This is a genomic window from Stenotrophomonas sp. a6 (genome assembly GCF_030913325.1).
Taxonomy (GTDB): domain Bacteria; phylum Pseudomonadota; class Gammaproteobacteria; order Xanthomonadales; family Xanthomonadaceae; genus Stenotrophomonas; species Stenotrophomonas maltophilia.
In genome coordinates this window covers 3,574,730-3,800,647 of sequence record NZ_CP133161.1, presented here as the reverse complement: position 1 = coordinate 3,800,647, position 225,918 = coordinate 3,574,730, and the positions used below count along the sequence as shown (strand labels likewise).

At 67.2% G+C, this 225,918-nt stretch carries 201 protein-coding genes, 1 tRNA gene, 1 other RNA gene, 1 pseudogene and 1 riboswitch (2 of these 205 only partly in view); of the genes and pseudogenes, 103 read left to right on the top strand and 101 right to left on the bottom strand.

Annotated elements, in window-relative coordinates; translation table 11 throughout:
- A protein-coding gene (locus Q9Q79_RS17425) for a lipid A deacylase LpxR family protein (RefSeq protein WP_005411068.1) crosses the window boundary here: on the bottom strand, positions 1-262 show its beginning. The gene continues 797 nt to the left of window position 1, outside the view; 262 of the gene's 1,059 nt are visible here — the first part of the coding sequence; its start codon is at positions 260-262; the stop codon falls past the left edge of the window.
- Between the two features lie 351 nt (positions 263-613).
- Between Q9Q79_RS17425 and Q9Q79_RS17420 the strand changes: the two genes are divergently transcribed.
- The 7 genes from Q9Q79_RS17420 to gnd all read left to right on the top strand — a co-directional run bounded on the left by Q9Q79_RS17420 (position 614) and on the right by gnd (position 8,083).
- A complete protein-coding gene (locus Q9Q79_RS17420) occupies positions 614-892 on the top strand; it encodes a YbeD family protein (protein ID WP_005411067.1) in 279 nt (92 codons plus the stop codon).
- On the top strand, positions 880-1,590 hold the full coding sequence (lipB, locus tag Q9Q79_RS17415) for a lipoyl(octanoyl) transferase LipB (RefSeq protein ID WP_099498212.1): 711 nt from the start codon (positions 880-882) through the stop codon (positions 1,588-1,590). Before Q9Q79_RS17420 ends, lipB begins: the two co-directional genes overlap by 13 nt.
- 17 nt (positions 1,591-1,607) lie before the next feature.
- Entirely contained in the window at positions 1,608-2,618 is a 1,011-nt protein-coding gene (gene lipA, locus Q9Q79_RS17410) for a lipoyl synthase (RefSeq protein WP_099498211.1), read from the top strand.
- Positions 2,619-2,897: 279 nt separating this feature from the next.
- A complete protein-coding gene (locus Q9Q79_RS17405) occupies positions 2,898-5,075 on the top strand; it encodes a carboxy terminal-processing peptidase (RefSeq protein ID WP_005411064.1) in 2,178 nt (725 codons plus the stop codon).
- Between the two features lie 248 nt (positions 5,076-5,323).
- A complete protein-coding gene (locus tag Q9Q79_RS17400) occupies positions 5,324-5,914 on the top strand; it encodes a DUF2242 domain-containing protein (RefSeq protein WP_005411063.1) in 591 nt (196 codons plus the stop codon).
- Positions 5,915-5,931: 17 nt separating this feature from the next.
- Positions 5,932-7,173, top strand: coding sequence for a hypothetical protein (locus Q9Q79_RS17395; protein WP_201861711.1), 1,242 nt, complete (start codon positions 5,932-5,934; stop codon positions 7,171-7,173).
- Positions 7,174-7,177: 4 nt separating this feature from the next.
- Positions 7,178-8,083, top strand: a complete 906-nt coding sequence (gene gnd, locus Q9Q79_RS17390; RefSeq protein WP_005411061.1) for a phosphogluconate dehydrogenase (NAD(+)-dependent, decarboxylating) — start codon at positions 7,178-7,180, stop codon at positions 8,081-8,083.
- A gap of 289 nt (positions 8,084-8,372) precedes the next feature.
- Here the strand turns inward: gnd and Q9Q79_RS17385 are convergent, their stop codons facing one another.
- Positions 8,373-9,416 (bottom strand): oxidoreductase, encoded by a 1,044-nt coding sequence (locus Q9Q79_RS17385; protein ID WP_024957042.1) that lies wholly within the window; start codon positions 9,414-9,416, stop codon positions 8,373-8,375.
- A gap of 170 nt (positions 9,417-9,586) precedes the next feature.
- Here Q9Q79_RS17385 and Q9Q79_RS17380 point away from each other — a divergent pair, with 170 nt between their 5' ends.
- The 4 genes from Q9Q79_RS17380 (at position 9,587) to Q9Q79_RS17365 (ending at position 13,975) form a co-directional block, all read left to right on the top strand.
- Positions 9,587-9,970, top strand: coding sequence for a BON domain-containing protein (locus tag Q9Q79_RS17380; RefSeq protein ID WP_201862353.1), 384 nt, complete (start codon positions 9,587-9,589; stop codon positions 9,968-9,970).
- Between the two features lie 234 nt (positions 9,971-10,204).
- Positions 10,205-12,022 (top strand): ATP-binding protein, encoded by a 1,818-nt coding sequence (locus Q9Q79_RS17375; protein WP_049397139.1) that lies wholly within the window; start codon positions 10,205-10,207, stop codon positions 12,020-12,022.
- Positions 12,019-12,459, top strand: a complete 441-nt coding sequence (locus Q9Q79_RS17370; protein ID WP_005411057.1) for a response regulator — start codon at positions 12,019-12,021, stop codon at positions 12,457-12,459. The genes Q9Q79_RS17375 and Q9Q79_RS17370 overlap by 4 nt, the downstream gene beginning before the upstream one ends.
- A gap of 4 nt (positions 12,460-12,463) precedes the next feature.
- On the top strand, positions 12,464-13,975 hold the full coding sequence (locus Q9Q79_RS17365) for an ATP-binding protein (RefSeq protein ID WP_060381118.1): 1,512 nt from the start codon (positions 12,464-12,466) through the stop codon (positions 13,973-13,975).
- Positions 13,976-14,050: 75 nt separating this feature from the next.
- On the opposite strand, the gene Q9Q79_RS17360 is transcribed toward Q9Q79_RS17365, so the two are convergent.
- The 6 genes from Q9Q79_RS17360 to Q9Q79_RS17335 all read right to left on the bottom strand — a co-directional run bounded on the left by Q9Q79_RS17360 (position 14,051) and on the right by Q9Q79_RS17335 (position 16,434).
- Entirely contained in the window at positions 14,051-14,188 is a 138-nt protein-coding gene (locus Q9Q79_RS17360) for a hypothetical protein (RefSeq protein ID WP_158230239.1), read from the bottom strand.
- Positions 14,189-14,414: 226 nt separating this feature from the next.
- Complete coding sequence (locus Q9Q79_RS17355) at positions 14,415-14,552, bottom strand: hypothetical protein (protein ID WP_158230237.1); 138 nt, start codon at positions 14,550-14,552, stop codon at positions 14,415-14,417.
- A gap of 227 nt (positions 14,553-14,779) precedes the next feature.
- A complete protein-coding gene (locus tag Q9Q79_RS17350; protein ID WP_158230239.1) occupies positions 14,780-14,917 on the bottom strand; it encodes a hypothetical protein in 138 nt (45 codons plus the stop codon).
- Positions 14,918-15,143: 226 nt separating this feature from the next.
- Entirely contained in the window at positions 15,144-15,281 is a 138-nt protein-coding gene (locus Q9Q79_RS17345; RefSeq protein ID WP_158230237.1) for a hypothetical protein, read from the bottom strand.
- Between the two features lie 44 nt (positions 15,282-15,325).
- Positions 15,326-15,463, bottom strand: coding sequence for a hypothetical protein (locus Q9Q79_RS17340; RefSeq protein ID WP_158230237.1), 138 nt, complete (start codon positions 15,461-15,463; stop codon positions 15,326-15,328).
- 227 nt (positions 15,464-15,690) lie between these two features.
- On the bottom strand, positions 15,691-16,434 hold the full coding sequence (locus Q9Q79_RS17335; protein WP_201862354.1) for a 20S proteasome subunit A/B: 744 nt from the start codon (positions 16,432-16,434) through the stop codon (positions 15,691-15,693).
- Positions 16,435-16,525: 91 nt separating this feature from the next.
- Between Q9Q79_RS17335 and folK the strand changes: the two genes are divergently transcribed.
- Entirely contained in the window at positions 16,526-17,011 is a 486-nt protein-coding gene (folK, locus tag Q9Q79_RS17330; protein WP_012481279.1) for a 2-amino-4-hydroxy-6-hydroxymethyldihydropteridine diphosphokinase, read from the top strand.
- A gap of 31 nt (positions 17,012-17,042) precedes the next feature.
- Here the strand turns inward: folK and Q9Q79_RS17325 are convergent, their stop codons facing one another.
- Entirely contained in the window at positions 17,043-17,780 is a 738-nt protein-coding gene (locus Q9Q79_RS17325) for a pteridine reductase (RefSeq protein WP_014648427.1), read from the bottom strand.
- A 59-nt stretch (positions 17,781-17,839) separates the two neighbouring features.
- Between Q9Q79_RS17325 and Q9Q79_RS17320 the strand changes: the two genes are divergently transcribed.
- Positions 17,840-19,024: an SAM-dependent methyltransferase gene (locus Q9Q79_RS17320; protein WP_005411051.1), complete on the top strand. Its 1,185-nt coding sequence runs from the start codon at positions 17,840-17,842 to the stop codon at positions 19,022-19,024.
- Positions 19,021-19,413, top strand: a complete 393-nt coding sequence (locus Q9Q79_RS17315) for a membrane protein (RefSeq protein ID WP_033835244.1) — start codon at positions 19,021-19,023, stop codon at positions 19,411-19,413. Before Q9Q79_RS17320 ends, Q9Q79_RS17315 begins: the two co-directional genes overlap by 4 nt.
- 105 nt (positions 19,414-19,518) lie before the next feature.
- On the opposite strand, the gene Q9Q79_RS17310 is transcribed toward Q9Q79_RS17315, so the two are convergent.
- The 3 genes from Q9Q79_RS17310 to Q9Q79_RS17300 form a co-directional block, all read right to left on the bottom strand.
- Complete coding sequence (locus Q9Q79_RS17310) at positions 19,519-21,876, bottom strand: family 20 glycosylhydrolase (RefSeq protein ID WP_201862356.1); 2,358 nt, start codon at positions 21,874-21,876, stop codon at positions 19,519-19,521.
- Between the two features lie 111 nt (positions 21,877-21,987).
- Positions 21,988-24,696, bottom strand: a complete 2,709-nt coding sequence (locus Q9Q79_RS17305; RefSeq protein ID WP_005411048.1) for a TonB-dependent receptor — start codon at positions 24,694-24,696, stop codon at positions 21,988-21,990.
- A gap of 143 nt (positions 24,697-24,839) precedes the next feature.
- On the bottom strand, positions 24,840-25,859 hold the full coding sequence (locus Q9Q79_RS17300) for a glucokinase family protein (RefSeq protein ID WP_024957032.1): 1,020 nt from the start codon (positions 25,857-25,859) through the stop codon (positions 24,840-24,842).
- A 378-nt stretch (positions 25,860-26,237) separates the two neighbouring features.
- Between Q9Q79_RS17300 and Q9Q79_RS17295 the strand changes: the two genes are divergently transcribed.
- From Q9Q79_RS17295 to Q9Q79_RS17270, 6 genes are all read left to right on the top strand, one after another.
- A complete protein-coding gene (locus Q9Q79_RS17295) occupies positions 26,238-27,527 on the top strand; it encodes a sugar MFS transporter (RefSeq protein ID WP_012481273.1) in 1,290 nt (429 codons plus the stop codon).
- A gap of 39 nt (positions 27,528-27,566) precedes the next feature.
- A complete protein-coding gene (locus Q9Q79_RS17290) occupies positions 27,567-28,634 on the top strand; it encodes a LacI family DNA-binding transcriptional regulator (protein WP_006391719.1) in 1,068 nt (355 codons plus the stop codon).
- A gap of 7 nt (positions 28,635-28,641) precedes the next feature.
- Positions 28,642-29,670, top strand: coding sequence for an SIS domain-containing protein (locus Q9Q79_RS17285; protein WP_005411044.1), 1,029 nt, complete (start codon positions 28,642-28,644; stop codon positions 29,668-29,670).
- Entirely contained in the window at positions 29,670-30,818 is a 1,149-nt protein-coding gene (gene nagA, locus Q9Q79_RS17280) for an N-acetylglucosamine-6-phosphate deacetylase (RefSeq protein WP_049396466.1), read from the top strand. Before Q9Q79_RS17285 ends, nagA begins: the two co-directional genes overlap by 1 nt.
- Complete coding sequence (locus tag Q9Q79_RS17275) at positions 30,818-31,885, top strand: heparan-alpha-glucosaminide N-acetyltransferase domain-containing protein (RefSeq protein WP_049396468.1); 1,068 nt, start codon at positions 30,818-30,820, stop codon at positions 31,883-31,885. Before nagA ends, Q9Q79_RS17275 begins: the two co-directional genes overlap by 1 nt.
- 297 nt (positions 31,886-32,182) lie before the next feature.
- Entirely contained in the window at positions 32,183-35,212 is a 3,030-nt protein-coding gene (locus Q9Q79_RS17270; protein ID WP_201862358.1) for an autotransporter outer membrane beta-barrel domain-containing protein, read from the top strand.
- Between the two features lie 156 nt (positions 35,213-35,368).
- On the opposite strand, the gene Q9Q79_RS17265 is transcribed toward Q9Q79_RS17270, so the two are convergent.
- Complete coding sequence (locus Q9Q79_RS17265; protein WP_043034009.1) at positions 35,369-35,803, bottom strand: hypothetical protein; 435 nt, start codon at positions 35,801-35,803, stop codon at positions 35,369-35,371.
- 411 nt (positions 35,804-36,214) lie between these two features.
- On the opposite strand from Q9Q79_RS17265, the gene Q9Q79_RS17260 reads away from it, so the two are divergent.
- Genes Q9Q79_RS17260 through Q9Q79_RS17250 form a run of 3 tightly spaced genes read left to right on the top strand, consistent with a single transcriptional unit; the run spans position 36,215 to position 38,074 of the window.
- Entirely contained in the window at positions 36,215-37,258 is a 1,044-nt protein-coding gene (locus tag Q9Q79_RS17260; protein WP_049396472.1) for a S41 family peptidase, read from the top strand.
- The gene (locus tag Q9Q79_RS17255) at positions 37,255-37,590 is read left to right on the top strand and encodes a hypothetical protein (protein ID WP_201862359.1); all 336 of its coding nucleotides are present in this window, start codon (positions 37,255-37,257) and stop codon (positions 37,588-37,590) included. The genes Q9Q79_RS17260 and Q9Q79_RS17255 overlap by 4 nt, the downstream gene beginning before the upstream one ends.
- Before the next feature lie 49 nt (positions 37,591-37,639).
- Positions 37,640-38,074 carry an SseB family protein gene (locus Q9Q79_RS17250; protein WP_005411035.1) on the top strand — a complete coding sequence of 145 codons (435 nt, stop codon included), beginning with the start codon at positions 37,640-37,642 and terminating at the stop codon, positions 38,072-38,074.
- Positions 38,075-38,153: 79 nt separating this feature from the next.
- Here Q9Q79_RS17250 and Q9Q79_RS17245 read toward each other — a convergent pair whose 3' ends face one another.
- Both Q9Q79_RS17245 and Q9Q79_RS17240 read right to left on the bottom strand, forming a co-directional pair.
- A complete protein-coding gene (locus Q9Q79_RS17245; protein ID WP_065183187.1) occupies positions 38,154-39,374 on the bottom strand; it encodes a multifunctional CCA addition/repair protein in 1,221 nt (406 codons plus the stop codon).
- Positions 39,375-39,580: 206 nt separating this feature from the next.
- Positions 39,581-41,566, bottom strand: coding sequence for a transglycosylase SLT domain-containing protein (locus Q9Q79_RS17240; RefSeq protein WP_201862363.1), 1,986 nt, complete (start codon positions 41,564-41,566; stop codon positions 39,581-39,583).
- A gap of 136 nt (positions 41,567-41,702) precedes the next feature.
- On the opposite strand from Q9Q79_RS17240, the gene Q9Q79_RS17235 reads away from it, so the two are divergent.
- Together Q9Q79_RS17235 and Q9Q79_RS17230 are read left to right on the top strand one after the other, a co-directional pair.
- The gene (locus tag Q9Q79_RS17235) at positions 41,703-42,173 is read left to right on the top strand and encodes a biopolymer transporter ExbD (RefSeq protein ID WP_236672507.1); all 471 of its coding nucleotides are present in this window, start codon (positions 41,703-41,705) and stop codon (positions 42,171-42,173) included.
- A gap of 269 nt (positions 42,174-42,442) precedes the next feature.
- Positions 42,443-45,304, top strand: coding sequence for a TonB-dependent receptor (locus Q9Q79_RS17230; RefSeq protein ID WP_049396480.1), 2,862 nt, complete (start codon positions 42,443-42,445; stop codon positions 45,302-45,304).
- 44 nt (positions 45,305-45,348) lie between these two features.
- Here the strand turns inward: Q9Q79_RS17230 and Q9Q79_RS17225 are convergent, their stop codons facing one another.
- From Q9Q79_RS17225 to Q9Q79_RS17210, 4 genes are all read right to left on the bottom strand, one after another.
- Positions 45,349-45,783: a hypothetical protein gene (locus Q9Q79_RS17225; RefSeq protein WP_223846440.1), complete on the bottom strand. Its 435-nt coding sequence runs from the start codon at positions 45,781-45,783 to the stop codon at positions 45,349-45,351.
- Between the two features lie 200 nt (positions 45,784-45,983).
- Entirely contained in the window at positions 45,984-48,143 is a 2,160-nt protein-coding gene (gene fhuE, locus Q9Q79_RS17220) for a ferric-rhodotorulic acid/ferric-coprogen receptor FhuE (protein WP_201862366.1), read from the bottom strand.
- Between the two features lie 171 nt (positions 48,144-48,314).
- Positions 48,315-48,866, bottom strand: coding sequence for a M23 family metallopeptidase (locus Q9Q79_RS17215; protein WP_201862367.1), 552 nt, complete (start codon positions 48,864-48,866; stop codon positions 48,315-48,317).
- A gap of 9 nt (positions 48,867-48,875) precedes the next feature.
- On the bottom strand, positions 48,876-49,358 hold the full coding sequence (locus Q9Q79_RS17210) for an Lrp/AsnC family transcriptional regulator (RefSeq protein WP_012481255.1): 483 nt from the start codon (positions 49,356-49,358) through the stop codon (positions 48,876-48,878).
- A 72-nt stretch (positions 49,359-49,430) separates the two neighbouring features.
- On the opposite strand from Q9Q79_RS17210, the gene Q9Q79_RS17205 reads away from it, so the two are divergent.
- Positions 49,431-50,300 carry an EamA family transporter gene (locus Q9Q79_RS17205; protein ID WP_012481254.1) on the top strand — a complete coding sequence of 290 codons (870 nt, stop codon included), beginning with the start codon at positions 49,431-49,433 and terminating at the stop codon, positions 50,298-50,300.
- A 109-nt stretch (positions 50,301-50,409) separates the two neighbouring features.
- Here the strand turns inward: Q9Q79_RS17205 and Q9Q79_RS17200 are convergent, their stop codons facing one another.
- The 4 genes from Q9Q79_RS17200 to Q9Q79_RS17185 form a co-directional block, all read right to left on the bottom strand.
- Positions 50,410-51,147 carry an endonuclease/exonuclease/phosphatase family protein gene (locus Q9Q79_RS17200; RefSeq protein WP_005411026.1) on the bottom strand — a complete coding sequence of 246 codons (738 nt, stop codon included), beginning with the start codon at positions 51,145-51,147 and terminating at the stop codon, positions 50,410-50,412.
- 53 nt (positions 51,148-51,200) lie between these two features.
- A complete protein-coding gene (locus tag Q9Q79_RS17195) occupies positions 51,201-52,037 on the bottom strand; it encodes a thiol:disulfide interchange protein DsbA/DsbL (protein WP_049396488.1) in 837 nt (278 codons plus the stop codon).
- A gap of 106 nt (positions 52,038-52,143) precedes the next feature.
- Positions 52,144-52,794 carry a thiol:disulfide interchange protein DsbA/DsbL gene (locus Q9Q79_RS17190; protein ID WP_005411024.1) on the bottom strand — a complete coding sequence of 217 codons (651 nt, stop codon included), beginning with the start codon at positions 52,792-52,794 and terminating at the stop codon, positions 52,144-52,146.
- 106 nt (positions 52,795-52,900) lie between these two features.
- A complete protein-coding gene (locus Q9Q79_RS17185) occupies positions 52,901-53,701 on the bottom strand; it encodes a c-type cytochrome (RefSeq protein WP_005411023.1) in 801 nt (266 codons plus the stop codon).
- A gap of 156 nt (positions 53,702-53,857) precedes the next feature.
- Here Q9Q79_RS17185 and yihA point away from each other — a divergent pair, with 156 nt between their 5' ends.
- Positions 53,858-54,460 carry a ribosome biogenesis GTP-binding protein YihA/YsxC gene (yihA, locus tag Q9Q79_RS17180; RefSeq protein ID WP_005411022.1) on the top strand — a complete coding sequence of 201 codons (603 nt, stop codon included), beginning with the start codon at positions 53,858-53,860 and terminating at the stop codon, positions 54,458-54,460.
- Positions 54,461-54,532: 72 nt separating this feature from the next.
- On the opposite strand, the gene Q9Q79_RS17175 is transcribed toward yihA, so the two are convergent.
- From Q9Q79_RS17175 to Q9Q79_RS17165, 3 genes are all read right to left on the bottom strand, one after another.
- Positions 54,533-55,504: an MBL fold metallo-hydrolase gene (locus Q9Q79_RS17175; RefSeq protein WP_049402420.1), complete on the bottom strand. Its 972-nt coding sequence runs from the start codon at positions 55,502-55,504 to the stop codon at positions 54,533-54,535.
- A gap of 642 nt (positions 55,505-56,146) precedes the next feature.
- Entirely contained in the window at positions 56,147-56,971 is an 825-nt protein-coding gene (locus Q9Q79_RS17170; protein WP_201862503.1) for a helix-turn-helix transcriptional regulator, read from the bottom strand.
- Positions 56,968-57,672: a VIT family protein gene (locus Q9Q79_RS17165; RefSeq protein WP_062605649.1), complete on the bottom strand. Its 705-nt coding sequence runs from the start codon at positions 57,670-57,672 to the stop codon at positions 56,968-56,970. The genes Q9Q79_RS17170 and Q9Q79_RS17165 overlap by 4 nt, the downstream gene beginning before the upstream one ends.
- Positions 57,673-57,824: 152 nt before the next feature.
- Here Q9Q79_RS17165 and Q9Q79_RS17160 point away from each other — a divergent pair, with 152 nt between their 5' ends.
- Positions 57,825-59,189, top strand: a complete 1,365-nt coding sequence (locus Q9Q79_RS17160) for a glutamate--cysteine ligase (RefSeq protein ID WP_005414465.1) — start codon at positions 57,825-57,827, stop codon at positions 59,187-59,189.
- Between the two features lie 120 nt (positions 59,190-59,309).
- Here Q9Q79_RS17160 and Q9Q79_RS17155 read toward each other — a convergent pair whose 3' ends face one another.
- Entirely contained in the window at positions 59,310-60,368 is a 1,059-nt protein-coding gene (locus Q9Q79_RS17155; protein WP_024956059.1) for an NAD(P)-dependent alcohol dehydrogenase, read from the bottom strand.
- Between the two features lie 107 nt (positions 60,369-60,475).
- Here Q9Q79_RS17155 and Q9Q79_RS17150 point away from each other — a divergent pair, with 107 nt between their 5' ends.
- Positions 60,476-61,360, top strand: coding sequence for a LysR family transcriptional regulator (locus tag Q9Q79_RS17150; RefSeq protein ID WP_005411016.1), 885 nt, complete (start codon positions 60,476-60,478; stop codon positions 61,358-61,360).
- 152 nt (positions 61,361-61,512) lie between these two features.
- On the opposite strand, the gene Q9Q79_RS17145 is transcribed toward Q9Q79_RS17150, so the two are convergent.
- Entirely contained in the window at positions 61,513-62,175 is a 663-nt protein-coding gene (locus Q9Q79_RS17145; RefSeq protein WP_111117771.1) for a TetR/AcrR family transcriptional regulator, read from the bottom strand.
- 76 nt (positions 62,176-62,251) lie between these two features.
- Between Q9Q79_RS17145 and Q9Q79_RS17140 the strand changes: the two genes are divergently transcribed.
- Positions 62,252-62,947, top strand: a complete 696-nt coding sequence (locus Q9Q79_RS17140; protein ID WP_201862505.1) for a hydrolase — start codon at positions 62,252-62,254, stop codon at positions 62,945-62,947.
- A 12-nt stretch (positions 62,948-62,959) separates the two neighbouring features.
- Here the strand turns inward: Q9Q79_RS17140 and Q9Q79_RS17135 are convergent, their stop codons facing one another.
- On the bottom strand, positions 62,960-63,376 hold the full coding sequence (locus Q9Q79_RS17135) for a VOC family protein (RefSeq protein WP_043034099.1): 417 nt from the start codon (positions 63,374-63,376) through the stop codon (positions 62,960-62,962).
- Positions 63,377-63,490: 114 nt separating this feature from the next.
- Here Q9Q79_RS17135 and Q9Q79_RS17130 point away from each other — a divergent pair, with 114 nt between their 5' ends.
- On the top strand, positions 63,491-64,168 hold the full coding sequence (locus Q9Q79_RS17130; RefSeq protein WP_043034024.1) for an SMI1/KNR4 family protein: 678 nt from the start codon (positions 63,491-63,493) through the stop codon (positions 64,166-64,168).
- Positions 64,169-64,269: 101 nt separating this feature from the next.
- On the opposite strand, the gene Q9Q79_RS17125 is transcribed toward Q9Q79_RS17130, so the two are convergent.
- On the bottom strand, positions 64,270-65,373 hold the full coding sequence (locus Q9Q79_RS17125) for an alkene reductase (protein ID WP_049433583.1): 1,104 nt from the start codon (positions 65,371-65,373) through the stop codon (positions 64,270-64,272).
- Between the two features lie 129 nt (positions 65,374-65,502).
- On the opposite strand from Q9Q79_RS17125, the gene Q9Q79_RS17120 reads away from it, so the two are divergent.
- The 6 genes from Q9Q79_RS17120 (at position 65,503) to Q9Q79_RS17095 (ending at position 70,819) form a co-directional block, all read left to right on the top strand.
- Positions 65,503-66,408, top strand: a complete 906-nt coding sequence (locus Q9Q79_RS17120) for a LysR family transcriptional regulator (RefSeq protein WP_005414458.1) — start codon at positions 65,503-65,505, stop codon at positions 66,406-66,408.
- A gap of 70 nt (positions 66,409-66,478) precedes the next feature.
- Entirely contained in the window at positions 66,479-66,754 is a 276-nt protein-coding gene (gene frmR, locus Q9Q79_RS17115; RefSeq protein WP_005411009.1) for a formaldehyde-responsive transcriptional repressor FrmR, read from the top strand.
- 59 nt (positions 66,755-66,813) lie between these two features.
- On the top strand, positions 66,814-67,923 hold the full coding sequence (locus Q9Q79_RS17110; RefSeq protein ID WP_005411008.1) for an S-(hydroxymethyl)glutathione dehydrogenase/class III alcohol dehydrogenase: 1,110 nt from the start codon (positions 66,814-66,816) through the stop codon (positions 67,921-67,923).
- 8 nt (positions 67,924-67,931) lie between these two features.
- Entirely contained in the window at positions 67,932-68,291 is a 360-nt protein-coding gene (locus tag Q9Q79_RS17105) for a YqcC family protein (protein WP_111197342.1), read from the top strand.
- A gap of 63 nt (positions 68,292-68,354) precedes the next feature.
- Entirely contained in the window at positions 68,355-69,185 is an 831-nt protein-coding gene (fghA, locus tag Q9Q79_RS17100; RefSeq protein WP_049459665.1) for an S-formylglutathione hydrolase, read from the top strand.
- A gap of 188 nt (positions 69,186-69,373) precedes the next feature.
- The gene (locus Q9Q79_RS17095; RefSeq protein ID WP_099474242.1) at positions 69,374-70,819 is read left to right on the top strand and encodes a GGDEF domain-containing protein; all 1,446 of its coding nucleotides are present in this window, start codon (positions 69,374-69,376) and stop codon (positions 70,817-70,819) included.
- Between the two features lie 39 nt (positions 70,820-70,858).
- Here the strand turns inward: Q9Q79_RS17095 and Q9Q79_RS17090 are convergent, their stop codons facing one another.
- Positions 70,859-71,329 carry a hypothetical protein gene (locus tag Q9Q79_RS17090; RefSeq protein ID WP_005411004.1) on the bottom strand — a complete coding sequence of 157 codons (471 nt, stop codon included), beginning with the start codon at positions 71,327-71,329 and terminating at the stop codon, positions 70,859-70,861.
- Between the two features lie 5 nt (positions 71,330-71,334).
- Positions 71,335-71,781, bottom strand: coding sequence for a universal stress protein (locus tag Q9Q79_RS17085; RefSeq protein ID WP_005411003.1), 447 nt, complete (start codon positions 71,779-71,781; stop codon positions 71,335-71,337).
- 141 nt (positions 71,782-71,922) lie between these two features.
- Here Q9Q79_RS17085 and Q9Q79_RS17080 point away from each other — a divergent pair, with 141 nt between their 5' ends.
- From Q9Q79_RS17080 to Q9Q79_RS17065, 4 genes are all read left to right on the top strand, one after another.
- Positions 71,923-72,840 (top strand): LysR family transcriptional regulator, encoded by a 918-nt coding sequence (locus tag Q9Q79_RS17080; RefSeq protein WP_043034033.1) that lies wholly within the window; start codon positions 71,923-71,925, stop codon positions 72,838-72,840.
- 153 nt (positions 72,841-72,993) lie between these two features.
- Positions 72,994-74,523, top strand: a complete 1,530-nt coding sequence (locus Q9Q79_RS17075; protein WP_033835214.1) for an MFS transporter — start codon at positions 72,994-72,996, stop codon at positions 74,521-74,523.
- A 21-nt stretch (positions 74,524-74,544) separates the two neighbouring features.
- Complete coding sequence (locus Q9Q79_RS17070) at positions 74,545-75,627, top strand: HlyD family secretion protein (protein WP_201862507.1); 1,083 nt, start codon at positions 74,545-74,547, stop codon at positions 75,625-75,627.
- Positions 75,624-77,036, top strand: coding sequence for an efflux transporter outer membrane subunit (locus tag Q9Q79_RS17065; RefSeq protein ID WP_201862509.1), 1,413 nt, complete (start codon positions 75,624-75,626; stop codon positions 77,034-77,036). The genes Q9Q79_RS17070 and Q9Q79_RS17065 overlap by 4 nt, the downstream gene beginning before the upstream one ends.
- A 112-nt stretch (positions 77,037-77,148) precedes the next feature.
- Here the strand turns inward: Q9Q79_RS17065 and Q9Q79_RS17060 are convergent, their stop codons facing one another.
- The 5 genes from Q9Q79_RS17060 to Q9Q79_RS17040 form a co-directional block, all read right to left on the bottom strand.
- Positions 77,149-77,487: a hypothetical protein gene (locus Q9Q79_RS17060; protein WP_201862511.1), complete on the bottom strand. Its 339-nt coding sequence runs from the start codon at positions 77,485-77,487 to the stop codon at positions 77,149-77,151.
- Positions 77,488-77,564: 77 nt separating this feature from the next.
- The gene (locus Q9Q79_RS17055) at positions 77,565-78,506 is read right to left on the bottom strand and encodes a DegV family protein (protein WP_005410997.1); all 942 of its coding nucleotides are present in this window, start codon (positions 78,504-78,506) and stop codon (positions 77,565-77,567) included.
- 94 nt (positions 78,507-78,600) lie between these two features.
- Complete coding sequence (locus Q9Q79_RS17050) at positions 78,601-79,233, bottom strand: 2-hydroxychromene-2-carboxylate isomerase (protein ID WP_005414448.1); 633 nt, start codon at positions 79,231-79,233, stop codon at positions 78,601-78,603.
- Between the two features lie 20 nt (positions 79,234-79,253).
- Positions 79,254-80,537: an amidohydrolase family protein gene (locus Q9Q79_RS17045; protein ID WP_076739022.1), complete on the bottom strand. Its 1,284-nt coding sequence runs from the start codon at positions 80,535-80,537 to the stop codon at positions 79,254-79,256.
- Positions 80,537-81,946 carry an amidohydrolase gene (locus tag Q9Q79_RS17040; protein WP_201862513.1) on the bottom strand — a complete coding sequence of 470 codons (1,410 nt, stop codon included), beginning with the start codon at positions 81,944-81,946 and terminating at the stop codon, positions 80,537-80,539. The genes Q9Q79_RS17045 and Q9Q79_RS17040 overlap by 1 nt, the downstream gene beginning before the upstream one ends.
- Before the next feature lie 152 nt (positions 81,947-82,098).
- Here Q9Q79_RS17040 and Q9Q79_RS17035 point away from each other — a divergent pair, with 152 nt between their 5' ends.
- Positions 82,099-82,875, top strand: a complete 777-nt coding sequence (locus Q9Q79_RS17035; protein ID WP_005414446.1) for an AMP nucleosidase — start codon at positions 82,099-82,101, stop codon at positions 82,873-82,875.
- 43 nt (positions 82,876-82,918) lie between these two features.
- Complete coding sequence (locus tag Q9Q79_RS17030; RefSeq protein ID WP_201862515.1) at positions 82,919-83,458, top strand: DUF924 family protein; 540 nt, start codon at positions 82,919-82,921, stop codon at positions 83,456-83,458.
- Positions 83,459-83,535: 77 nt separating this feature from the next.
- Here the strand turns inward: Q9Q79_RS17030 and grxD are convergent, their stop codons facing one another.
- On the bottom strand, positions 83,536-84,462 hold the full coding sequence (gene grxD / locus Q9Q79_RS17025; RefSeq protein WP_033835209.1) for a Grx4 family monothiol glutaredoxin: 927 nt from the start codon (positions 84,460-84,462) through the stop codon (positions 83,536-83,538).
- A 59-nt stretch (positions 84,463-84,521) separates the two neighbouring features.
- Between grxD and Q9Q79_RS17020 the strand changes: the two genes are divergently transcribed.
- Complete coding sequence (locus Q9Q79_RS17020) at positions 84,522-85,301, top strand: polysaccharide deacetylase family protein (protein ID WP_033835208.1); 780 nt, start codon at positions 84,522-84,524, stop codon at positions 85,299-85,301.
- 119 nt (positions 85,302-85,420) lie between these two features.
- Here Q9Q79_RS17020 and Q9Q79_RS17015 read toward each other — a convergent pair whose 3' ends face one another.
- Genes Q9Q79_RS17015 through Q9Q79_RS17005 form a run of 3 tightly spaced genes read right to left on the bottom strand, consistent with a single transcriptional unit; the run spans position 85,421 to position 88,039 of the window.
- On the bottom strand, positions 85,421-86,140 hold the full coding sequence (locus Q9Q79_RS17015; RefSeq protein ID WP_043034037.1) for a class I SAM-dependent methyltransferase: 720 nt from the start codon (positions 86,138-86,140) through the stop codon (positions 85,421-85,423).
- Positions 86,141-86,144: 4 nt separating this feature from the next.
- The gene (locus Q9Q79_RS17010; RefSeq protein WP_065183173.1) at positions 86,145-86,762 is read right to left on the bottom strand and encodes an SGNH/GDSL hydrolase family protein; all 618 of its coding nucleotides are present in this window, start codon (positions 86,760-86,762) and stop codon (positions 86,145-86,147) included.
- 2 nt (positions 86,763-86,764) lie between these two features.
- The gene (locus tag Q9Q79_RS17005) at positions 86,765-88,039 is read right to left on the bottom strand and encodes a pyridoxal phosphate-dependent aminotransferase (protein WP_005414441.1); all 1,275 of its coding nucleotides are present in this window, start codon (positions 88,037-88,039) and stop codon (positions 86,765-86,767) included.
- Positions 88,040-88,153: 114 nt separating this feature from the next.
- On the opposite strand from Q9Q79_RS17005, the gene rsgA reads away from it, so the two are divergent.
- Complete coding sequence (gene rsgA, locus Q9Q79_RS17000; RefSeq protein ID WP_032965961.1) at positions 88,154-89,263, top strand: ribosome small subunit-dependent GTPase A; 1,110 nt, start codon at positions 88,154-88,156, stop codon at positions 89,261-89,263.
- A 209-nt stretch (positions 89,264-89,472) separates the two neighbouring features.
- Positions 89,473-90,726, top strand: a complete 1,254-nt coding sequence (locus Q9Q79_RS16995) for a flavohemoglobin expression-modulating QEGLA motif protein (RefSeq protein ID WP_005414439.1) — start codon at positions 89,473-89,475, stop codon at positions 90,724-90,726.
- Positions 90,727-91,164: 438 nt separating this feature from the next.
- Here Q9Q79_RS16995 and Q9Q79_RS16990 read toward each other — a convergent pair whose 3' ends face one another.
- The 6 genes from Q9Q79_RS16990 to Q9Q79_RS16965 all read right to left on the bottom strand — a co-directional run bounded on the left by Q9Q79_RS16990 (position 91,165) and on the right by Q9Q79_RS16965 (position 98,249).
- Positions 91,165-93,462, bottom strand: coding sequence for a TonB-dependent receptor (locus tag Q9Q79_RS16990; RefSeq protein ID WP_201862517.1), 2,298 nt, complete (start codon positions 93,460-93,462; stop codon positions 91,165-91,167).
- 160 nt (positions 93,463-93,622) lie between these two features.
- Positions 93,623-94,165 (bottom strand): hypothetical protein, encoded by a 543-nt coding sequence (locus Q9Q79_RS16985; RefSeq protein ID WP_201862519.1) that lies wholly within the window; start codon positions 94,163-94,165, stop codon positions 93,623-93,625.
- Entirely contained in the window at positions 94,140-94,760 is a 621-nt protein-coding gene (locus Q9Q79_RS16980) for a hypothetical protein (protein WP_227860177.1), read from the bottom strand. The genes Q9Q79_RS16985 and Q9Q79_RS16980 overlap by 26 nt, the downstream gene beginning before the upstream one ends.
- 181 nt (positions 94,761-94,941) lie before the next feature.
- The gene (gene phbB / locus Q9Q79_RS16975; RefSeq protein WP_005419193.1) at positions 94,942-95,682 is read right to left on the bottom strand and encodes an acetoacetyl-CoA reductase; all 741 of its coding nucleotides are present in this window, start codon (positions 95,680-95,682) and stop codon (positions 94,942-94,944) included.
- 24 nt (positions 95,683-95,706) lie between these two features.
- Positions 95,707-97,035: a CitMHS family transporter gene (locus Q9Q79_RS16970; protein ID WP_012481220.1), complete on the bottom strand. Its 1,329-nt coding sequence runs from the start codon at positions 97,033-97,035 to the stop codon at positions 95,707-95,709.
- A 74-nt stretch (positions 97,036-97,109) separates the two neighbouring features.
- Positions 97,110-98,249 carry a porin gene (locus Q9Q79_RS16965; protein ID WP_005410980.1) on the bottom strand — a complete coding sequence of 380 codons (1,140 nt, stop codon included), beginning with the start codon at positions 98,247-98,249 and terminating at the stop codon, positions 97,110-97,112.
- A 242-nt stretch (positions 98,250-98,491) separates the two neighbouring features.
- Here Q9Q79_RS16965 and Q9Q79_RS16960 point away from each other — a divergent pair, with 242 nt between their 5' ends.
- Genes Q9Q79_RS16960 through Q9Q79_RS16945 form a run of 4 tightly spaced genes read left to right on the top strand, consistent with a single transcriptional unit; the run spans position 98,492 to position 102,296 of the window.
- Positions 98,492-99,181: a response regulator gene (locus Q9Q79_RS16960; RefSeq protein WP_087802437.1), complete on the top strand. Its 690-nt coding sequence runs from the start codon at positions 98,492-98,494 to the stop codon at positions 99,179-99,181.
- Positions 99,174-100,565 (top strand): sensor histidine kinase, encoded by a 1,392-nt coding sequence (locus tag Q9Q79_RS16955; RefSeq protein ID WP_005414430.1) that lies wholly within the window; start codon positions 99,174-99,176, stop codon positions 100,563-100,565. The genes Q9Q79_RS16960 and Q9Q79_RS16955 overlap by 8 nt, the downstream gene beginning before the upstream one ends.
- A complete protein-coding gene (locus Q9Q79_RS16950) occupies positions 100,562-101,617 on the top strand; it encodes an ABC transporter substrate-binding protein (protein WP_012481216.1) in 1,056 nt (351 codons plus the stop codon). Before Q9Q79_RS16955 ends, Q9Q79_RS16950 begins: the two co-directional genes overlap by 4 nt.
- Before the next feature lie 28 nt (positions 101,618-101,645).
- The gene (locus tag Q9Q79_RS16945; RefSeq protein ID WP_012481215.1) at positions 101,646-102,296 is read left to right on the top strand and encodes a response regulator transcription factor; all 651 of its coding nucleotides are present in this window, start codon (positions 101,646-101,648) and stop codon (positions 102,294-102,296) included.
- Positions 102,297-102,933: 637 nt separating this feature from the next.
- Here Q9Q79_RS16945 and Q9Q79_RS16940 read toward each other — a convergent pair.
- Together Q9Q79_RS16940 and Q9Q79_RS16935 are read right to left on the bottom strand one after the other, a co-directional pair.
- On the bottom strand, positions 102,934-105,576 hold the full coding sequence (locus Q9Q79_RS16940) for a PAS-domain containing protein (RefSeq protein ID WP_087802431.1): 2,643 nt from the start codon (positions 105,574-105,576) through the stop codon (positions 102,934-102,936).
- 66 nt (positions 105,577-105,642) lie between these two features.
- Positions 105,643-106,812 (bottom strand): porin, encoded by a 1,170-nt coding sequence (locus Q9Q79_RS16935; protein WP_005414426.1) that lies wholly within the window; start codon positions 106,810-106,812, stop codon positions 105,643-105,645.
- Positions 106,813-107,144: 332 nt separating this feature from the next.
- On the opposite strand from Q9Q79_RS16935, the gene Q9Q79_RS16930 reads away from it, so the two are divergent.
- The 3 genes from Q9Q79_RS16930 (at position 107,145) to Q9Q79_RS16920 (ending at position 112,187) form a co-directional block, all read left to right on the top strand.
- Positions 107,145-108,488, top strand: coding sequence for a dicarboxylate/amino acid:cation symporter (locus tag Q9Q79_RS16930; protein WP_005410972.1), 1,344 nt, complete (start codon positions 107,145-107,147; stop codon positions 108,486-108,488).
- 231 nt (positions 108,489-108,719) lie between these two features.
- On the top strand, positions 108,720-111,011 hold the full coding sequence (locus Q9Q79_RS16925; RefSeq protein ID WP_005410971.1) for an NADP-dependent malic enzyme: 2,292 nt from the start codon (positions 108,720-108,722) through the stop codon (positions 111,009-111,011).
- Positions 111,012-111,242: 231 nt separating this feature from the next.
- Positions 111,243-112,187: an IS481-like element ISStma1 family transposase gene (locus Q9Q79_RS16920; protein WP_012478995.1), complete on the top strand. Its 945-nt coding sequence runs from the start codon at positions 111,243-111,245 to the stop codon at positions 112,185-112,187.
- A 416-nt stretch (positions 112,188-112,603) separates the two neighbouring features.
- On the opposite strand, the gene Q9Q79_RS16915 is transcribed toward Q9Q79_RS16920, so the two are convergent.
- Together Q9Q79_RS16915 and Q9Q79_RS16910 are read right to left on the bottom strand one after the other, a co-directional pair.
- Complete coding sequence (locus Q9Q79_RS16915; protein WP_005410969.1) at positions 112,604-113,347, bottom strand: basic secretory protein-like protein; 744 nt, start codon at positions 113,345-113,347, stop codon at positions 112,604-112,606.
- Positions 113,344-116,685, bottom strand: coding sequence for a GH92 family glycosyl hydrolase (locus Q9Q79_RS16910; protein ID WP_201862405.1), 3,342 nt, complete (start codon positions 116,683-116,685; stop codon positions 113,344-113,346). The genes Q9Q79_RS16915 and Q9Q79_RS16910 overlap by 4 nt, the downstream gene beginning before the upstream one ends.
- Positions 116,686-117,106: 421 nt before the next feature.
- Here Q9Q79_RS16910 and Q9Q79_RS16905 point away from each other — a divergent pair, with 421 nt between their 5' ends.
- The 4 genes and pseudogenes from Q9Q79_RS16905 (at position 117,107) to Q9Q79_RS16890 (ending at position 120,262) form a co-directional block, all read left to right on the top strand.
- Positions 117,107-117,304, top strand: coding sequence for a zinc-finger domain-containing protein (locus Q9Q79_RS16905; protein ID WP_005410967.1), 198 nt, complete (start codon positions 117,107-117,109; stop codon positions 117,302-117,304).
- A 15-nt stretch (positions 117,305-117,319) separates the two neighbouring features.
- Entirely contained in the window at positions 117,320-118,435 is a 1,116-nt protein-coding gene (locus tag Q9Q79_RS16900) for a glycosyltransferase (protein ID WP_049460229.1), read from the top strand.
- Positions 118,416-119,747: an O-antigen ligase gene (locus tag Q9Q79_RS16895; protein WP_201862403.1), complete on the top strand. Its 1,332-nt coding sequence runs from the start codon at positions 118,416-118,418 to the stop codon at positions 119,745-119,747. Before Q9Q79_RS16900 ends, Q9Q79_RS16895 begins: the two co-directional genes overlap by 20 nt.
- Before the next feature lie 198 nt (positions 119,748-119,945).
- Positions 119,946-120,262 (top strand): annotated as a pseudogene (locus Q9Q79_RS16890) (transposase).
- Positions 120,263-120,304: 42 nt separating this feature from the next.
- On the opposite strand, the gene Q9Q79_RS16885 reads toward Q9Q79_RS16890, so the two are convergent.
- The gene (locus Q9Q79_RS16885) at positions 120,305-121,222 is read right to left on the bottom strand and encodes an LpxL/LpxP family Kdo(2)-lipid IV(A) lauroyl/palmitoleoyl acyltransferase (RefSeq protein ID WP_005410964.1); all 918 of its coding nucleotides are present in this window, start codon (positions 121,220-121,222) and stop codon (positions 120,305-120,307) included.
- A gap of 60 nt (positions 121,223-121,282) precedes the next feature.
- On the opposite strand from Q9Q79_RS16885, the gene waaA reads away from it, so the two are divergent.
- Complete coding sequence (waaA, locus tag Q9Q79_RS16880) at positions 121,283-122,581, top strand: lipid IV(A) 3-deoxy-D-manno-octulosonic acid transferase (protein ID WP_138969849.1); 1,299 nt, start codon at positions 121,283-121,285, stop codon at positions 122,579-122,581.
- 216 nt (positions 122,582-122,797) lie between these two features.
- Entirely contained in the window at positions 122,798-124,015 is a 1,218-nt protein-coding gene (locus Q9Q79_RS16875; RefSeq protein WP_099561388.1) for an amino acid transporter, read from the top strand.
- 87 nt (positions 124,016-124,102) lie between these two features.
- Here the strand turns inward: Q9Q79_RS16875 and Q9Q79_RS16870 are convergent, their stop codons facing one another.
- The 3 genes from Q9Q79_RS16870 to Q9Q79_RS16860 form a co-directional block, all read right to left on the bottom strand.
- Entirely contained in the window at positions 124,103-125,461 is a 1,359-nt protein-coding gene (locus tag Q9Q79_RS16870; protein ID WP_005410961.1) for a TolC family outer membrane protein, read from the bottom strand.
- Positions 125,462-125,477: 16 nt separating this feature from the next.
- The gene (locus Q9Q79_RS16865) at positions 125,478-126,125 is read right to left on the bottom strand and encodes a protein-L-isoaspartate O-methyltransferase (RefSeq protein ID WP_005410960.1); all 648 of its coding nucleotides are present in this window, start codon (positions 126,123-126,125) and stop codon (positions 125,478-125,480) included.
- A 136-nt stretch (positions 126,126-126,261) separates the two neighbouring features.
- Positions 126,262-126,942 carry a TetR/AcrR family transcriptional regulator gene (locus tag Q9Q79_RS16860; protein WP_005410959.1) on the bottom strand — a complete coding sequence of 227 codons (681 nt, stop codon included), beginning with the start codon at positions 126,940-126,942 and terminating at the stop codon, positions 126,262-126,264.
- A gap of 117 nt (positions 126,943-127,059) precedes the next feature.
- Between Q9Q79_RS16860 and Q9Q79_RS16855 the strand changes: the two genes are divergently transcribed.
- Positions 127,060-128,190 (top strand): efflux RND transporter periplasmic adaptor subunit, encoded by a 1,131-nt coding sequence (locus Q9Q79_RS16855; protein ID WP_005410958.1) that lies wholly within the window; start codon positions 127,060-127,062, stop codon positions 128,188-128,190.
- Between the two features lie 4 nt (positions 128,191-128,194).
- Positions 128,195-131,356, top strand: coding sequence for an efflux RND transporter permease subunit (locus tag Q9Q79_RS16850; RefSeq protein ID WP_005410957.1), 3,162 nt, complete (start codon positions 128,195-128,197; stop codon positions 131,354-131,356).
- Between the two features lie 94 nt (positions 131,357-131,450).
- On the opposite strand, the gene Q9Q79_RS16845 is transcribed toward Q9Q79_RS16850, so the two are convergent.
- Positions 131,451-132,356 carry a LysR family transcriptional regulator gene (locus Q9Q79_RS16845; RefSeq protein WP_065183159.1) on the bottom strand — a complete coding sequence of 302 codons (906 nt, stop codon included), beginning with the start codon at positions 132,354-132,356 and terminating at the stop codon, positions 131,451-131,453.
- Between the two features lie 117 nt (positions 132,357-132,473).
- On the opposite strand from Q9Q79_RS16845, the gene Q9Q79_RS16840 reads away from it, so the two are divergent.
- Entirely contained in the window at positions 132,474-133,247 is a 774-nt protein-coding gene (locus Q9Q79_RS16840) for an SDR family oxidoreductase (protein WP_005414410.1), read from the top strand.
- A gap of 101 nt (positions 133,248-133,348) precedes the next feature.
- Here the strand turns inward: Q9Q79_RS16840 and leuB are convergent, their stop codons facing one another.
- The 9 genes from leuB to ilvC all read right to left on the bottom strand — a co-directional run bounded on the left by leuB (position 133,349) and on the right by ilvC (position 143,003).
- Entirely contained in the window at positions 133,349-134,410 is a 1,062-nt protein-coding gene (gene leuB, locus Q9Q79_RS16835; protein WP_005410954.1) for a 3-isopropylmalate dehydrogenase, read from the bottom strand.
- On the bottom strand, positions 134,400-134,978 hold the full coding sequence (gene leuD, locus Q9Q79_RS16830; RefSeq protein ID WP_005410953.1) for a 3-isopropylmalate dehydratase small subunit: 579 nt from the start codon (positions 134,976-134,978) through the stop codon (positions 134,400-134,402). The genes leuB and leuD overlap by 11 nt, the downstream gene beginning before the upstream one ends.
- On the bottom strand, positions 134,978-136,396 hold the full coding sequence (gene leuC / locus Q9Q79_RS16825) for a 3-isopropylmalate dehydratase large subunit (RefSeq protein ID WP_076739908.1): 1,419 nt from the start codon (positions 136,394-136,396) through the stop codon (positions 134,978-134,980). Before leuC ends, leuD begins: the two co-directional genes overlap by 1 nt.
- Before the next feature lie 60 nt (positions 136,397-136,456).
- Positions 136,457-137,236 carry a class I SAM-dependent methyltransferase gene (locus Q9Q79_RS16820; RefSeq protein WP_076739909.1) on the bottom strand — a complete coding sequence of 260 codons (780 nt, stop codon included), beginning with the start codon at positions 137,234-137,236 and terminating at the stop codon, positions 136,457-136,459.
- Positions 137,237-137,246: 10 nt separating this feature from the next.
- A complete protein-coding gene (locus Q9Q79_RS16815; RefSeq protein WP_099474258.1) occupies positions 137,247-138,833 on the bottom strand; it encodes a 2-isopropylmalate synthase in 1,587 nt (528 codons plus the stop codon).
- Complete coding sequence (locus Q9Q79_RS16810; RefSeq protein WP_033835631.1) at positions 138,830-139,921, bottom strand: threonine dehydratase; 1,092 nt, start codon at positions 139,919-139,921, stop codon at positions 138,830-138,832. The genes Q9Q79_RS16815 and Q9Q79_RS16810 overlap by 4 nt, the downstream gene beginning before the upstream one ends.
- Positions 139,922-140,017: 96 nt before the next feature.
- Complete coding sequence (locus Q9Q79_RS16805) at positions 140,018-140,269, bottom strand: ACT domain-containing protein (protein WP_005410947.1); 252 nt, start codon at positions 140,267-140,269, stop codon at positions 140,018-140,020.
- Positions 140,253-141,989 (bottom strand): acetolactate synthase 2 catalytic subunit, encoded by a 1,737-nt coding sequence (ilvG, locus tag Q9Q79_RS16800; RefSeq protein ID WP_005410946.1) that lies wholly within the window; start codon positions 141,987-141,989, stop codon positions 140,253-140,255. The genes Q9Q79_RS16805 and ilvG overlap by 17 nt, the downstream gene beginning before the upstream one ends.
- Before the next feature lie 39 nt (positions 141,990-142,028).
- Positions 142,029-143,003, bottom strand: coding sequence for a ketol-acid reductoisomerase (gene ilvC / locus Q9Q79_RS16795; RefSeq protein WP_005410945.1), 975 nt, complete (start codon positions 143,001-143,003; stop codon positions 142,029-142,031).
- Between the two features lie 657 nt (positions 143,004-143,660).
- Here ilvC and ggt point away from each other — a divergent pair.
- Positions 143,661-145,379: a gamma-glutamyltransferase gene (gene ggt / locus Q9Q79_RS16790; RefSeq protein WP_099498103.1), complete on the top strand. Its 1,719-nt coding sequence runs from the start codon at positions 143,661-143,663 to the stop codon at positions 145,377-145,379.
- A 551-nt stretch (positions 145,380-145,930) separates the two neighbouring features.
- On the opposite strand, the gene Q9Q79_RS16785 is transcribed toward ggt, so the two are convergent.
- The gene (locus tag Q9Q79_RS16785) at positions 145,931-147,508 is read right to left on the bottom strand and encodes a BCCT family transporter (RefSeq protein ID WP_201862585.1); all 1,578 of its coding nucleotides are present in this window, start codon (positions 147,506-147,508) and stop codon (positions 145,931-145,933) included.
- Positions 147,509-147,728: 220 nt separating this feature from the next.
- Positions 147,729-147,829: riboswitch (TPP riboswitch) on the top strand.
- An 82-nt stretch (positions 147,830-147,911) separates the two neighbouring features.
- Between Q9Q79_RS16785 and thiC the strand changes: the two genes are divergently transcribed.
- The 6 genes from thiC (at position 147,912) to Q9Q79_RS16755 (ending at position 157,580) form a co-directional block, all read left to right on the top strand.
- Positions 147,912-149,756 carry a phosphomethylpyrimidine synthase ThiC gene (gene thiC, locus Q9Q79_RS16780; protein WP_005410942.1) on the top strand — a complete coding sequence of 615 codons (1,845 nt, stop codon included), beginning with the start codon at positions 147,912-147,914 and terminating at the stop codon, positions 149,754-149,756.
- A gap of 139 nt (positions 149,757-149,895) precedes the next feature.
- A complete protein-coding gene (locus tag Q9Q79_RS16775) occupies positions 149,896-150,567 on the top strand; it encodes an ion channel (protein ID WP_012481194.1) in 672 nt (223 codons plus the stop codon).
- A gap of 269 nt (positions 150,568-150,836) precedes the next feature.
- Entirely contained in the window at positions 150,837-153,167 is a 2,331-nt protein-coding gene (locus Q9Q79_RS16770; RefSeq protein ID WP_043034060.1) for a winged helix-turn-helix domain-containing protein, read from the top strand.
- Between the two features lie 114 nt (positions 153,168-153,281).
- Positions 153,282-154,181 (top strand): helix-turn-helix transcriptional regulator, encoded by a 900-nt coding sequence (locus Q9Q79_RS16765; protein WP_005414398.1) that lies wholly within the window; start codon positions 153,282-153,284, stop codon positions 154,179-154,181.
- A 49-nt stretch (positions 154,182-154,230) separates the two neighbouring features.
- Positions 154,231-157,194 (top strand): TonB-dependent receptor, encoded by a 2,964-nt coding sequence (locus Q9Q79_RS16760; RefSeq protein ID WP_005410938.1) that lies wholly within the window; start codon positions 154,231-154,233, stop codon positions 157,192-157,194.
- 191 nt (positions 157,195-157,385) lie between these two features.
- Positions 157,386-157,580: a hypothetical protein gene (locus tag Q9Q79_RS16755; RefSeq protein ID WP_223846439.1), complete on the top strand. Its 195-nt coding sequence runs from the start codon at positions 157,386-157,388 to the stop codon at positions 157,578-157,580.
- Positions 157,581-157,637: 57 nt separating this feature from the next.
- On the opposite strand, the gene Q9Q79_RS16750 is transcribed toward Q9Q79_RS16755, so the two are convergent.
- Together Q9Q79_RS16750 and ppa are read right to left on the bottom strand one after the other, a co-directional pair.
- Positions 157,638-158,759, bottom strand: coding sequence for an HDOD domain-containing protein (locus Q9Q79_RS16750; protein WP_005410936.1), 1,122 nt, complete (start codon positions 158,757-158,759; stop codon positions 157,638-157,640).
- A gap of 152 nt (positions 158,760-158,911) precedes the next feature.
- On the bottom strand, positions 158,912-159,448 hold the full coding sequence (gene ppa, locus Q9Q79_RS16745; RefSeq protein ID WP_005410935.1) for an inorganic diphosphatase: 537 nt from the start codon (positions 159,446-159,448) through the stop codon (positions 158,912-158,914).
- A gap of 184 nt (positions 159,449-159,632) precedes the next feature.
- On the opposite strand from ppa, the gene Q9Q79_RS16740 reads away from it, so the two are divergent.
- The 4 genes from Q9Q79_RS16740 to Q9Q79_RS16725 all read left to right on the top strand — a co-directional run bounded on the left by Q9Q79_RS16740 (position 159,633) and on the right by Q9Q79_RS16725 (position 164,839).
- Complete coding sequence (locus tag Q9Q79_RS16740; RefSeq protein WP_049396202.1) at positions 159,633-160,106, top strand: hypothetical protein; 474 nt, start codon at positions 159,633-159,635, stop codon at positions 160,104-160,106.
- A gap of 72 nt (positions 160,107-160,178) precedes the next feature.
- Positions 160,179-160,679, top strand: a complete 501-nt coding sequence (locus Q9Q79_RS16735) for an RNA polymerase sigma factor (protein ID WP_201862586.1) — start codon at positions 160,179-160,181, stop codon at positions 160,677-160,679.
- 104 nt (positions 160,680-160,783) lie between these two features.
- Positions 160,784-161,719, top strand: coding sequence for a FecR domain-containing protein (locus tag Q9Q79_RS16730; RefSeq protein ID WP_049396200.1), 936 nt, complete (start codon positions 160,784-160,786; stop codon positions 161,717-161,719).
- 201 nt (positions 161,720-161,920) lie between these two features.
- A complete protein-coding gene (locus tag Q9Q79_RS16725) occupies positions 161,921-164,839 on the top strand; it encodes a TonB-dependent receptor (protein WP_049459216.1) in 2,919 nt (972 codons plus the stop codon).
- 150 nt (positions 164,840-164,989) lie between these two features.
- On the opposite strand, the gene Q9Q79_RS16720 is transcribed toward Q9Q79_RS16725, so the two are convergent.
- Positions 164,990-165,247, bottom strand: coding sequence for a DUF2789 domain-containing protein (locus Q9Q79_RS16720; protein WP_005410930.1), 258 nt, complete (start codon positions 165,245-165,247; stop codon positions 164,990-164,992).
- A 107-nt stretch (positions 165,248-165,354) separates the two neighbouring features.
- On the opposite strand from Q9Q79_RS16720, the gene Q9Q79_RS16715 reads away from it, so the two are divergent.
- Genes Q9Q79_RS16715 through Q9Q79_RS16695 form a run of 5 tightly spaced genes read left to right on the top strand, consistent with a single transcriptional unit; the run spans position 165,355 to position 168,307 of the window.
- The gene (locus Q9Q79_RS16715) at positions 165,355-165,942 is read left to right on the top strand and encodes a biliverdin-producing heme oxygenase (RefSeq protein ID WP_005410929.1); all 588 of its coding nucleotides are present in this window, start codon (positions 165,355-165,357) and stop codon (positions 165,940-165,942) included.
- 31 nt (positions 165,943-165,973) lie between these two features.
- A complete protein-coding gene (locus Q9Q79_RS16710) occupies positions 165,974-166,441 on the top strand; it encodes a YbaN family protein (RefSeq protein WP_005410928.1) in 468 nt (155 codons plus the stop codon).
- On the top strand, positions 166,428-167,156 hold the full coding sequence (gene exbB, locus Q9Q79_RS16705) for a tonB-system energizer ExbB (protein WP_049459217.1): 729 nt from the start codon (positions 166,428-166,430) through the stop codon (positions 167,154-167,156). Before Q9Q79_RS16710 ends, exbB begins: the two co-directional genes overlap by 14 nt.
- A gap of 9 nt (positions 167,157-167,165) precedes the next feature.
- The gene (exbD, locus tag Q9Q79_RS16700) at positions 167,166-167,591 is read left to right on the top strand and encodes a TonB system transport protein ExbD (RefSeq protein ID WP_099561284.1); all 426 of its coding nucleotides are present in this window, start codon (positions 167,166-167,168) and stop codon (positions 167,589-167,591) included.
- The gene (locus tag Q9Q79_RS16695) at positions 167,588-168,307 is read left to right on the top strand and encodes an energy transducer TonB (protein WP_099561285.1); all 720 of its coding nucleotides are present in this window, start codon (positions 167,588-167,590) and stop codon (positions 168,305-168,307) included. The genes exbD and Q9Q79_RS16695 overlap by 4 nt, the downstream gene beginning before the upstream one ends.
- Positions 168,308-168,384: 77 nt before the next feature.
- Here the strand turns inward: Q9Q79_RS16695 and Q9Q79_RS16690 are convergent, their stop codons facing one another.
- Positions 168,385-170,412: a sodium-translocating pyrophosphatase gene (locus tag Q9Q79_RS16690; RefSeq protein WP_005410924.1), complete on the bottom strand. Its 2,028-nt coding sequence runs from the start codon at positions 170,410-170,412 to the stop codon at positions 168,385-168,387.
- Positions 170,413-170,766: 354 nt separating this feature from the next.
- On the opposite strand from Q9Q79_RS16690, the gene Q9Q79_RS16685 reads away from it, so the two are divergent.
- The gene (locus Q9Q79_RS16685; RefSeq protein ID WP_005410923.1) at positions 170,767-171,270 is read left to right on the top strand and encodes a hypothetical protein; all 504 of its coding nucleotides are present in this window, start codon (positions 170,767-170,769) and stop codon (positions 171,268-171,270) included.
- A 72-nt stretch (positions 171,271-171,342) separates the two neighbouring features.
- Here the strand turns inward: Q9Q79_RS16685 and Q9Q79_RS16680 are convergent, their stop codons facing one another.
- Positions 171,343-171,732 carry a DUF488 family protein gene (locus Q9Q79_RS16680; RefSeq protein WP_065184001.1) on the bottom strand — a complete coding sequence of 130 codons (390 nt, stop codon included), beginning with the start codon at positions 171,730-171,732 and terminating at the stop codon, positions 171,343-171,345.
- A 118-nt stretch (positions 171,733-171,850) separates the two neighbouring features.
- On the bottom strand, positions 171,851-173,107 hold the full coding sequence (locus Q9Q79_RS16675) for a 6-phosphofructokinase (RefSeq protein WP_099527278.1): 1,257 nt from the start codon (positions 173,105-173,107) through the stop codon (positions 171,851-171,853).
- A 136-nt stretch (positions 173,108-173,243) separates the two neighbouring features.
- On the opposite strand from Q9Q79_RS16675, the gene Q9Q79_RS16670 reads away from it, so the two are divergent.
- The 3 genes from Q9Q79_RS16670 to Q9Q79_RS16660 all read left to right on the top strand — a co-directional run bounded on the left by Q9Q79_RS16670 (position 173,244) and on the right by Q9Q79_RS16660 (position 176,077).
- Complete coding sequence (locus tag Q9Q79_RS16670) at positions 173,244-173,807, top strand: adenylate kinase (RefSeq protein WP_005410920.1); 564 nt, start codon at positions 173,244-173,246, stop codon at positions 173,805-173,807.
- Between the two features lie 330 nt (positions 173,808-174,137).
- Positions 174,138-175,502 carry a UDP-N-acetylmuramate:L-alanyl-gamma-D-glutamyl-meso-diaminopimelate ligase gene (gene mpl / locus Q9Q79_RS16665; protein WP_043034072.1) on the top strand — a complete coding sequence of 455 codons (1,365 nt, stop codon included), beginning with the start codon at positions 174,138-174,140 and terminating at the stop codon, positions 175,500-175,502.
- Positions 175,499-176,077, top strand: coding sequence for an LON peptidase substrate-binding domain-containing protein (locus Q9Q79_RS16660; protein ID WP_012481182.1), 579 nt, complete (start codon positions 175,499-175,501; stop codon positions 176,075-176,077). Before mpl ends, Q9Q79_RS16660 begins: the two co-directional genes overlap by 4 nt.
- Positions 176,078-176,227: 150 nt before the next feature.
- Here Q9Q79_RS16660 and Q9Q79_RS16655 read toward each other — a convergent pair whose 3' ends face one another.
- Complete coding sequence (locus Q9Q79_RS16655) at positions 176,228-178,225, bottom strand: bifunctional DedA family/phosphatase PAP2 family protein (RefSeq protein ID WP_012481181.1); 1,998 nt, start codon at positions 178,223-178,225, stop codon at positions 176,228-176,230.
- A gap of 85 nt (positions 178,226-178,310) precedes the next feature.
- Here Q9Q79_RS16655 and Q9Q79_RS16650 point away from each other — a divergent pair, with 85 nt between their 5' ends.
- Positions 178,311-178,973, top strand: coding sequence for a serine/threonine-protein kinase (locus tag Q9Q79_RS16650; protein ID WP_201862301.1), 663 nt, complete (start codon positions 178,311-178,313; stop codon positions 178,971-178,973).
- Positions 178,970-179,476 carry a DUF2867 domain-containing protein gene (locus Q9Q79_RS16645; protein ID WP_024957119.1) on the top strand — a complete coding sequence of 169 codons (507 nt, stop codon included), beginning with the start codon at positions 178,970-178,972 and terminating at the stop codon, positions 179,474-179,476. The genes Q9Q79_RS16650 and Q9Q79_RS16645 overlap by 4 nt, the downstream gene beginning before the upstream one ends.
- A gap of 51 nt (positions 179,477-179,527) precedes the next feature.
- Here the strand turns inward: Q9Q79_RS16645 and Q9Q79_RS16640 are convergent, their stop codons facing one another.
- Positions 179,528-180,211: a hypothetical protein gene (locus tag Q9Q79_RS16640; RefSeq protein WP_201862299.1), complete on the bottom strand. Its 684-nt coding sequence runs from the start codon at positions 180,209-180,211 to the stop codon at positions 179,528-179,530.
- Positions 180,212-180,319: 108 nt separating this feature from the next.
- Between Q9Q79_RS16640 and Q9Q79_RS16635 the strand changes: the two genes are divergently transcribed.
- Positions 180,320-181,138, top strand: coding sequence for an NAD(P)-dependent oxidoreductase (locus tag Q9Q79_RS16635; RefSeq protein WP_005410913.1), 819 nt, complete (start codon positions 180,320-180,322; stop codon positions 181,136-181,138).
- 93 nt (positions 181,139-181,231) lie between these two features.
- Positions 181,232-182,224: a YiiG family protein gene (locus Q9Q79_RS16630; RefSeq protein ID WP_201862297.1), complete on the top strand. Its 993-nt coding sequence runs from the start codon at positions 181,232-181,234 to the stop codon at positions 182,222-182,224.
- A 55-nt stretch (positions 182,225-182,279) separates the two neighbouring features.
- Here the strand turns inward: Q9Q79_RS16630 and Q9Q79_RS16625 are convergent, their stop codons facing one another.
- Positions 182,280-183,152 carry an ion transporter gene (locus Q9Q79_RS16625; protein ID WP_005410911.1) on the bottom strand — a complete coding sequence of 291 codons (873 nt, stop codon included), beginning with the start codon at positions 183,150-183,152 and terminating at the stop codon, positions 182,280-182,282.
- 63 nt (positions 183,153-183,215) lie between these two features.
- On the opposite strand from Q9Q79_RS16625, the gene Q9Q79_RS16620 reads away from it, so the two are divergent.
- Positions 183,216-184,442 (top strand): acetylornithine transaminase, encoded by a 1,227-nt coding sequence (locus tag Q9Q79_RS16620; RefSeq protein ID WP_005414378.1) that lies wholly within the window; start codon positions 183,216-183,218, stop codon positions 184,440-184,442.
- A gap of 53 nt (positions 184,443-184,495) precedes the next feature.
- Here Q9Q79_RS16620 and Q9Q79_RS16615 read toward each other — a convergent pair whose 3' ends face one another.
- Positions 184,496-185,098: an HAD-IA family hydrolase gene (locus tag Q9Q79_RS16615; protein ID WP_065183997.1), complete on the bottom strand. Its 603-nt coding sequence runs from the start codon at positions 185,096-185,098 to the stop codon at positions 184,496-184,498.
- A gap of 122 nt (positions 185,099-185,220) precedes the next feature.
- On the opposite strand from Q9Q79_RS16615, the gene azu reads away from it, so the two are divergent.
- On the top strand, positions 185,221-185,670 hold the full coding sequence (gene azu / locus Q9Q79_RS16610; RefSeq protein ID WP_005410908.1) for an azurin: 450 nt from the start codon (positions 185,221-185,223) through the stop codon (positions 185,668-185,670).
- 72 nt (positions 185,671-185,742) lie between these two features.
- On the opposite strand, the gene hemL is transcribed toward azu, so the two are convergent.
- Entirely contained in the window at positions 185,743-187,032 is a 1,290-nt protein-coding gene (gene hemL / locus Q9Q79_RS16605) for a glutamate-1-semialdehyde 2,1-aminomutase (protein ID WP_049450502.1), read from the bottom strand.
- Positions 187,033-187,048: 16 nt separating this feature from the next.
- Positions 187,049-187,675: a thiamine phosphate synthase gene (thiE, locus tag Q9Q79_RS16600; RefSeq protein WP_099472593.1), complete on the bottom strand. Its 627-nt coding sequence runs from the start codon at positions 187,673-187,675 to the stop codon at positions 187,049-187,051.
- Between the two features lie 34 nt (positions 187,676-187,709).
- On the opposite strand from thiE, the gene Q9Q79_RS16595 reads away from it, so the two are divergent.
- A complete protein-coding gene (locus tag Q9Q79_RS16595; protein WP_005410905.1) occupies positions 187,710-187,934 on the top strand; it encodes a rubredoxin in 225 nt (74 codons plus the stop codon).
- 78 nt (positions 187,935-188,012) lie between these two features.
- Here Q9Q79_RS16595 and Q9Q79_RS16590 read toward each other — a convergent pair whose 3' ends face one another.
- From Q9Q79_RS16590 to Q9Q79_RS16555, 8 genes are all read right to left on the bottom strand, one after another.
- Positions 188,013-188,858: a SirB1 family protein gene (locus Q9Q79_RS16590; RefSeq protein WP_005410904.1), complete on the bottom strand. Its 846-nt coding sequence runs from the start codon at positions 188,856-188,858 to the stop codon at positions 188,013-188,015.
- Between the two features lie 144 nt (positions 188,859-189,002).
- Positions 189,003-189,446 (bottom strand): DUF192 domain-containing protein, encoded by a 444-nt coding sequence (locus tag Q9Q79_RS16585; protein ID WP_005410903.1) that lies wholly within the window; start codon positions 189,444-189,446, stop codon positions 189,003-189,005.
- A 21-nt stretch (positions 189,447-189,467) separates the two neighbouring features.
- Positions 189,468-190,115, bottom strand: a complete 648-nt coding sequence (gene rpiA / locus Q9Q79_RS16580) for a ribose-5-phosphate isomerase RpiA (RefSeq protein WP_005410902.1) — start codon at positions 190,113-190,115, stop codon at positions 189,468-189,470.
- Positions 190,116-190,137: 22 nt separating this feature from the next.
- Complete coding sequence (locus Q9Q79_RS16575; protein ID WP_005410901.1) at positions 190,138-190,617, bottom strand: EVE domain-containing protein; 480 nt, start codon at positions 190,615-190,617, stop codon at positions 190,138-190,140.
- Complete coding sequence (locus tag Q9Q79_RS16570) at positions 190,614-191,207, bottom strand: 5-formyltetrahydrofolate cyclo-ligase (RefSeq protein ID WP_201863968.1); 594 nt, start codon at positions 191,205-191,207, stop codon at positions 190,614-190,616. Before Q9Q79_RS16570 ends, Q9Q79_RS16575 begins: the two co-directional genes overlap by 4 nt.
- 84 nt (positions 191,208-191,291) lie before the next feature.
- Positions 191,292-191,477, bottom strand: a non-coding RNA gene (gene ssrS, locus Q9Q79_RS16565) — 6S RNA.
- A 97-nt stretch (positions 191,478-191,574) separates the two neighbouring features.
- The gene (locus tag Q9Q79_RS16560) at positions 191,575-191,871 is read right to left on the bottom strand and encodes a cell division protein ZapA (protein WP_006467013.1); all 297 of its coding nucleotides are present in this window, start codon (positions 191,869-191,871) and stop codon (positions 191,575-191,577) included.
- Positions 191,868-192,089, bottom strand: coding sequence for a TIGR02449 family protein (locus Q9Q79_RS16555; RefSeq protein WP_043034082.1), 222 nt, complete (start codon positions 192,087-192,089; stop codon positions 191,868-191,870). The genes Q9Q79_RS16560 and Q9Q79_RS16555 overlap by 4 nt, the downstream gene beginning before the upstream one ends.
- Before the next feature lie 153 nt (positions 192,090-192,242).
- Between Q9Q79_RS16555 and Q9Q79_RS16550 the strand changes: the two genes are divergently transcribed.
- Both Q9Q79_RS16550 and Q9Q79_RS16545 read left to right on the top strand, forming a co-directional pair.
- Positions 192,243-192,791 carry a YecA family protein gene (locus Q9Q79_RS16550; RefSeq protein ID WP_005410897.1) on the top strand — a complete coding sequence of 183 codons (549 nt, stop codon included), beginning with the start codon at positions 192,243-192,245 and terminating at the stop codon, positions 192,789-192,791.
- A 5-nt stretch (positions 192,792-192,796) separates the two neighbouring features.
- A complete protein-coding gene (locus Q9Q79_RS16545; protein WP_087944448.1) occupies positions 192,797-194,119 on the top strand; it encodes an aminopeptidase P N-terminal domain-containing protein in 1,323 nt (440 codons plus the stop codon).
- A gap of 543 nt (positions 194,120-194,662) precedes the next feature.
- Here Q9Q79_RS16545 and pepQ read toward each other — a convergent pair.
- The 7 genes from pepQ to rph form a co-directional block, all read right to left on the bottom strand.
- On the bottom strand, positions 194,663-195,994 hold the full coding sequence (pepQ, locus tag Q9Q79_RS16540) for a Xaa-Pro dipeptidase (RefSeq protein ID WP_201862496.1): 1,332 nt from the start codon (positions 195,992-195,994) through the stop codon (positions 194,663-194,665).
- Positions 195,995-196,069: 75 nt separating this feature from the next.
- Positions 196,070-196,444, bottom strand: coding sequence for a PilZ domain-containing protein (locus Q9Q79_RS16535; RefSeq protein WP_005410894.1), 375 nt, complete (start codon positions 196,442-196,444; stop codon positions 196,070-196,072).
- On the bottom strand, positions 196,441-198,720 hold the full coding sequence (locus Q9Q79_RS16530) for a DUF1631 family protein (protein WP_099562522.1): 2,280 nt from the start codon (positions 198,718-198,720) through the stop codon (positions 196,441-196,443). Before Q9Q79_RS16530 ends, Q9Q79_RS16535 begins: the two co-directional genes overlap by 4 nt.
- A 202-nt stretch (positions 198,721-198,922) precedes the next feature.
- Positions 198,923-200,149, bottom strand: a complete 1,227-nt coding sequence (gene hemW / locus Q9Q79_RS16525) for a radical SAM family heme chaperone HemW (protein ID WP_099562523.1) — start codon at positions 200,147-200,149, stop codon at positions 198,923-198,925.
- Positions 200,150-200,205: 56 nt separating this feature from the next.
- Positions 200,206-200,802 (bottom strand): RdgB/HAM1 family non-canonical purine NTP pyrophosphatase, encoded by a 597-nt coding sequence (gene rdgB, locus Q9Q79_RS16520; protein ID WP_012481163.1) that lies wholly within the window; start codon positions 200,800-200,802, stop codon positions 200,206-200,208.
- Complete coding sequence (locus tag Q9Q79_RS16515) at positions 200,799-201,188, bottom strand: VOC family protein (protein ID WP_005414366.1); 390 nt, start codon at positions 201,186-201,188, stop codon at positions 200,799-200,801. Before Q9Q79_RS16515 ends, rdgB begins: the two co-directional genes overlap by 4 nt.
- Entirely contained in the window at positions 201,185-201,910 is a 726-nt protein-coding gene (rph, locus tag Q9Q79_RS16510) for a ribonuclease PH (protein ID WP_005410889.1), read from the bottom strand. Before rph ends, Q9Q79_RS16515 begins: the two co-directional genes overlap by 4 nt.
- A gap of 124 nt (positions 201,911-202,034) precedes the next feature.
- Here rph and Q9Q79_RS16505 point away from each other — a divergent pair, with 124 nt between their 5' ends.
- Positions 202,035-202,895, top strand: coding sequence for a YicC/YloC family endoribonuclease (locus Q9Q79_RS16505; RefSeq protein WP_024956758.1), 861 nt, complete (start codon positions 202,035-202,037; stop codon positions 202,893-202,895).
- A gap of 57 nt (positions 202,896-202,952) precedes the next feature.
- On the opposite strand, the gene selD is transcribed toward Q9Q79_RS16505, so the two are convergent.
- The 8 genes from selD to fdnG all read right to left on the bottom strand — a co-directional run bounded on the left by selD (position 202,953) and on the right by fdnG (position 213,546).
- Positions 202,953-204,032 carry a selenide, water dikinase SelD gene (selD, locus tag Q9Q79_RS16500; RefSeq protein ID WP_201862499.1) on the bottom strand — a complete coding sequence of 360 codons (1,080 nt, stop codon included), beginning with the start codon at positions 204,030-204,032 and terminating at the stop codon, positions 202,953-202,955.
- 26 nt (positions 204,033-204,058) lie between these two features.
- Positions 204,059-204,154 (bottom strand) — tRNA-Sec (locus Q9Q79_RS16495).
- Positions 204,155-204,178: 24 nt separating this feature from the next.
- Positions 204,179-206,110: a selenocysteine-specific translation elongation factor gene (gene selB / locus Q9Q79_RS16490; RefSeq protein WP_201862501.1), complete on the bottom strand. Its 1,932-nt coding sequence runs from the start codon at positions 206,108-206,110 to the stop codon at positions 204,179-204,181.
- A complete protein-coding gene (gene selA, locus Q9Q79_RS16485) occupies positions 206,107-207,531 on the bottom strand; it encodes an L-seryl-tRNA(Sec) selenium transferase (protein ID WP_099484847.1) in 1,425 nt (474 codons plus the stop codon). The genes selB and selA overlap by 4 nt, the downstream gene beginning before the upstream one ends.
- Before the next feature lie 4 nt (positions 207,532-207,535).
- Positions 207,536-208,519: a formate dehydrogenase accessory protein FdhE gene (fdhE, locus tag Q9Q79_RS16480; RefSeq protein WP_087802384.1), complete on the bottom strand. Its 984-nt coding sequence runs from the start codon at positions 208,517-208,519 to the stop codon at positions 207,536-207,538.
- 386 nt (positions 208,520-208,905) lie between these two features.
- Positions 208,906-209,553 carry a formate dehydrogenase subunit gamma gene (locus Q9Q79_RS16475; protein ID WP_049460870.1) on the bottom strand — a complete coding sequence of 216 codons (648 nt, stop codon included), beginning with the start codon at positions 209,551-209,553 and terminating at the stop codon, positions 208,906-208,908.
- A complete protein-coding gene (gene fdxH / locus Q9Q79_RS16470) occupies positions 209,550-210,467 on the bottom strand; it encodes a formate dehydrogenase subunit beta (RefSeq protein WP_005410881.1) in 918 nt (305 codons plus the stop codon). The genes Q9Q79_RS16475 and fdxH overlap by 4 nt, the downstream gene beginning before the upstream one ends.
- A gap of 10 nt (positions 210,468-210,477) precedes the next feature.
- On the bottom strand, positions 210,478-213,546 hold the full coding sequence (gene fdnG / locus Q9Q79_RS16465) for a formate dehydrogenase-N subunit alpha (RefSeq protein ID WP_146200850.1): 3,069 nt from the start codon (positions 213,544-213,546) through the stop codon (positions 210,478-210,480).
- A gap of 289 nt (positions 213,547-213,835) precedes the next feature.
- Here fdnG and gmk point away from each other — a divergent pair, with 289 nt between their 5' ends.
- The 11 genes from gmk to Q9Q79_RS16410 all read left to right on the top strand — a co-directional run.
- On the top strand, positions 213,836-214,501 hold the full coding sequence (gene gmk, locus Q9Q79_RS16460; protein WP_005410878.1) for a guanylate kinase: 666 nt from the start codon (positions 213,836-213,838) through the stop codon (positions 214,499-214,501).
- A 110-nt stretch (positions 214,502-214,611) separates the two neighbouring features.
- Entirely contained in the window at positions 214,612-214,911 is a 300-nt protein-coding gene (gene rpoZ, locus Q9Q79_RS16455; protein WP_005410877.1) for a DNA-directed RNA polymerase subunit omega, read from the top strand.
- A 105-nt stretch (positions 214,912-215,016) separates the two neighbouring features.
- A complete protein-coding gene (locus Q9Q79_RS16450) occupies positions 215,017-217,179 on the top strand; it encodes a bifunctional (p)ppGpp synthetase/guanosine-3',5'-bis(diphosphate) 3'-pyrophosphohydrolase (RefSeq protein ID WP_005410876.1) in 2,163 nt (720 codons plus the stop codon).
- A gap of 183 nt (positions 217,180-217,362) precedes the next feature.
- Positions 217,363-217,749, top strand: coding sequence for a RidA family protein (locus tag Q9Q79_RS16445; protein ID WP_005410875.1), 387 nt, complete (start codon positions 217,363-217,365; stop codon positions 217,747-217,749).
- A gap of 7 nt (positions 217,750-217,756) precedes the next feature.
- Entirely contained in the window at positions 217,757-219,868 is a 2,112-nt protein-coding gene (gene recG, locus Q9Q79_RS16440) for an ATP-dependent DNA helicase RecG (protein ID WP_005410874.1), read from the top strand.
- Positions 219,869-220,296: 428 nt separating this feature from the next.
- The gene (locus Q9Q79_RS16435; RefSeq protein ID WP_005410872.1) at positions 220,297-221,235 is read left to right on the top strand and encodes a nucleoside hydrolase; all 939 of its coding nucleotides are present in this window, start codon (positions 220,297-220,299) and stop codon (positions 221,233-221,235) included.
- 88 nt (positions 221,236-221,323) lie between these two features.
- Positions 221,324-221,566 (top strand): type B 50S ribosomal protein L31, encoded by a 243-nt coding sequence (locus Q9Q79_RS16430; RefSeq protein ID WP_005410871.1) that lies wholly within the window; start codon positions 221,324-221,326, stop codon positions 221,564-221,566.
- A 296-nt stretch (positions 221,567-221,862) separates the two neighbouring features.
- Positions 221,863-223,140, top strand: coding sequence for a citrate synthase (locus Q9Q79_RS16425; RefSeq protein ID WP_005410870.1), 1,278 nt, complete (start codon positions 221,863-221,865; stop codon positions 223,138-223,140).
- A gap of 239 nt (positions 223,141-223,379) precedes the next feature.
- A complete protein-coding gene (locus tag Q9Q79_RS16420) occupies positions 223,380-223,742 on the top strand; it encodes a NirD/YgiW/YdeI family stress tolerance protein (RefSeq protein WP_005418949.1) in 363 nt (120 codons plus the stop codon).
- Positions 223,743-224,023: 281 nt separating this feature from the next.
- Positions 224,024-224,533, top strand: a complete 510-nt coding sequence (locus Q9Q79_RS16415; RefSeq protein WP_021203706.1) for a CS1 type fimbrial major subunit — start codon at positions 224,024-224,026, stop codon at positions 224,531-224,533.
- A gap of 50 nt (positions 224,534-224,583) precedes the next feature.
- Positions 224,584-225,918: the beginning of a TcfC E-set like domain-containing protein gene (locus tag Q9Q79_RS16410; protein WP_201861698.1), read on the top strand. The gene runs 1,392 nt beyond the window's last position; 1,335 of the gene's 2,727 nt are visible here — the first part of the coding sequence; the start codon lies at positions 224,584-224,586; its stop codon lies beyond the right edge, outside the window.

Below are 225,918 nucleotides of genomic sequence, written 5' to 3'. Positions count from 1 at the left end.
GGTTCACCCAGCGCGCCATGCGCGGCAGGCAGGGGTCGTCGGTGTAGTCGACCAGATTGGGCGAGACCAGGGTCAACAGTGCACCGTTGGTGTAGCCCTGGTCCTGGTGGCGGCCACCAAACAGGTCGTTGTCGACGCGGAAGTTGATCTGCGGCGGGTGGTCGCGCATCGCGTCCGGGCCACATTGTTCGGCCGCCTGGGCGGCAAGGGGGAGGGCAGAGGCCAGCAGGCCGGCCAGCCCGAGGGCTGCGACACTACGCATGGATGGAATGCTCATGGGGAAGGGGACGGTTTTCAGTCGTTATATGCAACGCTACGGTACTCGCGCCCGCGCGGCGGAACGAGCACGTTCGAATCACTTGTCTGTTCCGAAAACAACATTGTCCAGCGGACACAATTTGTTACCCGCGCAAGCGCCGCGGGTCTGGTGTGAAGGTGACCACTGGCCGCCATACGATGCCTGGGCCAGTGCGTGACAGCAGATTGCAGTCAGCTGCCGTTGGGCTTTCGGCCCGCGCCTCTGGGTGGCCTGCAACGCAGCAGGCCGCCGATGCCGTCTTTGACGTTGATGAATACTCTTGGGTTTGTTGCCCTGCGGCCCGATAATGGGTCCATGGAAATCAAGTCCGACAACCCCGACCACGGCTTCCAGTTCCCCGGCCAGTTCGAGCTCAGCGCCATGGGCCCGGCCAACCGCGGCCTGGAACATGAGCTCCCCCGCCTGCTGCTGGCTGCCGGCATCGATGTCGTCAATGAACGCATCAGCTGGAAGCATTCCTCCAACGGCAAGTACGTGTCCGTCCGCATCGTGTTCAAGGCTGAGAGCCGCGAACAGTACGACCTGGCGCACCAGGCGCTGCGCGACCACCCGGAAGTGAAGTGGACGCTGTAGCCGACAGCTGCCCGGCTGAAGCCGCCCCAGAGGACCGCGCGCCGCGTCCGGCGCTGGTGCGTGACCTTGGCCGCCAGGGGTACGAGCCGGTGTGGCGCGCCATGCAGCGCTTCACCGACCAGCGCAGCGACACCGATGCCGACGAATTGTGGGTGGTCGAACACGACCCGGTGTTCACCCTGGGCCAGGCCGGCAAGGATGAGCATGTGCTGGCGCCGGGCGATATCCCGGTGCTGCATGTGGACCGTGGCGGCCAGGTGACCTATCACGGCCCCGGCCAGATCGTGGTCTACCCACTGCTGCGCCTGCCGCGCCTGGGCATCGGTGTGCGCGATTACGTGTGCCGCATCGAGCAGGCCATCATCGATACGCTGGGGGAGTGGAACATCGGTGCCGAACGCCGCGAGGGCGCCCCGGGCGTCTATGTCGGCGGCGCCAAGATCGCTGCGCTCGGCATCCGCGTGCGTCGCGGCTGCACCTTCCACGGCCTGGCCTTCAATGTGGCCATGGACCTGGAACCCTTCCACCGCATCAATCCCTGTGGCTATCAGGGGTTGCAGGTGACCTCGGTGGTAGACTTGGGCGGTCCCTCCGGGATGGAGGCCGTCAAGCCGGTGCTGCTGGACCACCTGGCCCGCCAGTTCGGCCTGCTGCTGCAGCACACCCCCGAACTGCCCGATCTTTCTGCGGCCGCCTGACCGCCCCCGGAACTGCCATGACTGAAACCACCGCCCGTTCCATTCCCCTGCAGATCGTGCAGGGCGACTCCCCGTCCGCCGCGCCGTTGCAGGCCGGGGTCAAGCAGCTGGGCGGTGACAAGATCAACCGCTCGCCGGTGCAGTTCGCCGACGCGCCGGTGCTGCGCAAGCCGTCCTGGATCCGCGTGCGCATTCCTTCGGGCAATGCCGTGCAGAACCTGAAGGCCAAGCTGCGCGAAAACCGCCTGGTGACCGTGTGCGAGGAAGCCAGCTGCCCGAACATCCACGAGTGCTTCGGCCACGGCACCGCCACCTTCATGATCCTGGGCGAGGTCTGCACCCGCCGCTGCTCGTTCTGCGATGTGGCCCACGGCCGCCCGAAGCCGCCGGATGCCAACGAACCGGCCAGCCTCGGCCAGACCGTGGCCGACATGGGCCTGAAGTACGTGGTGGTGACCAGCGTCGACCGCGATGACCTGCGCGACGGTGGTGCCCAGCACTTCGTCGACTGCATCACCGCCATTCGCGAGAAGTCGCCGGGCACCCGCATCGAAGTGCTGACCCCGGACTTCCGTGGCAAGGGCCGCATGGAGCGCGCGCTGGAGATCCTGGCGCAGAACCCGCCGGATGTGTTCAACCACAACATCGAGACCGTGCCGGACCTGTACCGCAACGTGCGCCCGGGTGCGGACTACCAGTGGTCGCTGAACCTGCTGAAGAACTTCAAGGCGCAGCATCCGGACGTGCCGACCAAGAGCGGCATCATGCTGGGCCTGGGCGAGGACTTCGAACAGATCAAGGCCACCCTGCGCGACCTGCGCGCGCACGACGTGGACATGATCACCATCGGCCAGTACCTGCAGCCGACCGCACACCACCACCCGGTGCTGAAGTACTGGACCCCGGAAGACTACAAGGTGCTGGAGGACTACGGCTACGAGCTGGGCTTCAGCCATGTTGCCTCCGGCCCGATGGTGCGCTCGTCGTACCACGCCGACGTGCAGGCCAAGGGCGCCGGCGTCTCCTGAGGTGGGTGCGGACCTCCTCACTGGTGGGTGCGGACCGTTGGTCCGCACGCTTCCGCCGGGCATGGCCCGGCGCTACCGGTAGCTGCTGACCTCTTCCCGGGTGGGTGCGGACCGTTGGTCCGCACGCCTTCGCCTGCATTCACAATTTGCTACACCGGCCCGGCTAGGCTGGTTTTCCACCGAGCGCGGCCGGGTGACAAACCCGGCAACTTTCGGCACTGTCGTGGTGTCTTAACACCCCGCAGTCTCCCCCTTGGCAAGGCGCCTTCGAGCACGTCAATGAAATTCAAAGCCCCCGCATTCCTGATGGCCCTGGCGCTGGTCGCGCCACTGGCGTTGGCGGCCAAGGCCGACTCGCCCGCATTGCCCGCGGCGGCCACCGCCGACCAGGTGACCACCTCCAAGCTGGTGTACGGCCTGCTGTCCGACAGCCGCTACGCCTACCGCCCGCGCGCGCTGGACGAGGCCACCTCCAAGGACGTGTTCAAGCGCTATCTGGAAACGCTTGACGGTGGCAAGCAGTACTTCACCCAGGCCGACGTGGCGCGCTTCGCACCGTTCGAGGCCAACATCGCCTCGGCCATCCGGGGCGGCGAGCTGGAGCCGGCGTTCCAGGTGTTCGCTGTCTACAAGCAGCGCGTCGGCGAGCGCGTGGCGTACGCGCGCAAGCTGCTCAAGCAGGAGCCGGACTTCACCACCGACGAGCGCTTCGAGTACGACCGCAAGAAGGTGCCGTGGGCGGCCAGCAGTGCCGAGCTCGATGAGCTGTGGCGCAAGTCGGTGAAGAACGATTGGCTGCGCCTGAAGCTGGCCGGCAAGAAGCCGGATGACATCCGCAAGACGCTGGACAAGCGCTACGCGACGCTGGAGAAGTCGGTCAATGAACTGAAGGGCGAAGACGTCTTCCAGTTCTTCATGAATTCGTACACCAGTGCCGTTGACCCGCACACGGATTACTTCACCCCGCGCACCGCCGAGAACTTCAACCAGGCGATGTCGCTGTCGCTGGAAGGCATCGGTGCGCAGCTGCAGCGCCAGGACGATGTGGTGGTCATCCGCGAGATCATTGCCGGTGGCCCGGCCGCAGTGGATGGCACGCTGAAGCCGGGTGACCGCATCGTCGGCGTTGGCCAGGGCAAGTCCGGCCTGGTCGAGGACGTGATCGGCTGGCGCATCGACGATGTCGTGGCCAAGATCCGCGGGGCCAAGGACACCCAGGTCAAGCTGGAATTCATCCCGGCTGCCGAAGGCGCCGATGGCAAGCACCACACCCTGGTGCTGACCCGCCAGAAGGTGCGCCTGGCCGAACAGGCCGCCAAGGGCGAGACCATGACCATCCCGGCTGCCAACGGCGAGCCGGCACGCAGGATCGGTGTGATCAAGCTGCCGACCTTCTACCAGGACTTCGAAGGCCGTCGCCGCAATGCCGCCGACTACGCCTCGGCCACCCGCGACGTGGCCAAGCTGCTGGCCGGCTTCAAGAACGACAAGCTCGACGGCGTGGTGCTGGACCTGCGCAACAACGGCGGTGGTTCGCTGGATGAAGCGATCGAACTGACCGGCCTGTTCATCGAACAGGGGCCGGTGGTGCAGGTGCGCGAATCCGGTGGCCGCGTCACCGTCAACAGCGACCGCAACCAGGGCGTGGCGTGGGACGGCCCGCTGGCGGTGCTGATCAACCGTGGTTCGGCCTCGGCCTCGGAGATCTTCGCCGGTGCCATCCAGGACTACGGTCGTGGCCTGGTAATCGGTGAAACCAGCTTCGGCAAGGGCACCGTACAGAACATCGTCGACCTTGACCGCTGGCCGAGCGGCGAGACCCAGCGCTTCGGCCAGGTCAAGCTGACCATTGCCCAGTTCTTCCGCATCAGCGGCAGCAGCACCCAGCACAAGGGTGTGGTGCCGGACCTGGCCTTCCCGGCCAGCGTCGATGCCACCGAGTTCGGCGAGAGCACCTACGACAACGCACTGCCGTGGACCCGCATCGCCGCCGTGCCGCACACCCAGTACGGCAACTTCGCGCCGTTGCTGCCGAAGCTGGAAACCCGTCACGACGCGCGCATCGCCACCGACAAGGAGTTCCAGTGGTGGAACGAGGACGTGCAGCAGTTCCGCACCGAAGCGGCGAAGAAGTACATCTCGCTCAACGAGGCGACCCGTCGCGCTGAGCGCGAGCGCCAGGATACCCAGCGCAAGGAGCGCCAGGTGCAGCGCAAGGAGCTGGGCCTGGCCCTGGACCCGCTGGCCGATGACAGCAGCGATGACGGCCTGACCGGCAACGAGCGCGACATCGTCAAGGATGCCGCGCGCGAGAAGGCTGCCGAAAAGCGCCCGGACCCGCTGCTGCGCGAGTCAGCCTCGATCCTGGCCGACGCGGTGAACCTGCTGGCCAACGACCGCCCGCTGTCGGCGCAGGTGCTGCCGCAGTCCACCGGTGCCGGCCGCTGGGCGGACTGAGCCGGCGACGGCATGTGATACCCGAGGGGCCGGCATTGCCGGCCCTTTTTTTCGTTTGGGGGACCTCGTTCACGATAGCGCCGTGCCATGCGTGGCGGGGCGAAGTGCCACAAACGACTTAATCCCCTCCGTCCCCCCTTTTCCGTGCATGAACCGGCAGCAACGGCGGGGGCTGGCGGGCGTACTTTCGACCTGCCGCACACGGCCGCAGGACTACCCTTGGCGGTACCGTCCTCGCAGGAGTACCCATGCGGGCCTCCCGTCTTTCCAGTGTTGCCGTGGCGCTCGCCAGCGCCCTGATCCTGTCGGCCTGTGGTGGCCGCGCTGCTGACAGCACGTTGCTTCGCGAATCCTTTGATTCCGGCGACACTTTCTCGCGCACCGTCGATGGCCGTCCCGGTGACGCCTGCGAGGCCGCACGGCGCACCCTGCTCAGCCAGGGCTATGCCATCGCCCGTTCCGACGCGGCTCAGGTGGAAGGCAACAAGAACTTCCAGCCGCGCGAGGACGATCACGAGCAGCTGGTGCTGCGTATTTCCTGCGCACCGCGCGGGAGCCAGACACTGGTATTCGTCAGTGCCGTGCAGGATCGCTATGCGTTGAAGAAGAGTCCGACCTCGGCCAGTGTTGGCGTCGGTGCGCTCGGATCTGTATCGCTGCCGTTCGGCAGCAATGACGACTCGCTGGTGAAAGTGGCCAGCAGCACGGTTACCGATGCTGAGTTCTATCGTCGCTTCTTCCAGCGCCTGCAGCAGTACCTTCCGGCGGAGGCAGGCAAGCCCGTTCCGCCTGTGGCCACAACCCCGGAGCCCGCACCGGCGAGCACGGACCAGGATTGAACGTGCGCGGCAGATGGATGGGCGTGGCCCTGCTGCTGCCCGCGCTGGGCGCGGCAGCCACGCCGCTGGACTGTACACAAGGCCTGCTGCAGCGCCTGGGGTGGCACTTCGAAACACGCGCGATCGGTGCACCGCAGGTGCATGGTGGCCCTGTGTGCACGCGCGCGTCGCTGCCGGAGGCTCAGGCGGCAGGCGATCTGCGCGTGCAATGGCCGGCGGACATGCCCGCTGCAGCGCGCAAGGCGTTGCTGCAGCAGGTGCTGGACGATCCGGCTACGGTTTGCGCCTACGCCTTCCAGCTGGGTGCAGCCACGCAACGTGCCGCTGCTGCACTGCAGGGCAATGCAGGATTCCGCTTCTCTGGCCTGCAGCTCGGTTGGATCGGCTTCGGCCTGCACGGAGCACACGCGCAAGGCTGGCAGCGCACGCGAAGCTTCGGCCGTGGTTTCGTGCCCATCAAGGGCAACAGCCAGGCGCTGCAGGCGTTCTACAGCGGCAATGTACGCGCCGAATGTGGAGTCGGTCGCCAGGTCGCACAACTGGCCACACAGCGCGAGCTGTATGGCGATGCGGCCTTCGACGCTGGATTCTCCGCAGAAGAACTGTCGATCGGTACGTTCCTCGCGCTGCACGATACCGACAGCATCCTGCTTGGCGCACACGCCGGTGACTACTTCGCCGATGGCAAGGCGGTGCGCACCTCGGCGATGGGCCGCCAGGCCTTCGTCGGTGTGCCTGGTTTCATCGAACATGTGTACGACAAGGGCATGCTGGACGACCTGAGCAACCAGGCCGAAAACTTCGTGGTGGTGTCGGTGGGCGAGGAGGCCGCGCAGGCGTTGGCCGCGCACGGCGGCCTTGCCTGGTACGACCAGCGCAATGCCGAGCTGTGGGCGCTGGCGCAGGACATCCCGCGTATCGGCCGGCGCTACTTCGAACGCCTGTTGTTCGAGCGCGACCCGGACCTTCGTGCACGGCTGGAACCGCGCTACCACGCCACGCTGGCACGCATGGACCGCCTGCTGGACGATCCGTTCTACCAGCAGTTCGTGATCTATGTGCATCCGCGCGGTATACGTCCCATCGGCTACCACATCGCCCGCCTGCTTGACCGCAACCCGCGAACCCCCTTTTCGATCGACCTGGCGGTGCACAATCTGCATACCACGCTCTACCGGCGTTGGCGCGAGGCGCAGCAGCGCCACTGCGCGGCTACCGGCAGGCCAGGCAGCCTGACCCTAGACCCCAACCGAAGGTGAAACAATGGATATTGCAATGATCGGCCTCGGCCGCATGGGCGCCAACATGGCCCAGCGCCTGCATCGCGGCGGCCACCGCGTCGTCGGCTACGACCCGGGCGAAGGTGCCCGCCAGCGCGCCGCCGAGGCCGGCCTGGAGGTGGTCGATTCGCTGGCCGCCGCGGTGGCCGCGCTGCCGGTGCCACGCGTGGTGTGGCTGATGGTGCCGGCCGGCGAAACCGTCGACCAGACCCTGGGTCAGCTGACTCCGCACCTGGCCGAGGGTGACATCGTCATCGACGGCGGCAACTCCAACTACCAGGACTCGATCCGTCGCGCCAAGGCGCTGGCCGAAGACGACCTGGGCTACGTCGACTGCGGCACCAGCGGTGGCGTGTGGGGCCTGCAGGAAGGCTACAGCCTGATGGTCGGTGGTGAAGCGGCGGTGGTGGAGCAGATCGCACCGCTGCTGCGCACGCTGGCACCGGCCGAAGACCGTGGCTGGGGTCGTGTCGGCCCGTCCGGCGCTGGCCACTTCACCAAGATGGTCCACAACGGCATCGAGTACGGAATGATGCAGGCCTACGCGGAGGGCTTCGCGCTGATGGAGCGCAAGCAGGAAATGGAACTGGACCTGGCCCAGGTGGCCGAAGTCTGGCGCCACGGCAGCGTGGTGCGCTCGTGGCTGCTGGACCTGAGCACCGAAGCCCTCAAGCGCAATCCGTCGCTGGATGGCATCGCGCCGTACGTGGAGGACTCCGGTGAAGGCCGCTGGACCGTGGCCGAAGCGATCGCGCTCGATGTGCCGGCACCGGTGATCACCCTGTCGCTGCTGGAACGCCTGCGCTCGCGCGAATCCAATTCGTTCACCGACCGCCTGCTGTCGGCGATGCGCAACGAATTCGGCGGCCACGCGATCAAGAAATCGTAAGCACGAAGCCGGGGTCGGATCCCTTTCCGCAGGAAAGGGCTCTGACCCCATGCAGGCAGTCGAGCATGGCTCAACTCTGCAAAAGCCGTCTCCGATGGCTTCCACGTCGACGTATCGACCAGGGTCGACACCTACCGTCGGGCGCGGGACTCTGTCGAAGGCAGGGTGGGTCCGGCTCCCGCAACCGGACCCATCCTGCCATCTCACGGATTGCCGGTTTTTGCCGTTGCTGTTGAGGTTGCCGGCCAGCGGCCGGCACTACCACGGGTGCAGGGCGCAGCCCTGCCGATCACCCCAACGCGATCCGCCGCCCTTCGCGCGCACTGTCCATGCCTGCCTGCAGCAGCCGCATCAGCTGCAGCGCCTGCACCGGATCGACCGTGGCTTCGCCGTCGCCATGCATGGCCGCGGCGAACTGCGCATACAACCGACGGTAGTCACCGGGCAGATTGTCGACGGTGCCGCGCTGCACGTTGTCCTCGGCATCACAGCGCACCAACTCGCCATGCCGCGGGTCGATGCCCCAGCCGGGCGCACCGGGCGCCACACCGCGGCGCAGCTGCGCTTCCTGTACATCCAGGCCGTGCTTGATCCAACTGGCCTTGCTGCCATGCACGCTGAAATGCGGCGTGGGAGCTGCCACCAGGGAGCCGGAATGCACGATCGCGCGATGCCGCGGGTAGTGCAGCACGGCGTGGAAGTAATCGATGGCGCTGCCGCCATCGCGCTGCACGGCCAGATCAGCATCGATCGCTTCGGGCCAGCCGAACAGCACCAGCATCTGGTCCAGCAGGTGCGGGCCCAGGTCGTACCACAGGCCACTGCCGGGACCGTCCTGCTCGCGCCAGCGGTCACGCACCTGCGGGCGATAGCGATCGAAGTGCACATGGCACTCGGCGATGTCGCCCAGTGTCCCGTCCGCAAGCAGCGCCTGCAGCGTGAGGAAGTCGGCATCGAAGCGCCGGTTCTGGAACACGGTGGCGATGCGTCCGGCATCGCGTGCCGCAGCCAGAACGGCTTCGGCTTCAGCGACATCCAGCGCGAACGGCTTGTCGACCAGCACGTGCTTGCCGGCGGCCAGCGCTGCGATCGCCAGCGGCGCGTGCTGTTCATTGGGCGTGGCGATCACTACGGCATCCACGGCCGGGTCGTCGAACACCTCCTGCGGCGTGGCACGCACGTGCACGTCGCTGAACGCGCGCAGCAACGTGTCTCGCTGCGAACTGACGATGCTGTGCAGCACCAGGCCGGGTGTGTGCTGGATCAGCGGTGCGTGGAAGACACGGCCGGCGAGGCCGTAGCCGATCAGGGCCAGTTGCAGGTCGGGGCGCATGACAGAGCTCCGGCAGTGGGAAGGGCAGGGTAAACGACGCGGGCTCACGGGCCAAAGCTGAACGGTTGTCGTTGCAGGTAGCCCGATTCACAGCGGCATGACCGCAACGCCACGCCTGCTCTACGCCGGTTTGTCCAGACTGGCAGCACATTCCGAAGGAGTACGACACGATGAGCAATACGACCCGCAAGCTGATTGCCTCCGCCCTGACGCTGGGCCTGGCGCTGTCCTCCTCGGCCGCATTCGCCAAGGATCCGGCCGCGAAGAGCCCGCCGACCAGCGCGCACCCGGCGACCCATGCTGATCGCCACGATTCCAACGAGCCGGTGACCGATACCTGGATCACCACCAAGGTGAAGGCCGACCTGCTCGCCAGCAGCAACGTTCCGGGTACCGAAATCAAGGTGGAAACCGTGAACGGCGTGGTCAGCCTGAGCGGTGCCGTAGCGAGCCAGGCCGAGAAGGACAAGGCGGTCACCACCGCCAAGGGCATCAAGGGCGTGACCCGCGTTGATGCAGCCGCATTGAAGGTCAGCGCTGCCGCCAAGCGCTGAACCCGTTGGGCGCCCCCTCGCGGGGCGCCCGTTGAGCTGTAGGGCCGCGGCCATGTTCGGCTGGAACTCCAAGGCAGCCGAGCATGGCCCGGCTCTACAGGTCTGAGGACTGCGAACCTGTTCAGCCAACCAGGGGGGAAACCCCTGCGTTGTGACCGCCTGCGCTATATTGCCGGTTCCGCCGCAGCCGGACAGGGTCCGGCCGACGCCCTGCGGCCGTGCTGAAGAGGAACTATGGCGCTGGTTTTCAGTGACGACATCTGGGACCGCTGGCGGTTGCCGGCCCTGGCGCTGGCGGCCGCAGCGATCATCGTGGTGCCGTGGTTGACCCTGCGCAAACTGCAGCAGGACAACGAGCAGGCAATGGCCTGGGTCAACCATACCCAGGCGGTGGGCGTGGCCCTGCAGCAGCTGCAGGCTGATGTGCGCGACGTCGAATCGGCCGCATTGACGCTGTCCAAGGGCGTGGACGCACCCGGGCTGCGCGAGCGCATGGCCGCAGCCAACGACATTCCCGGTCGCTTGGCCGAACTGGGGCGGATGACCCGCGACAACCCCGACCAGCTGATCCGCATCGGCCGTATCGAATCGATGCTGGAAGGGCGGATGGCGCTTGCCCGCGAGCTGGCCAGATCTGAACCCAACAGCGATCAACGCGAGCTGGTGAAGGACCTGAGCACGCGCTATCCGATCCGTGGCCTGGTGGAAGAACTCCAGGCCAGCGAACAGCAACTGTTGACACTGCGGGCCGAGCAGGCGGCGCGCCAGCGCAAGCAGACCGAGCTGGTGTCTTGGAGTTCGCTGGTGATCCAGCTGGGACTGCTCGGCCTGGTGCTTTGGCTCCTGCAGCGGCAGATCGGGCGGCGCCTGCACGCCGAACGCCAATCGCTGCGCTCGGCGGCACGCGCGGCATCGGTGTTGCAGACCGTGCGCGAACCCATCGTGCTGCTCGACCGCGACCTGCGCGTGCAGTTGCATAACACCGCCTTCGCCGAGCTGTACGGGCTGCAGGACGAACGCGCCGATGGCCTGCTGCTGGAAAGCGTCGGCGACGGTGCCTGGAAGGACGCCGTCGTGCGCCAACGCCTGTCCGACGTGCTGCTGCGCGGCCGCGAGCTGTGGGATTTCGAGCACGAACAGCGCACCGCCGACGGCATGGCGCGCTACATGCTGCTGAACGCACGGCGCATGCCGCTGCCCGATACCGATGATGAAGTGGTGCTGCTGACGGTCAGCGATGTCACCATGCAACGCGCAGTCCAGCTGCGCGTTGAAGAGCTCAACCGCCAGCTGGAAGGCAAGGTCGCGCAGGTGTCCGAGGTCAACAGGGAACTGGAAGCCTTCAGCTACTCGGTCTCGCACGACCTGCGCGCACCGCTGCGCCACGTCGCCGGATTCTCCGACAAGCTGTCGCGCCACCTCGGCGACGCCGCCGATGACAAGAGCCGTCATTACCTGGACGTGATCTCCAGTTCGGCCCGGCGCATGGCGGCGCTGATCGATGACCTGCTGGTCTACTCGCGCCTGGGCCGCGCGGCGATGCGCCAGCAGGCGGTGGACATGCAGTCGCTGGTGGCCGATACCCGCGCCATGCTCGATTCCAACCTGCAGGCCGAGGCGGAGAACAGTGGCCATGTGCACCAGGTGGAGTGGAGCATCGCGCCGCTGCCGATCGTGGTCGGCGATGAGAACATGATCCGCCAGGTCTGGCTGAACCTGCTCGGCAACGCGGTGAAGTACTCGGGCAACCGCGAACCGGCGAAGATCCGCGTGGACTACCAGCCGCAGCCTGACGGCGGTCATCAGTTCACGGTCAGCGACAATGGTGCAGGCTTTGACATGGCTTATGCCGGCAAACTGTTCGGCGTGTTCCAGCGCCTGCACAAGGCCAGCGACTACCCGGGTACCGGCATCGGCCTGGCCAGCGTGCGCCGCGTGCTCACCCGTCATGGCGGCCGTATCTGGGCCGAGGCTGAACCGGACGTCGGCGCCACCTTCCACTTCTACCTGCCTCCCGCGATCGATGCGGACAAACAAGGGCCTTCTGCATGACCACTTTGCGCACCATTCTTCTCGCCGAAGACAGCCCGGCCGACGCCGAAATGGCGATCGACGCCCTGGAAGAGGCGCGTCTGGCCAACCCCATCGTGCACGTCGAGGATGGCGTGGAAGTGATGGACTACCTGTTGCGCCGTGGTGCCTTCGCCAACCGCGAGGAAGGCCTGCCGGCGGTGCTGCTGCTGGACATCAAGATGCCGCGCATGGATGGCCTGGAAGTGCTGCGGCAGATCCGCGAACACGAAGAGCTCAAGCGCCTGCCGGTGGTGATCCTGTCGTCCTCGCGCGAGGAAAGCGATCTGGCCCGGAGCTGGGACATGGGCGTGAATGCTTATGTGGTCAAGCCAGTGGACGTGGACCAGTTCTTCGGCGCCGTACAGACGCTGGGCAAGTTCTGGGCGTTGATCAACCAGGCACCGGAACTCGAGTGAGCCCATGCCCTTGACCGGTCCCGCCCTGGGGGCGCTGCGCATCCTGCTGGTGGAGGACTCACCGGAAGATGCCGAGCTGATGTCCGAACAGATGCTCGAAGCGGGCCTGGAGGCCCGCTTCGAGCGTGTCGAGAGCGAGGCCGAACTGCGCCAGGCACTGGCCGCGTTCCAGCCGGACATCGTGCTGTCCGACCTGAGCATGCCGGGGTTTTCCGGTGATGATGCGCTGCGCATCGTGCGCGAGACCTCGCCGGAAATACCCTTCATCTTCGTCTCCGGCACCATGGGTGAGGAGAATGCGGTGGCGGCGCTGCAGAAGGGCGCCAATGACTACATCATCAAGCACCAGCCGGCGCGCCTGCCGTCGGCGGTGGCACGTGCGATCCGCGATGCACGCAGCGCGATCGAGCGCGCACGGGTGGAAACCGAGCTGATGCGCGCACAGCGCCTGGAAAGCCTGTCGCTGCTCGCAGCCGGGCTCAGCCACGACCTGCGCAACATCCTGCAGCCGTTGCTGATCATGCCGGATCTGCTGAAGGCGCGTACCGACGATCCGCAGCTGCACCACCTGGCCGATGTCATCGCCGAGTGCGGCCGCCGTGGCCATGAGATGGCCGAATCGATGCTGTCGTTCGTGCGCGGTTCGCGCAAGCCGAGCGAGCGCATCGAGATCGATGGCCTGTTCGATGCGGTGGCACTGCTGTTGCGCAGCAACGTGCCTGATGCGGTGCGCCTGGAGTTGCAGGTGCAGGACGAAGGCCTGGTGGTCGACGCCAACTACACCGAACTGCAGCAGGTGATGCTGAATCTGGCGCTCAACGCGATACAGGCGATGCCCAACGGTGGCCGCCTGAGCCTGACTGCCAGCCATGCCGGCCACCGCGATGGCGTGGACTGGATGCACATACGGGTCGCCGACGAAGGCATCGGCATGGATGCGGACACGCTGTCGCACCTGTTCAATCCGTTCTTCACCACCAAGGCCGACGGCACTGGCCTGGGGCTGATTTCCTGCAAGCGCATCGTTGAAGGTGCCGGCGGCAGCATTCACGTCAGCAGCCAGCCGGGGCAGGGCACCTGCTTCGAACTGCGCCTGCCGATGCACGAGGCCATCGATGGCAGCGAGCCGATCGAACAGCTGGTGGCCTTGGGCAGCGGCCAATCGATCCTGGTGGTCGATGGCGAAGCCACGCGTCTATCGCTGCTGGGCAATGCGCTGTCCAGCCAGGGCTACCAGCTGCAGTTGGCCTCCGATGGGCCGGCAGCGCTGCGCTGGATGCAGCAGGAGGCGATGCCCGCGCTGGTGATTGCCGATGCCGGCTCCAAGCTGCTGCCGGCCAGCCAGCTGCTGGGCGAGATGGCGACGTTGGGCTATCGCGGCCCGGCACTGGTACTGGAAGACCCGGCAGTGCCGGTCGCGGCCGATGCCTTCCCGGACGGCGTAGAGGTGCATGTGCTGCACAAGCCGCTGCAGATGCAGCAGGTCTTCCGCGCCGTGGCCGAAGCGCTGGGCTGATGCCCCGGTAGTGCCGGCCGCTGGCCGGCATCCCTGTGTGGCGGGATCAATGCGGTTGCCGGCCAGCGGCCGGCACTACCGTTCGGCAGTTTCCCAGGGGAAGCGTGGCAGGGCGTCCACCGCCTGTTCCAGCCGCTGCAGATGCAGCAGGTCTTCCGCGCCGTGGCCGAAGCGCTGGGCTGATGCCAGGTAGTGCCGGCCGCTGGCCGGCATCCCTGTGTGGCGGGATCAATGCGGTTGCCGGCCAGCGGCCGGCACTACAGCTCGGCAGTTTCCCAGGGGAAGCGTGGCAGGGCGTCCACCGCCTGTTCCAGCCGCTGCAGATGCAGCTAGTCTTCCGCGCAGCGGCCGAAGCGCTGGGCTGATGCCAGGTAGTGCCGGCCGCTGGCCGGCATCCCAGTGTGGTGGAATCAACGCGGTTGCCGGCCCGCGGCCGGCACTACCGTTCGGCAGTTTCCCAGGGGAAGCGTGGCAGGGCGCCCACCGCCTGTTCCAGCCGCTGCAGATGCAGCAGGTCTTCCGCGCCGTAGCCGAAGCACAGGGCTGATGCCAGGTAGTGCCGGCCGCTGGCCGGCATCCCTGTGTGGTGGGATCAATGCGGTTGCCGGCCAGCGGCCGGCACTACCGTTCGGCAGTTTCCCAAGGGAAGCGTGGCAGTGCGTCCACCGCCTGTTCCAGCCGCTGCATATGCAGCAGGTCTTCCGCGCCGTGGCCGAAGCGCTGGGCTGATGCCCCGGTAGTGCCGGCCGCTGGCCGGCATCCCTGTGGGGCGGGATCAATGCGGTTGCCGGCCAGCGGCCGGCACTACCGTTCGGCAGTTTCCCAGGGGAAGCGTGGCAGGGCGTCCACCGCCTGTTCCAGCCGCTGCAGATGCAGCAGGTCTTCCGCGCCGTGGCCGAAGCGCTGGGCTGATGCCAGGTAGTGCCGGCCGCTGGCCGGCATCCCTGTGTGGCGGGATCAATGCGGTTGCCGGCCAGCGGCCGGCACTACCGTTCGGCAGTTTCCCAGGGGAAGCGTGGCAGGGCGTCCACCGCCTGTTCCAGCCGCTGCAGATGCAGCTAGTCTTCCGCGCAGCGGCCGAAGCGCTGGGCTGATGCCAGGTAGTGCCGGCCGCTGGCCGGCATCCCAGTGTGGTGGAATCAACGCGGTTGCCGGCCAGCGGCCGGCACTACCGTTCGGCAGTTTCCCAGGGGAAGCGTGGCAGGGCGCCCACCGCCTGTTCCAGCCGCTGCAGATGCAGCAGGTCTTCCGCGCCGTAGCCGAAGCACAGGGCTGATGCCAGGTAGTGCCGGCCGCTGGCCGGCATCCCAGTGTGGTGGAATCAACGCGGTTGCCGGCCAGCGGCCGGCACTACCGTTCGGCAGTTTCCCAGGGGAAGCGTGGCAGGGCGCCCACCGCCTGTTCCAGCCGCTGCAGATGCAGCAGGTCTTCCGCGCCGTAGCCGAAGCACAGGGCTGATGCCAGGTAGTGCCGGCCGCTGGCCGGCATCCCAGTGTGGTGGAATCAACGCGGTTGCCGGCCAGCGGCCGGCACTACCGTTCGGCAGTTTCCCAAGGGAAGCGTGGCAGTGCGTCCACCGCCTGTTCCAGCCGCTGCATATGCAGCAGGTCTTCCGCGCCGTGGCCGAAGCGCTGGGCTGATGCCCCGGTAGTGCCGGCCGCTGGCCGGCATCCCAGTGTGGTGGAATCAATGCGGTTGCCGGCCAGCGGCCGGCACTACCGTTCGGCAGTTTCCCAGGGGAAGCGTGGCAGGGCGTCCACCGCCTGTTCCAGGCGCCGTGACCAGTTCTGGTGGATGTCCGCATACAACGTTGAATCCGCGCCGAGCCGCAGCTGCTGCCCGATGCGCAGTTCACCATCACGCAGCAGCGCCAGGTCGATCGGCAGGCCTACCGACAGATTGGAGCGAATGGTCGAATCCAGCGACACGATTGCCGTGCGCGCCGCGTCCTCCAGGCGTGTGGCCGGGCTGAGGATGCGGTCCAGGATGGGCTTGCCGTACTTGGACTCACCGATCTGAAGATAGGGCGTCTCCGGCGAAGCGGCGATGGCGTTGCCGAGCGGATAGATCATGTACAGCCCGGGCCGCTCGCCAGCGATCTGGCCACCGAAAATCAGCGTCGCCTGGGTGTTGACCCCGTCATGGCCGTGCTCGCTGTGGCTGCTGTGCACCTGGCTGTCCACCAGCAGCTGGCCGACGTACTCGGCAGCTTCGAACAGATGGGTCATGTCGCGCAGGTTGGGCGTGCGCCGTTCACTGGCGTCGCGCCCCAGGCGTGACACCAGCATCTGGGTGGTGGCCAGGTTGCCAGCCGCCATCAGCACGTAGGCTGCCTGGCCGGGGTACTCGAACACGTGCAGCTTGCGGTGCACGCGCACATCGTCCAGCGAGGCATTGGTCCGGGTGTCGGCAGCGAAGACCAGGCCTTCGTCCACCTCGATTCCAACGCAATAGGTCATGTCGGTGCCCTATCATGTGCGTCCCGGATTGTAGGCAGGCCGCCGTGACGACGGCATGTCCACGCCCCCCAAGTGCCGTCACCTGAACCGCATGACCACCGTGCTCCTGAGCCTGGGCAGCAACGTCCAGCCCCGCCGCTACCTCCACGCCGCGGTGACGGCCCTGCGCGAGCGCTTTGGCGCACTGCAGGTGTCACCCGCCTACCGTACTGCCGCGGTCGGCTTCGATGGCCCGGCCTTCCTCAACAATGCGGTGGCGATCGAGACCGATCTGCCGCTGCAGGAACTGGACGACTGGCTGCATGCGCTGGAAGACGCGCACGGCCGCGATCGCAGCGGGCCGCGCTTCTCCGACCGGACCTTGGACATCGACGTGGTGTTCTACGGCGACCTGGTGGTGGAAGGCCCCGGCCACCTGCGCATTCCGCGCCCGGAACTGAAGCATGCCTTCGTGCTGAAGCCGCTGGCGGACATCGCGCCGGGCTTCATCGACCCGGTCAGCGGGCAGGACCTGGCCACGCTGTGGCGGGCGCACGCGCAGTTTGGCGAAGCGTTCGAGGTGGTGGACCTGGAATGACGGCGGTTGCCGGCCAGCGGCCGGCACTACCTCAACTGACCGTGCGCCCACCATCCACGCGCAGGGTGTGGCCGGTGACGAAGCTGGCTTCGGCCACCAGCCAGTAGACCGCTTCGGCGATCTCCTCGACCGTGCCGATCCGTGCCAGCGGCGTGCGCGCCAGCAACGCCTCGCGGGCGAAATCATCCTTGCCTTGTTCCGGCCACAGGATCGCCCCCGGCGCGACCGCATTGACCCGCACCTTCGGTGCCAGCTCCAGCGCCAGCGCGCGGGTGGCCATCTCCAGCGCGGCCTTGGCCATGGTGTAGGCGATGTGGTCGCGCATCGGGTCGGTGCCGTGCAGGTCGGTCAAATTGACGATGCAGCCCTGCTGGCGGCGCAGGTAGGGCGCCGCCGCCTGTGACAGCAGCAGTGGCGCGCGCGCGTTGACCGCGTACAGCGCGTCCATTGCCTCGGCAGTGACCTGGCCGAGCGGGGTGGGGAAGAAGTTGGAGGCGTTGTTGACCAGCGCGTCCAGTCGGCCGAAGTGGGTGACCGCCTGTTCCACCAGGTCGGCCAGGGCGTCGGCGTCACGCAGGTCGGCCTGCAGGGCCAGCACGCTGCCCGGGCGCACGTTGTCGAAATCGAACGCGGCCTGCTGCAGCTCGGCGCTGGAGGTATTGGCGTGCAGCACCACCGACCAGCCACAGGCGTGGAACTGGCGGGCGATGGCCGCACCGATCCGGCGCGCGCTGCCGGTGATCAGGACCACGGGGTGGGTATCGCTCATCGAGGGTCCTCCAAGGCTCGGCTATCCTGTGCACCATTGTCACCGCATTCGAAGACGCCATGCAGCCCACCTTCCCCCTGCCCGAAGCCGATGCCCTGGCCCATAGCGACCAGCTGGCGGCCGCCCTGCGCGCCGAGATCCTTGCGCAGGGCGGGGCGATGCCGTTCTCGCGCTTCATGGAGCTCTGCCTGTATACCCCCGGCTGGGGCTATTACAGCGCCGGCGCCAGCAAGTTCGGTGGCAGTGGCGACTTCACCACCGCGCCCGAGCTCGGCAGCCTGTTCGCCGGCAGCGTGGCCAATGCGCTGGCGCCGGTATTTGCACAGCTGGGTGCGCAGGCGCGCATGCTGGAACTGGGCGGCGGTACCGGCGCCTTTGCCGAGGCGGTGCTGCTGCGCCTGGCCGAGCTGGATGCGCTGCCGTCGCGCTACGCCATCCTGGAACCCAGTGCCGACCTGCGCGAGCGCCAGCAGCAGCGCCTGCAGCAGAACCTGCCGGCCGAGCTGGCCGCGCGCGTGGACTGGGTCGACCGCCCGTTCGAGGAGGACTGGGAAGGGGTGGTGTTCGCCAACGAGGTGATCGACGCGCTGCCGACCCCGCGCTTCCTGATCCGGGATGGCGAGGTCTACGAGGAAACCGTCGAGCTGGACGCCGAGGGCAACTTCATCCGTGGCGCGCAGCCGGCCGACATCCTGCTCAACGGTGCGGTGCGCCATATCGAGCGCTACCTGGAAAAGCCTTTCGCCGAGGGCTACCGTTCCGAAGTGCTGCCGCAGCTGCCGTACTGGCTGCAGGCGGTGGCCGGTGGCATGCAGCGTGGTGCGATGCTGTTCGTCGACTACGGCTACAGCCGCGGCGAGTTCTACCAGCACGACCGCGACGATGGCACCGTGCGTGCGTTCTACCGCCACCATGTGCACAACGACGTGCACCGCTGGCCGGGGTTGCAGGACATCACCGCGTCGGTGGATTTCACCGCGATGGCCGAGGCCGGCATGCACGGCGGATTCGAGCTGGCCGGCTACTGCAGCCAGGCCAGCTTCCTGCTCGGCAACGGCCTGGACCAGGTGCTGCTGCTGGCCGAGGAACGCACCGATGAGGTCGGCCGCATCCAGCTGCGCGACCAGGTGAAGAAGCTGACCCTGCCGACCGAAATGGGCGAGCGCTTCCAGGCCATCGGCTTGCAGCGTGGCGTCGACTTCGAACCGGCCTTCGAGCTGGGTGACCTGAGCTGGCGCCTGTGAGCGAGGTGTTGCCGGCGATCAAGCCGCTGCGGCGGCCGCGGTTGTGGGCCGGGCTGTGGGCGACGGCAGTACTGCTGGTGATCGTGGTCTGCCTGATTCCACCGCCGCCGATTCCGTTGCCGGAAAACAGCGACAAGGGCGAGCACTTCCTCGCCTACTTCATCCTGGCCGGCAGCGCGGTGCAGCTGTTCCGTCGGGGCCGCCCGCTGCTGTGGGTGGGCGTGGGCCTGGTGTTGATGGGCATCGGCATCGAATTTGCCCAGGGTGCGCTGACCAGCAACCGCATGGCCGACCCGATGGATGCCATCGCCAACACGGTCGGTGTGCTCGCCGGCATGGCCACCGCACTGACCCCGCTGCGCGACCTGCTGCTGCGCTGGCGCGGGTAAAGGCGTGCCAACCCAGGTTGGCACCTACCCGTAGATCCACGCCATGCGTGGATGCTCTTCCCGAGGTGCCGACCAAGGCCGGCACCCACCTGGACAGGCCTGCCGTCATTTCCCCAGGGTCACCTCATCCAGCACCCACATCGCCGGGCGCGTGTCGCCGGTGAAGTTGATGCACAGGTCACCGCTGCCCTGCGTCCCCTTCGGCAGCGCCGCACGCAGGGTCACGAAGCCATCGGCATCCGGCTTGGCCGGCAACGGCACTTCCGCGAGCACCTTGCCGCTGCAGTCGCCACGGCGTACCTGCATCTCGCCATGCGCGCGCTTCGCTTTCTCGAAGCGACGCTTGGGCTCGTCGTGGGCAAGCTGGAAGTAGTACGGAATACGCCCCGTGCGGACCTCCAGGCTGCCGATGCCGTCCAGCTGCGCCTGCGGCCAGCGCCAGCACGGCTGGAAGATGTCCACGTTGAACACCGCGCGGTTGCCTTCGCGTGGGCCATCGTCTTCCAGGCGCAGCACCAGGCCCTTCTTGCCCACGCAGCTGAGCAGCTCATCGCTGCGGCGGCTGAGCAGCGACTGTGCGGTGAAGGTGGCAATGGTCGGTTTCGCCGCCAGCATCTGGCCCTGGTAGAACGCGGCAGCCTGCACGGTGGTTGGCAGTTTTCCGGTCAGCGGCTGCTGGTACAGCGGTGACTGCGCGCTCACCGGCTGGCCATCGGTGCTGTAGCGCACTTCATAGCCCAGCGGATTGGCCAGCGACACCGTCACCGTGTTGTCCGCGCGATTGTCGGTGTAGTCCACGCCCACTTCGAACGGGGTCTGCGCATAGGCCAGGCCCCAGGCACGGTAGCGCTGCAGCTGGGACGGCAGGCGCGCGAGGAAATCGCGGAAATCGCGATGTTCCGGCGTGCTCCAGCCGGTCTCGGCCACGGCGGCCAGGCGTGGGAACAGGTTGTGCTGCAGGCGTGCGTAGCTGCGCGTGTGCTCGGTGAACATGTTGGCCTGCAGGCCGAGGATGTGCCCGCGCTTGTCAGCGGCCAGCTCGGCCGGCACCGGCTCGAAGTTGTACAGCTTGCCGAGGTTGACTTGGGTCGGGCGGCCGGGCGGTTCGTTCGGCGAGGCCGTCTGCAGGTAATCCAGATAGAGGTAGCCGACCGGCGACATGATCACGTCATGGCCGGCGCTGGCCGCAGCCAGGCCGCCTTCGGTGCCCTGCCAGGACATCACCGTGGCCTGCGGCGGCAGCCCACCTTCGAGGATCTCATCCCAGCCGATCAGGCGCCGGTCGTGCTCCTCCAGGAAGGTCTCCAGGCGCTTGATGATGTGGCTCTGCATGGCCATTTCATCCTTGATGCCCAGCGCACGCATGTGCTGCTGCACCTGCTTCGACGCTTCCCACTGGTCCTTCACCGCCTCGTCGCCACCGACGTGCACGTACTTGGCCGGGAACAGGTCGATCACTTCTTCCAGCACGTTCTCGAGGAAGGTGACGGTGCTGTCCTCAGTGTTGAACAGGTTGGGGAACACGCCCCATTCGCTGATCGGCTTCAACGGCGTATCGATGGTGCCCAGCTCCGGATACGCAGCAATCGCGGCAGTCGCGTGGCCCGGCACATCGATTTCCGGAATCACCTGGATATGCAGCTTCGCCGCATAGGCGATCACCTCGCGAATCTGGTCCTGCGTGTAGAAGCCGCAATACGGATGCTCCTTGCCAGTGACCGGATCGATGCCACCGTCGCCGGCCGGCAGGCGGCAGCTGCCCACGTCGGTCAGCTTCGGATAGCGCTTGATCTCCATGCGCCAACCCTGGTCATCGGTCAGGTGCCAGTGGAAGGTGTTGAGCTTGTGCGCGGCCATCGCATCGAGCACGCGCTTGATCTCGTCCAGGCTCTGGAAGTGACGTGCGGAATCGAGCATGAAACCGCGCCAGCTGAAGCGCGGCGCGTCCTGGATCTGCACCGCCGGCAGCACGCCATTGCTGCCGCCGGTGGCGAGCTGGGCGAGGGTGGTCGCGCCGTAGAACAGGCCGGTTTCGTTGCCGGCCTGGATCAGCACGCCCTGCGCGGTGCTCTCCAGCGTGTAGCTTTCGCCGCTGTCGCGGAAGGTGGGCACGATCTGGAAGCGGATGCTGCCCGACGTGCCTGCCGCCTTGCCCCTGGCTGGTGCAAGGCGCGGACCACCGCTGCGGGCCAGCAGATCGGCGAACTGGCTGGCGACGCGCTGCGCGGCTTCGCCTTCGGCCTGCAGCACGGTGTCGGCGCGGACGGTGATGCCGCTGCCCTGGCCGCGCTGCACGGTGGCCGGGGCAGGAATCAGCATCAGGTTGCCGGCGCGCAGCAGGGGGCCGGGTGCTTCAGTGGCGGGCGTGGGGTCGGCGGCAAGTGCCGGCAGTGCCGGCAACAGGGCGAGCAGGCTGCCCAGCAGCGCTGCGCTGCGCATCCGGGCGCGGGAAGGCTTGACCATCGGTACGACTCCTTGGATCGGTGCGATGAACGCTATACATGAAAAACGCCGGGCCCGGAATGACCCAGGCCCGGCGTGCGTGCACGACTCGGCGATGTTGCCGCCGCTGGATCAGTACTTGAAGCGGAAGTTGAGGTAGTACTGGCGACCGTTGCTGTAGAACGAGGTCGGGATGGCCGCGGTCTGGTAGTACTTGTAGGTCGGGTTGTTGAGGTTGAGCGCATCGAAGCTGATGCTCAGCCAGTCGGTGGCCTTGTAGCTCAGCGACGCCGACAGGGTGCCGAAGTCATCCTGGTAGTACGGGTTGGCGCCGGACAGGCCGATCAGGAACGACGAACGGCGGGTATAGCTGACGCGTGCACCGAAGGTATCGTTCTCGAAGTAGGCACCGACGTTGTAGGTGTTCTTCGAAGTACCCAGCAGGTTGTCGCTGCCATCGGCCCAGGTGTGGTCGGTGCTGCCATCGGCGTAGGTGTAGTTGGCATTGACACCGAAGTACTCGCCGATCGGCTGCTCATAGGCCACTTCGATACCGCGCACCTTGCCGTCGGCATTGCGCGGGCGGGAGATGTTGTATTCCTCGAGACGGTTGGTCAGCTCGCTGAACAGCATTTCCTTCTCGGTGCTGAAGGCGACGTAGTCCTTCAGGCGCATCGAGTAGGCACCGATCGACAACATGCCGCGCGGCATGAAATACCACTCCAGGTTGGCGTCGAAGTTGGTCGACACCACCGGCTTCAACTTCGGATTGCCGCCACCGCCGGTCCGGTTCAGGTCCGAACCGTACGACGAGGCACCCAGTGCCGAGAAGTCCGGCAGGGTCTGGGTCTGCGATGCGGCCACGCGCAGCACCAGGTCGTCACGCAGGTCGTACTTGAAGTTGGCGCTCGGCAGCACACGGTTGTGCTTGTTCTCGAAAGCTTCGCGGGTCCACGCGCCGAACAGGCTGCTCACGTCCGGCACGGTCGAGCCGGTGGCGGCGGCGTAGGTATCGATATCCTGCTTGATGTTGACGTAGCGCAGGCCGACGTTGCCGCTCCAGCGGTCGCCGCTGAAGTTGCCCTGTACGTAGGCAGCAAAGTTCTTCTCGGACACCTTCCACTCGGCGCCGTAGTTGTGGCGGCCGGTCGGGCCGTCATTGCCGGACAGCCAGGTGGAGTTGTTGGTCACTGCTTCCTTCAGTGCGCCCGGGGTGAAGTACCACAGGTCACGCGGGAAGCTGCCACCGATGCCGTTGGCGAAGCCACCGGGGAAGTTGGCGGTGGCGCCGTTCTTCAGCGCATTCCAGATCGCGCCCGGGGTTGCGCCTTCCGGCGACTTGGCCTCGCGCTTGTGGTCGCCGAAGCGGGCGCCGAAATCAATCGAGTTCAGTACGCCAGCGTCGGCGAAGTACTGGTTGAAATCGAGCGTGGCCCACTTTTCCTTGTCGATCGCGGTGACCTGCTGGTTGCCCCAGGTGCCGAAGTCGGTCACGCCGCTCGGGCCGATGTTGCCCCCGACGTTCCAGTCGATCGGCGAGCCGTTGCCGTGGGTTGCCCAGGTGGCGCCACCACCACGGGCCAGGTTGACTTCGGCGATGTACTGGCGCGGCGTTTCGCCGGTGCCCTTGGTGCTGCCAGCCTGGAATTTCATGCCCAGGTTGTCGCTGATCTGCCAGTCGGCATCGAAGGTGATGTAGTTGGTCTTGGCCTTCGACTCGCGGTAGATCATGTCGTACACCGCGTAGTCGCGGTCGGCCTGGCCGGCGAAGGTGGCGTTGGACAGTACGCCATCCTTGATGACGTAACCCGGATTCGGGGCCTGGCCCGGAATCAGGATCTTGTTGCCATTGGCATCTTCAACGGTGCGGTCGTTGAGGATGCGGCCACCCCACAGCATGAAGTTGCGGTTGTAGTTGTTCGCCTTCAGTTCCGAGCTGAAGCCTTCCAGGCCCAGGGTCAGGTTGTCCATCGGCTTGAACTGCAGCGACACCAGGCCGCCCTTGCGCTCGCGGGTCTGTTCGAACAGGGTCGAGCCGAGCAGGCCCGGCGCGTATACGCCGGCCAGGTCCGGGTTGGACTTGGCCACGGTGCCATTCGGATCGATCTGGAAGAAACCGCCCGGGATTTCCTGCGCTTCGCGGCGCAGCTCGCGCTTCTGGCTGAAGGCCTGCACCATCACGCCGAAGTTGCCTTCGTCGTTCTTGTAGTTGAACAGTGCCGACAGCTGCGGGTCGTTGGACTTGGCCTGGTCCGAACGCACCATGCCGATGGAGCCTTCCGCAGTGAGCTGCTTGGAGAATTCCAGCGGCTTGCGGGTGAGGATGTTGACGGTACCGGTGGTGCCGCCGTCCTGCAGCTTGGCCTGCGAGGACTTGTTCACTTCCACCGAGCGCACCAGTTCCGATGGCAGCAACGAGTAGCTGACGCTGCGGCCGACGTTGTTGCCCTGGCTGAGCACGAACCAGTCGGCGGTGCCGACGGTGTGGCCGTTGATCAGGGTCTGGGTCAGGCTCGGGCTGGTACCACGCAGGCTGACGCGGTCGGCTTCGTCGAAGCCGCCTTCGTCGGCGCTGGACGAGCTGATGTTCACGCCCGGCAGGCGCTGCAGGGTGTCGGCGACGTTGTGCGCGGGCAGCTTGCCCACGTCTTCGGCGGTGACCACTTCCACGCGCGCATTGGCTTCGCGCTTGGTGTCCAGCGATTTTTCCATCGACCCACGGATGCCGGTGACCTGCACGGTATCCAGGTCGGTGGCGGTCTGGGCGGCCTGCTGCGCATGTGCACTGAAGGCGATGCAGCTGACGATGGCGGCCGAAAGCAGGGTCTTGCGGGTGTTCATGATGTCTCTCCTCATCACTCGATTGGATGCCGGCGGCGGTGTTCGATTACGGTTGCGATGACATGCGCGGGGCGGCGGCGAAGTCCCGTGCGTTGGCGTGCCACGTACTGCGTGCTGCGATTGCGTTGAAGCCTGTTGCGGTGTCAGGCGGCCGACTGCTGCTGCAGGTACCAGCTGGCAGCGCCGACCACGCCCAGCTGGCCGTGCTCGACGACCTTCACCGGGATGCGTGCCAGCGCTTCGCCCATCGGCCCCTTCTGCAGGTAGCGTTCGACGAAGGTGCTGGCGTGCAGGTATTCGCGGATCTGCGGCAGGATGCCGCCGGCCAGGTAGACGCCACCATGGGCGCCGTAGAACAGCGCCATGTCGCCGATGGTGCTGCCGAGCAGGCCGCAGAACACATCCAGCGCCTGGCGCGCATGTGCATCGCTGTCGGCCATGGCGGCGGCGGTGACCGCATCGGGGCTGGCCAGCGTCGGTGCCTGCCCCTGCAGCGCGCACACCGCGCGGTACAGGTTCATCAGGCCCGGGCCGGAGATCGCATGCTCGATCGACACGTGCGCGCGGTCGCGCTGCATGTGGCGGACGATGGCCATCTCCAGTTCGGTGCTGGCGGCCAGGGTCGGTTGGCCGGCTTCGGTCGGGAGCACCACCGGGCCGTGCGCGGTGGGGATCCACAGCGCGGCGCCGAGGCCGGTACCGGGGCCGACCACCAGGGTCGGGCCGCGGGCGGCGGTTTCCGGTCCGCACAGGTGCAGCACGCCACTGGCGTCAACCTGCGCAGCGGCATAGGCCACGGCTTCGAAGTCGTTGACGATGAAGACCCGCTGCAGGCCGACGTCGGCTTCCACCTGGCGCGCCGACAGCGGCCACGGCAGGTTGGCGGTGATCACCGTGCCGTCCTCGCGGGCGTAGCCGGCACTGGCGACCACGCAGTGCGTGGGCCGCGGGCCTTCGCCGAGGAAGTCGGACAGGATCGCGCTGAGGCCTGCATGGTCGGCGTTGCGGTACTTGCGGTACTCCAGCACCTGCACCGGATGGGCGGCATCACCGCTGGCCTGGACCCGGGCCACGCGCACATGGGTGCCACCGACGTCGGCGGCCAGGAACGAGGGCGCGATTCGGGACAGGACATGGGCCGGGGCGGGGTGGCTGGCGGTCACGCGGGCTCCTGCTGCAGGTGGGGCCGTCCCCAAGGTTCGAGGGCGGCGATTGGGGCGGAGTCTGTAACCGCGCTGACAACGATGTCAACGAGTTCGTGACACTTTCGTTGCTGCGTCGCAACGAATGCGGCGTGCAGTAAACGTTTACATGGCGTGAGCATGGGTTTCACGCTGGAACCGTTGCTGCACGGGGCTCAAGGGCTGCGGCGCATTCAGCACGATCCGCTGCCATCGGGTTGCGCAGTGCAGCACGAGGTTCACGCGGCCTCGCGGGGAAGTTGACAAACCGCGGTTGTCCATCGAAAGAATGTGACAACGTTGTTCCCAGCCACTCTCCGACGCCGCGTTCTGCGGCCGTCGCCGCAGGAGCCCTTCCCGATGTCCGCCGTCTCCGCTGCAAGCGTGCGCCCGAACGTGGCCACCTCCATCGCCATCGTCGGCGTGCTGTTCTTCCTGATCGGCTTCTTCACCTGGCTCAACGGCCCGCTGATCACCTTCGTCAAGCTCGCCTTCGAACTCAGCGAGGTCGGCGCCTTCCTGGTGCTGATGGTGTTCTACCTGTCCTACTTCTTCCTGGCCCTGCCGTCATCGTGGATCCTGCGCCGCACCGGCATGAAGAAGGGCCTGAGCCTGAGCCTGCTGGTGATGGCCGGGGGCGCCGCGCTGTTCGGCGAATTCGCCACCCAGCGCTGGTATCCGGGCGCGCTCGGCGGCCTGTTCGTGATCGGCAGCGGCCTGGCCCTGCTGCAGACCGCGATCAACCCCTACATCTCCATCCTTGGGCCCATCGAGACCGCGGCACGCCGCATCGCGCTGATGGGCATCTGCAACAAGATTGCCGGCATGCTGGCGCCGGTGCTGATCGGCACCGTAGTGCTGCACGGCATCGGCGACCTGTCGGCCAGCGTGGCCGCCGCCGACGAAGCCACCAAGGCACAGCTGCTCAACGAATTCGCCGCCAAGATCCATGCGCCGTACCTGGCCATGGCCGGCCTGCTGGTGCTGCTGGCGGTGGCGGTGCTGTTCTCGCCACTGCCGGAAATCAAGTCGTCCGAAGCCAATGCCACGCCGGTTGCGGCCGGTGCCGCCGAGCGTCGCAGCATCTTCCAGTTCCCGCACTTGTGGCTGGGGGTGCTGTGCCTGTTCGTCTACGTGGGCGTGGAGGTGATGGCCGGCGATGCCATCGGTACCTACGGCCACGGCTTCGACCTGCCGCTGGACCAGACCAAGATGTTCACCTCGCTTACCCTGGGCGCAATGCTGGTCGGTTACGTGGTCGGCCTGCTGCTGATCCCCAAGGTTGTCTCGCAGTCGCGCTACCTGACCATTTCGGCGGTGCTGGGCGTGGTGTTCTGCCTTGGCGCCTGGGCCACCCACGGCTATGTGTCGGTGGCCTTCGTGGCCCTGCTGGGCTTTGCCAACGCCATGATGTGGCCGGCCATCTTCCCGCTGGCGATCCGTGGCCTGGGCCGCTTCACCGAAACCGGCTCGGCCCTGCTGGTGATGGGCATCGCCGGTGGCGCGATCATTCCGCAGCTGTTCGCCGTGCTCAAGCAGCACATCGACTTCCAGCTGGTGTTCGTGCTGCTGATGGTGCCGTGCTACCTGTACATCCTGTTCTATTCGGTGATCGGGCATCGCGCCGGCCTGCCGCAGGACAAGGCCTGATCGGCGATGATGGACGGCAGCCAACCCCAGGGAAAACCCATGCGCAGAGCGACCATCAAGGACGTTGCGGAGAAAGCCAAGGTCTCGCTGAAGACGGTCTCGCGCGTGATCAACAACGAGCCCTCGGTGATGCAGGCCACCCGCGCGCGGGTGCTGCGTGCCATCGCCGAGCTCGACTACGAACCCGATCCGTCCGCGCGCAACCTGCGCAGCGGCACCACCTTCGTGATCGGGCTGGTCTACGACAACCCGAACCCATACCACATCATCGGCGTGCAGAACGGCGTGCTCGCCGCCTGCCGCGAGACCGGGTTCGGGCTGCAGATCCATCCCTGCGATTCCAGCTCGCCGCTGCTGGCCGATGAACTGGCCGACTGGGTGCAGCGTTCACGCCTGGCCGGGCTGGTGCTGACCGCACCGATGTCCGAGCGCCGCGACCTGATCCAGGCGCTGACCGCGCGCGGCATCAAGCTGGTGCGCATCATCGCTGCCACCGAAGACCCGGCCGATGGCGCCTGCGTATTCGTCGACGATCGCGAAGCGGCCTATGAGATCACCGAGCACCTGATCCAGCTGGGTCACCAGCGCATCGGCTTCCTCTGGGGCGGCATCTCGCACCGCTCCTCTGGCGAACGCTATGCCGGTTACGAAGCCGCGCTGAAGGACTACGGCATGACCGTGGACAAGCATCTGGTGGTGCAGGGCGACTACACCTTCGATGACGGTTTCCGCGGTGCGCGCCGCCTGCTGGCGCTGCGCGAGCCACCTACCGCCATCTTCGGTTCCAACGACGAAATCGCCGCCGGGGTACTGGCCGCCGCCAAGTCGGCCGGCATGAACGTGCCCTACGACCTGTCCATTGCCGGGTTCGAGGACAGCCCGTTCTCGCGCCAGTCGTGGCCGCCGCTGACCACCGCCAAGCAGGCCACCGAGGACATCGCCCGCCACGCCGCGCGCCTGCTGATCGCGCAACTGCGCAGCGATGCATACGACGATGCGCCGGCGCCGCTGCACAACCAGGGCTTCGTGCCGCAGCTGGTGGTGCGTGGTTCGACCGCGCCGATGCGCCCCGCCGGCGCACGCCCCCTTCCTTCCGATCCTGCCTGAGCCTGCCATGTCGCTGTCAGACCCCACGTCCACCCTGATGTTCGCCGAGGCCGCTGAAGCGGCCGACGTGGTCGCGCGCCAGTTCTCGCGCAACCACGCCACCATGGAAACCCTGGCCGCCAGCCTGCGTGCTGCACCGCCGCCGTTCGTGGTCACCTGTGCACGCGGCAGCTCCGACCACGCCGCCACCTATGGCAAGTATCTGCTGGAAACCCAGCTGGGCCTGGTGGTCGCGTCGGCCTCGCCATCGGTGGGGTCGGTCTACGCCGCACCATTGCAGCTGCGCGGCGCACTGTTCATCGTCATCTCGCAGTCGGGCAAGAGCCCGGACCTGCTGCGCAACGCCGAGGCCGCCAAGGCGGCCGGTGCGCGCGTGATCGCGCTGGTCAACGTCGAGGATTCACCGCTGGCGCAGCTGGCCGACACGGTCATTCCGCTGCACGCGGGTGCCGAAAAGAGCGTGGCGGCGACCAAGAGTTACCTGGCGTCGCTGGCCGCGCTGCTGCAGCTGGCCGCGTACTGGAAGCAGGACAGCAGCCTGCGCGCGGCGCTGGACCTGCTGCCCGACGCGCTGCGTGAGGCGTGGCAGTGCGACTGGAGCGCGGTGACCGAAGGCCTGGTCGAGGCCACCAACCTGTTCGTGCTCGGCCGTGGCCTGGGCCTGGGGGCGGCGCAGGAAGCGGCGCTGAAGTTCAAGGAAACCTGCAGCCTGCATGCCGAAGCCTACAGCTCGGCTGAAGTGAAGCACGGCCCGATGGCGCTGGTCGACCGCGGCTTCCCGGTGCTGGCCTTTGCCCAGCCGGATGAAACTGGCGCCGGCACCCGTGCCGTCGTCGAGGAATTCACCGCGCGCGGCGCACAGGTATGGATGGCCGGTGCTGGCGGCAACCTGCCGGTGGCTGCCGCGCCGCACCCGCTGTGCGCACCGCTGCTGACCGTGCAGAGCTTCTACCGCGCTATCAATGCGCTGGCGCTGCGTCGTGGCTTCAACCCGGACCTGCCGCCGCACCTGAACAAGGTGACGGAGACCGTGTAATGGCGACCGTCCTGCGCAATGCCCGCATCCTGGCGGGCGACGACTTCCGCGATGATCTGGCGCTGGTGATCGAGAACGGTCGCATCAGCGCGCTGTTGCCCGACGCCGCACCGCAGCTCGGCCATGCCGCCGAGCAGGTGGACCTGGGCGGCGGCTGGCTGCTGCCCGGCTTCATCGATGTGCAGGTCAACGGTGGCGGTGGTGCGCTGTTCAACAACACGCCGGACGTGGCGGCACTGCGCACCATCGCGCAGGCGCACCGCCGTTTCGGCACCACGGCGATGCTGCCGACCCTGATCAGTGATGACGTGGCAGTGATGCGCGAAGCGATCGCTGCGATGCGCGAGGCGATCACGCAGGGTGTACCAGGCGTGATCGGCATCCACCTGGAAGGCCCGTACATCGCACCGGCGCGCAAGGGCACGCACGATGCCAGCAAGTTCCGCGTGCCGGACGAGGGAGAAATCGCGCTGGCGGCATCGCTGGACAACGGTGTGACCGTGCTGACGCTGGCGCCGGAGCGCGTGCCGCTGGAGACCATCCGTGCGCTGGTCGAGCGTGGCGTGATCGTTGCTGCCGGGCACACCGCAGGTACCTACGAAGCGATCCGTGCCGGCCTGGATGCCGGTGTGCGTGGCTTCACCCACCTGTACAACGCGATGTCGCCGCTGCAGGGCCGTGAGCCCGGTGCGGTGGGCGCCGCATTGGAGGACCGCGACAGCTGGATCGGCATCATCGTTGATGGCGTTCACGTGCACCCGGCCAGCCTGCGCGTGGCGCTGGCGGCCAAGCCGCGAGGCCGCCTGCTGCTGGTGACCGATGCGATGCCGCCGGTCGGTGCCGACGATCCCAGCTACGTGCTGTACGGCGAAACCATTACCGCCGTCGACGGCGTGGTGCGCAATGCTGCCGGTTCGCTGGCCGGCTCGGCGCTGGACATGGCCACCGCGGTGCGCAACACCGTGCAGCTGCTTGGCCAGCCGCTGGCCGAAGCGGCGCGCATGGCATCGACGTACCCAGCGCAGTTCCTCAATGTCGATGATCGCCTGGGCCACATCGCCGAGGGCTACCAGGCCGACCTGGTGCTGCTGGACGACGCCCTGCAGGTGCGGGGTACCTGGATTGCCGGACAGTACGAGGCCGCCTGATGAACAGTTCGCCGCCACGCCGGCTGGGCTCGATCGATGCCCTGCGCGGCATCACCGTGGCGGCGATGCTGCTGGTCAACAATCCGGGCGACTGGAGTGCGGTGTTCGCGCCGCTGCGTCACTCGGAATGGCATGGCTGCACGCCGACCGATCTGGTGTTCCCGTTCTTCCTGTTCCTGGTCGGCGTGTCGATGGCCTTCAGCGTGGCACCGCGCGCGCAGGATGCGGCGGCGCGACCCGCGTTGGCGCGCGGCGTGCTGGAGCGCGCGCTGCGCATCCTGGTGGCCGGTGCGCTGCTGCACCTGCTGATCTGGTGGGCACTGGATACGCATCACTTCCGCATCTGGGGCGTGCTGCAACGCATCGCGGTGTGTGCGGCGTTGGTGGGCGTACTGGCGGTCTACGTGCGACCACGCGTGCAGGTGGGCGCTTTGATCGCGCTGCTGGTGGGGTACACCGTGTTGCTGCTGGGCATCGGCGACCTGGCGCCGTGGACCAACCCGGCCAGCCGCCTGGATACCGCGCTGTTCGCACCGTGGATCTACCAGTGGCATGCCGATACCGGCCTGGGCCATGACCCGGAAGGATTGCTGAGCACGCTGGGGGCGCTGGCCAGTACCGTGCTCGGCCTGCTTGCCGGTGGCCTGCTGCGCAACGGGCGTTCGGCGGCATTGGCAGGGCTGGGCGTGGCGACCGCTGTGCTGGGCCTGCTGCTGGCCGTGGTGCTGCCGTTGAACAAGCAGCTGTGGACGCCCAGCTACGTGCTGTGGACCGGCGGCCTGGCCGCGCTGGCGCTGTGGCTGGGCCACGTGCTGATCGACCAGAAGGGATGGCCGGCACTCGGCCGGCGCTTCGGGGTCAATGCGATCACCGCGTACCTGGGGGCATCGGTGATGTCGGTGGTGCTGATGGCCACCGGGATCTGGGGGTGGATCTGGCAGCAGCTGGCCACCGCGATGCCGCAGGCGCTGGAGCTGGCGTCGATGCTGCAGGCGCTGGTGTTCGTCGCACTGTGGTGGGGCGTGGCGTGGTGGCTGGATAAGCGGAAGATCTACCTGAAGATCTGACCCCCTCCGTCAACGGCATCCACGCATGGCGTAGATTTACCAGTGCCGTGAGCGAATCGATTGGCGATGCAGGATCAGTAGATCCACGCCATGCGTGGATGCTTTGCGCATGATTCCGGATGCCGGAAAAATGAACGATTTCAGCCACATCACATCGGCGTGAGGGCTGGGCGATTTCACATCTGAACTGTGATTTCCCGCACGCAAGGTCACCTATCGAAATGGTTCACCACACGGCAGACTGCAAGCGCCGTGCCGCACATACGCAGTTCCTGATTTCCCGCCCAGGAGTGCCCCATGTACCGTGCCGTTCCGCGTGCGTTCCGTCCGCGCCGCCTTGCTGTTTCCGTGTTGCAGGCCCTCGCCGTTCCCTCCCTGCTTCTGACGACCGCCAGCGTTGCGTGGGCCGGCTGCAACAGCCCGGCACCGACCGCCGGCCAGACGGTCACCTGTGATACCAACGCGCCGAATCCGCAGACCACTCCCGTTACCGCAAATGGTGCGGCCGGCATCACCGTCAATGTCGCCGCCGGTGCACAGCTGCAGCAGAGTGGTGGTGGATCGGCCATCGCGCTGGTCGGCGCCGGTGGTCACCTGCTGTCAAACCAGGGCGCGATCAGTTCGGTCGGCGGTGTAACCGTGCAGCTTGGGGGTGGCAGCCGCGTCGACAACACCGGCAGCATCAGCACCGGCAACAACACCGCCCTGCAGTTCGTCGGTGCGGGCGACAGCGTGCTGGTCAATCGAGGAACGATCAGCGGGCGCACCGGCGTACAGTTCGATGCGGGCAATGATCGCCTCGAGATGCAGAGCGGCAGCATCAGCGGCGGCGTCCTGCAGGGCGATGGCAATGATGTGCTGCTGCTCAGCGATGGCACGATCGACAGCGTCGACCAGGGCGGCGGCGATGACCAGATGACCGTCACCGGCGGCGCCGTCACCGGCGTGGTGGCGCAGGGCAGTGGCCGCGATGATTTCATCATGAGTGGCGGCACCATCGGCGCGCTGCAGCAGGGCGACAACATCGATACCTTCCGCATGAGCGGTGGCCGCATCATCGGCGCGTTCGAGGATGGCGACCAGGCCTGGATGACCGCTGGCCGCATCGGCCGCGTCAACATGAAGCTGGACAAGAACCTGTGGGACCAGTCTGGCGGTACGGTGGACGGCAACGTGGTGACCGGCTTCGACACCGATACCATCATCATCTCGGGCACGGCCTACATCGGCGGCAACATCAGTATCAGTGGCGGCAACGACAGCGTGACCATCACCGACGGCACCGTGCGCGGGCAGGTGCTGCTCAGTACCGGCAGCGACACCTTCAACTGGAGTGGCGGTGGCATCGTCTACGGCGCGATCGACATGGGGCCGGACAACGACGTGGCCAACCTCAGCAGCCTCAACCAGGGCAACCTCGGTGCGGTGCCGCTGTTCGACGGCGGCAGTGGCATCGACCAGCTCAACTTCAACAACGTCAAGACCACGGGCGTGGGCCGCTTCCAGAACTGGGAGGCGATCAGCCTGGCCAACAGCACCGAGCTGACCTTTGATGGCGATCTGGTGCTGGGTGACAGCAGTACCGGCACCGGAACGCTCACGGTGGATGACACGAGCACCGTCTATGCAGGCAGTGGCGGCCATGCCATCCGTCCGTTCAACAGTGGTGCACTGGTGGAGATGGTCAATGCCGGGCGCATCGACCTGACCGGTACTGGCGCCGGCGACGTGTTCACCGTGCGTGGCAACTACCGCGGTGACGGTGGTGGTCTGTACCTGCGCACCGTTCTGGGGGCGGATAATTCAACCAGCGACCGCCTGGTGATCGATGGTGGTGCCGTCACCGGCACGACCGGCATCGGCGTGCTCAATGCCGGCGGCAGCGGCGCTGCCACGTTGGCCGATGGCATCCTGGTGGTGCAGGCCTTGAATGGTGGCCGCACCGCGCCGGGCGCGTTTTCGCTGTTCGCGCCGGTCGCGGCCGGCGCCTACGAGTACTTCCTGTTCAAGGGTGGTGTCAGTGCCGGTACCGGCGAGAACTGGTACCTGCGCTCGACCCTGGTGGCCGGCCCGGCACCAGCGCCAAACGGAAGCGGTATCAATGGCGTGCCGCCGCCGCCGACGCCGCCCGTCGCACCACCGCCACCGATCACCCCGGCACCGCCGCCGCCGCCCGAAGGCGCCACCGATCCAGACCTGACAGCCGGCGAGACCGCACCACCGCCGCCGCCACCGGAACCGGCGCCTGTGGCGCCGCCCAGTGATCCAGCGGTGCCGGACGTGCCGGTGGCCGGCGGTGCGCTGCCCGGAACCGGTACGCCGCCGACGCCGGGTGCACGCCCCGCCGAGGGCGCGGTGGTGCCGCTGTACCGCGTGGAGACCGCCGCCTACGCCGTGGTGCCGCCGCTGCTGCGCGAGACCTCGCTGGCCAGCCTCGGCACGTTCCACGAGCGGCAGGGCGAGCAGCGCCTGCTGTACAACCAGGGTGCGTTCCGCACCGCATGGGGCCGTCTGGTGGGGCAGAGCAGCGAGATTCATTGGAAGGGCGATGCGCAGCCCGGCTTCGATGGCGATGTGTTGGGCCTGCAGGCCGGCCTCGACGTGTGGGCTGCTGCTTCTGACAACCACCGCAACCAGATCGGCGTGTTCGTCGGCCGCACCCGCGCGCAGGGCAAGACCACCGGCCTGGCACTGGGCTGGGAGAACGTGCAGGTAGGCCAGAACCGCCTGGACGACAAGCACGTGGGCCTGTACTGGACCTTCACCGGCAGCAGTGGCGGCTACATCGACGCCGTGGCGATGCAGAGCCGCTACGACGGCCGCGTACGTTCCTCGCGCGGGCTCGGCTTCGGGATCAAGGGTGATGGCACCAGCGTGTCGGTGGAGGCGGGCAAACCGCTGCTGCACTTCGGTCAGTCCGCATGGTGGCTGGAACCGCAGGTGCAGGTGATCTGGCAACGCACCTCGCTGGACGACCGCCGCGATGCGGTGTCGAGCGTACGCTTCGACAACGACAACGCCTGGACCGGCCGCGTCGGCTTGCGCCTTGCCGGCGACTATCAGCTGGCCGACAACGGCTGGCAGCCGTACTTCAAGCTCAACTACTGGTATGGCCGTTCCGGCGAGGATCGCATCGGCTTCGACAACGACACGATCGTCAATTTGCAGCGCTCGCGTGCACTCGAAGCCGGTGTCGGCGTGGTCGGGCGCTTCAACCGCACCATCAGCGCGTACGCGGTGGCCGACTACACCCGTGAACTGGGTGGCGACCGCAACGAGAAGCGCCGCATCATCGAAGGCAACATCGGCCTGCGGGCGGACTGGTAGCGCGCGGTGCAGATGTCATGACCCGCTCTGGTGGGTGTCGACCTTGGTCGACACGATGCTTCTCGCTGCCATGACCTGCTCTGGTAGGTGCCGACCTTGGGCGGCACGAATCCCACCGATGCCATGACCTCCGCGCAGCCCAGCAACGGCTCGGCTCTACAGCAGTGGTGCGCACGCATCCGGTTCCACCAGCGCGCCGGCATGATCGGCCAACACCACCATTGCGTGCAGCAGGCCTTCCTCCACCTGCGGCGGACACTGCGCCTGCGCATCGTCCGTCTCGCGCGCAGACTGTGCAGCCAGCAGTACCCCGCCGCACGCAGACAACGCCGCCAGGCAACGCGTCGCCTCGGCCAGTTCCCGACCGCGCCCCTCGCTGAGTTGCCGCTCGCGCCACGCCTGGCCGTCGGCTGCGTGGCTGTGAGCGATGCCGCGCAACCGCGCGAAGAATGCGGAGGGCGGCGCCTGTTCGTTGGCTTCGGCGAGTGCATCTTCCAACGCTTCGGCGGCGGTAGTGGGCAGCTGCAGGCCGGGCAGTGCAGCGCCGAGCAATGCCTGCAGGCGTGGATAGGTGGGGTGGGGCGTGTTCATGGCGGCAACCTCACGAGGCAAGGCCACCTGCGGCGTGCAAGGTGGCGGGCGGTGCGGGTTGGCGTGCCGGTCAAAATCGAAACGAAAAAAAGCCGACGGATCACGAGGATCCCCACGCACCGCCCGCCATGGGCAAGCCGGTGCATTGTCGCGATTGCCGCTGAGGCGGCAACTCGATCGTTTCGATGTTTGATTCAGGACGCCAATCCCGGCCAGCGCAGGAGGCGCCGACGGAGGCAACCTTCTCGCGTTCTACGTGGCAATGACATGGGCAAAGTTGCAATTTACTGATCGCGTGCACGCTGTCTTGCTGCAACCCGCGGCGGGGCCAGATACGACAGTTCGCGCATGGCGAAAGCCATCACCTGCGGGCTATGCTGTGCGCCTGCCTCAACGACAAGGAAACGTCACATGCAGGTTCGCAAGGGAGTGCGTCGCATCGGCGCGCTGATGCTCGTGTTGCTGGCGACCGGCGCCATGGCCGATACGCCAGGCGCGGTCGAGGTGCCCTCGCCGGAGGCCCAGGCCGAGATCCTCAATCTGCTTGAACGCCAGGCGCTGTATCGCGATCGGGTGGACTGGGCCGCCACCCGCGTACGCCTGCAATCGGCGCAGGGCGACCCGGCGCAACGGCTGGCCGTTCTGCGCGAAGCCATTGCGGTCAGCACGGGCAATCATGGCGGATGGACGACGACCCAGCGCCAGAGCGAATCCCTTGCGCGCGCGCAGCAGGCCGGCGCCGCCGCCGTGGACCGGGCCAAGGCGGCCGATGCGGTGGATATGCGCATCGGCTGGGTGGTCATCGAGGGCTATGCCTCCACGCCGGGCGCGACGCCGCAGGAAAAGTTCCGCCAGGACATCCAGCGTGCCGCGCGGTGGCAGCAGGTCATCCGCAGCAAGGACGACGGCGCGCGCTGTGGCTGGATCGTCGACCTGCGTGACAACAGCGGTGGCAACATGTGGCCGATGCTGCTGGGCATGGCACCGCTGCTGCGCACCTCGGTAGTGAACAACGAAGATGTGGGGTCGTTCGAAACTGCACAGGGGCCGGAGCGCTGGACGTTGACCGCGACCGCCGTGCAGCGTGCAGGCAAGTCGGTGCTGGACTTCGGCCAGTCCGGCTATGTGCTGCGGCAGCCCGGCGCGCCGGTGGCGGTGCTGTTCGGGCCGCGCACCGGCAGTTCGGGCGAGGCCTCGGTGCTGGCGTGGCGTGGTCGTCCGCAGACGCGGAGTTTCGGTCAGCCCACTGCGGGTGTCTCCACTGGCAATGTCGTGCAGACGCTTGCCGATGGCAGTCGCCTGCTGCTGACCACCACCGTGATGCGCGACCGCAATGATCGTGGTGATGGCTTGAAGATCGAGCCCGACCAGCATATCGAGGGTGATGCCGCCACTTTGGCCGCCGCCGAAGCCTGGCTGCTGGCCCAACCCGCCTGCCAGGCCGCTGATCCATGATCCTGATCGGCCAGCAGGAGCGGGTGGTGGTGGTCGGCCCAACCGAAGCCCACCACTGCCTGCGCTGCCAGGCGGAAACCGAGTTCGCGCCCCGGCTGCGCTACAGGATGGCGCGCATCGACCTGCTGTTCGGTTTCACCTACCAGCGTCGCTACGAGCTGGCCTGCACCCGGTGCGAGCACGGCTGGGTGCTGGATACCGAGACCATGGACCAGCAGCTGGGCGGGGTGCCGATCCCGTGGCGGCACCGCTTCGGCCTGCCGTTGATGCTGGTGGGCGTGGCCGGGCTGGCCGCGCTGGGCTGGCTGTCGCGGCATGGATTCCTCGGTTGAGGAGCGGGCCTGTTAAAGTCTGCCCTGCAACCACGTACCGGAACCGACCATGGACCACGACACCCCGTTCGAACCCCTCAACGACCTCGAGGTGCGCCTGCTGCAGGCCCAGGACGGCACGCTGACCGCATCGCAGTTCCTCGACGGCCTGCTGACCTCGACGGCGTTCGTGCTGCTGGACAAGGCCATCGGCGAAGACGGTGCCTGGGACGAGAGCATCTCGCCGCTGGTGCTGACCAGCGAGAGCGGCGAGCCGATGTTCGCGGTGTTCACTGCGCCTGAGCGCGCTGGCCTGTGGCATGAGCAGCTGCCGCAGTTCGCCCACGCCATGCCGATCGCGGTGCACGCGCTGCTGGCCGGGATCGGCGACGGCGTCGGCCTGGTGCTGAACCCCGGCCTGGACGTGGGCATGGAGATGATTCCCGATGCCGTGGCCCAGCTGAAGCAGCGGGCGGCGGCGATCACCCGCGGGATGGCGCATTGAAGCCAGCGATATAGGGTTGCCGGCCAGCGGCCGGCACTACCCATGGGAGTCGGTGCGCGGCCGCCACGGCCGTTGAGAATCAGCGGGCGGCGGCAATCGCCTTCACCCGCGCCTTGGCCAACGCTTCACCGATGGCCGGGCCCTTCAGATGGGTGGTATCCAGGTCCCGCGCCTGTACTGACAGTGCCGCCTGGTGCAGGCGCTTGAGCGTTTCGCCCTGCGGGTAGTCGGCGTCCTCGAAGCCGAGCCGTCCGCGTTTGTCGGCCTCGCAGCACAGTGCGATGCGGGCCACGCGCTCCGGCCGGCGCAGCGCATCACAGCGGCCCAGTAGTTCCAACACGGTGGCATCGCGGAGTTCGTCGATGCGGTGCACGTTCAAGTGCTCCCGGCAGACCGCTTCGGCCAGCTGCTGGTGCTCGGCGGGAATCTTCAACCGCGCGCACAGTGCCTTCAGGGGTTTGATGCCGCGCTGTTCGTGCATGATGTGGCGCGGCCACTCCTCCGGCGGGGTCAGGCCCTTGCCGAGATCGTGGGTAAGCGCGGCAAAGCCGACCAGGTCATCGCCGGGGGCCAGCTTCGCCGCCATGTCGCTGACCATTTCCTGGTGGATGCCGGTATCGACTTCCGGGTGGAATTCGGCACGCTGCGGCACGCCATACAGTGCTTCCAGCTCGGGCAGGATCGGGCCCAGTGCATGTGCATCGTGCAGCGTGCGCAGGAAGGCGGAGGGCTGCTCACTGACCAGCGCCTTGCGCAGTTCCTGCCACACTCGCTCCGGCACCAGTGCATCCAGTTCGCCACTGGCGGCGATCTCGCGCATCAGCGCCATGGTCTCTTCGGCGACGGTAAAGCCCAGCGGCGCGAAGCGCGCCATGAAGCGCGCCGCGCGCAGCACGCGCAACGGATCTTCCACGAACGCAGGGCCGACATGGCGCAGCACGCGCTGCTCGATATCACGCACGCCGCCGTAAGGATCGACCAGCGCCCCGCTGTCTTCGTCGCAGGCAATCGCATTGATGGTGAAGTCGCGGCGCTGCAGGTCTTCTTCCAGCGTCACTCCCGGGTCGGCATCGACCACAAAGCCGCGATAGCCGCGGCCGGATTTGCGTTCGGTGCGCGCCAGTGCGTACTCCTCACCGGTCTTTGGATGCAGGAATACCGGGAAATCGCGGCCGACCGCGGTGTAGCCCTGCGCTTCCATCTGCGCGGGCGTTGCGCCAACCACCACCCAGTCGTGGTCGCCGGCGTGGCGCTGCAGCAGGCGGTCACGTACGGCGCCGCCGACAAGATAGATCTTCATGGCTGGAATCATCGCATGCCCGGCGCAGATGCACCGGTAGTGCCGGCCGCTGGCCGGCAACCGCAGTCACCCCGAAGCTGCCGGCCAGCGGCCGGCACTACCGATACAGCGGCCAGCCTGATCCAGGCCAGCAGGCTCATCGTTTCACTCCCCAGGGCGTGGATACCGGGGAATGCCGACCAGCGGCCGGCACTACCGCAGTGCGATCAATCCCCGCCCTGCTCGGCGTTGGCGGCGCAGCTGAAGTTCTTGCGCTTGTCCACCAGGCGGCCCATCAGGCGGTCGCTCAGCGGCAGCGCATCGCCGTTGAGGCGCCAGTCATAGATCACGCTGAAGGCCAGCACGCGCGCCACGTACTCGCGGGTTTCCTTGTAGCTGATGGTTTCGATCCACAGGTCCGGGTCAAAGCCCGGGCGCTGGCTCTGCCAGCGCGCGGTCGGGGTCGGGCCGGCGTTGTAGGCGGCGATGGTCACGTACGGCAGGCCGTCGTACTTGTTCATCAGCTGGCGCAGATAGGCGGTGCCGATGGCGATGTTGGTGTCCGGGTCGTACAGGCTGTCGGCGCCGCCGTAGCCGGTCAGGCCGATCGACTTGGCCACACCGGCACCGGTGGCCGGCAGCACCTGCATCAGGCCCATGGCGTTTGCAGGCGAGCGCGCACGCGGGGTGAACGTGCTCTCGGCGCGGATTTCCGCCGCCACCCAGGCCGGATCGATCGCGTTGCGTGCCGATTCGCGGCGGATGGTGGCGTCGTGGTGCAGCGGGAAGCGCAGGTCGTACAGGCGCTGTTCCTGCGGCTGCTTGCCGAGCGCGAACACGGCGCGGTCGAACCAGCCGTTGTCCTGCGCGACGCGTACCGCGAGGCGGCGCTGGGTGTCATCGAAGCGCGACAGCGCGCTGTTCCATTCGGCCACGGCCCAGCCGGTGCGGTCGATCTGGTACAGCGCCATCGCGCGCTGGATGGCCGGGTCACGCGCGATCACCGCCTGTGCCTGCGCGCTGTCATTCGGCCTCCAGGGGCACAGGGTGTAGCCCTGCTGCAGCTTGTCGGCAGCCAGGAAGCCGTGGAAGGTCGGTGCGCGCGCGGCCTCGCGGAACAGCGGCTGCGCCTGCTGGGCCTGGCCGGTCTTCTCCAGCATGCGGCCTTCGAAGTAGCGCCAGCGCGGGTCGCTGCGCTGCTTGCTGGCCATCTTGCGGATCGCGGTCAGTGCCGCCGGCCAGTCACCGCGCGACATCGCTTCGCGCACGCGCCATTCGTGCAGGCGTTCGTCATACGCCGATTCCGGCACCGCGTTGAGGCGGCGTGCCGAATCGGGCAGATAGGAAGCCACCGTCCACAGCGCGATCTGGTACAGCACCTGGCCCTGCTGCTCGGCACTCAGGCCGAGCGCCTGGGCGTACTGCGGCAACTGCTGTTCGGTGGCGGCCGGGTCGGCCTTGGCCAGCTTGGCCAGGCCGTCGGTGGCGATGCGCCGGCTGCGCTCGTTGCGCGGCCAGTTCAATGCGCTGGCATTGGGCTTGTCGACAAAGGCGGCGTAATTGTTGGCCAGCGCCAGGTCGGTGGCAGGCAGGCCACGTGCGGCGCTGCGCATCACGGCCGGCTGCTGGGCGTCGGCGGCGGCATCGATGCGTTCCCAGCGCAGGGCGTCGCTCAGGCCGCCTTGTGCCTGCAGCACGGCGAATACCGCGTCGCAGCCATCCGGCAGCGACTTGCCGTTCTTGCGCCACAGGTCCTGCGCTTCACTGATCCACTGCGGATCGACCTTGCCGGTCACCTGGCGCGCGGTCAGCTGCGCGCAGCGCAGGCCTGCGTTGTCGGTGGGCGCCCAGTTGGCGAGCAGGGTGGGCCAGTCCTGGCGGCGTGCGACCGAGGGCAACCACACGCTGCGGAACGTGTTGGCCACCGCCTGGCCGTCATAGCGCTTGAGGAAGGCCTGCGCCTGCGCGGTATCGACGGTGTCGATGTTGCGGCGCAGGTTGGCGTACTCCAGCCAGCCGTAAGCCGGATGGCGGCTGAGTGCGGCGGCCTGGCCGGGATCGAACTGGCCGCGTTCGGCGGCAGCGATCGCGGCCTTCAGCTGCGCGTTCTGGGCGTCGAGGGACTGGGCATTGGCGCAGCCGATCAGCAGCGTGGTGGCCAAGGGCAGCAGGGACAGGGCGGTCGAGGAGCGTCGGGTCATGGCACTCAGCATAGCGGGGGCTGGCTGAATTCAGTTTCGCATCGTGTGCACGCCGCCGATGGGATGGGCAGACGATCGATCCTGCGGGGACGGTGTGCATGCGGGGGGCGGCAGAAGCGACACACCTGTCGCGGATCTCAATTGTGCGATGATTCAGGCACAGCGCGGCCTGCTCGACGTGGGCCGCTGTTCCGCGAAGGAGCGTGGTATGCGCTATGCGTCCGTGCACGCCCGTGCGCTGATGTCCGGGATCAATCTGGCGCCGCTGGTAGATGTGCTGCTGGTATTGCTGGCGCTGGTGGTCACCACCTTGCCGATGGCACAGACGACGGCGGTGCGCACGTTCCAACAGGGCACTGTATGCCCGCCGGGGCCCGGGCACACGCCGCCGGCATCGATCGCGCTGCATCTCGACGCGGCCGGTGGCGTCTACTGGAATGACCGGCCCTTGGACGACCCGTCACTGCAGCACGCCCTCGCCCAGCTCCAGCAGTTGCCGCCGGCGCTCCAGCCCTCGCTGCACCTGACCACCGCCGACAGCACCGACTACGGCGACATGGCACGGGTGCTGTTCGCCATCGAGGGGCGTGGCCTTCGCGTCACAGCGCAGGGCTACTAGCATCGGCACTCGCAAGAGCGCTTGATGAGGGCTGGGAAAACTCCGCGTGTGCTGTCGTGTCCGGCATCAAGCCGTCCGCCTCGAACAGTACCGTCCGGTATTAACGGCACGCATCTGACGCAATCGGCTGCCAACTGCGTCAATTCCGCGTGAAATAGTGTCGATCATCACGCCGTGGTTTTTACCGTTTGTTTACAAAGGAGACGCTGCCGCCACGCAGGGGGGAGCGCGGCAGTCCATGTCCCGACATTCCTTTGGAGAGAGAGCGAATGATTCACCTGCATCACCGCCCGTTGGCGGTTGCCGTTGCGCTGTGCGTGACGGCCCTGGCACCGTTGGGTGCCGCTGCGCAATCCACCACCAACCTCGATGCGGTGGAAGTGACCGGTACCCGCATCAAGCGCGCTGAAGTCGAAGGCCAGGTGCCGATCCAGACATTGACGCGCGGTGACATCGAACGCACCGGCCTGACCTCGATCGGCGAAGTGCTGCAGCAGCTCACCGGTTCCGGTTCGGCGCTCAACGCCAAGTTCAACTCGTCCGGCAACTTCGGTTTCCCGCCCGATGGCAGTGGCGTGGGTGCCGGCTCGGCGCAGGTCGATCTGCGCCACCTGGGGGCCAAGCGCGTGCTGGTGCTGGTCGATGGCATCCGCTGGGTCAATGAGTCGTCCGCCTCCGGCGTCGGCTCGGCTACCGATCTCAATACCATTCCGCTGGCCATCGTCGAGCGCATCGAGGTGCTGGAAGATGGCGCGTCGTCGCTGTACGGCTCCGATGCCATTGCCGGCGTGGTCAACATCATCACCCGCCGTGACTTCGATGGTGGGCAGGTGACGCTGAACTACGGCGAGTACAGCAAGGGCGACGGCACGCAGAAGGGCGTGGACCTGGCCTGGGGCAAGAGTGGCGACCGCTTCAGCCTGTTCCTGGGCGCCAGCTGGACCAAGCAGGATCCGGTATTCGCCAAGGACCGCGAGCAGTCGCGCTTCCCGATTCCCGGCACCGGCCTGGCGTTCGGCAGCGGTGGCATTCCGCAGGGCCGTTTCATGTTCACCGACCCGAACACCGGTGCGGTGCAGAACATCGTGCCCAATACCGGCGTGAGCAATCCGCGCTACGACGGCAGCGCCGGCTGCAGCCGCACGGATGACTACCACTGCTTCACCACCGCCGACCGCTTCAACTTCGCCGAATACAACATGGTGCTGACGCCGTCGGAGCGCAAAGGCCTGTTCGGTCAGTTCCGCTTCGACATCACCGACAACGTGCAGTGGTACGTCAAGGCACTGGGCAACCGTCGTGAGTCGACCAACCAGGCCGGCCCGGAGCCGCTGTTCTTCGGCCCCGATGGCGCGACCGGCAATCCGCTGGCCGACAACATCGTGGTCTCGCGCCTGAATCCGTACAACCCGTTCGGCTTCGATCTGGTTTCCGGTGACAACATGAGCCTGATCGGTCGTCGCCCGGTGGAAGGCGGTGCGCGCGTGTTCAAGCAGAAAGTGGACACCACTTACTTCGCCACCGGCCTGGTCGGTGACTTCCATGCCGCCGACCGCAGCTGGTACTGGGATGTCAACGGCATGTACAGCAAGAACAAGGCCGAACAGACCAACTACGGCAGCTATGACATCTACAAGGTGAACATGGCGCTGGGCGATCCGTCCGTCTGTGCGGCCACGCCGGGCTGCGTGCCGTTGAACATCTTCGGCGGCGTCGGTTCGATCACCCCGGACATGCTGAAGTGGATCCAGCCGGTGGTGCGCGACCGCAGCCAGAACGAACTGAGCCTGTTCACCGCCAACCTGTCCAGCGAGCTGTTCTCGCTGCCGGCCGGTCCGGTATCCTTCGCCACCGGCTTCGAGTACCGCAAGTACAAGGGCTCCTACCAGCCCGATCCGCTGACAGTGATCGGCCACTACAACGGCGTGCCGTCGCAGCCGACCTCCGGTTCCTACGACGTCAACGAGGCCTACCTGGAGTTGAGCGTGCCGATCTTCGCCGATTCCTCGTTCGGCAAGAAGCTGGACCTGAGCCTGGCCGGCCGCTATTCGGACTACTCCACCTTTGGTGGTGAATTCACGCCCAAGTACGGCCTGCGCTGGCAGGTGACCGATGACTTCGTGCTGCGCACCACCTACGCCGAGGGCTTCCGCGCACCGTCGATCGGTGAACTGTACGGCTCGGCGGCGCGTGCCGACCTGCAGCTGTTCGACCCGTGCTCGGTGGGTCTGGGCGGCACTCCGCCGCGTGGCAGCGCCGCCAACTGTGCCGCGCTGGGCGTGCCGGCCGGCTTCCAGCAGGCCAACTCGCAGATCTCGGTGACCACCGGCGGCAACCGTGAGCTGGAGCCGGAACGCTCGCGCAGCTTCAGCGCCGGCTTCGTGTGGAGCCCATGGTTCGGCAACAATGCGTCGTGGTCGGAGCGCTTCGACGTGGAAGTGACCTTCTACCGCCACGCCATCGATGGTGCGATCCAGGCGATCAACGCGCAGACCCAGCTGGACCTGTGCGTGGATACGCTGGACCCGATCTACTGCGATGGCATCACCCGTGCCAGCACCGGTGCGGTCAGCAGCTTCAACAACCGCCTGACCAACCTGGGTTCGATCAAGACCGACGGCTGGGACGTGGATCTGTTCTGGACCCTGCCGCAGACCTCCATCGGCCAGTTCAAGCTGGCGTGGAAGAACACCTTCGTCGGCCGTTACGAGGCCACCGGCGCGGCCGGGCAGAAGCAGCCGCAGAAGCCGGGCGTGGAAGTGGCCGACAGCTCGATTCCGGAGTGGACCAGCAATGCCAGCATCGGCTGGACGATGGACCGCTGGAGCGCCAACTGGACGGTGCGGCACATTTCCGAGCTGACCGAGAACTGTGGCGATGCCGCGGCCTTCCCGGTGTGCAGCAACCAGGCAGCGGGCACCAACACGCTGTCGGCCACCACCTTCCACGACATGCAGGTGGGCTACAAGATCGACTGGATGAAGGGGCTGCAGCTGACGGCCGGCCTGAACAACGTGTTCGACAAGGATCCGCCGATCTGCCTGTCGTGCTCGTTGAACGGCTACGACGCTTCGACCTACGACATCCCGCGTGGCCGCTACTGGTACCTGCGCGCGGATCTGCGGTTCTGATGAGGGACCGGTGCCGGGCATTTCCCGGCACCGGTCATCAGGCATCAATCCGGAATGTCCTGTTCCGGGGCGTCCTGCTCAAGGGCCGCGCGGCGGAAGGCTGTGCGCGCCCAACCCAGCCCGACCACGATCATCATCGGCCCAGCCGCGAAGGCGGGCAGTGACGGGATGCGGAACTGCGATTGGTGCTCGATCAGCAGGTTGTAAAGGATCCAGGCAACCAACAGCAGGCCTATGACCGCACACAACAGCCCGAACAGCACCTGCGGAACGCCCATTGCCAGGCCGAGCGCTCGCTCGGTACGGGTGGGGCTGGGGATGGCACGCAGTTCACGGCCCAGATCGAACCAGGACAGGATGGCGGCGGGCAGGCCGATCAGCAGAAGCAGGATGAAGTAGCCGTTGCCGGTGCCGATCATCAGCGGTGGCGACGAGAACAGGGCCATGAGCGAGAGACCGAGTTTCGTGCGGGTGCGCATGGCCGGTCGTCCTTGAAGGGGAGGCGCAAGGTGTCCGGATGGCACGGGTCGAAGCTGCAGGCCACCGTGTCCGCGACGCTACACCTGCCGGGGCGCCGCCGCAACGAGGGCGCTGAGCGTCCCCGTTGTAGAGTCGAGCCGTGCTCGACTGCCCTCTGTGGCCGAGTCGGGCATGGCTCGACGCTACAAAGCCGGTTGGATCAGAACGACCAGGTGAACGTCAGCGAGCCGTTGCGGCCATCGCCATACGCACCGTAGCCATTGATCTGCGACAGGTACTTCTTGTCCAGCAGGTTGTTGAGGTTGGCCTGCACGCTGAACTCCGGCGAGATGCGGTAGCGCACGAAGGCGCTGACCAGTGCATAGCCACTCTGCTCGATGCGGCCGTAGGCAGGTACCGGGTAGTAGATGCGGTTCTGCCAGTTGGCGCCGCCACCGACGGTCAGTTCCTGCAGCGACTGCGGGGTGTAGCTGGTGAAAAGCTTCAGGGCGGTCTGCGGCAGGTTGGTGTTGATGTCGGCGTCGTTGATGTCCTTGGCCACGTAGCGCGAGGCGCCGAAGGTGGCATTCCAGCCCGGTGCCAGTTCACCGTTCACCTCGAACTCGAAGCCACGGCTGACGGTGCCGCGTGCGGCGCGATAGGCGAACTCGTTCGGGCTGCCCTGCACCGGCTCGCCGGTGGCTTGGCCGACGTTGTCCTGCTCGATGCGGAACACCGCCAGCGAGGCATTCAGGCGGTTGTCGAACCAAGCCCCCTTGACGCCGACCTCGTAGCTCTTGCCGTCGACCGGGTCGAGATAACGGTCGTTGCGGTCGCGGGCGGTCTGCGGCTGGAAGATCTCGGTGTAGCTGGCGTACGCGGAGTAGGTGTCGTTGATGTCATACACCAGGCCGGCGTACGGGGTGGTCACCTTGTGTTCGCGGTCGTCGTTCTCGCCTTCGCTCTTCCAGTCGGTGTAGCGGGCGCCGATGATCAGCTTCAACGGATCGGCCAGTGACAGGCGTGCGGCGGCGTAACCGGCCTTCTGGGTGATGGTGCCCTGGCTGGCCAGTGCCAGCGGGTTCCAGTTCGGCTCGCTGATGTTGCCGGTCCAGTGCAGGTAGCTGGTGAACGGGTCCCAGGTCTTGCCGGCGCCACCGACCTGGTAGTCGCCGTAGTTGGCATAGTCGCGCTTGTTGTAGCTCAGTCCGGCCATGAACTGGTGCTCGCGGCCGAACAGCTGGAACGGACCGTCAACGTAGCCATCAACACCGGTGACCTTGCGCTCAGTGTTGTAGAAACCCGCGGAAGGCGAGATGCCCGTGCCGTTGGTTCTGTCGAAGTTCGATGCGCCCGTGGTCCAGTCGTTGTATGCCGGGTAGAACAGCTTGTCGTCGGCCTTGGTCTCATCGTGCGTGGCACCGACCTTGAACTTCCAGCCATTGCTGAAGGCGTGCTGCAGGGTGGCGAACGCGCGCTTGCTGGTGGTGTCCCAGTAGGTCCAGTTCGGGCTGGCGTTGAACGATTCGTCATAGCCGGTGCGCGAGCCATCGGAGTACAGCATCGGGAAGCCGCCCCAGGTCGCGCCGTTGGCGCGCTTCTGCTGGTAGTCGTAGCCCACGCTCAGCTGGGTGTCCGGGGTCAGGTCGGCGTCGATGACCGCATAGCCCAGCGTCTTGCGCTGGTTGTAGCGATCCATCTGGCCGTCGGTGTCCAGGTAGCTGCCGATCACGCGGCCGCGCACGGTGCCGCTGGCGTTCAGTGCACTGCCCACGTCCACGGTGGTGCGGGTGCGGCCCCAGCTGCCGACGTTCACCGAGGCGCTGCCGGTCAGTTCGGCGCTGTCGGCATGCTTGCGGATCAGGTTCACCGACGCGGACGGATTGCCGGCACCACTGAGCAGGCCGGTGGCACCACGCACCACTTCCACGCGGTCGTACAGCGCCAGGTCCAGGCCGGAATCACCGTAGCTCCAGTTCTGCACCATCTGCGTCGGCAGGCCATCGAACTGGTAGGCATCGATGTAGAAACCGCGCGCGTAGAACTCGGTGCGTTCGCTGTCGGACTGGGTGCTGGTCACGCCGGTGGTGTTGGCCAGCACGTCGATGATGTCGTCGAGGTTCTGATCTTCGATGCGCTGGTGGCTGATGATGCTGATCGACTGCGGGATCTCGCGCGGGGCCAGGTCGAAGCGGGTACCGGCCGAGGTGCGGCGCACCGAATAGCCTTCGGCGCGTTCACCCTTCACCACCACCTTGTCGAGGTTGGTCGGATCGGCGGCGGTTTCGGCGAAGGCGGCCGGGGCCACGGCGCAGAGAACGGCGAGCACGGCAACGGACAGCCGTTGTGGCTGCGGCGTACGGAAGACGGAACGGGTCATGGGGGTCCTGGACGAGCACGCGCGCTCGGCCGGCATCCAGAGGCGAGGCGCTACGGGTGGGAAACGGACGGGCAGGCCGTCCTGGCACCACCGGAAACGAAAGAAATGGTAATACGAACTATTCCTATTTACAAATGATGAACAGATCGGTCTGCGGGTGTGCAGTGGCAGTCAGCGCAGCAATGGCAGCGGGTTTCGCGCGCCGTCGGTGCCGTAGACGCCCCAGTGCAGGTGCGGCGGCGTGCCCTTGGCGTTGCCGCTGTCGCCGACACGGCCGAGCAGATCGCCGGGCTGCACCACCTGGCCGCGTACCAGGCCTTCGGCCCAGTCGTCTAGGTGGGCGTAGTAGTAGCGTTCGCGCCCGGGCCCGATCACCCAGACCTGGCGCCCGCCGAGCCCGCGTTCGCTGACATCCGCGACGACACCGGCCGTGGCGCTGCGCACTGGGGTGCCGCGTTTGGCGAAGATGTCGATGCCGGCGTGGGAGCGGTCACGGCCACGTGGCGCGCCGAAGGTATCGGTGATCTGGCGTGGCCGCACGCCGTCCACCGGCACCGGTAGTTGCGTGGCCGGCGGCATCCGCGAGAGCGCCCACAGCATCTTCGGTGCGGCCGCCCATGGGCTGTTCCACAGCGTCATCGCCGCGACGAGCGCAATGGCCAGCCACAGGCCACGCAGCAACCAGCGGCGAAGGCGGTGGGCGTGGGAGGACGGTGTATTCATGGCTCGACGCTACAGAACCGGTGCCAGCGGGACCTCGAAACTCCGCTTCAACGTGCCCAGCGCCACCGAGGTGCGGAAGCGCTCGATGTTGTCATCGCCGCCGAACAACCGCTCGGTGATGGCCTCGTACTCTTCCATCGACGCCGCCGAAAGCAGCAGCAGGAAATCGCCATCGCCGGTGATGGAGTAGCACTGCTGCACCGCAGGGTCGTCCTGCACGCGGCGCCTGAACGGCGCCACGCGGTCGCGCTGCTCGCTGACCACGCGCACCTCGACGATGATGGTCAGCGGCCGACCGATCTTGGCTGCGGCGACCACCGCCACGTTGGCCGCGATCACGCCACTGTCCTGCAGGCGCTTGATGCGCCGTTGCACGGCCGGGGTGGACAGGTGCACGGACTCGGCGATTTCGCGCTGCGGCAGGGTGTTGTCCCGCTGCAGGAGGTCGAGGATGGCGCGGTCGAAACTGTCGAGCACGGGAGCGATGGCCATGGCGAGCAGAAGTTGCACGAACAGGCTGTCAATTGAGCCAAGTGCTCGACGCCGACGCAATAGACTTTGCGCATGCAGACCTCACGACTTGCGCCGATGTTGCCGGCGCTGGCGGTGCTCGGCTCGGTCACCTCGCTGGCCATCGGCACTTCCTACGCAAAACACCTGTTCCCGCTGATCGGTGCGCAGGGCACCAGCGCGCTGCGCGTGGGCTTTTCAGCGCTGTTGCTGCTGCTGTTCTGGCGGCCATGGCGCTGGAAGACCAGCCGCGTGGATGCGATCACCATCCTGCGCTACGGGCTCACTCTGGGGCTGATGAACCTGCTGTTCTACATGGCCCTGCGCACGATTCCCTTCGGCATCGCGGTGGCCATCGAGTTCACCGGGCCACTGACGGTGGCGATGCTGTCATCACGACGCCCGATCGACTTCCTCTGGGTGGGCTGCGCGGCGGTGGGGCTGCTGTTGCTGCTGCCGATCGGCGGTGGCCCCGCGCTGGACCCGGCCGGCGTGCTGTACGCGATGGGCGCTGCGGCCTGCTGGGGCCTGTACATCGTGTTCGGCAAGCGTGCCGGTCATCTGCATGCCGGGCACTCGGTCTCGCTGGGGCTGCTGGCGGCGTCTCTGGTGGTCGTACCGGTGGGCGTGGTGCATGCCGGTGCCGCGCTGCTCGACCCGAAGATCCTGGCGGCGGGCCTGCTGGTGGCACTGGTGTCCAGCGCGATCCCGATGTCGCTGGAAATGATGGCGCTCAAGCGCCTGCCGAAGGAGACCTTTGGCATCCTGATCAGCATGGAGCCGGCGGTGGCCGCGCTGTGGGCGATGCTGTTGCTGCACGAGCATCTGCACGGGCTGCAGTGGCTGGCGATCGGCTGCACGGTGTTGGCCTCGGTGGGCAGCACGATGACCGCGCGGCGGTTGAAGGCACCCGTCACCGCCTGAAAAAGGGGACGGAGGGGATTAAGTCGTTTGTGCCCCGATTTAGGGGGCGCCGGGCGGCGCCCGGCGCAGAGCGTGCGGACCAACGGTCCGCACCTACCGTAACGGCGAGTCAGCGCAGGGCGTCGGCCGGGACGTCGATCTGCATCGCCAGGGCGAGGTGATCGGAGAACGCGGCCGGTACGGCTTCCACGGTGCGGGTCTGCAGGCCGCTGCTGACCAGGATGTGGTCGATGGCGCGGTCCGGGCGCCAGCTGGGGAAGGTCGGCACGATGCAGCCCGGGGGCTGCAGCCGGGTCTTCTGGTACAGCACCTGCATTTCCGGGCGCTCGGCCAGGCAGTTGAAGTCGCCCATCAGCACCGCGTTGGGGTGGTCGGACAACAGCTCGGCGATGAAGCCCAGCTGCGACATCCGCGATCCCGCGCCCAGCGACAGATGGGCCACAGCCACCGCCAGGCCATCGGCGCCATCGCCGAACTTGGCCAGCAGCACGCCGCGCCCGCCGATGCGGCCGGGCAGGGCGTGATCCTGCACTTCAACCGGTTCCAGCTTGCTCAACAGGCCGTTGGCGCTGGAGGCGACCCCACCCATGCGCCGGTTCGGCTGGTGGCTCCAGTAATTGAAGCCGGCGCGCTGGGCCAAATAGTGGGTCTGGTTGGTGAAGCCCGAGCGCAGGCTGCCCGGGTCGGCCTCCTGCAGGCCGACGATGTCATGGTCGCGCGCCAAGGTGGCGATCGCGTCAAGGCTGCTGCGCTTGCGACCCGCCGGCAGCGCATGTGACCAGCTGCGGGTCACATAGTCGCTGTAGCGGCGGGTACTTGAGCCGGCCTGGATGTTGGCCGTCAGCAAGCGCAGGGTCCGTGTACGGGGGGAATTCACGGCCGGGAAACGCTTCTCTTGGATCAGTGAGCCTGGGCCGCACCGCGTTCGCGGGCGATCAGGTGGTCGGCGATGCGCAGCATGTCCGGGAAGCTCTTGCCCTTCACCAGGTACTTGCCGTTGACGATGATCGATGGGGTGCCGCTGATCTGGCTGCGCTGCGCGAACTGCTTGGCCGAGTTGGTCTTGGCATTCACCGCGAAGCTGCCCATGGTGGCGGCGAACTGCTTCGGATCCACGCCGTAGGCACCGTAGAACTTGGCGATGTCTTCGACCGAATCACGGCCGCGCTCGCCCTTCAGGGTCTTCTGCGAGTGGATGGCGGCGTACAGCGCTTCGTGGGTCTTCTCCTGCACGCCCAGGGTCTGCGCGGCGTAGAAGGCACGGGCGTAGTCATCCCAGGTGCCGCCGAACATGGCCGGCACGTAGACGAAGTTCACGTCGCTCGGCAGGCCGGCCTTCCACGGGCCGACCAGCGGCTGGAATGCGGCGCAGGCCGGGCAGACGTAGCCGAAGATCTCGGTCACTTCGATCTTGCCGGTGGCCGGCTGGAACGGCTGGCCGTTCGGGATCACCTGGTAGTCGGCACCTTCCACCGGGGCCGGGCCGGTCAGTGCGGCGGTGGTCGGGGCCGGTGCGGTGGCCGGAGCAGTTTCGGCCGGGGCCTTCTCGCCTTCAGGGGCAGCCGGCGCGGCGCCTTCGCTGCCCGCCGCCGGCGCAGCAGCCGGTTCGGTGGTGGCTGCCGGTGCTGCAGCCGGTTCGGCCGGGGCCGCAGTGGTGTTGGTGCTGCCGTCATCAGCCTTGCAGGCAGCCAGGATCGGCAGCAGCGCTGCGAGGGCGAGGGCGTAACGGATCTTCATGGAAACGTCTCCAGCATCTGGAATGGTGGGGCCGGCGCCAGGCGCCGGCCAGAGGGAAATGATGACATGCGGCGGCGACAGCGCCGTGTCGGTGGTGTGTGTTGGTTCAGCGGCCGCGGGCAGCGCGGGCCTGGGCGATCAGCGCCGAGGCGATGCGCAGCTGGTCGTCGAAGCTGTTGCCACGCACCAGGTACTGGCCGTTGATGATCAGCGCCGGGGTCCCCGGGATCCTGGTGCGCTGGGCGAACGCGCGCGCGGCATCGACCTTCTTCTGTACGGCGTCGCCGCGCAGGGCCTGGAGGTAACGGTCCGGGGTCACGCCATACGCCTTGTAGAAGGTGGCTAGCTCATCGGCCGAGACGTTCTGCATCGGCAGCGATCCCTGCTCGTGCAGGGCCTTGAACACGGCAGCGTGGCTGCGCTTGGCCACGCCGACCTCGTCGGCGGCGTAGTAGGCCAGTGCCCAGGCATCCCAGGCGCCACCGAAGGCAGCCGGGACCGGGGTGAAGCGCACGTCGGCCGGCAGCTTGGCCGCCCAGGCTTCCAGCTGCGGTTCGAAGTGGGCGCAATGCGGGCAGGTGTAGCCGAAGACCTCGACCACCTCGATCTTGCCGGCCAGCGGCTGGAACGGGCCCGGCTGGGCGATGCGCTCGTAGTCTTTGCCCTCGACCAGCGGGGCATTGGCGGGGGTAGCGGCGCAGGCTGCCAGCGGCAGCAGCACCAGCACGGACAACAGCAGGCGGGAAATCAACCTCATCGACACGCATCTCCGTTGAAAAAAGCAACGCCGGCGCGGTCGCCGGCGTGAAGGAAACATACCGCAGGCGCGGGCCGTGGTGGCGGCCCGGGCCGACCAGTGGTGGTCAGGGGGCGGCAGCCGGTTGCGCCGACGGGGGGGCAGTGGCCACATCGTCGGCCTTGTTGTGCAGGCCCTGCAGGTAGCTCGACAGCGCCTGCACCTCCTGCTCGCTCAGCTTCTGCGCGACTGTCGCCATGATCTGGAAGTGGGCCTTGTCGGTCTCGTTGGTCTGGCCGGCCTGGTATTCCTGCAGGCGGCGCGCGACATAGCTGGCGTGCTGACCACCGATGTGCGGATAGGCCGGACCCGGATTACCGGCACCGCTGGGGCCGTGGCACGCCATGCAGGCCGGCAGGCCGCGCTTGGCGTCGCCGCCACGGTACAGCTGCTGGCCGATCTCGTAGAACTTCATGCCCTTGTACGGGCCGTCGGTGACTGCCGTGTCATCGGCGATGCCGGCGGTGGCCTTCTGCGTGGCGAAGAACGCGCCGATGTCGCGCATGTCCTGCGGGGTGAGATTCTGCACGAACGGCACCATCGCCACCGCCGCACCGGAGCTGCGCTGCCCATTGGCGATCAGGGCCATCTGCTGGGCGACGTAGCGTTCGCTCTGGCCGGCGATGGACGGGTACATCTCCACCGTGGAATTGCCGTCGGCGCCATGGCAGGCCGCGCAGGCCGAGGCCTTGGTCTGGCCGGCCTTGGCATCGCCCCAGTGGGTCTTGCTGAAATCCACCTCCAGCGAGGCGGTGTTGATCGGCCCGTTGTCGGGCAGCGGGGTCAACGTGGTCTGCGCGAACGCAGCAGCGGCAACGACTACAGCAGTGGCAAGGGCGGATACGGCAAGAACGCGAGCGTGGCGCATGCTGAAGCTCCGTATGGACCGGGCCGGGCGGTGGCCGCCGGCATCGCCCGGATTATCAACGCCGTTTCCGCGCACGGTCAACGCAGCAGTGCAGCAAAATGCCCGCAGGGGCCGCCGGCACGGGCGCGCGGCGCCGCAACATGCGATCCTAGGCACATGTCATTGCTCATCGAACGCGCCCGTTACCACCTTTCGGCCCACAACGTGCGGCAGCTGCCGCCCGACGAAGGGGCCGAAGTGGCCTTCGCCGGCCGCTCCAACGCCGGCAAGTCCAGTGCGCTCAACGCGCTGACCCGCCAGAACGCCCTGGCCCGTGTCTCCAAGACCCCTGGCCGTACCCAGCAGCTGGTGTTCTTCCAGGTCACCCCGGAAGCGCATCTGGTCGACCTGCCAGGTTATGGCTATGCAAAGGTGCCGCTGGACCTGCAGGCGCACTGGCAGGCCTTCATCGACAAGTATTTCCGCACCCGCGAAGCCCTGAAGGGGCTGGTGGTGGTGATGGACATCCGCCATCCGCTGAAGGACTACGACCGGCAGATGCTGTCCTACGCCGTGCAGCGCGGCCTGCCGGCGCACGCCCTGCTGACCAAGGCCGACAAGCTCAGCCGCAGCCAGCAGATGCAGTCCCTGCAGAAGGTGCGCAAGGAACTGCAATCGGCCTACGGCGACAGCGTCAGCGTGCAGGTGTTCTCCGGCGAAGACCGTACCGGCGTGGACGAGGCCCGTGGCGTGATCGGCGGCTGGCTGGGGCTGGAGTAAGGCATTTCCGGTCGCCCGGCTGGCAGCCGGGCGCTACCCGATCGGTGGGTGCCGACCTTGGTCGGCACACCCTTACAACGGCGAATACTCCGCCGGCACCCACGCATAGGCCTTGCCCTCGCCACGCACATGGCCCAGGCCGGGGAAGGGCAGGTGCGCACCGGCTACCCACCAGCCGTTGGCGGTGGCCTGCTGCAGCAGCCCGCGACGGCTGGCGATGGCCGCTGTGCGGTCCGAATCGGCCTCGAATGCCGCCTCCGGGTGCGCGAACTGCACCGCATGGAAGTGCAGCACATCACCCCATACCAGCAGTGACTGGCCCTGGCTGTCGAACCGGTAAGAGACATGGCCGGGCGTATGGCCATGGGTGTCCATCGCCACCGCGCCGCCGGGCAGGGCGTCGCCGGGGCTGAAGGTGCGCAGGTGGCCGCTGGCCTGGTATGGCGCGACCGCATTGCGTGCCAGCGGAAAGGCGAAGCGCACGCCCTTCGGCGCGGTGGCCTCGCTGGCTGGGTTAAGCCAGTAATCGGCATCCGCCTTGGACAGCCACACCGTGGCATTGGGATAGGCCGGCTTGCCCTGCGCGTCGAGTACGCCGCACAGGTGGTCCGGATGGGCGTGGGTCAGCAGCACCTCATCCACCTCGGCCGGGTCCACGCCGGAGGCGCGCAGATTGCCCAGCACCTGGCCCAGGCCGGGGCCGAAGCACTGCGCGGTGCCGGTGTCGACCAGGGTCAGGTGGTTGCCCTGGCGGATCAGGAACGCATTGATCGCGGTCTGCAGGCCCTTCTTGTCTTCCGGCACATAACGGCCTTCCAGCAGGCGGCTGACCAGCGTCGGCGGCACGTCCACCACTTCCTGCCGGCCGAGCGCGACCACGCCGTCGAACAGGGCGGTGACCTGCAGCGCACCGATGCGCTGGTGATAGACACCAGGCACCTGCTGGGTGGGGGCGGGCGAAGTGGCCTCGGCCAGCGCGACCAGCGGCAGGGACGACAGGGCCAGCAGCAGGGCGCCGCGCAGCGGCAGGGGACGCAGGGTCATGGCGGTTCTCGGTGGATGACGGGCGGTTCCGTTGTGCCCAGAGTGCCGTGGCCGGCGTGTGCGCGGCGCTCAAACCACTGCGCGGAATGCTCAGGGAAGGGGTGTTGTCTGCAGGGCTGCGCCCTGCACCCGCTACGAGCCAGGGCAACGGCCGAAGCAACAGCAACAGCGACAGCGGGCTATCCGTGGGATGGCGGGGTGGGTCCGGTTGCGGGAGACGCCGTAAACCCGTCCATGGGGGCTTGGCCGCGGCATCCATGCCGCGGACACTCCCGCAACCGGACCCACCCCGCCTTCGACAGTTTTCCGCGATCTGTCAGCTCGTGGGGTCAGATCCGTTTTCCGCAGGAAAACGGATCTGACCCCAGAGTTTCATTCGATATCTGACAGATGTGTCGACCAAGGTCGACACCTACCAACAGTCGCGAAGATCTGTCAGAGGTGGGGCGGTGTGGGTGGGCAGGACCGTTGGCGCCATGGATGGCGCCATCGAGCCCCCATGGATGGGTTTACGGCGTGTCCTGCCCACCCACACCGCCCCGCCATCCCACGGAATGCCGCTCTGGCTCTGGCTCTGGCTTTGGCCGTTGCCGTTGCCGTTGCATTGAGCAGGTGCAGGGCTGCAAGCCCTGCCGAACCCCCTCAAATGTCTGTGGGAGCCAGTCCGTACTGCTCGGCGAAGCGCTTGCTGAAACTCGCCGCAGACCGGTAGCCCGCGCGCGCTGCCACGGTCTTCAACGGCAGGTCCGTGGTGTAGAGCAGCTGCATGCCATGCGCCAGCCGTGCCTCGGTGAGCAGCTGGCGCAGGCTGGTGTCCTCGGCGGCAAGACGGCGGCGCAGTGTCGCGCCGCTCAACGCGAACTGTTCTTCCACATCGCGCGATTGCCAGTCGCGTGCTGGTTCGGCGGCGATGCGGTCGCGGATCTGTTCGCCCAGGCTCGGTGCCTGCGGCAGCAGCAGGTTGCCGTGGCCCTGCCGGCACAAGGTCAGTACCAGCGAGGCCAGGGCCAGCCGCGCTTCGCTGTAACGACCGCCCTGCAGCGATTGCCGCCACTGGCGCAGCACCGCGCCATGATCGATCAACGGCAGTCGCGCCATCACCTGGCCTGGCGCGGGAAGCTCCTCGCTCCACAGCGTGCGAGCGGCCGCCAGCACTTCGGCACACAGCGGCACGATGGCGCTGAGGTAGCGGCCACTGCGTGGGTCGGGGGTGTTGACTACATCGATGCGGCAGCGCTGGGTCAGCAGCAGGATGTCGCCGGGGATGAACTCCAGCGACTGGTGCGCGGTACGCACCTGCTTGCGGCCTTCCAGCAGGATCGCGAACTGCGGTTGCGGAATCTCCACCGAGCTGGCGCCATGTTCGCGCCGCGCGGTGATGCACGCATAACCTTCGGCGCGTGCGCAGCCGGCCAGACTGGCCATCTCGGCCAGCAGTGCGGTAACTGGCGGCAGCATGCCGGTCATGTCACCGGGGCGCCGAACAGGCGACCGACGCCTGCAGCGGCGGCCATTGCCAGTGCACCCCAGAACATCACCCGGATCGCGCCGCGTACCGGCGGGGCGCCGCCGGCCTGGGCTGCCACCGCGCCGGTCAGGCACAGGCCGAGCAGGGTACTGGCCGTGGTCATCAGTGCGACCTTGTCGACCGGCGCCAGCAGGGCGGTCAGCACTGGCAGCGCCGCACCGCAGGTGAACGCACCGGCCGAGGCCAGCGCTGCCTGCAGCGGGCGGGCGCGCAGGGTATCGGTGATGCCCAGTTCGTCGCGGGCGTGGGCACCCAGCGCATCGTGGGCGGTGAGCTGTTCGGCCACCTGCCGCGCCAGCGCAGGCTCCAGGCCGCGGTGGCGGTAGATCGCGGCCAGCTCCTCCAGTTCGCTGTGCGGATCGTCGCGCAGCTCGCGCTTTTCCATTGCCAGGTCGGCCGCTTCGGTGTCGGCCTGGGTCTGCACCGAGACATATTCGCCCGCCGCCATCGACATCGCGCCGGCCACGGTACCTGCCACGCCGGTGGCCAGGATGGTCGCAGCCGAGGCGCCGCTGGCGGCCACGCCGACCACCAGGCCAGCCACCGAGACGATGCCATCGTTGGCGCCCAGCACGGCGGCTCGCAGCCAGCCGACGCGCTCGGAGCGATGCAGTTCGGGGTGTCGTGAATGGCGGCTCATGGCTCTGAGTGTACGAGGGTCAAGAGGGCGTCGGTAGGATGCTGAAACCCGTCACCGTCGCATGACGCAACGGGGTGCCACGCTATAGTGCGCCCTTGCGATGGAAGGCCGCGAGCCCCACATCCCCCGCCACCGTCCAGCGAGCCTTTCCCTTGTCGAGCCCCAGCCACGTCGCCGATACCCCCATTACCGACCGCTCGCAGCTGGTGGAGGTGATCGCCTCCGGCGAGAAGCCCCGCGCGCAGTGGCGCATCGGCACCGAGCACGAGAAGTTCGGGTTCCGCCTGGATGACCTGCGCCCGCCGACCTTCGAAGGCGAGCGCGGCATCGAAGCGCTGCTCAACGGCCTGGTCCGCTTCGGCTGGGAGCCGGTGCAGGAGAATGGCAACACGATCGCCCTGCTGCGCGATGGCGCCTCGGTGACGCTGGAACCGGCCGGTCAGCTGGAACTGTCCGGTGCGGCGCTGGAGACCATCCACCAGACCTGCGTGGAGACCGGCACCCACCTCAACGAAGTGGCACAGGTGGCCGGCGAACTGCAGCTGGGTTTCCTCGGCATGGGCTTCCAGCCGAAGTGGAAGCGCGACGAGATGCCCTGGATGCCCAAGGGCCGCTACAAGATCATGCGTTCGTACATGCCCAAGGTCGGTTCGCTCGGCCTGGACATGATGACCCGCACCTGCACGGTACAGGTGAACCTGGACTACGCCACCGAAGCGGACATGGTGAAGAAGTTCCGCGTATCGCTGGCGCTGCAGCCGATCGCCACCGCGCTGTTCGCCGATTCGCCGTTCACCGAAGGCAAGCCCAACGGCTACCTGAGCTACCGCTCGCACATCTGGACCGACACCGACGCTGACCGCACCGGCATGCTCGACTTCGTGTTCGAGGATGGCTTCGGTTACGAGCGCTATGTCGATTACCTGCTCGACGTGCCGATGTATTTCTCCTACCGCGATGGCATCTACCACGACGCCAGCGGGCAGAGCTTCCGCGATTTCATGCAGGCCAGGCTGCCGGTGCTGCCGGGCGCGCTGCCGACGCTGCGCGACTGGTCGGACCACATGACCACCGCGTTCCCGGAAGTGCGCCTGAAGAAGTACCTGGAAATGCGCGGCGCCGATGGTGGTCCGTGGAGCCGCCTGTGTGCGCTGCCGGCATTCTGGGTCGGCCTGCTGTACGACGACGCTGCGCTGGACGCTGCGTGGGACCTGGTGCGTGACTTCACCCTGGCCGAGCGCCATGCACTGCGCGACGGCGTGCCGAAGCATGCGATGAGCCTGCCGTTCCGCAATGGCACGGTGCGCGACCTGGCCCGCGAAGCCGTGAAGATTTCCGTCGAAGGCCTCAAGCGCCGCGCGGCGCGCAATGCCGACGGCCAGGACGAGAGCAAGTTCCTGGACGTGCTGCAGGAGATCGTCGAATCCGGGCTGACCCCGGCCGAGCGCAAGCTGGCGCTGTTCCATGGCCGCTGGCACGGCGACGTCGATCCGGTGTTCCGCGAGTTCGCGTACTGAGTGGATTGCGGTAGTGCCGGCCGCTGGCCGGCAGCCAGGCGGGGGCGCCGGCCAGCGGCCGGCACTACCAGAAAAAACCCCGGCATTGCCGGGGTTTTTCTTTTTCGCATCTGCCCTGGATCAGGCCGCGTTCTTCATCGTCGCCATGTCGATCACGAAGCGGTAGCGCACATCGTTCTTCGCCATGCGTTCCCAGGCCTCGTTGACGTTCTTGATGTCGATCATCTCCACATCGCTGACGATGCCGTGCTCGGCACAGAAGTCCATCATTTCCTGGGTTTCAGCCATGCCGCCGATCGCCGAGCCGGTCAGGTGCTTGCGGCCGAAGATCACGCTGCCACCGGTCAACGGCGGGTCCAGTTCGGTCAGCACGCCGACCAGGCACATGGTGGCTTCACGCTTGAGCAGGCCCATGTACGGGTTGGTGTCATGGCCAACAGGGATGGTGTTGAGCAGGAAGTCGAAGCTGCCCGCGTGCGCCTTCATCTGCGCGGCATCGCGCGAGACCAGCACCTCATCGGCGCCCAGGCGCTTGGCGTCGGCACCCTTTTCCGGCGTGGTGGTGATCATCACCACGTGCGCGCCGAGCGCCTTGGCGAACTTCACGCCCATGTGGCCGAGGCCACCGAGGCCGATCACGCCGACCTTCTGGCCCGGGCCGACCTTCCAGTGGCGCAGCGGCGACCAGGTGGTGATGCCGGCGCACAGCAGCGGGGCGGCGGCCTTCAGGTCGAGGGTGTCGGACACCTTCACCACGAAGCGCTGTTCGACCACCACGTGGTCGGAATAGCCGCCGTAGGTCGGCGCGCCGCTTTCGCGTTCACGGCCGTTGTAGGTCCAGGTCGCGCCCTCTGCGCAGTACTGCTCCAGGTCGTGCTCGCAGGCATCGCAGTGGCGGCAGGAGTCGACCATGCAGCCGACGCCGGCGTGGTCGCCGACCTTGAAGCGGGTGACGTTGCTGCCGACCTCGGTCACGCGGCCGATGATCTCGTGGCCCGGCACCATCGGGTAGATCGAGCCACCCCAGTCGTCGCGGGCCTGGTGCAGGTCGGAGTGGCAGATGCCGCTGTAGAGGATCTCGATGCGCACATCGTCCGGGCCGACCGCGCGGCGCTCGAACTCGAAGGGCACCAGCGGGTCGGTATGGGAGTGGGCGGCGTAACCACGGGCGAGGGACATGGGGAATCCTTGGCAGGGTTTGTCGAAAGGCGTTTTACAATACGCCCCGTACCCAGCCGCAAGAAGCACGGATATCGGCATGATTCATCAAGTGAAACTGCACAATCATGGCCACTGACAATCTCACCCACCTGGCCGCGTTCGCGGCGGTCGCCCGTCACCGCAGCTTCCGCCGTGCCGGCGCCGAGCTGGCGCTGTCGACCTCGGCGGTGAGCTATGCGATCCGCGCGCTGGAGGAACGCTTGGGCGTTGGCCTGTTCCATCGCACCACCCGCAGCGTGGCCCTGACCGAGGCCGGGCAACGCCTGCTGGAACGCCTGCAGCCCGCGCTGGGCCAGGTGAATGACGCGCTGGAGGAGATGAACCAGTTCCGCGCCGCGCCGGCGGGCCTGCTGCGTATCAATGCTACCCGCGCCGCAGTGCCGACCCAGTTGGGGCCACGGCTGGCGCGCTTCCTGCACGCCCATCCCGACGTGCGGGTGGAGCTGACCGAGAACGATGGCCTGGTCGATATCGTTGCCGAAGGCTACGACGCCGGCGTGCGCCTGCACGAGTTCGTACCCGAGGACATGGTGGCGGTGCCGATGGGCCCACCGCTGCGTGGCTTGATTGTCGGCTCGCCGGACTACCTGCGGCGGCGGCCGGCGCCACAGCATCCGCGCGACCTGGCCACACACGAATGCATCCGCTTCCGCTTCGCCAGCGGGCATCTGTACAAGTGGCAGTTCGAGCGCGGTGGGCAGGCGCTGGAGATCGATGTACCGGGGCGGCTGACGCTGTGCGAGCAGGGCACCGTGGTCAGAGCGGTACTCGATGGCATCGGCCTGGCCTATGTGCTGGAAGACACCGCCCGCCCGTACATCGAATCCGGCCAGATGGTGGCAGTGCTGGAAGACTGGAGCGAACCGTTCGCCGGCTTCGCGCTGTACTACCCGAAGCAGCGGCAGATGCCCGGTGCGTTGCGCGCGTTCGTGGATATGCTGCGCGAGTGAGTTGCGATGGATGATGTGGTGCCGACCAACGGTCGGCACTCACCGGGGAAGGCCATTGCCGACCAACGGTCGGCACCCACCGGGGCAGGCCATTGCCGACCAACGAATCGGGACCGGCCGGTAGATCCACGCCACGCGTGGATGGAGCAACCTTACGGCGCCTGCAACACCGGCGCCAACAACGCCACGCAGTCGCGCAGGTGCACGTCCACCGGCGCATCCTCGGCCACCACACCGATCACGCGTTCGCGCAGCGGCTCGGCCACGGCCATCGCCAGCAGCAATCGCGCCATGCGAACAGGATCTCCCTCGCGCAGCAGCCCACGCTGTTGCTGGCGCGCCAGCCAGTCGGCCAGCAGCGCACGGCCGCGTTCGATGCCGTTGTCCAGATAGGCCTGCAGCAGCGCGTCCTTGCCGGGAAAGTCGGTGGCCAGCAGGCGGAATACCTGCACCGCCTGCGCCGACAGCGCCTGCGCGCACACCGCGTGCAGGATGTCCTGCAGCAACGGCACGACCTCTTGGGCATTGCGCGCATCGCGCTGCAGTTGTGGCGCGAAGCCGTCGGTCCACTCACGCACCGCCAACCCAACCAGTTCCTCGCGATTGCTGGCGTGGCGGTAGACGGTCTTCTTCGCCACCCCGGCGTGCGCCGCCACCGCTTCGATGGTGGTGGCCTCGTAGCCCTGCGCCAGCAGCAGTTCCAGCGTGGCCTGCAGCACGGCGTGGCGGACTTCGGCTTCCGGCCGCGCAGGGCGGCCGCGGCGGCGGGTTGGTGGAGGTGGCTCGGGCAGGGTGGTGCTGTTCATTGCGCCCATCTTACCGCATCCGGTCAATTGCGAAACGAATAGCGTTTCCGTATTGTCGGGACTCCCAACACCGCAGGAGACCCCGATGGATACCGCTGTGAATGCCCGCGCCTGGCTGGACCACCACGATCTGCTCGACCCGGCACCGATGCGCCTGGAAACCGGCATCCAGCGCCGCGAAGACGGCACCCTGCTGGTGGCGGTGCGTACCGATCTGCACGGCTGCAAGGGCCGTATGCTGGACTGGTGGTTCACCTTCTTCGAGACCACCCAGCACATCCGCTGGTGGCATCCGGTCGATCATGTCGAGCATCGCGGCTGGGACGAGGCCTGGCAGCGCGGACGCAGCTACCACGGTGCCAGCATCCATGCGGTGGAATCGCTGGCCGACATTCCGCCGGTGGCGGCGCGCTTGAAGTTCCATGACCCGCGCACGTTGCTGGTGCCCGAGCGCCTGCAGGCGGCACAGGATGCAGGCGATGTATCGGCGGTGATCGCCGCGCGCATCGGCTTCGGCGACCAGGTCCGCCTGGATGCAAACGCTGACCCCTGCGACGGGCAGATGCTGCACGTCGCACGCGATACGCCGTTTGGCTGTGTGCTGCGCAGCCGCTTCGTGCTCGGCCTGGACAGCACCGATCCGCACCGCGATGCCGGCGATGCGGTCGGCCTGGGCCTGCTCAAGCACTGCTACACGGAGTTCAGTTTCCTCTCGCGCCTGCTGCCGTCGCTGTACTACGGTGAGCGCGCCAACGGCGAAGCGGTGCCGTTGCCGTGGTGAGCGGTGCAGCGGTCATTCGACCAGTGCGTCGTAGCCTTCGCCGCTGAACTGGATCAGGCAGAAGCCGTGGCCGAACGGATCGGCCAGCACGGCGATGTGCCCCCAGCGACGCTCGCGTATGGATTGCTCGAGCGTCGCTCCGGCTGCGACTGCACGTACCAGCGCGGCTTCGATGTCATCCACCACCCAATCCAGGTGCAGCGGCGTCCAATGGCGCTCGTAGTCGCGCACGTCGCCGTCTTCGGTGGCGGCGCTGCCGGCGTCGTTGTGCAGCAGGTAGAGCGGCGTTGGCCCACCGAGCAGCTCCACGGCGCCCGGGCCGAGACGGCGGCCGATGCGCAGGCCGAAGGCCCGGATGTAGAAGTCTTCGGCGGCGGCCAGGTCGGGCACGTCGAGGTTGACGATGAAGCTGTGGGCAGTGGGGTTCATGGCAGCGATGGGCGGCATCCGGTGGTCGCAGTCTAGTCCTGCCGCGTGCTGCGGCCGGTTCATCTCCTGCGCGGATTCGGGCAAGCTGGGCGGTCTCCATCGACAAGGACATCCATGAGCGCGCTATCCGGCATCGAGCAGGCCACCGGCCAGTCCTTCCCGCCCCTGTTCAAGCAGCTGCATGCAGCGGATCGGTTGAGTTGGGGTGCCCCACATCCGGAATGGTCCGAGGTGGTATTCCCGACGCTGCAGGCGGATCCGCCGGTGCTGCTGTATGCCCAGGACTATGAGCCGTTGGAACACGATGAACTGCTCGAGGCGTGGCAGGAGCTGACCGCGGAGGATCATTACAATCCCCTGCGCACTGACCTGCAGTTGCTGCCCTTTGCGCGGACCGGCGGCGGCGACAGCTACTGCTTCTGGAGCAACGCGCCCGGCTTTGCCGAGCCCCCCGTCGTGCTGGCGTGGCATGACGATGATCGTGCCGATGTGCTGGCCGCCAGCTATCAGGATTTCCTGTTCCGCAAGATGGTCGAAGCCGTTGCTGACTACCAGGGGCCGTACACGCTGCTGTCGCACGGCGAGCTGGCCAGCAACCTGCGGCGCTGGCTGCAGAGCCACCAGCCGTTCCTGCGCGATGACCAGTACGCAGCCCTGCAGCGGCTGTTCGCCCGCGTTGACGATATCGCTGAAGGAAACATCAGCGACGAGGATGCACAGGCCATCGTCGCTGAGGTGATCGGCTTCGAGCGGTTGGACGAGTCGTTCGCCTACGTGCGCGAGGACGCCTGAAGGCCGGGGTCGGATCCGCGCGCAGCGTGGCTCTGACGCCTTGTGCGCCGAACAGGGGTCAGAGCCCTTTCCGTTGGAAAGGGCTCCGACCCCGTGGGGGATCAGCCCGCGGCCGGGTAGTCGAGGTAGCCTGCTTCGCCGCCACCGTAATAGGTGCTGCGGTCGGGCGTGGCCAACGCGATGTTGCGCTGCAGGCGTTCGACCAGATCCGGGTTGGCGATGAACGGCTGGCCGAACGCGGCCAGGTCGATGGTGCCCGCTTCGACCAGCTGCAGGGCGCGTTCGCGGGTCATGCCACCTGCCAGGATGACGGTGCCACCGTAGGCCTGCCTGAACTGCCGCAGAAACGCCTCGCCCAGCACCGACCGGCCCGCCTGCAGGTTGTCGTTGAGGTGCACGTAGGCCAGCCCACGCTTGCCCAGTTCCTCGGCCAGGTACAGATAGGTGGCTTCGTTGTCGGGGTAGAACGGCATGTCGAAGGTGAGGTTGTTCGGTGCCAGGCGCACGCCGATGCGATGCGCACCGATACGCTGCGCCATCGCATCGACGGTTTCCAGGATCAAGCGCGCACGATTGGGCAGCGAGCCGCCGTAGCGATCATCACGCTGGTTGATGAGCGGGTTGAGGAACTGCTCGAACAGGTAACCGTTGGCGGCATGCAGTTCGATGCCGTCGAAGCCGGCCGCAATGGCGTTGTCTGCCCCGCGCACGAAGTCGTCGACGATACCGGGGATCTCCGCAGTCTCCAGTGCACGTGCCGGAGTGGGATCGGCGTGGCCGCGGCTGCCATCGTCCAGGTACACGAACGAGGTGTTCTTCGGTGCGCTGGCCACCGGGCGGGTACCGGCGCTGACCGGTTGCCCACCGCCGGGCTGCAGCGAGGAATGCGACATGCGGCCGACGTGCCAGAGCTGGGCGAAGATCGTGCCCTGTGCGGCATGCACCGCCTCGGTGACACGCTTCCACCCGGCCACCTGCTCGGCCGACCAGATGCCCGGCACGTCGATGTAGCCCTGGCCCTGCGGCGAGACAGGCGTGCCTTCGCTGATGATCAGGCCGGCGCTGGCGCGCTGCCGGTAGTACTGCGCGGTGAGTTCGTTGGCGACCGCTCCGGGGTTGCGGGCACGGGTCATCGGCGCCATCGCGATGCGGTTGCGCAGGGAAGTGCCTGCAAGGTCGAAGGGGCGGAACAGGGCGGCGGTCATGTCGGTCATCTCGATGCGGGGGAAGGCGCCAGCGGCGCGATGCACACAGGATGGAGTTGACATGCGGGCGCATAAAGCGCTTCGATCTCCCTGGGTGCGGGACTATTTGTCCCCAATGGAGCGCGAACGATGCTGCCGCTGGAATCGTTGAATGGCCTGGTCACGTTCGTCACCACGGCCCGCTCAGGCAGCTTCACCGAGGCCGCCGACGCGCTGGGCATCTCGCGCTCGGCGGTGGGCAAGGCCATCGCCCGGCTGGAAGCGCGGCTGGGGGTGCGCCTGTTCCACCGCACCACGCGGCGCATCGCGCTGACCACCGATGGCGAGGCGTACTACGCATCGTGCGCGGCGGCGCTGGAAGAAATCTCCGCCGCCGAGGCCTGCCTGGGTTCGGCCGGCCTGCCCAGCGGGCGGCTGCGCATCGACATGCCATCCTCGTTCGGGCGCCTGGTGGTGCTGCCGGTGCTGTTGCGGCTGTGCCGGCAGTACCCGGACCTGCAGTTGACGATGACCTTCACCGATCATTTCGTCGATCCCGTCGAGGAAGGCATCGACCTGCTGATCCGCTTCGGCGGGCTGCACCAGGCCGAGCATCTGGTGGCGCGGCGGCTGGGGCGTCAGCGACTGGTCACCTGCGCATCGCCGGAGTACCTGCAGGCGCACGGCGTGCCACGCACGGTGGAGGAACTGGCGCAGCACCGCAGCATTGTTGGCTTCCGCCACGGGCAACCGGTGTGGTGGCGGATCGGTAGCGAGGAGGACGAAGGGACATTCATCCCGAATGCGCCGTATCAACTCAATGACGGCGACGCGGTGATCGAGGCGGCCATCGCCGGGCTTGGTATCTGCCAGATGCCGGTTTCACTGGTACGCCGTCACCTGGATTCCGGCGCGCTGCGGTCGGTGCTGGATGCGCACATGCAACGGCACATCGATATCCACGCGCTGTGGCCACCGACGCGCCACCTGCGGCCCAAGGTGCGCTACGTGGTGGATGAACTGACCCGGTTGGCGGGTGAGGGATTGTTCGATTGAGCCGGCCAGGATTGAGTTCGTGACTTCGGCTTGTATACTATCCCCCAGTATAGTTCCGAGGTGGCCCGCCATGCCGCACTCCCCCGAAGAGAAGAAAAAGGTCCTGGCCCGCGTGCGCCGCATCCGCGGCCAGTGCGATGCGCTGGACCGCGCGCTGGAAGCCGGCGCCGACTGCGGGCCGGTGCTGCAGCAGATCGCCGCCATCCGTGGCGCGGTCAACGGCCTGATGTCCGAGGTGATGGAGGCTCATCTGCGCGAGGAGTTCGGGCAACCCGCAGCCTCCGATGAACAACGCGCCGAACGCGTGCGCGATATGAGCGCGTTGATCCGCTCGTACCTGAAGTAAACGACGGCGCAACATGGCGCCGCCCATCCTGTCATTGCCTGTCTCTGGAGAATCCACCCATGAAATCCCGTGCCGCCGTCGCCTTTGGTCCCGGCCAGCCGCTGCAGATCGTCGAGATCGACGTCGCCCCGCCGAAGGCAGGCGAGGTGCTGGTGAAGATCACCCATACCGGTGTCTGCCACACCGATGCGTTCACCCTGTCCGGCGATGACCCGGAAGGCCTGTTCCCGGTGGTGCTGGGCCATGAAGGTGCCGGCATCGTGGTGGAGGTCGGCGAGGGCGTGACCAGCGTCAAGCCCGGCGACCACGTGATTCCGCTGTACACCGCCGAGTGCGGCGAGTGCCTGTTCTGCAAGAGCGGCAAGACCAACCTGTGCGTGGCCGTGCGCGCCACCCAGGGCAAGGGTGTGATGCCCGATGGCACCAGCCGCTTCAGCTACAACGGCGAGCCGCTGTACCACTACATGGGCTGCTCGACCTTCAGCGAGTACACCGTCGTTGCCGAGGTCTCGCTGGCGAAGATCAACCCGGACGCCAACCCGGAGCACGTCTGCCTGCTCGGCTGTGGCGTCACCACCGGCATTGGCGCGGTGCACAACACCGCCAAGGTGCAGGAAGGCGACAGCGTGGCCGTGTTCGGCCTCGGTGGCATCGGCCTGGCGGTGATCCAGGGTGCACGCCAGGCCAAGGCCGGCCGCATCATCGCGGTGGACACCAACCCGTCCAAGTTCGAGCTGGCGCGCGAATTCGGTGCCACCGACTGCATCAATCCGAAGGATTTCGACAAGCCGATCCAGCAGGTCATCGTTGAAATGACCACCTGGGGCGTGGACCACAGCTTCGAGTGCATCGGCAACGTCAACGTGATGCGCGCGGCGCTGGAATGCGCGCACCGTGGCTGGGGCCAGAGCGTGGTGATCGGCGTGGCCGGTTCGGGCCAGGAGATCTCCACCCGTCCGTTCCAGTTGGTGACCGGACGCAAGTGGATGGGCACCGCCTTCGGCGGCGTGAAGGGCCGCAGCCAGCTGCCGGGCATGGTCGAGGATGCGATGAAGGGCGATATCGAACTGGCTCCGTTCGTCACCCACACCATGGACCTGGACAAGATCAACGACGCCTTCGACCTGATGCATGAAGGCAAGTCGATCCGTTCGGTGGTCCACTACTGAGCCGCGTCATGGGCTGGTTCGATGCCCTGCGCCGGCCGCGTGCGGAAGACCCGCGCGCGGCCCTGGTGGTGCCGATCGAGCAGGCGTTGCGTGCGCTGGGCTGGGTCGACGGCGAGGTGGGACCACCGCGTGCGGTGACTTCGGCCTTCGGCAGCGACGATGGCATGCCGTTCGAGCAGTGGCTTGCGCAGGTATTCCTGCCGCGCCTGCACGAAGCCCGCGCCGACGGCCAGTGGCCACCACGCAGCGACGTGGCGGTGGCGGCGTATCGCAACCTGGACGGCCAGCCTGGCGTCGAATCGTTGCTGCGCCTGCTGGCGCAGCTGGATGAACTGATCAACCAAGGCATCCACGCCGGGCGTGGATAAGCCGACCAAGGTCGGCATCTACCAGAAGCACGCGTGCGCTGACGCGCCGCGCAGGAGAGCACCATGGAACGCATTGAACACCGCGCCTGTTTCGGCGGCTGGCAGGACGTCTACCGCCATCATTCGACCACGCTGGGCTGCGACATGCAGTTCGCCGTGTACCTGCCACCGCAGGCGGAAACACAGAAGCTGCCGGTGCTGTACTGGCTGAGCGGCCTGACCTGCACCGAGCAGAATTTCATCACCAAGGCCGGCGCGCAGCGTTATGCGGCCGAGCACGGTGTGATCATCGTCGCGCCCGACACCAGCCCGCGCGGTGATGACGTAGCCGATGCCGAGGGCTACGACCTGGGCAAGGGGGCAGGGTTCTACCTCAATGCCACCCGCGCACCGTGGGCGAAGCACTACCGCATGCATGACTACGTGGCGCAGGAGCTGCCGGCGCTGATCGAGGCGAACTTCGCGGTGACCAACGCGCGCGCGATCAGTGGCCATTCGATGGGCGGCCATGGCGCGCTGGTGATCGCGCTGCGTAACCCCGGGCGCTATCGCAGCGTGTCGGCGTTTTCGCCGATCGTCGCGCCCAGCCACGTGCCGTGGGGGCAGAAGGCCTTCCATGCCTATCTGGGCGACAACCCGGCCGACTGGGCGCAATGGGATGCCTGCGAGCTGATCGCTATGGCTGACGAGCGCCTGCCGCTGCTGGTCGACCAGGGCGAGGCGGACGAGTTCCTGCAGACCCAGTTGCAGCCGCAGCGCCTGCAGCAGGCCTGCGACGCCGCCGGCCATCCGCTGACCCTGCGCCTGCAGCCCGGCTACGACCACAGCTACTACTTCATCGCCAGCTTCATCGGCGAGCACATCGCCCACCACGCCCGCGCCCTGCAGGGCTGAGGGCTTTCCGGTAGCGCCGGCCGCTGGCCGGCAACCTGCAGCCCTGTGATTCATTGGGTTTGCCGGCCAGCGGCCGGCACTACCATCGCGGTGCACTCGGAGTGTCGTTTTGCCGCAGTGGATCACGCCGCTGTGGCGTGCCGGCGCGCTATCGTGCGCGTAGACGGCCTTGCGGATCGGGGGGATGCATGCCGGTAGTGCTGGCGCTGCTGTATGTGCTGTGCCATGGCCTGGTGCTGGCCCTGTGGCCTGGCCCCGCCGGGGTAGGCTCCTTCGTTTTCCTGACCGGCGCACCGCTGCTGGCCGCCGCCGCGTGCCTGGTGCGGGCGCAACGTGACCGCGCCGCTCTGGGCTGGCGTTCTACCGCGATGGCACTGCTGCTGTGGGCCGGCGGCATGACGTTCAACATGGTGGATGCGCTGGGTGCCGGCCGGGCTGACTTCACCCCACGCGTCAGCCTGTTGTTGTACGTGCTGTATGGCGTGCCCCTGGTGTTCATCCTGGCGCGGGCACGCCGCGAGCGCCTGAGCATCAGCCTGATCGACGCGGCGATGGCGGCGCTGCTGGGTGTGCTGTTCTTCGTGCACACCGCATCGTTCGCCGCCCGTGTCGAGGTCGACGCCCATGCGATGTCCAACATGCAGCGCATGTTCGACATCCAGAACCTGTGTATCGCCGCGTTCGCCGTGGTGCGATGGCTGGCCGGCGACGTGCCCGAACGGCGCAGGTTCTTCCGCGCACTGGCGCTGTACGCGATGGCCTATCTGCTGGTGGCCTACTACATCAACCATTACACGTCCGACGATGCATTCGGTGCGTTCAACGATCTGCTGATTGACATACCTTTCCTGCTGATCGCCTGCCTGGCGCTGGACACGGCGCCGGACGCAGGCACAACGCCGCACCCGCGGCTGGCGAGGACGGTGCAGGCCGCCGGTCCGATCATCCTGCCATTGCTGCTGCTGGTGGTCGGCACGCTGGTGGTCGATCATGCGCGGCCGTTGGCCGTTGCCGGCTTCGTCGTAGCCACCCTTGGCTTCGGCCTGCGCAGCGTCCTGCTGCAGACCGATCTTCTGGAACGCCAGGCAGCACTGGATCAACTGGCGCGGCAGGATGGCCTGACCGGCGTGGCCAACCGCCGCGAGTTCGACGCACGGCTGACGTCCGAGTGGAATCGCGCACGGCGCAGCGGCACCGAGCTGGGCCTGCTGCTGGTGGATATCGACCACTTCAAGGCCTTCAACGACCAGCACGGCCATCCGGCCGGTGATCGTTGCCTGCAGGCGGTGGCCGGGGTGCTGAAGGCCATAGCCGGTCGCGGTGGTGACAGCGTTGCGCGTTATGGCGGTGAAGAGTTCGCCGTCATCGTGCCCGGAAGCCCGTTGTCGGGCGTGCTGGCGCTGGCCGAGCGGCTGCGCGAAGCGGTCGAAGCGCTGCCCTTGCCGGAAGGCCCGGTCAGCATCAGCGTCGGCGTGGGTTACCTGCATCCGCCGGCTCTGGCCAGTGCCGATCAGTTGCTGGCAGACGCCGATGCCGGCCTGTATGCCGCCAAGCGGGCTGGCCGCAACCAGGTGATCCTGCATGCGCATGTGCTGGACGACGAGGGCAGCACGCACGGAACGATGGACTGCTGAGCAGCTCTCTGCATGCGATCACACGGGGGGCGCGACGGCTTATCGCTGCCGCAACCAGCCGGTCGGATCGAGCAGCCTCAGCCCGACCGGTGACAATGAGCGTTGCCGCAACGGCAGGTTTGCCGCCTGCACGGCCATCGCACAGCGTGCCAGTTGCCGGCGCAACGGTGCCAGCGTGTCGTCTTCGCGGGGCCGCGCATGCCGCCATTGTGCGATGCGCAGCAGGCAGACCAGCAGGTCCAGTTCGCTGGCGGCAATGAAGGGAGAGCCGGCCGGCAGCAGATCGATCGGAGCGGCGGGGGTGGCCAGCAGCGGCAGCAGGCCGATGAAGGCGTCGCATCCCTCCTGGCCAAGCCCGAGTCCGCTCAGCTGGGCAAGGCCATCGGCCTGCAGATCGGGGTCGCGCAGCTGCCGTATCGCGCCCAGCAGCGCCTGTTCGCCGCGGCCGAACTGTCGACCGAAGGCGCGGTAGTTGACCCGGGTGGGAAACAACGGGGAACGGGAGGCCATGGTGGCTAGGGCTGTGGGTCGCGGGTTTCCACCAGTACCGGACAGGGCGCGTGGTCGATGGTCCATTGCCCGATCGAGGGTTCGAACAGGCGTTCCAGCCGGGACAGGTGGCGGTGGCCGATGACGATCAGGTCGCACTTCAGGCGCCGGGCCTGCTCGCTGATCACTTCGCCAGGGTCACCGGAGGGAATCTGCGCGATGGCGTCAATGCCGCGTTCGCGCAGCTCGGCCAGGGCTTCGGCCAGCACCGCTTCGGCCCGCGAGCGCTGGCGGGCGGCTTCCGGGTACTCGATGCGGTCGGCTTCGCTGGCATCGGCCGCCAGCGCGAATTCGGGGTCGAGCACGCACAGCAGGTGCAGGCGGCTGTGGGGGCCGGCGATGGCGGCGGCCAGGTCGAGCACGCGTGCGTGCTGGGGGCCACCATCCAGGGCGACCAGCAGGGTATTGAACATGGATGTCTCCTTGGCAGGCCGGGGATGGTCGCCGATGTCACCGCGCGCACCCATGCCGTGCGCGGCAGTCAATGAATGCGTCGAACGCAATCCACCGTGGTTGCAAGTGCCGTAAAGTCATCTGATTTACTGGAGACTGTCATGCCCCTGCCGGACCTGAACCTGTTGCTGGCACTGGACGTGCTGATTGACGAATGCAGCGTGGCCGCCGCCGCGCGCCGGATGAACCTGAGCGCGCCGGCGATGAGCCGTACCCTGGGCCGGATCCGCAACGCGCTGGGCGACCCGGTGCTGGTGCGTGCCGGCCGCGGTCTGGCGCCCACGCCCCGCGCCCTGCAGCTGCGCGAGCAGGTCCGCGATGTGATCGAGCAGGCCCACCGCGTCTTCAACGCCGGTCGTGAAGTGGACATGCGCGTGCTCGAGCGGACCTTCAGCGTGCGTGCCAATGATGTGTTCGTCGGGGGGTTCGGCGGACGCCTGCGCGAGCTGTTCCGCCAGCAGGCGCCGCGCGCAGTGCTGCGCTTCGTGCCCGAAGGCGATACCGATGACGATGCGATGGCGCAGGGCCGGATCGACCTGTACATCAGCACGGCCGGCAAGCATGCGCCCGATACCAAGGTGCAGAACCTGTTCAGTACCTCGTTCATGGGCGCCGCGCGCGAAGATCATCCCTTGTTCGATGAGGAGATCAGCGCCGAGCGTTTTGCCGCCTGCGACCACATCGCGGTGTCGCGCCGCGGCTTGCCGCGTGGTCCGATCGACGATGATCTGGCCGCGCTGGGCCTGCAGCGGCGGGTGGCGCTGATCAGCCCGACCTTCCACGGCGCGATCTTCGCGGCGGCCGAATCGGACCTGATCCTGCCGCAGATGCCGAGCGTGATGCTGGAGCGGATCGTCAGCATGCGCCTGCCGCTGCGCCTGTTCCCGCTGCCGATCCCGGTGCGGACCGCCGCCATCGTGCAGGCCTGGCATCCACGCCTGGACAACGACGCCGCCCACCAGTGGCTGCGGCGGTCGATCAAGACCATGTGCGAAAGCGCAGGGGAGGCCCCGCGCTGACATCTGCATGCGTGCGCCTGGCGCACGCCTGGGATGCGGGTTGCGCCATTTTTCGCAGGGTACCGGCTCCCTAGACTGCGCTCCCCGGAGTTTCACTGAGCGCATTCCAATGACCCCCAACATGCCGTGCACCGCACGGATAGGTGCCCGGCGATGAGTACGCCGGCCGCCGCTGTCCCGGCCGCCGCAGCGCCCCGTCCTGCCGCCGCCCCCGGGCTCGATCGCCGCATTCTGGTCGGCCTGTGTGGCGTGCTGCTGGCGGTGCTGGTGTCGGGCTTCAACGAGAACATCACCAAGGTCGCCCTGGCCGACATCCGTGGCGCGATGGGTTTCAGCGTCGACGACGGCAGCTGGGTCGTCGCCCTCTACAGCGCGATGTCGGTCAGCGCGATGGCCTTCGCACCGTGGTGTGCCGCCACCTTCTCGCTGCGCCGCTTCGCATTGGCGATGATCGGTGGCTTCATGGTGCTGGGCGTGCTGTGCCCGCTTGCCCCGAACCTGCAGGTGTTCCTGCTGCTGCGCGCGCTGCAGGGTCTGTGCGGTGGCGCGCTGCCGCCGCTGCTGATGAGCGTGGCGCTGCGCTTCCTGCCCCCGGGCATCAAGCTGTATGGCCTGGCCGGCTACGCGCTGACGGCGACGTTCGGCCCAAGCATGGGCACGCCGCTGGCCGCGTTCTGGGTCGAGCAGGTGGGCTGGCACTGGGCGTTCTGGCAGATCGTGCCGTACTGCCTGGCCGCCATGGCGATGGTCGGCTGGGGCCTGCCTCAGGACCCGCTGCGGCTGGAACGCTTCGCCCAGTTCGATGGCGTCGGCCTGCTGCTGGGCCTGCCGGCGCTGGTGCTGCTGGTGCTGGGCCTGGTGCAGGGCCCGCGCCTGAACTGGTTCGACTCGCCGATGATCACGCTGATGATCGGTGGCGGTGCCGGCCTGATGGTGCTGTTCATGATCAATGAATGGTTCCATCCGCTGCCGTTCTTCAAGCTGCAGCTGCTGGCCAACCGCAATCTCAGCTACTCGCTGGTGACGCTGGGCGGCGTGCTGTTCGTGCTGCTGGCAGTGATCTCGATCCCGTCCGGGTTCCTGGCCAGCGTGCAGGGCTACCGGCCGCTGCAGACCGCACCGATGCTGCTGTGGGTGGCGCTGCCGCAGGTGATCGCGCTGCCGCTGGTGGCGGCGCTGCTGAACATCCGCGCGGTGGACTGCCGCTGGGTGCAGGCCACGGGCCTGGCGATGCTGGCGCTGGCCTGCTGGCTGGGCTCGCACCTGGACGTGGCCTGGATCCGCGACAACTTCCTGTGGGTGCAGCTGCTGCAGGTGTTCGCGCAACCGATGGCGGTGCTGCCGCTGCTGATGCTGGCCACCGGCGGCCTGGCGCCGCAGGACGGCCCGTTCGCCTCGGCCTGGTTCAACACGGTCAAGGGCTTCGCTGCCGTGCTCGCTGGCGGCGTGCTGGATGCCGTCGCCCAGGGCCGCCGTCATTTCCATTCCACCGTGCTGGTCGATCGCCTTGGCGAGCAACCGTGGCTGGCCGATGGCCCGCAGCTGGGCGCGCGCCTGCATGCACAGGTACAGGCGCTGACTTCGGCCGACCTGTACTGGGTGGTCGCACTGGTGGCGCTGGCCTTCATTCCCCTCATTGCCTGGATGCCCACCCGCATCCATCCGCCACGTGCCGTGGCCTGAACCTTTCGCAGGAACCCCCTCATGACGATCAATCGAACCACCCTCAACACTGGCCTGGGCCTGGGCGTGCTGGCCCTGGCCGTCGGCGCGTGGCTGCTGCTGCGCGATGGCGGCCACCAGACCACCAACAATGCGTACGTGGTGGCCGACTACACCCTGGTAGCGCCGAAGATTCCCGGCTTCGTCAGTGCCGTGGAAGTCGAGGACAACCAGTCGGTGAAGGCCGGTGATGTGCTGGCCCGCATCGACGACCGCGACTACCAGGTCGCCCTGCAGGCGGCCCGTGCCGACCTCGCCAATGCCCGTGCACAGCTGGCCAATGCGCAGGCCGCACTGGCCCAGCAGGACTCGTTGATCGCGCAGGCCAGGGCCAGTGTCGATGTCAGCCGTTCCGAACTGACCCTGGCCAGTGCCGACCAGCAGCGTTACCGCGAACTGGCCCGTGACGGCGCCGGTACCGTGCAGAACGCGCAGCAGGCGCAGTCGAAGCAGGCCGTGGCCAGTGCGCATCTGCAGCAGGGCCAGGCCGCGCTGTCGACCGCACGCCAGCGCACCGACATCCTCAGCGCGGGCGTGCAGGCTGCACAGGCGGCGGTGCAACGCGCGGAAGCGGCGCAGGCACGCGCCGAACTGGATCTGTCGCACACCGTGCTGCGCGCACCGATCGATGGCATGGTCGGTCGCCGCGCGGTGCGCGTAGGTGCCTACCTGACGCCAGGTACGCCGGTGGCTGCGGTGGTGCCGCTGAAGCGCGCCTTCGTGGTCGCCAACTTCCAGGAAACGCAGATGACCCGCATGCAGGCCGGCCAGCAGGTCGAACTGAAGGTGGACGTATTCCCGGGCAAGCCGCTGCGCGGGCACATCGACAGCATCGCGCCGGCCACCGGCGTCACCTTCGCCGCCGTCGCACCGGAGAACGCCACCGGCAACTTCACCAAGGTGGTGCAGCGCATTCCGGTGAAGATCGTGCTGGAACCGGGCCAGCCGCTGCTGGACCAGCTGCGTGCCGGCATGTCGGTGGAAGCCCGCGTTGACCTGGGCAGCCGCGCACGCGCGCAGAGCGTGCAGCACAGTCCGGGCCATGCGGCCGGGGAGGGCGCATGAGCGCAGTCATCGTGTTCCGCACCTTCGTTGCGGCCAGCCTGTGCACAGCCCTGGCTGCCTGCACGATGGGGCCGGACTTCGTACGCCCGCAGGCGGAACTGCCCAGCCACTGGCAGGGTGAGGCCGTCGCCGGTAATGCCATCGACCAGGACGCGGCCTGGTGGGCCGGTTTCGACGATCCGCTGCTGGGGCAGCTGGCCAACCAGGTGCTGGCGGCCAACCTGGACCTGCAGCTGGCCGCCAACCGCGTGCAGCAGAGCCGTGCCGCACGCGGCATCACCGCCGCCGATCGCCTGCCCAGCGTCAGCGCGAGCGCCAGTGGCGTGCGTGCACGCAACAGCGAGGTGGGCCTGAATGATCCGTCCGGCAACGGCGGCCGTGATGACTACGAGCTGTTCCAGGCCGGCATCGGCCTGAGCTGGGAGCTGGACCTGTGGGGCCGCGTGCGCCGTCAGGTGGAAGCCGCCGATGCGCGTGTGCAGATGGCCGAGGAGGACGCACATGCAGTGCGCATCGCGCTGCTGGCGGAAACCGCGCGTGATTATCTGCAGCTGCGTGCAACGCGGCAGTTGCTGGCGATCACCGAGGACAACCTCAGCATCGCTCTCGACATCAAGCGCCTGACCGAGGCACGCCAGCAGCAGGGCGTTGCCAGTACGCTGCAGGTGTCCAGCGCGTCCGCGCAGGTGGCATCGCTGCAGGCACGCATCGCGCCGCTGCGGCACCGTGAGTCGCAGCTGCGCAATGCACTGGCGTTTCTGCTGGCGCAGCCTCCGCAGGCATTGGATACGCAGCTTCAGAATGCACGCCGTGACTGGCCCGCACTGCCGGCCGTGGCGGTGGGACTGCCCAGCGAACTGGCCGAGCGTCGCCCGGACATCCGTCGTGCCGAAGCGGCGTTGCATGCCGCAACGGCCGGCATCGGCGTGGCCAAGGCCAGTTTCCTGCCGCGCATCACCTTGAATGGCGACGCTGGCTTCCAGGCCAAGCAGCTGGATGATCTGGATGGCTGGAACGCACACCGCTTCAGCATCGGGCCGTCGATCAGCCTGCCGATCTTCCAGGGCGGCCGGCTGAAGGCCAATCTCGCGCTGAGCAGGCTGCAGCAGCAACAGTCGGCCCTGCAGTTCCGCCGTACCGTGCTGCAGGCATGGCACGAAGTGGATGACGCCATGGATGGCTACAGTGCCGAGCAGCAGCGCACGGTGCAGCTGCACGTGGCAGTGGATGAGAGCGAGACGGCACTGGGGGCGGCGCGCCGGCAGTATCAGGCCGGCGTGGTCGACATGCTGGACGTGCTGACCACCCAGCGCATCGCACTGGACAACCAGGCCGCGCTGGCCAACAGCCAGGCCACCGCCGCGATCGCGCGTGTAGAGCTGTACCGCGCGCTGGGCGGAGGCTGGTAGTGCCGGCCGCTGGCCGGCACCTTCATGGATGTTGCGGATGCCGGCCAGCGGCCGGCACTACCTCGCGTCGCGGTAGTTGCCAACCAAGGTTGGCAACTACCAGAGCAGGGCCTCAACGCACGTCGCGCAGTTCCCAGTGGCTGCCGGCCAGCAGGCGCAGGCGCTGCTTGAACACGTCGCTGTCGATGCGGGTGGTGGCCACCAGGTTGATGCGCAGATCCTTCTGCTCGCCGGTCACGGTGGCCTCCGGATCGGTTGCGCCCCACTGCACTTCCACTGCATCGGGATCGGGCTGCTTGGCCTTCCAGCGCTCGAACAGCGTGCCGCTGCGCAGGGCATCCTGCAGCTCTTCGGCGAAACCGGCGGCGCCCTGCGAGTGGAAGGACAGGTCAGGGTCATTGCCACGGGCCTTGGACGGGTCGGGCAGGCTGATGTGGTACTGCGCAGGCATGGAGTTCTCCTTGAAGTGCGGCAAGACTGGCACAACCGCAGTGGAATCGATGTGCAGATTCCGGCCGTGGCCAGCGCTCATTCGAACCGATGCGGCCCATCGGCGAAGCCTACGGTGACCGCGCCCTTGCCGACGTTGACCATGCCGGTCAGGCTCATCACCGATTCGTACACGGTCACGCCATGGGTGGCGCAGACCTCTTTCAACTGTGCGTAGCCGGGCAGGGCACGCAGCTCGTCCAGTTCTCCGCCGTAGCTGACGCACACCGTCGGCGTCATCAGTCCGGCACGTACGCGCTGGCCGACCACCGCGAACAGCTTCTGCACGGCATTGTCGAAGCCCTTGATCTTGGCTACCGGCCCGGTTTCGCCGCGGTAGCCGTGCAGCACCGGCTTGATGTCCAGCGCGCTGCCCAGCGCCGCACTGAGCAGGCCGACACTGCGGTCGCCCTTGTGCCGTGCGCGCGCACGCATGTAGTACAGGTCACGGGTGACCATGTAGCCGTGCACGTTGCCGGCCAGTTCCTCCAGCCGCTCGCGGATCTGCTGCACGCTGGCGTTGCTCTCGCGCAGGCGCACGGCTTCCACCGCCGTAACCGCCTGCGCGGCGAACAGGTTCTGGGTATCGAGCACGCGCAGCGCGAACGGTGAGTTGTAGCCTGCCGCCTGGCGCACCGGCTTGTAGTCGTTGAGGATGGCGAAGCTGGCCTGCAGCGCGTTGTCATGGATCGGGCTGCGGGTCTTGGTGATGGTCATGCAGAACACGTGGTCGTAATCGATCACCAGCTGCTGCAGGAACAGGTCGCGGATCTGGTTGACACTGAAGGGAATGGTTTCCGCCTCGGCGCCGTGTTCGGCCACGTGCGCGTGCAGGAAGCTCAGGGTGGCCTGCTCATCGCGGTGATCGGCCAGCACGGCTTCGCCGATGCGGACGGTGATCGGCAGCAGCACGATGTTGTGCTCGGCAATGAAGTCCTGCGGCAGGTCGCAGGCCGAGTCGACGACGATTCCGATGCGCATCCGCGGCTCCCCCTCCAGGGCGGTTGTAGGTTTGGAAACGTGAAATCTATCTCAAAACCAGAGCCCTCGCCCGAGGGAAAGGCGCCACCCCTGTTCAGCGATCGCGCTGTACCGCCACCGGCAGGCTGTCCAGGCGTTGCCATTCGGGCTGCTGCAGCAGGGCAGGATCGGCCAGCACGGCCGCCATCAGCGGATGGGCGTCGTTGCCCCAGAACAGTTCCTGGTCGATGGCCAGGGTCGGGACCCCGAACACCCCGGCGCCGATTGCGGCCTCGGTGTTGCGCCGCAACTGTTCCTTGACCGCCGGGGCGGCGATGGCGCTGGCGACATCCTCGATGCCCAGCTGCGCACCCGGTTCGCGCAGGGCTTCGGCGCTGTCACCGGCATGGCCGTCGCGCCAGATCCAGTCGAACAGCACGTCCACCGCCTGTGCGCTGGCTCCGGCGGCCAGGCACAGGCGCAGCGCCGACAACGGATTGAACGGATGGCCGGGCGGGAAGCGCATCGGCGTGCCCTCGGCCTGCGCGGTCCATTGCAGCTGGCGGTACATGAAACGGCGCTTGGCCGGGATCTCGGCCGGCCCGAGATTGCCCAGGTGATGCAGCACCGCGCCGAAGGCGATCGGCACGGTCTGGATCTGCGCGAACTGCGGCAACTGTTTCAGCTTCTGCCAGTGCAGGTAGGAGTAGGGCGAGACGAAGTCGAAGTACCAGCGCAGGGTGGCCATGGTGGTGTCCTTCAATGCGGTCAGGGCTGCGCATTGCGCTGCAGGTAGCGATCACGCAGGTCGGTCTGGCGCGAGCGCATCGGCATCGCACGCCCGCCCAGCCAGACCTGTTCGGCATAGTGCGCCACGTCCAGCGGGTCGCCTTCCCACAGCACCAGGTCGGCGCGCTTGCCGGGCTCGATGCTGCCGATCTGGTCGGCCACGCCGAACGCCTGTGCGGGTACCCGGGTCAGCCCGGCCAGACCGTCAGCCCAGGGCAGGCCGTTGGCCACTGCATTGCCAGCCAGCTGGCGCATCTTGCGCGCATTGTGGGTGGCGTCGCCGCGCTGCACGAACGACACCGGCACGCCTGCACGCTGCAGGCGCGCGGCGTTTTCCAGGGTGGCACCGATCTGGTCGAAGCTGGCTGGCAGGTTGGCCAGCACGTCGACGAATACCGGCACGTGCGCAGCGGCCAGCTCCGGCGCGACCTGCCAGGCTTCGCTGGCACCGGCAATGGCGATCTTCACCTTCTCGCGTGTGGCCCAGCGCAGCAGCTGGCGGATGTCCGAGGCACGATCCACCTCCACCACGATGCGGCCCTGGCCGGCCAGGTAGCGACTGAGTGTGCGGCGCCCGGCCGGGGTCAACAGCGCGTGCGGCGAATCCACAGCAACCTGGCCGCGTGCTTCGTCGACCATCTGTTGCAGCAGCATCCATTGCGCGGCGCGCGAATGGCCGGTCAGTTCGGAGGCGGCCGCGCCGATGCGCAGGAACAGGGCACGCGGGCCGATCGGGTCGGCGCTGCCGTCCAGCCGCATTACGCCGCCCTGGCCGGCCACGAAACCACCACCAGTGGCTGCCCCCAATGCAGTGAAGCCGATGCCTTCCAGGCGCGTGACCGGAATCAGCACCGAGGCCGGGTTGTAGGCGAGGGTGACGTCGAATTCCGGGCGCAGCGGCTGCTCACCGAGCTTCAACGAACTGTCCACCGTGCTCGATTCACCCGAGACCTCTTCGATGCCGGTTTCGGTGATGCCACCGAACAGGGCCGGGGTCAGCGGTCTGCCACTGGCTTCGACCACGGTCGCCCCGGCCGGCGCGGACAAGCCGGGGCCGACCGCGCGGATGATGCCACCCTGGACCAGCACATCGGCGTTGTGCAGGCTGCCGCGTGCGCTGGCCGTGTGCACCGTTGCGTTGCGCACCAGCAGGTCCTGTGCCTGTGCGGATGCGGAGATGCAGGCCAGCACCATGACAGTAGCGCCGAACCATGCTCGGCTGCCCTTCGCGGCAGACTGCGTCAACTGCTTGAGCACCATCATCAACGCACCTCCTGGCCGAGCTGGAAATCAGAACGCGGCGTCGCTGCCGGTGCACTGCGGTCGTACAACCTGCGGCCATCAATGAAGACCTGCTCGGCCAGCGCATACGAACTGAAGGGGTTGCCGTTCCAGACCACCACGTCGGCCATCTTGCCGGCCTCCAGGGTGCCGGTCTGGCCTTCAATGCCCAGCGCCTTGGCGGCGTTGGCGGTCATCCAGGTGATGGCGTGTTCGGGCGTGATCTCCGGCATGCGCGCGCGGCGCGCGGACGCCATCACCTTGGCTGCTTCCTGGTTCAGGCGCTGGATGCCCTCGGGTGAATCGGAGTGGACGATGGCGCAGCTGTTCTTCGGCCGGTCGACCAGCGCGATGTTCTCCGGAATGCCGTCGAAGGCTTCCATCTTGAAGCCCCACCAGTCGGCCCACAGCGCACCGCAGACGCCGTCGGCGGCCAGCCTGTCGGCCAGCTTGTAGGCCTCCACGCCGTGGTGGAAGGCGGCTACCTTGAAGCCGAATTCCTTGGCCAGATCGAACATGGTGGCCATCTCGTCGGCGCGGTAGCAGTGGATGTGCACGCGGATGTCGCCTTCGATCGCGCCGGCCAGCGTGTCCAGCTTGAGATCGCGCTTGCCGCCGGCATCACCGGCGCTGTCGCCCTTGTCGCTGCCGAACCAGCTCTTGCGCTTTGCCGGCTTGGGCTTGTTCTTGGCGATGTAGTCGGCGGCATCGATGAAGGCGGCACGATAGCCGGCCACGTTGCCCATGCGCGTGGCCGGGGTCACGCCCTTGCCCTCGCCATAGACCCGCTTGGGGTTCTCGCCGCAGGCCATCTTCAGGCCCCACGGTGCGCCGGGGAACTTCATCGCCTGGTAGGTGATGGCCGGGACGTTCTTCAGGGTCACGCCGCGACCGCCGACCAGGTTGGCCGAGCCGGGCAGCACCTGCATGCTGGTCACGCCGCCGGCCAGCGCGGTGGCGAAGCCCGGGTCCTGCGGCCACACCGAGTGTTCGGCCCAGACGTTGGCGGTGACCGGTGCGGTCATCTCGTTGCCGTCGCTGTGCGCACCGACACCCGGGCTGGGATACACGCCCAGGTGCGAATGCACGTCGATCAGGCCCGGAGTGACCCACTTGCCCTGTGCATCAATGCGGGTGACGCCCGCATCGGCCTGCAGCTGGCGGCCGACGGCAACGATGCGGCCGTCGCGCAGCAGCACATCGGCGTTGTCCAGGCGCTGGCCGGTACCGGTCAGCACGGTGGCATTCTGGATCAGTACCGGCGCATCGGGATGGGCCTGGTAGGTGCTGGGGTAGGGATCGGCGACAAAGCGCGAGGCGCCCACCGCCGGAGCCGTACTCAATGAAAGCAGCGCCAGGGCCACCCCGGCGCGCAACAACGTCGATGCCATGCAGTTCCCCTTGCAACCTGGTCCAACCGCCGACGCTAGCCCGGTGGTGGCGGGCTTGCCAAGTGACCTTCTTCACAGGACGGTCGACGGCGGCTCGACTGCACCGGCCGGGTGGCCGAAAATACCCGGTCCCCCGCCGTACCGGACCGCCCATGAAAAGCAAGCAGGAAATCGTCGACAACTGGCTGCCCCGGTATACCGGGGTGCCTCTGGACCAGTTCGGCCAGCACATCCTGCTGACCAACTTCGGCGGCTACCTGCATACCTTTTCCGAGCTGACCGGTGCGCCGGTCATCGGCCTGGACCGGCCGATGGCAAGCGCCACGATCGACGGCATCACCATGATCAACTTCGGCATGGGCAGCCCCAATGCCGCGATCATCATGGACCTGCTGTCGGCGGTGATGCCCAAGGCGGTGCTGTTCCTGGGCAAGTGCGGCGGCCTCAAGCGCAAGAACCAGCTGGGCGACCTGGTGCTGCCGATCGCTGCGATCCGTGGCGAGGGTACCTCGGGTGACTACCTGCCGCCGGAAGTGCCGGCGTTGCCGGCGTTCGCGCTGCAGCGTGCGGTCTCGACCATGATCCGCGACCTCGGCCACGACTACTGGACAGGCACCGTCTACACCACCAACCGCCGGGTCTGGGAACACGACGAGGCCTTCAAGGAGCGGCTGCGGGCGATGCGCTGCATGGCCATCGACATGGAAACCGCCACCGTGTTCGCCGCCGGCTTCGCCAACCACATCCCCAGCGGTGCGCTGCTGCTGGTGTCGGACCAGCCGATGATCCCCGATGGGGTCAAGACCGAAGCCTCCGATGCCAAGGTCAGCTCCCAGTTCGTGGAAAACCATATCCAGATCGGTATCGAGGCGCTTAAGCTTATCCGGCGCAACGGCAAGTCGGTCCGCCACCTGCGCTTCGACGAATGATGATGATGGCCTGGCGCGGCGCGCCGGCCCTGGGGAGTAGGTGATGGACGTTGCCGCGCAAGTGGTGGAATTCTGGAAGGAGGCGGGCCCTGCGAAGTGGTTCGCCCGCGACGACGCGTTCGACGCGCAGTTCCGCCAGTTGTTTCTGGATGAGCATTTCGCCACCGCTTCGCGCGCGCGCGAACATTGGCTGGGCAGTGCCGAAGGGGCGCTGGCCCTGATGCTGCTGCTCGACCAGTTCCCGCGCAACTGCTTCCGGGGTACTGCCCATTCCTACGCCACCGATGGCCTGGCCCGGCATTACGCCATGCGCGCCATCGAGGAAGGCCTGGACCTGCAGCTGGTGCCGAAGCTGCGCGCCTTCATCTACCTGCCGTTCGAGCACTCCGAGGATCCGCTGGACCAGGACCGCTCGGTGGCGATGTTCGACGTGCTGGGTGACAAGGAATACCTGCAGTACGCCGAACTGCACCGCGACATCATCCGCCGCTTCGGTCGTTTCCCGCATCGCAATGCCGTGCTCGGTCGCTTCCCCACGGCGGAAGAACTGGATTACCTGGCCGAAGGCGGGTTCGCCGGCTAAGAAAAAGGGGACGGAGGGGATTAAGTCGTTTGTGCCATAAACGACTTAATCCCCTCCGTCCCCTTTCTCAGTGCCGATCAGTACTTCGGCACGCCGTTGTCCACCTCTTCCGACCAGGCGTTGATGCCGCCGGTGACGTTGAACACCTTGGTGAAGCCCAGTGCACGGAACTGCTCGGCAGCCTGTGCGCTGCGGCCGCCGTGGTGGCACATGAAGGCCAGTGCGGTGTCCTTGGGCAGGGCCTCCAGCTCCGCACGGCCGTTGCCGTCGAAACTCTTGAACGGCACGCCCACGGCAGCGATCTCGCGCTCCTCGGCCGGGCGCACGTCCACCAGGGTGATGTTGCCGGCACGCACCAGGTCATCGGCATCACGCACGCTGATTTCCTGCACCGGCTTGGGTGCGTTCGGATTGTCGATGGCCAGGCCCTTGCCGCGGATGTCGTCCACCCAGTCGATGGTGATGCCGTTAGCGCGACGCGCGCTGGCCAGGTCGAACTGCACGCGCAGGCCGTTGGACTCGGCAGCGATCGCGCCTTCGTCGTGCGGAGCCAGCTGGAAGTTCGGCTGGAAGCCGGCGTCGATGCTCAGCTGCAGGGCAGCGCCCGGAGCGTCGGCCAGCGCGCCCTTGAGCATTTCCACGGCGGCCGGGGTGACGGTGATGCTCGGCGGGGTGCGGTCCGGTGCGGCCAGGCCCAGCACGCTGCTCAGCTCGCCGCTGGCGGCCATCTGCAGCACAATGTCGCTGCCACCGACCAGTTCGCCGTCGATGTACAGCTGCGGGATGGTCGGCCAGTCGCCGTAGGCCTTGATGCCTTCACGGATTTCCTGGTCGGCCAGCACGTTGACGTGGGCGAACTCGACGCCGAGATCCTGCAGGGCGCCCACGGCCTTGGCCGAGAAACCGCACTGCGGCATCGACGGCTGGCCCTTCATGAACAGCACGACGCGGTTGGCGTTGAGGATGGATTCGATGCGCGAACGCAGGGCGGGATCGAGGGACATGGACGTCGGGTTTCCGGGAATTCGAATCATCAATTCTACCCCTCATGGCATCATGGGGGATGAGCAACGCAGGAACATTGCATCGCATCCCGACCCGGCCCTGGCGCTGGCTGCCCTGGCTGGTGGCGTCGCAGTTGGCCGTGATCCTGGTATGGGTACTGGCAGGCTGGCACTGGGGCCTGCCGCTGATGGTGGCCAGCCACGCGCTGTTCATGGTGCCGATATTCCTGCCCAACAGCCGCTTCTACGCACCGGTGCTGAGCCGGTTGCCAGAGGCCGGCAACAGCGTCTGGCTGACGATCGATGACGGCCCCGGCCCGGAAACCCGCGCCGTGCTCGACCTGCTGGACCGCCACCAGGCGCGCGCCACCTTCTTCCTGGTGGGGGAACGTGCGCTGGCACAGCCGGAACTGGTGCAGGAGATCCTGCGCCGCGGCCACGACCTGGGCAACCACAGCCACAGCCACCCACAGGCGCGCTTCTGGCGTCTGGGCCCGGCGGCGATGCGGGCCGAGATCGAGGGCTGCCAGCATGCACTGCAGGCCCTGAGCGGGCATCCAGTGCGCTGGTACCGCTCGGTAGTGGGCATGACCAATCCGTTCGTGGCACCGGTGTTGAAGGCGCTGGGCCTGGTGCGCGTGGGCTGGAGTGCCCGGGGCTACGACGGCGTCGGCTGCACGCCGGAGGGCGTGCTGTCGCGGCTGTTGCCTGACCTGCAACCCGGCGCCATCGTGCTGCTGCATGAGGGCGCCGCCCACGGTCACAATCGCGTGATCATCGAACGCGTTCTGCAGGCGCTGGACGAGCGGGGGCTGAAGGCGCGGCTGCCGGTCCTGTAAACCAGGCTTCTGGCCGCTTGGGGCAGCCGGGCGTGGGCTCGCCCCTACAGGAATGGTCGCGAGGCCATCCACGCATGGCGTGGATCTACCGCAACAGCACAGCCGAGCGTGGGCTCGGCCTACAACGCGGGGCGTTTGGCCACCAGCAGCCAGCTGTTGAAGGGGGTACGCCCGTGCAGCGGCCGGGGTGCGGTCACCTGCAATCCAGCTTCGGCAAGCGTTGTCTGCAATACCTGCGGATCGGGGTAGTGGCGCGGTCGCGTGCCCATCCAGCCGATCAGCCAGGCCAGCCGGTCCGCCACCCGCGTGGTGCGGTCGCGGCCATCGCCGGTGGCCAGCGGCGTGCGCAGCAGCAGGCGGCCGCCGTGGGCCACCTGTGCGCTGGCCGCGCGCAGCAGTGCCTGCTGTGGGCCCGCGTCCAGGTACTGCAGCACGTCCAGCAGCAGGACGTGCCCGGCCTGCGCCGGCAGCGGCGCCTGCACATCCACGCAATCGAAGCGCACGTCATGCAGGTCGGCGGCAGCACGCTGCGCGCGGGTGATCTTGCCGGCATCCACGTCCACGCCAAGGTAGCGCTGGGTACCGCCGCGCTGGCGCAGTACATGGGCGAACAGGCCCAGCCCGCAGCCCAGGTCCAGCACCGGCTGTCCATCGTCAGGCAGATGCTGCAGCACGCCGTCGTACAGCGGATCGCTGCCGAGCTTGCCGCGGGTGTAGTAGTAGTCGCGGCGGCTGCCCCAGGCCTGCGCCGGGCGGAAGGCCTCGGCAATCAAGCGGGCCTGCGGGGCCGTCAGGGGAGTGCAGGGCAGGGGCGGGCCGTTCCGTGGCGTGCCGTCCATCGCCTCAGTCCGTGCCGCCAAGCAGGTGCGCGGCCACCGGCAGCGCGCGTGCGCTCCACAGCGCGTACATCCGCGCCGAAGGGTGCAGGCCATCCTCGGCGATCATCGTCGGGTCTTCGCCCTGTGCGCGGCTGATATCGGTGATGTCGACGAAGGCCACGCCCTGCTGGGTGCTGATCACTTCGGCTGCCGCGTTGAACTCGTCGGTCTCGATCTCGATCGCGGCCAGGTCGCGGCCACTGCCTGCGCCGAACGGGGTCGCGCCCCAATCGGGGAAGGACAGCACCAGCACGCGTCCGGCATCACCGCCAGCAAAGCCGATCGCCCGCTGCAGAAGCGCCAGGAACTGGCTGCGGTATTCGTCCAGCGGACGCCCGCGGTACTGGTTGTTGACGCCGATCAGCAGGCTGACGAAATCGAAGGGCCCCTGCGGCGCAGCCGCATCGATGCCCGCATCGAGTTCGTCGGTGGTCCAGCCGGTGGTGGCGATGGTCTGCGGATCGGACAGCTCAATGCCCTGCGCACGCAGCGTGGCGGCCAGCTGGTGTGGCCAGCGGCCTTCGACTGCAACCGCTTCACCGATGGTGTACGAATCACCCAGCGCCAGGTAGGACAGCGCCACGCTCAGGCCACCGAACGGCGCGGCTTCAGCGGCACGACCTTGGTCGCGTCCTCGGCACGTCGCGCCAGCACGCGGTCGATGCGCGCGAACACATCGCGCATCACCGAGGCTTCCGGCATCAGGGTCACGCGGAAATGATGGCGATAGGGCACGTTGAAGCTCGAGCCCGGCACCACCAGCACGCCTTCGTTGTTCATCAGGTCCAGCGCGAAGTTGTGGTCGTCGAAGCCCTTCGCAGCGGCGCCGACCACGGCCGGGAACGCGTACAGCGCGCCGGCCGGTGCGACCAGCGACAGGTGCTCGCTGGCTTCGCAGGCCTCGATGACCGCGCGGCGGGTTTCATACAGGCGGCCGCCCGGCGTGCACAGTTCGGAAATGGTGTCCGGACCGTTCACCGCGGCCTCGATGGCGTACTGGCCCGGCACGTTGGCGCACAGGCGCAGCGCGCCCAACAGATCCAGTGCCGCGCGGAAGTCACCCAGGCGGGCATCGTCGCCGCTGAGGTGGGCCCAGCCCACGCGCCAGCCGCAGGCGCGGTGCACCTTGCTCAGGCCGCTGAAGGTCAGGCACGGATGATCACCGGCCAGCGGCGCGACCGGCTGGAACACCGCGTCGTCGTACAGGATCTGGTCGTAGATCTCGTCGACCAGCAGCAACAGGTTGTGGCGGCGTGCGATCTCCACCACGCGCTCCAACAGTTCGCGCGGGTAGCTGGCGCCGCTGGGGTTGTTCGGATTGATCAGCACGATGGCGCGGGTGCGCGAGGACACCAGCGTCTCGATCTCGCTCGGGTCCGGCTGGAAGCCGTTCTCCGGTGCGCAGCGGTAGTACACCGGACGGCCATCGTTGAGGATGGTCGAGGCCGACCACAGCGGGTAGTCGGGCGAGGGCACCAGCACTTCATCGCCCGGGTTGAGCAGCGCACGCAGCGACAGGTCGATCAGCTCGCTGACGCCATTGCCGAGGAAGACACGGTCAGGGTGCGCATCGGGCGCGCCACGACGGGCGTAGTAGCTGGCGATGGCTTCGCGCGCCACCGGCAGGCCCTGCTGGTGCGTGTACGGGTCGGTGCGGCCCATGTCGTCAGCGATCGCACGCTGCAGGTGCTCCGGCGCGCGGAAGCCGAAAGCGCCCGGATTGCCGATGTTGAGCTTGATCAGCTTGCGGCCCTGCGCCTCCAGCTCCCGGGCTCGCCGCGCCAGTTCTCCGCGGATTTCGTAGCGCACTTCGGAAAGGCGCTCGCGGATGGCCAGGGGCTTGGGCGAGTTGGTGGACATGGGAGCTGGGCCGTCAAAAGGCATGGGGCTTCCATCCTACCGGAATTGCTGCAATGCATGGCAAGGGCGCCGGGCCCGTCATTGCTGGGCTGGCAGGGCGCCGGCACAGGTAGAATGGCGGCGATGACCCAGACCCCCGATTTCATCGCCCTGCAGACCATTGGCTGGCCCTGGCCGGGCCCGGCGCAGCAGGCCGACTGGCAGGCCGCAATGGCCGCACATCCGCAGGCCCGCCCGGCACGGGTGATCGAACAGCACCGCACCCACTACGTGGTGGCCGATGGCCCGGATGCGTCGATCAAGGCCGAGTCGCTGCCGGAATGGCAGCGCCCGCGCTTCCCCAGCCATGAACGGCCGGCGGTGGGTGACTGGGTGCTGCTCGATGGCATCCGCATCGTCGCCCTGCTGCCACGCCGCACCGCGATCAAGCGAGGCGCCGCCGGCGAGCACTACCACCAGCAGGTGATCGCGGCCAACATCGACACGGTGTTCATCGTCTGCGGCCTGGATGCCGACTTCAATCCGCGCCGCATCGAGCGCTACCTGCTGCTGGTCGGCGGTGGCGGTGCCGAACCGGTGGTAGTGCTGACCAAGGCTGACCAGACCGAGTACAGCGAAGACGCGCTGGCGGTGCTGGAAGAGCTGGAGATGCAGGGTATCGCGCTGCATGCGATCAATGGCCTGGATGCCGACAGCGTGGCGGTGCTGCAACCGTGGCTGGGCCCGGGCCGCACGGTGGTGCTGGTGGGCTCGTCCGGTGCCGGCAAATCGACGCTGACCAACACCCTGCTGGGCGAGCAGCGGATGAAGACCAACGCGGTGCGCGCCAACGATTCGCGCGGACGCCACACCACCACGCACCGCGCACTGATGCCGCTGCCGACCGGCGCCTGCCTGATCGACACCCCCGGCATGCGCGAGCTGAAGCCGACCGGTGAAGAGACGCTGTCCGAAGGCGGCTTCGCCGATATCGAAGCGCTGGCCGCACAGTGCCGTTTCAACGACTGCAAGCACCAGCAGGAACCGGGCTGTGCCGTACGCGCAGCGATCGACGCAGGTGAGATCGAAGAGAGCCGGCTGCTCAACTACTTCAAGCTGAAGGAAGAAGTGGCCGCCGCCGCCGCCAAGCTGGCGGTCCGCCAGGCCGAGACCGCGCAGGAGCGTGGCGGCAAGAAGGGCAAGGGCCAGCAGTTCCGCCCGGCCGGCAAGCCGCGTAGGCGTTGATCGGTACCGCGGGGTCGGATCCCATTGCACCGCAATGGGCGCTGACCCCTGCAATGAACCCGCCTCTGTCTGCTTCGGGCGGATGCCAACTGCCCGCTCCTGGTAGGTGCCAACCCTGGTTGGCACGGGTGTGTCCGAAGCCCGCCGTCGGCGGATGCCAACCAACGTTGGCACCTACCAAAGCAAGGGCAGGGCGCTATAGTCCGCGCATGGAACCGACTGCGACGCTGGACCGTGACGTGGCCCACCATGCAGCGCTCGATGCGCGCCTGGTCGAGGCCGTGGGAGGCATCCGCCTGCTGGGCCTGACCAGTTGGCCGGCAACGGTGCAGGCACCGTTCCTGGACAGCGTGGCACGTGGTCAGCCGGTGCTGCCGAAGGTGGATTACCCACGGCTGGACTTCAGCGAAGAACGTCGCGCGCTGGCCGCGATCGCCGCCGACTGCGACGACAGCCACCCACTGGGCCACTACGTGCGGCAATCGGCGCAGAGCTGGGACCTGGCCGCGCAGCTGCTGGAAGGGCTGGGCACCGCCGCCGTCGATACCTGTTCGGTGCAGCTGTTCGGCGCGCCGGAGCAGCCGCTGCCGGGCAATGGCCCGAGCACGCGCGAAGCGGCGCGCCACTTCATCCAGATTGCCGCCGAACTGGACCACGAACTGCTGGCGCCGGAAGAGCAGGTGCCAGTGTCGGCCATCGCCCTGCAGCTGCAGCTGCAGAACGACCTGGATGCCTTCTTCGAATCGCGCATCATCCAGGTACAGCTCGACCCGGAACTGGTGTCCAAAGCAGCTGCCGGCCCGACCCGCATCCGACTGCGCACCAGCGCCCGCTTCAGTGCCTATGACCGCGCGCAGCTGTTCCACCACGAAGCGCTGGTGCATTCGCTGACCGCATTGAATGGCCGCGAACAGCCGGTGCTGCCCAGCCTGGCATTGTCCTCGCCACGGGTGACCGCCACCCAGGAAGGTCTGGCCACCTTCGCCGAGCAGATCACTGGCAGCATCGACATCGAGCGCCTGAAGCGCATCAGCCTGCGTACCGAAGCGATTGCGATGGCACGCGAAGGCGCCGATTTCATCGAAGTGTTCCGCTATTTCTGCGACGCCGGGCAGAATGCGGAGGAGAGCTTCGCCTCGGCACAGCGCGTGTTCCGCGGCGTGCCGCCGAATGGCGGCCTGGCCTTCACCAAGGACACGGTGTACCTGCGCGGCCTGGTGTCGGTGCACACCTTCTTCCGCCACATGCTGGCCGAGGACCGCCTGCAGGTCTGCCGCTGGTTGTTCGCCGGCAAGATGAGCCTGACCGATGCGATCGCGTTCGCGCCGTTGTTCGAGGCGGGGGTGCTGAAGCCGCCGCGCTGGCTGCCGCACTGGGTGAGCCGGGCGAACGGCCTGGCCGGGATGCTGGCGTTCTCGCTGTTTGCCAACCGGATACGGATGGACCAGCTGGCGCCGGAATGAAATGCGTTGGCGGGATGATGCGCTGGCGCCTCGATTGATGTCGCTGGGCGGCGGTGGGGCACCCTGGCCAGGACACGCCGTAAACCCATCCATGGGGGCTCGATCGGCGCATCCATGCGCCTCACGGTCCTGGCCAGGGTGCCCCACCGCCGCCAGACAGTTTCCCGCGCGGGCGGCAGCACATCATCGCGCCGAAGGGATTGCGCTTGAAAAGCAAAGAGCCGGGCAATGCCCGGCTCTTTGCTTCTGCTCTTCTTTGCCTTCCGCACCGTGGCGCGGGAAGCCGTCGAGCAGGGTCGGATGGGCCGGCGCAGGACCGTTGGCGCCATGGATGGCGCCATCGAGCCCCCATGGATGGGTTTACGGCGTGTCCTGCGCCGGCCCATCCGGCTCTGCCCCGCGATGATAATCAAGACGCTGCGGAGCAACGCTTTCGACTTAGAACTCCGCCGCCACCGTCATGAACAACTGACGCGGTGCGCTCGCATGGATCGCATAGCGCGTGCCCTTCGGATCGGTCGGCGCGAACGAGCTCAGTTGGCCGGCATAGCGCTTGTTGGTCAGGTTGGTCGCGTTCAACGACACCCGCACGTTGCGCAGGCCCAGGCCCGGGCCGAAATCGTAGCCCGCACCGGCGTCGAAGGTGGTCACGCCCGGCACCGACTGGTCGTTGGTGTAGGTGTAGTAGCGCTTGCCGGTGTACTTGGCACGCAGGCTGGCGAAGAAGCCATCGCGGTTCCAGCTGATCTCACTGGAGGCCATGCGCTGCGGCGTATCCACCGTGATCTTGCCGGCCACCGGAACGATGGCGCCGCCCGAGGTGTAGTCATCCTCGTAGGTGGTCTTGTTCCAGGACAGCGCGTTGTACCACTGCAGGCCGTCGATCGGCTTGAGGATGAAGGTCAGTTCCGCGCCGTAGCTCTTCACCGAACCGACGTTGATGAAGCGCGTCACGCACTCCGGACGCGTGCCGACTTCGATGCTCGAGCACGGGTTCAACGACAGCAGGCGGTTGTCGAACTTGACGTTGTATGCGGCGATCGAGGCCTGGTACTTCTCGCCGAAGGTACGGAAGCCGGCTTCCAGGCTCTTGGACTTCTCCGGCTCCAGGCCAGCGCTGGCCGCGAACGATTCCGGCGACACCTGCAGCGGGCCGCCGCTGCCACCGCCGACGAAGGCGGCGATGTTTTCGGCGTACGAGGCGAACAGCTCGTTGTTGGCATTGAGCTTGAAGCCCAGGCCCACCTGCGGCAGCACCGATTCCTTGGCGGTCAGCGTGCCCGAGGCGATGCTGGTTTCCACGCCCGGCTGGGCGGTGGCACGCATGCGGGTGTTCGGGCTCTTGATGCCCACGTCCACGGTCAGGCGCTGGTCCAGGAAGCGCATGCGGTCCTGCACGTAGAACTGGCGCGTGCGGATGTCGAAGTCCTGGTTGAACAGCAGGCGATCAGGGTTCTTCAGGTACAGGTCGTCCAGGAACGGGCCACTGATGTAGTAGAAGTTGCGCGACACGTTGTGGTCGTTCTGCTCGTACCACAGGCCGGCTTCCAGTTCGTGGATGCCCACCGTCCACGACAGCGCGGCGGTCAGGCCGTCGCGGTTGATCGTGTAGTTGGTGCTGCGGATCGAGATCGGCAGCATCCTGTCGGTGCCCGGGTAGGACGGCTGGCCCGGTGCCCACCAGTGGCCCTGGCCACGGTTGTCGTGGTGATAGGCCAGCAGCTTCAGGCGGCCCTGCTCGCCCAGGCGCAGGTCGGCATCGACCGAATAGAGATTGTCGTCACGCAGTGCGCGGCTCTGGTAGTAGGCATCGTCGATGCTGCGGACATTGCCGCTGTACTTGCACTTCGAAGCATTGAAGGTGCCCGGCGCGCAGTACGCAGCGGCCACGGCGCGATCCCAGTCCGGCGCGTAGATGTTCCAATCCCAGCCCAGGCCACGCGCCAGCATGTCCTTGGACAGGTAGGCGTAGTTGGCCTGGCTGGCGCGCGAGGTGGCCACGAACGCACCGAAGCGGTGGTCGCCGACATTCCACACTGCCTTGGCGTTGAACTGGCGGGTGGTCTGGTTCTGGTAGGGCGCGGCCCACATGTCCTGGTCCTGGTGCACGCCGGACACATAGGCCGAGAAGCCGTTGATGTCACCGGTATCCACGCGCAGGTAGCCACGGCGCTGGCTGTTGTCGCCGACGGTGACGCTGGCGCGGCCACCGAACTCGGTGGACGGGTCCATCGAGAAGTACTGGATGGTGCCGCCCAGGTTGCTGGTCGAGGCCACGCCCAGCGAACCGATGCCCTGCGACAGCTCGGCACCGGCCAGGTTCTCGGCGATGATGGCGCGGGCGATGCTCAGGCCGTTGTAGTTGCCGTAGCTGTTGTCGCCCAGCGGGATGCCGTCCAGCGTGTAGCCGAGGCGGCTCTTGTCGAAGCCGCGCAGGCTGATGGTCTGCGATTCTTCGTTGGCGCCGAAGGCATCGTTGGACTGCACCGACACGCCCGGCAGGCGGTCGAGGATCTTCTGGCCGCTGGTGCCCGGCGGCAGCACCTGCTTGTCGACGGTGGTGATGCGCTGCACCTGGCGGGTCTCGCCCTGGCCGATCACGGAGACGGTATCCAGCGTCTGCGCGCTCAGCGCGGCATCGGTGCTGGCGCCGGTATCGGCGGCGGTGGCGGCATGGGCGCTGGTGGCGGCGGAGAGGGCGATCGCCACGGCGATCGTCAGGTGTCGGGTCTGCATGGTGGTCCGTTGCATTGGGGGTGGTCACCGGCACGCGTGCGCGGTGCATGGCCACTATGCGAACGGAACATGAAACCTTCTTTACGAAAAACCAACGAACGATGCAGGGCAGTGGTGCGTGCTCTGCAACATGTTCGTCATGGTGGTAGGCCGGTGGGAATCAGAAGCGCTCCCCAGGCCAGCTCAATTTGAGCTGGTCCATGCAGTCACGGTCATGCTCGGAGAATGAGAACCCGATCTGGATGCCGTTCACTACTGTGCCGAACACCGTCGACTCGTCCAGGCTATGCCCTGACGGCACGGAAAGGACATTGAAGTCGGGGTAGCGACGACCCATCTGCTTTCGCGAGATGCAGGCGCCGCTCAGCCGCAGCGTAATGCCTTTGATGATTCGCCCCGACGCGTCGGTGTAGATCTGGCCAGAGGGCCCCTTGATCCTCCCAGCGACCGCGAATGGCGCCAGATCGATGGTGGCGCTGTCGCCCCGGCCCCTTCTTGCTTCCGAACGCGAGCCGGGTGGAGCCAGGGGTGATAGCTGCGCGACAAGGTCAGAGCGTGACAGCTGCAAGGACCAGCGCTCCACGAGCCGCCAGGTTGCATCCGCCTCTTCCGCAGTGGCAGCGGACGTGGCTGCTGTTGCAGAACCGGCAACCAACAGGCTCAGGATCAGAAGAAGTTCAGGGACGGGCTGCGATCGCTTCATCGTAGATTCTTCCGTAGAAGTCGTTGTAGTTCTCGCCGGTGGTTGAAGTTACGTTGTTGTCGCAGAACAGCTTACCTACCTGCCGGTCCAGGTCTTCACCGCCGGCATCGGCCTGTGCGATGAGGCCAGGACCGTTGGACGCAGCTACGCCGATGTCGTAGTACCCCAGGCTGGTCACCAGAAGCTCACTGCGCGCGGTGAGGTTGTTGAGTACCGCTTTCCCCTCCATGGTGCAGAAGTGCTGGATGAACGCACCTCGGGTGCTCAGGGCGATACCTTCGAAATACAGTGCGTGTCCCACTTCATGGGCAATGGCTGCGATCCGGAAGTAATAGCCTGCAATGTCGGAGGAATCGCAGTCGAAGGACTGGATGTAGATCCGGATGGGATCGCGATTGGTATAGGACGCGGGAGCCCAGGCGAAGGTCCACTCCGGATGGCCGGTGATCTGCGCGTCGAGCGTGGGCGCGCGTGGGATCAGCCAGTCGGGGCAGCCCAGGCCCGTGATCACCCGCATAGGCGGGGGCTCCGCGCGGGTCGGTGTCGCCAGCAGCGTAGTGGCGACCACGAGAAGCGCAATCAGCAATGCACGCATGCCAACCTCCTTGATCCGCGATTCCAGCCGTTCATCCATCGGGCTCGGCGAGCGCTGGCAGGTATAGCAGCGTTCTGCCGATGTATCGGGAAGTGCGTCTCAGAAATGCAGAAACAAAAGGGGCCGGATCACCTTCACAACTGAAGGTGATCCGGCCCCCGCGCACTCCGTGGGGGAGGGCTTAGCCCATGTACAGGCCACCGTTGACCGGATAGTCGGCACCGGTCACATACGAGGCTTCATCCGACGCCAGCCACGCGCACAGGCCGGCCACTTCCTCGGGGCGGCCCAGGCGGCGAACCGGCACCGAGGCGGCCAGCCGGTCCAGCACATCCGGCGGGAAGCTGCTGATCGCCTGGCTGGCGATGTAGCCCGGCGACAGCGTGTTGACGGTGACCCCGCGCGACGCAACTTCGGCAGCCAGCGCACGGCTGAAGCCATGCATCGCGGCCTTGGCGGTGGCGTAGTTCACCTGGCCGATCTGTCCCTTGTGGGCACTGACCGAACCGATGTTGATGATGCGGCCCCAGCCCCGCGTGGCCATGCCGTCCACCACCTGCTTGGTCAGGTTGAACAGCGCGTTGAGGTTGGACGCGATCACCGCGTTCCAGTCCTCCACCGTCATCTGCCGGAACAGCAGGTCGCGGCTGCCGCCGGAATTGTTGACCAGTACATCCACCTCGCCGACTTCGGCGCGGACCTTGGCGAACGCCGCGCTGGTCGAGGCCCAGTCCGTCGCGTTGCCTTCGGAGGCGATGAAGTCGAATCCCTGTTCGCGCTGCTCGCGCAGCCAGTTGGCCTTGCGCGGCGAGTTCGGCGCGCAGCCGGCAACCACGGTGTGGCCGCTGCGGGCCAGGCTCTGGCAGATGGCAGTGCCGACACTGCCCATTCCACTGGTGACGTAAGCGATTCGAAGCGTCATTGCAGAAGGCTCCTTGGCAAAGGGTCAGGCGGCGAGGGGATACAGGCCGAACAGCAGGCTGCCGACCATCAGCAGCATCGAGATGGCGATGGCCCACTTCAGGGTGAACTTCTGGTGGTCGGCGAATTCGACCTTGGCCAGGCCCACCAGCAGGTAGGTGGACGGCACCAGCGGGCTGAGCAGGTGCACCGGCTGGCCGGCCAGCGAGGCGCGCGCCATTTCCACCGGGGTGATGCCGTAGTTGCCAGCGGCCTCGGACAGGATCGGCAGCACGCCGAAGTAGAACGCGTCGTTGGACATGAAGAAGGTGAACGGCATCGACGCCACCGCCGTGATCACCGCCAGGTACGGGCCCCACGATTCCGGAATCACCGCCAGGAAGCTGTGCGACATCGCTTCGACCATGCCGGTGTTGTTGAGGATGCCGGTGAAGATGCCTGCGGCGAAGATCAGCGACACCACCGACAGCACGTTGCCGGCATGGTTGACCACGCGGCGGCGCTGCTCGGCCAGGTTCGGATAGTTGATCACCAGGGCGATGGCGAAGCCGACCATGAACAGCACTGGCATCGGCAGCACGCCGATGATCAGCGCGGTCATCAGTGCCACGGTCAGCGCCAGGTTCACCCACAGCAGCTTCGGGCGCTTGATGTCTTCGGCGTCTTCCACGGTCGGCAGCGGGTTGCTGTCATCGGACACGCTGTTGTCCATCCAGCTGCCGCCCTTGGGCAGGGTCACCACGCCGAGGCGACGGCGTTCCTTCAGGCCCAGGTACCAGGCCAGCAGCAGCACGCCGGCACAGGCGATCACCATCGACGGGATCAGCGGCACGAACACGTCGGCCGGGTCCACGTGCAGCGCGGTGGCCGCGCGTGCGGTCGGGCCGCCCCACGGGGTCAGGTTCATCACGCCGCCGGCGAGGATGGTCACGCACGTCATGTTCAGCGCGTTCATGCCCAACCGCTGGTACAGCGGCAGCATCGCCGAGACGGTGATCATGTAGGTGGTCGAGCCATCGCCATCGAGCGAGATCAGCATCGCCAGCACCGCGGTGCCAAGCACGATCTTCATCGGGTCGCCCTTGACGAAGCGCAGGATCACCCGCACCAGCGGATCGAACAGGCCCGCGTCGATCATCACCCCGAAGTAGAGGATGGCGAACATCAGCATCACGCCGGTCGGCGCGATCTTCTTGATGCCCTCCAGCATCATCTCGTCGATGCCGGCACCGAAGCCACCGATCAGCGCGAACAGGATGGGAATGGTGATCAGGGCGACGAGCGGCGACAGGCGTTTGCTCATGATCAAGTACATGAACGTAATGACCATGCCAAAGCCGAGGATGCTCAGCATCATCTGCGGACTCCTTGCGAAAACAGGACGTGGGGAGTGGAAGGGGCCCGGGCGGAATGCCCGGAATGTCGGGCCTAGAAGTCGTACTGCAGGCGGCCGGTGACCGCGCGCGTGCGGTCCACCGTCACCCCGGCCAGGCGATCACGGTTGCGGCTTTCGATCACGTTGAGCATGAAGCGCAGGTTGTCGCGCAGGTACCAGTTGCCACCCAGCGTCCAGGCTTCGGTACTACCGCGACGCAGGTCCGGCGCACCGTCGAGATGCTGCGCGCCCCACATCTGGTCGTAGCGCAGCGCCACTTCGAAGGCACCGGCCTTGTGCCGGATGTCCTTCACCCGCGCGAATCGACCGGTCTTGCGGTCGTAGGCACGACTTTCGCCGGTGACGAACCAGCTGAGCATGCCGTAGGCCGCCATTACATCGCCGCGCTGCGCGCCGTCGTCGAAGGTGGCGCCACTGAACTCGCCCTGCCACGACAGCGGGCCGCGCACCTGCGCGTATTCCAGCGACCACTTGTTGACGTCGGTATCGCGGCCGGCGGAGAAGTCGACCAGGGTCAGGCGACTGTTGTCGGACAGATGGCCGGCCGGGCGCGGGCGGATGCGCAGGCCGGGCACGCCGTTGGCGCCGGGGTTGTCGTAGGCCTCGCGGGCCAGCGACAGGCCCAGGTGCAGCACGTCGCCATCGCTGGGCGAGGGTGCCCAGGTGACGCGGCCACCGGCGGCGCGACCCTTCACCTGCCAGGCGTCGATGCTCTCCAGGCTGTAGAGGCTGGCCGCCCAGGTGAAGTCACCGGGGTTGGCCTGCCAGGACGCACCCAGGCGGTACAGCGGCGCCAACGTGGTGCCGGCGTTGCCACGTTCCAGGAAGCTGCCGTAGTTGGAGCTGGTGCGGTCATCCAGCGAGAAGTACTGCTTGAACTGGCCCACGGTCAGCTTGCCGGCCTTGCCGAAGCTGCGTGCCAGGTACACGTCCTTGGCCTCGACGCGGTCGCCGGAGAAATCGGCTTCCAGCTTGTAGTCGACCACGAAGAACTTGCCGGACACGTCAACCCACGCACGGCGGATTTCGGTGTCGTCCTTGTTCGGGGTGCCCCGGTTGTCGTTGTCGAAGGTGGCGAAGTCCAGGTGCAGGCGACCACCCAGGGTGGCGGTGACCGGACGGTCGTCTTCGGCGGCGAAGGCCGGCGCCGACAGGGCAGCCAGCGCCATCATGGCGGCAGGGCGCCGCCAGGCAAACGTGAATTCCACAAACCCTCCCAGGTGCGCGCCAGGCGCGCGGCAATCGTGGGCACCGGACGGTGCGCGGCCGCAGTCTGGGTCGGGCAAGCTGTCATCGTCCTGTCAACGGATTGTGCGGTGCAGCGTAAAGCGGCCCGCTGCTGCCTCCGGGCGGGGGCCGGCGAGCGCGACAGCGGCATGCGGTAGCATTCGTTTCCCCTCCCACCCCCGTGCCCATGCGCCTGCTGCTGGTCGAAGACAACCCGGATCTGGCCGATGCGATCATCCGCCGCATGCGCCGCAGTGGGCATGCCGTGGACTGGCAGGCCGATGGCCTGGCGGCGGCCAGCGTGCTGCGCTACCAGAGCTTCGACCTGGTGGTGCTGGATATCGGCCTGCCCAAGCTCGATGGCCTGCGCGTGCTGGCCGGCATGCGCGAGCGCGGCGACAGCACGCCGGTGCTGATGCTGACCGCGCGCGATGGCATCGAAGACCGCGTGCAGGCGCTGGATGTCGGCGCCGATGACTACCTGGGCAAACCGTTCGATTTCCGCGAGTTCGAAGCACGCTGCCGCGTGCTGCTGCGGCGTGCGCGTGGGCAGGCCAGCGAAGTGGTGCAGATCGGCGGCTTCCAGTTCGATAACGCCGCGCACCGGGTCAGTCTCGACGGTGAACCGATCGAACTGCCCAACCGCGAGTACCGGCTGCTGGAGATCCTGGTCGGCCGCCTCGGCCAGGTGGTCGGCAAGGACGAAATCGGCAACGGCCTGTTCGGCTTCGACGACGAAGCCGGCCCGAATGCCATCGAGCTGTATGTGGGGCGCCTGAGAAAAAAGCTGGCAGGCGCACCGCTGCGCATCACCACGGTGCGCGGCGTTGGCTACCTGCTGGAAACCAGTGATGACAGCGCCGACGCCGATGGCTGACGCGCGTACCGCGAATGCCGCACCGGGCTCGCTGCGGCGCACGCTGCTGCTCTACCTCGGCGCGTTGCTGGCGGTGTTCGCGGTGGCCCTGCTGTTTGCGGCGCGCGGGTATGGTCAGCGCGCCGCCAACCGTTCCTACGATCACCTGCTGGTGTCCTCGGCGTTGTCCATTGCCGATTCGGTGGCCCTGGTCGATGGCCAATGGCAGGTCGATCTGCCCTATGCCGCGCTGGACCTGCTGGCGATGGCCCCGGAAGACCGCGTGTTCTATCGGGTCGCCGACAGCCGCGGCAACCTGATCACCGGCTACGGCGACCTGCCGGCGCCGCCGCGACGGCCCGGCACGCAACCGCAGCTGTTTGATGCGGCGTACAGCGGCGAGACCGTGCGCTTCGTGGTGGTCGGCCGCAGTTTCGCCGCCGCCTCGGCGCAGGGGGAAGTACAGGTGCAGGTCGGCCAGACCCGGCGTGCGCGCGAAGCGGTCGCGCAGGACATGGTCAACCGTGCATTGCTGGCGATCGGTGTGCTGTCCGGGCTGCTGCTGGCGCTGGTGGCCTTTGGCGTGCATCGCGCGTTCCGGCCATTGGTGCGGGTGGAACGCGAGCTGTCGCGCCGCGAGCCATCCGACCTGAAGCCGCTGGATGCGCGCGTGCCGCGTGAGATGGACCAGATGGTGGCGGCGTTGAACCGCTTCATGGAACGACTGTCCAGCAGCAACGAGACCTTGCGCGCGTTCATGGCCGAGGCCGCGCACCAGATGCGTACGCCGTTGGCTGCCCTGCGCGCGCAGGCACAGCTGGCGCTGGATGACGACGACCCCGAGGACATGCGGCGCAGCCTGCAGGCGATCGAACGCAATGCCACCCACATGAGTCGGTTGCTGAACCAGCTGCTCAGCGATGCCAGCGTGATCCATCGCTCGCATCTGCAGCGCTTTGCAGCGGTGGACCTGGCCGAGACCGTGCACCAGGCCCTGCATGAAGCACTGCCGCAGGCCGGCCCGGCACCGCGCGTACAACTGGCGATGACCGCCGAGCCGGTACAGGTACATGGCGATGCGCTGCTGTTGCGCGAGGCGATCAAGAACCTGGTCGACAACGCGTTGAAGTACGGTGGTGATGGGCCGTTGCAGATCGCATTGACCGTGGAAGGCGGGCAGGCCGTGCTGACCATCGCCGACCACGGTGCCGGCATTGCCGCCGCCGATGCCGAACGCGTGTTCGAGCGCTTCGCCCGTGGCGAAGGCGCGCCGTCCGGCGGCGCCGGGCTTGGCCTGGCCATCGTCAAGCGCGTGGTCGACAGCCATGGCGGTCGCATCGACCTCAGCAACCGTCCGCAGGGCGGGCTGGTCGCCACCATCCGCCTGCCCCGGAGCACTCCATGATCCGCCTGTTCGCTGCTGCCGTTGCCTTGCTGCTGGCCCTGCCGGTGCTTGCGGCACCGGGCGACGTGCGCCGCTTCCCGGCCCAGGCAAAGGCCACTGCGCAGCTGCGCATCCACGGCACCACCGACATCGAAGTGTTCGCGGTAGTGATTGCCGACTACCAGCGGCTGCACCCCGGCACTGAGGTGGTGTACGAGGACATCATCACCCAGGACCTGTACGCGCGGTACCTGCACGACCGCGGCGGACCGGCATCGCCGGACCTGCTGATCTCCAGCGGCATGGACCTGCAGACCAAGCTGGTCAACGACGGCCACGCGCTGCCGCATCGTTCGGCGCAGACCGCTGCGCTGCCGGCCTGGGCGCAGTGGCGCAACGAGGCCTTCGGCATCAGCTACGAGCCGGTGGTGATGGTCTACAACACCCGCGCACTGCCGGCTGCGAAGGTGCCGCACACGCGTCGGCAACTGCTGGACCGGTTGCGCGCGGAGGGGGCACCGCTGCGCGGCAGGGTCGGTACCTATGACATCGAGCGCAGCAGTGTCGGCTACCTGTTGTCTACCCAGGATGCGCAGCGTGGCAGCATCGCCGGCGCGTTGCTGGGCGCGCTGGGCGACAACGACGTGGTGCGCGAGGAGCGCACCGGCGTGCTGCTGGACAAGGTCGCCAGCGGACAGCTGTCGCTGGTCTACAACGTGCTCGGCTCCTACGCGCAGGCGCGCATCGACGCGGGTGCGCCGCTGGCGATCGTGGAGCCCGAGGACTACACGCTGGTGGTGCTGCGTACCGCGGTGATTCCACGTACCGGCCCACACCCGGAAGAAGCCCGGCGCTTCCTCGACTACCTGTTGTCACCACGTGGCCAGCAGGTGCTGTCGCGCGAGGCACGGCTGATGCCGATCGTGACCGGCAACGCAGGTGGCGACGATGCGCCCGGCCGCAGCCGCCGCCCGATCCAGCTCGGCCCGGGCCTGCTGGTGTACCTGGACGCGCTCAAGCGCCGCCAGTTCCTGGATGCCTGGCGCAGCAGCGTGGAGCCGGCAGGGCGCTGAGGCTCCGGCCTGCCCGTACAATGGCGGCATGAGCGAATACACCATCCTGATCGCCGATGACCACCCGCTGCTGCGTTCGGCGGTGGTGCAGTCATTGCGGCAGAGCCTGCCGCTGGCGCAGGTGCGCGAGGTCGCCAGCGCCGAGGCATTGGCCGAAGCACTCGACGCGTACCCGGACGTGGACCTGGTGCTGCTGGACCTGACCATGCCCGGCGCGCACGGTTTCTCCGCGCTGCTGCACGTGCGCGGCTCGCATCCGGACATCCCGGTGGTGATCCTCTCGTCCAACGACCACCCACGGGTGATCCGCCGTGCCCAGCAGTTCGGCGCGGCCGGCTTCATTCCGAAGTCGGCCCCGGCCGAGACCATCGGCGAGGCCGTGCAGGCGGTGCTCGATGGTGGCCTGTGGTTCCCGGCGATGGCCGCCGAGCGTTCGGAGGCCGATGCACTGCTGGCCAGCCGCCTGGCCCAGCTGACCCCGCAGCAGTTCCGCGTGCTGCTGTGCCTGGCCGATGGCCTGCTCAACAAGCAGATTGCCTATACGCTGGGGTTGGCCGAGAACACGGTGAAGGTGCATGTCACCGCGATCCTGAAGAAGCTCGAATGCCATAGCCGCACGCAGGCAGCGGTGCTGGTGAAGGCGCTGGAGCCTGAGGGCGACGCCGGCATCGGGTTGTAGTTTCCAGCCAACGGCGCAGCCCCTCGTGGGTGGGTTTGGGTTGGTCGCTGAAAGCAGAAGCTGCGAGCGGGCCAGTCGGGTTGGGTGCGCGGGGGACGCCGTGAATCCGCCCCTGGAGGCTTGGCAGCCGCTTGCTCGTGTGCGCTGTCCTGCGCACACGGCAAGACCCGGGTTGGGCGTCCTGCCCAACCCGCCCGAGGCATGCCTCGGGCCCATGCGGCTGACACCCCCGCGCACCCAACCCGACCGACCTCTGACAGATTTCGGTGGCCTGTCACCCACGGAAGAGAAAAGAAGATCAAAAGCAAAGGCAGCCTGGCAGGCCATTTTTCGTAGAGCCGAGCCCACGCTCGGCTGCTTTCCGGCCCGTCCGTGAGGCCGAGCATGGGCTCGGCTCTACACGAGCAAGCGCAGCGCGCGACCCGCTTTTGATCTTTTTTCTTCTCCTAGGGTGGACGCGCACGGAACGTGTCCGTGGCCGGGCAGATGGGCTGCACAGGGGCGTGAGCCGCATGGATGCGGCGACCGAGCTTACAGGGACGTACTTGCAGCGGCCCCTGTGCAGCCCATCTGCCCGGCCCCACCGATGAACTGCTTTGTGCGACCACCCACGAGGGGCTGCGCCGTTGGCTGGAAACTACCCGCGATGGCGGATCAACAGCTGGCTCATCAACGCCCGCAGCGCCGGCGGCTTCACCGGCTTGGCCATCATTCCCCAGCCGCGCTCGCCGGCCATCTCACGCAATCCCGCATCGCGCTCGGCGGTTACCAGCACCACCGGCGGGCGCGCCTGCCACAACTCGGCCAGCGTCTCGTACAGCACCGGCCCGTGGTGATCGCCCATGCGCACATCCAGCAGCACCAGCTCGGGCACCGCGCCTGTTGCCGCCAGCTGCAGCGCCGCCTGCGGGCCGTCGGCCAGCGCCACCTCGCAGCCCCAGCGCTCCAGCAGCGCGCGGCTGGCGGCGCAGACGTGCGGATCGTCGTCGATCACCCACACCCGGCGACCGCGCAGCGGATTGTCCGCGGCCGGTTCCTGCACCAGCACCGGCACAGGAGCAGTAGCGGGAATCGCGCTGGCTTCGCCGAACGGCACGCCCACCGCGAACACGCTGCCCTGGCCCAGCTGCGAGCGCAGGCGGATCGGGTGGCCGAGCAGCCGACCGATGCGGTCGACGATTGCCAGGCCAAGGCCGGCGCCGCGCTGCTGGCCGTCGTGCAGGCGGCGGAACTCCTCGAAGATCTCGCCCTGCAGTGCATCGGGAATGCCGGGGCCCTGGTCGTGAACTTCGATCCACAGCAGGCCTTCGCGGCGACGGCAGCCGAGCAGCACGCGGCCACGTTCGCTGTAGCGCAATGCGTTGGACAGGAAGTTCTGCAGGATGCGGCGCAGCAGCGCTTCATCGCTGACCACCACCGCAGCGGTATCGACCCAATCGACCACCAGCCCACGTGGCTGCGCGGCGATGCCGAACTCGCGTGCCAGCGTCTGCAGCAAAGGCCCGAGCCGGAACGCCTGTACGCGCGTGGGCAGGCTGCCCGATTCCAGGCGCGCGATATCCAGCAGGCTGTTGAGGATCGCATCCTGCGCGGCCAATGCAGCATCGATGTGGTCGCTGGTCTGTTGCTGCGCCGGGTCACTCAGCTTGCCGCGCAGCACCGAGACGAACATGCGCGCCGCGTTGAGGGGCTGCAGCAGGTCGTGCACGGCCGAGGCAACGAAACGGGTCTTGTAGCGGTTGGCCTGCTCGGCTTCGCGGCGTGCTTCTTCCAGATCATGGGTGCGCTCGGCGATGCGGTGCTCCAGCGCATCGGCCAACGAGCGCAGTTCGCGCGCGGCGTTCTTGTAGCTGGTGATGTCGGCATAGCTGGTGACGAAGCCGCCGTCAGGCAGCGGATTGCCACGGATCTCCAGCACCGTGCCGTCGTCCTTCTCGCTCTCGCGCATGTGCGGGCGGCCGCTGCGCAGGTGGTTCAGGCGGCGCTCGATTGCTTCATCGACGGGGCCCGGACCGAGCAGGCCACGGCGTGCGTTGAAGCGGAACAGTTCCTCGATCGGCCGGCCGACGCGAACCAGATCCTGTGGGAAACGGAACAGTTCCAGGTAGCGCGAGTTCCACGCGACCAGGCGCAGTTCGCGGTCGATCACCACCACGCCCTGCGGCAGGTGTTCGAGGCTGCGGCTGAGTCCGCTGTCGGCGTCGGTGGCCGCCTGCAGCAGGCCATCCTGTGCGGTGCGCAGTTCCTGTGCGTGCTGCTTGAGCAGGGTTTCCAGTTCGCGGCGGCTGCGCAGGCGATGCTTGGCCAGGCGTCGGCGCTGCTGCACGAACAGCACCAGGAAGCCCAGCGCCAGCCACGCGGCACCGCCGGTGAGGGCGGCCGCGCGACCGGCGGCGGTGGCGGCGCTGGCGTCGTGCAGCAGATGCAGGTTCCAGCCTTCGGCGGGCAGCGGTAGGCTTTGCCACAGCATCGGCTGCGGCAGTGCGGGATCGAGCAGGCGCACCATGCGGCCACCATCGGCAAGCACGTCTTCAGTACGCGCGCGCAATGGCTGCAATGCGCGGTCGGCGTATTGGCGGGCGTCCAGCATTTCGCGGCGCTCATCGGCGCCCAGCGGGCGCAGCAGGCGGTAGCGCCAGCTGTCACGGTTGGCCAGGAACACCACGTCATGGTCGTCGCTGGCCAGCACCACGTCCGGGCTGCTCAACCATTCCTGTTCCAGCGCCGACAGCTCGACCTTGATCACCACCACGCCGAGCCGCTTGCCATCTTCCTCGATGGCCTGCGACAGGTAGTAGCCGGGTACGCCGGTGGTCATGCCGATGCCGTAGAAGCGGCCGCGGCCCTGCGCCAGTGCCTGCCGGTAGTAGGGGCGGTAGCTGTAGTTCTCGCCGACGTTGCTGGTCGGCTGGTCCCAGTTGCTGGCCGCCACTGCCACGCCGTCGTGGCCGACCAGGGTCAGGGTCGAGGCACGGGTGACTTCATTGGCGCGTTGCAGCTTGAGGTTCAGCCGCTGCTGTTCGGTGGGCGAGGGCGGCACACGCAGGGCGTGCAGCAGATCCGGATCCAGCGCCAGTACCTGCGGCAACGTGCCGAAGCGGTCGATGCGCTGCTGCAGGCCCTGGCCGTACAGCTGCAGCTGGCGTTGCACCTGGCTGCTTTCCTCGCCGAGGGCGCGCCGCCAGGCGTAGTGGCCGGCGGCGACCGCACAAAGCACGGTGCCTCCGACCATCACCAGGATGGTCAGCAACAGCATCCGGTGGCGGCTGAGCCAGTACATGGCGGCAGTCTACGCAGGGCCGGCGGGCGTGACGTGCACGCCCGCCGGGATCTGACGTGGAAGGGGTCAGAAGTGCATCTGCGCGCGCAGCTCGAAGATCTCCGGCGTGCTGTGCACACCGCGACGGCTGGCGTCGACCTTCACGTAGTTGGCCTGGAACTTGAAGTGGCTGGTCAGGTACCAGTTCGCGCCCAGGGTCAGGTCGTGCTGGCGGCCACCCAGGATGCTGCCATCGTCCAGGTCCATGCGGCTGTAACGGGCCACCAGTTCCACCGCGCCGTAGTCGTGCGCCGGCTTGATGTTGGCCACGGCACCTGCGTTGTACGGGCGCGACTCGCCGGTCAGCACCCAGCTGGCCATCGCGTACTGGCCGCTGCCGGTGTAGTCGGGCTTGCCGTCATGGCGGGTGACCGTGGCGCGCAGGGCTTCGGCCTGCAGCGAGAACGGGCCGCGGATCCAGATGCCTTCCAGGCCGGTGCGGCGGATCTGGTCGGCGGTGACCAGGGCGCCGGAATCGACGTAGCGGATGTCGGTCAGGCCGGCTTCCGGGCGTGCGCGAAGGCGCGCGCTGGCCTCGTGGTGCACGTCACGGCCATCGCTGTAACCGCGCGGATTTTCCTGCGAGTAGGCCAGTCCCAGGTGGATCACGTCACCGGGCGCCTTCACCGGGGTCCACACCGCACGTACTGCCTGGGTGGTCCCGGGGTTGTCACCCTGCAGGTCCTTGCCGCCATAGGCGCCGGCCTGCAGCAGGTACTGCGGACGCTCCAGCACCCATTCCACGCCGGTGCGGCGGCCTTCGTAGAAGGCCTGCACGGGCAGTGCGGTTTCCAGGAAGCTGCCGGCGCGCGAAGAGGTGTTCGCATCCAGGCCGACCGGCGTCTTCATGTAGCCGAAGCGGAAGCGACCGATGTCGCGACCGAAGAAGGCCTTGCTCTCGAAGCGCACGAACACGTCCAGCCAGGTATCGGACTGGAAGTCGTAGTAGACCATCGCGTCGTAGACGCCCTTCTTCTTCAGCGTCGCACCGAACTCCTTGCGGCGCACGGCGTCGTCGTCCTCCAGGCCGCTGCCCGAGGAGAAATCGTTGTAGTCGTAGGCGATGTTGGCGGTAGCGGCCAACTCGGTGCCGTCGCCGAAGGCGTACTTGGTCGGCCAGTTGTCGAAATCGGCAGCCGAAGCGAAGGCGGGAAGCGCGGCCAGCGACAGGGCCAGCAAGGTGGGAATCGGGCGCATGTTGGGTGCGGCTCTCTCAGATTGCGTGTGGACAGGACAACAACGGCCGCAGGGGCCGAAACTTTCGCAATGACGCGCCCGGCCGTTCAGCACGGGCCACCGGCCTCCCCAGGATCGGGCGGTGCGGCGCCAGTGTAGGCATCGCCGCCACCTGAACCGGGGGGCTAGTACCAATAGGTTATCTGCGCCGGCGTGCCCGGCGCGTACAAAGGCGTCCATTGGTCGCACCTCCTGCGCATGCAGCACAGGGCCTGCGATCAGTTTCCACGGTAACGGTTCCCGTGCTGTCCCGGGGCCGTACGTGCCTGAAAACGCCACTTCCGGAGTCCGCCATGCACATCCCGACCGCAGCCCCGGCGCCTGCAAAGCCGTTGCCGATCTATCGCCAGCTGTATTTCCAGGTGATCGTGGCGATCGTCCTGGGCGCCATCCTCGGCCACTACGAACCGCTGATCGGCGAGAAGATGAAGCCGCTCGGCGATGCCTTCATCAACCTGGTGAAGATGATCATCGCGCCGGTGATCTTCCTCACCATCGTCACCGGCATCGCCAGCATGACCCACCTGCGCACGGTGGGCCGGGTGTTCGCCAAGGCGATGGCGTACTTCCTGTTCTTCTCCACGCTGGCACTGATCGTGGGCATGATCGTGGCGCACGTGGTGCAGCCCGGCGCCGGCATGAACATCAACCCGGCCGAGCTGGACCAGACCGCGGTGCACAGCTACGTCGAGAAGTCGCACGACCTGACCCTGGTCGGTTTCCTGATGGACATCATTCCGAAGACGCTGGTGAGCGCCTTCGTCGACGGCAACATCCTGCAGGTGCTGTTCATCGCGGTGCTGTTCGGCATCGCGCTGGCCTCGGTGGGCGAGAAGGGCAAGCCGATCCTGAACTTCCTGGAGGCGCTGGTCGCCCCGGTGTTCAAGCTGGTGCACATCCTGATGAAGGCCGCCCCGATCGGTGCCTTCGGCGCCATCGCCTTCACCATCGGCAAGTACGGCGTCGGTTCGCTGGTCAACCTGGCGTGGCTGGTGGGCTCGTTCTACCTCACCGCGTTCCTGTTCGTGGCAGTGATCCTCGGTGTGGTCTGCCGACTGTGCGGCTTCTCGGTGTTCAAGCTGGCGCGCTACCTGAAGGCCGAGCTGCTGCTGGTGCTGGGCACTTCCTCGTCGGAGTCGGCGCTGCCGTCGCTGATGGAGAAGATGGAACGCGCCGGTTGCAGCAAGTCGGTGGTGGGCCTGGTGGTCCCGACCGGCTACTCGTTCAACCTGGACGGCACCAACATCTACATGACCCTGGCGGCACTGTTCATTGCCCAGGCCACCAACACCGAACTGACCCTGGGCCACCAGATCGCCCTGCTGCTGGTTGCCATGCTCAGCTCCAAGGGTGCGGCCGGCGTCACCGGTGCCGGCTTCATCACCCTGGCCGCCACCCTTGCCGTGGTGCCGGAGGTACCGGTGGCCGGCATGGCGCTGATCCTGGGCGTGGACCGTTTCATGAGCGAATGCCGCTCGCTGACCAACTTCATCGGCAATGCGGTGGCCACCGTGGTGGTTTCGCGCTGGGAAGGCGCGCTGGACCGCAACCGCCTGCAGCTGGCGCTGGATGGCCGCGAAAGCGAGCTGCCGCCGCCGGTGGACGCACTGCCCGAGGCGCTGCCGGCCAAGGGCTGACCCAGGTGTGTGGTACCGCGGGGCCGATCACGACAGTGGTACGGCCCCGCGGCGTTTCAGCGCGTCCCATGGCTGTCATCGGGGGCGCCGATGCTTGGCATCCCGGTACCGTCGCATACGGCACGGAATTGTGCAGTCGCAGCATGCCTGCGACAGGATAGCGACAGGTCCAGACGCTCCAACGGGGGTATCATCCCCTGTCCCTTCTGCCCATTCATGTAACCCACATCGATGTCCAACGAAGATTTCAAACAGGCCGCCCTCGATTACCACCGGATGTCCCCGCCGGGAAAGATCAAGGTTTCCGCTACCAAGCCCATGCTGACCCAGCGCGACCTGTCGCTGGCGTATTCGCCGGGCGTGGCGTACGCCTGTGAAGCGATCAAGGCCGACCCGCAGCAGGCCAGCGAGCTGACCGCCCGCGGCAACCTGGTGGCGGTGATCTCCAACGGCACCGCGGTGCTGGGCCTGGGCAACATCGGCGCGCTGGCCGGCAAGCCGGTGATGGAAGGCAAGGGCGTGCTGTTCCAGAAGTTCGCCGGCATCGATGTGTTCGACATCGAAGTGGATGAAACCGACCCGGACAAGCTGGTCGACATCATCGCCTCGCTGGAGCCGACCTTCGGCGGCATCAACCTGGAAGACATCAAGGCGCCGGAGTGCTTCGTGGTCGAGCGCAAGCTGCGCGAGCGCATGAAGATTCCGGTGTTCCATGACGACCAGCACGGCACGGCGATCATCGTCGGTGCGGCCGTGCTCAACGCCATGGCGATCACCGGCAAGAAGATCGAGGACGTGAAGCTGGCGACCACGGGCATGGGCGCGGCCGGCATTTCCTGCGTGAACATGCTGGTGCAGCTGGGCCTGAAGCCGGAAAACATCCTGGCCTTCGACCGCGAGGGCGTGATCCACACCGGTCGTACCGACCTGGATCCGGAAAAGCAGCGCTATGCGCGCGACACCGACAAGCGCACCCTGGCCGAGATCGTCGACGGCGCGGACATCTTCCTGGGCCTGTCGGCACCGGGCATCCTGACTGCCGACATGGTTAAGACCATGGCGCCGGACCCTGTGATCTTCGCGCTGGCCAACCCGACCCCGGAAATCATGCCGGAGGTGGCGCGCGCCGCGCGTCCGGACGCGATCATCGGCACCGGCCGTTCGGACTACCCGAACCAGGTCAACAACGTGCTGTGCTTCCCGTACCTGTTCCGCGGTGCGCTGGACGTGGGCGCCACCGCGATCAACGAGGAAATGAAGATCGCCTGCGTGCGTGCCATCGCCGCGCTGGCCCGTCGTGCGGCCACCGACATGGGCTCGGCCTACGGTGGCGAGACGCCGAGCTTCGGCCGTGAATACCTGATCCCGCGCCCGTTCGACCGCCGCCTGCTGGTGGAGCTGTCGGCCGCCGTGGCCCAGGCCGCGATGGACTCGGGCGTGGCCTCGCGCCCGATCGAGGACATGGGCGCCTACCGTGACAAGCTGGCCCAGTTCGTCTACCGCACCAGCCTGATGATGAAGCCGGTCTACGACCGCGCGCGCAGCGACAAGCAGCGCGTGGTGTACGCCGAAGGCGAAGAGGAAGTGGTGCTGCAGGCGGTGCAGAACGTGGTCGACGACGGCCTGGCACACCCGATCCTGATCGGCCGCCCGGAAGTGATCGAATCGCGCATCGAACGCCTCGGCCTGCGCCTGAAGATCGGCGAGAACGTTGAAGTCACCAACATCAACGACGACCCGCGCTTCAACGAATACTGGCAGTACTACCACGGCCTGACCGGCCGTCGTGGCGTGACCGTGGCCGCGGCGAAGAACCTGATGCGTTCGCGCCCGACCCTGATCGCGGCGGTGATGGTGGCCCGTGGCGAAGCCGATGCGATGCTGACCGGCATCGTCGGCCGCTTCCACAAGAAGCTGGGCTACGTGCGCAGCGTGCTGCCGCTGGAGCCGAAGGTCACCTCGACCTCTGCGATGACAGGCGTGATCAACCAGCAGGGCGTGTTCTTCTTCGTCGATACCCACGTGCAGGAAGACCCGACCGCCGAGCAGCTGTGCGAAGCGACCCTGCAGGCGGCCTACCGCATGAAGCTGTTCGGCATCGAGCCGAAGGTGGCGCTGCTGTCGCACTCCAACTTCGGCAGCCACGATTCCAAGGACGCGCTGAAGATGCGCCAGGTGCGCGAGCTGCTGCTCAAGCGCAACCCGCGTCTGAACGTGGACGGCGAAATGCAGGGCGACACCGCATGGGATGAAGCGCTGCGCCAGAAGCTGCTGCCGGGCTCGACCCTGCAGGGTCGCGCCAACCTGTTCGTGCTGCCGAACCTGGAAGCGGCCAACATCGCCTACAACCTGGTGCGTGTGTTCACCGACGGCGTGGCGATCGGCCCGATCCTGATGGGCGTGAACAAGCCGGTGCATATCCTGACCACCAGCGCGACCTCGCGCAGGATCCTGAACATGACCGCGATTGCAGCGGTGGATGCGCAGATTCGCAAGCAGCTGGAAGCGGAAAAGAAGGCGTAAGCCTTCTTTTCAGCGACAGCTGCAGAAACGCGCCCCACGGGGCGCGTTTCTGTTTCCGCAAAGCGGAAACGGGTAGAGTCGACTGTTAGTCGACTGCTCTTGATTCGGACGCCGAAAATCCCGCGCGATCGCGCGATAGTCGACTAACTGTGATCTCTCTGTACGTTGTTCATCCGGGACATCTTTGGAAAATGGTGGTTACCACACCTCTCCAGACCCCAAAGAGCCCGGATGAACCACCATAAAAATGCCCGTTTGACCGTCCATAGTCGAGCACTTCTTATTCGCCGCATCCTCCACGAGGGCCTGCGCCCAGAGGAAGCAGCCCAAGCATGCGGCGTAAGTGTGCGTACGGCCTACAAATGGCTGGCCCGATTCCGCCAGTTCGGGGCACCGGGGCTGGAAAACCGCAGCTCACGGCCTCACCAGACGCCGCATGCCACACCTGCTCCGGTAATCGAGCAAATCAAGGAGCACCGCCGTAAACGGCAGACCTACCTGACCATCTCCAAGGCGCTGGGGGTCGGCCACAGTACGATTTCAAGGCTGATGCGTGCCCACGGCCTCAATCGGCTGTGTCGGCTTGAACCGCCCAAGGAGGTCATCCGATACGAATACGATCAGCCCGGAGGGCTGCTGCACCTGGACATCAAGAAGCTGGGCAACTTCCAGCGGCCAGGGCACAGAACCGATGCCAAACGTCGGGGAAACGCCGCTGGCGGTGGCTGGGGCTACGTCCACGTGGCCATCGACGATCACTCCCGGGTCGCCTTCAGCAGCGTCCACCCCAACGAACAGGCCGAAACCGCCTGCCAGGCGCTGCTGGGCGCTCTGCAGTACTACGCCAGCCTGGGAATCACCTTCAAGCGGATCCTGACCGACAACGGTGCCTGCTATCGCTCCACCGCCTTTGCCAAGCTGCTCAAATCCCTTGGGATCAAGCACATCAGAACCAAGCCCTACACGCCGCGGACCAATGGCAAAGCCGAGCGCTTCATCCAAACCAGCCTGCGCGAATGGGCCTACGCCCGCGAATACGCCTCCTCGGACCAGCGCAATTCCGTGCTGACCCAATGGCTGCACCACTACAACTGGCACCGCCCTCACATGGGGATCGGTGGCCAGCCACCTATTTCCAGAGTCCTGCTGAACAACGTGGTGGGTTTACACAACTAACAGTCGACTCTACCGGTCCCGATGCCGGTCCCAACGCCGATCCCACCGCTGCCACACGCGCTACGCAACCCGGTCATGTCCCTGCAACGCCGTTGCGGCTCAATACGTCCACGCGGCCCGGCCGTGGGAAGGGACCGGACCGGCCTTCCCACCCTGGGCCCGACCAACTTTCCATGGGCGAGGGTGTCATGCGCAATCGAGTGACGCGGCGGTACTTCCAGCAGCTGTTCGCGCTGTACGCCGGCTTCGTGCAGTCGCGCTGAGGCGTAGAAGGCAGCGAGGTAGAGTCGACCGTTGGTCGACTATCGCGCGAAGCGCGGGGTTTTCGGGGGCTGTACGAAAGGCAGTCGACTAACAGTCGACTCTACCCAGTCGCCGCAATACCCAGTCGCCGCAATACCCAGTTGATCGCCCAGTCAGCGCCGCTTGCCGCGGCGCGCTGGTGCCGGCGGCGGTGCATCCGAACGCGGCTTGGCGTACTGCGTCCACAGCGCCGGCAGTGCCTTGCCGGTGTGCTTCTGCCACAGCGCCGGCGTATAGCGGCCGTCGCGCAGGGCCTTGTCCAGCGCCAGCACCAGGCCGGGATACTCGGCCTCGGCCCATTTCAGGAACGCACCGGTCACCCGGTAGCCGCTGTCGAAATTCTGCCCCTTCTCGACCTTGCCCGGCAGTACCCAGCCTGCGGCGGCATTGTCCATGCCGTAGCGGTCGCGTGCGTAGTCGGCGATGCCTTCCACCAGCCAGCCCGGCACCCGTGCATCGCCGTAACCTGGATAGCCCTGCACGATGTGCATCGCCTCATGGGTGACCAGATCGATGTCGTTCGGGTGCTGCGCCAACCAGCCTGGGTTGATGGTGATCGTCGCTGCCTGGTCCTTGTCGCCGACGAAGGCGATGCCGGTGTAGGCCGGATCGATCACGATGCGCACCATCGCCGGCGCGGCCGGGTGGAAGTCCGCGCGTTCGCGCAGGTAGGCGAAGAAGAACGTATCGATTACCCGCTTGCGCTGCGGCGCGGCCAGGGCGCCACGGGCGTCCTGGTAGTTCAGCGTCACGCCGTCGCGGGTCAGCTGCGTATCGAACGCCTGGGTCTGGCCGAAACTTGAGAAGGACAGGGCAACAAGGGCCAGAGGCAGAAGACGGTAGCGCATGCCGCTCATTGTACGGTGCCGGCCGCCAGCAGTTCGATCTCCGCCAGTGGCAGCCGTGCCGGTGCCGCCAGGCGCAGGCGGTATTCGCTGTAGCGGCCGGGTCTGGCGATGCGGAACGGACGGGTCTGGCGGGCGGATTCGAAGTCTTCGCCGCTGCGCTGGTCGAGCACGGTCCAGCTGCCGCCGCCGTTGCGCGCCTCCAGCGTCCACTCACCGCCCTGGATGCGGCCGTCGCCGCTGGTGAGCGTGTACATCGTCGGCGTGCCGTCGCTCAGTCCGGTCAGCGCGATGGTTGCGCCGCCGCCCAGGCCCACGGTGGTGCTCGCATCGTCATCGACCAGTGCGGGCAGGGCGCGGCCATCGGCCAGCGTCGCCTTCGCGCCGCTGCCGAGCAGGTCGTGCAGCAGCTGCGGGCGCTGGCCGCGCGCGGTCAACGAGCGCGGCACATCGTCCACGCCGCTGCCCCAGCGCGAGGGACGGGGTCCCATCACGAAGTCGAGGGTCGCGCCCTTGGCGATCAGGTCGTGTGGCACCCAGGTCTTCGTCCACGGCTTGCCGTTGATCTTCAGCGACTGCACGTAGACGTTCTCGCGCGAGTTGTTGGCCGCGTTCACGGTCAGCACCGCGCCACCCTGCAGCTCCACGCGTGCATGCTCGAAGGCCGGCGAGCCGATCACGTACTCCGGGGCGCCCATGCGCAGCGGGTACAGGCCCAGCGAGGCCAGCACGTACCATGCCGAAGTTTCGCCGTTGTCCTCATCGCCCGGATAGCCCTGGCCGATCTCGCTGCCGACGTACAGCCGCGACAGGATCTCGCGCACGTGCTGCTGGGTCTTCCACGGCTGCCCGGCATACAGGTACATCCACGGGATGTGGTGCGCCGGCTGGTTGCTGTGCGCGTACATGCCCATGCGTACGTCGCGCGCTTCGGTCATCTCGTGGATGGTGCCGCCGTAGGAGCCGGCCAGTGCCGGGTCTGCGGTTTCCGGCGTGGCGAAGAAGGTATCCAGCTTCGCCGCCAGCTTGTCGCGGCCACCGTACAGCGCGGCCAAGCCTTCGCCGTCATGGGCGGCAGTGAAGGCGAAGGTCCAGCCGTTGGATTCGGTGTAATCGTGGCCCCACACGCGCGGGTCGTAGTCCTTGGCGTCCACGCGCCAGCGGCCATCGGCCCTGCGGCCCTGGAAGAAGCCGGCGGCAGGGTCGAACATCGTCGCGTAGCTGGCAGCGCGGTGGCGGAAGTAGTCGGCTTCGGTGCTGTAGCGCTCGCGTGCGGCGGGTGCGGTCGCGCGCTTGGCCAGCGCATCGGCCATGTTGGCGATGCCGAAGTCATTGAGTGCGCCTTCCATCGTCCACGACATGCCCTCATGCACGTCGGCGCTGGCGTAGCCCCGGAAGGTCGAACGGTCCATGCCCTTGCGGCCGACATGGCGGTCGGGTGGTACCACGGTCGCGTTCTTCAGCGCGGCGGCGTAGGCCTCGCCCGGATCGAAGCCGCCGACGCCCTTCAGCCACGCATCGGCGAAGGCCACGTCCGAGCTGGTGCCGACCATCAGGTCCGCGTAGCCCGGCGATGACCAGCGCGCGATCCAGCCGCCAGCGCGGTACTGCTCGATGAAACCCTGCACCATCTGCCCGGCATCGTCGGGCGTGAACAGCGCGTAGGCCGGCCAGGTGGTGCGGAAGGTGTCCCAGAAGCCATTGTTGACGAACACCTTGCCATCGCGCACGGCGGCAAAGGTGCGGGTCGCGCTGCCATCGGTGTTGTCATCGCTGGCGCTGGCCTGGTTGGCGTAGCGCCACTCCGGTGCGGCGGTGCTGCCCACGTTTTCATGGCCGGAATTCGGGTACAGGAACAGCCGGTACAGGCTGGAATACAGCGTGGTCTTCTGGTCGTCGCTGGCATCGCCGATGTCGAAGCGGGCCAGGCGTGCGTCCCATGCATCCTGCGCACGGCCGGCCACGCTCTCCAGCGTATCGGTGGCGGCGATTTCCAGCGCCAGGTTGTGTCGTGCCTGCTCCACCGAGATCAGCGAAGTGGCGATGCGCATGGTCACCCGTCGTTCGCTGCCGGCATCGAACTTGATGTAGCCGGTCGGTCGGCCGGTGTCGAGGCGCCCACTGCTGCGCCACGGCTTGTCGAAGCGGGCCACCACGTACATGCGGCTGGCGCCGTTGGACAGGCCGCTGCGCGTGTCGGTGTAGCCGGACAGCGTCTGCGTGGCGGCGTCCAGAGTCAGGCCACCGCGTGCATCGACATTGTCGAACAGCAGGTTGGCGTCGCCGTCCTCCGGGAAGTCAAAGCGGAACAGCGCGGCATGGTCGGTCGGCGCGATCGATGCCGCGACGCCGTTGTCGAAGCGCACGTCGTAGCGGTAAGGGCGGGCGCTTTCATGGCTGCGGTCGAACGACAGGGCACGCTTGCGGCGGTCAGCCTCCGGCACGCCACGACTGGCCGATGGCATCACCTGGAAGGTCTGGCGGTCGCCCATCCACGGGCTGGGTTGGTGGCTCAGCGCAAGCGCCTGCAGCTGAGGACGGTTCTGCGCGTCGTTCTGCTCGTTCCAGCGGTACAGCCAGTTCAGCGCACCGGCATCGGTGACCGGGGTCCAGAAGTTGAACCCGTGCGGCACCGCCGTGGCCGGGAAATTGTTGCCACGCGAGAAGGTGCCGTTGGCCTGGGTACCGCGGGTGGTCAGTACCCAGTCGGAGACGCGCGCTGGCTGCTGCCGTGGCACGGTGTCCAGGCGAACGTCATCAATCCAGCCGGAGACCGGTGCGCCGTCGGCACTGGCCACCTCCAGTTCGATCGCCACCACGCGGCGGCCCTTCAGCGCGGGCACATCGCCCAGCCGCACCGCCTTGCGCGCCCATTGCTGCGGGTACAGCGTCTTCGAGTCGCCCTGCGCGCGGGCGCCGAGGGCCACCCCATGCTGGTCACGCGCAGCGCCGGCCGAAACCCGACTGCCATCGTCCAGCAGCAGGTCCAGAGACACATAGGTCGAAGCCACGGTGTCCTTGCCGACGATCTCCGGCAGCACCAACCACGACAGGGTGGTATCGGCCTCGATGGTCACGTCCGCCTTGAACAGTTCGCGCCGCGCATTGCCACCTCCACTGCTGTAGCGCAGTGCGTGCAGGCCGCTGTAGCCGACATTGCGCTTGGCGGCGTAGGGCGCCGCGGGGCCATTGCCGATCGTGACCTGCAATGCGCCTGCGGCCGGTTCCGGAGCCGGCTGGCCCGGCTCGAACGAGCTCTGCAGTCCCTGTGCCAGCACCGGCATCGCGGTAGTCGCACAGGCCAGGGCCAGGGCGAGCGGAAGCAGGGCGCGTGGATCGGACAGGGTCATGCAGGGGTCTCCCGGAAGGGCTGGCGGCGGGCAGAACCCGCATCGGCGGACACCACGGACAGCATCGCTCCGCCCGCCGCGATGGCAGTGGAAGAGGCGATGCCGGTCCGGTGGGGGCGGGCCATGCGATCGGGTCGGATTGGGGTAGGCCGGTTCACGACCTGGCCCGATCCTGCAACAGCCGTGGCAACCTGACAAGTGCCATTTAGTTCGATCCAAATGCGGTAAATATCGTTGTCGGTGGTTTCCCGGGGTGAATCTGCAGGATCGGTCGGGAATTCCCACCGGCACCTCATCCCGAAGTGGCATGCAAGGTCGCAGGGAATCGGCCCGGTACGCCCAAACACCCGTTGCGGCGCAATGTCGGGGCGGCCTGGATGCTAGAATCACAGGCCTCGCAACCCGTTCATCGACATCCGCCATGAGCCATACCGCCACTGCGCCCGCCAACGCCGAGAAGCGCTACACCGTGCACCGCAGCGATCTGCCGCTGAGCTGCCCGACCCCGGAAATGGCGCTGTGGAACTCGCATCCGCGCGTGTACCTGCCGATCGAAGACGAGCCCAATGGCGAAGCGCAGTGCCCGTACTGCGGTTCCGTGTTCGTGCTGGCCGACTAAGCGGCCGCCCCTTCGATGCGCCGATTGACCGTGGTGCAGTTGCTGCCGGCGCTGCACTCCGGCGGCGTCGAGCGCTCGACCCTGGAAATCGCTGCGGCCCTGGTCGCCGCCGGCCATCGCGCGCTGGTGGTTTCCGCCGGTGGCCGCCTGGTGCAGCCGCTGCTCGACAGCGGTGCCGAGCACCTCAGCCTGGACATCGGCCGCAAGTCGCTGCTGACCCTGCGCCACTTGCCGACCCTGCGCCGCTTGTTTGCCGAGGTTGGTGCGGACATCGTGCATGCCCGCTCGCGGCTGCCGGCCTGGCTGGGCCTGTACGCAATCCGTGCCCTGCCTGCCGCGCAACGCCCGCACTGGGTGACCACCGTGCATGGGCTGAATTCGCCCAGCCGCTACAGCGCGGTGATGACCAGCGGCGAACGCGTGATCTGCGTGTCCAACACCGTGCGCGATTACGTGCAGCGGCACTACCCGACCGTGCCCGAACAGGCATTGCAGGTGATTCCGCGTGGCGTCGATGTGGCCCAGTTCCCGCGCGTGGCGCGTGCCGATCGCCGTCCGCGGATGGCGCTTGCGGCAGAGTACCCATGGCTGGCGCAGGTTGAAGGCCCCTTGCTGCTGTTGCCGGGGCGTGGCACCCGCCTGAAGGGCCACGCACACGCATTGCAGCTGCTGGCGGATGTGCGCGCCGCCGGCGTGCCGGCACAGTTGTGGATGCTGGGCACCGATGAACCCGGCCGTGAAGCCTACGTGGCCGACCTGCGCCGGCAGGCGGCCGCGCTCGGCGTGGCCGAGGCCGTGCACATCAGCACGCCGACCGCACGCATCGCCCAGGCCTACACGGCCAGCGACCTGGTACTGCAGCTGTCGGACAAGCCCGAAGCGTTCGGCCGCACCGTGGTCGAGGCGCTGTCGGTGGGCCGGCCGGTGCTGGGTTGGGACCATGGTGGCGTCGGTGAGCTGCTTCGGCAGCTGCAACCCGCAGGTGCCGTGCCGCTCGGCGATGCGCGGGCATTGGGTGAACGTGCGCTGGCCCTGCTGGCCCAGCCCCCGTCCTTGCCGACCCGCATCCCGTTTACCCTGCAGGCCATGCAGCGCGATACCCTCCGCCTCTATGCCGACCTCGCCGGCTGACCCCGCCGTCATCGTGCGCGACGACCGCGCCGGGCGCTGGACGCCCTGGTGGGTGCTGGCGTACGTGGCGATGTGGCCGTTGCCAGGCATCGCCGAAACCGTGTTGGGCCTCGGCGCGCTGTACGCGGCGGTGCGCATGGTGACGCGCCGCCTGCAGCGCCGCCCGCATCTGTTGAGCACGGCGGCCTGGGCACTGACTTCGATCCTGTTCCTTGGTTACTGGCTGCCGCAGGCATTCTCCGCATTCGATGCGATCGATCCGGCGGCCTCGTGGACCAAGGCTGCTGCGGGCCTGCGCTATCTGCCCTTCATGTGGCTGGTGGCGATCGCAGTGGCTACGCCGGAGCGGCGGCGGCTGACCTTCGCGGGGCTGGCACTGATCACCGGCGCATGGACGCTGGATGCGCTGGTGCAGGCGGTGGCCGGCACCAGCCCATGGTTCTGGTCGCTGGAACACCTGAAGCTGGCGGTCAGTGGCCACGCACTGTGCCCGGCCGACGAGGCCGCACTGGCAGATCGCCTCAGTGGCGCACTGGGACCGTGCAACCTGAAGTTCGGCCAGGTGCTGGCCAGCCTGTCGCCGTTCCTGCTGCTGCCCGCCGCGCGGCGCTTTGGCAATACGGGCTGGCTGCTGGCTGCTGCAGCGCTGGGCAGTGTGCTGCTGTTGGCCGGTTCGCGCGCCTCGTGGATCACCTTCGCGCTGGTGCTGGCCTACAGCGGCGTGCGCCAGTTCGGCTGGAAACGGCTGGCCGCGCTGGCGCTGGTGGCGGTGCTCGGCGCCGGTGCGCTGACCGCCAGCGTGCCGCAGCTGCGCGAGCGCTTCGCGCGTACGGCCATGGCCCTGGATGGGGGCGAGCGTGGTGTCGACGAGGCCCTGTCAGGGCGCGCGCGGATCTGGGAAGCCGCCGCCTGCATGATTGAAGAGCACCCGATCAATGGCGTGGGTGCACGTGGTTTCCGCGATGCCTATCCCGCTTGCGTGGCGGAGGAAGGGCCGGCCGTGTGGGGCAATGCCCCGGCGCTTCATGCCCATCAGATCGTGCTGGAAATCCTCGCAGAGACTGGAGTGATTGGTCTGTTGCTGTGGCTGGCGGCGGTGGCCCAGGCCTGGCGCGCATGGCGCTACGCGCCGGCAATGGCCCGCGAACGCGCGCGTCCGGCGATGCTGGCGCTGGCGGTGACCGTGTTCCCGCTGAACACCCATCTGGCGTTCTATTCGGCCTTCTGGGGTGGCCTGACCGTATTGCTGGCCGCGCTGTTCGCCGGCAGCCTGCTGGCGCGCGACGCGGACGACACGCCGACGGCGGTGTGATCGTCCATCCAGCCTGGCGTGGCTCTACTGCGCGTACCGAACGGAGATTGCTGTGGTGGATCCACGCCATGCGTGGATGGAGCTTTCCCGACGCAAACACAGGTAACCCACCCCTACCGGTGTTTCCATGGGTATCGCACGCTCGAGGCATGGCCAAGCCCAAGACTCCGCTACGGTCGATATTCCCGATCCGGCAACGTGTACTCATTGACCACGGCAACCCTTGGCCGTGAACCGTTGTTCGCCGATGCGGCGAACATGGCGATCCTGATCGACACCCTGCGCTTCGTCGAGCGTAGGGGCTTCAGCCACAGTCTCGCCTGGGTGGTGATGCCCGACCATCTGCACTGGCTGATGGAACTGCGCAGTGGCAGCGCGGCTATCACGACCATGCAGTGCGGACCGACGAATCACTTCACGAGAAGGCGATGTACATCCTGGCCAATCCGGTCTGTGCGGGCTTGGCGTGCGTGGTGGTGGAGTACCCGTACGCCTGGTGCCGCTGGCCGTTGTGAATCCCGGCACGGAATCGAAGAGCATCCACGCATGGCGTGGATCTACTTGTAGAAATCACTCCGCCCACCCGGCTGGCGCTTGAAGCGGCGGTGGATCCACAGGTACTGGTCGGGCGCCTCGCGCACCATCTCTTCGATGGCCTGGTTGACCCGCGTGGTATCGGCTTCCACGTCGTCGCTGGGGAAATTCTCCAGTGGCGCGCCGATCTTCAGGAAGTACTTCCCGCCTTCGCGGCGATGGAAATACGGGATCACCGCACAGCCGGTCATCCGCGCCAGCTGGTGGGTGGCGGTGATGGTCGAAGCGGTGTGGCCGAAGAACGGCACGAACACGGTGTCCTTGCCGCGCATGTCCTGGTCGGGCGCGTACCAGAGGAAGCCGCCCTTCTTCAGGTGGCGCACGGTGGCGCGGATGTCCTCATTGGCGAACATTGCCTTGGCGTAGCGCAGGCGGCCGAACTTCACCGCCCACTCGTACACCGGGTTCTTGTGCTTGCGGTACATGCCTGAAAGATCAACGTAGTCGCACAGCAGGCGCCCGCACATTTCCAGGGTCATGAAATGGCCGGACACCAGCAGCACGCCACGACCTTCCGCCTGCATCTGCCGCAGATGTTCCAGTCCTTCGATCTGCACCTGCGGGCGGATGCTGTCGATGCTGCCCCACCAGGCGCGGATGCACTCGAACACGCCCACACCCAGGGCATCGAAGCTGTCGCGCACCAGGCGCTGGCGCCAGGCCTCGTCCTTCTCGGGGAAGCACAGCTGCAGGTTGACCTCGGCGGCGCGGCGACGGCTGCCCAGCAGGCGCCAGGTGATCCAGCCGACGCCCCGGCCCAGCGCACGCTGCAGCATCCACGGCAGGCGGGCGATGGCGAAGGCGCCCAGCATGGCGGCGAACATCGGCCAGTTGCGGGGATCGCGCAGCGACGGGCGGACGGCGGTGGTGGCATCGGACATTGGCCCATTCTACCAAGGCGGCCGCGTGTCTTTCCCGGGGGGCTCCCGTATCCTTGCCGCATGCTTAAAGACCCTGTCGAATGGATCCTGCGCGGCCTGTACTCGGTCGTGCTCTACATCCTGCTGCCGATCACCGTGTACCACCTGGTCTGGCGCGGCTTCCGGGTCCGTGAATACTTCCGGCGCTGGGATGAGCGCTATGCCTCCTATCCGCAGCCCACCGGCCAACCGCGGGTCTGGCTGCACGCGGTCTCGGTGGGCGAAGTCAATGCCGCTGCGCCGCTGGTGAACGCGCTGCGCAAGGAGCGCCCGGACATCCGCTGGGTCATCACCACCATCACCCCGACCGGCTCCGAGCGCGTGCGTGCGCTGTGGGGCGACGCCCTGGACCACGTCTACCTGCCGTATGACGTGCCCGGCAGCGTCAACCGCTTCCTCGGCCACTTCCAGCCCAGCCTGGCGCTGATCCTGGAAACCGAACTGTGGCCGAACATGCTGTTCGGCTGCCGTGACCGTGGCATTCCGGTCTACATCCTCAACGCGCGCCTCTCGGCGCGTTCGCTGCGGGGCTACCGGCTGCTGGCGGCGTTGATCCGCCGCGCGCTGCGCACGGTCACCTGCGTGGCCGCGCAGTCGCAGGACGATGCCGAGCGTTTCGTGCAGCTGGGTGCCGCGCCGGAGCAGGTGCAGGCGCTGGGCAACCTGAAGTTCGACATCACTACGCCGGACGTGCAGGGCTTCGTCGAGCAGTTCCATGCCCGCGTGCCGGCCCGGCGGCCGGTGTGGATCGCCGCCAGTACCCATGATGGTGAAGAACAGGCGGTGATCGATCTGCATCGTCGCCTGCGCCGGCAGCACCCCGACCTGTTGCTGCTGTGGGCGCCCCGGCATCCCGAGCGCTTCCCGAAGGTGGAGGCGCTGGCGCGGGAGCAGGGCTGGAACGTGGCAACCCGGCGCGCGAAGCAGTGGCCGGAGGTTGGAACCGATGTGTTCGTCATCGATACCCTGGGCGAGCTGATGCCGTTCTATGCCTGCGCGCAGGTGGCGTTTGTCGGTGGAAGCCTGCAGCCGATCGGTGGCCACAACCTGCTGGAGCCGGCGGCGATGGGCACCGCTGCGGTGACGGGCCCGCACCTGCACAACTTCTCGGAGATTTCCCGTCGGATGCGCGAGGCGGGCGCGCTGTTGATCGGCGAAGACGTGCAGGCGGTCGGCGAACTGCTGCAGCACCTGCTCGAAGATCCACAGGCACGCGAGGACATGGCGCGGGCAGGCTGCACGCTGATCAGCAACGGACGCGGTGCCCTGCAGCGTACGCTGGCGCTGGTCGGACCGCACCTGCCGCCGCCTTGCCGCTGAGTCCGAAGGGCCGGCGCACGCGACGTGACTGTCGTGAAAGACCGCGTCAATTCTGCTTAGCGACCTGGAATCTGTCGTAGCGGGACCGGGAGCTTCCTTGCCAACGTGCCTGCCGTCACATCGTGATGCGCATGGCGCGTATTCCGATACCGCCTCCCGGCACAGGCTGTCAGTCTGCTGTCGACCGCGCTTGGGCGGATATCAAGGGAACTTGCGATGGACAGCGACAGCAGCCCCGGCATCGATGAGCCCGGGTACGGCGATCGCCTTGTGGTGGTGGCACTGACCTTGCTGCTGGGAGGCGGCGTGGTCGCGCTGGTCGGCCAGCACACCGCAGGCCAGGCAGGCCCGGCCATCGTCCTGAGCCTGCTGCTGGCCGCGCTGGGCACAGGGCCGCTGCTGTACTGCCTGCACGTTCTGAACCAGCAAAGGCCCGCTGCCGATGGCCTGCATGGCGTGGTGCGGGAATGCTGGGGAGGCGTGCCGGCCGTTCTGCTCGGTGGCGCGCTGCTGCTGGAACTGGTGGTGACTGCCGCTGGCGTTGCGCAGTCCGTCGCCAACCATCTGCATGTACTGCTGGCTGGTTGTGGAATCGAGGCCAGCAACGGGATGCCGGGTCAACTGGTGGCTGCTGCCAGCCTGCTGTTGCTTGCAGTGGTCGGATTGCTGCGGCCACACCGTGTGGTGCTGGTTGCCTGCGTGCTGCTGACGGTGAAGATCGGCGCCGGCCTGCTGTTGCTGGTGCTGGCAGCCCGCCATGTGCACTACGCGAACTGGATTCCATGGCTGCCGCCGGCAACGGCACCCTATCGCTTCGGGATCGGCGGTGTACTGGCGGCGAGCGTGCCGCTGTACGGTGTGTTCGCCACCGTTGGCCTGGCGCTGGGATTTCCTGGCATCGGCAGGCAGGCGAGGGCACGGCCGCCGCTGCTGCCGGCGTGCGTGCTGCTGGCCATGGTGCTGCTGATCGTACTGGCCGCGTTGCAGGCGGGCCTGGTCGAATTTCCGGCCCTGGCCAGCACGCGGCCTTTGTCGGTCGCCCTGCAGCATCACCCGCAGTTGTACTGGGTGATGCCCTTGCTGCCGCTGGCGGGAGTGGCAGGGTTGGTGGCGCTCATCCTGGTGCTGCTGATGTTGGCTGCGCAGGTGGCGATGCAGCTGTGGCCGACGGCAGGTGACCGATCCCTGGAGTTCCGGGAGAGACTGGTGCCGGTTGCCGTCGTCCTGCCGGCGGCATTGCTGGCGTTGTGGGCGCCCATGGGCAGCCTGCCGGTACTGCCTGGTCCGGCAACCCTGTTGGTGATGGGGGCCGTGTGCGTGGCCGTGCTGCGCGGACGGGCACAGCGGTCACGCGCCCTGCCGGTGCTGGCTCCCGTCGCCATCGCACTGTGTCTGCTGGCCGCAGTCGAACGGATGCGGGTCTGGCCCGGCTGACGGTCGGTGGGTGCATGCCTCCGTCCGCGCGACCAACAAAAAAGCCACCCTCGCGGGTGGCTTCTTCGTGACCGGCAGGCTGACGACTTAGTGCGTGGTGGTTGCCGGGTTGCCCGCGTCCTGGGTCAGCAGGCGGTTGACGTCCTGCAGCTCGGCCACGTCCAGCGCACCCAGCGACTGGCTCAGCAGCAGGCGGTTCTGCAGGAAGGTGTAACGGGCCTGGGCGTAGTCCAGCTGCGCCGAGAACAGGATGCGCTGGTTCTGGATCACGTCCAGCACGGTACGGGTACCGACTTCCAGGCCGACCTGCGAGGCGTCATAGGCGCTCTGTGCCGAGACCACCGCCAGGCGGCGGGCTTCCACTTCGCTGATGCCCTGTACCAGGGTCTGGTAGGCATTGCGGGTGTTGCGGTCCAGGGCACGCTTCTGCTGCTCGTAGCCGTCCTGGGCAATGTCACGCTGGGCCAGCGCCTGGCGCACGCCGGACTGGGTAGCGCCGCCGGCGAAGATCGGCACGTTCAGGGTCAGGCCGATGCTGTTGGTGCGGGCGTCGGGGGACAGCGAGCCGGAGCCGGTGCTGTCGCCCCAGGTCGCGGTCTTGCCCCAGCTGCCGCCCAGCGACAGGGTCGGGTAGTGACCACCACGCGCGGCCTGCACGCCGGCTTCGGCGGCGCTCACCTTCAGTTCCTGCGCCTTCAGCGCCGGATTCTGGGTGGTGGCCTGGTGCACCAGCTCATCGATGTTGCCACGGTTGGCCGGCACTTCCGGACGGAAGTCGGCCGGCAGGCCGCGCAGGTTGACCACCGGCTGGCCGGTCAGTTCGGTCAGGGCCTGGTAGTTATCGGCCAGGGTGTTCTGCGCAACGATGGTGTTGGCACGCGCCTGGTCGTACTGGGCGCGTGCTTCGTGCACGTCGGTGATCGGCGCCAGGCCCACTTCCAGGCGCTTGTCGGCGAAGTCGAACTGCTTCTTCGCAGCCGCTTCATTGGTCTGTGCGGCGTTCAGCGATTCGATCGCCACCAGCACGTTGAAGTAGGCCGCCGAGGTGCGCACGATCAGGCTGTCGTTGGCAGATTCGAGGGTGAAGTCCGCCGCCTTGCTCAGCTCACGCTGCGAACGCAGGTTGTTGATCTGGGTCCAGTTGAACAGCGTCTGGCTGCCATCGATCGTGTAATTGCGGCGCTTGTTGGTGAACGAGCCGGAGTTGATGTCGGCGTTCGGCTCGCTGCGCGTGCGGTTCAGCGTGGCCTGGCCGTTGATCTGCGGCAGCAGGGCGGCGCGCGCCTGCACGGCGCCTTCCTTGTCGACCAGCCGGGTCGATTCGGCGGCGGACAGCTGCGGATCGCCGTTGCGCGCCATTTCGTAGACCTGCAGCAGGTCGGCGGCATGGGCAGACAACGGCAGCAGGGCAGTGGCCAGCGCAACAGCGAGGGATCGGCGGATCATTGCGGCTTCCTTGGACTCAGAGGTGGAACTGGGGTGCCGGGGCGGCACCGCGCAGGTAATCGATATCGGTCTCGAACAGGGACTCGGTGCTGCCGTCGGCCTTGACCAGCAGGGCCTCCATCGCCGGCGAGCGGCCGTGGATCACGAACAGGCGACCACCCGGACGCAGCCACGAGGCGAACTGTGACGGCACCACGTCGACCGCACCAGTGACACAGATCACGTCAAAGCGGCGTTCGGTCTGCCAGGACAGGGCGTCAGCCACTTCCACGCGGACGTTGGTGCCCAGGCCGGAGGCGTCCAGGCGGGCACGCGCGGCGGTGGCCAGCTCCGGGTCGATCTCCAGGCTCAGCACGTCGCGCGCGAGCGCGCCGATGCAGGCGGACAGGAAGCCGCTGCCGGTGCCGATTTCCAGCACTTCGTCACCCGGCTGCAGATCCAGTGCCTGCAGGGTACGGCCCTCGATGACCGGCTTCATCATCTTCTGGCCGTGGCCGATCGGCAGTTCGACATCGGCGTAGGCCAGCGCGCGGTGTGCATCGGCGACAAAAGCCTCGCGCGGCAGGCGGGCCAGGACGTCGAGCACCTTGATGTCCAGCACGTCCCAGGGACGGATCTGCTGTTCCACCATCAGTTCGCGGGCGTGGGCGTAATCAATCGTCATGAGGTTCAAATCCAGCGCAGTGGGCCGGCCATTTTACCGGTGCCGGAGGCCGGCGGCGCGCCCAGAGCATCAGCTGCCGGGTGGCCGGGGTCGCAGTGCCGGAAGTCATCGCGACCTCCGGTTCGTTCAGTTTTGGTTATTCAGCCGTCCCGGCCCCTCGCGGCGCATAGGCGCGCAGGAAGAAGTCGATGCTGGCGGTCACGTGGGCAAGAGGGTCGCACTCCACCGGTGACAGTGGCATGCCGCACATCATATGCATGTGCACTTCGCCCTTGACCAGGGTCAGGAACTGCTCGCCAGCCAGCGAATAGTCGGTGATTTCCAGCTCGCCGCGCTCGGCGCGCGCCCGCAGGAAGTCAGCCAGGGCCTCGCAGGTACGTTCCGGTCCTGCCTTCCAGAACAGCTCGCGCAGGCGTTCGTCGGTCTCCGGCGCCATCATCATGCGCTGGATAGAGATCGCCGCATCGGAAGTGATCAGTTCGAAGAAGGCCAGGCCGATGCCGATCAGCTGGTCGCGCAGCGGGCCGTCCGCGTCGGCCACGAACAGGGCATCGGGCAGCATTTCAATGCACTTTGACTGCACGGCCTCGGAGAACAGGGTCTCCTTGTCGCCGAAGTGGCTGTACACGGTCAGCTTCGAGACGCCGGCCTGGGCGGCAATGGCGTCCATGCTCACGCCGGTATACCCCTGTTCGATGAACAGTACCTTGGCTGCTTCAAGGATCGCCGCGCGCTTGCCCAGATCCTTGGGGCGCCCGGGTCCGGCGGCCTTGGCAGCGGGCTTGGCCGACGGCTTGCGGGAAGTGGAAGAACTCATCGCAACAATACTAGACCAAGCGGTTCGATATTTATACTATACCGGCCGGTTTATTAAATTGGGCCGGCAGTCGCGGCTCCCCCTTGTTGCAACCCTGCGTTTTCAGGACGTTGACCGATGAAGATCGTGCGCTGGATGGGCGGTATGGTGTGGGTGGCTGCGCTGGCAGCCTGTTCGGGACAGGAACAGGCGCCGCAGGCGGCCGTGCCGGTACTGGTGGTTCACCCCGGCGAACAGGCCGGACAGGCGCCGGCGGCATTCCCGGGCACGGTGCGTGCCCGTCAGGAAAGCCCGCTGTCGTTCCGCGTCGGTGGCAACCTGGTCAAGCGCCACGTCGATGCCGGCCAGCGGGTGAAGAAGGGCGACGTGCTGGCCGAACTGGACGTGGCTGACTTCGCGCTGCAGGCCCGTGCCTCACAGGCGCAGCTGGCTGCTGCCGAGGCCGACCTGGTGCGTGCCCGCGATGACCTGAAGCGCTACCAGGTGCTGGCCGACCAGCAACTGGTCAGCCGCTCGCAGCTGGACCAGCAGTCCGCGGCGTTCAAGGCCGCGCAGGGCCAGGCCAATGCGGCCCGCGCCAACCTCGATGTGCTGCGCAACCAGGCTGACTACGCGCAGCTGCGCGCGCCGGCCGATGGCGTGATCGCCAGCCGCGAGGCCGAAGCCGGGCAGGTGGTGTCCGCCGGCCAGACCATCTTCAACCTGGCCGCCGATGGCGGCCGCGAAGTGCTGATCGACCTGCCCGAGGCGACCATCCGCGACTACGCGGTCGGCCAGCCGGTCGAGGTGGAACTGTGGAACCGCCCGGGCCAGCGCCTGCCCGGTACGATCCGCGAGATCGCCGCCGCCGCCGATCCGCAGGCACGCACCTATGCCACCCGCGTCAGCCTGGCCGCCGATGCGCTGGCCGATGTCGAACTGGGCCAGAGCGCACGCGTCTACAGCAGCGCCGGTCGCCACGGCACCCTGCAGCTGCCGCTGGGCGCGCTGCAGCGCGGTGCCAACGGTGCCGCCAGCGTGTGGGTGGTCGATCCGGCCAACAGCACGCTGAAGGCCGCCTCGGTCACCACCGGTGCGTTTGGCAGCGAGACCGTGCCGGTGCTGTCCGGCGTGAACGCGGGTGACTGGGTGGTTGCCGCCGGTGGCCACCTGCTGCGGGCGGGCCAGCCGGTGATCGCCGTGGACCGGCAGAACCGCCCGGTGCTGAAGCCGGCCGCGCCGGCCGCTGCCGCCAAGGCCAAGGAGTAAGCCGGTGCGCCGCTTCAATCTTTCCGAGTGGGCGCTGGCCAACCGCCCGCTGGTGCTGTTCGCGATGCTGGCCTTCGCGCTGATCGGCGCGTGGTCGTACAAGCACCTGGGCCAGTCCGAGGATCCACCATTCACCTTCAAGGCGATGGTGGTGCGCACGCTGTGGCCGGGCGCCACCGCCGAACAGGTCTCGCGGCAGGTGACCGAGCCGATCGAGAAGGCGCTGATGAACACCGGCGAGTACGAGTTCATCCGCTCCTATTCGCGCCCCGGCGAATCGCAGGTCATCTTCATGGCCCGCGACAGCCTGCGTTCCAGGCAGATCCCGGACCTGTGGTACCAGGTGCGCAAGCGCGTGGGCGACATCCGTGCGACGCTGCCGCGCGAGATCGTCGGTCCGTTCTTCAACGATGAGTTCGGCGACACCTACGGCAACATCTATGCGTTGACCGGCAAGGGCTTCGACTACGCGGTGATGCGCGACTACGCCGACCGCATCCAGCTGGAACTGCAGCGCGTGCCCGATGTCGGCAAGATCGACCTGGTCGGCCTGCAGGACGAGAAGGTGTGGATCGAGCTGTCCAACACCCGCCTGGCCACGCTGGGTGTGTCGATGCAGCAGGTACAGCAGGCGCTGGCCGACCAGAATGCGGTCACCGGCACCAGCTTCTTCGAGACCGCCACCGACCGCGTGCAGCTGCGCGTGACCGGCCAGTTCAACGACATCGAAGCGATCCGCCAGTTCCCGATCCGCGCCGGTGACCGCACCGTGCACCTGGGCGACATCGCCGAGGTCAAGCGTGGCTTCGCCGATCCGGCGTCGCCGAAGATGCGCTTCATGGGTGAAGAGGCCATCGGCCTGGCAGTGGCGATGAAGGATGGCGGTGACATCCTCAAGCTCGGCGCCAATCTCGATGCCGAGTTCGAGCGCCTGCAGAAGACCCTGCCGGCGGGCATGCAGCTGCGCAAGGTGTCCGACCAGCCGCAGTCGGTGGAAGAGTCGGTCGGCGAGTTCGTGCAGGTGCTGACCGAAGCGGTGGTGATCGTGCTGCTGGTCAGTTTCTTCTCGCTGGGCCTGCGCACCGGCCTGGTGGTGGGCGTGACCATTCCACTGGTGCTGGCGATGACCTTCTTCGTCATGCACTACTTCGACATCGGCCTGCACAAGATTTCGCTGGGTGCACTGGTGCTGGCGCTGGGCCTGCTGGTGGACGATGCGATCATCGCGGTGGAGATGATGGCCACCAAGATGGAGCAGGGTTACGACCGCCTGCGCGCGGCCAGTTTCGCCTGGGAATCCACCGCGTTCCCGATGCTGACCGGCACGCTGATCACGGCGGCCGGCTTCCTGCCCATCGCTACGGCGGCCTCGAGCACCGGTGAGTACACGCGTTCGCTGTTCCAGGTGGTGACCATCGCGCTGGTGGTGTCGTGGATCGCGGCGGTGCTGTTCATCCCGTACCTGGGCGACAAGATGCTGCCGGACCTGTTCAATCCGCAGCCGCCGAAGCCGGGCAGCGTGTCCGCGCGCTGGCACGCCAAGCGCCAGCAGTGGGCCGATCGTTATCCGGCGCTGGCCAACCTGATCGCGCCGCCGCAGCACGGGCACGACCACGATCCGTACCAGCGCCCGTTCTACCGCAGCTTCCGTCGCTTCCTCGATGGCTGCCTGCGCCACCGCTGGTGGGTGATTGCCGCGACCATTGCCCTGTTCGTGTTCTCGCTGATGATGTTCCGCTTCGTGCCGCAGCAGTTCTTCCCGGATTCGACCCGGCCGGAACTGATGGTGGACATCGAGCTGGCCGAGGGCGCATCGCTGCGCTCGACCCAGGCCCAGGCCGAGAAGCTGGAGAAGCTGCTGTCCAGCCGCGAGGGCATCGCCAACTACGTGTCCTACGTGGGCACCGGTTCGCCGCGCTTCTACCTGCCGCTGGACCAGCAGCTGCCGGCCACCAACTTCGCCCAGTTCGTGGTACTGGCCAAGGACATCAAGGCGCGCGAAAGCACCCGTGACTGGCTGCTGCACGAGGTGATTCCGAAGTTCCCGGACGTGCAGATGCGCGTGACCCGCCTGGAGAACGGCCCGCCGGTCGGCTATCCGGTGCAGATGCGCATTTCCGGCGAGCACATCGAGAAGGTGCAGGCGATCGCGCGCCAGGTCGAAGCCAAGGTGCGTGAGAACCCACACGTGATGAACGTCAACCTGGACTGGAGCGAACCGAGCAAGGTGGTGCGGCTGGTGATCGACCAGGAGCGTGCGCGGGCGCTGGGCGTGAGCAGTGCCCAGGTCAGCCAGTTCCTGTCCAGTTCGCTGGCCGGGCAGTCGGTGAGCGTGTACCGCGAGGGCAACCGCCAGATCGAGATGCTGCTGCGTGGCCCGGCCGATGAGCGCAACCAGCTGGAGCTGCTGTCCAGCCTGTCGATGCCGACCGCCAACGGCGGCAGCATCACGCTGTCGCAGGTGGCGACGATGGAGTACGGCTTCGAGGACGGCATCATCTGGCACCGCAACCGCCTGCCGACGGTGACCGTGCGTGCCGACATCAGCGATGGCATGCAGCCCCTGGACGTGGTGCATCAGATCCTGCCGACGCTGGATGGCATCCGTGCCGAGCTGCCGAACGGTTACCTGCTGGAAACCGGCGGTACCGTGGAGGATTCGGCACGTGGCCAGAACTCGATCAAGGCCGGCATGCCGCTGTTCCTGGTGGTGGTGGCCACGCTGCTGATGCTGCAGCTGCGCAGCTTCTCGCGTGCGGCGATGGTGCTGGTGACCGCGCCGCTGGGCATCATCGGCGCGACGTTGTTCCTGCTGCTGTTCCGCGCGCCGTTCGGCTTCGTGGCACTGCTGGGCACGATCGCGCTGGCCGGCATGATCATGCGCAACTCGGTGATCCTGATCGACCAGATCCAGCAGGACATCGATGCCGGGCATGACCGCTGGCATTCGATCATCGACGCGACGGTGCGCCGCTTCCGCCCGATCGTACTGACCGCGCTGGCGGCCGTGCTGGCGATGATTCCGCTGTCGCGCAGCGCGTTCTACGGCTCGATGGCGATCTCGATCATGGGCGGCCTGATCGTCGGCACGGTGCTGACGCTGGTGTTCCTGCCGGCGTTGTACGCGGCATGGTTCCGGGTGAAGCCGGACGAATCCGGGGCGTAATGCCCCGGGTTCTGCGGCCGGGGTCGGATCCCTTTCCCGCTGGGAATGGGCTCTGACCCCATCCACCTTGTGCACATCCACGCATGGCGTGGATCTACTGTAGCTGCAGGCCGCTCCGTAGCACCGGCAGCAGCCATTCGATGAACACCTGCACGCGTTGCGCGCGGTGCTGCCGGTGCGGCTGCAGCAGGGTCACCGGTAACGGCTGCGCCACATGCTGCGGCATCACTTCCACCAGCGCACCGGATTGCAGTTCGGCCTGCACGTCGTAGCGCGGAATCTGCAGCAGCCCCAGCCCCGCCACGCAGCACGCGATCGACGCTTCTGCACTGTTGACCCGCACCCAGCCGGGCATCGGCAATGTGCGTAGCTGCGTACCCTCCTGCCACTCCCACGGTTCCACCCGCGCCGTGGTCGGCGACGCGTAGTTCACCGCCCGGTGCTGCTGCAGGTCGGCAGGTTGCTGCGGCACACCGTACTCGCGCAGGTAGGCTGGCGCGGCAACGTTGACGAAGTCGAGCTGGCCCAGCGTGCGCGCGACCAGGCTGGAATCGCCCAGCTGCCCGACCCGCAGCACGGCATCGCAGCCGTCTTCGATCAGGTTCACCGCGCGGTCGGTCATGCCCAGGTCGACTTCCACCTGCGGATGGCGCGCGAAGAAGTCGGGCAGCGCCGGGGCGATGATGCGGCGGCCGATGCGACTGGGCACGTCGATCTTCAGCAGACCCACCGGCTGCGCATCGTCCTGCCGGAACAGCGATTCGGCGTCTTCAACCTCGGCGATCAGGCGCAGGCAGCGGGCATGGAACACGTCGCCGTCGTGGGTGGTCGACACCCTGCGGGTCGAACGCTGCAGCAGGCGGGTACCGAGCCGCTGCTCCAGCTCCGCAATGGCTGCCGAGACGGTGGAGCGGGGCAGGCCGAGCTGGTCGGCGGCGCGGGTGAAGCTGGCGCACTCCACCACCCGGGTGAAGATGCGGAAGCGATCGATCCGATCCATTGTTCGCTGGCTCTGGAAGGTTAAGTCAATGCGGCGGGCTTTATCCGCATTTTCTGCACGATATCGTCGTCAGGACAGGGTTGCCACCCCGGGCAGCCCACTTCCGAGACCGAGGCCATGACCGACCATTCCCTCAAGGGCAAGACCGTGCTGATCGCCGGTGGCGCCAAGAACCTGGGCGGACTGATCGCCCGCGACTTCGCCAGCCAGGGCGCCAAAGCCATCGTCATCCACTACAACAGCGCCGCCACCCAGGCCGATGCAGAGGCGACCGTCGCCGCCGTGCAGGCCGCTGGCAGCAAGGCGGTTGCCCTGCAGGGCGACCTGACGTCGGCGGCAGCGATGGAGCGCTTGTTCGCCGATGCCGTGGCCGCAGTCGGCCGTCCCGACATCGCCATCAATACGGTCGGCAAGGTGCTGAAGAAGCCGCTGCTGGAGATCAGCGAAGCCGAGTACGACGAGATGAGCGCGGTCAACGCCAAGGCCGCGTTCTTCTTCCTCAAGGAGGCGGGACGTCACGTCAACGACGGCGGCCGGATCTGCACCCTGGTCACCTCGCTGCTGGGTGCGTTCACGCCGTTCTACTCCAGCTACGCCGGCACCAAGGCGCCGGTCGAGCATTTCACCCGTGCGGCGTCGAAGGAGTTCGGTGAGCGCGGCATCTCGGTCACGGCGATCGGCCCCGGTCCAATGGACACGCCGTTCTTCTATCCGGCCGAGAGTGCCGATGCGCAGGCGTACCACAAGACCGCGGCCGCGCTCTCGGCGTTCACCCGTACCGGACTGACCGACATCGCCGACATCGTGCCGTGGATCCGCTTCCTGGTCACCGATGGCTGGTGGATGACCGGGCAGACCATCCTGGTCAATGGTGGGTACACCACCAAGTAAAGCAGCCACGCATGGCGTGGCTCTACAGTAGAGCCACCCCATGGGTGGCTGCCCGCACTGTGCGAAGGGAGAGGCGCCACGCGTGGCGTGGCGCTATCGGATCAGTTGAGTTTGGCCAGCACCGCGTCGGTGGCGGCTGCCGTGCTCACCGCCTGGCCCTTGGCGGCCAGATCGGCGGTGAACACGCCGTCATCCAGCACGGCATGCACGGCGGCTTCCACCGCAGCGGCTTCCGTTTCCAACCCCAGCGAATGGCGCAGCAGCATCGCGGCGCTGAAGATCGTCGCGTACGGATTGGCGATGCCCTTGCCAGCGATGTCCGGGGCCGAACCATGGATGGGCTCGTAGATGCCGACTGCACCGGGTTCGCCCAGCGAGGCCGACGGCAGCAGGCCGAGCGAGCCGGCCAGCATCGAGGCCTCATCGGTGAGGATGTCGCCGAACATGTTCTCGGTCACGATCACGTCGTACTCGCGCGGCTTGGCCAGCAGGTGCATGGCCATGGAATCGACCAGCTGGTGCTCCAGTGCAACGTCCGGGAATTCCTCGCGGCCGATGCGCGCGGCCACGTCACGCCACAGGCGCGAGGTCTCCAGAACGTTGGCCTTGTCCACCGAGGTGACCTTGCCGCGGCGCTGCCGGGCCAGGCGGAAGGCACTGCGCAGCACGCGTTCGATCTCGGCCACGGTATAGCGGCACAGGTCGCTGGCGCTGTCGGCGTCGCGGGTCTTGTCGCCGAAGTAGATGCCGCCGGTCAGCTCGCGTACCACCACGAAGTCCACGCCCTGCAGCAGCTCGGCCTTGATCGGCGAGGCGTGCAGTGCGGCTTCGTGGGTACGCACCGGGCGCAGGTTGGCATACAGGCCCAGCGCCTTGCGGATCGCCAGCAGGCCCTGTTCCGGGCGCACCTTGGCATTGGGATCGGACCACTTCGGGCCGCCGACCGCGCCCAGCAGCACCGCGTTGGCGGCCTGGCAGGCAGTCAACGTCGAGGCCGGCAGCGGCTCGCCGTGGCGGTCGATGGCGATGCCACCGATGTCGTGCTCGCTGAAGGTGAAGGTGTGGTTGAAGCGCGTGGCGACAGACTTCAGGACGGCGACTGCCGCGGCGGCCACTTCCGGGCCGATGCCATCACCGGGCAGGACAACAATTTCAGCGTGCATGCTCACTCTCGTAGCGTTCGATTTCAGGGACACGGCCCAACAGATACCCCAACTGGTCGACGCCTTCCAGCAGGCAGGTCTGCGAGAAGCCATCCAGCGGGAAGGAATAGACGCGCCCATCGGGCGTGCGCAGCTCACGCGCGGCCACGTCGATGGTCAGCTCGTCGTCCGGGCGCTGCATCAGCGCCTGCACGTCGGCTTCGTCCAGCACGATTGGCAGCAGTCCGTTCTTCAGCGAGTTGCCGCGGAAGATGTCGGCGATCTCGCTGCTGACGATGGCGCGCAGGCCCAGATCGGTCAATGCCCACGGTGCATGCTCGCGCGAAGAACCGCAGCCGAAGTTGCGGCCCGCCAGCAGGATGCTGCGGCCGGCGTTGTGCGGCTGGTTGAAGGCGAAGTCGGCCACCGGCGAACCGTCGGCCTGCCAGCGCCAGTCATTGAACGCGTTGCGGCCCAGGCCGGCGCGTTCGGTGGTGGACAGGAACCGCGCCGGAATGATCTGGTCGGTGTCGATGTTGGTCTGGCGCAGCACCACGCTGGCCGAGGTCAGGGTACGGAAACCGGCCATCACGCCACCTCCTGTGCGAACAGTTCGCGGGTATCGGCGACGTGCCCGTTCACCGCGGCCCACGCCGCGCTCATCGGCGAGGCCAGCAGCGTGCGCGAACCAGGGCCCTGGCGGCCTTCGAAATTGCGGTTGCTGGTGCTCACGGCCAGCTGCCCGGGTGCGACCAGATCGCCGTTCATGGCGATGCACATCGAGCAGCCCGGCTCGCGCCACTCGGCACCGGCCGCGCGCACGATCTCGTGGATGCCTTCGGCCTCGGCTTCGCGCTTGACGATCTCCGAGCCCGGCACCACCAGCATGCGCACCCGGTCAGCGACGCGACGACCGCGCAGTACCTGCGCCACTTCGCGCATGTCGCTCAGCCGACCGTTGGTGCACGAACCGACGAACACCACGTCCACCGGCGTTCCGGCCAGCGCCTTGCCGGCCTGGAAATGCATGTAGTCCAGGCCCTTCTGTGCGGCGGCATCGTTGGCGGCGGGGATCGGTGCATCCACCGCGATGGCGGTGCCCGGATGGGTGCCCCAGGTCAGGGTCGGGCGGATGTCGGCGGCGTCGATGTGCACTTCGCTGTCAAAGCGCGCGCCGTCATCGCTGCGCAGCTGCTGCCAGCGCGCCACGGCGGCGTCGAAATCGGCGCCCTTCGGCCCGCGCGGCGTAGCGGCGACGAAGTCGAAGGTGACCTGGTCCGGCGCCACCATGCCGGCACGCGCACCCGCCTCGATCGACATGTTGCACAGGGTCATGCGCTGTTCCATGTCCATCGCTTCGATGGTGCTGCCACGGAACTCGATGACGTGGCCGGTGCCGCCGTTGACGCCGATCACGCCGATGATGTGCAGGACCACGTCCTTGGCGCCGACGCCGGGCGCCAGCGGGCCATCGACGGTGATCGCGAAGGTCTTCGCCTTGCGCTGCAGCAGGCACTGCGTGGCCAGCACGTGGCCGACTTCACTGGTGCCGATGCCGAAGGCCAGTGAACCGAACGCACCGTGGGTGGAGGTGTGGCTGTCGCCGCAGACGATGGTCATGCCGGGCTGGGTGAAGCCTTGTTCCGGCGCGATCACGTGGACGATGCCGCGGTTGTCCGAGGCCATGTCGAACAGTTCGATGCCGTGTTCGGCGCAGTTGCGTGCCAGGGTGGCGACCTGCGCTTCGGACGCAGCGCTGGCGTAGGGAAACGTGCCGTCGGCGGCAGGCGGCAGGGTTGGCGTGGAGTGGTCCATCGTCGCCTTGGTGCGGTCCGGCCGGCGCGGCGACAGGCCGCGCTCGCGCAGTTCGGTGAACGCCTGCGGCGAGGTCACCTCGTGGATCAGGTGCAGGTCGATGTACAGCACGGCGGGGGCGCTGTCGGTTTCGGGAACCACCACGTGGGCGTCCCACAGTTTGTCGTACAGGGTGCGGGGTGCGGAAGTCATGCGTATGCCTGGCAGAAGTACGAAATAGCGAACATCAGTAAAGGAAACGGAACGGTCAAGTCAGCGACGGCGGGCGAGCACGCGCAGGCGCACGTAGTCGGCCAGCGGCTGGCCGGCGGCATTGCGCGGCAGCTCGGCCAGCAACGCGGTGGCGGCCTCGCGCACGGTAGCGCGGGCCTCGGCCGGCAGGTCGTCCAGCAGTGGTGCGGCGAAGACCCGCAGCCAGCCGGCCACGCCGGTCGGCAGTGCGGTCGGGCGCGGCGTGCACTCGATCAGTTGCACCTGGAAGCCATGCTGGCGCAGGCGGTCGGCGTAGGCATCGGCCGTCGGGAAATACCACTGGAAGGTGCTGGCGCCATGGCCGTGGGCCACGCGCGCGGCCTGTACCGCCGCGATGATCGTGGCCACGTTGCCGTGGCCACCGAATTCGGCGACAAAGCGGCCGCCGGGGCGCAGGGCGCGGCGCACGCCTTCCAGCACGCGGTCCGGAGTCGTCATCCAATGCAGTGCGGCATTGCTGAACACTGCATCGAACTCGCTGTCGAACGACAGCGCGTGGCCGTCCATCACCTGCGCGTCGACACCGCGTGCGCGGGCGGCGACCACCAGTTCCGGCGAAGCATCCACGCCGTGGATGCGTGCGCCGCTCAGCGCCAGCTCGGTACTGAGTACGCCATCGCCACAGCCCAGGTCGAGGATGCGCTCACCGGCGCGCGGGTCGAGCAGGCGCGATACCGCGCCGCCGAGCAGCGGGACGAAGCCGGCGTCGATCGCATAGTCCTGGGCGTTCCACTGCTGGCCAGCGGCGCTGGTCGGGGTGGGGGTGTCGAAGGCGCTCATCTCGGGTTCCTCAGGCGGTGGCGGGGGTGGGAACGTCGGTGCTGCTGTGGGCGGCGGCCTGGCGCTGGCGCAGCAGGCGGTTGGCAACATCCAGCCAGGCCAGCGCGGACGCTTCGATGATGTCCTTGCTGGTGCCGGTGCCGTCGTACTCCACGCCCTCGTGGCGCACGCTCAGGTTGGCTTCGCCGCGTGCATCGGCGCCGATGCCGACGCTGTGCACGTGGTAGCTGTCCAGCATCAGCTGCACGCCGGTGGCGGCCGACAGTGCGCCGAACAGCGCATCGACCGGGCCGTCGCCCTGCGCGGTCTCGGCCACGCGGTTGCCATCCGGATCGGACAGTTCGACCAGTGCGTTGGCGCGGCTGCCGACATCGCTGATGGTCATCGAGGCCAGGCGGTAGCCCTGTGCGTTGGAACCGCCCTGCATCAGCGTCTGCAGATCGGCATCGGTGACCACGCGCTGCTGTTCGCACAGGCCCTTGAACTGCTCGAACACCAGCTTCAGTTCGTCTTCGTCCAGCCAGAAGCCCAGCGCACGCAGGCGCGCTTCAACGGCGGCACGGCCACTGTGGCGGCCCAGCACCATCTGCGAATCCTCCCAGCCCACGTCTTCCGGGCGCATGATTTCGTAGGTACCGCGATGGCGCAGCATGCCGTGCTGGTGGATGCCCGATTCGTGGGCGAACGCATTGGCGCCGACGATGGCCTTGTTGCGCTGTACCGGCATGCCGACCAGGCGCTGCAGCAACTGCGAGGTGCCGACGATGCGCGGGGTGTTGATCGAACTGTCCTGCTCGTAGAAGGCCTGGCGCACCTTCAGCACCATCGCGATCTCTTCCAGCGAACAGTTGCCGGCGCGTTCGCCGATGCCGTTGATGGTGCACTCGACCTGGCGCGCGCCGCCTTCGATGGCGGCCAGCGAGTTGGCCACGGCCAGGCCCAGGTCGTTGTGGCAGTGCGCGCTGAAGATCACGTTGGCCGCGTTCGGCACGTCGGCGACGCCGGCGATGACCTGCTGGAACATCGCGCGGATCTCTTCGGGCGTGGTGAAGCCGACGGTGTCGGGCAGGTTGATGGTGGTGGCACCGGCGGCGATCGCCACGCGCGCGACTTCGATCAGGTAATCCAGCTCGGTACGGGTGGCATCCTCGGCCGAGAACTCGACATCGTCGATGTAGGAGCGGGCCAGCGATACATGCTTGCGTACCGACTCCAGTACCTGTTCGCGGGTCATGCGCAGCTTGTGCTCGCGGTGCAGCGGGCTGGTCGACAGGAACACGTGCAGGCGCGGGTTGGCCGCGGCTTCCAGTGCGCGTGCCGAGGTTTCGATATCGGCCTGCAGGCAGCGCGACAGCACCGCCAGGCTCAGGCTCGGGCGGCGCAGTTCGCGGCCGATCAGTGCCATCGCTTCGCGGTCGGACTGCGAGCTGGCCGGGAAGCCGGTCTCGATGATGTCCACGCCCAGTTCGTCCAGCGCACGCGCCATCACCAGCTTCTGCGGCGGGCTCATGCTGCAGCCGGGGGACTGCTCGCCGTCACGCAGGGTGGTGTCGAAGATGCGGATGCGCGGGGTGGTAATTCGTTCGATGGTGGTCACAGGGAAATCTCCTCGACAGCGGGCGTTGCGGCTTGCAGGTGGGAAGGGGAAGGCATGGGGGAGGGCGGCGCGCTGGCCTTGGCGGGCGAGCGGGGTGTTTCGCTGCGCCGTCGCCGTGGCTTGCGCGGCGGGCGCGGTCGGATGTCGGTTAGCAGGCCGGCCAGCACACCGGCATCGATGTTCCCGCCGGAGACCACCGCGCACTTGCGGCGGCCCGCGACGCGGCGGCCAGCGGCCAGCGCCAGCGCGCCGGCACCCTCGGCAATGATGTGTTCTTCCAGTGCCAGCCGGACCAGGGTTTCGCGCAGTTCGGCTTCGCGCACGATCACCACATCGTCCAGCAGCGAGGTGCATAGGCGACGGGTCAGGAAGCCGGGGATCTTCACCCGCACGCCGTCGGCCAGCGAGGCGACGGGTGCGATCTCGCGCACGTCGCCGCGGATCGCGCGTGCCATCGAATCAACGCCTTCCACCTGCGCGCCGACCACGCGCACGCCCTGTGATTTCAGCGCCAGGGCCACGCCGGAAGCCAGGCCACCGCCACCGATCGGCACGATCACCACGTCCGGGGCATGCGCGGCCAGCTCGATGCCGACCGTGCCCTGGCCGGCGATCACGTCGGCATCGTCGAACGCGGACAGGAAGCGGTAGCCGTGGCGTTGTGCCAGTTCGACCGCGAAGGCGTAGGCTTCGTCATAGCTGTTGCCGTGCTGGCGCACGGTCGCGCCCCAGTGGGCGACGCCGGCGATCTTGGTGGCGGGTGCACCATGCGGCATCACAGTGATGGCCGGCACATCCAGGCGATAGGCGGCCCAGGCCACGCCCTGGGCGTGGTTGCCGGCCGAGGCGCAGATCACCGGCCGGGTGTCGCCGCGTTCGCGGCCGGCCAGCAGTGCATTCAATGCGCCGCGCACCTTGTAGGAACCGGTGCGCTGCAGGTTCTCCAGCTTCAGCCAGGTACCGAAGCGTTCGGCGTGGTGCAGCGGGGTGGGCGGCAGGAAGCGGCGCAGGCGGGCCTGCGCTGCCAGGACGTCGGCGACGCTTACGTCGCCGACATCGCTTTCCTGGCTGGTGTCAGCGGCCGGCATGGGCCACCGGCGCGGTGCGGAAGACCGCCGCATGCGGGCACGGGCGGCGAAGAAGACGCCTCCGTACCGGCACCGTGGTCGCTACGGTACGGGTGTTCATGGCGATACTCCTTCCACGGCGGTGACCTGCACGGACACGCAGTCGTAGATCTTCTCGATCTGCCGGCACAGCGTTTCCGCCGGGCGCTGGCCATCGACGACCAGCTGCAGGTGCCAGCGGCCATCGTCGGCGGCCACCGGTGCGCCGCTGATCGCACGCGGCGCAAAGCCACGGCGTTCTGCCATGCCGATCACGCGCAGCAGCGCGCCCTCGGCCGGGTGCAGCACCAGGTCAAGCCGGTATTGCATTGGGGGTCTCCTGGCGGGCATGGGCGGGGTTGCTTTCCAGCATCGTGCTGTTGGCGGTGTTCGGCGGCACCAGCGGCCACACGTTGGCGCGTGCATCGATGGCCACGTGCAGCAGCGCCGGGCCGGGCTCGGCCAGCAGCGCGGCCAGGCCGCCTTCCACGTCGTCGCGGTTGTCGATGCGGGTGGCGGCAATGCCGAACACCTGCGCCAGGGCTACGAAGTCCGGGTTGTCGGACAGGTCGATCTCGCTGTAACGCTCGGCGAAGAACAGTTCCTGCCACTGCCGCACCATGCCCAGCGAACTGTTGTCCAGCAGCACGATCTTCACCGGCAGGCGGCAGCGGGCGATGGTCGCCAGCTCCTGCACGTTCATCATGAAGCTGCCGTCGCCGGACACCAGTACCACGGTGCGCTCCGGGCAGGCGAACTGCGCACCCATCGCCGCTGGCAGGCCGAAGCCCATCGTGCCCAGTGCGCCACTGGTCAGGTGGTTGCGGGGGTGGTTGAAGCGGCAGTGCTGGGCCACCCACATCTGGTGCTGGCCGACATCGCAGGCGATCACCGCATCGGCCGGGGCCAGCTCGCTCAGGCGCTTCAGCAGCGCCGGGGCGTAGATGTGCTGGCCCGGTGCGTCGTAGCGGGCAGCGAAGCGGTCGCGGTGCTGCGCACAGCGCTTGCGCCAGGCGTCCTGGTGGGCCCTGGGGGAGGGGAAGGCCGCACGCAGGGCACGGATGGCGTGACCGACGTTGCCAGGCACGGCGACGTCGGCAGTGCGCAGCTTGGAGATCTCGTAGGCGTCCGCATCGATGTGGACGACGCGGGCGAATGGCGCGAACTCGGCCAGCTTGCCGGTCGCGCGGTCATCGAAACGCGCACCCAGCACCAGCAGCAGGTCGCTTTCCTGCACCGCCATGTTGGCGGCGCGGGTGCCGTGCATGCCCAGCATGCCCAGCGACTGCGGATGGTGGGCCGGCAGTGCACCCAGGCCGCGCAGGGTCATTACGGTGGGGATGGCACTGGCCTCGACGAAGTCGCGCAGGTCCTGCACGGCATCACCCAGGGCGATGCCGCCACCTGCGTAGACCACCGGCTTCTCGGCCGCCGCCAGCGCGGCGATGGCCTCGGCGATGGCGGCCTCGGCCGGCGCCGGCGGCGGTTCGACGCTGCTGGGCACATGCGCCGGCAGATGGCTGGCATCGGCCAGCTGCACATCCTTGGGCAGGTCGATCAGCACCGGGCCTGGGCGACCCTCACGGGCAATGCGGAACGCATCGGCCACCACGCGCGGCAGGTCATCGACGCTGCGCACCAGCCAGCTGTGCTTGACGATCGGCATCGTCAGGCCGAACACATCCAGTTCCTGGAAGGCGTCGGTGCCCAGCAGCGGCGTGCCGACCTGGCCCGTGATGCAGACCATCGGTACCGAATCCAGCATCGCATCGGCAATACCGGTGACCAGGTTCGAGGCGCCCGGGCCGGAGGTGGCCACGCAGACGCCCACCTGGTTGCTGGCGCGGGCGAAGCCGTTGGCGGCCAGCGCCGCGCCCTGCTCATGGCGTACCAGGATGTGCTTCAGCGACGAATCCACCAGCGCGTCGTAGAACGGCATGATGGTGCCACCGGGATAGCCGAACAGCGTGCGGACGCCTTCGGCCTCCAGCGCCTGGGTCAGCCAGCGCGCGCCGTTGGGCGGCGCGCTGCGATGTGTCGAAGAGTTCATGGGGGAACCTTGCAAAGCGGGTGGGGGAGGGCCGCGTGCTTACGCAGCCTGTCCTTGCAACCAGACCATCTTGGCGCGCAGTTCCTTGCCCACCTTCTCGATCGGGTGCTCCAGGTCGGCCTGCTTGAACCTGTTGTAGTTCGGCAGGCCCGCTTCGTACTCGGCCACCCAGTTCTTGGTGAAGGTGCCGTCCTGGATGTCCTTCAGCACCTCCTTCATGCGTTCCTTGGTGCCGGCATCGATCACGCGCGGGCCGCTGACGTAGTCGCCGTACTGCGCGGTCTCGGAGATGAACTCCAACATGCGCGAGATACCGCCTTCATAGAACAGGTCCACGATCAGCTTCAGTTCGTGCAGCACTTCGTAATAGGCGATCTCCGGCTGGTAGCCGGCTTCGACCAGGGTCTCGAATCCGGCCTGCACCAGCGCCGAGGCACCGCCGCACAGCACCGCCTGCTCACCGAACAGATCGGTCTCGGTCTCTTCCTTGAAGGTGGTCTGGATCAGGTTGGCGCGCGCACCGCCGAGGCCGGCCGCATAGGCCTGCGCATGCTGCGCGGCCTTGCCGCTGATGTCCTGGTAGACCGCCCAGATGCACGGCACGCCACGGCCGATCTCGTACTCACGGCGCACCAGCGCGCCGGGGCCCTTCGGCGCGACCAGCACCACGTCCAGGTCGGCACGCGGCTCGATCATCCCGTAATGCACGTTCAGGCCATGCGCGAACAGCAGGCACGCCCCCTGTTTCATGTTCGGCGCCAGCACGTCGTTGTAGAGCTTCTTCTGCACCATGTCCGGGGTCAGCACGGCAACCAGGTCGGCGTCCTTCACGGCCTCGGCGGGCGCGATCACGGTGAAGCCATCGGCCTGCGCCTTGGCTTCGGTCGGGCCGCCCGGACGCAGGCCTACCACCACGTCGAAGCCGGATTCGCGCAGGTTCAGTGCGTGGGCGCGGCCCTGGCTGCCGTAGCCGATGACGGCGATCTTGGTCTGGGGCAGGTCGTTGGTGCTCATGGGGGAGGTTCCTTGCGGTGGGAAGAAAAAAGAACGGCCGGTCGTCGAGGTGACGTGCCGGCCGGTCAGGGGAAAGCGGTGGAGGAGGCGCCGCGCATCGCACAGGCGCAGCCACCACGAGGCGTGGTGGTGCAGGTCCGGGTTGTGCGATGAGCGTTGGTCATGGTGGTTGCGTCTGAAACCAGGTTCTGAAATGAAAAAACCCGCACCGGGGCGGGTGCGGGTTTTTGAAGAGTTCCGGTGTGTGTGTTGCTTACACGCTGGCTCGTCCCGCACCTGTTGGTTGGGTAATAAGTACGAGCACAAGAATCGAACGCAGCGAGGCGGCGCCGGTGTCGGCGGCTTCGATGTGGGTTCGCGGTGGCGTGTTGTGATGCAACATGTGATCGAGAGAAACACAGCCATTTCGGCGGTGTCAACCCTCGCGACGGATTTTCTATCGGTTTCCGCTGCATCCAGCGCAATCGCTTGCGGCACAAGGATGGTTGCTGCTGAAAGTGTTTCGGTGAACCCGAATTCACTCCTTTCGGGGCGGTTTTTGCGCGGAATCCGGTGGATTTTTCCGCCCAAGGATCAGCGTCCATGACGTCTGTCCGATACCGCGTGAAGGCCGCACCGGCGAAGATCGGGGAACCACCCGTCCATCGGAACCCGACCGTGTCCCGACGCCTTGCCCGTTCCCTGCTCGCCGCCGCCGTACTGGCTGCCGTACCCGCGCTGTCCTTCGGCGCCGACCGCATCACCGGCCACACCTTCGCCACCCGTTCGGAGGTGATCGCCCCGCATGCGATGGCCGCGACCTCGCAACCACTGGCCACCCAGATCGCGCTGGACGTGATGAAGGGCGGCGGTTCGGCAGTGGACGCGGCGATTGCCGCCAACGCCGCGCTCGGCCTGATGGAGCCGACCGGCAACGGCATCGGCGGCGACCTTTTCGCCATCGTGTGGGACCCGAAGACCCAGAAGCTCTACGGCTACAACGGCTCGGGCCGCTCGCCGAAGTCGCTCACCCTGGGCGAGTTCCAGCGCCGTGGCCTGAAGGACATCCCGGCCACCGGTCCACTGCCGGTGTCGGTGCCGGGTGCCGTCGACGGCTGGTTCGCGCTGCACGACCGCTTCGGTCGCAAGCCGATGGCCGACAACCTGGCGCCGGCCATCCGCTACGCCCGCGAGGGTCACCCGGTGGCCGAGGTGATCGCCTACTACTGGGACCGCTCGGTGCCCAAGTTGTCGCAGTACCCGGGCTTCAAGGAGCAGTTCACGATCAACGGCCACGCCCCGCGCAAGGGCGAGATGTGGAAGAACCCGAACCTGGCCAGCACCCTGCAGAAGATCGCCGACGGTGGCCGCGACGCCTTCTACAAGGGCGAGATCGCCCACACCATCGGCGACTACTTCAAGGCCAACGGTGGTTACCTGAGCTACCAGGACATGGCTGACCATCATGGCGAGTGGGTCGAACCGGTCAGCAGCAACTACCGCGGCTACGACGTCTGGGAACTGCCGCCGAACAGCCAGGGCATCGCCGCGCTGCAGATCCTCAATGTGCTGGAAGGCTACGACTTCTCGAAGATCCCGTTCGGTTCACCGGAACACGTGCACCTGTTTGTCGAAGCGAAGAAGCTGGCCTTTGCCGACCGTGCGCGTTTCTACGCCGACATGGCGTTCCAGCCGGCACCGGTGCAGAAGCTCATCTCCAAGGAGTACGCCGCGCAGCGTCGTGCGCTGATCTCGATGGACAAGGCGTTGAAGGAAGTGCAGCCGGGCACGCCGAAGCAGCTGGAGGAGGGCGACACGATCTACATGACCGTGGCCGACGCCGACGGCATGATGGTTTCGCTGATCCAGTCCAACTACCGTGGCATGGGCAGCGGCATGGCACCGCCCGGTCTGGGTTTCATCCTGCAGGACCGTGGCGAGATGTTCGTGCTGCAGAAGAACCATCCCAACGGCTACGCGCCGGGCAAGCGTCCATTCCAGACCATCATTCCGGGGTTCATCACCAAGGGCGGCAAGCCGTATGCCAGCTTCGGCGTGATGGGCGGCGCGATGCAGCCGCAGGGCCATGCGCAGATCGTGATGAACCTGGTGGATTTCGGGATGAACCTGCAGGAAGCCGGTGATGCGCCGCGCATCCAGCACGAAGGCTCGACTGAACCGACGGGTCAGGCCACGGCGATGACCGATGGCGGCGAAGTGAATCTGGAAACCGGCTTCCCGTACGAGACGGTGCGTGCGCTGATGCGCAAGGGGCATCGCATCGTGTTCGCCGATGGGCCTTATGGCGGGTACCAGGCGATCATGCGCGATCCCGAGAGCGGGGTTTATTACGGAGCTTCGGAGAGTCGCAAGGATGGGCAGGCGGCGGGGTACTGAGTTTCCCGGCCAACGGGCTGAGCCCCCTCTGCGGTGGGTTCAGAAGCGGAATAGCTTGTTGGGCCGGGTGGATAGGCTGTTCGGGGGACGCCGCAAGTACGTCCTTGTAGGCTTGGCAGCCGCATCCATGCGGCTGACACCCCCGCCCAGCCCACCCACCCGGCCTCTGACAGTTTTCTGCGGCCGCCACCGCAGGAAGAAAAAAGAAGATCAAAAGCAACAGCAACAGCAACAGCCGCGCGCTGTGGGTTGGGGTCGGATCCGTTTTCCGAAGGAAAACGGATCCGACCCCTTCTTGTTTTCCGATACACCTCATCCACGCCTAGCGTGGAAAACCCACCGTCACACGGAAACTGTCGGGGGTGGGGCGGCGTGGGCTGGCAGGACCGTTGGCGCCATGGATGGCGCCATCGAGCCCCCAGGGATGGGTTTACGGCGTGTCCTGCCAGCCCACACCGCCCCGCCCAACCAGCAGCAACCCAGAGCTGCTTTTGAGGTTGCTGTTGTCGTTGCTTGAGAAAAGCGGTGCAGCCGCAGGCTGCAAAACACCCTCAATCCTGATCGTGCGCGCGCGCTGCCTCGGCCTGCGTCTCCTTCTGTGCCGCCATCTCGCGTGCAATCCACGCATCGATCATGTGCCGCTGGCGCTGCGCCTGCCGCCGCTCCCGCGTGTACTCCTGGTCCAGCACCCGGTACAGCGACACCATCACCAGCACCATCAGCAGCGCGAATGGCAATGCCGCGATCGTGATCATGCCCTGCAGCGCGTCCAGGCCTCCGGCCAGCAGCAACGCCGCTGCGATCAGTGCCACCGCAATGCCCCAGGCCAGCTTGCGCTTCAACGGTGGGTCGCCAGCCTCGTCGGTGGACATGCTGGCCAGCACCAGGACCGCCGAATCGGCCGAGGTCACGAAGAAGATCATCAGCAGCACCAGCGCGATGCACGACAGCAACAACGGTAGCGGCATGCTGTCGAACAGTGTGAACAACACCGTCTCGTAGCCATTGCCAAGCGCCTGCACCAGATCGGCGTGGCCGAAGATCTGTGCCCACAACGCAGTGCCGCCGAACACCGCGAACCAGAAGAAGCCCAGCAGCGTCGGTGCGAGCACGACGCCGATCACGAACTCGCGCACGCTGCGGCCGCGCGAGATGCGCGCAATGAACGATCCCACGAACGGCGCCCACGAGATCCACCAGGCCCAGTAGAAGATCGTCCAGTCCGCCACCCAGGTGCTGCCGGAGAACGGTGACATGCGCAGGCTCATCGTCACCAACTGGTTGAGGTAGGAGCCCAGCGTGGTGGTGAACGTATCGAAGATGAAGCCGGTCGGCCCCAGCACCAGCAGGATGGCTGCCAGCAGGGCAGCCAACGCCAGGTTGAAGTTGGACAGCCACTTCACACCTCGCTCCACGCCACTGGCGGTGGAGGCCATGTACAGCACGAAGGCGACGGCAATGATGGTCATCTGCACGGCGACGGTAGCCTGCACGCTGAAGACGCGTTCGATACCGGCAGCAATCTGGATGGTGCCGAAGCCGAGCGTGGTGGCGACACCGATCGCGGTGGCAACTACGGCGGCGATGTTGACCACCCGACCGATCCAGCCGCGATGGTGGCGGCCGATGATCGGCTGCAGCATGTCGCTGACCAGGCCGCGTCCATTGCGGTTGAACTGGAACCAGGCCATCGCCAGGCCGATCAGTGCGTAGATCGCCCACGGGTGCAGGCCCCAGTGGAAGAACGCATAGCGCATCGATGCGCGCGCCGCATCCAGGCTTTGCGGCGCCAGGCCTTCCGGCGGCTTGCTGAAATGCGAGATGGGCTCGGCCGCACCCCAGAACACCAGGCCGATGCCCATGCCGGCGGCGAACAGCATCGACATCCAGCTGGCACGCGAGAACTCGGGTTCGGCGTCCTCGCCGCCGATGCGCAGGTTGCCGAAGCGGCCGAACGCCAGGTACATCAGGAACACCAGCGCCAGGAACACCACCAGCAGGTACAGCCAGCCGACACTGCGGATGACTTCCGCCAGCATCGACTGGACCACGGTGTTGAAGGGGCCGGGGGCGATACCGGCGAGCAGCACCAGCAGCAGAACCAGTGCGATGGAAACGCGAAACACCATGAAGGAGCTTCTCCGATCAAGGGGGATTGAGGGGAGCGAGCAGAGCTTGCGGCGAAGGGCCGGCGGCATGCAGCACGGACCGGGCAGGGGCCGCGAAGGCGGCGGGGAACGCATCGATCTCAGCAACGCGATGGCGTGCACGTTACTGAACGCGACGTCATGGTTCCGTTAACGAATGGCGACCTGGTCCCGGAGGCGGGCGGTCTATGCTCTAATGCGCACCAAGAAGCGGGGGTACCGGGCCATGTGGCCACGGTTGAGACAGTCCCTTGGAACCTGATCCGGCTCATACCGGCGTAGGGAAGCTTTGCAATGCAGCCGTGCCCGGACTCCGCCCAAGGACCGTCCGTGCGCGGGTGCCGTGCGCCGCCGCTTCGTCCCTGACCTTCCTGGACGATGCCCGATGAACGCACAGCTCTCCGCCCTGCAGCAACAGGCCCAGCAACTCTCCGCATCCGTGACCCGGCCCATTCCCGGCTCGCGCAAGATCCACGTGCCCGGTTCACGCCCGGATCTGCAGGTGCCGATGCGCGAGATCGCGCTGACCCGTACGCCGACGCTGTTCGGCGGCGAAGAGAATGCGCCGGTGACCGTTTACGACACGTCGGGCCCGTACACCGACCCGGAGGTGCGCATCGATCTTTCCGCCGGTTTGCCGGCACTGCGTCGCGGCTGGGTGGAAGAGCGCGGTGATACCGAGCAGCTCGAAGGACTGAGTTCTTCGTTCGGTCGCGATCGCGAGCATGACCCGAAGCTTGACGCGGTGCGTTTCCCCGCGCGCAGCCTGCCACGCCGTGCACGTGCCGGTGCCAACGTCACCCAGATGCATTACGCGCGCCGCGGCATCATCACGCCGGAAATGGAATTCGTCGCCATCCGCGAGAACCAGCGCCTGGACGCGATCCGCGATGCCGGCCTGCTGCAGCAGCACCCGGGCGAGGCGTTCGGCGCGTCGATCCAGAAGATCATCACCCCGGAGTTCGTGCGCGACGAAATCGCCCGTGGCCGTGCGGTGCTGCCCAACAACATCAACCACCCGGAAAGCGAGCCGATGATCATCGGCCGCAATTTCCTGACCAAGATCAACGCCAACATCGGCAACAGTGCGGTGTCTTCCGGCATCGCCGAGGAAGTGGAGAAGCTGGTGTGGGCGATCCGCTGGGGCGGTGACACGGTGATGGACCTGTCCACCGGCAAGCACATCCACGAGACGCGCGAATGGATCATCCGCAACTCGCCGGTTGCGATCGGTACCGTGCCGATCTACCAGGCCCTGGAGAAGGTTGACGGCCGCGCCGAGGCACTGACCTGGGAGATCTTCCGCGACACCCTGATCGAGCAGGCCGAGCAGGGCGTGGACTACTTCACCATCCACGCTGGCGTGCTGCTGCGCTACGTGCCGCTTACCGCCAAGCGTGTTACCGGCATCGTCAGCCGCGGCGGCTCGATCATGGCCAAGTGGTGCCTGGCGCACCACAAGGAGAACTTCCTCTACACGCATTTCGAAGACATCTGCGAAATCATGAAGGCCTACGACGTGACCTTCTCGCTGGGCGACGGCCTGCGCCCGGGTTGCATCGCTGATGCCAACGACGCGGCGCAGTTCGGCGAACTGGAAACGCTGGGTGAACTGACGAAGATCGCCTGGAAACACGATGTGCAGACCATGATCGAAGGCCCCGGCCACGTGCCGATGCAGCTGATCAAGGAAAACATGGACAAGCAGCTGCGCGAATGCGGCGAAGCGCCGTTCTACACGCTGGGGCCGCTGACGACCGACATCGCGCCGGGCTACGACCACATCACCAGTGCGATCGGCGCGGCGATGATCGGCTGGTTTGGCACGGCCATGCTCTGCTACGTGACGCCGAAGGAGCACCTGGGCCTGCCCAACCGCCAGGACGTGCGCGACGGCATCATGGCTTACCGCATTGCCGCGCACGCGGCCGACCTGGCCAAGGGGCATCCGGGCGCACAGGTACGCGACAACGCGCTGAGCAAGGCGCGCTTCGAGTTCCGCTGGGAAGACCAGTTCCACCTGGGCCTGGATCCGGAAAAGGCCAAGGAATTCCACGACGAGACGTTGCCGAAGGACGCGCACAAGCTGGCCCACTTCTGCTCGATGTGCGGACCGCACTTCTGTTCGATGAAGATCACCCAGGACGTGCGCGACTACGCCGAGGCCGGCATGAAGGAGAAGTCGCAGGAGTTCCGTGCTGGCGGGGCCGAGGTCTACCGCCAGGGGTGACGGGTAACGGGTAGTGCCGGCCGCCGGCCGGCATTCCGTCGTGCACGGGACCGGGGAGAGTGCTGGCCAATGGCCGGCACTACCGTTCATCACGCCGCGCCCGGCTATCCTCCGCGCATCGCCCAGGGGAAAGGACGCCATGCCCGTTGCCACGACCACCCGCTGGCTGGCCATCGCCCGCCGCCATCCTTCGGCCTGGCTCCTGGCCGCCCAGTTGATCGCGGTGCTGTTGTATCCCGCCCTCGATGACACCGCCGCTGGCCGGGCGGCGCTGGGCATGGTCGGCATGGCGGTACTCGGCCTGGCGCTGTGGGTGGTCCAGCGCAGTCCGCTGGGCACGTGGCTGGCATTGCTGCTGGCCATTCCATCGGTGGTGTTCTCGCTGGCTGGCGCCCTGCTGGACCGCAGTGCGCTGCTGACCACCGCGCAGCTGCTGGAAAGCCTGCTGTACTTCTATACGGCCGGGGCATTGATCGCCTACATGCTGCAGGACCATCGAGTAACACGCGACGAACTGTTCGCGGCCGGGGCAACCTTCACCCTGCTGGCCTGGGGGTTCGCCTTTGCATTCGCGGTGTGCCAACAGTGGTATCCAGGCAGTTTCCAGGGTGCGACGGCTGGCCCCGAGCGCAGTTGGATGGAGCTGCTTTATCTGAGCTTCAGCTTGTTGTCCGGAGTTGGATTGAGTGACGTCGTGCCGTTGCACCCGCAGGCACGGGCCCTGGTGATGCTCGAACAGTTCGCAGGCGTCATGTATATCGGCCTTGTGGTGTCGCGTCTGGTCGGATTGACCATGCTTCGGCGCATGTGAAAATGAACGCCAGATAAAAATTTCGCGCCCAAAAGGGCGCGAATGGTGATGCAGATTATGTGAATGCGTCGGCGAGAGAGAGCCTGAGTGTCGACCCCGTCATAGGCGGGGTAACCGGCTTAGGCTAATATCCGGGGGCGTTAGTGTTTTTGCGGTATGCGCCGATGCTTTGTGCGGAATCTGGCTTTTCGATGGCCCTGTCCAGGGACGGTGGGGACGGTATTGCTGGTGAGCCCTGCCCAGGTCCCGTCCCTACTGTATAGCGGAAAATGAACAGCAGCGAACTCACGCCCATTGACGCCGACCGCGTGCAGGTCGGCGACTGTGTCATTACCTTGTCCTCGCGTGAGGTCGAGGTTGAAGGCGCGCGCCGTCCGCGGCGGCTGACGCCGAAAGCGCTGGGCGTACTTCGCGTGTTGATGCGGCAGCCTGGGCGCGTGGTCACCCGTGAAGAGCTGTTTGCCGAGGTCTGGCCCGATACGTTGCCGACCAATGACGTGCTGACCCAGGCCGTCACCCAGCTGCGCAAGGCGTTCGCCAACGACGACGACAATGGCCAGGCCTACATCGAGACCATCGCCAAGAGCGGCTATCGGCTGCTGGTACCGGTGCAGGCGCTGGACGACTTCGAGCCGGCGGCGGAAGTGGACGCGCTGGCCGTTGCGGATGTGATGCCGTCGCCGGACGGTGCCGGCACGATTCCGGCGCTGGCCGTGCCGGCAGCGCCTTCACGCCGGCGCGGCTGGCGCCAGCTGCGCCGCCAGCTGTTGTGGGTGCTGGGTGTGATGATGCTGGCCGCGCTGCTGGTCATGGCCACATTGTTGCTGCGGCGCGGGCCGGATCCGAGTTCACCGGTGGATGCAGCGGTCGAGAACGGCGTGCGGGTGATCGGCAGCCCGCAGCGTCCCTATCGCCTGATCACCGCCACCAGTGGTTTTGAAACCTATCCCACACTTTCGCCGGACGGCTCCCAGGTTGCCTACGAAGGCGCCAACGAGGATGGCGCCGGAGGTGGTGTGATCAAGGTGCAGACCTCGGGCAATGCGCCGGCCCGGCAGCTGGCGCTGCCGCCCAAGGGGGCCAGTGACCGTTTCCCGAGCTGGTCACCGGACGGGCGCGAGATCGCTTTTGCCCGCTTTGGAGCCGACGGCGGTTGCCAGGTGCTGATCGCCAGCGCCACTGGCGGCGGCGTGCGCCAGGCGACCCGTTGCGATGGAACCGAGCTGCTCAGCTTCGACTGGACACCGGATGGCCGCGGCCTGGTCTTTGGCAGCATGGTGGGCCGCTATGCCCATCGCGGCATCCGTGTGCTCGACCTGGCCAGCGGCCAGTGGCGGGCGTTGGACTACGCGGTCGATCAGGATGATTTTGACTACGCGCCACGCTACTCGCCCGACGGCAAGTGGCTGGTGTTCGTGCGCAATCCACAGATGGGCGACCTGTGGCGGATGCCGGCCGGAGGCGGTGAGCTGGAGCAGTTGACCAACGAATCCGCCGAACAGCGTGGCTGGGCCTGGCTGGGCGATGGGCGCAGCATCGTGTTCGGCCGGCGCGTGGACAGCGAGGTGCGGTTGTACTACCTGGACGTGGAGCGCCGCACCTTGCGTGATGCCGGCCTCGACGACGCACAATGGCCTGCGGTGTCGCGCCACGGCGACGTGCTGGCCTTCGTTCACCGCCGTGCCCAGTTCGGTGTGTTCAAGGTGCCGATGGCCGGCGGCAGCGCCGAGCGGCTGTTCGCGTCCAGTGGGCGCGACGGGCAGCCGATGGCGGCGCCCGACGGTCGCCAGCTGGTCTTCACCTCCGATCGTTCCGGCAGTTTCGCGCTGTGGTGGGCGGACATGCAGCGGCCCGACTCACTGCGGCCGATCGAGGGCCTGCGTCCGGAGGGGCGGCAGGCGCCGGACTGGTCGGCCGACAGCCGCCAGCTGCTGGTGGTCGGGCGTGACGAGCATGGGCGTACCGTTGTCTACGAGATCGCCCCGCGCGACGAGCACCTGCAACCGCTGCCGGTTCCGGTGGATCAGCCGCTGCAGGCCCTGTACGGGGCAACCCCGGAGCAGCTGCTGGTAGTCGAGCGCGATGCAGAGCAACGCACCCGGTTGAGCCTGTTCGATCGCAGCGTGACCCCCTGGCGCCGCCTGGCCAGTATCGACGGCGTCTCCCAGGCGCGTTTCGATCGGGGCGATGGCCGCGTGCTGTTCACACGCCTGGCATCCGGCGGCTTGTGGTCGGTGGATGCGGCACTGTCCCCGGCCAGCGTGCAGCAGGTCAGTGAAGACCGGCCCAGCCGATGGCGCTATCGCACCTGGACGGTGGCGGGCACCGGTGGCATCGGCTATCTCGGCAACTCGACCGAATGCGGTACGACCTTGATCCATATCCAGGCCGGCACCGAAGCCCCCGAGCGCTGCCTGGACCGGCAGCGGCTCAGCGCGGGCAACGGCATCAGTGCCAGCGCCGATGGCCGGGATCTGTACGTCGCCCTGGCGGTCAGCGATGGTGCCGACATCGGCGTCATGCAGCTGCCCCGGTCGACGCCGGCACTGTTCCCGGCCTTTCTCAAGTCATTGATCCTGAAGAAAAATATCTCTTCGTGATTTTTTCGTGGAGTTCTCGCCGCGAATTCGTGGCGATCTCGGCGGATTTTCCTGACGGGCTGACGCCTGATTAGGCAAAACGGAAGCCTGTATCAGGCAAACCCGTGGTGCCCCATGCGTCAACTCTCGCTGGCCGATCGTGGCCAAACCGTCTCCCTCGACAAGGCGCTGGACGATCTCGCGCCGACCTGCATGGGCGTGGCCCGGCTCGGCAGCCTGCAGACCGCAGGGTCAAGCTTCACTGTCTGGCTGCAGGTGCGGGGCAGTTCCTGGGTGGAAGCCAAGGAAGGGCGTTTCCGCCTGCGCCATGGCGAGTGGATTGCCTTCGAGAAGGAGTCGCGCCCGTTGGTGCAGGCCGGCCGTAACGGACTGTGCGTGGGCCTCAGCCTGACTGCGGAGGCGATGCGGGTGCTGTCCGAGATGGCCGACTGCGGCCTGTATGCCGGTCGTGGTCGCATGAGCCGCGGCGACGCCCGCGTTGCCCTGCGCCTGTGGCGCGATGCGCTCGACAGCGGCCTGCCAGCGCAGGCGCTGCGCCCGCTGTTGTTGCATCTGGCCGGCCTGCAGCGTGACCTGGCCGACAACGTACAGCGCTGCCCCGGTCGCTCACGCAGCCGCAAGCGCCAGGTGTTCGGCCGCATGCAGCGCGCCCGTCTCTATCTGGAGGGCAACAGCCACCGCGTGGTGCGGATCGGCGAACTGGCCGAGCTGACCAACTTCTCCAGCTGGTATCTCTCCAAGACCTTCCAGAGCCTGTATGAAGAGAGCCCCCAGTCGCTTTCGGCACGGTTGCGCCTGGAGCGGGCCGCCGATCTGCTGCGCGACACCGACATGATGGTGGGCGAGGTCGCCGCGGCCAGCGGATTCGACAACTGCTGCAGCTTCGCGCGGGCCTTCCGCGCCCGTTACGGGCAGTCTGCTTCCCGGTTCAGGGAAAACGGCGGCTTGCTCCCGCCACACTCTGCAAAGTCTACGGTTGGGTCGCGCAAATACAGCATCGCAACGCAATCGTAACGTGCTGGAGCGTTTTAACACGCTACTAACACGTACCTTGGAGAGATTGATGAACGTTCGCACCCCTGCCGTGCGGCTGGGCCTGCTGCCCGCCGGCATCGCGCTGGCGCTGGCACCGGCATTTGCTTCCGCACAGGAAGCCAGTGCCCCGACCACCCTTGATCGCCTGGAAGTCACCGGCTCCCGCATCCGCTCGGTGGATGTGGAAACCTCCCAGCCGGTCCTCACCGTAAGCCATGAGGACATCCAGCGTTCGGGCCTGGTCAGCGTCGGCGACCTGCTGCAGAACCTGTCCGTGGCGGGCACCCAGACCTTCAGCAAGGCGGCCGTGCTGGCGTCCAACCCGGAACAGGGCGGCCAGTACGTCAGCCTGTACAACCTGGGTGAGCAGCGCACGCTGGTGCTGGTCAACGGCAAGCGCTGGAGCACCAGCCTGGCCGGCTTCACCGACATGTCGACCATCCCGACCTCGCTGATCGAGCGCATTGAAGTCCTGAAGGACGGCGCCTCGGCGATCTACGGTTCCGACGCCATCTCCGGCGTGGTCAACATCATCCTGCGCAAGAACTTCGATGGCGCCGAGGCCAGTGCCTACTATGGCCAGAACAGCCACGGCGACGGTTCCAAGACCCAGTACAGCCTGACCCTGGGTGCCAGCGGCGAGCGCTCCTCGATCGTGTTCGGCGCGAACTACATCAAGGAAGATCCGGTGTGGGCCAAGGATCGTGGCCTGACCAAGTACTCCTATGGCCAGGGCCACAAGGAAGACGGTCTGAGCCCGGCTGGCCCGTGGGGTCGTTTCACCGATCCGCGTGCCGAAGGCACCGCCGGTGCTGGCGAATACAACAAGGCTGGCAAGTGGGTCCCGAACACCTGGGTGGTCAACCACACCGGTTCCTGGGACACCCCGGTCGGCGTTGGCCAGCCGTCGAACAACTTCAACAACTACCACCTGATTGGTCTGGACGACTACTACAACGCCTCGCAGCAGATGATGCTGAACCAGGGCGCTGAGTCGAAGACCATGTTCACCTCGGCCAGCTACGACATCAACGACAACCTGCGTCTGAAGTCGACGGCGATGTACTCCGAGCGCGATTCCAAGCGCCAGATCGCCGGCTACCCGCTGACCGGCACCTCGCAGCCGCAGTTCCCGGTGGCGATCAGCAAGGACAGCATCTACAACCCGCTGGGCAACTGGGCCAACCCGGGCGCCGGCGTTGACATCGGTGGCTGGGGCCGTCGTATCTTCGAACTGCCGCGCATCACCCAGAACAACGTCAAGTCGCTGCACTTCGACGCGGCCCTGGAAGGCAACTTCGACTTCAACAACCGTCCGTTCGACTGGGATGTGGGCATCAACTACAACCAGTTCGACGTGACCCAGACCAGCTCGGGCAACATCAACCTGCTGGCCCTGAAGAACGCCCTCGGCCCGTCGTTCATCAACGCCAACGGCGTCGCCCAGTGCGGCACCGCTGCCAACCCGATCGCGCTGGGCACCAGCCCGGGCAGCTGCGTCCCGTTCGACCTGCTGGGCGGCGCCAGCGCCGCGACCCCGGATGCGCTGAAGTACATCAACACCCTGCTGAACTCGACCGGCCAGAGCAAGAGCAAGCAGTACTTCGCCAACATCACCGGTTCGCTGTTCGACATGCCGGGCGATGCGGGCGAGTTCGCCTTCGCTGCCGGTTACGAGCATCGCGAAGTGTCGGGCTACGATCACCCGGACGCACTGTCCTCCTCGGGTTACACCACCGAGCTGGCCGCGCAGCCGACCGAAGGCAAGTACAAGACCAACGAGTTCTACCTGGAACTGATGGTGCCGCTGCTGCGTGACCTGCCGGGTGCCAAGGAGCTGTCGCTGGATATCGCCAGCCGCTACTCGGACTACGACAAGTTCGGCAACACGGTCAACAGCAAGTTCAGCGTGACCTGGAAGCCGATCGACGACCTGCTGGTGCGTGCGACCTACGGCGAGGGCTTCCGTGCCCCGACCCTGGACGACACGTTCGGTGGTGGTTCGCAGACCTTCGACAAGTTCACCGATCCGTGTGATGCCGTGTTCGGCCAGCGCAGCAACCCGGCCGTTGCAGCCCGTTGCGGTGCTGAAGGCCTGGCGTCCGACTTCCGTCAGACCGACGCTGCCGGTCGTCCGATCAGTGCCCGTGACACCCAGGGTAACAACCCGTTCAACTCGGGTGTGGGCAACGACAAGCTGCAGCCGGAAACCAGCAAGACCCGCACCGCGGGCCTGGTCTGGAGCCCGAGCTTCGTCAGCGGCCTGAACGTCTCGCTGGACTGGTACAAGATCACTGTCGACAACGTGATCACCGCGCTGTCGGCGAACTACGTGCTGAACCAGTGCTACCAGAACGGTGTGCAGGCCTTCTGTGACCAGTACAGCCGTGGCGACGTCGCCAACGGCCAGCAGGTCACCGGCCTGAGCCGAGGCAACGCGAACCTGGGCTCGCTGGAAACCGAAGGCTACAACTTCGGCGTCCGCTACCGCATGCCGGAATACAGCTTCGGTACCCTGTCGTTCAACCTGGACACCAACTACCTGACCAGCTTCCGTCAGCAGGCCACCAAGGGTGCTGCATGGGATGACTACGCAGGCTACTGGAACTACCCGCGTGTCCGCGGCACCCTGGCCAGCACCTGGACCAAGGGCGACCTGTCGGCCACCTGGACCATGCGTTACTACGGCGGCTTCCGCGACTTCTGCTACGACCAGGAAAATGGCCTGGAGTGCAACCAGCCCGATTACTACACCGAGAACGGTGGCTGGAGCGGTGGCCTGGGTGCCAACAAGAAGGGCGCGATCGTCTATCACGACATCTCGGCCACCTGGCAGGCCCCGTGGAACGGCAGCGTGACCGTCGGTGCCCGCAACGTGTTCGGCAAGACCCCGCCGATCACCTACGCGGTGACCAACGCCAGTGCCGTGCAGCTGGACCCGATGCTGGATTACGACCGCTTCCTGTTCATCCAGTACAACCAGCGCTTCTGATCCATCGAAGCCTGAAGGCAAGACGAGGAGGGCGGGCCGCAAGGCCCGCCCTCTTTGCGTTTGGCAGAGCCGGGTCGGGAAATTCTGAATAGGGCAGTTCAGCGACAAAGGTCACGCTTGTCGCAACTGGACCGCTGGTAGGTTCGCAGAGGTCCATTCCGGACCGAGGAGAGCGCGAAATGAACAACGCGATGCCACGTATGTTTGCTGCTGCAGTTCTCGCCGTCCTGAGCCTGGCCGGCAGTGTGTCGGCCGGTCCGCTGGTGTGTGCCAATGGCCGTTATTGCGCGGAGGTGCGCAGCAACTGCATCAAGGCCGGTGAGGATGCGGCGTACTGCCAGTTCCTGTTCGAGCGCTGCGTGTACGACCACTGCGCGCAGCCCTGATGCAACGAAGGCGCGTCCCTGCGGACGCGCCTTCATCGTGTGGATTGCCGGCGGAACTCAGGCTTCGCTCGGCGTAAGCCCCATCAGGCTGTTGGCATGTTCGCGCCACTGCGGCAGTTTGTTGAGCACGCCCGCGCGCTGCAGATAGTCCTCATCCACCGGGTCGCCGTTGACCAGCGCCAGGGCCACGTGCACCGCACCGGTCACCCAGAAGCTGCGGGTGTTGGCGCGCTGCGGCTGCAGGTGGAATGCCACCGCTTCGATGATCGGCATCGGCAGGCCCCACAGCCCCAGCAGGTAGGCACCGGCTTCGGCATGGCCCGGGCGGGTATCACCGGCCAGCGACGGCTCGGTGCGCTCGTTGCGTACGCCGGGCAGCAGCAGGCCGATGTCGGCCAGCAGTGCCGCAGTTGCGCCCAGTTCGGCACTGGACTCGGGCAGCAGGCGTGCGGCCAGGCGCGAGGCGAGCAGGGCGCGCTGCTGCAGCGAGTTGCGTTCGGCAGTCGACAGCGTCGGCGCCGAGAACACTTCACTGGCCAGCACCAGGTCACGCAGCGTGGCCAGGCCCAGCCGGGTGACTGCAGTACGCAGGTCGGCAATGGTGCGGCCCTGGCTGAAGAACGCCGAGTTCGACAACTGCAGCACCTTGGCGGCGATGGCCGGATCGGCGGCCACCAGCTTGGCCACGTCGGCGCTGTCGGCGTCGTCATCATGCTCCAGCGCCTGGGTCAGGCTCAGGTACAGGTGCGGCGGCGACGGCAGTTTCTCGATGCGGCCGATGGCATCGCGCAGGCGCGGGCTGTCCAGCACTTCGCGCAGCTCTTCCAGGCTGGTCAGCGCTTCCAGCAGTACTTCCGGTGCCAGTGGCAACGGCAGGAAACGGTGAGCGACACCGATCAGGCGTGCCGGCGGCGGCCGGTTGCCATGCTGTGCGTCCACCAGCGCGATGCGGATGGTTTCCGGACGCAGGGTCCTGATCTGGCCGAGCAGCGTGGTGGCATTGAGGTCCGGCAGCTGCGGGCAGACAATCACCGCGTCCACGCCCTGGGTGGCAACCGCGGTCATCGCGGTCTGGCCATCGGTGGCGGTCAGCGGCTGCCAGTCTTCCCCAAGATCGGCAATGAATTCGGTCAGCTCAGCCGGCAGGCTGGCTGCATCCCCAACAAGCAGAATACGCACGACACATTCCCCTGGCTGTCTCGACGATGGATGTCGATGACGTGTGAAGTGACGCAATTTACCTAATACGGCAGCAAGAGTGATGTGCCGTCATCATGAAACGTGACCCGCATCGCTCCGGCAGGGTACCGCCGGAGCGATCCGGTTCAGGCTCAGGCCTTGCTGTCGAGGTGGCGCTGGTGCGCCTCGATCAGGATCTGCTTGGCCTCAGCGGCGCCGCCCCAACCGTCCAGCTTGACCCACTTGCCCTTCTCCAGGTCCTTGTAGTGCTCGAAGAAGTGGCCGATGCGCTCCAGCCAGTGGCTCGAGACCTGGGCGATGTCTTCAACGTGGGCGTAGCCACTGAAGATCTTCGAGACCGGCACGGCCAGGATCTTCTCGTCGCTGCCCGCCTCATCGCTCATCTTCAGCACGCCGACCGGACGGCAGCGCACGACCGAGCCCGGCACCAGCGGCAGCGGCAGCACCACCAGCACGTCGGCCGGATCGCCGTCGCCGCACAGGGTGCTCGGCACGTAGCCGTAGTTGCAGGGGTAACGCATCGGGGTGGACAGGATGCGGTCGACAAAGATCGCGCCGGTTTCCTTGTCCACTTCGTACTTCACCGGCTCCGAGTCCTTCGGGATCTCGATGATGACGTTGATTTCTTCCGGCGGGTTCTTGCCGGGCGAGACGAGTTCCAGACCCATGGTCGTGCTCCAGGTGGGGGATATAGACGGATAGCCCCCCATTTTATGCCTTTGCCGGGCGCTGTGCAGAGGGAGGGGCTGACCGCTGCGTGGGGCAGGGACCCACGCGGCAGGCCGGGGTTGGCTGATAGGGCCGGCCGGTGCGGGGGCGCAGGCTGGATCGACCTTGCCAAGGAGTCCGCCGATGAAAGTGTCTGCCCTGCCGTTCGCCCTGTTCTGCATGCTGCTGGTTGCGCCGTTGGCCCAGGCCTCTCCTTACGTCGACCTGATCGACTACCCGCGGCAGGAAGCCAACTGGGACCGCTTCTTTGCCCTGGAGGGACGTCTGCATTACGGGTTCGACGCGATCTGCGGCGATACATTCTGCGAAGGCGAGTACAGCGATATCCGCGCCCTGCGCCTGCGCTGCTCGGTGGACGCGGTGCGCGGCACGGTGCATGAGTGCCTGTGGGCATTTGCCGCCAGTGACCTGGCTGTGTCGCGGCAAGACGGTGCGATCGTCGCCCGGCAACCGACCTGGCTGTGCCGCCTGCCGCTGGAGCCTGGCACACCGGTGGAAGCCTTCCATGCCGCGCTCGCCGCCCGCAATCCACTGCATGACCCGTTGCCGGGGACCTCGCAGAGCGTCTATGACGGGCTGACCGGGTGCATCCATTGATGCGAACGTGACTGATTCTCATTAACGGAGTAGCATGCGCGGCGCCTTCCGTCTGACGTCCCGGTTCCGCGCATGTCCTCCAATGCCGCCTCCCTCACCGAACTGCTGATCCGCGAGCGGCCTGCGCTGCTGCGCCGGGTGCAGCGCATCCTGGGGGGCGACAACGGCGCAGAGGACGTGATCCAGGCGGTGTGGTTCAAGGCGCGTGGCGTCGATGACAGCCAGGCCATCGACAATCCGCGTGCCTATCTGTACCGGCTGGCCGCCAACCTGGCCACCGACCACGGCCGCGAATCGACCCGGCGCAACCGCCTGCTGGCCGACCACTACCTGTGGGGGCCGGACGAGGTCATCTCGACCGAGGAACAGGCCATGGCCCAGGACGAGCTGCAGCGTGTGCTGGATGCTGCCGGACACCTGCCGGAGCCGACCCGCACCATCTTCCGGCTCAACCGCCTGCAGGGCCTGACCCAGGCCGAGATCGCCCGCCGCTTCGGGGTGTCGGTGACCACCGTCGAGAACCATGTGCGCACCGCGTTGCAACGCCTGGCCTGGGCGCGCAGCGGCCGATGATCGCTCCGGCTTGGGCCTGGCCCTCGCTGAAACGTCTTGATCACTGGACCGTGGATGCGGTCTAGTTCCCCCGCCCGCGCTTGAATGCGCCTGTCCGCCAGCCGATGAGCCCGCCGAACACGCTGCCCGCCGCCAATGACGATGCCCTGGCCGAACAGGCCCGGGGCTGGATTGCGTGGCTGGCCTCGGGTGACATCGGCGAGGGACGCATGCACGAGTTCGAGCGCTGGCTGGCAGAGCCGGGGCACCGCCGGGCCTTCGAGCACGAGCGCACGCTGTGGCGCAGTGTCGGGCCACGCCCGCTGGCCCGGTGTGCCGAACGCCGCCGCCCGCATCGAATGCGCTGGGCGATGGCCGCTGCAGCTGTGCTGGCGATGCTGGTGGCATGGCCGGAGGCCTGGTTGCGGCTGCAGGCCGACCATTGCAGCTCGCACGTCGTGCAGAACGTAACGCTGCCCGATGGCAGCCGCGCAGTGCTGGATGCGGACAGCGCGATCGCCGTGCGCTTCGATGCGCACGCACGCGAGGTCGAGCTGCTGCGCGGGCGCGTCTGGTTCGAGGTCAGCCCGGATGCGCAGCGGCGTTTCAGCGTGCGTGCCGGCAATGGCGTGGTTGAGGACATCTCGACCGCGTTCACCGTCGCGCGTGGCGATGACCGGGTGGAAACCCAGGTCGGGCAAGGCAGGGTGCGTGTGGCCAGCCCGGCCGACGGTGGCTGGACCTACCTGCAGGTGGGCCAGCGCGCCGTCTATGGCGAGCGCAGCGGCGTGACGCGCCTGCAGGATGTGGCGGCCGACAGCGTGGGTGCATGGCGCCAGGGCGAGCTGCTGCTGGAGCAGGCCAGCGTCGCCGACGCCGTGCAATGGGTGGGGCGCTATCGTGCCGGCCCGACGTTCGTGCGCGGTGATCTGTCGCGACTGCCGGCGATCAGTGCGGCGCTGCGCATCGATCGCCCGGAACAGGCGCTGGACGCGTTGGCGGCGACGGCAGGTCTGCAGGTCACCCGCCTGCCGCTCGGCGTCGCCATCATCCATCAGTAGATCCACGCCATGCGTGGATGATGTTCCCGATGTGCCGGCCAACGGTCGGCACCCACCGCGACCGCAAATCGCCCTTGGGGTTGCCGCGCGCCCAGCCGTCTTACCCCGCGAACGTACCCGCCGCCGCCACGTACGTCGCCGTGTCCGCCTGTGTTGCGGATGACGCCGCGCCTGCGGCACCGATTACCTGACAGGTTCCCCATGTTCGACTCCCACCGTCCGGGCCGCGCGCCGCGCCCGTCCCGCCTGTGCATTGCATTGCTGGCTGCCGGCCTGGCCAGTGCCACGCCATCCGTGCTGGCACAGAACGCCCGTGGCGATCACGCCGCCGTACAGCGCTTCGACATTCCAGCGCAGCCCCTGGACGATGCGCTGCGCAGCTACATGCGCCAGTCCGGCGTGCAGGTCGTGTATCCGGCCATCCCGGCCCACGGGGTGAGCTCGCGTGCGGTCAATGGCAGCCTGCCGGCCAACGAGGCGCTGCAGCAGCTGCTGCAGGGCAGTGGCCTGGCGGTGCGCCGGGTCAGCGCAGATGCAGTCACGCTGGAAGCGGCAACGCCGGCGCAGGTCGACAGCGGCGTGATCGTCACCGACACGCTCAGCGTGGCCGGCGACCGCGTCGACAGTGGCGCGACCAGCGACGAGGCGCGCCTGCTCGACAGCTATCGCAGCGTCGGTTCCACCACCACGCTCAACCGCACGCACCTGGAGCGTTTCCGCGGTACGTCCAACGGCGACATCGTCAAGGGCGTGGCCGGCGTCACTGCCGGTGACCCACGCGTTGGCAATGGCTTCGACGTCAACATCCGCGGCATCCAGGGCCAGGGCCGCGTGCCGGTGATCATCGACGGTGGCCAGTCCAGCATGGATACCTACCGTGGCTATGCCGGTCAATCGCAGCGTACCTACCTCGACCCGGACCTGATCTCCAGCCTGACCATCACCAAGGGCCCGAGCCTGCAGGCCAACGCCTCTGGCGGCATCGGCGGCGTGGTCGAGATGGAGACGCTGAAGATCGGCGACGTGCTGCGCGAAGAGCGCGACTTCGGCGTGCGCGTGCGTGGCGGCCTGGCCAACAACAGCGCCAACAACCTGCCTTCCTACAGTGCCGCGCCGCGCAACGATCGCAGCGCCACCGGCAGCCAGTTCTTCAACGTGGCCGCTGCGGGACACTGGGATCGCTTCGATCTGGTCGCCGCCTACGCCTACCGCGACAATGGCAACTACTTCTCCGGCAAGCACGGTTACGATGATTTCCCACAGACCCGTCGCACGCTGGCACCGCTGAATCCGCCGCGTACCGAAGTGTTCAACACCTCGTCGCGCTCGAAGTCGGCGCTGCTCAAGGGCACCTGGCGTATCGACGATGCACAGACCCTGGAAGCGGGCTACCGCCGCTACGAAGGCACCGCCGGCGAGATCATGGCCTCGCAGATCATCCGCGTCGATCGCGACCGCATTCCGCAATGGGATCCGGGCCACGTCGACATGGACAGCTACACCCTGCGCTATCGCTTCAACCCGGACAGCGAGCTGGTCGACCTGCGCGTCAACGCCGCGTACACCGACACCGACAGCGTGATGTACAACAGCCTGACCGGCATCACCCCCTGGTACTTCGATCGCCGCACCGAGTGGTACGACGCGCCCAGCTTCAGTGGCGACCCCGGCTATAAGGATGCCTACCGCAATCCGCTGCGACAGAAGCGCTTCGGACTGGATGCCAGCAACACCTCGAAGTTCGACACACGTGCTGGCGCGTTCACCCTCGACTACGGCCTGTCCTACAGTGACGAAGACATCGCACCGGGCAGCTCGGGCCCGGTCATGCACGATGACCTGATCAACAACCGTTTCCTGCGCAACGCCGAGCGCAAGGAATACAGCGCCGTGGCCTCGCTGAAGTGGCAGCCCGATGAGCACTGGGAACTGCTGGCCGGCGGCCGCTGGAACCGCGTGGATGTGCATGACCGCAACCGCTTGGCCACGCCCGATGCCTATGAGGTGCAGGGCCAGTACCGCTACACCGAACTGCTCAATGGCAACCCGGCGCTGCCGTCGTGGCGGGCCAAGCGCATCGCGCTGCTGAACTGGTATCCGGATGCCAACGGCAACTTCACCCAGGAATCGCTGCTGGCCTCACCGTACAAGAAGGGCACGGTGGGCGACATCGGTGGCTGGAACTTCTACGACGCCGGCAAGGCGCAGGACCTGGAAGTGCCGGTCAGCTGGACCTGGTCGCAGCCGATCCGCCGTCGTGACACCGCGTTCTCGCCGACCGCCAGCGTGGCCTACCGCTTCAGCGAAGACATCATGGTCTACGTGAAGTACGCCGAAGGCACCAAGCTGCCGAGCCTGTTCGAGACCACGCTGGGCCTGTTCACCGCTGCCAAGCCGGTGGGCGAGTTGAAGCCGGAGCGTGCGCGCAGCTGGGAAATCGGTGCCAGCACCCTCCGCTACGACCTGTTCACCGCCGGTGACCGCCTGGCGCTGAAGCTGGCGTACTTCGATACCCGCATTGACGACCTGATCACCCGTGACTACCGCACGCTGTCGGCGGGCCTGATCCGCAATGTCGACCAGTTCAGGGTCTCCGGCATGGAGTTCCAGTCCAGCTATGACAGCGGCAAGGTGTTTGCCGATCTGTCCGCGCACTACTACTTCAAGGCCAAGACCTGCGCGCCGGATATCGCCGCCGAGCGCCGTGCCTATGGGGCGCAGCGCAGGAACGGCGAGCTGGCCAACACGCCCGACTGCGTGGACGGCGGCTTCGAGGGCTCGTACACCAATACCCAGAACCCACCGCGCTACATGGTCAACCTGACCCTGGGCTCGCGCCTGTTCGACGAGCGCCTGACCTTCGGCACCCGCGTGGTCCACAACGCCGGCCCGATCAGCAAGCTGGACAAGGACTGGAACGTGGGCCTGTCGGCGATCCAGCAGCTGTACCGGCCAACCACGCTGGTGGATCTGTTTGCCAGCTGGAGTTTCAACGACCAGCTGTCGGTGGAAGCCGGCGTGGACAACCTGACCGACCGCTATTACCTGGACCCGCTTGCCCTGGGCGTGATGCCGGCCCCGGGCCGCACCGCGCGGCTGGCGTTGACCTGGAAGTACTGATCGGTCGCGGATGAGTGGTGGGGTCGGATCCCTTTCCTGCGGAAAGGGCTCTGACCCCAGCGAGCCCCAACCGCCCTCGGTGGGCGCGGACCTTGGTCCGCACCGCTTCTGCCGAGCAATCGACAGCGCCGGGCCATGCCCGGCGTCTACTTACAGCCCGCTCGAAGCCTTCACCGCATCTTCGTGCAGCGACTCGTTCAGCTCATCCACCACCGTGGTCCATGCCGCATCGGCCTGCAGTGATTCGGACAGGAACTGGCGCTGGGCATCGTTCCAGTACGGTGCTTCGACCACTTCGACATCGGTGGCCAGCTGGTGCTCGCGGATGAAGCGGGCGATGCCCTCGGCGCTGGCGTCCAGGCCCAGTTGGAGGAACAGGTTGGTCATGCGCGGTTCGGTGGTGATCATCGTCGGTTCCGGATGGACAAGGGGATGGCCCATTATCGGTGTAGACGGCCTTGGGGAAAGCCCCGTGGCAGACGTCTACAGCACGACGACCCCCTTGGCATTCCCCCATGAACGCACACATCGCCCCTGAAGAAAGCCGCAGCCTGCGGCTCAAGGCCGCCACCCGCGACAGCCACGGTGCCCTGGACAAGCGCATCATGGCCGGCGACATCTTCGCCGACCGCAGCAATTTCGCCCGTTTCCTGCGCGTGCAGTATCGCTTCCACCGCAGCATCGATGCGCTGTATGCCAACCCTGCGCTGGACGCACTGCTGCCGGACCTGGGCGAGCGCCGCCGCCTGACCCAGGTCGCGCGCGACCTGCAGGACCTGGAGCAGACCCTGCCGGGGGCTGACATCGCGGCGTTGCCGTCCGATCTGGAACTGCCCGCCGCGTTGGGGTGGCTGTACGTGGCCGAAGGCTCCAACCTGGGCGGCACCATTCTGTACAAGATGGCTGCCAAGCTCGGCCTGGACCGTGATTTTGGCGCCCGCCACCTGGCCGCGCATCCGGATGGCGCGGCGCGCCACTGGCGTGAGTTCACCGCGGCGCTGGACGCGGTACCGCTGAGTGTCGAGCAGGAGCAGCAGGTGATCGATGCGGCCGACGCCGCGTTCCGCAGCGTGCACGGCCACGTCGAAGTGGAATTCGCCTGATGCACGGCGCGCGCCCACAGGTGCAGCGCTGATGCGCTGGCTCTGGTTCGCGCTGGGCTGGCTGATGGTCGGGCTCGGGGTGATCGGCGCGTTGCTGCCGGTGATGCCGACCACCATCTTCCTGATCCTGGCCGTGGGCTGCTTCGCGCGCAGCTCGCCGAAGTTCGAGCAGCGCCTGTTGGCGCATCCGCGCTACGGCCCGTCGCTGCGGTTGTGGCGCGAGCAGGGCGCGGTATCGCGCAAGGGCAAGGCGTTTGCCAGTGCCGGCATGGCGCTGGGCTTTGCCCTGTTCTGCTGGGGCGCGCACCCGTCCTGGCGCCTGCTGTTGGGCGTGGGCCTGTTCTTCGCGGTCAGCGCCGGCTACGTGCTGAGCCGACCGGCACCGCGGCTGGAGCCCCATCCGGTCGTGGAAGTGGACGACGCCAATGATCCGCGCGCGGCCCGTCGTCGCGCAGCGACCCCTGATGCTGATGGAAACCGAGACGATGCTGCCTGCTGACCTGGCCCCCGTGGCCGCCCCCGCATTGACCCCATGGGGCATGTACCTGGCCGCCGACGTGGTGGTGAAGGCCGTGATGATCGCGCTGGCACTGGCGTCGCTGGCCACCTGGACCGTGCTGCTGGCCAAGGGCTGGGAGCTGGCCCGCCAGGCCCGGCAGCTGCGCGCGGCGCGCGCGCTGTTGCTGCAGTCCGCACAGCTGCCGCCGCAGAGCGAAGAGGCAAGTCTGCAGCAGGGCATCGCGCTGGCGATGCTGGACGCCGCCCGCACCGAACTGCATCTGTCGCAGGATCTGGATAGTCGCGACGGCATCAAGGAGCGCATCGCCTCGCGCCTGGACCGCATCGAACTGGAGACCGCGCGCGTGCAGCGGCGCGGCATCGGTGTGCTCGCCAGCATCGGCGCGGTGGCGCCCTTCGTCGGCCTGTTCGGCACGGTGTGGGGCATCATGAACAGTTTCATCGGCATCGCACACAGCAACACCACCAACCTGGCGGTGGTTGCGCCCGGCATCGCCGAGGCCCTGCTGGCGACCGCACTCGGCCTGGTCGCGGCGATTCCCGCGGTACTGGTCTACAACCATTTCAGCCGCGTGCTGGCCGGCCTGCGGGGCCTGCTCGGCGATCTGTCGGCGGCCGTGCAGCAGCTGGTCTCGCGCGATCTTGATCGTGTCGTGCCGCGTACCGCAGCGGCACCGCTGCGCGCGGTGCACTGAGGCGCGACGATGGCGATCAGGACCGCGTCCGACCGCGACGACGCACCGGAAGAAGCACACGAGATCAACATCACGCCCTTCATCGACGTGATGCTGGTGCTGCTGATCATCTTCATGGTAGCCGCACCGCTGGCCACCGTATCAGTGCCGGTGCAGCTGCCGGCCAGCAGCGCCAGTGCCACGTCGCCCGAACAGGCGCCGGTGTATGTGACCGTGCAGGCCGATCTGTCGCTGCGCGTGGGCGAGCAGGCGGTGGCGCGTGACGGGCTGGCCGCTGCATTGCAGGCGGCCTCCCACGGCGACACCGCGCAGCGCATCTTCCTGCGTGCCGATACCCACGTGCCCTACGGCGAACTCATGGCCACGCTGGATGCGCTGCGTGCGGCCGGTTACCTGAAGGTGGCGCTGGTCGGCGTTGAGCAGGGTGCGCGATGAGTGGACTGCGGCGCTGGGCGACCAGCCTGGCGATCGTGCTGCTGGTGCACGCGCTGCTGATCGGCGCGGCCTGCTGGTGGGCGACGCGCGCACCGGTACTGGCTGCGACGGCGCCGCCCGCCGCGCTGATGCTGGAACTGGCACCGATGGCGCAGGCACCGCCGGTGCCGCCGCGCGAGGTCGCCACCGGTCCACTGCAGCAGCAACAGCAGCGGCAGGCGCCGAAGCCGGCCCTGCGCGAGCAACCGAAGGCGCCGGTGCAGCCGCAGGGTGACCTGCCACCGCCGCGTACACCGGAGCCGACGCCCTCGCCGGATGTCGCCGACGCCAATGTCGCGCAGACCAGCGCACCGCCACAGGTGGCCGCTGACGCCGCCGCGCGCTACACCGCACCGCAGACCACGGCGGGTGAGTGCAGTCGCGCCGAGGCAAGCTGGGAAGGTCGCTTGCTGGGGCACCTGCAGAAGCATCGCCGCTATCCGCGCCAGGCCGAGCGGCTGCGCCAGCAGGGCGTGGTCTACGTGCGCTTTGCCGTGGCCCGCGATGGCGCGGTCTCGGGGTTGAAGCTGGGCCGCAGCAGTGGCTTCGCGCTGCTTGACCAGGAGACGCTGGACACCGTGCAGCGCGCCAGCCCGGTACCGGCGCCGCCGGCCGAAGTGGCCGGCGACCCGGTGGACGTGATGGTGCCGGTGTCGTTCTTCCTGCGCGGGCGGTGATTGACGGTGGGGTCGGATCCCTTTTCTGGGAAAGGGCTCTGACCCCATCGAGGCCGTCATCCACGCATGGCGTGGATCTACAGCAACGGCACCAGCAGCAGCGCGACGATGTTGATGATCTTGATCAGCGGATTGATCGCCGGGCCGGCCGTGTCCTTGTACGGGTCACCGACGGTATCGCCGGTCACCGCAGCCTTGTGCGCCTCGCTGCCCTTGCCGCCGAAGTGGCCATCTTCGATGTACTTCTTGGCGTTGTCCCAGGCGCCACCGCCGGTGGTCATCGAAATGGCCACGAACAGGCCGGTCACGATCGTGCCGATCAGCAGGCCACCCAGTGCGCGTGGCCCCAGCAGCAGGCCGACCACCACCGGCACCGCCACCGGCAGCAGCGAGGGCACGATCATTTCGCGGATCGCCGAGCGGGTCAGCATGTCCACCGCCTTGTCGTACTGCGGCTTGCCGGTGCCCTGCATGATGCCGGGGATCTCGCGGAACTGGCGACGTACTTCCTCCACCACCGCACCCGCCGCGCGGCCGACCGCTTCCATCGCCATCGCACCGAACAGGTAGGGAATCAGGCCGCCGATCAGCAGGCCGATGATCACCGTGTGGTCGCTGAGGTCGAAGCGGAATTCCTGCCCCGGATGTGCAGCCTGCAGGTTGTGCGTGTAGTCCGCGAACAGCACCAATGCGGCCAGTGCGGCCGAACCGATCGCATAGCCCTTGGTCACCGCCTTGGTGGTGTTGCCAACCGCATCCAGTGGATCGGTGATGTCGCGGATCTCCGAGGGCAGCTCGGCCATCTCGGCAATCCCACCGGCGTTGTCGGTGATCGGCCCGTAGGCATCGAGAGCGACGATCATGCCGGCCATCGACAGCATCGCGGTGGCGGCGATGGCGATGCCGTACAGCCCGCCCAGCGCGAACGCGCCCCAGATCGCCGCACACACGGCCACCACCGGCAGCGCGGTGGACTTCATCGAGATGCCGAGGCCGGCGATGATGTTGGTGCCATGGCCGGTGGTCGAGGCCTGCGCCACGTGCTGCACCGGCTTGTACTGGGTGCCGGTGTAGTACTCGGTGATCCACACGATCAGCCCGGTCAGGACCAGGCCGATCAACGCGCAACCGTACAGGGCCATCGGCCCATGTACGTTGTCACCCATCAGGCCGGTAGTGATCGGGTAGAAGGCGATGGCGGCCAGCACGCCGGAGACGATCACGCCCTTGTACAGCGCGCCCATGATCGAGCCGCCAGGCTTCACTTTCACGAACAGCGCGCCGATGATCGAGGCGATGATCGATACGCCGCCCAGCACCAGCGGATACAGCACCGCATTGGCGCCTGCCTCGGCCAGCATCAGGCTGCCCAGCAGCATCGTTGCGATGACGGTCACCGCGTAGGTTTCGAACAGATCGGCGGCCATGCCGGCGCAGTCGCCCACATTGTCACCCACGTTGTCCGCGATCACCGCCGGGTTGCGAGGGTCGTCCTCGGGAATGCCGGCTTCCACCTTGCCGACCAGATCGGCGCCGACGTCGGCACCCTTGGTGAAGATGCCACCTCCCAGCCGCGCGAAGATCGAGATCAGCGACGAGCCGAAGGCCAGGCCGACCAGCGCATGCAGCGCCTGTTCCATCGGCAGGCCCATGCGCAGCAGCAGCGCGTAGTAACCGGCCACGCCCAGCAGGCCGAGGCCGACCACCAGCATGCCGGTGATGGCGCCGCCGCGGAAGGCGACGTCCATTGCGGCGCTGATGCCGTGGCGTGCAGCTTCGGCAGTGCGCACGTTGGCGCGTACCGACACGTTCATGCCGATGTAGCCGGCCGCGCCGGACAGTACCGCGCCGACCGCGAAGCCGATCGCGGTGTACCAGCTGAGGAACACACCGACCAGCACGAACAGCACCACACCGGCCACGCCGATGGTCAGGTACTGGCGGTTGAGATAGGCACGCGCACCTTCCTGGATCGCCGTGGCGATCGCGATCATGCGTTCATTGCCGGTGGGTTGGCGCAGGATCCAGCGCGCCGAGACGATTCCGAACAGGATCGCGAGAATGGCGCAGCCCAGCGCCAATGACAGCCCGTGACGTTCCAGCATTAGACCCCTCCGCAGAATGGATGTAGGCATCCAGTGGCGATGAACGGCACCACGAGGGGGACGACGGGCTGCAGCCTGGAACCAACCCGTACCGACCTTGGCGGTCGTCCGACGTATGGCGGTGTTCAGCATTCCCTGGTGCCCGCAGTATGCGTGCCGCCACTTGTAGAGTCGAGCCGTACTCGACTGGCTTCTACTAGCCGCGCCTCCTGAACCTGTGGGTGCCCTCAGGATGGAAGGCATCGCCATGCGCGCGGGCCCTGTCGCCGGGCCAGGGGCACGAGAGTCACAGGCCTTTGCACCCCGTTAAGCCAAGCTCTGCAAGCCTGCGCTCAGTCCTGTAGGAGATCTCCCATGCGCCTGTCCCTGTTGATGCTTGCCGCCCTGGTCCCGGCTGTACCAGCACTCGCCGCGGAAACCCCGGAGCTACAGCGCGCCGTGGGCGCTCCGCAGGCGGTAGGCGCGGTGCATACGCTGCGGCAGATCCCCGAGGCCTGTGCGCGCCTGGAAGGCGCCTTCACCGGGCAGGCGGCCGAGCCGTACCGCTTCTCTGCGGTGCGTACCAGTGAGCAGTGCCAGCCGCGCGCGCGCTTCGTCGACTACGCCAAGGCGCAGCCAAGTGCCGACAAGGGCTGGAAGCTCAATGATGTGATCCGCGTGCCCAGCGCAGCATGCCCGGCACAGCAGGCGGTGGTGCGCGTGTGGCGCCTGCCGTCGACCAACAAGGTCGAGCTGGACGGTCAGGGCCAGTCGCGCATCTATCTGGAGGAAGCGAAGAAGCAGGCCGCTGCCGGCCAGATTCCGCAGGTGACGATGTTCGCCGCGCAGCTGCAGATGGAAGGCAAGGCCTGCAACTGAAATTGCCTGGGCGGTGTACCCAAGCGGTCATCCACGGGTAGTGCCGGCCGCTGGCCGGCAACCCTGCAATCATCACTCGGCCAGCGTCGCCCCGCGCGCCGCCAGCAGCTCGCGCAGGGCCTTGCGATGGCAGTGCGCCTCATCCTCGCAGTAGCACCCCACGCTGATGTCGCTGTGCTGCGACAGTGCGGCAAGCAGGTCCAGTGCATGGGCGGCATCGGGCGCTTTCATCTCGGCCTTGTAGTGGCGGAAGAACGCGGTCCAGTCGGCGGCCGTCTTCGCCTCATGCGCCCGCTTCACCAGTTCCGCGCTGGGTGACAGGGTCGGGAACCAGACGTCGTACCAGTCCTGTCGGGCGAACTCGCTGCGCGGAACGCCGCGCGGCGGCCGCCGCACGGTGCCGATGCGCAGGCCCTCGCCAGGCACGCGCGGCGTACCGAGTCGAACAACACGCAATGCCATGGTGTTCCTCCATTAAAAGGGGACGGAGGGGATTAAGTCGTATCCGACCCACTGCTGACGCTGTTGGAGATGACAGAGGGGCGTATGCGACTTAATCCCCTCCGTCCCCTTTTTCGGGTCAGCCCTCGAACGGCGGCAGCTTCTGCTTCACCGCCACGTTCTTCAGGGTGACGTATTTCGGCAGGCCGTCGGCGCCATACGGCAGCGGCGCTTCGCCCTTGATCAGCGGCGACAGGTAGGCCCGCGCCCTGGCGGTGATGCCGAAGCCGTCGCGGCGGATGAAGCCGGCGGGCATCTTCTTTTCATGGTTGGCGATCTTCGACAGTGGCGCCGCTTCGATCTTCCAGCGGTAGGGCGCATCGCTGCTGCGCACGATCACCGGCATCACGCCGTTCTGGCCCTTCAGCGCCAGCTGCACGGCGGCCTTGCCGACCGCCTGCGCCTGCTCCCAGTCGGTCCTGCTGGCCAGGTGCCGGGCCGAGCGCTGCAGGTAGTCGGGCAGCGCCCAGTGCACCTTCAGGCCCAGCTGGTCCTTGACCCGGCCGGCCAGGTGCGCGGCCACGCCGCCCAGCTGCGAGTGGCCGAACGAGTCCTTGCCGCCGCCAGCGTCAGCGACGAAGCGGCCATCGGCGGTGGCGATGCCCTCCGACGCCACCACCACGCAATAGCCGACGCGCTCGACCACCGCTTTCACCTTGGCCAGGAACACCGCCTCGTCATAGGCGCGTTCGGGCAGCAGGATGATGTGCGGCGCTTCGTCATCGCCGTTGCCGGCAAGGCCAGCGGCCGCGGCCAGCCAGCCGGCGTGGCGGCCCATCGCCTCGTAGATGAAGACGCGGGTGGAGGTCTCGGCCATCGCCGCCACGTCCAGCGCCGCCTCGCGTACCGACACCGCAGTGTACTTGGCCGCCGAGCCGAAGCCGGGGCAGGTGTCGGTCACCGCCAGGTCGTTGTCGATGGTCTTGGGCACGCCGATGCAGGTCAGGTCGTAGCCGGAGGCTTTGGCCAGCTGCGAGACCTTCAGCGCGGTATCGGCCGAGTCGTTGCCGCCGTTGTAGAGGAACCAGCGCACGTCGTGCGCGCGCAGCACCTCCAGCAGGCGGTCGTAGCGGGCGCGGTCGGCGTCCAGCGATTTCAGCTTGACCCGGCAGGAGCCGAACGCGCCGCCCGGGGTGTGGGCGAGGGCGCGGATGGCCGCAGCGCTCTCCTTGTTGGTGTCGATCAGTTCCTCGCGCAGCGCGCCGAGGATGCCGTTGCGCGCGGCCAGGACCTTGATGCCCTTGGCCCGGGCCTGCTCGATCACCGCCGCCGCCGTGGCGTTGATGACCGCGGTGACACCACCGGATTGGGCGTAGAGGAGAGTACCGTTGCGCATGCGTCTACCTGCTCGGGGGAAAGGACATTGCAGGGACATTACCCGGATGCGGTAAAGTGGCGCTATTGCGGTGCAGCGATACCGGTCCGTCCGGGACGCGAACCTTCTTTGTTTTCAACACGTTGGAGTCAGGTCAATGCGATTGGTTCTGTTGGGACCGCCCGGTTCGGGCAAGGGGACACAGGCGACGCGCCTGAAGGAAAAGCTGGGGATCGCCCACATTTCGACCGGTGACATGCTGCGCGCGGAAATCGCCGCGGGCACGGAGCTGGGCAAGCAGGCCAAGACGGTGATGGATGCCGGCAACCTGGTGTCGGATGACATCCTGCTGGGCATGCTGGAGTCGCGCCTGACCCAGCCCGATGTCGCCAAGGGCTTCATTCTTGATGGTTATCCGCGCAATGTGGCCCAGGCCAATGCGATGGACGGCCTGCTGGCCAAGATCGGCCAGCCGCTGGATGCCGTGGTGCAGCTGGACGTGGCCACCGAGCTGCTGGTCGAGCGCATCGCCGGTCGTGCCAAGGAACAGGGCCGCGCCGACGACACGCCGGAAGCGGTGCGCCAGCGCCTGCAGGTCTACAACGACCAGACCGCCCCGGTGGTCGACTTCTACGCCGGCCGTGGCACCCTGGCCCGCGTCGATGGCGTCGGTGAGCTGGACGAGATCGAAGCCCGCATCCTGGCGGCGATCAAGGCCTGATCCGGCGGGGGCCGGCCTGTTGCCGGCCCTTCGGGCGCAAAAAAACACAGGCCTGGTCCGTGAGGATCAGGCCTGTGTCGTTTGACAGGCGCCAGCGAAGGGCTTGCTCAGGGCCCCGCAGCATGAGCTCCCTTGGGGATGGCCTCTTGGGGAGTAGGACCGGTTCGGGTACTGCGGCTGGCAGTTCGAATTGTGTCCGGGTTCACAGAACATCGCTATCGGGAATTCCCTGACAGGTGATTGGAGTTTTCTCACATCCCGTGTAGGACTTGTCTTACCCGGGGGCGGACATTGGCCCTATACAGCCGTCATCGGTCACAATCCTCGGTCATGAGCAGCGTACATATCCTTGCAATCGCCGGCACCTTCATGGGCGGCGTGGCCGCCCTGGCGCGGGAACTGGGCCATACGGTCAGCGGCAGCGACCAGGCCATCTATCCGCCAATGTCGACCCAGCTCGAGCAGCTGGGCATCGCCCTGGACCAGGGCTACCGCGCCGACAGCGTGCCGGCCGGCACCGATGACGTGGTGATCGGCAACGCCCTCTCGCGCGGCAATGCCGCCGTTGAGGCCGTGCTCGACGGCGGCCAGCGCTACATTTCGGGAGCGCAATGGCTGTCCGAACAGGTACTGCCGGGTCGCGACACCCTGGCCGTGGCAGGTACCCATGGCAAGACCACCACCACCACCATCCTCACCTGGCTGCTGGAAAGCGCCGGTCGTTCGCCCGGTTTCCTGATCGGCGGCGTCGCCGAGGATTTCGGCGTCTCCGCCCGGCTGGGCCAGGGCCGCGAGTTCGTGGTCGAGGCCGACGAGTACGACACCGCGTTCTTCGACAAGCGCAGCAAGTTCGTGCACTACCGGCCGCTGGTGGCCATCCTCAACAACCTTGAATACGACCACGCCGACATCTTCCCGGACGTGGCCGCGATCCAGCGCCAGTTCCACCACCTGGTGCGCACGGTGCCGGCGCGTGGCCGACTGATCGTCAACGGCGAGGACCCGCATCTGGCCGAAGTGCTGGCGATGGGCTGCTGGACCCCGGTCGAGCGCTTCGGCTTCGACCCGTCGCTGGAATGGCATGCCGAGCTGCTGGCCGCCGATGGCAGCGCCTTCCGCGTGCACCACCGCGGGCAGGCAATGGGCGATGTGCACTGGTCGTTGCTGGGCCGCCACAACGTGCTCAACGGCCTGGCTGCGCTGGCTGCCGCACATGCGGTGGGCGTGGCGCCGGCCGACGTGATTCCTGCGCTGGCGCGCTTCCGCAGCGTCAAGCGCCGCATGGAAGTGATCGGCCGCCATGACGGCATCACCATCTACGACGATTTCGCCCATCACCCGACCGCGATCGCCACCACGCTGGAAGGCTTGCGTGCCAAGGTGGGTGACGCGCGCATCGTGGTCGCGATGGAGCCGCGCAGCAATTCGATGCGGCTGGGCGCTCACGCGCAGGCGCTGGCCCCGTCGCTGGCGTTGGCTGACGAGGTGGTGTTCCTGCATCGCCCGGAACTGGCCTGGGATGCGGCCGCGGTGATCGCCGCGGTGCGCGGCGAAGCGCACGCGGTGCCCGATACCGACGCGCTGCTGGCGCAGCTGCAGGCCAGCGCGCGCAGCGGCGACCACGTGGTGTTCATGTCCAATGGGGGCTTCGACGGCGCACCGCGTCGCTTCCTCGCCGCGCTGCAGGCCCGATGAGCAGCGACACGTCACTGCCGCTGTTTCCGCTGCACACCACGCTGGTGCCGGGTGCAGCGGTCGGGCTGCGCGTGTTCGAGCGGCGGTACCTGGATCTGGTCCGCGACAGCGGCCGCAGTGGCGAGGGCTTCGGTGTCTGCCTGATCCTCGACGGCCAGGAAGTGGGAGCCCCGGCGACACCGGCAGCGTATGGCGTGCAGGTACGCATCGAAGACTTCGATGTCGGCGCCGACGGCGTGCTGCAGTTGCGCCTGCGAGGCACCCGCCGCTTCCATGTCGAGCGCACCCGCGTACGCGACAACGGCCTGGTGGTGGCCGACGTGCGCTGGTGCGACGAAGACCCCGACGATGAGCTGCGGCCGCAGCATGCGCTGCTGGCCACGGTGCTGGGGCACATCATCGAGCAGGCCGGTGAGGCCTATGCGCCGGCCAATCCGGCGTTGCTGGACCAGGCCAGCTGGGTTGGCTGGCGGCTGGCCGAACTGCTGCCGCTGAGCGAGCAGCAGCGCCTGCAGCTGCTGCAGATGGACGACCCGCACCAGCGGTTGCAGCAGTTGCTGGGCTGGATGCCGTAGCAGCCTGCTTTGGGTGGGTGTGCACCTTGGTGCACACGCTGGTGCATGCGGGGAATGTCATCCACGCATGGCGTGGATCTACTCCGCCGGGCATGGTTCGGCGCTACCTGTCCGTGTTGCGGCAGCGCCGGGTCATGCCCGGCGGCCTCCTCAGGGCGTGGTGGTCTTCAACCGCAGCACCGGCAATCCGGTTTCGCTGTGCACGTCCTCGCGCTGCGGCAGGTCCTGCACGGCGTCCTTCACCGCGTTCAACGCCGGGTCGACGCCACGCAGCGGGTGCCACATGCCGATCCACTCGAAGTGGCGTTCGTAACGCAGGGTCTGTGCACTGCCCAGCCACAGCGGCGTGTTGCCCGCCTGCAGCTGCGCGGGTGCCGGCCACAGGCGCAGCACATAGCGTTCGTCCGGCTTCGCACCCTGGCGCACCATCAGCAGTGCTTCCACGCGGGTGTCCAGCGTCGCCGGCAGCACCGGCAGTTCATCGGCGCCGGTGTTCTTGTCCAGCATCAGCAGCGCCTGCTGCCAGCCGGCCTGTTCCTGCCGCTTCCAGCCACGCGCTTCCAGCTGCGCCTGCAGCGGTGCCAATGGCCCGGCCACCTGCACGTCCAGCGGCCAGCGCTGGTCGTCGTCGAACTCGTTGCGGCGCGCCGGCAGCGTGGCCCAGTCGTGCTGCCACCAGGCCTGCATGTCCATCGCCTGCGGGGCCGGCAGGGTCGGTTCGAAGCGTTCCAGCTTCACCGGGATGTTGCGCGGTGCGTACCACATCGCCGCCACGGCGAAGACGCCGTAGAACAGCCAGGCCACCGGCTTCACCCAGAACGAGCGGTTGAAGCGGCGGCGATAGGCGATGCCCAGCACCAGCAGCCAGAACGTGCCGAACAGCATGCCGCCGATCACGTCGCTCAGCCAATGCGCGCCCAGGTACAGGCGCGAGAAGCCGATCAGGCTGACCACGATGCCCGAGACCAGGTACGGCCAGACGCGGGTGCGGCCGGGCATCTCGCGTGCGATCAGCACCGCGAAGAAGCCGAAGGTGATGGTGGCCATGGTCACCGACACCGACGGGAAGCCGAAGCCGCTGCTGGCGTCGATCGGGCGCACCACATCCACGGTGGCGCCCAGCAGCATGGTCAGCGCCAGGCCGAAGGCCAGTGCCGCCAGCCAGTGCGCAGCGGCCATCCAGCGTCGGCGCCAGATCAGATAGCCCATCGCCGCGGCGGTGGCCGGCAGCAGGACCTGCCAGGCCCCGAGCGACGCCAGCGCAGCCATCGGGTAGTCGGCCAGCGGATTGCGCAGCGCCAGCATGGCCTGGTGCACCAGCAGGTCGATCGCCAGCGGCTCGCCGTGTGCGACCACCACGGTCAACAGCGCGAACCAGCCCCAGCCCAGCAGGAGCAGCATCAGCGCCAGCATCGCCAGCGGCACCGATTCGCGCCGCTTCGGGTCCAGCACGCCAACGGTGTAGCGGCCCAGCGTCGGGTGGCGGTTGGACCAGTCCAGCAGGCGTGCCAGCCAGTTGTCCATGCGTGCGGCCGACCAGCGGTAGCCGTACAGCACGATAGCCCAGACCAGGCCAAGGATCACCGCCAGCAGGCCGACCACCACCACCAGCCGCCCGGCCACAGCAGCCACCGCGTCGTACGCTTCGCCGAGGATCCAGCCCGGCGCCAGGAACAGCACCGCCCAGGAAATGCTGGCGATGCCGCTGGCCTGCACGTAGCGGCTGGCGGGCATCTTCATCATGCCGGCGATGGCCGGCACGAACGGGCGGATCGCGCCGACGTAGCGTGCCACCAGGATGCTCTTGAAGGCATTGCGGCGGAACAGGTTTTCGCCGCGGTCGAGCAGCTGCGGGTAACGGCTGAACGGCCACACGCCGCGCAGGCGGTCGCCCCAGCGGCGGCCGATCCAGTAACTGATGCCATCGCCGGCAAACGCACCCAATGCCGCAGCCGCCACCGCGTACGGCCCGGAGATCTGGCCCAGGCCAATGAACACGCCCACCGCGAACAGCAGTGGCAGCGCCGGCACGATGGCGCCAAGAATGATGACCGCATCGCAGAAGGCGATGAGGAAGATAACGGCGCCCGCCAGCACGGGGTGAGCGGCAATCCACGCGAGCGTGGCGTCGATCCATGAAGAGTCCATTGCCCGATTATAGGGGCGTGAAGGTGACTGGTTCCCAGCCGCTTCGTGACCGTTTGCAACCGGCGCCATCGCCTAGAATGGAGTCATGCCGCATACGCCAGACGCTCCCCACCGTGCTTTGAAGGCCGACAGTTTCGGTCAGATCCTTCTGGTTGAAGGGCCCGATGGCCCGTTCGTACGCCGCGATCTGGGGGCCACGCCGCTGTGGCTGCGGTTGCCCGCGTGGTGGCTTGCACGTCGCGAAGCACGCGCGCTGCGCCATATCCATGGCATGGCCGATGTGCCGCAGCTGCTGGCCTGGGATGGCCGCCACCTCGACCGCAGCTTCATGGCCGGCGATGCCATGTACCAGCGTCCGCCGCGCGGCGATCTGGCCTGGTTCCGCGCCGCGCGTCGCCTGCTGCAGCAGCTGCATCGCAATGGCGTGGCCCACAACGACCTGGCCAAGGAAGCCAACTGGCTGGTCACTGAAGATGGACGACCGGCGCTGATCGACTTCCAGCTGGCGGTGATCGGCAACCCGCGCTCGCGCTGGATGCGGCTGCTGGCCCGCGAGGACCTGCGCCACCTGCTCAAGCACAAGCGCATGTACTGCCGCGAATCACTCACCCCGGTGGAGAAGCGCTTGCTCAAGCGTACGTCGTGGGTGCGCGAGCTGTGGTTCGCCACCGGCAAGCCGGTCTACCGCTTCGTCACCCGCCGCATCCTGCACTGGGAAGACAACGAGGGGCAGGGACCGAAGCCGTGAGTGCATCGCAGGTGATGAGCGCGCCGCCGAGCGCGGGCAGCGTGCTTCGAACTCAGCTGCCCGGTGCGGATTTCGTGCATGCGTGCCATGCGACCACCCGTCGTGATGGGCGCTCGGCCTTGCAGGCCTATCGCGACATGGCCGCGAGCATTCCCGGTTGGTTCGATGGTCTGATGGCGCTGCGCAACCACGGCATGCGCCTGCTTGGGATGAAGCACCTTGGCTCATTGCGTGCGGTGCAGGACACCGACGATCCGGCCGCCGGCCAGCGGCTGGGCATCTTCACCCTGCAGTCGCTGGATGACGACGCCATCGTGCTGGAAGACGATGATCGCCACCTGCGCGTACAGCTGGCCCTGCAATGGCAGGGCGATGTGCTGGAAGTGGTGACGGTGGTGCATACGCATAACGCGTTCGGGCGCCTCTACATGCTGCCGGTCGCGCCCGTGCACAGGTTGATCGTGCCGCATCTGCTGCAGAAGCAGGTGCAGGCGTACCGATGATTCGACACTGCGCTCGCCGGGCCATGCCAGGCGACACGCGGCGTTTCCGGATTACGGCGTCGCCGGCACCACCTGCTGGCCGATGAAGTTGCGTTTGGCATCGAAGTCATAGGCGATCTGCAGCTGGCCCACGTCCGGGCCGGCGTGGCAGTCGCGCAGCGGTGTGCGGTACAGCAGGCGGATCCCGCCGCCCTCCAGCGGTGTCGCTCCGGCCGATTGCGCCGGCGCGAATGGCGTGGCCTGCGGGTTGGCCTTCAACAGCTCCTGCACGGCCGGGTCGGCACGCAGCGTGTCGTCCAGCTGTACGGCATCCACATCGATGCGCTTGCCGCTGGCGTCGACCAGGCGGGTGCCTTCGTTGGTGTTGGCCCGGAAGGGATACTCGACCGTGGCAATGCCCAGCCCCTCGTTCTCATGCCAGGCGGTCACATACGCCAGTTCCCCGGCGCTGGACAGTTGCTCGGCCGCGGTGATCGCCTCGGCGCTTGCTCCCCCCGCTCGCATCGCATCGCGCAGGCAATCCCGGGTGGCGGCATTCTCGCCCTGGCGGCATGCGTTCAGATCGCCATCCCAGACCACGGCCTCGCTCCAGCGCATCTTGCCGTCGGCGGCTGCCTTCTCCGCGCTGGGCGCGTCACCGGCGGGCGGCTCCTTGCCGGGTTCCGGCGAACGGCCCTGGCAGGCAGTCAGCAGGGCAAGCCCCAGGGCAGGCAGCAACAGGCGGGAACGGCGCATGGCGTGGACCTCGTGCGTTGGCTGGAGGCCCGAGTATCGTCAAGGCCGGGTGAACTCCGCGTCGGCGCGGCATACTAGCGGCTCATTGCATACGCTGGAGTGTGGAACGTGGGCAGTCTGCAGGGCAAAACGCTTTTCATCACCGGAGCCTCGCGTGGGATCGGCCTGGCCATCGCACTGCGCGCTGCGCGCGACGGCGCCAACGTGGCCATTGCGGCCAAGTCGTCGGTGCCGAATCCGAAGCTGCCGGGCACCATCCATACCGCGGCCGAAGCGGTGACGGCGGCAGGCGGGCAGGGCCTGGCCCTGAAGTGCGACATCCGCGAGGAAGAGCAGGTGCACGCGGCGGTTGCGGCCACGGTCGATACCTTCGGTGGCATCGACATCCTGGTCAACAACGCCAGCGCGATCTGGCTGCGCGGTACGCTGGATACGCCGATGAAGCGTTTCGACCTGATGCAGCAGGTCAATGCGCGCGGCAGTTTCCTGTGCGCGCAGGCCTGCCTGCCGTACCTGCTGCAGGCGCCGAATCCGCACATCCTCACCCTTGCACCGCCGCCCAGCCTGGAGCCGAAGTGGTGGGCACCGCATACCGGCTACACGCTGGCGAAGATGGGCATGAGCTTCGTTACCCTGGGCCTGGCCGCGGAATTCGGCCCGCAGGGCGTGGCGGTGAATGCGCTGTGGCCGCGCACGGTCATCGCCACCGATGCGATCAACATGATCCCGGGCGTGGATGCGGCCGGCTGCCGCACGCCGCAGATCATGGCTGACGCCGCGCATGCGGTGCTGGTGCGCGAAGCGGCGGGCTTCCATGGCCAGTTCCTGATCGACGATGACGTGCTGGCGCAGGCGGGTATCACCGATCTTTCGGGCTACGCAGTGGATCCATCGCGTCCGTTGCTGCCGGATCTGTTCCTGGATTGATCGTACGTCGCCGGAAGAGGCCGAGGGCTGCGACCTTCGGCCTGCTGCGCTAGAATGTGCGGCTGTAATCGTTTTCAACAGGGATGTGAACACATGTCACGCACTCTTTCCGTCGCGGCGCTGGCCGCTTCGCTGTCGTTGATCCTGGCCGCCTGCGGTGGCAAAGCACCCGCCGCTGCGGGCGGCGCCGCTGCATCCGGCACGCCGGACGCCAGCGCGGCGCCGTCCGACCCGCAGCAGCAGTTGACCGCCAAGCTCAACGCCTACATCGGCTGCTTCAACGCGCTTGATTCGAAGACCCACGGCAGCATCGAGTCCTATACGCGCTGGATCAAGGATGTCGCCGCCGGCCCGACCGGTCGCGAGACACAGGTGTACGGTCCGTTCGAGATCAGCGATTACGACATGAAGCAGTGCGATGCCCCCGTGACCGAGGCGATCGCTGCCAAGCCAGTGCTGGCCGAACTCGATGCTGCTGCTGGCCACTACCAGCAGGCGCTGAAGGCACTGGTGCCGATCAGCAAGGACGCGCACGACTACTACGATCGCCAGGACTACGAAGACGACCAGTTCGCCAAGGGCAAGCAGCTGCACGCGCCCCTGATGGTCGCCTTCAAGGATTTCGTGGCTGCCAGCGAAACGTTCAATGCCGAGCTGGAGCGCCAGAACGACGCCGCCCAGCGCGAGCAGCTCAAGGCACTGGAGCAGGCCGAGGGTCGCACGCGCGAGTACTACCGCCTGGCGATGATGCTGGAAGCCAAGGCCATCATGGATCTGATGAGCGAGGATGATTTCGATCAGGCCAAGGCCCGCGAGCGTCTGGATGCGTTCAACCGCATTTCCGACGAAGCACATGCGAAGGTGGCTGATCAGGAACCGGGCAAGCTGGACTGGAACAGCTTCGAGCGTGAGGCCGAGAACTTCCGTCGGGAAGGCAAGGCGCGGCTGCAGCGCGTCAGCGAGAAAGAGCCTTACACCGATTTCGAACGACGCATGCTTGATTCGCCGTCGATGGCGCCGCGTGGATCGGCCAGCAAGCTGATGCAGGAATACAACACGCTCGTTTTCCAGAGCAACCGCCAGTAGTGCTCCCGCTCATGGCGTGATCAGCGTGCGCCGGTGTACATCGCCGGCGCTCGCATCAATGACTGAACGCATCCGGCAGCTTGCCGCCGCACTTGCGGCAGTGCAGTGCATCCGGTTCATGGCCTTCCAGCCCACAGTCCGGGCAGCCACGCGCATCGCGGCGTGCGGCCTGCTCGGCTTCACGCATGGTGCTGGCCAGTTCGGCGGTGTAGATGCCGGTGGGCACGGCGATGATGCTGTAGCCGATCAGGATCAGCACCGAGGTGACGAAGCGGCCGAGCACGGTCTGCGGCACGATATCGCCGAAGCCGACCGTGGCCATGGTCACCACCGCCCAGTACATGCTGGCCGGGATGTTGGTGAAACCGTGTTCGGGGCCCTCGATCACGTACATCAGCGCACCGGCGATGATGGTGATGGTGATCACCGTGAACAGGAACACCAGCACCTTGCGCCGGCTGCGCCACAGCGACGTCATCAGGACGCCGCTTTCCTCGATGTAGCGGGTCAGCTTCAGGATGCGGAACACCCGCAGGATGCGCAGCGCGCGCACCACCAGCAGGCTCTGCGCGCCGGGGATGAACATCGACAGGTAGGCGGGCAGGATCGACAGCAGGTCGATGATGCCCCAGATGCTCACTGCATACCGCAGGGGGCGCTTGACCACCGCCAGCCGCAGCAGGTACTCGGCGGTGAAGATGATCGTGAATCCCCATTCCAGGATGTACAGGCCGGTGGACCATTCGGCATGCAGGTGCTGCACGCTGTCGATCATCACCACCAGGATGCTGGCGACGATCGCCACCACCAGGATCAGGTCGAAATTGCGCGAAGGGCGGGTGTCATGGCGGTAGATGATGTCGAACCACCGACGGCGCCAGCCGGTCTCGGTGGCGGGGTTGAGCTGGGGGGCGGAAAACGGTCGCATGGGCGCATTGTGCCGCAGGGGTTCCGGCGCGAGAATGGGCGTTCCTGAACCCTGCCGACTGCCATGACCGCCGCGACCGATCCGCTGATCTCCCTTTCGCACTATTACCTGCCGGTCTACAAGCCCCGCCAGGTGGTACTGGAGCGAGGCCAGGGCGCCCGCGTATGGGACAGCCAGGGCCGTGAGTTCATCGACCTGGCTGCCGGCATCGCCGTGTGCGGCCTGGGCCACAACGATCCGGACCTGGTGGCCGCGCTGGTCGAGCAGGCCGGCAAGCTCTGGCACACCAGCAACGTGTTCTACAGCGCACCGCCGCTGCACCTGGCCGAGGAACTGGTGAAGGCCAGTCGCTTCGCCGAGCGGGTGTTCCTGTGCAACTCCGGCGCCGAAGCCAACGAAGTGGCGATCAAGATGGTCCGCAAGTGGGCCTCCAGCCAGGGCCGCCCGGCCGACAAGCGCGTCATCATCACCTTCCGTGGCAGCTTCCACGGCCGCACCATGGGCGCGGTGACCGCTACCGCGCAGCCGAAGTACCAGGAAGGCTACGAGCCGCTGCCGGGTGGCTTCCGCTACATCGATTTCAACGACGAAGTGCAGCTGGAAACCGCGATGGCCGCCGGTGACGTGGCGGCGGTGATGCTGGAGCCGATCCAGGGCGAGGGCGGTGTGATGCCGGCCAAGTCCGGCTTCCTCAAGCGCGTGCGCGAACTGTGCGACCAGCACGACGCGCTGCTGGTGCTGGACGAGATCCAGGCCGGCATGGGCCGCACCGGCACGCTGTTCGCGCACTGGCAGGACGACGTGGTGCCGGACATGGTCACCCTGGCCAAGGCACTGGGTGGCGGCTTCCCGATCGGTGCGATGCTGGCCGGCCCGAAGGTGGCCGAGACCATGCAGTTTGGCGCGCACGGCACCACCTTCGGTGGCAACCCGCTGGCCGCTGCGGTGGCCCGCGTGGCGCTGCGCAAGCTGGCCTCGTCGGAGATCGCCGCCAACGTCAGCCGCCAGTCGAAGGCGCTGCGCGATGGCTTCGCGCGCATCAACGAAGAGTTCGGCGTGTTCAGCGAGGTGCGTGGTCGCGGCCTGATGCTGGGTGCGGTGCTGAGCAAGGACTTCGCCGGCCAGGCTGGTGCGATCCTCGACCACGCTGCCGGGCAGGGGCTGCTGACCCTGCAGGCCGGCCCGGACGTGCTGCGCTTCGTGCCGTCGCTGAACATCACCGACGAAGAAGTGGCCGAAGGCCTGAAGCGCCTGCGCGCGGCAATTGCCGCGTTCATCGCCGCGCGCTGACGCCCTGGCGTCGGGGTCGGATCCCTCTCCTGCGGAGAGGGCTCTGACCCCGATCAGCCCACCGCGTAACGCTTCAACACCTTGCCCAGCCCACGGCCATCGCGCACGGTTTCCGCGTGCAGGCCGGCGGCGCGTGCGCCGCGCACGTTGGCGAACAGATCATCGACGAACAGCGTGCGGGCAGGTGCCACGTCCAGTGCTTCCAGCGTGCGCAGGAACACCGCGGGCGCCGGTTTGCGCAGGCCGAACTCCGCGCTGCAGAACACGCGCTCATGCAGGGCCGGGAACAGTTCAGGTAGCAGAGTGGGCAAGGCCTGCTGCATCAGTGCGCCATTGTTGGTCAGCACCGCCATCGGCAGCTGCAGGGCCTGCAGCCGCTGCAGCACGGCCGGCTGTGGATGACTGGCGGCCTGTCGCGCCGCGATCCACGTGTGTACATCAACGGTGCGGCCCAGCTGTGTGCTCAGCTGCGCCAGATAGGCCGGGCCATCCAGCGTGCCATTGTCATGTGCCGCTTCCAGCCCGCTGTCGTACAGCGCGGCCTGCACGGTTTCCGGCGCGACATCCAGCGCCTGTGCCAGATGCAGCACGCGCTGCGCGCGCTGGTACTGCACCAGCACGCCATCCACATCCAGCAGCAACAGATCGATCCGCATCGGCCGAGCATGCCATCGCGGTGGATGCGCGGAAACCCTGGAGTGCGCGTGCGACAGACGGTCGCAGACGCGGCCACAGGGGGCTGCCTAGAATGGCGCTTGAATCCGCAGGAGATGCAACGATGAAGGCTTGGATGGTGGCAGTGGGACTGGGCGCGCTGATGCTGGCGCCGTCGGCGATGGCGCGGGTGTGTGCGGTCAGCATCGACAGCACCGACCAGATGAGCTTCAGCAGCCGCGAGATCAAGGTCGCCGCCGACTGCACCGCCGTGGACCTGACCCTGCGCCACACCGGCAAGCTGGCTGTCACCGCGATGGGTCACAACTGGGTGCTGACCCGTACCGCCGATTACCAGCCGGTGGCGATGGCGGGCATGCGCATGACCCTGGCCGACAGCTACCTGCCGAAGGCCGACAAGCGCGTGCTGGCGCACACCAAGGTGATCGGCGGTGGCGAGACCACGCGCGTGCGCTTCTCCACCCAGGGCCTGCAGAAGGGCGGTGACTACACCTTCTTCTGCTCGTTCCCCGGCCACTTCGCGATGATGAAGGGCAAGTTCGTCTTCGGTTGAAAAAAAGGGGACGGAGGGGATTAAGTCGTTTGTGCACAAACGACTTAATCCCCTCCGTCCCCTTTTTTGCGATCAGCCCTTGGCGGCCCTGAACGCCACGCGTGCTGCGGCCAGCGTCGCCTCGATCACGGCATCGTCGTGGGCGCTGGACAGGAAGCCGGCCTCGTACGCCGACGGGGCCAGGAACACGCCCTGCTCCAGCATCGCGTGGAAGAAGCGGTTGAACGCCGGAATGTCACAGGCGGTGGCCTGCGCATAGGTCTCCACCTTCTCGCTGGTGAAGAACAGCCCGAACATCGCACCCACGCAGGTGGTGGTCACGGCCACACCGGCGTCGGCGGCGGCCGCTTCCAGACCCGCACACAGGCGTGCGGTGCGCTCGGCCAGGTCGGCATGGAAACCCGGCTGCTGGACCAGCTCCAGCATCGCCAGGCCGGCAGCCATTGCCACCGGATTGCCGCTCAGCGTGCCGGCCTGGTAGATCGGGCCGGCCGGTGCGATCTGCTGCATCAGCTCGCGGCGACCACCATAGGCACCCACCGGCATGCCACCGCCGATGATCTTGCCGAAAGTGGTCAGGTCCGGGGTGATGCCGTAATGCGCCTGCGCACCGCCGAGGGCAACACGGAAGCCGGTCATCACTTCGTCGAAGATCAGCAGCGCGCCATGCTTCGTGCACAGCGCACGCAGGTGTTGCAGGTAGCCCTCGCGCGGCGGGATGCAGTTGGCGTTGCCGACCACCGGTTCGATGATCAGGCCGGCGATGTCGTCACCCTGCTGTTCGAACAGGGCGGTGGCCGCTTCGAAGTCGTTGTAGGGCAGGGTCAGGGTCAGTTCGCTCAGGCCGGCCGGGACGCCCGGCGAGGTCGGCACGCCCAGGGTCAGCATGCCGCTGCCGGCCTTGACCAGGAACGAGTCGCCGTGGCCGTGGTAGCAGCCTTCGAACTTGACGATGCGGTTGCGGCCGGTGGCGCCACGCGCCAGGCGGATCGCCGACAGCGTGGCCTCGGTGCCGGAGTTGACCATGCGCACCATCTCGCACGATGGCACCAGGCGGGTGATGGTCTCGGCCATGGTGACTTCGGCCGCGCACGGCGCACCGAAGGACAGGCCATTGTCGATCGCCTTCTTCACCGCCTGGCGCACGGCCGGGTGGTTGTGGCCGACGATCATCGGGCCCCAGGAACCGACGTAGTCGATGTAGCGGTTGCCATCGACGTCGTACAGGTAGGCGCCATCGGCGCGTTCAACGAAGAACGGCTCGCCGCCGACCGACTTGAACGCACGTACCGGCGAATTGACGCCGCCCGGCAGCAGCTGCTGGGCACGGGAGAACAGGGCGTGGGACTGGTCGTGGTTCATGGGGCTTTCCTGGGCATTACGCGAACTGGGCGAGATAGGCGCGCTGGGTCGCGACCGGGTCCGATGCGGCATAGATACCGCTGACCACGGCCACCAGATCGGCGCCGGCGTCGATGATGGGACCGACATTGTCCGGCGTCAGGCCGCCGATCGCCACCCGCGGCACGCCGAGTGCGGCGCTTTGCCGCAGCAGGTCGGCGTGGGCGCGGCTGCTGGTGACCTTGGTGGTGGTCGGGAAGAAGGCGCCGAAGGCCACATAGCTGGCGCCGGCCGCCACGGCCTTCTCTGCATTGGCCAGCTGGTCGTAGCAGGAGGCGCCGATGATGGCCTCGGCACCGAGCAGCGCGCGCGCGCTGGGGATGTCCCCGTCGGTGCCGCCCAGATGCACGCCGGCCGCGCCCACGGCCTTGGCCAGCACCGGATCGTCGTTGACGATCAGCGGCACGCCGTGGGCGGCGCACAGGCCTTGCAGGGCCGCCGCCTGTTCCTGCCGCAGCGCGTCGCTGGCGGTCTTGTTGCGGTACTGCAGCCAGGTGGCACCCGCGGCCAGCAGCGGCGCGGTACGGGCCAGCAGGCGCGCGGTATCGGGCTCGTCCGGGGTGATCAGGTAGACGCCGCGGGGCGCCGGGGAAGCAGAAGTCATCGATGGCTACCGGTGCGTGGGCTGCAATGGGACAATGGCCGCCCGTGAATCCAGCCCCGATTATCCGATGAGCGACGCCAGCCCCACCACCCTGCGAACCTGGATGTGCGTGGTCTGCGGCTTTCTGTACAGCGAAGCGGAAGGCTTGCCGGAGGAGGGTATTGAGCCCGGGACGCGTTGGGAGGACATTCCCGAGACCTGGACCTGTCCGGACTGCGGGGTGACCAAGGCCGATTTCGAGATGGTCGAGGTCGATTGACCGGCGGGCCACCCGGCCCATCCTGTGGGTGAGGACCGTTGGGGTGGGTGTGGACCGTTGGTCCACACACCGACACCCTCAATGCAGCCGCGGCACCGGCCCGCCGAGGTCGATCAGCTTCTCGCGCAGCCACTGCGCATCGCTGGCCTCGGGATTGCGCTTCAGGTACTGCCCCAGGTCATGGCGGGCACCGGCCAGATACTCCAGTTGCAGGTACGCCAGGCCGCGGTCGCGCAGCGCGTCGTCCTGCTCGGGCGCCAGTTTCAGCAGGCGGTCGGCACTGCGTGCGGCACGATCCCATTCACCGGCTTCGGCGTAGACACCATGCAGGTTGCGCAGCATGCGCATCAGGATCGCGCGCGCCGGCGCCGGGTCGAGGATCTGCGCCAGCACCTGGTCATCGGGCATCTGTCCGCCCAGGTGTGACTTGGCGCGTTCGCGCAGTTCGTCCACGTCCAGTGGCCGGCCACCGTTGAACGGGTCCATCACCAGCACGCCGTCGTCCACCGGCAAGCGCACCAGGAAGTGGCCGGGGAAGGACACGCCATCCAACGGTATGCCGAGCCGGCGCGCGACTTCCATCTGCACCAGCGCCAACGAGATCGGATTGCCCAGGCGCCGCTCGAACACCTGGTTGAGGTAGCTGTTGCGCGGGTCGTAATACTCGTCGTGGTCGCCGCTGTAGCCCAGCTCGTCGAACAGGTGGCGGTTGATCGCCGCCATTTTCAGTGGGCTGTTGTCGATGCTCTCCACTTCCGAACGGAGGTGGTCGACATGGCTCTGGATCAGCGCGTCGTAGGTGGACGGCTGCAGATCGGGGTATTCATCGCGCGCGATCAGCAGCGCGGTCGGCAACAAGGGCAGCGCCTCGTCTTCGAGGTCGGCCAGTGCATCCCAGTCGGGGAGTGTGATCCGGTCCTGCATGACCACAGACTGGCGTCATTCGCAGGCGGTTTCAAGCGGTGCCGCGTGAAAAATCCGGGGGTCAGATCCCTTTCGCGTGCGAAAGGGAGCTGACCCCTGCAGGGTTGCCGGCCAGCGGTCGGCACTACCGCGGGCAGAACCCTGTTACTCGATGCCTGGGCCGAACTTCAGCTCCGTGCCGTCCTTCAGCTTGAGCTTCTCGGCCTGGCCGGCGTTGAGCTCCAGCACGTAACGTGCCGGGCCACCGCTGGGGTAGGGCGGGCACATGTCGCCGGCCGAGCACGGCGGCACATCACGCTGCTGGCTGACCAGCTTGCGCTGGCTGTCGAAGTACAGGATGTCCAGCGCGATCCTGGTGTTCTTCATCCAGTACGCCTGCATTTCCTCGCGGTCGTGGATGAACAGCATGCCGTGGTCGGCCGCCATCTGGTCGCGGAACATCAGACCGCGTGCGCGGGTTTCATCGTTGGTGGCCAGCTCGACCTGGTAGCGGGCGCCATCCAGTTCGACCCAGTGGCGGGCCGCGTCGGTGGCGCAGCCAGCCAGGGCCAGCAGCGGGAGCATCAGCAGCGAACGCAACAGCGACATCGTCAGGATCCTTCGAAAGGGTCAGAGCACGACCGGCGGCTCGCCGCCGACGATCACCACATCGGCGCGGCGGCGTGCGAACAGGCCAACGCAGACCACGCCCGGCAGCTGGTTGAGCTCGCGCTCCAGCTTTTCCGGATCGGTGATCTGCAGGTTGTGGATGTCCAGGATCTGGTTGCCGTTGTCGGTGACCACGCCTTCACGCCAGGTCGGCTGGCCGCCGGTCATGTCGCGGATCTGGCGGGCGACCAGGCTGCGCGCCATCGGGATCACTTCCACCGGCAGCGGGAACCTGCCCAGCACCGGCACCTGCTTGCTCGGGTCGATGATGCAGATGAAGCGCTCGCTGGCCTCGGCGATGATCTTCTCGCGGGTCAGCGCGGCGCCGCCGCCCTTGATCAGGCACTTGTTGGCGTCGCACTCATCGGCGCCGTCCACGTACAGCGACAGGTTGCCGCTGTGGTTCAGCTCGATCACCTCGATGCCGTGCTGCTTCAGGCGCGCGGTGCTCTGCTCGGAGCTGGAAACAGCGCCCTTGATGCGGTGCTGGATGCGGGCCAGGGCATCGATGAAATAGGCCACGGTGGAACCGGTGCCGACACCGACGATCATGCCGTCTTCAACGTACTCGATGGCTTTCTCGGCGGCCAGGCGCTTGGCTTCGGACATGGGAGAACTCTCAGGCAGGGAATCAGGATTTCTTTTCCAGCGACAGCAGCAGCTTCCACTGCGCGGCGGTCACCGGGAACACCGACAGGCGGTTGCCCTTGGCAACCAGCGGGAAGCCCTCGCCGAGTTCTTCGGCGTGCAGCTTGATCTCGTCCAGCGCGATCACCTGCTTGAGCTTGCGGTCGAAGGCCACGTCCACCAGCATCCAGCGCGGGTTTTCGCGCGTGCTCTTGGGGTCGTGGTAGTCGGATTTCGGATCGAACTGGGTGTCGTCCGGGTAGGCCGTACTGGCCACCGTGGCCAGGCCGACGATGCCCGGCACCTTGGTATTGGAGTGGTAGAACAGGATGCCGTCGCCCACCTGCATGCCATCGCGCATGAAGTTGCGCGCCTGGTAGTTGCGCACCCCGTTCCAGGGTTCGACCTTGACCTTGGCCAGGTCATCGATGGAGAAGGCGTCCGGTTCGGACTTCATCAGCCAGTAGCGCTTGCGGGCGGTCATGCGTTCACGGGGGCAGCGGAGGGGAACAGGGTGCCGTCTTCGGTGCAGATCGCATCCACCGGCACGTCCCACGACGCCACCGGCAAGGACTCGACCTGCTGCACCGCGAACGCAGCACCGACCAGCCAGGGCGGCGCCGGCCGGTCGTGGCGGAAGGCGAAGCTGCGATCATACCAGCCGCCCCCCATGCCCAGCCGCCGGCACTGCGTGTCGAAACCCACCAGCGGGGCCACCACCAGCGCCATCTGTGCTGGTTCCAGTGTGTCTTCCAGCGCCACGTCCGGCTCGGGAATGCCGTAGCGGTTGCTGGTCAGCGGCTGCCCCGGCCGCCACGGCGCGAAGCGCAGCACGTCGCCGGCCAGCATCGGCAGGCAGTAGGTGAGGCCTTCGGGCAACTGCAACTGCCAGCGGTGCAGGGCGATCTCGCCATCCAGCGCCCAGTAGCCGGCCACGGCGCCTTCGCGCGGGGCGAACGGCAGGGCGAGCAGGGCATCGGCAAGCGATTCGGCGGCGGCGATGCGCTCAGTGGCGGAAAGGTCGCGGCGGCGTTGCCGCAGGTCGTGGCGCAGGGCCTGGCGCGGGTCGGTCATGGCAGCGTGCGGCGGGGGAACAGCCGCCATTGTGCCGGAAAGAACAAGGGCGACGCCCGAAGACGCCGCCCTTGCTGGAATATTGCATTCTCCGCAATGTCGATGCATGCGAAACGACCTTGAACCCGGGGGCTCAAGTGGGAACGCTGGAGAACCATCGGGCTTCCCGCTGCAAGGCGGACCTGCACTCCCGGCGCTGTCGCGCTCCCGGTGTCGTTCTTAAGGGACAAGGCGAATGTTTGCACATGCCGTCGAGTACCGCAGAGAACGCGTGGCCATTATAGCCAGCACGCAGGATCTGGATAGGCCGTTCGTCGGCAACAGTCCGTGCCAATTCAGATATGAGAAGACGCGTTTTGCACGATCTTCAGGCGCCGCCGTCGATGGCGCGGTCCAGGCGCCGGTTCAGGTCGGCCAGCGTCTGCTGCAGCGCCACCGCCTGGCGGGCGTTCTCGTCGCGCAGCAGCTGTAGTTCGTGGGCCAGGTTCAACGCGGCCAACACGGCGACGCGATCGACCGCGGCCATGCGGTTGCTGCCGCGGATCTCACGCATGCGCGCGTCCAGCAGGCGCGCGGCGGCCATCAGGCTGTCACGTTCATCGCCGCCGACGCCCACGGTGTATTCACGATCGAGGATGCGGACACTGACCGGTTCGGCGCTCATGTGTGCTGCTCCAGGGATTTGAGCCGGCTGATCATCGCTTCCACCCGCGAGCGTGCCTGCTCATTCTTGGCCAGCAGCGTCGAACGCTCGGCCACCAGCTGTTCCTGCTGGTGGCGCAGGCTGCGGTTCTCCTCGGCCAGGCGCTGGTTGCGGTCAAGCAACGCTTCCACGCGGGCAGCGAAGTCCTGCAGCTGGGCAAGGGGATCGGCGGGTTCCATGCGGGCACGATAGGCAAGCCGGGTAAGGGCGGTCAAGCGTTGTCGCAGCAAGGCTGGACGGCTGCGGAGAGGATGCCGTCGGGTTGCTACACTACGGGGTCTCACGGGCGCGCGCGTGCGCGCCCCGGGTTTCCTTTCCGAACGAGCCGCACGATGACCGAACTTCCCTCCGTCGACGACGTTACCCGCGCCAGCCAGGCGTTGGGCCTGGGCGCCACCGCTGCCGAGCTGCACGGCGCGCTGTGCGGCTGGCTGGCTGCCGGCGGTGCCCCCGGCAACGACTGGCCGGCGCGCGTGCTGGCCGACGACAACCTGCCGCCGGTGGCTGCCGACAGCGTGCTGGGGCAGCTGCTGCAGGCCACCATCAAGCAGCTGGAAGACCGCGACTTCGCCTTCGAGCTGCTGCTGACCGACGGCGACGATGTATCCGCGCAGGCCGATGCCATGTTCAGCTGGACCCGTTCCTTCCTGGGCGGCTTCGGCCTGGGCAGCGGCGGCCGCCGCCCGACCCTGTCCGAAGAGGGCGAGGAAGCGCTGACCGACATGGCCAGCCTGGCGCGTGCCTCCAGCGAGGATTTCGAGGCCGGTGGCGATGATGACGACGAAGCCCTGTCGGAGATCGAGGAATTCATCCGCGTGGCGGTGCTCCTGCTGCACGGCGACGTGGTGCTGGCCTCGCGCCATCGTCAGCGCCTGAACTGATGGACATCAAGCAGCGCACCGGCATTGCCGCCGGCGAGTACAAGCGTCGTCGCCGCCAGCTGATGGACATGGCCGGCGAGGATGCGATCCTGGTGCTGCCGGCCGCGGCCGAGAAGGTGCGCAGCCTCGATACCCATTATCCGTTCCGGCAGGATTCGGATTTCCAGTACCTGAGCGGCTTCCCGGAGCCGGAAGCAGTGCTGGTACTGATCCCGGGCCGACGCCACGGCGAGGCCATCCTGTTCTGCCGCGAGCGCGATGCCGAACGCGAAGCCTGGGACGGCAGCCGCGCCGGCCAGGAAGGCGCGGTGGCGCAGTACGGCATGGACGATGCCTACCCGATCGATGATCTGGACGATATCCTGCCGGGCCTGCTTGAAGGCCGTTCGCGCGTCTACTACCACTTCGGCCGGGATGCCGACTTCGACCTGAAGCTGATCGGCTGGGTCAACCGCGTGCGTTCGCAGGTGCGCCACGGTGCGCAGCCGCCGCACGAGTTCCTCGAACTGGGCCACCTGCTGCACGAGCAGCGCCTGTTCAAGTCCGGTGCCGAAGTGGCGTTGATGCACCACGCCGCGCAGATCAGCGTGCGTGCGCATCTGGCCGCGATGAAGGCCGCCAGGGCCGGCATCCACGAGTACGAACTGCAGGCGGAGCTGGAACGCGTGTTCCGCGCCAACGACGCCGTGCCGGCCTATTGCAGCATCGTCGGTGCCGGCCGCAACGGCTGCATCCTGCATTACCGCGACAACAACGCGCGTTCGCGCGACGGCGAGCTGGTGCTGATCGACGCCGGTGCCGAGTACCGTGGCTACGCCAGTGACATCACCCGCACGTTCCCGGTGAATGGCCGCTTCAGCGCCGAGCAGCGTGCACTGCACGACCTGGTCGGCGATGCGCAGGCCGCTGCGTTGGCCCAGGCCAGGCCGGGCGTGCCGTACGAAGCCGGTCACCTCGCCGCAGTGCAGACCCTGACCGAGGGCCTGCTGCGGCTGGGCCTGCTGAAGGGCACGCTGGAAAAGAACCTGGCCGAAGGCCTGTACCAGCGCTTCTACCGGCACAAGACCGGGCACTGGATCGGCATGGACGTGCACGACGTGGGCGACTACCGCCTGGCCGGTGACTCGCGTCTGCTGGAGCCGGGCATGGCGTTCACCATCGAGCCGGGGTTGTACATCGGCGTGGATGACACGACGGTGGAACCGCGCTGGCGCGGTATCGGCATCCGTACCGAGGATGACGTGCTGATCACCGATGACGGCCATCGCGTGCTGACCGAAGGCCTGGCGCGCAGCGCCGACGAGATTGAAGCGGTGATGGCGGGGTAAGGGGTGTTCTGCAGGGCTTGCAGCCCTGCACCTGCTGCAATCAACGGCAACTGCCAATGCCAGAGCGGCATTCCGTGGGATGGCGGGGCGGTGTGGGTGGTCAGGACACGCCGTAAACCCATCCATGGGGGCTCGATGGCGCCATCCATGGCGCCAACGGTCCTGCCCACCCACACCGCCCCACCCCTGACAGATTCCTGTGGCTGTTGGTGGGTGCCGACCGTTGGTCGGCACATCTGTCAGATATCGAATGAATCATCCACGCATGGCGTGGATCTACGGGCAATTGCGGCTGTTGGTAGGTGTCGACCTTGGTCGACACAGAGCGAGCGCAGCGAGCGACCCGCTTTTGCTTTTCTTTTTCTTTTCCGTGGTTGGACGCGCGCAGGAAACTGTCAAAGGCCGGGCGGGGTGGGTTTGCAGGACCGTTGGCGCCATGGATGGCGCCATCGAGCCCCCATGGATGGGTTTACGGCGTGTCCTGCAAACCCACCCCGCCCGGCAAAGCGCGGCTTTTGAATTCAGCACCCAACCACGAGGGGCTCAGCCGTTCGCCGCCGCAAACGCCGGCCGCGTCAGGTTGTCCGCCTCGCCATCAGTGCACAGCACTTCGTCTTCAATGCGGATGCCACCATACGGACGGAAGAAATCCACGCGCTCCCAGTTGATCGCATCACCATGGCCGGCGTCCTTCACTTCGTTCAACAGCATGTCGATGAAGTACAGGCCTGGCTCGATGGTCACCACCATGCCCGGTTCCAGCACGCGGGTCAGGCGCAGGTAGGGATGGCCGGCCGGGCGCTCGATGCGGCCACCTTCGTCGCTGGCGGCGAAGCCGGCCACGTCGTGCACCTGCAGGCCGATCAGGTGGCCGATGCCGTGCGGGAAGAATGCGGCGCTGACGCCGGTCTCCAGCGCGGTCTGTGGCGACACCTTGATCACGCCGAAGTCCTTCAGCACGCCCATCAGCGAAAGATGTGCGTCCACGTGCAGCTGCTTGTAGTCGAAGCCCGGGCGCACCGCTGCGCACATCTGCTGCTGGGCGGCGTCGACGGCCGCAATCATCGCGGCGAATTCGTCGTGGCCCTGCGCGGCGTAGGTGCGGGTGATGTCGCTGGCATAGCCGTGCGCACTGGCGCCGGCGTCGATCAGGAAGCTGCGCAGCGGCTGCGGTGCCTTGCGGCCCAGCTCGGTGTAATGCAGCACGGCGGCGTGTTCGTTCAACGCCACGATGTTGCCGTAGGGCAGCTCGTTGGCATCCTGGCCGACGGCCTGGCAGTACGCCATGTGGATGCTGAATTCGTCGGCACCGTTGCCGAACGCGGCCTCGGCGGCGCGGTGGCCGCGCACGCCCAGCACCTGGGCCTGGCGCATCAGTGCGATTTCATACGGTGTCTTGCTGCCGCGGTGCCATTCCAGGTAGTTCACCACCGGCGCTGGATTGTTCGGCATGTAGTTGCCCAGTGCGCTCTGCGGCTCGCCCAGGATCGCGCAGCGCGACGGGTCGGCCGGCAGCAGGGCCAGCGCCTCTTCGGGCTTGCGGATGATGTGGATGTCGAAGTGCTCCACCCACCAGCCACTGGGGGCGTCCGGTACCACGTGCCAGTAGTCGAAGGGCTGGTGGAAGATCACTGCCGGGCGCTTGCCCGGGGTGAACACGATCCAGCTGTTGGGCACGCGGGTCAGCGGCAGCCAGGCCTTGAACTGCGGGTTGACCGCATACGGGTAGTCGCGGTCGTCGAACACCTGGTAGTGCAGGGTGCCGCTGGGCACCACCAGATGGTCGAAGCCGCCGCGGGCCAGCGCCTGTTCGGCGCGTCGGCACAGCACGGCCAGGTGGTCGGAATACAGGGCGCCGGGGTCTTGCTGGATCATTGCGGTGGCTCGACACGGAAAACGGCCCTTGATTCTGCCGCATACCGCGAAAAACCGCTGTGCCGGAACCGGCACTCAGGCCGTCGAAACCGGTCCCTCGTCGCTGTCCTCGCCCACCCACTGCCGCAGCAGCTGCCGATGTTCGCGCGACAGGGTCAGGAAGCGGAAGCCGGTCCAGCTCTGCCCGGGAACGTGTGCGGGCTCGCTCCACAGCAGATGCACGCCTACGTCGATGGCCTGCTGGCGGCCATCACCCAATGGCAAGGGAAAGCGCAGCTGGTACAGCGCATCCTCGCGCAGCGGCATGCTGGCCAGCATCAGCATGCCAGTTTCGGAGACATTGCCGAGGCGCCCGACCACGCACTCGCGCATCTGGTCGGTAACCGGCACCAGGTCCGAGACCTGGCGGCGCGGCGCGCGGCGGGTGTCCTGCGGCGGTACGGCTTTCATGCGGGGGTCTCCTGTGCGCGAGCCGTGGCCAGTGCGCGCAGCGCACCGAGGCTGGCTTCCCAGGCACGGTCGACCAGCCGGCCCTTGTCTTCGGTGACCAGCTGCGCGCGCCCGGCACTGATCTGCCGTGCCAGCGCATCCAGGTCGGTATCGGTGATCTTCTGCCCGCGCGCATTGACGAACAACGCGTGGCCGGTCAGCAGGCTGTACCAGGACAGGCGCTGGCGGCGCATCGTGCCATCGCCCGTGTCGATGTCGAACCAACTGCCGAACGGCAGGCTGGACAGTTGTTGGTAGGCCGCTTCTTCGGCGCTGCTGCGCGGCGTGGCAGGTGCGGCGCCACTGTTCGTGCCGGCGTGCTCGCCCAGGCGCGCACGTGCCTTGAGGCGTGCGCTGAGCTCGGTACGCGAGGTGCTTTCATCCTCGCCGCCGGGCGTGGCCAGCCTGCGCGCGACAGCGGCGGCTTCCTCGGCGTGGTAGCCGACCTGCAGCAATGCGGCCTCCACGTCCGCTGCCAGTGCGGTATCGGTGCCGCCGGGGGCGTCGATGGCCTGCGCGGTGATGGCAGCGATGCGCTCGGTCTGTTGCAGGCGCTCCTGCCATTGTGGTGAATCGTCGCCATGGCGCAGGCGGGTGAGGGTCAGTGCATCGGCCCAGGCCTGGCGCAGCAAGGTCTGCACGAAACGCGGTGGCGACCGGGTGTCGCAGCACTGGTCGATCTGTGCGGTGGCCTGGCGACGGGCCAGTTCCAATCGTTCCTTGCCGCGCGCGGCTTCCACATGGCGGCGCTCGGCCAGTTCGGCACGATGGGCCGCCGCGCGCTGGTGCTGCTGCACGTCTTCACTGGCGGCGGCAAAGGCTTCCGGCGCACGCGCATCCTGCCCCAGCAGGCCCTGCACGCTCTGCGCCATGCGCTGCAGCAGCTGCGGGTCGACATCCTCATCGCCCAGCCAGTTGGCGCCGACTTCGGCGATCTGATTGAGCAGCTCACGCGCGGGGTGTTCGTCGCGCACGAAGAAGCCCGGATCGGCCATGGCGGCGCGTGCCAGGGGTACCTGCAGGCGGGCCAGCAGCGCGGCCGGCACTGGATCGGGACGCTGCTGCTGTTGCACCTGCTGCATCAGCATGCGCAGCAGGTCGAGGTTGTCCCGGTCGTGACTGCCCAGCTGGGCCTGCGCACCATGCTCGCTGCGCAGCTGCGCGACCACGGCAGCCTGCAGGTCGGCCACACCGGTTGCCGCACTGGACTGGGCCTGCAGGCGCGCGAGGACCGCGTCGACTGCCGCGCTGGGCACCGCGCCGCTGTCCGCCGGGGCAGGGCTGCCGTGCCGCGCCTGCTGCAGCAGTTCATGCAGTGCACTGCCGGTGGAGGTGGTCACGCCCGGCGTGGCGGGGCCGCCAGCGCCGCCCTCGTGGAAGGCGTCCTGTACCAGGCTGGACCAGGAGCCGGCCGGTGCCGAACCGTTCCAGCCGGTCAGGGGGGCTGCGGTGCGCTTGGCCGGCTGCGTGGTGCGGCCGCCCCCCACCGACTGGGTGATGATCCGCCGCGTGCTCGACGAGCGTGCCAGGTAGGGGGTGTAGACCAGCCCCGGCAGTACACCGGACTGGGCCAGCAGGGCATTGGCACGGTCAAGGATATCGCCCAGCCGTTCCAGCACCTGCCGTTCGAAACTGCGATACAGCGCCAGCTGTACCTCGACGCTCAGCGCGTCCTGTTCGGCAATCCGGCGCACCATCGCGCACAGTGCCTGCGGTGCCAGCGGCAGGGTGTCGGCCTCGAAGGCCGGCGCCGCCGCCAGTACGCCCAGGCGTTGGCCCAGCAGGTTCAGTGTGTTGGTTGAACGCAGGGTTTCGCGCCGCACCATCTCGGTCAGCAGCAGGTCGCGATCCACTTCGTGCTCATCAACCAGCGACAGCCCGAGCATGCCCGGCAGCGCTGGCGGCCCAGCACTGGTACTGACACCGCTGACCGGTTCGCGCAACCGCGCGAGGGCGTCGGCCACGGCATCGAGCATGCGATCGGCGAAATGGCCGGCGAAGGCGTGCAGCTGTCCACGCTGGGCCATCAGCTCGGCCTGCTGCTGCGGATTGCGTGCGCGGTCGGCGTCGTGCAGCAGGGTCTGCTCCAGCGCCTCGACGGTCAGGATCAGGGGCGCCGCCAGCGTCTGCCGGCACAGGCCGATCAGCGCGCCCAGCAGCTCACGTACCCGCGGTGGCAGATCGCTGGCGGCCAGGCGGTTCTTGTCGGCAGGAGTGATGGAAAAGACAACTGACATCGGCAGGCGGTACCCGGATTCCCGCGGATCGATCTGGTGAATCTACCGTGTCGGCCGATGTCGGCGCTACTTTAGGCTGAACGTGAATCGCATCCGCCGGGCCTGGCCCGACCGATGAACGGTAGTGCCGGCCGCTGGCCGGCAGATATGTCTTCACCGGATTGCCGGCCAGCGGCCGGAACGATCCTCTGTCAGGCGAGGATCAATCTTCCAGGAACAGGCTCACCACATCGTTGGTGAAGCGGCGGCCCAGCTCGGTCGGCTGCACATGGCCATCGGTCACGTCGAGCCAGCCGCGCTGCACGGCCTCGGCCAGGGGAGCGTCCAGCACGCTGCGCGGCAGCCCCGTGCGCGACTCGAAATCGCGCAGGCCGAAACCTTCGTGCAGGCGCAGCAGGTTGAGCATGTATTCGAACGGCAGGCGCTCCGGCGCGATCACATCGTCGCCGCCGAACGAGGCGGGCGTGCCGGCGCTGTCCAGGTAGGCCTGCGGGTGCTTCAGCTTCCAACGTCGCAGCACATGCTCCTCGGCGCCGGAACTGATCTTGCCGTGCGCGCCGGCACCGATGCCCAGGTAGTCGCCGAAGCGCCAGTAGTTCAGATTGTGCGCGCTCTGCCGGCCGGGGCGCGCATAGGCGCTGACCTCGTACTGGCCGAAACCGGCCTGTGCCAGCAATGCCTGGCAGTGTTCCTGCATGTCCCAGGCGTTGTCTTCATCGGGAATGCCCTGCGGCGGCCGCGCGAAGAACACCGTGTTCGGTTCCAGGGTCAGCTGGTAGTGGGAGATGTGTGCCGGCTGCAGCGCGAACGCGCGTTCCAGGTCGGCCTCGGCACCGGCCAGGGTCTGTTCCGGCAGCGCGTACATCAGGTCGATGTTGAAGTTGTCGTAGCCCGCGTCCTGCGCCATCTTCACCGCGCGCTCGGCTTCGCCACTGTCGTGGATGCGGCCCAGGCGCTTGAGCATCGCATCGTCGAAACTCTGGATGCCGAAGCTGAGGCGGTTCACGCCGGCCGCGCGATAGCGGTCGAAGCGGCCATGTTCGGCGGTGCCCGGGTTGGTTTCCAGGGTGATTTCGGCATTGGGCGCGAAACGCAGGCGTGCGCTGGCCTGTTGCAGGAAGCCGTCGATCGCCTCCGGCGGGAACAGGCTGGGCGTGCCGCCACCGAAGAACACGCTGTGCACCACCCGGCCCCAGACCAGCGGCAGGTCCTGGTCGAGGTCGCGCAGCAGCGCATCGATATAAGCGTCGAACGGCAGCTCGCCCTTGGCCTGGTGCGAATTGAAATCGCAGTACGGGCATTTGCGCACGCACCACGGCAGGTGCACGTACAACGACAGCGGTGGCGGCACCAGCCGCGGCGGGTTGTCGTGGTCGGCGGAGCAGGCTTCGCCGGGCAGGTGGTTGCAGTGGTCGTGGGCGTGCGGCATGGGCTTCTTCGGTAGTGCCGGCCGCTGGCCGGCTTCCCTGGGTCGATCGGGTGGCGTCAGTACAGCGTCGCCAGCTGCTGCTTGAGCTGCTGCAGGGCAATGGCGCGGTGGCTGATGGCGTTCTTCAGCGCCGGCTCCATTTCCGCGGCGGTCAGGCCGTGGGTGGTGTCCAGGAATACCGGGTTGTAGCCGAAACCATTGGTGCCACGCAGGTCGCGGATGATCTGGCCTTCCCAGCGGCCTTCGCAGATCAGCGGCTGCGGGTCGGTGGCGTGGCGCAGCAGCACGATCACCGCATAGAAGCGGGCGCTGCGCTGGCCATCGGGAATGTCGGCCATCGCGTCCAGCAGCTTGGCATTGTTGGCCGCAGCATTGGTCGGGTGGCCGGCATAGCGTGCGCTGTACAGGCCCGGCGCACCGCCGAGGGCATCGACGATCAGGCCCGAATCATCGGCCAGCGCCGGCAGGCCGGTCGCTTCGCAGGCCGCGCGTGCCTTCAGCAGCGCGTTCTCGACGAAGGTCAGGCCGGTCTCTTCCACATCGCCCAGGCCCAGTTCGGCGGCCGAGGTGATCTGCAGCGGCAGATCGGCAAGGATCTCCTGCATCTCCACCAGCTTGCCGGCGTTGTGGCTGGCCAGTACCAGTTTCTTCATTGACGGGGCTCCAGCAGGTCCCAGGTGTTGCCATACAGATCGCGGAACACCGCAACCGTTGCATAGGGTTCTTCGCGCGGCGCTTCCAGGAACTCGACGCCGGCGGCGACCATCGCCGCGTGGTCGCGACGGAAGTCGTCGGTGTTGAGGAAGAAGCCGACGCGGCCGCCGGTCTGGTTGCCGATGCGGCTGCGCTGTTCCTCGTCGCTGGCGCGGGCCAGCAGCAGGGCGGCGGCACTGCCGTCGGTCGGGCCGACCACCACCCAGCGCTTGTGACCCTGGTCGATGTCCTCCAACAGTGCGAAGCCGAGCTTGCCGGTGTACCAGGCAATGGCTTCGTCATAGTCGGCCACCACCAGGGTGGTCAGGGCGATGCGGCGGTTCATGCCGACAGCGCCGCCTGCTGTGCGGCCAGCAGTTCGCCCACGCCCTTTTCGGCCAGGCCCAGCAGCGCATCCAGTTCATCGCGACGGAAGGCGTGGCCTTCGGCGGTGCCCTGCAGCTCGATGAAGCCGCCACCGTCGTTCATCACCACGTTCATGTCGGTGTCGCAGTCGCTGTCTTCGGCGTAGTCCAGGTCCAGCACCGGGGTGCCGCGGTACACGCCTACCGATACGGCGGCCACTGCGCCCAGGATCGGGTTGCGCTTGATGTCGCCACGCTTCATCAGCACGTTCACCGCATCGACCAGCGCCACGTAGGCGCCGGTGATGGCGGCGGTGCGGGTGCCACCGTCGGCCTGCAGCACGTCGCAGTCGAGGGTGATGGTGCGCTCGCCCAGCGCGTTGCGATCCACGCAGGCGCGCAGGCTGCGGCCGATCAGGCGCTGGATCTCCAGCGTGCGGCCACCCTGCTTGCCACGGGCCGCTTCACGGTCACTGCGGGTGTGGGTGGCGCGCGGCAGCATGCCGTATTCGGCGGTGACCCAGCCTTCGCCCTTGCCGCGCAGGAAGCCCGGCACGCGGTTCTCGACGCTGGCGGTGCACAGCACACGGGTTTCACCGAAGCACACCAGCACCGAACCTTCGGCGTGGCGGGTGAAGCCGCGTTGGATGACGACCGGGCGGAGCTGGTCGGGCTGGCGGCCGCTGGGGCGGGAATCGGACATGGTGCGGGTTCCGTAATGGCAAGGGAGTACGCCGCCACGCCCGCAGCCTTCACGGGGCGGGCAAGGGGGCTCTGGTGAGGGCGCTAGGGTACCATTCCCCCTTTGCACGCACCGGACACAATCCATGATTCGAAGCATGACCGCCTATGCCGGCGGCGAGCGGGTCACCCCGTGGGGCACGCTGGGCTGCGAGCTGCGCTCGGTCAACCACCGCTTCCTGGAGGTCGGCACCCGCCTGCCCGAGGAGCTGCGGGCGCTGGAACCGCAGCTGCGCGAGCGCATCGCCGCGCGCCTGAGCCGTGGCAAGCTGGATCTGGTGATGCGCCTGCGCGCGCCGGAAGCGGCGGCCAACCTGCAGGTGGACGAGGCCCTGCTGGCCCAGCTGGGCCGCCTGGCGCACCGCCTGACCTCCGATTTCCCCAACCTGCAGGTCAGCTTCACCGACCTGCTGCAGCTGCCGGGCGTGACCCGTGGCGAGGCCACCGACGCCGCCGCCCTGCAGGTCGAGGCGCTGGCGCTGCTGGACCAGGTGCTGGATGGCTTCGTCGAGGCCCGTGAGCGCGAAGGCGGCAAGTTGGCTGCGGCCATCAGCGAGCGTGTGGACGGCATCGAACGCATCGCCACCGAAGTCCGCACGCTGATTCCGGCCATTCGCGACGGCCAGCGCGCCAAGCTGGCCGCACGCCTGGCCGACCTGCCGCACCCGGTCGACCCCGGCCGCGCAGAGCAGGAACTTGTCCTGTGGCTGCAGAAGCTGGACGTGGATGAAGAGCTGGACCGCCTCGGCAGCCACATCGTCGAGATCCGCCGCGTGCTCAAGCAGCGCGAGCCGGTCGGCCGCCGCCTGGACTTCCTGCTGCAGGAGTTCAACCGCGAAGCCAACACGCTGGGCTCGAAGTCGGTGGACAGCCGTACGTCCAATGCCGCGGTGGAGCTGAAGGTGCTGATCGACCAGATCCGCGAACAGGTGCAGAACATCGAGTGATGTTGCATCCAGCGGTACAGCAGGGGCGCCTTCGGGCGCCCTTGTTGTTCCAGCGCATCAGCGCACGCTGACGCCCGGCGCTCCTTCGCTCAAACACCCGACCACGGCTGCCTGGCCGAACCCCGCGTCGTGGAAGCAGGCCAGCACTGCATCCACCGCCTCCGGAGCGCACGACACCAGCAGTCCGCCGCTGGTCTGAGGGTCGGTCAGCAGTGGCTGCCAGTGCGCCGGCAACCCATCGGCGAAGCGCACCTCGGCGCCATACGAGGCCCAGTTGCGGTGGGAAGCGCCGGTCACGCAGCCACGCTGCAGCAGCTCCAGCGCCTGCGGCAGCAGCGGCACCTGTGCACTGTCCACCTCGGCAGCGACACCACTGGCGCGGCACACTTCCAGCAGGTGGCCGAGCAGGCCGAAGCCGGTGACGTCGGTCATGGCATGCACGCCGTCCAGGGCGGCCAGCGGCACGCCCACGGTGTTCAGGCGGGTGGTCGACGCGATCATCTGCTGGTAGCCGTCGGCGTCCAGCACTTCCTTCTTCAGTGCTGACGAGTACACGCCCACGCCCAACGGCTTGCCCAGCACCAGCACGTCGCCGGCGCGGGCATCGGCATTGCGCTTGAGTCGCTGCGTGTCGAGCACGCCGATCGCGGCCAGGCCGTAGATGGGTTCCACCGAATCGATGCTGTGGCCACCAGCGACCACGATGCCAGCATCGGCGCACGCGCGTTCGCCACCCTGCAGGATGCGGCGGATCGTGTCCTGCGGCAGCGTGTTGATCGGCATGCCGACGATAGCCAGTGCGAACAATGGCCGGGCGCCCATCGCGTACAGGTCCGACAGCGCGTTGGTGGCGGCGATGCGGCCGAAGTCGAACGGGTCGTCGACGATGGGCATGAAGAAATCAGTGGTGGCGACGATTGCCTGGCGATCATCGAGGCGGTACACCGCGGCGTCGTCGCTGGTCTCGCGGCCAACCAGCAGTTCAGCTGGTGCCGGAAGTGCAGGAACGCCACGCAGCAGTTCGCTCAGCACGCCCGGCGCGATCTTGCAGCCGCAGCCGCCGCCATGCGCGAGAGAGGTCAGTCGTTGCGGGGCATCGGCCGTTGAAGGGGCGGGGGACTGCGCGTGCGTGGCCATGCCGACATCTCCTGCGGAAACACGAATGGCGGAAGGCAGCAGGAGTCGAACCTACCAGGGAACGATCGACGCCCCCTACTGGGTTTGAAGCCCAGCCGCATGCCCGGATGCGCATGCCTTCCGAAAGTACCGCGGTACCGGTCGACTCAGTCGCGGGCTGCGTTCCATTGCAGATCGCCGCGTGGCCGATGCTGGTCACCGACGCGTCGAGTGTAGCCAACGCGATTGAAGAACTCCAAGATCTGGATGCTGCGCTTGCGGCCCAGGCCGATGGCATCGCGGAAAGCGGCCGCATCCACCGTGCCGGTGGCCTGCGACAGCTGCGCGACGATCGCGGCCAGCTCGGCAATGCGGGCCGGCGCATAGAACAGGTCCGGTACTACCTGGAACAGTTCACCGCGCGCTGCGGCGCGACGCAGGGCGGCGCGGACCTCGTCTTCGACCAGGCCGAAGCCGGCGGCCAGGGTGCGCACCCATGGCGGATCGAAACCGCCGTCATGCAGCTGCGGCAGCACGCGTTCGAGCAGCAGGCGCTCGCGTTCCGGTGGCGCGTGGTCATGGCCGGGCAGGCGCCACCAGGCGCCCACGCGCTGCACGCTGCCGTCGTCCAGCAGGTCCTGGAGAAGTGCGTTCCACAGGCTCGTTGCCAGCGCAGGCAGGGTGCTGCGATGCAGGCGCCCGCTGTCGACACCGGGTTCGTCAGGGCGTCGTTCATGCCAGCCACGCAGTGAGGCGATTACCTGCTCGCGCAATACCTGCCAGTGCGACACAAGGATGACTACCGTGTCTTCGCGGGTGACGATGCGTCGCGTGTCTGCAGGAAGATCGATCCGGTCGGCGGCGCGCCGGCAGTAGCGCTGCAGCGCGGCCATGGCAACGCCGAAGGGCGCCTGCTGCAACAGTGGACCGATTCCCGCACCCGCGGCCAGTTGCTCCAGTGCTCCCAGCCATGCGAGCCGTGCAGGACTGCGCCGGCGCCGCTGTGGCGGGTCCGGATCGAGCACAAGGCCGCCGCCCAGCGTGTGGGTGGCCGCTGAATCGCGGGCAATGAAGCGATCGCCACACATCGCACAGACCGGAGCATCGAACACCAGCTGCACCAACTGCCCATCACCGTGGTCATGGTCCTCCAGCAGCACCACATGGGCCTGCCGGTGCATGGTGCCCCAGTGGATATGCAGCGGTGCCCAGTCGCGCAACGGTGCGGCCAACGCGGACAGCCGCAACCGCACATCAACGCGGGTGGTGGCCAGCAGTGCGCGTGCGTCGGCGATCCAGTCACCGCGGCGGATGTCATCACGGGCGATGGCCGCCAGGTTCAGCGCGCAGCGCTGCCCGGCCATCGCGTGGTCACTGGCCTGGTTCTGCGCGTGGATGCTGCGTATGCGCACTTCAGTGGCGGCCGGCATCAGTTGCAGATGCTCACCCACCGAGGCGATGCCGCCGTGCACTGCGCCGGTCACCAGCGTGCCGTGGCCGGCCAGCGAGAACACGCGGTCCACCGGCATGCGGAACAGCTCGCTGCGCAGTTCGGCCTGGCGCGTGCTGGCGTCGTCCGCCGCCCACGCGTGCAGCTGGGTACGCAGCGCGTTGATGCCAGCATCGTCCGGTGCGGTGCTGTTGCAGGTGAACACAGGGGAATCCTGCAGCGGCGTGCCGGCCAGCAGGGCAGCGACCTCGATCTCGACCCGGGCCAGGCGCGCCGCATCCACACGGTCGATCTTGGTCAGCGCCACCGCACCCCGGTTCACGCCCAGCAGCTGCAGGATGGCCAGGTGCTCGCGGGTCTGTGGCATCACGCCGTCGTCGGCAGCGATGACCAGCAGGGCGACGTCGATACCCGTGGCGCCGGCCACCATCGTGTGCACGAAGCGCTCGTGGCCCGGCACGTCGACGAAACCCAGTGTCGCGACAGGACCTGTGCCGTCCCTGCGTTCCACAGGAACATAGGCATAGCCCAGCTCGATGGAAATACCACGCGTACGCTCTTCCTGCAGGCGATCGGTTTCGATGCCGGTCAGTGCCCGCACCAGGCTGGTCTTGCCATGGTCGATATGCCCGGCGGTGCCGACGATCATGCCTTCAGCGTGCTCCACTGGTCGAGGAAGCGCGCTTCGTCGGCGGGTTCCAGGCAGCGCAGGTCCAGCCACAACGCATCATCGGAGATGCGGCCCAGCACGGGTCGCGGCAGCTGACGCAGGCGCTTGGCCAGCAGATCCAGTCCGCCACGGCGCGCGCTGGTAATGCGCAGTCCGGCGCTGGCCAGCTGCGCCTGTGGCTGCGCGCCGCTGCCAATCTGGCTGTGCATCGAAGCAGGCTCGAGGCTGTAGTCCGCCGCCAGTGAGGCACGCATCGGCTGCAGCAGGCGCTGGGCCTGCGCATCAATGTCATCCTGCGTGCGCGAGAGCGTGCGCAGTGTCGGCAGCCGCTGTGCCAGCAGCTCGGGTTCGCGGTACAGGGCCAGCACCGCTTCCAGTGCGGCCAGGCCCATCTTGTCCATGCGCAGTGCCCGCTTCAGCGGGTTGCGGTTGATCCGTGCAATCAGGTCGGCGCGACCGGCGATGATGCCGGCCTGCGGGCCACCCAGCAGCTTGTCGCCGCTGAACGAAACCAGATCGGCGCCGTCCGCCAGTGTTTCCTGCACGGTGGGCTCGTGCGGCAGGCCGAACGTGGCCAGATCGCACAGGCTGCCACTGCCCAGGTCCACCACCAGCGGCAGGCCGTGTTCGTGCGCGATCGTGGCCATCGCCGCCGTGTCGACCTTGGCAGTGAATCCGCTGATCGCGTAGTTGCTGGCATGCACCTCCATCAGCAGCGCTGTGCGCGCGCCGATGGCGTTGGTGAAGTCGGCCGGATGGGTGCGGTTGGTGGTACCTACTTCCAGCAGCCGCGCGCCCGCGCTGCGCATCACATCGGGGATGCGGAAGGCACCACCGATCTCCACCAGCTCGCCGCGCGACACCACCACCTCGCGGCGGTTGGCCAGGCTGTTGAGCAGCAGCAGGACCGCTGCCGCATTGTTGTTGACCACAGTGGCGGCTTCGGCACCGGTCAGCTCGCAGATCAGTGCCTGTACCCGCGCATCGCGGTCGCCGCGACGGCCACGGATGACGTCGAACTCCAGATCGACCGGCGCGGTCATCGCGCGGGTGACTGCCTGCACCGCGGCCTCGGGCAGCAATGCGCGACCCAGGTTGGTATGCAGTACGGTGCCGGTCAGGTTGAACATCGGTTGCAGGTCCAGCCGTGCATCGGCTGCCAGTGCGGCCTCGACCGCTGCCACCAGCGCCGGGCCGTCGACCGCTTCCTGCAGCTGCGCGGTCGACAACTGGCTGGCGCTGACACGCTCACGCAGCACCTGCAGGTGCGAACGCAGCAGCTGGGTGATGCGGCTTCGACCGTGGCCTTCGATCAGTGGCGCCAGTGCAGGCAGGCGCAGCACCCGGTCCAGCGAGGGCAGGGCGGCGGCCGATGCCGGGGCGGGGGGCATGGCTGTCATCGCCTCAATCGCCGTCGGATTGCCACAGCAGAGGATTCTGGCTGGCACGCGCATAGCCTTCCTCGGCCAGCAGCAGATCCAGCGCCAGCGTGCCGAGGTCATCGGCCACCGGCTCCAGTGACGGGTCCTTTTCCAGATACAGGATCTTGCGGTAGCTGTGGCAGTGGTCGCAGGTCTCGGCACGCACCGCGCTCTCGCGCACCGCCTCGCCGCTGTCGCCGTCCACATCGGCCAGGGCGCGATAGGCGATGTCCTTGCCGGCGGCACCACACTGGCTGCACTGCACGCGCACGTAGTGCCACTGGCAGGCGCACAGCGAGCACGACAGGTAACGGTAGGACGCATAGGGTGGCCGCGCCTGCACCACGCTGGTCACCGGCAACGTGCCGCACAGCGGGCACAGCCCTGGCGCATCAGCCAGCGGCTTCAGGTCGATAGGGCGGAAGCTGGCTGCGAGCACCGCCCAGTAAACCTGCAGTGCGTTCATCACCAGCAGCGCAGCGACCGCATCCACCGACGGCGCGTCATCGCGCTCCAGCACCGCGTGCGCCTGCGCATCCAGCCAGGCGTCGTCGGCCGCGGCGACGCGTTGCAGCTCCTGCCGGGTTTCCAGCGGCAGCCCCGTTTCGTCGGCACAGTGCTGGCACAGCGTGCGCAGCCAGTCGCGCCAGCATCCATCCAGCTGAAGCGTGTTGGCCGGCCGCAACGGCATGCCGGCACCGGCCGCCGCACTCGACTGCTGCGCGCGCGCCTGCGACTGCAGTGCCTCGCGCTGCTGCGGTGTCAGCTCATCCAGCAGCGCCTGCTGTGCATCGGCCAACGCCGCCAGCAGCTGCAGGTAGCCGCCGATGGCACTGTGCGCGGCCAGGCTGCGCAGGCGCGTCGCGCGCTCAGCGAACAGTGACTCGATATCGGGCAGGATGATGCGCGGCACATCGCGCGAGGCGAGCGTCTCGATCTCACCGGGTTCAAGGATGCGTTGCGCCATGCAGGGCCAGCCAGAAGAACCAGCCTCCATCCTCGCCGTTGTCGGCGCTCGCGTCCAGCGGGTTCAAACAACGCAGTCGAGCAAAGCAGTCGAGCACGGCTCGACTCTACAAAAACCGGTTTCGGTCGTCGCCATGTTCATCGTGTCGACCAAGGTCGACACCCACCAAGAGCAGCTCATGCCATTCCGACAGCAGCGGGAAACTGTGGAAGGCGGGGTGGATCCGGTTGCGGGGGTGTCCGCGGCATGGATGCCGCGGCCAAGCCCCCAAGGACGGGTTGACGGCGTCCCCCGCAACCGGACCCACCCCGCCACCCCTCAGGAAGCCCGCTCTTGACGTTGACGTTGACCTTGCCTCTGCGGGTGCAGGGCCGCAGGCCCTGCCGCTAACCCTCTTCCCGACGTCCGCGCAGGATGTCCCTGAACCACTGCCGGTGATGCTTGTACGCCCACCCATAGGTCACCTTGCCCTGGGTCATCGCCCGCACCGAGCCCTTGATCCAGATCGCCGCATAGATGTGCACCACGATCGCGCACACCAGCACCCAGCCGAACAGCGCATGGGCCAGCACCGAGAGGCGGATCACCCCGATCGGGAAGAAGTGGCTGAAGTACTGCCGCCAGATCACGAAGCCGGTCAGCAGCAGCGCCGACAGGCAGCCGATGATGGCCCAGAACAGCAGCTTCTGGCCGGCATTGAAACGGCCCACCGGCGGCAGCTTCTCATCCTCGTTGCGCAGTACATCGCGCATGCCGCGCATCCATGCGCGATCGTCGGCGGTCGGCAGATTGTCGCGCCACATGCGGAACGCCAGCAGCGCAAAGCCCACCACCATGGCCAGCCCGATGAACGGATGCAGGATGCGCGTCCAGGGGCCGCCACCGAACAGCTGGGTCAACGGGAACAGGGCAGGGTGGAACAGCGCCAGCCCGGACAGCGCGGTCAACACGAAGCAGATCGCCACGATCCAGTGGTTGATGCGGGTCGGTGCGCGGTAGCGGATGATCTGGCGCGGGTGCGGGGCGTACTTCATGGCCGCTGCTCCTCTTCGATCTTCTTCGCCTCGTGCTCGGCTTCCTCTTCTTCCTCGTCATTGACCGTGTTGCGGCCGATGCCGATGTAATGCAGGAAGCCGGCGAAGGCGGTGGCGGCGATCGCCAGCACGCCCAGCGGCTTGGCCACGCCCTTCCACACCTCCACCATCGGGCTGATGCGCGGGTCCTTGGGCAGGTCGGCATACAGCTCCGGCTTGTCCACGTGCTGCAGCACGTACATCACGTGGGTGCCGCCGACGCCCTGCGGATCGTACAGGCCGGCGTTCTCGTAGCCGCGAGATTTCAGGTCTTCCACGCGTCCGGCCGCGTGCTCGGTCATCGCCTGCTTGCTGCCGAAGGTAATCGCGCCGGTCGGGCAGGTCTTCACGCAGGCCGGTTCCTGGCCCACCGCCACCCGGTCCGAACACAGCGTGCACTTGTAGGCCTTGTGGTCCTTCTTGGAGATGCGCGGCACGTCGAACGGACAACCGGTCACGCAGTAGCCGCAGCCGATGCAGTTCTCTTCCTGGAAGTCGACGATGCCATTGGCGTACTGGATGATCGCGCCGGGCGACGGACAGGCCTTCAGGCAGCCCGGATCGCTGCAGTGCATGCAGCCTTCCTTGCGGATCAGCCACTCCAGCTTGCCCTTCTCGTCCTCGTACTCGCGGAACTTCATCACCGTCCACGACTGGTCGCTCAGGTCGGGCGGGTTGTCGTAGCTGCCAACGCAGCTGCCCACTTCGTCGCGCAGGTCATTCCACTCCATGCAGGCGACCTGGCAGGCCTTGCAGCCGATGCACTTGCTCACATCGATCAGCTTGGCGACCTGGCCGGTGTGCGCACCACGCGCCTCCGGCGAGGGCGTGGTGGTGGCCGAGCGGCGGATGATGTCCAGGGATTGCAGTGACATGGCGTGTCTCCTACACCTTCTCGACCTTGACCAGGATGCACTTCGATTCGGGCGTCTGCGAGTTGCCGTCACCGATGGCGTTGGTCAGCGTATTGGCGATGTATCCGGGCTTGGCCGCACCGAGGAAGCCCCAGTGGATCGGCACGCCCACCTGGTGCACGGTCCGGCCATCGATCTGCAGGGCCTTGATGCGCTTGGTCACCATGGCGACCGCTTCGATGTGGCCGCGCTTGGAACTGACCCGCACGCGGCTGCCGTTATTGATGCCCAGCTCGTCGGCCAACGCCGCGCCGATCTCGACGAACTGCTCGGGCTGGATGATGGCGTTCAACTTGCCGTGCTTGGTCCAGAAGTGGAAATGCTCGGTCAGGCGGTAGGTGGTGGCCACATGCGGGAACTCGTCCGGCGAACCGATCTGTGCGCGATCGCTGGCGAATACGCGGGCGGCCGGGTTGTTCAGCGTCAGTGCCTGGCCGGGGCTGAGCGGGTTGCTGCGCAGCGGTGTATCGAACGGTTCGTAGTGCTCCGGGAACGGGCCTTCGGCCATGCCGGCCTTGGCGAAGAAGCGCGCGATGCCCTCCGGGTTCATGATGAACGGGCCCATTCCGCCGGCGGGATCTTCGTCGGCCTTGAAGTCGGGCACGTCCACGCTGCCCCAGTTTTTCCCGTTCCACGCCAGCAGCGTGCGCCGTGGATCAAATGGCTTTCCGGCGACGTCGCACGAGGCGCGGTTGTACATCACGCGACGATTGGCCGGCCACGCCCAGGCCCAGCCCAGCGTGTTGCCGATGCCGGTGGGGTCGCTGTTGTCACGCCGCGCCATCATGTTGCCGGTCGGGCCCCAGGCACCGATGTAGATCCAGCAGCCGGAGGCGGTGCTGCCGTCGTCGCGCAGGTCGCCGAATGCGGCCAGCTGCTCGCCGGCCTTGCGCACCAGCTTGGTTGGGTCCTTCGGATCGAACACATCGGCCAGCGCCTTGCCGTTGTATTCCATCGCCAGTTCTTCGGGCGTGGGTACCTCAGGGTTGGCGTAGTTCCAGGCCAGGTCGCGCACCGGCTCCCACCACGCCCCGCCGTCCTTCTCGTACATCGCCTTGATGCGATGGAACAGCTCGGACATGATCTCGATGTCGCTGCGCGCTTCTCCCGGTGGGTTGGCACCCTTCCAGTGCCACTGCAGCCAGCGCGAGGAATTCACCACCGCGCCGTTCTCCTCGGCGAAGGAGGTGGTCGGCAGGCGGAATACTTCGGTCTGGATCGTGCTCGGGTCGACGTCGTTCAACGCACCGTGGTTCTGCCAGAAGGCGATGGTCTCGGTTTCCAGCGGGTCCATGCTGACCATGAACTTCAGCTTGGAGAACGCGCTGATCAGCTTGCCCTTGTTCGGCGCCGAGGCCAGCGGATTGAAGCCCTGGCAGATGTAGCCGTGGATCTTGCCTTCGTTCATCAGCTCGTACGCCTGCAGCATGTCGTACGGCTTGTCGAGCTTGGGCAGGTAATCGAAACACCAGTTGTTGTCGGCGGTGGCGGCGTCGCCCCACCACGATTTCATCAGGCTGACGTGGAACTTCGGGTAGTTCTGCCAGAACGACATCTGGTTGGCGCGCAGCGGCTTCTGCGTGCGCTTGGCGATGTAGGCCTCGTAGTCCTGCTCGTCCTGTTTCGGCAGGGTCAGGTAGCCGGGCAGCAGGTCGGACATCAGGCCGATGTCGGTCAGGCCCTGGATGTTGGAATGCCCGCGCAAGGCGTTCATGCCGCCACCGGCCACGCCGATGTTGCCCAGCAGCAGCTGCACCATGGTGCCGGCACGCACGTTCTGCGCGCCGATCGAGTGCTGCGTCCAGCCCAGCGCGTACAGGATGGTCATCGCCTTGTCCTTGCCGGCGGTGGACGCGATCATGTCCCAGATCTGGCGGATGCTGTCGGCCGGCGTGCCGCAGATGCGTTCGACCATCTCCACCGTGTAGCGCGCATAGTGCTGCTTGAGCAGGTTGTAGACGCAGCGCGGGTCCTTCAGCGTCGGGTCGCTGCGCACGAAGCCGTCGTCACCGTAGGCGTAGTCCCAGCTGGAGCGGTCGTAGCTGCGCTTTTCTGCGTTGTAGCCCGAATACAGGCCGTCCTTGAAGGCGAACTCGTCCTTCACCAGGAACGACATGTCGGTGTAGTTCAGCACGTACTCGTGCTGGATGCGGTCCTCGGTCAACAGGTAGTTGATCAGGCCCCCCAGGAACACGATGTCGGTACCGGTGCGGATCGGCGCGTACACGTCGGCCACCGCGGCCGAGCGGTTGAAGCGCGGATCGACCACGATCAGGCGTGCCTTGTTGTGTGCCTTGGCCTCGGTCACCCATTTGAACCCGCACGGGTGCGCCTCGGCGGCATTGCCACCCATGATCAGGATCAGGTCGGCATTCTTGATGTCGACCCAGTGATTCGTCATCGCACCACGGCCTAGCGTCGGGGCAAGACCTGCCACCGTCGGGCCGTGTCAGACACGTGCCTGGTTGTCGAATGCCAACATGCCAAGGGAGCGCACGACCTTGTGGGTCAGCACCGCGGTTTCATTGCTGGTGGCCGAGGCCGCCAGCATGCCGGTGGTCAGCCAGCGGTTGACCGTCTGCCCGGCCTCGTTCTTCTGCACGAAGTTGGCATCGCGGTCTTCCTTCATCAGCCGCGCGATGCGGTCCAGCGCATCGTCCCAGCTCAGCCGCTTCCACTCGTTCGAGCCCGGCGCGCGGTACTCGGGGTAGAGCAGGCGCGACTTGCTGTGGATGATGTCGGCCAGGCCGGCGCCCTTCGGGCACAGCGTGCCGCGGTTCACCGGATGGTCCGGGTCGCCTTCGATATGGAAGATGCTCGGCTCGGCGTTCTTGGCACCATCGCCGAGGCTGTACATCAGGATGCCGCAGGCCACCGAACAGTAGGTACAGGTGTTGCGGGTCTCGGTCGCGCGGGTCAGCTTGTACTGCCTGACCTCCGCGAGCGCGATGCCGGGCGCGAAGCCCATCAATGCCAGGCTGGAGCCGACCAGGGTTGTCCCGGTCACTTTCAGGAACTGGCGGCGGCTCATCGATGGCATGCCGTTCTCCTGGGATGGCGGGGAGGCGCAGGCCTCCGGGCTGTCGTTGGGTACGGCCCGGTTATAGCACAGCCCCCGCACGCCCATGTGGCACAAGGCCCGGCGCCCGCCAGACGGGCGCGCAACGGGGCCGCTCTGGTAAAGTTGCGTGCCCGCCCCCCGGGGAAAGCGTCTGCCGGGCCTGGTTCCAGGATGTTCCGCGCAGCCCCGCCGTCCTGGCGCGATCCTCCGCGCCGGATCTGGAACACCGAGGAAAAATTTTGCGAAATCAACCCGTTGGATCCCCCGCATGAGCGCCCCGTCGAAGCCGTCGGACGCCGTTGCGCGCGGCACGCTCTACATCGTTGCCGCCCCGTCCGGTGCCGGCAAGAGCAGCATCGTCAATGCCACCCTGGCGCGTGACCCGCAGATCGCCCTGTCGATCTCCTTCACCTCGCGCGCGATGCGCCCGGGTGAAGTGAACGGCCAGCACTACCATTTCGTCTCTGCGGAGAAGTTCGAGCAAATGATCGCCGCCGGCGACTTCTTCGAACACGCCTGGGTGCACGGCGACTGGAAGGGCACTGCCCGCCAGTCGGTGGAGCCGCAGCTGGCCGCCGGCCAGGACGTACTGCTGGAGATCGACTGGCAGGGCGCGCAGCAGGTGCGCCAGCTGGTGCCGGGCACGGTTACCGTGTTCATCCTGCCGCCATCCAAGCAGGCCCTGCAGGACCGCATGCGCAAGCGCGGCCAGGACAGCGAGGCGGTCATCGCCCAGCGCCTGGGCGCGGCCCGCGATGAAATGCTGCACTTCAACGAGTTCGACTACGTCATCGTCAACGAGGTGTTCGACACTGCGGTGGACGAGCTGTGCGCCATCTTCACCGCCAGCCGCCTGCGCCGGGAGGCCCAGAAGGTCCGCCATGCCGGCCTGATCCAGGCCCTGCTGACCCCCGATCCGGGTGCAACTGACTGATTCCAAAAGAATCGGGTGGGGGTTGGCTTGATTTTGTCCAGCCCCTGCCAGTACACTCCGTCCCCTTTCCCTCATTCGACTGAGCGGCCGACCGGTCGCCGGGAGCCCGTATGGCCCGCATCACCGTAGAAGATTGCCTGGAAGTCGTTAACAACCGTTTCGAACTGGTCATGATGGCTTCCAAGCGTGCCCGCCAGCTCGCCAACGGCGTGCAGGCCACGCTGGACAACAGCGAGACCGAGGACAAGCCGACCGTGCTGGCGCTGCGCGAAATCGCCGCCCGCAAGATCGACAACGCGCTGATCGACGAAGTCGAGAAGGCCGAGCGTGAGCGCGCCGAGCGCGAAGCGCTGGAGTGGGCTGCCGCCGAAGTGGTCGCCGACGAAGACATGTCCAAGAACGACGATTGATCGCATCGATCAACGTCATTGCTGGATCGCCGAACAGCCCGCCCCGTGCGGGCTGTTTCGCATTCAGGATTTGCCGTAAACGTCGCGCTGGAATAGGCTTCGGGCATGAACCCAGGCCCCACTGCCAAGGTCGCCGCAGCCCCCGCTGCCGCCGTACCCGACTACGTCCTCCAGCTTGAACGCGCCGCCCATTACCTGCCGCCGGAACAGCTGCCGCTGCTGCGCCGTGCCTGGGAAGTCGGTGCCTCCGCGCACGCTGGGCAGACGCGCAAGTCGGGCGAGCCCTATATCACCCATCCGGTGGCCGTGGCCCAGGTGCTGGCCGAGCTCGGCCTGGACGTGGAAGCGCTGATCGCCGCGATCCTGCACGACACCATCGAAGACACCCCGCTCACCCGCGAGGCGCTGGCTGCCGAGTTCGGCGAGGCCGTGGCCGAACTGGTCGACGGCGTGACCAAGCTGGACAAGCTGAAGTTCCGCGACCGCCAGGAAGCGGCCGCCGAGAGCTTCCGCAAGATGCTGCTGGCGATGTCGCGCGACCTGCGCGTGATCATGATCAAGCTGGCCGACCGCCTGCACAACATGCGCACGCTGGGCGCGCAGAGCCGCGAAGCGCGCGGCCGCATCGCCCGCGAGACGCTGGAGATCTACGCACCCATCGCCCAGCGCCTGGGCATGAGCCTGGTCAAGAGCGAGCTGCAGAACCTCGGCTTCAAGGCGCTCTACCCGTGGCGCCACGCCATCATTGAAAAACACATCCGCAGCCAGCCGGTGGTGCGCCGCGAGGCGATGGCGCAGGTGGAAGTGCAGCTGTCGCAGCGCCTGGCCAAGGAGGGGATCGAGCATCGGCTGATCAGCCGCATCAAGACCCCGTGGAGCATCTACAACAAGATGCGCGACGAGAACAAATCCTTCGACCAGGTGATGGACGTGTTCGGCTTCCGCCTGGTCGTGCGCAGCGTGCCCAGCTGTTACCACGCGCTGGGTTCGGTGCATGCCACCTTCAAACCGCTGGATGGCCGCTTCCGCGATTTCATCGCCATTCCCAAGGCCAACGGCTACCAGTCGCTGCACACCGTGCTGTTCGGGCCGTATGGCTCGCCGATCGAAGTGCAGATCCGTACCGAGGAAATGGACCTGATCGCCGAGCGCGGCGTGGCCGCGCACTGGACCTACAAGTTTGGTGGCGATTCGCCCAACAGCGCGCAGAGCCGTGCCCACGCCTGGATCGTCGAACTGATCGACTCGCAGCGCGCTGCCGGCTCTTCGCTGGAGTTCCTCGACAACGTCAAGGTCGACCTGTTCCCGGACGAGGTCTACCTGTTCACCCCGAAGGGCAAGATCCTGGCCCTGCCGCGCAATTCCACCGCGCTCGATTTCGCCTACGCCGTGCATACCGATGTCGGCAACATGGCGGTGGCCTCGCGCGTTGACAAGAAGCTGGTGCCACTGCGCACCAAGCTGGTGTCGGGGCAGTCGGTGGAGATCATCACCGCACGCTCGGCCACGCCGAAACCGCAGTGGCTGGAATTCGTGGTTACCAGCAAGGCGCGCACTGCCATCCGCCACCAGCTCAAGCAGCTGGAACACGAAGATGCCGTGCAGCTGGGCCACCGCATGCTCGACCGTGCGCTGGAGGCGATGGATTCGTCGCTGGAACGGCTGCCGAAGGGGCGCCTGGATGCGTTCCTGGCCGAGCATCGTTTCCCGCGCCTGGAGGCGCTGCTGGCCGAGGTCGCGCTGGGCAACTGGATGCCGACCCAGGCCGCGCAGGCGCTGATGGCCTACGCCGAACTGCGTGGCGGCCCGCATTCGCGCCACCATTCGCAGGAGAAGATCCTGATCAACGGCAGCGAGCGCGGCGTGGTCACCTTCGCCGGCTGCTGCCAGCCGATTCCCGGCGACGAGATCATGGGCTACCACACCGCCGGCAAGGGCATCGTGGTGCACCGCATGGACTGCCCGAACCTGGCCGAGCTGCGCAAGTCGCCCGAGCGCTGGGTGCCGATCGGCTGGGACACCACCGTTTCCGGCGACTACGACACTTCGCTGGTGGTGGAAGTAGAGAACGGCACCGGCGTGCTGGCGCAGCTGGCCGCCGCCATCGCCCAGAGCCATTCCAACATCGAGCGCGTGGACTACCTGGACCGCGACTTCAACGCCGCCGTGCTGGCGTTCAACATCCAGGTACGCGACCGCAACCACCTGGCCGAAGTGATGCGCCGCCTGCGTCGTCTGTCGGTCGTGCAGTCGGTACGCCGCCAATAACCCTGCTTCGGATCCGGGGTCGGATCCCTCTCCAACGGAGAGGGCTCTGACCCCATCGCGTGACCCGATCGCATGCACGGGGTCAGAGCCGTTTCCCGCCGGGAAACGGATCCGACCCCAGCCGATGCCGCGCCCAGCCGGTACAATCACCGCTCTGTTTTCCCCCAAGCACCGGAGCGACCCATGTCCCGCCAGATCATCAACACCGAAAAGGCCCCCGCCGCCATCGGCCCGTACTCGCAGGCCGTGCGCGCCGGCAACACCGTGTACTTCTCCGGCCAGATCCCGCTCGACCCGGCCACCGGCGACATCGTCGGCGCCGGCGACGTCGAAGCACAGGCCCGCCGCGCCTTTGACAACCTCAAGGCCGTGGCCGAAGCCGCTGGTGGCTCGCTGGACAAGGTCGTGCGTCTGGGCCTGTACCTGACCGATCTGGGCGAGTTCGCCAAGGTCAACGCGGTCATGCAGGACTACTTCCAGGCCCCGTACCCGGCCCGTTCCACCATCGAAGTCTCCGGCCTGCCGAAGGGCGCCAACTTCGAGGTCGACGCGGTGATGGTCATCGACTGACCGCCACGTGGCACGCAAGGCGGCGGTCACCCCGGTCCTGTCACCGTCCGGCGAAGCATCCCTGGCGATGCTCGCGGGCGTCGGTCCGGCCGTGGCCGCCAAACTGCAGGCGCGTGGCCTGGCCACCCTGCAGGATCTCTGGCTTCATCTGCCGCTGCGCTATGAAGACCGGACCCGGCTGACCCGCATTGAAGACCTGCGCAACGGCGTACCGGCGCAGGTGGAAGGGCGGGTGGTCGCGGTCGAGCGCGGCATGCGCTACCGGCCGATGCTGAAAGTGGCGGTGGAAGACGAAGGGCGGGGCACTTTGGTGCTGCGCTTCTTCCACTTCCGCCAGCAGCAGGTCGGCCAGTTCGCGGTCGGCAACCGGCTGCGCTGCTTCGGCACGCCCAAACCGGGCCAGCTCGGCCTGGAAATCGTCCACCCCAGCTACCAGGTGCTGGGCCGCAACGACGATCCCGAACTCGGCGACCGCCTCGACCCGGTGTATCCCACCGTCGAAGGCGTCGGTCCGATGACCATGCGCAAGCTGATCGGCCAGGCGCTGGACCGCCTGCCCGAGGAAAGCGCGCTGGAACTGCTGCCCAGCGGCTGGCTCGATGGCCTCGGGCTGCCGTCACTGCGCAGCGCGCTGCTGACCGTGCACCGGCCGCCACCAGATGCCGATCTGGCCGCGCTGGCCGCCGGCACCCACCCGGCGCAGCGTCGCCTGGCGATGGAAGAACTGCTGGCCCATCACCTCAGCCTGCGTCGCCAGCGCATTGCCTTGCAGGCACACCATGCGCCGCCGCTGGCCGGTCCTGGCAAGCTGGCCAAGGCGCTGCTGAAGCAGCTGCCGTTCGCGCTCACCGGCGCGCAGGCGCGCGTGTTCAAGCAGATCCGCGAAGACCTCGCGCGGCCCAGCCCGATGCTGCGGCTGGTGCAGGGCGATGTGGGCTCCGGCAAGACCGTGGTCGCCGCGCTGGCGGCGATGCTGGCGGTGGAGCAGGGCAAGCAGGTTGCATTGGCTGCGCCCACCGAGCTGCTGGCCGAACAACATCTCAACAACCTGCGCGGCTGGCTGGAGCCGCTCGGTGTGCGCATCGCCTGGCTGGCCGGCAAAGTCACCGGCAAGGCGCGCGCCAAGGTGATGGAGCAGGTCGCCAGCGGCGAAGCGCAGGTGGTGGTTGGTACCCACGCGCTGATGCAGGAGGCGGTGGTGTTCCAGGATCTGGCGCTCGCCATCGTCGACGAGCAGCACCGCTTCGGCGTGCACCAGCGCTTGGCGCTGCGCGACAAGGGCGCAGGCGGCAACAGCGTGCCACACCAGCTGGTGATGACCGCCACGCCGATTCCGCGCACGCTGGCGATGTCCGAATACGCGGACCTGGATGTGTCGGCCATCGACGAACTGCCGCCGGGCCGCACCCCGGTGCAGACCGTCGCGCTCAACAACGATCGTCGTCCCGAGCTGATCGAGCGCATCGCACTGGCCTGCCAGGAAGGGCGGCAGGTGTACTGGGTGTGCACCCTCATCGAGGAGAGCGAAGAACTGGATGCCACCCCGGCGCAGGCCACCTACGAATCGCTGCAGGCGCTGTTGCCGGGCGTGCGCGTGGGGCTGGTGCATGGTCGCCTGAAAGCCGCCGAAAAGCTGGCGACGATGGTGGCGTTCAAGGCCGGCGACATCGACCTGCTGGTGGCGACCACGGTAATTGAAGTGGGCGTGGATGTGCCGAACGCCTCGCTGATGGTGATCGAGAACGCCGAGCGCCTGGGCCTGGCCCAGCTGCACCAGCTGCGCGGCCGCGTCGGCCGTGGTTCTGCGGTATCGCGCTGCGTGCTGCTGTACCAGGCACCGCTCTCGCAGATGGCACGCGAGCGCCTGCAGACCATGCGCGAAACCAACGATGGTTTCGTCATTGCCGAGAAGGATCTGGAATTGCGTGGTCCCGGTGAATTGCTGGGTACCCGGCAGACCGGCCTGGCCGGTTTCCGCATCGCCGACCTGGCCCGTGACGCCGGCCTGCTGCCCGGCGTGCATGACCTGGCCGAGCGCCTGCTGGACCAGCAACCCGCGCTGGCCGATCGTGTGGTGCAGCGCTGGATCGGCACCGCCGTGCGTTACGCCTCGGCCTGATCCCTGTAGAGCCGAGCCCATGCTCGGCTGCCGTTCGCGCTGCGCGCGTGAATCGAGCATGGCTCGACTCTACAGACATCGCTTTCGATCATTTCCATGTTCATCCACGCATTGCGTGGATGTGTCGACCAAGGTCGACACCTACCAACAGCGGTAGCGATCTGTCGAAGGCGGGGTGGGTCCGGTTGCGGGGGTGTCCGCGGCATGGATGCCGCGGCCAAGCCCCCATGGACGGGTTCACGGCGTCCCCCGCCACCGGACCCACCCCGCCATACCCCAGGAAACCAGCTTTCGACGTTGCTGTTGCCGTTGCCGTTGCTCCTGCCTCTGCGGGTGCAGGGCGCAGCCCTGCCAGAACCCCAACACCCCGTACTTGCAACGGTCATCATCCCGGTCCACACTTCGTTGCCGATCTGAAGACGGCAACGATGACCCACAAGATCCCCCTGTTGATCGACACCGACCCCGGTGTGGACGACGCCCTGGCCCTGCTGATGGCCTTTGCCGACGAACGGCATGACGTGGTCGCCCTGACCATCGCCGCCGGCAACGTCGGCCTGCAGTACACCGTCCGCAACGCCCTCAAGCTCTGCGACATCGTCGGCCGCACCGACGTACCGGTGTTTGCCGGCAGCCCGGATCCGCTGCTGCATCCCTCCGTTGACGCTGCCCACGTGCATGGCCGTGACGGCTACGGCGACGTGGACCTGCCGCCGCCGAGCCGCCAGGCTGAAGCCGAACACGCCGCACTGGCCATCCTGCGCCTGTCGCACGAGCACGCCGGCGAACTGATGCTGGTGATGCTGGGCCCGCTGACCAACCTTGCCCTGGCACTGAAGCTGGACCCGACCCTGCCCGAGCGCATCAAGCGCATCGTGGTGATGGGCGGCGCGGTCACCTGCCACGGCAACATCACCCCGGCGGCCGAATTCAACATTGCGTTCGACCCGGAAGCGGCGCACGTGGTGTTCACCTCGTTCAAGCACCTGCTGGTGTCGGACTGGGAGGCCACCGTCGCCCATGGCTTGCCGCTGCAGGACGCCGAGAAGTGGCTGCAGGCCGATTCCGATCGCGCCCGCTTCTACGAACTGATCTCGCGCAAGACCCGTGGCCTGTCCGAAGACAGCAAGGGCGGGCGCTGGTACACCGCCGATGCGGTGGCCATGGCCTGGGCGCTGAACCCCGAAGGGCAGCTGCGGGTCGAGTCGCGCCCGCTGAACGTGGAGCTGAACGGCACGTTCAGCCGCGGCGCCACCATCGTCGATTGGAACCGCCAGACCGGCCAGCCGGACAACTGCGATCTGCTGATGGCCTACGACCAGCAGCGTTTCGAGGCCCTGGTGCGCCAGGCCCTGGGTGCGGACTGACGTCGATTGACCGGCACCGGTTGCCCCGGGCGGCAACCGGTGCTTATAATGCCGCTCTTGACCACCAGCCCATTTACGGTGTGAGCCCATGAAGGCCGATATCCATCCGAACTACCGCGACGTCGTCTTCCATGACGTCACCTCCGATTTCAAGATCCTGACCCGCTCGACCATGGCGACGAAGGAAACCATCCAGTGGGAAGACGGCAACGAATACCCGCTGGTCAAGGTTGAAATTTCCTCGGCTTCGCACCCGTTCTACACGGGCAAGCACAAGGTCATCGACACCTCGGGCCGTATCGACAAGTTCCAGAAGCGCTACGCGCGCTGATCTGTCGATCCAGCTTCGAACCAACGGCCGCGCTCTGCGCGGCCGTTTGTTTTTCCCCAACGCCAACCCAACGGGCGTTTGGATGGGCGGAACACTGCGTTCGTGTGACAACGCTTTTGCCGATCCGGGCCGCTCAATGGCCGGTGTCTGGCTGCCTGTCGTATACGACTTCTGTCTAGCGCCGGGCAAATGCTGCTGTGCGATAATGACCTGATCCCCGGCACAGGCCGAGGACGTCATTCACGTGCCTGACCAATGCGCTTGGGCAGGCGCCTTCCCATGAAGGAGCGCACACAGTGTCCGATCTTGATCAGGTCACGCTCAACGCCGGCGACAAGTCGGTCGTTCTGCCCGTCATCAAACCCACCCTTGGCAACGACTGCGTCGACATCGCGAAGCTGACCAAGGAAACGGGGTTCTTCACCTACGATTCCGGCTTCACCGCGACGGCCAGCTGCAAGTCCGCCATCACCTACATCGACGGCGACAAGGGCGTGCTGCTGTACCGCGGCTACCCGATCGAACAGCTGTCGGAAAAGTCGAGCTACGTCGAAGTGGCCTACCTGCTGATCAACGGCGAGCGCCCGAGCGCCGAGCAGCTGAAGGCCTTCACCGATGAGCTGACCGCCGAAGCCAACGTCGATGAGTCGATCAACACCCTGATCGGCAGCTTCGCCAAGGATGCCCATCCGATGGCCATCCTGGCCGCTGCAATCGCGCAGCTGTCGGCCATCTACCACGACTCGCTGGACCTGTCCGACGCCGAACAGCGCCGCCAGGCCGCCGTGCGCCTGATCGCCAAGGTGCCGACCCTGTCGGCGCTGATCTACCGCCATGGCAAGGGCCTGCCGGCCAACAAGCCGGACACCTCGCTGGACTACGTCAGCCGCTTCCTGAAGCAGACCTTCGAGTCGGCTGACGGCCAGTACGACCTGAACCCGGACGTGGTCAAGGCACTGGACCTGCTGTTCATCCTGCATGCCGACCACGAGCAGAACGCCTCGACCTCGACCGTGCGCCTGGTCGGCTCGACCGGTGCCAACCCGTACGCGTCGGTCGCTGCGGGCGTCACCGCGCTGTGGGGTCCGGCCCACGGCGGTGCCAACGAAGCCGTGCTGAAGATGCTGGAAGAGATCGGCAGCGCCGACAACGTCGAGTCCGCCGTGGTCAAGGCCAAGGACAAGACCTCCGGCTTCCGCCTGATGGGCTTCGGCCACCGCGTCTACAAGAACTTCGACCCGCGCGCCAAGGTCATCGGCGAGATGACCAGCAAGGTGCTCAAGCAGCTGGGCGTGCAGGATCCGCTGCTGGACGTGGCCGTGAAGCTGGAACAGGCTGCGTTGCAGGACGAGTACTTCGTCGCCCGCAAGCTGTACCCGAACGTCGATTTCTACAGCGGCATCATCTACAAGGCGCTGCAGATCCCGACCGAAATGTTCACCGTCATGTTCGCCTTGGGCCGTACTTCCGGCTGGGTGTCGCATTGGCTGGAACAGCAGGTCGATCCGGAAATGAAGATCGGCCGTCCGCGCCAGGTCTACACCGGCAGCGACGTGCGCGACTACCAGGGCTGATCGCCCCGCGTAGGTTGTGCCGAGAACGCCCCGCATCTGCGGGGCGTTTTTTTTTGTGCCCTGATCGGCTTCGGCGGATGGCGACCGCGGAACGTTGGTCCGCACGATAAGAGCCCGCTTCCGGATCTGAACGCGTTCTGACAATGAATGTCGCATTCACATCTTTTCGGATCTATTGCATGGGTATCACGTCGAAGGCGATAGAACCTGTGCGTACTGATCCCTGTATGGAGAACGCCATGAACCGACTGATCGCCATCGCTTTCATCGCCACGCCGCTGGCCCTGCTGAGCCCGCAGGCCTTCGCGCAGTACACCGGGCCGGGGGCAGGGGCCGCTGCCAGCACCGTCGCTGACGCACGTGCGCAGCGCGATGATCATCCGGTGGTGCTGCGTGGCACCCTCACCGCCAAGATCGGTGACGAGCGCTACCAGTTCCGTGATGCCAGCGGCCAGATCGAGGTCGAGATCGATGACGAAGACCTGCCGCCGCAGGCCATCGGTGCCGACACCGTGGTCGAGCTGCGTGGCAAGGTCGACACGCATCGCTTCAAGCCCACCGACATCGATGTCGATCACGTCACCGTCGTGCCTGCAGGTTGAAGCCAACGGTAGCCGAGCGTGGGCTCGGCTCTACAAATTCAATGCAATGAGGTTTGTTGCATTGAAGCAGTGAGGGAAATTGCATAACCCTCAAACATTGAGCGAATTCAAGAATTCTCCTTAACGTTCAACGTTTTAGGAATGCTTGAATGGCCTGCATGGCAATGGATTTCTAACATTCTCTCCGTCGCCCGCACCCATCCCCGCGGGCGATGCTTCCCTCCCTTTTCTCCTTGGGGAGGGGAGCTTTCATATTCCCCCTTTGTCCGAGAGAGACAATCATGCACGCCATTATCAAGAAGGCCGCGCTCGCTGCAGCGCTGGCCACTGCTTCGCTGTCCGCGCACGCCGTGGAAACCAAGATCTCCGTCTACGCCGACGTCGACCCGACCCTGGCGCTGCTGCGCGACGACGGCACGCCGCTGCCGGACATGGTCACCCTCACCCACGACCCGCTGCGCGGCCTGATTCCGAACACGCAGCGCGTGCGCATCCACTCCAACGATGAAACCGCGGATATCGAAGCCCGCATCGATGGCAGCTTCTTCCTGGCCAACGAGACCGGCGCCGTGACCGTGCCGATGACCATCAGCCTGAACAACCGCGCGCTGGGTGCAGCCGCCATCGAGTACAAGGCAACTGACCTGTTCAACGGTGCGGGCTCGACCCCGGGCGCCTCGATCTCGATGCCGCTGACCATCGCACAGACCACGCCGGCGCCGATCCTCACCAAGGGCGCGTACAGCGGCCTGGTCAACGTCGTGCTGAACCAGAAGGCGGCTACGCCGTAATCCCCCGCGCCGGCCCGCATCCCGGGCCGGCCGCTTGCAGCGGTGCCCCCATGACCCTACACGCCCCCGCCGTCACCCGGCTGGCGGTCGCGCTCGCCCTGGCGTTGTCTACTCCGCTGGCGGCCGCGCGCGGCGTCCCGCCCGGTTTTGAAGATCTGGTCGAAGGCCAGACCGAACAACTCGACATCCAGCTGTTCGGCCGCTCGGCCGGGCTGTCGCCTGTGCGCGTGACCCTGGAGCACGTGCAGCTGGAAGATCCCGCGCGCGTGCTGCAGTCACTGGACCTGCCTGCCGAGGCGCAGGCCGCCCTGCTGCCTGCGCTGTCGCAGCCGCTGCCGCGCAACAGCCATCTGGCCTGCCGCTTCGGTGGTGCCAGCGCCGGCTGCGGCTACATCGATCCGCCGGAAGCTCCCGACGAGGTGCGCGCGCTGTATGACGAAGGCGAGGGTGCGGTGCGCTTGTTCGTGGCGCGCCAGTGGATTCCCGGCAAGCCTGCCGCCGAGCGTTTCCATACGGTCACCGCCAATGCCGAGAACGCGTTCCTGCATCAGCAGACGCTCAACCTCAGTGGTGGCCGTGACTACCAGTCGCTGTCGGCACGCGGCGTCGGCACGCTGGGCCTGTTCGATCGCGGCCACCTGTCGGCCGAGTGGTACTACAACCAGCAGCGCTATCGCAGCCACAGCGACGACGATTTCCAGTTCGACAACGTCTATTACCGCCACGACCTGGGGCCGGCGCACTACCTGCAGGCCGGGCGCATGGACCGCCGCAACCTGTCCAGCCCGCAGGGCGGCACTTTCAGCTTCAGCATGCTGCCGCTGGACCGCTTCCAGGGCGCACGCCTGGGTACCACCCAGGCCTATGTGGACACCGACGCGGCGGTGCAGGCCAGCCCACTGACCGTGCTGCTGGCGCGCGATGCGCGGGTGGACGTGTTCGATGGCGAGCGCCTGCTGCAGACCTTCTACCTGCAGGCCGGCATCAACCAGATCGACACCCGCAATTTCCCGTTCGGCAACTACCTGGTCCGCATGCGCATCTACGAGGACGGTGTGCTGGTGCGCACCGAGGAGGCGCCCTTCGACAAGGGCGGCGACTGGACCAACAGCCAGTGGCAATGGTTCGTGCAGGGCGGCCACCGCAGCGAACGCCGCAGCGATGCTTTCGATGGTGAGCGCATCGCGATGGCGGGCGTGCGCGTGCCGCTGGGCCGCGACGCGGCCATGACCGCCGGTGCCGCCACGTTCGGCGGGCACCGCTACGGCGAGCTGCGCCTGGACCTGCGCCGGGTGATGGCCACGCAGGAAGTACGCGCCACCTTCAGCGGCATGCGTGGCAGCGACGGCAGCAACGGGCAGCAGCATCAGCTGTCGTACCGGCGC

Coding starts and splice junctions, on each gene's coding strand:
- Q9Q79_RS17420 (WP_005411067.1), top strand. CDS start 614: ATGGAAATCAAGTCCGACAACCCCGACCACGGCTTCCAGTTCCCCGGC.
- lipA (WP_099498211.1), top strand. CDS start 1,608: ATGACTGAAACCACCGCCCGTTCCATTCCCCTGCAGATCGTGCAGGGC.
- Q9Q79_RS17405 (WP_005411064.1), top strand. CDS start 2,898: ATGAAATTCAAAGCCCCCGCATTCCTGATGGCCCTGGCGCTGGTCGCG.
- Q9Q79_RS17400 (WP_005411063.1), top strand. CDS start 5,324: ATGCGGGCCTCCCGTCTTTCCAGTGTTGCCGTGGCGCTCGCCAGCGCC.
- Q9Q79_RS17395 (WP_201861711.1), top strand. CDS start 5,932: ATGGGCGTGGCCCTGCTGCTGCCCGCGCTGGGCGCGGCAGCCACGCCG.
- gnd (WP_005411061.1), top strand. CDS start 7,178: ATGGATATTGCAATGATCGGCCTCGGCCGCATGGGCGCCAACATGGCC.
- Q9Q79_RS17385 (WP_024957042.1), bottom strand. CDS start 9,416: ATGCGCCCCGACCTGCAACTGGCCCTGATCGGCTACGGCCTCGCCGGC.
- Q9Q79_RS17380 (WP_201862353.1), top strand. CDS start 9,587: ATGAGCAATACGACCCGCAAGCTGATTGCCTCCGCCCTGACGCTGGGC.
- Q9Q79_RS17375 (WP_049397139.1), top strand. CDS start 10,205: ATGGCGCTGGTTTTCAGTGACGACATCTGGGACCGCTGGCGGTTGCCG.
- Q9Q79_RS17370 (WP_005411057.1), top strand. CDS start 12,019: ATGACCACTTTGCGCACCATTCTTCTCGCCGAAGACAGCCCGGCCGAC.
- Q9Q79_RS17365 (WP_060381118.1), top strand. CDS start 12,464: ATGCCCTTGACCGGTCCCGCCCTGGGGGCGCTGCGCATCCTGCTGGTG.
- Q9Q79_RS17360 (WP_158230239.1), bottom strand. CDS start 14,188: ATGCCGGCCAGCGGCCGGCACTACCTGGCATCAGCCCAGCGCTTCGGC.
- Q9Q79_RS17355 (WP_158230237.1), bottom strand. CDS start 14,552: ATGCCGGCCAGCGGCCGGCACTACCTGGCATCAGCCCTGTGCTTCGGC.
- Q9Q79_RS17350 (WP_158230239.1), bottom strand. CDS start 14,917: ATGCCGGCCAGCGGCCGGCACTACCTGGCATCAGCCCAGCGCTTCGGC.
- Q9Q79_RS17345 (WP_158230237.1), bottom strand. CDS start 15,281: ATGCCGGCCAGCGGCCGGCACTACCTGGCATCAGCCCTGTGCTTCGGC.
- Q9Q79_RS17340 (WP_158230237.1), bottom strand. CDS start 15,463: ATGCCGGCCAGCGGCCGGCACTACCTGGCATCAGCCCTGTGCTTCGGC.
- Q9Q79_RS17335 (WP_201862354.1), bottom strand. CDS start 16,434: ATGACCTATTGCGTTGGAATCGAGGTGGACGAAGGCCTGGTCTTCGCT.
- folK (WP_012481279.1), top strand. CDS start 16,526: ATGACCACCGTGCTCCTGAGCCTGGGCAGCAACGTCCAGCCCCGCCGC.
- Q9Q79_RS17325 (WP_014648427.1), bottom strand. CDS start 17,780: ATGAGCGATACCCACCCCGTGGTCCTGATCACCGGCAGCGCGCGCCGG.
- Q9Q79_RS17320 (WP_005411051.1), top strand. CDS start 17,840: ATGCAGCCCACCTTCCCCCTGCCCGAAGCCGATGCCCTGGCCCATAGC.
- Q9Q79_RS17310 (WP_201862356.1), bottom strand. CDS start 21,876: ATGGTCAAGCCTTCCCGCGCCCGGATGCGCAGCGCAGCGCTGCTGGGC.
- Q9Q79_RS17305 (WP_005411048.1), bottom strand. CDS start 24,696: ATGAACACCCGCAAGACCCTGCTTTCGGCCGCCATCGTCAGCTGCATC.
- Q9Q79_RS17295 (WP_012481273.1), top strand. CDS start 26,238: ATGTCCGCCGTCTCCGCTGCAAGCGTGCGCCCGAACGTGGCCACCTCC.
- Q9Q79_RS17290 (WP_006391719.1), top strand. CDS start 27,567: ATGCGCAGAGCGACCATCAAGGACGTTGCGGAGAAAGCCAAGGTCTCG.
- Q9Q79_RS17285 (WP_005411044.1), top strand. CDS start 28,642: ATGTCGCTGTCAGACCCCACGTCCACCCTGATGTTCGCCGAGGCCGCT.
- nagA (WP_049396466.1), top strand. CDS start 29,670: ATGGCGACCGTCCTGCGCAATGCCCGCATCCTGGCGGGCGACGACTTC.
- Q9Q79_RS17275 (WP_049396468.1), top strand. CDS start 30,818: ATGAACAGTTCGCCGCCACGCCGGCTGGGCTCGATCGATGCCCTGCGC.
- Q9Q79_RS17270 (WP_201862358.1), top strand. CDS start 32,183: ATGTACCGTGCCGTTCCGCGTGCGTTCCGTCCGCGCCGCCTTGCTGTT.
- Q9Q79_RS17265 (WP_043034009.1), bottom strand. CDS start 35,803: ATGAACACGCCCCACCCCACCTATCCACGCCTGCAGGCATTGCTCGGC.
- Q9Q79_RS17260 (WP_049396472.1), top strand. CDS start 36,215: ATGCAGGTTCGCAAGGGAGTGCGTCGCATCGGCGCGCTGATGCTCGTG.
- Q9Q79_RS17255 (WP_201862359.1), top strand. CDS start 37,255: ATGATCCTGATCGGCCAGCAGGAGCGGGTGGTGGTGGTCGGCCCAACC.
- Q9Q79_RS17250 (WP_005411035.1), top strand. CDS start 37,640: ATGGACCACGACACCCCGTTCGAACCCCTCAACGACCTCGAGGTGCGC.
- Q9Q79_RS17245 (WP_065183187.1), bottom strand. CDS start 39,374: ATGAAGATCTATCTTGTCGGCGGCGCCGTACGTGACCGCCTGCTGCAG.
- Q9Q79_RS17240 (WP_201862363.1), bottom strand. CDS start 41,566: ATGCTGAGTGCCATGACCCGACGCTCCTCGACCGCCCTGTCCCTGCTG.
- Q9Q79_RS17235 (WP_236672507.1), top strand. CDS start 41,703: ATGATTCAGGCACAGCGCGGCCTGCTCGACGTGGGCCGCTGTTCCGCG.
- Q9Q79_RS17230 (WP_049396480.1), top strand. CDS start 42,443: ATGATTCACCTGCATCACCGCCCGTTGGCGGTTGCCGTTGCGCTGTGC.
- Q9Q79_RS17225 (WP_223846440.1), bottom strand. CDS start 45,783: ATGCGCACCCGCACGAAACTCGGTCTCTCGCTCATGGCCCTGTTCTCG.
- fhuE (WP_201862366.1), bottom strand. CDS start 48,143: ATGACCCGTTCCGTCTTCCGTACGCCGCAGCCACAACGGCTGTCCGTT.
- Q9Q79_RS17215 (WP_201862367.1), bottom strand. CDS start 48,866: ATGAATACACCGTCCTCCCACGCCCACCGCCTTCGCCGCTGGTTGCTG.
- Q9Q79_RS17210 (WP_012481255.1), bottom strand. CDS start 49,358: ATGGCCATCGCTCCCGTGCTCGACAGTTTCGACCGCGCCATCCTCGAC.
- Q9Q79_RS17205 (WP_012481254.1), top strand. CDS start 49,431: ATGCAGACCTCACGACTTGCGCCGATGTTGCCGGCGCTGGCGGTGCTC.
- Q9Q79_RS17195 (WP_049396488.1), bottom strand. CDS start 52,037: ATGAAGATCCGTTACGCCCTCGCCCTCGCAGCGCTGCTGCCGATCCTG.
- Q9Q79_RS17190 (WP_005411024.1), bottom strand. CDS start 52,794: ATGAGGTTGATTTCCCGCCTGCTGTTGTCCGTGCTGGTGCTGCTGCCG.
- Q9Q79_RS17185 (WP_005411023.1), bottom strand. CDS start 53,701: ATGCGCCACGCTCGCGTTCTTGCCGTATCCGCCCTTGCCACTGCTGTA.
- yihA (WP_005411022.1), top strand. CDS start 53,858: ATGTCATTGCTCATCGAACGCGCCCGTTACCACCTTTCGGCCCACAAC.
- Q9Q79_RS17175 (WP_049402420.1), bottom strand. CDS start 55,504: ATGACCCTGCGTCCCCTGCCGCTGCGCGGCGCCCTGCTGCTGGCCCTG.
- Q9Q79_RS17170 (WP_201862503.1), bottom strand. CDS start 56,971: ATGACCGGCATGCTGCCGCCAGTTACCGCACTGCTGGCCGAGATGGCC.
- Q9Q79_RS17165 (WP_062605649.1), bottom strand. CDS start 57,672: ATGAGCCGCCATTCACGACACCCCGAACTGCATCGCTCCGAGCGCGTC.
- Q9Q79_RS17155 (WP_024956059.1), bottom strand. CDS start 60,368: ATGTCCCTCGCCCGTGGTTACGCCGCCCACTCCCATACCGACCCGCTG.
- Q9Q79_RS17150 (WP_005411016.1), top strand. CDS start 60,476: ATGGCCACTGACAATCTCACCCACCTGGCCGCGTTCGCGGCGGTCGCC.
- Q9Q79_RS17145 (WP_111117771.1), bottom strand. CDS start 62,175: ATGGGCGCAATGAACAGCACCACCCTGCCCGAGCCACCTCCACCAACC.
- Q9Q79_RS17140 (WP_201862505.1), top strand. CDS start 62,252: ATGGATACCGCTGTGAATGCCCGCGCCTGGCTGGACCACCACGATCTG.
- Q9Q79_RS17135 (WP_043034099.1), bottom strand. CDS start 63,376: ATGAACCCCACTGCCCACAGCTTCATCGTCAACCTCGACGTGCCCGAC.
- Q9Q79_RS17130 (WP_043034024.1), top strand. CDS start 63,491: ATGAGCGCGCTATCCGGCATCGAGCAGGCCACCGGCCAGTCCTTCCCG.
- Q9Q79_RS17125 (WP_049433583.1), bottom strand. CDS start 65,373: ATGACCGCCGCCCTGTTCCGCCCCTTCGACCTTGCAGGCACTTCCCTG.
- Q9Q79_RS17120 (WP_005414458.1), top strand. CDS start 65,503: ATGCTGCCGCTGGAATCGTTGAATGGCCTGGTCACGTTCGTCACCACG.
- frmR (WP_005411009.1), top strand. CDS start 66,479: ATGCCGCACTCCCCCGAAGAGAAGAAAAAGGTCCTGGCCCGCGTGCGC.
- Q9Q79_RS17110 (WP_005411008.1), top strand. CDS start 66,814: ATGAAATCCCGTGCCGCCGTCGCCTTTGGTCCCGGCCAGCCGCTGCAG.
- Q9Q79_RS17105 (WP_111197342.1), top strand. CDS start 67,932: ATGGGCTGGTTCGATGCCCTGCGCCGGCCGCGTGCGGAAGACCCGCGC.
- fghA (WP_049459665.1), top strand. CDS start 68,355: ATGGAACGCATTGAACACCGCGCCTGTTTCGGCGGCTGGCAGGACGTC.
- Q9Q79_RS17095 (WP_099474242.1), top strand. CDS start 69,374: ATGCCGGTAGTGCTGGCGCTGCTGTATGTGCTGTGCCATGGCCTGGTG.
- Q9Q79_RS17090 (WP_005411004.1), bottom strand. CDS start 71,329: ATGGCCTCCCGTTCCCCGTTGTTTCCCACCCGGGTCAACTACCGCGCC.
- Q9Q79_RS17085 (WP_005411003.1), bottom strand. CDS start 71,781: ATGTTCAATACCCTGCTGGTCGCCCTGGATGGTGGCCCCCAGCACGCA.
- Q9Q79_RS17080 (WP_043034033.1), top strand. CDS start 71,923: ATGCCCCTGCCGGACCTGAACCTGTTGCTGGCACTGGACGTGCTGATT.
- Q9Q79_RS17075 (WP_033835214.1), top strand. CDS start 72,994: ATGAGTACGCCGGCCGCCGCTGTCCCGGCCGCCGCAGCGCCCCGTCCT.
- Q9Q79_RS17070 (WP_201862507.1), top strand. CDS start 74,545: ATGACGATCAATCGAACCACCCTCAACACTGGCCTGGGCCTGGGCGTG.
- Q9Q79_RS17065 (WP_201862509.1), top strand. CDS start 75,624: ATGAGCGCAGTCATCGTGTTCCGCACCTTCGTTGCGGCCAGCCTGTGC.
- Q9Q79_RS17060 (WP_201862511.1), bottom strand. CDS start 77,487: ATGCCTGCGCAGTACCACATCAGCCTGCCCGACCCGTCCAAGGCCCGT.
- Q9Q79_RS17055 (WP_005410997.1), bottom strand. CDS start 78,506: ATGCGCATCGGAATCGTCGTCGACTCGGCCTGCGACCTGCCGCAGGAC.
- Q9Q79_RS17050 (WP_005414448.1), bottom strand. CDS start 79,233: ATGGCCACCCTGCGCTGGTACTTCGACTTCGTCTCGCCCTACTCCTAC.
- Q9Q79_RS17045 (WP_076739022.1), bottom strand. CDS start 80,537: ATGATGGTGCTCAAGCAGTTGACGCAGTCTGCCGCGAAGGGCAGCCGA.
- Q9Q79_RS17040 (WP_201862513.1), bottom strand. CDS start 81,946: ATGGCATCGACGTTGTTGCGCGCCGGGGTGGCCCTGGCGCTGCTTTCA.
- Q9Q79_RS17035 (WP_005414446.1), top strand. CDS start 82,099: ATGAAAAGCAAGCAGGAAATCGTCGACAACTGGCTGCCCCGGTATACC.
- Q9Q79_RS17030 (WP_201862515.1), top strand. CDS start 82,919: ATGGACGTTGCCGCGCAAGTGGTGGAATTCTGGAAGGAGGCGGGCCCT.
- grxD (WP_033835209.1), bottom strand. CDS start 84,462: ATGTCCCTCGATCCCGCCCTGCGTTCGCGCATCGAATCCATCCTCAAC.
- Q9Q79_RS17020 (WP_033835208.1), top strand. CDS start 84,522: ATGAGCAACGCAGGAACATTGCATCGCATCCCGACCCGGCCCTGGCGC.
- Q9Q79_RS17015 (WP_043034037.1), bottom strand. CDS start 86,140: ATGGACGGCACGCCACGGAACGGCCCGCCCCTGCCCTGCACTCCCCTG.
- Q9Q79_RS17005 (WP_005414441.1), bottom strand. CDS start 88,039: ATGTCCACCAACTCGCCCAAGCCCCTGGCCATCCGCGAGCGCCTTTCC.
- rsgA (WP_032965961.1), top strand. CDS start 88,154: ATGGCGGCGATGACCCAGACCCCCGATTTCATCGCCCTGCAGACCATT.
- Q9Q79_RS16995 (WP_005414439.1), top strand. CDS start 89,473: ATGGAACCGACTGCGACGCTGGACCGTGACGTGGCCCACCATGCAGCG.
- Q9Q79_RS16990 (WP_201862517.1), bottom strand. CDS start 93,462: ATGCAGACCCGACACCTGACGATCGCCGTGGCGATCGCCCTCTCCGCC.
- Q9Q79_RS16985 (WP_201862519.1), bottom strand. CDS start 94,165: ATGAAGCGATCGCAGCCCGTCCCTGAACTTCTTCTGATCCTGAGCCTG.
- Q9Q79_RS16980 (WP_227860177.1), bottom strand. CDS start 94,760: ATGCGTGCATTGCTGATTGCGCTTCTCGTGGTCGCCACTACGCTGCTG.
- phbB (WP_005419193.1), bottom strand. CDS start 95,682: ATGACGCTTCGAATCGCTTACGTCACCAGTGGAATGGGCAGTGTCGGC.
- Q9Q79_RS16970 (WP_012481220.1), bottom strand. CDS start 97,035: ATGCTGAGCATCCTCGGCTTTGGCATGGTCATTACGTTCATGTACTTG.
- Q9Q79_RS16965 (WP_005410980.1), bottom strand. CDS start 98,249: ATGATGGCGCTGGCTGCCCTGTCGGCGCCGGCCTTCGCCGCCGAAGAC.
- Q9Q79_RS16960 (WP_087802437.1), top strand. CDS start 98,492: ATGCGCCTGCTGCTGGTCGAAGACAACCCGGATCTGGCCGATGCGATC.
- Q9Q79_RS16955 (WP_005414430.1), top strand. CDS start 99,174: ATGGCTGACGCGCGTACCGCGAATGCCGCACCGGGCTCGCTGCGGCGC.
- Q9Q79_RS16950 (WP_012481216.1), top strand. CDS start 100,562: ATGATCCGCCTGTTCGCTGCTGCCGTTGCCTTGCTGCTGGCCCTGCCG.
- Q9Q79_RS16945 (WP_012481215.1), top strand. CDS start 101,646: ATGAGCGAATACACCATCCTGATCGCCGATGACCACCCGCTGCTGCGT.
- Q9Q79_RS16940 (WP_087802431.1), bottom strand. CDS start 105,576: ATGTACTGGCTCAGCCGCCACCGGATGCTGTTGCTGACCATCCTGGTG.
- Q9Q79_RS16935 (WP_005414426.1), bottom strand. CDS start 106,812: ATGCGCCCGATTCCCACCTTGCTGGCCCTGTCGCTGGCCGCGCTTCCC.
- Q9Q79_RS16930 (WP_005410972.1), top strand. CDS start 107,145: ATGCACATCCCGACCGCAGCCCCGGCGCCTGCAAAGCCGTTGCCGATC.
- Q9Q79_RS16925 (WP_005410971.1), top strand. CDS start 108,720: ATGTCCAACGAAGATTTCAAACAGGCCGCCCTCGATTACCACCGGATG.
- Q9Q79_RS16920 (WP_012478995.1), top strand. CDS start 111,243: ATGAACCACCATAAAAATGCCCGTTTGACCGTCCATAGTCGAGCACTT.
- Q9Q79_RS16915 (WP_005410969.1), bottom strand. CDS start 113,347: ATGAGCGGCATGCGCTACCGTCTTCTGCCTCTGGCCCTTGTTGCCCTG.
- Q9Q79_RS16910 (WP_201862405.1), bottom strand. CDS start 116,685: ATGACCCTGTCCGATCCACGCGCCCTGCTTCCGCTCGCCCTGGCCCTG.
- Q9Q79_RS16905 (WP_005410967.1), top strand. CDS start 117,107: ATGAGCCATACCGCCACTGCGCCCGCCAACGCCGAGAAGCGCTACACC.
- Q9Q79_RS16900 (WP_049460229.1), top strand. CDS start 117,320: ATGCGCCGATTGACCGTGGTGCAGTTGCTGCCGGCGCTGCACTCCGGC.
- Q9Q79_RS16895 (WP_201862403.1), top strand. CDS start 118,416: ATGCCGACCTCGCCGGCTGACCCCGCCGTCATCGTGCGCGACGACCGC.
- Q9Q79_RS16885 (WP_005410964.1), bottom strand. CDS start 121,222: ATGTCCGATGCCACCACCGCCGTCCGCCCGTCGCTGCGCGATCCCCGC.
- waaA (WP_138969849.1), top strand. CDS start 121,283: ATGCTTAAAGACCCTGTCGAATGGATCCTGCGCGGCCTGTACTCGGTC.
- Q9Q79_RS16875 (WP_099561388.1), top strand. CDS start 122,798: ATGGACAGCGACAGCAGCCCCGGCATCGATGAGCCCGGGTACGGCGAT.
- Q9Q79_RS16870 (WP_005410961.1), bottom strand. CDS start 125,461: ATGATCCGCCGATCCCTCGCTGTTGCGCTGGCCACTGCCCTGCTGCCG.
- Q9Q79_RS16865 (WP_005410960.1), bottom strand. CDS start 126,125: ATGACGATTGATTACGCCCACGCCCGCGAACTGATGGTGGAACAGCAG.
- Q9Q79_RS16860 (WP_005410959.1), bottom strand. CDS start 126,942: ATGAGTTCTTCCACTTCCCGCAAGCCGTCGGCCAAGCCCGCTGCCAAG.
- Q9Q79_RS16855 (WP_005410958.1), top strand. CDS start 127,060: ATGAAGATCGTGCGCTGGATGGGCGGTATGGTGTGGGTGGCTGCGCTG.
- Q9Q79_RS16845 (WP_065183159.1), bottom strand. CDS start 132,356: ATGGATCGGATCGATCGCTTCCGCATCTTCACCCGGGTGGTGGAGTGC.
- Q9Q79_RS16840 (WP_005414410.1), top strand. CDS start 132,474: ATGACCGACCATTCCCTCAAGGGCAAGACCGTGCTGATCGCCGGTGGC.
- leuB (WP_005410954.1), bottom strand. CDS start 134,410: ATGCACGCTGAAATTGTTGTCCTGCCCGGTGATGGCATCGGCCCGGAA.
- leuD (WP_005410953.1), bottom strand. CDS start 134,978: ATGGCCGGTTTCCGTACCCTGACCTCGGCCAGCGTGGTGCTGCGCCAG.
- leuC (WP_076739908.1), bottom strand. CDS start 136,396: ATGACTTCCGCACCCCGCACCCTGTACGACAAACTGTGGGACGCCCAC.
- Q9Q79_RS16820 (WP_076739909.1), bottom strand. CDS start 137,236: ATGAGCGCCTTCGACACCCCCACCCCGACCAGCGCCGCTGGCCAGCAG.
- Q9Q79_RS16810 (WP_033835631.1), bottom strand. CDS start 139,921: ATGCCGGCCGCTGACACCAGCCAGGAAAGCGATGTCGGCGACGTAAGC.
- Q9Q79_RS16805 (WP_005410947.1), bottom strand. CDS start 140,269: ATGCAATACCGGCTTGACCTGGTGCTGCACCCGGCCGAGGGCGCGCTG.
- ilvG (WP_005410946.1), bottom strand. CDS start 141,989: ATGAACTCTTCGACACATCGCAGCGCGCCGCCCAACGGCGCGCGCTGG.
- ilvC (WP_005410945.1), bottom strand. CDS start 143,003: ATGAGCACCAACGACCTGCCCCAGACCAAGATCGCCGTCATCGGCTAC.
- Q9Q79_RS16785 (WP_201862585.1), bottom strand. CDS start 147,508: ATGGTGTTTCGCGTTTCCATCGCACTGGTTCTGCTGCTGGTGCTGCTC.
- thiC (WP_005410942.1), top strand. CDS start 147,912: ATGAACGCACAGCTCTCCGCCCTGCAGCAACAGGCCCAGCAACTCTCC.
- Q9Q79_RS16775 (WP_012481194.1), top strand. CDS start 149,896: ATGCCCGTTGCCACGACCACCCGCTGGCTGGCCATCGCCCGCCGCCAT.
- Q9Q79_RS16770 (WP_043034060.1), top strand. CDS start 150,837: ATGAACAGCAGCGAACTCACGCCCATTGACGCCGACCGCGTGCAGGTC.
- Q9Q79_RS16765 (WP_005414398.1), top strand. CDS start 153,282: ATGCGTCAACTCTCGCTGGCCGATCGTGGCCAAACCGTCTCCCTCGAC.
- Q9Q79_RS16760 (WP_005410938.1), top strand. CDS start 154,231: ATGAACGTTCGCACCCCTGCCGTGCGGCTGGGCCTGCTGCCCGCCGGC.
- Q9Q79_RS16755 (WP_223846439.1), top strand. CDS start 157,386: ATGCCACGTATGTTTGCTGCTGCAGTTCTCGCCGTCCTGAGCCTGGCC.
- ppa (WP_005410935.1), bottom strand. CDS start 159,448: ATGGGTCTGGAACTCGTCTCGCCCGGCAAGAACCCGCCGGAAGAAATC.
- Q9Q79_RS16740 (WP_049396202.1), top strand. CDS start 159,633: ATGAAAGTGTCTGCCCTGCCGTTCGCCCTGTTCTGCATGCTGCTGGTT.
- Q9Q79_RS16735 (WP_201862586.1), top strand. CDS start 160,179: ATGTCCTCCAATGCCGCCTCCCTCACCGAACTGCTGATCCGCGAGCGG.
- Q9Q79_RS16730 (WP_049396200.1), top strand. CDS start 160,784: ATGAGCCCGCCGAACACGCTGCCCGCCGCCAATGACGATGCCCTGGCC.
- Q9Q79_RS16725 (WP_049459216.1), top strand. CDS start 161,921: ATGTTCGACTCCCACCGTCCGGGCCGCGCGCCGCGCCCGTCCCGCCTG.
- Q9Q79_RS16720 (WP_005410930.1), bottom strand. CDS start 165,247: ATGATCACCACCGAACCGCGCATGACCAACCTGTTCCTCCAACTGGGC.
- Q9Q79_RS16715 (WP_005410929.1), top strand. CDS start 165,355: ATGAACGCACACATCGCCCCTGAAGAAAGCCGCAGCCTGCGGCTCAAG.
- Q9Q79_RS16710 (WP_005410928.1), top strand. CDS start 165,974: ATGCGCTGGCTCTGGTTCGCGCTGGGCTGGCTGATGGTCGGGCTCGGG.
- exbB (WP_049459217.1), top strand. CDS start 166,428: ATGCTGCCTGCTGACCTGGCCCCCGTGGCCGCCCCCGCATTGACCCCA.
- exbD (WP_099561284.1), top strand. CDS start 167,166: ATGGCGATCAGGACCGCGTCCGACCGCGACGACGCACCGGAAGAAGCA.
- Q9Q79_RS16695 (WP_099561285.1), top strand. CDS start 167,588: ATGAGTGGACTGCGGCGCTGGGCGACCAGCCTGGCGATCGTGCTGCTG.
- Q9Q79_RS16690 (WP_005410924.1), bottom strand. CDS start 170,412: ATGCTGGAACGTCACGGGCTGTCATTGGCGCTGGGCTGCGCCATTCTC.
- Q9Q79_RS16685 (WP_005410923.1), top strand. CDS start 170,767: ATGCGCCTGTCCCTGTTGATGCTTGCCGCCCTGGTCCCGGCTGTACCA.
- Q9Q79_RS16680 (WP_065184001.1), bottom strand. CDS start 171,732: ATGGCATTGCGTGTTGTTCGACTCGGTACGCCGCGCGTGCCTGGCGAG.
- Q9Q79_RS16675 (WP_099527278.1), bottom strand. CDS start 173,107: ATGCGCAACGGTACTCTCCTCTACGCCCAATCCGGTGGTGTCACCGCG.
- Q9Q79_RS16670 (WP_005410920.1), top strand. CDS start 173,244: ATGCGATTGGTTCTGTTGGGACCGCCCGGTTCGGGCAAGGGGACACAG.
- mpl (WP_043034072.1), top strand. CDS start 174,138: ATGAGCAGCGTACATATCCTTGCAATCGCCGGCACCTTCATGGGCGGC.
- Q9Q79_RS16660 (WP_012481182.1), top strand. CDS start 175,499: ATGAGCAGCGACACGTCACTGCCGCTGTTTCCGCTGCACACCACGCTG.
- Q9Q79_RS16655 (WP_012481181.1), bottom strand. CDS start 178,225: ATGGACTCTTCATGGATCGACGCCACGCTCGCGTGGATTGCCGCTCAC.
- Q9Q79_RS16650 (WP_201862301.1), top strand. CDS start 178,311: ATGCCGCATACGCCAGACGCTCCCCACCGTGCTTTGAAGGCCGACAGT.
- Q9Q79_RS16640 (WP_201862299.1), bottom strand. CDS start 180,211: ATGCGCCGTTCCCGCCTGTTGCTGCCTGCCCTGGGGCTTGCCCTGCTG.
- Q9Q79_RS16630 (WP_201862297.1), top strand. CDS start 181,232: ATGTCACGCACTCTTTCCGTCGCGGCGCTGGCCGCTTCGCTGTCGTTG.
- Q9Q79_RS16625 (WP_005410911.1), bottom strand. CDS start 183,152: ATGCGACCGTTTTCCGCCCCCCAGCTCAACCCCGCCACCGAGACCGGC.
- Q9Q79_RS16620 (WP_005414378.1), top strand. CDS start 183,216: ATGACCGCCGCGACCGATCCGCTGATCTCCCTTTCGCACTATTACCTG.
- Q9Q79_RS16615 (WP_065183997.1), bottom strand. CDS start 185,098: ATGCGGATCGATCTGTTGCTGCTGGATGTGGATGGCGTGCTGGTGCAG.
- azu (WP_005410908.1), top strand. CDS start 185,221: ATGAAGGCTTGGATGGTGGCAGTGGGACTGGGCGCGCTGATGCTGGCG.
- hemL (WP_049450502.1), bottom strand. CDS start 187,032: ATGAACCACGACCAGTCCCACGCCCTGTTCTCCCGTGCCCAGCAGCTG.
- thiE (WP_099472593.1), bottom strand. CDS start 187,675: ATGACTTCTGCTTCCCCGGCGCCCCGCGGCGTCTACCTGATCACCCCG.
- Q9Q79_RS16595 (WP_005410905.1), top strand. CDS start 187,710: ATGGCCGCCCGTGAATCCAGCCCCGATTATCCGATGAGCGACGCCAGC.
- Q9Q79_RS16590 (WP_005410904.1), bottom strand. CDS start 188,858: ATGCAGGACCGGATCACACTCCCCGACTGGGATGCACTGGCCGACCTC.
- Q9Q79_RS16585 (WP_005410903.1), bottom strand. CDS start 189,446: ATGTCGCTGTTGCGTTCGCTGCTGATGCTCCCGCTGCTGGCCCTGGCT.
- rpiA (WP_005410902.1), bottom strand. CDS start 190,115: ATGTCCGAAGCCAAGCGCCTGGCCGCCGAGAAAGCCATCGAGTACGTT.
- Q9Q79_RS16575 (WP_005410901.1), bottom strand. CDS start 190,617: ATGACCGCCCGCAAGCGCTACTGGCTGATGAAGTCCGAACCGGACGCC.
- Q9Q79_RS16570 (WP_201863968.1), bottom strand. CDS start 191,207: ATGACCGACCCGCGCCAGGCCCTGCGCCACGACCTGCGGCAACGCCGC.
- Q9Q79_RS16560 (WP_006467013.1), bottom strand. CDS start 191,871: ATGAGCGCCGAACCGGTCAGTGTCCGCATCCTCGATCGTGAATACACC.
- Q9Q79_RS16555 (WP_043034082.1), bottom strand. CDS start 192,089: ATGGAACCCGCCGATCCCCTTGCCCAGCTGCAGGACTTCGCTGCCCGC.
- Q9Q79_RS16550 (WP_005410897.1), top strand. CDS start 192,243: ATGACCGAACTTCCCTCCGTCGACGACGTTACCCGCGCCAGCCAGGCG.
- pepQ (WP_201862496.1), bottom strand. CDS start 195,994: ATGATCCAGCAAGACCCCGGCGCCCTGTATTCCGACCACCTGGCCGTG.
- Q9Q79_RS16535 (WP_005410894.1), bottom strand. CDS start 196,444: ATGAAAGCCGTACCGCCGCAGGACACCCGCCGCGCGCCGCGCCGCCAG.
- Q9Q79_RS16530 (WP_099562522.1), bottom strand. CDS start 198,720: ATGTCAGTTGTCTTTTCCATCACTCCTGCCGACAAGAACCGCCTGGCC.
- hemW (WP_099562523.1), bottom strand. CDS start 200,149: ATGCCGCACGCCCACGACCACTGCAACCACCTGCCCGGCGAAGCCTGC.
- rdgB (WP_012481163.1), bottom strand. CDS start 200,802: ATGAAGAAACTGGTACTGGCCAGCCACAACGCCGGCAAGCTGGTGGAG.
- Q9Q79_RS16515 (WP_005414366.1), bottom strand. CDS start 201,188: ATGAACCGCCGCATCGCCCTGACCACCCTGGTGGTGGCCGACTATGAC.
- rph (WP_005410889.1), bottom strand. CDS start 201,910: ATGTCCGATTCCCGCCCCAGCGGCCGCCAGCCCGACCAGCTCCGCCCG.
- Q9Q79_RS16505 (WP_024956758.1), top strand. CDS start 202,035: ATGATTCGAAGCATGACCGCCTATGCCGGCGGCGAGCGGGTCACCCCG.
- selD (WP_201862499.1), bottom strand. CDS start 204,032: ATGGCCACGCACGCGCAGTCCCCCGCCCCTTCAACGGCCGATGCCCCG.
- selB (WP_201862501.1), bottom strand. CDS start 206,110: ATGATCGTCGGCACCGCCGGGCATATCGACCATGGCAAGACCAGCCTG.
- selA (WP_099484847.1), bottom strand. CDS start 207,531: ATGACAGCCATGCCCCCCGCCCCGGCATCGGCCGCCGCCCTGCCCTCG.
- fdhE (WP_087802384.1), bottom strand. CDS start 208,519: ATGGCGCAACGCATCCTTGAACCCGGTGAGATCGAGACGCTCGCCTCG.
- Q9Q79_RS16475 (WP_049460870.1), bottom strand. CDS start 209,553: ATGAAGTACGCCCCGCACCCGCGCCAGATCATCCGCTACCGCGCACCG.
- fdxH (WP_005410881.1), bottom strand. CDS start 210,467: ATGTCACTGCAATCCCTGGACATCATCCGCCGCTCGGCCACCACCACG.
- gmk (WP_005410878.1), top strand. CDS start 213,836: ATGAGCGCCCCGTCGAAGCCGTCGGACGCCGTTGCGCGCGGCACGCTC.
- rpoZ (WP_005410877.1), top strand. CDS start 214,612: ATGGCCCGCATCACCGTAGAAGATTGCCTGGAAGTCGTTAACAACCGT.
- Q9Q79_RS16450 (WP_005410876.1), top strand. CDS start 215,017: ATGAACCCAGGCCCCACTGCCAAGGTCGCCGCAGCCCCCGCTGCCGCC.
- Q9Q79_RS16445 (WP_005410875.1), top strand. CDS start 217,363: ATGTCCCGCCAGATCATCAACACCGAAAAGGCCCCCGCCGCCATCGGC.
- Q9Q79_RS16435 (WP_005410872.1), top strand. CDS start 220,297: ATGACCCACAAGATCCCCCTGTTGATCGACACCGACCCCGGTGTGGAC.
- Q9Q79_RS16430 (WP_005410871.1), top strand. CDS start 221,324: ATGAAGGCCGATATCCATCCGAACTACCGCGACGTCGTCTTCCATGAC.
- Q9Q79_RS16420 (WP_005418949.1), top strand. CDS start 223,380: ATGAACCGACTGATCGCCATCGCTTTCATCGCCACGCCGCTGGCCCTG.
- Q9Q79_RS16415 (WP_021203706.1), top strand. CDS start 224,024: ATGCACGCCATTATCAAGAAGGCCGCGCTCGCTGCAGCGCTGGCCACT.